This is a genomic window from Roseibium sp. 10G30-5 (genome assembly GCF_055809635.1).
In genome coordinates, this window is the sequence record NZ_CM147918.1 from 570,448 (window position 1) to 801,133 (window position 230,686).

Here is a 230,686-nt window from a genome sequence, read left to right on the forward strand (position 1 = left end):
CCGTATCGCTCATGCCGTGGCGTTCCAGCACATAGGCATGTTCCCAGTCGCTTTCCGAGCAATGCGTCTGCACATGGCACTTATGTTCCTGTGCCAGTTCACCCATGGCCGAGAGCAGCTCATCCGAACACGAAGGAATGAAGCGCGGCGTCACCACCGGCAAAACACGGCTTGCCTCATTGTCTGCGTGATCCTTGATGTACTCGATCAGATCCTGCGTGTCGTCGATGGCGCTTTGCGTTGAGGCATCGCGGTAATAATCTGGACACTCGGCCACATTATCCATGGCGACTTTGCCCACCAGAGCACGCTGCCCCTTCTCAATACAAATATCTGCCAAAAGCCGGTTGGCCTGTTTGTGAATGGTGGCAAAATACGTCGCGGTGGTCGTGCCACTGGCCAAGAGATCATCGACCAGCATGGTGTAGCTGCGCCGCGCAAAGGCGACATCCGAATAGCGTGCTTCCAGAGGGAAAGTATAAGTCTGCAACCAGACTTCCAATGGCACATCAAGCGCATCACCCAACTGGGGAAACTGCGGCGCATGGATATGCAGATCCACAAACCCCGGCAGCAAATAAGCGCCATCCGGCAAATCGACAAGGCGACCAGCCGCCTCGGCATCCGACAAGGCCTTTGCGTAAACCACCGCATCGACATCCGGGCGCAGCACCTGTGAAATCACACCGTCCGCATCAACGTCGATCAGCAATGCGTCAAAGCATTCTACCTGACCGTTTTCCGGTGCCTGAAAGCCTGTGGCACGGACAAGTTTGCCTCTGAATGAGTTCATGACGCAGGATCCCTGTTCGGTTCATCTTCACCCTCCCTCTTAGCACACACGCAAAGGAGCAAGGAGAATGGGGCCACCTTGTTGACAGGAAAGGCACCGCTGCGGGTTTGCCCGCAAGCAGAGACACAACAGCCTGCTGATCAAAAATAACGATACTGGCCGCGCCATGGTCATGAATTAACAATAGAATCATTCGAAAATGCACGGCTTGAACATCAAGGCATTTGCGCATCGCAATGTCAGGGCCAAAAAGGAACAGTCATGGAAGCCGCACACGATCCAAGCCAACTGGAAATGGTTGTGCTGATGACCCCGGACATGGCCAATTTCTCCGGCAAGGTTCACGGGGGCGCATTGCTCAACCTGCTCGACCGAGTGGCCTATTCTTGTGCTGCCCGCTTTTCGCAGCAATATGCAGTCACTCTGTCCGTTGACCAAGTGGTCTTCCGCAAACCGATCAACGTGGGCGATCTTGTCACACTACGAGCCTCCGTCAATTACGCAGGCCGTACTTCCATGGAAATCGGCATTCGCGTCGAGGCAGAGAACATTCGCTCCGGAGAACGCCAGCACACCAACAGCTGCTATTTCACCATGGTGGCGGTGGATGCAGAGGGACAGCCGACACCGGTGCCAAAACTGGTACTCGATACGGAAACCAAACGTCGTCGAGAACGCACCGCCCGCGCGCGTCATGAGCTACGCCATGAGTTTGAAGCCCGGTTCCGGGAACTGAAATCAGACGGTTGATCGCCAGAAGGATCAAGGTGCCGGCTGAATGCGCAGATAGTGAATATATCAGTTTTAAATTCTAGAAACGGATTTGGAATTGGTATATTTTTGCCTGAAAAGAAATTTTTGAGCAATGAGACCCACGCATCATGTCAGCACCTGAGTTGCATCTCGATCAGATCCGCCCACTGCCAGATTGCGCTGAACGCGCCTGGACCCGCCGCGCTATCGCAATTCTGCATGGTGATGCGCGGCGGTCGGCAGATACGCATCTGATCAATCCTGTGTTTCCATGCCTGAAGGGCATTTCGATCTATCTCAAGGACGAAAGCACGCACCCAACCGGCAGCCTCAAACACCGGCTCGCCCGCTCGCTGGTGCTTTATGGCATCTGCAATGGGCTGATCAATCAGGACACCACACTGGTCGAAGCGTCTTCCGGCTCGACAGCCGTGTCGGAGGCCTATTTTGCGCATCTTTTGGGTCTGCGCTTCATCGCTGTCATGCCGCGCAGCACATCGCGTCAAAAGATCTCCGAAATTGAGCGCTTTGGCGGAGAGTGTCATTTCGTCGATCACTCTGCCGAAGTCTATGCGGTGGCGCAAAAGGTCGCTGACGAGACGTCCGGGCACTATCTCGACCAGTTCACCTTTGCAGAGCGCGCAACCGACTGGCGCGGCAACAACAATATTGCGGAGAGCATCTTCGCACAGATGGAATGCGAGCGCCATCCGGTCCCTGACTGGGTGGTCATGAGTGCGGGCACTGGCGGCACCTCCGCAACCATCGGGCGCTACATCCGCTATCGCAACCTCTCCACCCGACTGTGCGTCGTGGACGTGGAGCACTCCGCCTTTTATGAGGCCTATCAATCCGGCAATCGTGACGCGACCTGTGCACAAGGCTCCGGCATCGAAGGCGTTGGCCGTCCTCGCGTCGAACCCTCTTTCCTGCCGTCTGTCATTGACCACATGATCAAGATCCCGGATGCGGCGTCCATCGCTGCGATGCAGGCCTTGTCCAATCGGATCTTCCGGCTGGTCGGCGGCTCGACCGGCACGAATTTCTTCGGCGTCTGCTGGATGGCTGCGCAAATGATGCAAGCTGGCCAAGGAAGGTTCGCTCATCTCTATTATCTGCGACAGCGGCGCACGCTATACCGACACCTATTACAATCCGGACTGGCTTGCAGCGAAATCACTGGATGTCGCCCCGTGGCGCAAGGCAATCGACACGTTTCTGGATACCGGCACACTGACATTGCCTTGAAGCGCGGCAACCTGTCTCCCACCTGATCTGCCCCGCCAAGGCCATCCGAGACACAAGAAAACGCCCTTCCACAACGCCAGACGCAAAACACGAACAAGCCATGTCTTTTGTGGGCACGGATGCGGAACGTTGCGTGAAACGACCCGTTCAATCACTCCTTAACACTTGCGGAACACAATGTGAACAGGTATGCTTCGTTCATGATTTGTACCAGATTGGCCGAAAGTGGGAGCCTTCACGGATGTTGACGCGCAAACAGCATGAACTCTTGATGTTCATTCATCATCGGCTGAAGGAAACAGGCGTTCCCCCGTCCTTTGACGAGATGAAGGACGCTCTTGATCTGCGCTCCAAATCCGGCATTCACCGACTGATCACGGCCTTGGAAGAGCGGGGTTTTATTCGCCGCCTTCCCAATCGTGCCCGTGCCATGGAAGTGATCAAGCTGCCCGATTCCGTGACCCTTGGTATGGCCTCTCCGCCGCGACCACAAGGTACTTTCGAGCCGGAAGTGATCGAGGGATCTCGCGGCAAGGCCCCTGCAGCCCCCCCAGCGCCCGTGATTGAAAGCGAATTCGAAATCCCGGTCATGGGCCGCATTGCTGCCGGTGTCCCCATTGAGGCCATCCAGACACACAGCCACAGCATCACCGTTCCCGCATCCATGCTCGGGCGCGGCGAACATTATGCGTTGGAGGTTCGTGGCGATCTCGATGATCGAGGCCGGCATTCTTGACGGCGACACTGTTCTGATCCGCAGAACGTCAACGGCAGAAAGCGGCGATATTGTCGTGGCGCTGGTGGACGATCAGGAAGCCACCTTGAAGCGACTTCGCAAAAAAGGCGCATCCATTGCGCTGGAAGCGGCCAACCCCGCCTATGAAACACGTATCTTCGGGCCAGATCGCGTTCGCATTCAGGGCCGTCTGGTCGCTCTCTTCCGGCAATACTGAGACGGTCAACTGTCCGCAACGGCCTTACCTTGACCGGACCTGACGTGCAGATCCTATGGCCTGTGCCAGGTGACGGGGCAGCCTGCGGCGGGCTTGAGCGACCAGTCGCACCCGGACATACGGTTGACCGGGGATGATTTCGATGGGCTTCAGACGTGTCAATTCTCTCGCCTGCGGCCGAATGGAGACCGGCGCAAGATCATCATGCAAGGGATCTGGCCCTGATACGGCGAGTGTTTCAGCCTCCGCCCAAACCTCTCCATTGTCCAAAGAAGACCAAGGGTCTGCCGCAGCTTGTGTCTCCTGCATTCCTCGCGATGTTAAGGCAACGGGGACCAAAGCCTCCATATCTGACGGGGGCGTCGTGCCGACATGAAAAGCGAGGCCAGCATCCGGTGATAAAGGCTGAGATGAAGGTTGTTGGGGCTCCTTTTGCAAGGCGGAACCGCGCCTGATTTGCGGCTGCGGCAGCACCTTGCCCGGCACCACATCAATCTGGAAAGACATCGCGCCGGTCTGCTTGCGCATTGCACCATCAATGACAAGTGGCGCGGCACATCCATGCGGCACATTCAAATCTGTCACGAGAATATCCGCCAGACGACAATCCAGTGCGAGTGCCTGAACGGTTTTCGGTATTGCCAGCCTGATCAGACATGTGGGTGCAACGCCACTGTCATTGTGGACGTCCTCTTGGGCGACCTGGAGGTCTGTTGCCATGGGCTGAATTTGGGACGGCACAACCTGATCTCCCCCATGACAGGGCAAGATCATCGCGCCGGGCCGAAGCCCCGACAGCCTCGATGCCCTGCGACGTATCGGCATCTGATAAACGCAGCCCGCTGCGTCGCAACGCCCCATCTGTTTTGGCATCTTATGCGCAGCCATCTCTGTTTCGGGCACACCATCGGTCTGCAACCACATGACAGTGTCAAAGCCGTTGGCACGAGCCTGTACCCGCATCTGACCGGCGACATCCCGCCAGGCAAAATGCGGACCATGCTCTGGCACCATCAAGTCTGCCGGACGCTCTGCCACGATCAGAAGCGCCGCGACTGTCCAAACACCAATGCTTACCGCCGTCCACCTGCCCCGTGCCAACACCAGCCAAAACAGGCCCGCAACCAGCAACAAGGTTGGCGCAGGTCCAGGAGGCACAACCACTCCACCGCCTGGCCCCGCCAGCGCTGCAACATCGCGCGCAACACGCAAGAGCAGATCCAGAGCGCCCACCATGATTGACAGGGGCAACGCAGCCAGCCCAAACGGCATAAGAACCAGCGTCAACACCCCCATCGGCATCACGGCAAGAGTAAAGATCGGCATACCAATCAGATTGCCAAGCAGTCCGACCGGGGCCACTCGACCAAAATGAAATGCGCCGATTATACCAGTCGCTATGCCCGCCACCAGAGCCGTCAGGAACAGCCCGGCCGACCAGCGCCACAAAGTGCCAAGCATGCCGCCGCCCCACGACGCAGACCCCAGTCCGTTAGCACCGTGATCCGACTTTCGAAACAGCGCGTGGATATGAGCGTTTTCATAAACGGCAACCAGACACAGAACCGCTGCAAATGACATCTGAAAGCCTGGATGAAAAATCCGTTCCGGGGCGGGGATCAGCAGCACAAGGGCCGCCAGAGCGATGCTGCGCAAGGTCAGCCCACGCCGCCCCACAAGCACGCCAAGCAGAAACAGCCCGATCATCAGATAAGAGCGCTGCGTCGCCAGACTGCCCCCGGACAACAACAGGTAAGCGGTTGCCGCTATCAGCGCGACAATGGCTGCAATCTTGTGCAGCGGTATTGTCAGCGCCAGCCGTTCGAACAAAGCCAGTCCGGCCAGCACCAGTGCAAAGGCCCCTCCTGCGAACAACGCCATATGCAGGCCGGAAATTGCCAGAACATGAGCCAGCCCAGCCTGCCGCAAACTGGCTTCTCCCGCCTCGGACAGCCCACTGCGATCCCCCACCAGCAAAGCGACGGCAAAGGCCGCGGCATCGCCCCGTCCGGCCATTTGCCGCAGATGATCTCCCATGGATTGGCGCAGATGATCGAGCCAACGGTGCGCAGCCATCAGCGGAGGCAGAGACCGCATCACGGTCGGAGACACAAGTTTCAGGCTGCCATAAGCGTAACCGGTCGCACCGATCCTGGAGAAATACGCCCAGAAAGAAAAATCATAGCGCCCGGGCGCAACCGCGCCAGACGGAGGAAACAGCCGGGCGCGAAACCGCACCCGGTCACCCACCTCAAAGGCCGTCGTTCCACGTACCGATACCCGTACCCGAGAGGGAAATGGTTGGCCAGATGCCCCACGCGCCGCAGTTGTAATCAACTTACCATCGAAGCCGCCGACCCGCGCAACCTGAACAACGTATCGCATTCCTGTCTGAGTCTTCTGACGCGCACGCACCTGTCCTTCCAGTGTGTAGCTTGCAGGTGCCTCAAGACGCGGAGCCTCCACGACCCATAGGCGACACGTCGCAGCAAAGACCCCGGAATAGGCAGCAAACGTCAGCACCAAAGCCAGACGCACACCACTGTGCCGTCGGGCGATAACAAGTGCAATGACACCTGCCCCCCAAAACGCTGCGACGGCAGACAGCATCGGCTCTTCCGGCATCATCCGATAAAGCAGAACGCCCACGCAAAACGCCAACGTCCACCACAAGAGCCCCTGATCATCGGAAAGCGTGCGCGCGCCACCGCGTGTGCCCGCACTGTGCCAAAGGGCATCATCATGAAGATCGAAAACGGGGGTGAAGGTTGGAGATGCCACAGTCGGTGCCGTGCCTTCACGCAAATCACCACCGTCCGGCGCACGCCCCTGCCCACGCCTGAAAAGTCCACGCCGCAACCGGCGCACACGCGCGCCAAACCGGCGTAAATGCAGTGGTGGCTCCCCAACCTCCAACGGCAATTTCCCTTTCACGGCAGCGCCTGCCTATTTTGCAGACGGACTCACTGTGCTAAGACCCCTTCAACCCGGCTCACCAGCCGCCTTTTTCATCATGTCAGAAACACGCAAAAATCACCATGACCCATCCGATCGTCACACGTTTTGCGCCCTCTCCGACGGGCTTTCTCCATATCGGCGGTGCCCGCACTGCGCTCTTCAACTGGCTTTATGCAAAGCACCACGGCGGCAAGATGCTGCTGCGCATCGAAGACACAGACCGTGCGCGCTCAACGCAGGAAGCGGTTGATGCCATTCAGGACGGCCTGTCCTGGCTCGGCATCGACTGGGACGGAGAGCCCGTGTCACAGGCAAGCCGGGTGGAGCGCCACCAGGAGGTGGTCGACGAAATGATCGCCCGTGGTCAGGCCTACCGCTGCTATGCCAGCCATGGAAGAACTGACCGAAATGCGTGAAAAGGCTCGTGCCGAAGGTCGGCCACCGCGCTATGATGGTCGCTGGCGTGACCGGGATGCCTCTGAAGCCCCCGAAGGCGTCAAGCCTGCCATTCGCCTCAAGGCTCCTCTGGATGGCAACACGGTGGTCAACGACCTGGCTCAGGGCGAGGTCATCTTTCCGAACAAGGATCTCGACGATCTGGTGCTGATGCGCTCCGACGGTATGCCAACATATATGCTCGCCGTGGTGGTGGATGATCACGACATGGGCGTGACCCACATTGTGCGCGGCGATGACCACCTGACCAATGCGGCCCGCCAGAGCCTCATTTTCAAGGCCATGGGCTGGGATGTGCCGATCATGGCGCATATCCCGCTCATTCACGGGCCGGATGGAGCAAAGCTCTCCAAGCGTCACGGCGCAACAGGCGCAGAAACCTATCGCGCCATGGGCTATCTTCCGGTTGCACTACGCAATTATCTGGCCCGCCTCGGCTGGAGCCATGGCGATGAAGAAATCATCTCCACCGAAGATCTGATCAAATGGTTCGACCTCGATGCGGTCGGCAAGTCAGCATCCCGCTTCGATTTCAAGAAGCTGGAAAATCTCAACGGCCATTACATGCGCGTCACGCCAGACGACGAGCTGCTGGCGCTCTGGAAAACCTGCCTTGCGCATTGTGACGGCGGCGAGACCGTGCTGGCGTGGCTGGCGACAGGTGACAATGAAAAAATCGCGCTTGGCGCTCTGCCGGGCCTGAAAGAACGGGCCAAGACCCTGGTTGAACTGACGGAAAGCGCCAGCTATCTGTGGCGCCAACGCCCGCTCGATCTGGATGCCAAGGCCGAAAAGATCCTTGATGAAGAGGCGAAATCCATTCTCGGCGATCTCAATGGCGTGCTCGCCGACGTGGCTGATTGGCAGGCAGAACCGCTTGAAGAGGCGGTCAAGAATTATGCAACACAAAAGGAACTAAAACTTGGTAAGGTGGCCCAACCGCTCAGAGCAGCTCTGACGGGGCGTGGTGTGTCGCCCGGCATCTATGATGTGCTGGTGGCACTGGGACGCGAAGAATCGCTGTCCCGCATAGCGGATCAGGCTGCCTAAGGGTTTTAACGCATGTAGCTTGATCGCCATTTCTCAAGGAAATGCAGGCACTTATTTAAAATTGACGAAATGTTGCACCACCGAAGAACTTGCGGCGGTGCGACAAATCGGCTAGTCAAGTGCCGACCATTCCTCCAGCAGTACCGGACGGGGCTCCCAACCCCGCCAGGATCTTCAACTCGATCTTGCTGCAAATTTTGATTTTAGAAAGGGGGTTACCTGAATGGCCGATAATAACGCAAAATTCAGTGTTGGCGATACAGAGCACAGCTTTGACGTCAAGGATGGCACACTCGGTCCGTCCGTTGTCAACATTGCTTCGCTTTATAAAGAAACGGGCATGTTTACCTATGACCCGGGCTTTACTTCAACTGCCTCTTGCGAATCAAAAATCACCTACATTGATGGCGACGAAGGCACCCTGCTCTATCGCGGGTATCCGATCGAACAGCTTTCCAACGAAGGTGATTTTCTGGAGACCTGCTATCTCCTGCTTTTTGGCGAGCTGCCAACAGCTGACCAAAAGTCTGAATTCGTTGAAAGTGTGACCTATCACACGATGCTTCACGAACAGATGTCGCGATTCTTCTCCGGCTTCCGCCGGGATGCCCACCCGATGGCCATCATGGTCGGCACGGTTGGCGCGCTTGCGGCATTCTACCACGATCTGACCGACATCTCTGACCCACAGCAGCGCATGATCGCCTCGCTTCGCATGATCGCGAAGATGCCGACGATTGCTGCCATGGCGTATAAGTACCATGTCGGCCAACCGTTCGTGTACCCGCGCAACGATCTGGATTATGCATCCAACTTCCTGAACATGTGCTTCTCGGTGCCTTGTGAAGACTACAAGGTCAACCCGGTTCTGGCCCGTGCAATGGATCGCATTTTCATTCTGCACGCTGATCACGAACAGAACGCGTCCACGTCGACTGTTCGCCTTGCCGGTTCGTCCGGTGCCAACCCATTCGCTTGTATCGCAGCTGGCATTGCATGCCTTTGGGGTCCGGCGCATGGCGGTGCCAACGAAGCAGCGCTCAACATGCTTTCTGAAATCGGGTCTGTTGACCGGATTCCTGAATACATCGCACGCGCCAAGGACAAGGACGATCCGTTCCGCCTGATGGGCTTCGGTCATCGCGTCTACAAGAACTATGACCCGCGTGCCCGCATCATGCAGAAGACCTGTCATGAGGTTCTTCAGGAACTCGGCATCACCGACGATCCGCTTCTGGACGTTGCAATGGAACTCGAAAAAATCGCTCTCAGCGACGAGTATTTCATTGAAAAGAAGCTGTACCCGAACGTCGACTTCTATTCGGGCATCACCCTGCGTGCTCTTGGTTTCCCGACGGCCATGTTCACAGTGCTCTTCTCGCTGGCCCGTACGGTTGGCTGGATCGCACAGTGGAAGGAAATGGTCGAAGATCCGTCGCAGCGCATCGGTCGTCCGCGTCAGCTCTATACGGGAGCTACCAAGCGCGACTACGTGAAGACAGAAAACCGGTAAGCAGATCTCTGCTTGACCGATCATGTCTCAAGAGGGCGACCAGTTTGGCCGCCCTTTTCTTTTGCCTGCGCAAGCGAAGACGATGGCGACAACTCAGAATCACGTCCAACTGTCCACACCACGCGCGTTTTTCCGGCCTCCCCCTGCCCAGCGCCTGAAATTTGGCTATAAGCTTCGACAAAATGTCGTCCCGCTCAGGAGCCACCCCCATGTCCGCGCCCGTCTCACCCACGCCCATCCTCTCGACCCTGCTCCACAACGACGTTCTGCGCATTGTCCTGCAACGCCCAGACGACATGAACGCGCTGTCACGTGCCACCATGACCACCCTGAAAGAAGAGCTGGACAAGGCCGCGAATAACGATCAGGTGCGCGTCATCCTGCTAGCCGGCGAGGGCAAAGTGTTTTGCAGTGGTCATGACCTGAAAGAACTGGCTATGGCGCGAGCAGAACCCGATGCAGGGGCCAGCATCTTCGAAGACATCGTCGATCAGACCGCCGATCTCATGGGCACCATCCGCACACACCCCAAGCCAGTCATTGCCGTGGTCACAGGGGTTGCGACTGCGGCGGGTTGCCAGTTGGTTGCCGCCTGTGATCTTGCTATTGCCACCGACACGGCAACCTTCTGTACGCCGGGCGTCAACATCGGCCTCTTTGACATCAGCGCCGCAGGCGACCTTTGCCGGATGGCAGCGCCCAAACAGGTGATGGAAATGCTGCTGACGGGCGAAAGCATCGATGCCTCAACGGCTAAGGAATATGGCCTGATCAATCGCATTGTGCCCGCTGATTATCTGGAAGTCGTGGTGCAGAAATACGCCGAGGCAATTGCCGCAAAGCCCGCGCGCACGGTGCGCGAGGGCAAGGCAGCTCTTCACCGCCAGTTGGAATTGTTGGGCGGCAAGTCTTCACGCGACGCCGCAAACACCCATATCAGGGAAATGATGAGCGAAGAAGCGGCCGAAGGTGTGGCCGCCTATCTGCAAGGACGCAAGCCTGTCTGGCCGTGATCCGCAGCTTCGCCAAGCAAAGGAGTTTCCTTATGGCCGTCACCGATCCCGCCAGCATCGAAAAGATCTTGCGTGAAACCCGCAGCATTGCCATGGTCGGTGCCAGCCCGAAGCCAGAGCGTGCCAGCTTTCAGGTCATGCACTTTCTGCTGACCAAGGGCTATGACGTCTGGCCGATCAATCCGGGCCATGCAGGCGGCGCCATCCTCGGCAAGACGGTTTATGCCTCCTTGAGCGACCTGCCCGGCACACCGGACATGGTCGACATCTTCCGCAAATCCGATGCGGTAGAAGACGTCGTTGACGAGATTCTGGCGCAACGAAAGCTGCCCGCAACCATCTGGATGCAACTTGGCGTGGTTAATGACGCGGCCGCGGCCAAAGCAGAAGCCGAAGGTTTGACGGTCGTCATGGACCGTTGCCCGAAGATCGAATACGCCAATCTTATCGAGGATTAGGGTCGAATCGCAGCGCCCCCTACTGACATCTTCGCTCTGCTCCAAATGGATTGGTTTCAGCATTTCCCATCGTGCTTGCGCCGCGCAGGAACAGTCCCCTTATCCTGCCGTTGCGAAAACAGATTGGCTATGGTTTGTAATGATCCGAAGGCCGCACCCGATCAGACGGCCTGACATCGGAGGAGATGCTTCATGAGCAAGGACATGCCAAGGCTTTTCGACACTCGCCATCCACGCCGGAGCCCAGCCCGACCCCACAACGGGTGCGCGCGTAACACCGCTGTATCAGACAACGTCTTTTGTCTTCGAAGATGTCGACCATGCGGCGTCGCTGTTCGGCCTGCAAGCCTTCGGCAACATTTACACCCGCATCACCAATCCGACGACAGCAGTTCTTGAAGAGCGCATTGCCGCGCTGGAAGGCGGCACAGCAGCGCTGGCGACCGCATCAGGCCACTCCGCCCAATTGCTGTGCTTTCACACCATCATGGAACCGGGCGACAACATCGTCGCCGCCAACAAGCTTTACGGTGGCTCGGTCAACCAGCTTACCCACTCGTTCCGCAATTTCGGCTGGCAGGTAAAATGGGCCGATCCGCAAGAGCTATCGACCTTTGAAGACGCCATCGACGAAGACACGAAAGCCATCTTCATCGAGAGCCTGACCAATCCGGCAGGCCTTGTGGTGGACGTCGCAGCGATTGCCGAGATCGCCCATGCGCATGGTATCCCGCTGATTGTCGACAACACCCTTGCAACACCCTATCTGTGCCGCCCCATGGAACATGGGGCAGACATCGTGCTGCATTCGCTGACAAAGTTCATTGGAGGTCACGGCAATTCCATGGGCGGCATCATCGTCGATGGTGGCACGTTCGACTGGTCCGCGACCGACCGCTATCCCATGCTCAGCGAGCCGCGTCCCGAATATCAGGACATGGTGCTGCATGAGACCTTTGGCAATTTCGCTTTTGCCATTGCCTGCCGGGTCTTGGGGCTGCGCGATCTGGGACCGGCTATTTCACCCTTCAATGCCTTGATGATCCTGACCGGCGTTGAAACGCTGCCACTGCGCATGCAGCGCCATTCCGACAATGCGCTGGCCGTCGCCAAGCATCTGGCACAGCACCCGAAGGTCAAATCGGTCTCCTACGCAGGTTTGGAAAGCGATCCCAACCACGCCTTGCAACAAAAGTATCTGCCGCTTGGGGCGGGTGCCGTTTTCACATTCGCTCTGGAGGGGGGCTATGAAGCGGGTGTTCAACTGGTTTCCAAGGTGGAACTGTTCTCGCATCTGGCCAATATCGGCGACACACGCAGCCTGATCATCCATCCAGCCTCGACGACGCACCGTCAGCTCAGTGACGAGCAGAAGATCGCAGCCGGGGCCGGACCAGACACTGTCCGCCTGTCCGTCGGCATCGAAGATCCGCAGGACATCATCTCGGATCTGGATCAGGCCCTTGCCTGATCTATAGGTCTTGTGTCGTCTGACAGACCCAATAATCCCTCCGCCCTGCGACCAAACAAGCCCTTCAAGGCAGGCCTGCGGGGCGGAAGCCGCTTACAGCGATGGCAATGGCGTGTCTTTGACCGATTCCATCGCCACATAGGTCGATGTGGACGAGACAAAGGGCAAAGACGAGATCTTCTCGCCCAGCACCCGCCGATAATCGATGATGTCGCGCGTACGCACCTTCAACAGGTAGTCATGTCGTCCAGCGATCATGTGACACTGTTCCACCTCAGGAATGCGACGAACCGCCGCGTTGAAGGCTTCCAGCGCCGTCTCACGCGTGTCCAGAAGACGCACCTCGACAAAGGCGACATGACCAAGCCCCAATCGTGTGGGCGAAATGGTGGCGCTGTAGTTGAGGATCACGCCTGCTTTTTCCAGTCGGCGCACGCGCGCCAGCACCGGCGTTTTAGACAGACCTACCTTGAGTGCCAGACTGGTCATGGAGATACGGCCATCGACGGCAAGCGCTTCCAGAATAGCGTGATCGAAACGATCGAGGTCGGCAGCCCTTTCCGGACTTTTTCTCGCATCATCTTTGGTCATTCTGAACAATCAAACTTGTAACTTTGGTCAACTTGAACGCGTTTCATGCGTTAGCATAGTCTGACGCTATAAAGGAAACAATTATGCTCGCACCACATGACCGCCTAGATGAGATCGAAAAGACCAAGTTGCAGGATGAAACCGCGCTGCTGCGAAGTCTGATTGCACGTGCGGGTATGAGTGACGAGCAACGACAGCGGATCGTCGCTTCGGCAGCCGACCTTGTGCGCGGAATCCGCAAGGACAACAACCCCGGATTGATGGAAGTCTTTCTGGCTGAATACGGCCTGTCGACCGAGGAAGGCATCGCATTGATGTGTCTGGCTGAAGCACTTCTGCGCGTGCCGGACGCCGAAACCATTGACGATCTGATCGAAGACAAGATCGTGCCGCACGACTGGTCCACCCATCGTGGCCGCTCGCGCTCATCCTTGGTCAATTCGTCTACCCTCGGCCTGGTGCTGACCAGCAAGGTTCTCAACGACAAGAACAGCAGCGCTCTGCGTGGGGCGGTCAAGCGCCTTGGAGAGCCGGTCATTCGTGCTGCCGTCATTCAGGGCATGCGTGAAATGGGTCGCCAGTTCGTTCTTGGCGAAACCATCCAGAAAGGCATGAAGCGGGCGCAGACTCTGGAGGCTAAAGGCTTCAGCTACTCCTACGACATGCTGGGTGAAGCGGCCATGACAGCCGAAGCCGCCACCTATTTCAAGAACGCCTACAGCAAGACCATCGACGATATCGCCAAGGAAGCACGTCATCCAACGGTGAAGCAGAATCCGGGTGTTTCGATCAAGCTGTCCGCCCTGCACCCTCGCTATGAAGTGGCGCAGGAAGAGCGCGTTCTGGCCGAGCTGGTTCCCGTGCTGCGCGATCTGGCGATCAAGGCCAAGAAGGCCAGCATCAACATGGCTGTCGATGCCGAGGAAGCCAACCGGCTGGTGCTGTCGCTGCAGGTGATCGAACGTGTACTGGAGGATCCGGCACTGGAAGGCTGGGATGGCTTCGGGATTGTCGTTCAGGCCTATATGCGCCGCGCTGGCGAGGTTATTGACTGGCTGCATGAAACCGCACAGCGCCTGAAACGTCGTATTACCGTGCGCCTCGTCAAGGGGGCCTATTGGGACACGGAGATCAAGAACGCTCAAGTCGAAGGCTGGTCTAGCTTCCCCGTGTTCACGCGCAAGCCGTCTACCGATGTCAGCTACATTGCCAATGCCCGCAAGCTGCTCGGCATGACCGACTGGATCTATCCGCAGTTTGCCACCCATAATGCCCACACCATTGCCGCCGTGCTCGACATGGCAGGCGATGTGTCAAAAGATGACTACGAATTCCAGCGCCTGCACGGCATGGGCGAGAAACTGCATATGATCGTGCATCAGAAGTATGGCACCCGATGTCGCATCTATGCACCGGTCGGCGCGCACCGCGAACTTCTCGCCTATCTGGTTCGCCGTCTTCTCGAGAATGGCGCCAACTCGTCTTTCGTCAACCAGATCGTCGATGATAGCATCGCGCCGGAAGACGTTGTCACCTGCCCCATCGCACAGGTGGAATCGGTCAATTGCACGCCCAATGACACGATCCAGACCGGCGTTGACCTCTTTGGACCGGAGCGCAAGAACAGCCGTGGCTTCGATCTGTCGAACCGGCTTGAACTGCGCAACATCGACCGCAAGCGCCGCATCGAACTGCACGAAACGGCCACAAGCATTATCGTCAAGGGTGTCGACCCGAGCGGCGAGATGACCAGTTCGAAGAACCCGTCGACCGGTGAAATCATCGGAGCTTATCAGGCTGCAACTCCTGCTGATGTTGAATCCGCTCTGAGCGTGGCCGTGAAATGGGATGCGCCTGTCAATGAACGGGCCGCCATTCTGGAAAAGGCGGCTGATCTTTTCGAAGATGACGCGGAATCCTTTTTCGTGCTTCTGGCTCAGGAAGCTGGCAAGGCTCTGCCCGACGCGGTTGCCGAAGTGCGCGAGGCCGTCGACTTCCTGCGCTACTATTCCAATCAGGCCAAGTTGCAGACAACAGAAGCGCGCGGTCTGTTTACCTGCATCAGCCCCTGGAACTTCCCGCTGGCGATCTTCACCGGCCAGATTGCCGCCGCCCTTTCGGTTGGCAACGGCGTTCTCGCCAAGCCGGCCGACCAGACGCCGCTGATTGCCCATCATGCTGTCGTTCTGTTGCATAAGGCAGGTGTTCCGGAAGATGTGTTGCAACTGCTTGTCGGCTCGGGCTCCACGGTTGGCAAAGCGCTAACCAGCGACATTCGCATCTCTGGCGTTGCGTTCACCGGATCAACCCTTACGGCGCAGAAGATTCGTCGTGCCATGGCCGAAAACATGCATCCGGATTCACCGCTGATTGCGGAAACCGGCGGCCTCAACGCCATGATCGTCGACAGCACCGCGCTTCCTGAACAGGCCGTGCGCGATATTTCGATGTCCGCCTTCCGATCCGCTGGTCAGCGCTGTTCCGCGCTGCGCTGCCTCTATGTGCAGGAAGACGTTGCCGACACGATGATCAACATGATCAAGGGCGTCATGGACGAGCAGACCCTCGGCAATCCGTGGTATCTGCGCAATGACATCGGTCCGGTGATTGATGCCGCTGCAAAAAAGAAGATCGACGACCACATCGAAAAGGCACGCAGCGAAGGCCGCCTTCTCAAGCAGCTTGCCATCCCCGACACCGGTTCGTTCGTTGGCCCGGCGCTGATCAAACTGGATGGCATCCATCAGCTCGAGGAAGAGATCTTCGGCCCGGTGCTGCATGTTGCGACCTTCAAGGCATCCGAAATCGACAAGGTCATCGCCACCATCAATTCCACCGGCTACGGTCTGACCTTCGGTCTGCATTCTCGCATCACTGCGCGCGCCAACAGCGTTGCGGCACGGGTGAAGGCAGGCAACATCTATGTCAATCGCAACCAGATCGGTGCGATTGTCGGGTCCCAGCCTTTCGGCGGCGAAGGCCTTTCCGGAACAGGTCCGAAAGCAGGTGGCCCGAACTATCTGGCCCGCTTCACCGTTCACCCGTGCGAACGGATGCCGGACGATGGCGTTGGCCGTGGCGACAAGACCCTGTCTGCGGACGAGTTGCAAAAGGCCATCGACGCGGCTGACACCGAACATCACTTGAAGACCATCGACATGCCCGGACCAACGGGGGAAAGCAACCGACTGACGTTTGTCGCCCGCCCGCCCGTGCTGTGTGCCGGACCGGGTCGCAAGGCAGTTGATGCCCAGATGAAGGCGATCGCGGAGCTCGGCGGCAGCCCCGTCGATGCCAACATGGTTCCGCCTGCAATTCTTGCAAGCCTGACAGGTCACTCCGGTATGCTGTGGTGGGGAACGGAAGAACGAGCAAGTGAGTACGCGCTCGCCCTCAGCGAGACCGATGGCCCCATCGTGCCCTTGATCTATGCCGAGCCTGACCGCGGCCATGCCGTGCATGAGCGCCATGTCTGCATTGATACGACTGCCGCAGGCGGCAATGCCGCGCTTCTGGCGCAGTCTGCCCGCATTGCCGGCACAGCCTGATGCAAACGCATCACAAGGCCTGAGTAAAGACCTTATCGCCGATCCACCCGCTGGATCGGCGATAAATCACTATTGTACTGCCCTGCAAGGCTCGCTACGAAAGGCTATCCTTTCGGGCGGACGCCATCGTGTTGTTTTCAAACGTAGCCCCGGCCCTTCCCCGTTCTTGCCAAGACCAGACGTTGAGAAGCCGATGCTTGCGCGTTTTGCCGCTTATTATGCCCCTTACAAGAAACTGTTCCTGATCGATTTCGGATGCGCCATCGTCGCCGGATTGCTTGAACTTGCCTTTCCCATGGCGGTCAAGGTTTTCATTGACCACCTGCTGCCAACGCAGGAGTGGGGCTACATCGTCATTGCCGCGATTGCCCTGCTGCTGATGTATCTGATGAACACCGGCCTGACTGCCATCGTTGTCTACTGGGGCCATATGCTGGGCATCAACATCGAAACGGACATGCGTCGCAAGGCGTTCGATCACTTGCAGAAATTGTCTTTTTCGTTCTTCGACAACCAGAAAACGGGTCACCTCATCGGGCGGGTTACGAAGGATCTGGAAGAGATCGGCGAAGTTGCGCACCATGGCCCGGAAGACCTGTTCATCGCCGTGATGACCTTCATCGGTGCCTTCATCGTCATGCTGACCGTCAATGTGCCGCTGGCGCTTGTCACCGGCATCATTGTGCCGATTGTCGGCTGGGGCACCAGCCGCTACGGCGCACAGATGGCCCACGCTTGGCGCTCGCTCTATTCCCGTGTTGGTGATTTCAACGTCCGCGTCGAAGAAAATGTTGGAGGAATGCGGATCGTGCAAGCCTTTGCCAACGAAGATCATGAACGCCAGCTCTTCGCCAAGGACAACGCCAGCTACCGCACGACGAAGTTGCAGGCTTACAAAATCATGGCCGCGTCCACATCGCTGTCCTACGTCAGCATGCGCATGGTGCAACTGATCATCATGCTGATGGGCAGCTATCTGGTCCTGCATGACAAACTGACCTATGGCGGGTTCATCTCGTTTCTGTTGCTGGTGAATGTATTCTTTCGGCCGGTCGAGAAGATCAATGCGGTAATCGAGAGCTATCCAAAGGGCATTGCCGGGTTCAAGCGCTATCTCGAACTGATGGACTTCAAACCCGATGTCACCGACAAGGACGATGCCATTACCGTGGATCACCTGAAGGGCGACATCCGCTTTGACGCCGTCCGTTTCGGCTACAAGAGCAATCGCGACATTCTGAAAAACATTACCCTCGATATTCATGCGGGAGAGACCGTCGCCTTCGTCGGCCCCTCGGGCGCAGGCAAGACGACGCTCTGTTCGCTGTTGCCACGCTTTTATGATGTGACGGCGGGCTCCATCTGCATCGACGGACACGACATTCGTGACATGACCATGCAATCGCTGCGTCGCCAGATCGGTGTTGTGCAACAGGATGTCTTTCTGTTTGGTGGCACGTTGCGCGAAAACATCGCCTATGGGCGCCTGGACGCCAGCGAAGAAGACATCCTTCAGGCCGCCCATCGCGCCCGTCTTGATCCGGTTCTGGCGGAGTTGCCCGAAGGTCTCGACACAGTCATCGGCGAGCGGGGCGTCAAATTGTCGGGAGGGCAGAAACAGCGCCTGTCCATCGCACGCATGTTCCTGAAGGATCCCCCGATCCTCATTCTCGACGAGGCCACCTCCGCACTGGACACCCAGACGGAGCACGAAATCCAGGCCTCTCTGGAAGCGCTTTCAGACCACCGCACGACACTGGTTATCGCCCACCGACTGGCCACCATCCGCAAGGCAGACCGCATTGTCGTCGTTGAAAACGGCTTGATCACAGAACAGGGCAGCCATGAGACCTTGCTGGCACGACAAGGCCGCTATCGCGCCATGCACGACGTACAATTCCACGGTATGATGATGGATATGCCAGCGTCAAACTGACCAGCCTCACATTCGATTATGCACCTCGGCGACCTCGCTCGCCCCCACGCTCCAATTCTGAAAACTCCGACAGCCCTCGCGTCTTCCAACAAGACCGAGGGCTTTCTGGTTTGTTGGTCTTGACGCTTCAATATGCGTTGAGGGGATCGACTCTGTGCGGGTTTTAAGGTATAACTTTTACCTGATTAAGCGCTTAATCTAGCACAATTCCTATATATTTTACAGTAGGTTCCATGGCTGCCCGCCCAAATCTTTCCGATATTGCCCAAAGTGTTGGTGTTTCCGTTGCAACCGTTTCCAACGCCCTTTCTGGCAAAGGCCGTGTTTCGCCTGCCCTTGCTGATCGCATTCGCGAAACCGCCAAGGAACTTGGCTATATTCCAAGTGTTGCCGGTCGGGCCCTGTCCACCGGGCGCAGCTATCTCTTCGGTCTGGTTCTGGCCGACATCATTCATCCGATCTTTCCGCAGTTTGCGCAGGCCTTTGAACACGCTGCAGCGGAAGCCGGGTACGGCATCCTGATTGGCGACAGCGCTGGCGATGAACGCTTTCAAACGCAGGCGATCAATCGGCTGATCGAACATGGCGCGGATGGTGTCATCGTTGTACCTGTGCATGGCTCGGTCATTTCAAAGCGCGACCGGCCGATTGTCATTGTTGACAGTCAGGACACACTAGGGAACACCGTCTCGTCCGATCACTTTCAAGGTGGTGTGGAGATGGGAGCGCATCTGCGCAACCTTGACCATCAGCATATACTGGTCGTCGGCCGGCATTCGGATTCACGTGTCCAGATGGCGCGTGTCGCAGGCCTGCGCAAGGGGGCCGGACCCGACTGCCAGATCGACGAAATGTGGATGCAGGACATTGAGGACCAACAAGGACCAGATCTGCCCCTCGGTCTCAACGCCCTGGTCGAAGATGGCGTGACCGCGATTGCAGCCCTGTCGGATCTCTACGCCATTCGCATCATGACCGAATTGCACACGGCAGGAAAAAGTGTGCCCCGCGATGTCAGCGTTTCAGGCTTCGACAACCTTTTTTGGGCCGAGAACATTTCGCCCCGATTGACGACACTTCACAGCGACATGACACGGATCGCCAAAGTCGCCGTCGATATTCTCATTTCGCAAATCAAGGACATAACAATAGCTCCACCGACCTCTGTGGCGGTCGAGATGCAACTCCTTGTGCGCGAGACCACCGCAGCTCCGAGATCCTCCCGTCCCGGACTGCACACTCAACCGGATACGGACCAGCCTGCCCTTCCACAGGCCCCGGATCACATTGCATGAACCAAGGATAACAACATGCTTCGTCTTGCCCTTGCCGCGGGGATCGCTCTCTCCTCCCTGACCGCAGCCCATGCAGCGGATAAAAAACTCGTCATTTCTGTTTATGGCCTGTCGCAGGACCAGTTCCAGAAGATCCTCTACACGCCGTTTGAAAAGCAGTGCGGCTGTGACGTGGTCGTGGAAACCGGCAACAGTGTTGAGCGTCTTTCCAAGATGGAAGAACGCAAAGATAATCCAGAAATCGATCTGGCGGTATTGACCAACTACGACGCTCTCGCAGCGGCCCGCAAAGGTCTTATTCAGCCAATCGACGTCAAGCGCCTGAGTAATTACGACCAGCTTTACGACATCGCCAAGGATCCCATCGGCGATCACCGCGCTGTCGGCTACACTTTTTATGCAACGTCCATCGCCTATCGGGCCGACAAGGTGAAGATCAACAGCTGGAAGGATCTGTTCCAGGACAAGCTCAAAGGCCGTGTCGCTTTTCCGAACATCACCACCAGCCAGGGTGCCCCGTCTCTCTACATGCTCGGCAAGGCGTTGAACGACAATGATCCGTCGCTGAAAGGCCCGATTGCAGCGATGGCCAAGCACCGCGACGATTTCGTCACTTACTACGTGCGCTCTTCGCAGATCGCCCAGCTCTTTCAGCAGGAAGAGATCCTGGCCGCTCCGATTGGCCGTTATGCGTGGCACTCCTATCCGAAGATGGGTCTCAACATCAAATGGGCCGACCCGAAGGAAGGTCAGACCGGCGGCATGAATGTGATGGTCATCACCAAGGGTGCCAAGCATGCCGACCTGGCTTATAAGTTCATGGATTACTGGCTGTCGAAGGACATTCAGACCAAGCTGGCCAATGCGCTTGTCGACAGCCCTGCCAACAAGACAGTCAAGCTGGCCAAGGATGTTGCCGACAACCTGACGTATGGCCAGGACACCGTGTCAAAGCTGAAGCTGATGGATCCCTCCGTGATCCTCGACAATCGCACCAAGTGGGTCGATAGCTGGAACAATCAGGTCGCTCAGTAAGCAGCCCTGACAAAACGCAGGCGGCACCCGTTCTCGGCGCGTGCCGCCTGCCTGACAAAAGGCTTCCGAATATCATGTTCCAGAACCGGACAGAGGCGCTTGCTCTGGCGCTTCCCGGAGCATTGTTTGCAACCCTGATCTTTCTGGTTCCGGTGTGCATTCTGCTCTCTGAAAGCTTTCACTCCGGCGCGAGCTGGTCAGTTGGCGCCTATTTCGACTTCTTCTCCCACAGCCTGAACCGGACCGTCTTTCTGCGCACCTTGAAACTTGGCGCGCTGGTCACGGTAACATCGGCGGTGATCGGCTACGCCACGGCCTATGCAGTGATCAACCTGTCCCCCGCGGCCCGCGGCCGCATGACCGGCCTGATCGTCATGCCGTTGATGATTTCACCAGTTGCACGCACCTATGCCTGGATCGTCATTCTGGGACGGACAGGTATCGTCAACCGCTTCCTTGTCGATCTGGGCATTGCCGACAGTCCCGTCCGGTTTCTGTTCACCGAGACGGCTGTTTTCATCGGTCTGTTGCAGCTCTTTCTGCCATTGATGATCCTGTCGCTGATCAGCGCGCTGGAAAACATGCCACGGGATGCTGTGCCCGCGGCCCGCGTTCTGGGAGCCAACTGGTTTCAGGTGTTCTTCAAGGTCATTCTGCCGCTGACGACTGAGGGGCTGGTCGTCGGTGGCACCCTGGTATTCACCGGTGCCATGACGGCCTATATCACCCCTGCCATTCTTGGCGGATCAAAAGTCTTGATGCTGGAGACACTGCTCTATCAACGCGTCAATGTCTCCAATGACTTTGTCTCGGCAAGTGTCATTGCCATGATCCTCATCATCATGAGCTTTTCCGCCAATCTGCTGCTCAAGCGGCTGTCAACTGCGAGGAACACCAAACGATGACAGCCTCTCGCATCTATACCTGGGTCGTGCTGACGCTCGTCTCCCTGTTCCTCATGGGGCCGTTTCTGGTCATCGTGGCCGCCGCACTCAACAACGGACCAACGCTGGCGTTTCCACCGCAAGGGGTCTCGTTCAAATGGGTGATTAAGGTCTTCCAGATTGAGAGCTTCCGTACGAGCTTCGGTCTGTCGATGTTCCTAGCCGTGTTTGGCACACTTTCAGCCCTCGTGCTTGGTATCCCGGTTGCCTATGCACTGTCACGCTACCGTCTGCCCGGTGGCGAAGTCGTCCGCACCATCGTGTCGGCTCCAATCATCGTGCCCGGAATTATCGTTGGTCTGGCACTGATGCGCTACATGGTGACGCCGTTCAATGTCGGCGTGACGCTGGCGCTGTTCCTGACCCATACCGCGCTCATTTTGCCCTATGCGGTGCGTGTGGTCTCGGCCTCGCTCAACAATCTAAGATCGGATATGGAAGAGGCCGCCGTTCTGCTTGGCTGCTCGCGCGCCGGAGCCTTCTTCAGGGTGGTGCTGCCCAACATTCGTGGCGGCATTCTTGCCGCCTTCATCCTGGGATTTGTCACCTCGTTCAATCAGGTGCCGGTCTCCCTGTTCCTGTCGGGTCCGGGTGTCCAGACACTGCCCATCGACATGCTCTCCTATATGGAAATGAACTACGACCCCTCGATCGCGGCCCTCGCCGCATTGCTGGCGCTGATGTCCATCTCCATCGTCCTTCTAGCCGAACGCTTTCTGGGGTTCTCACGCTATGTCTGATCAGACTTTTCTCACCCTCAGCGATCTGACGCTTGCCTATGGTGCGACCGTTGCCGTCGACAAACTCAACCTCGAGATCCATCGTGGCGAACTGATCGCCCTGCTCGGTCCCTCGGGCTGTGGCAAGACGACCACCATGCGCGCCATCACCGGTCTGATGCGCCCTGCCGCAGGTCGCATTCTGCTCGACGGCGAAGACATCACCCACGTCGGCCCCAACAAGCGCGATGTCGGGCTTGTGTTCCAGTCCTACGCGCTGTTTCCGCATCTCAATGTTTTCGAAAATGTCGCCTTCGGCCTGCGTCTGCGCAAGACGCCAAAGGCCGAGTTGGACCGGCAAGTGCGCGATGCACTCGACATGGTCGGACTGGCCCATCTGTCGGACCGCAAACCGGCCAATCTGTCAGGCGGTCAACAGCAACGCGTCTCACTCGCCCGCTCGCTGGTCATGAACCCGAAGGTGCTGTTGCTTGACGAACCGCTGTCCAACCTGGATGCACGTCTGCGTTTGGAAATGCGCACCGAGTTGCAACGCCTGCAACGCGAGAGCGGCGTGACGATGATCTTCGTCACCCACGATCAGCAGGAAGCACTGGCCATGGCGGACCGAATCGTGGTCATGAAGGATGGCTTCATCGAGCAGATCGGCACGCCGGAAGACGTCTACAACGCGCCCGCCTCGCGCTTTGTCGCAGATTTCGTCGGCTTCGAAAATGTGTTCCTGCGCGATGGAGCGGGCTTGAAGACAGATCAGGGGCACGTGGCTTTGCGCGACGCGGTCCCGCAGGATGCCGAAGCCTTCGCGTGGCGACCGCACATGGTGCCCCTCGGCGATGGCCCCTTTGAGGGGACAATCGTCGGCGCCGCGTTTTCCGGGCAAGCACGCGAATATTTGCTCGAGACACCGCTTGGTCGCATCAAGGCGGATGAAAGTGCAGCCCTGCCCGCACGTGTGGCCGGCGACCGCATCCGTTTTGATCTTCCCATCACCAGCGCTGCTGCACTGGCGCGAGCATGACCGTTCAAACGCCATCCCTCTGGATAGACAGTGATCTGGGTTTCGATGACATTCTGGCCATCCGCATGGTGCAAAAGGCTGGTTTGAGGATCGACGGCCTGTCGCTGGTCTTCGGCAATGCTCCGCTTGAGCAAGTCTGTCGCAATGCTGCGGGCGCACACGCGCTGCTCGGGTGGGATATGCCTGTCTTCATCGGTGCGGAACGACCAATTATCGGCGCGCCGATCAGCGCTCAGCATATTCTGGGCGAGACCGGTATTCCGACGCGCGGACGAACCTTGCCGAAAACACTTCCGGCCACGGGCGACAACGCGCTGTCCGGCCTGTGTTCCTGGCTGGAGCGACAAGACACCGGCACAGCCCGCATTCTGGCGCTTGGACCCTTGACCAATCTGGCCATCCTGGCTTTGGCGCGGCCGGACCTGCTATCGCGCATCGGCGCAATTGTCTGGATGGGCGGGGGGCAACACGCGGCAACCAGACCGCGTCTGCCGAATTCAACGCGCTCGCAGACCCCGAAGCGATCGCCAGTCTTTTGGCACGTGGCGCGCACTTGCAGGTGGTGGATCTGGACTTGTGCCGTCAGGTGACAGTCACCCCGACTGACCTTCCCCAGCCGCAAACCGACATCGAAAGCCAGACGTTGGCCGATATGTTCGCAGGCTATGTCGACATCGCCACGCAACGTGGTCGCGACGCCATGGCCTTGTACGACCCTTGCGCCGCCGCCGCCGTTATTGATCCCGCTTGCGTCACCTTTGAAGAGCGGCATGTAACGGTCGAATTGGCGGGTGTCCATAGCCGTGGCCGCACCATCGTCAGCCCTGTCGGTCCGAACACCCCGGCCAACTGCCGGTGGGCGCAAACTGCCGATGCCGACCGCATCAAGAATTACGCGCTCAAAGCGCTTGAGAGAGACCCGAAGTCATGACGTCCCGCGCTTCAGAACCCGCCGACCTTGCCGACCCCACCCTGCGGGACCATGCCGTCGCTGCCGCACGAGGCGACCAGCCGTTTGACACACTGATATGTGGCGCGCGTATTCTTGACAGTATCACCGGCGAGACCCGTCCTGCTGATATTGGTCTCATCGGCGCGCTGATTGCCAGCGTACATGCGCCCGGCAGCCGTGACGACGCTGAAGCACATATCGACGCGTCTGACCTGATTGCCACCCCCGGTCTCATCGACACGCACATGCACGTCGAGAGTTCCATGATCACCCCCGTCACCTATACAAACGCCGTCTTGCCACGCGGTGTTACCACCGTGGTGTGGGACCCGCATGAGTTCGCCAATGTGCACGGCCTTGGCGGAATGGACTGGGCCTGCAATGCCGTTCAGGATCTGCCCTTGCGTACGCTTGTTCTCGCCCCCTCCTGCGTGCCTTCCGCACCTGGACTTGAGCGGGCTGGCGCAGATTTTGGCGGCAAAGAACTGGAGCAGTTGCTGGCTCACCCGCAGATTGTCGGCGTGGCAGAAGTCATGAACATGGCCGGGGTTATTCAGCGCGAACCGCGCATGAGCGACGTGGTGCAGGCAGGCCTTGCCAGTGGCAAGCTGATCTGTGGTCACGCTCGCAGTCTGGAGGGCGCGGATCTGAATGCCTTCATGGCCGCTGGTGTTTCCTCCGATCATGAGTTGACCTCCGCTGATGACCTGATGACAAAGCTGCGCGCCGGACTGACCATCGAGCTGCGCGGTTCGCATGACTATTTGTTGCCCGATTTTGTCACTGCACTTAACAAACTCGGACACCTGCCTTCGACCCTCACAATTTGTACGGATGATGTGTTTCCGGACGATTTGTTGAGCGGTGGCGGGCTGGATGACGTGGTGCGTCGTCTCGTGCGCTATGGCATGCCTGCTGAATGGGCGATCCGGGCGGCCACCTTGAATGCGGCTGCGCGCCTTGGCCGTCCCGATCTGGGCATTCTTGGGACTGGACGCCGTGCAGATATTTCCTTCTTCAGAGAGACCACCGAGTTCGATTGCGCCATGGTTATCGCCAACGGGCAGCTTGTGGCCCAAGATGGCGAGATGCTGGCCCCGGTCGCGGAAGCCCCGTCGCAGGTTCTGCAAGGCTCCGTCAAAGTGGCAGCAACGCTGACCGCAGACGACTTCCGGGTCAGCCACACCGCGCCTGATGACACCCGTGTTGAGGTGGCCACCATTGACCGGCCACGCTTTACCCGCTGGCGTCGCGCCGTGACAACGGTAAAGAACAATCTTGTCGTTGCTCCGAAGGGCGCCACACGCGTCAGTCTCATCCATCGCCACGGACTGGCGCCTGCCGTGCCTGCAACCGGCTATCTCACCGAATGGGGTGACTGGGACGGGGCTTATTGTGCCACGGTCTCGCACGACAGCCACAACGTAGCTGTTTTCGGGGGCAATGAAGAGGATATGGCGATTGCCGCCAATCACGTCATTGCCCACCAAGGCGGCATGGCCGTTGTCCACCGGGGCGAAGTGATCGCGTTTCTGGCGTTGCCGCTGTCGGGATTGGTCAGCGATGCGCCCCTTGCCGAGGTTGCCGCCCAGTTTTCTGCGGTACGTGCAGCCATGGACAAGGTGGTGGAGTGGCAACCACCCTATTTGATGTTCAAAGCCTGTTTCGGGGCCAATCTGGCCTGCAACAAAGGCCCCCATCAAACGGATATGGGCATTGCCGACACCCGGTTTTCGCACCCTCTCACAACGCCCGTACTAGCGCTCAGGTCAACAACTGCCAGATGAAGATGGCTTCGCCGATCTGCCCTGAACGGCCCGAGTAAAACCACACGCCCCGCAAATAACAAGAGGCCGCCCGATCAGATCAGGCGGCCTCTTTTCGGCAAACCTCTATTTCAGGCCGTGTCAGGCGAGATAAACGCCCGGCCCTTCGATCTCCCATCCGTTATACGTGATGGAGTGTGCCGAATAATTGGTGTAAATCACACGGTCGCCAAGCGTACGACGGCGCAGGCCTTCAGGCATGTCCTCGGTCACAACGGAACGAACAGCGCAAGCGCCGCGCAGGATGCGATCAAACAACTTTTCATCCGGCCAGCCCGCGACATACTGCAAGGTGCCACCAGCGGCGGTTCGCGTCTCAAGCACCGCCGCCTGTCCTGTAGTCGTGGTCAGAGATGCCACCCCGGCGTCTGAGTCTGCATCTGCGCTCAAATCCATATGCTCGAACCAGTGTCGAAATGCTCCCCGCCTGCCACGTCAACCTGAACCGTAGGCGGAATGCTCTCCACCAGCGACACCACCGCGTCAATGCCCGGCAGGCCGGGTGGTAATGGCAGGGTGATGGCGAAGTTCTCGGTCTTGCTGTTGGTGCGTGGACCCAGAATCGCAGTGCCTTCAAAGGCATCAAGAGCCGCCTTGAGATTAACTCCAAGCTGCATCAGTCCTAGCACAAGCACAATCTTATAAGCTGTCAGATCCGTGGTATCCGGAGGCAGAATATCGACCGAGAGGCCAAATTTGCGCAACGCCCGGTATGTCTCGAAGGTCAGCCGGAAATAGTCAAAGTCCACCCCTTGTGGCTGCACATCCCAAGCCCAGGCACTTTCGTAGTCAAACACCAGTGCGACGGGAGCTGTCCCAATATCCTTGGGGTCGGGCAGATCCGCCTCGGCCAATTCACGGGCAACGATTTCAGCTTCGCGCAACCCCGGCGCCGGTGCACTATCTGGCCGCAAAAGGCCTGCATGTTGCTGCTCCTGGGCAAAGTCGGCCTGACGCCAGCGGAAATAGCAGACAGCTTCAGCGCCATGCGCCATAGCTTCCCACGTCCACACGCGCACCATGCCCGGCAGCGGTGCCGGATTGTAAGGAGCCCAGTTCACCGGCCCCGGCTGCTGTTCAATGATCCACCAGCGCCCCTTCCCGACGGCACGATAAATATCGTGGTGAAAGGCTTGCAGATCCGGGTCGCCTTGCCGCAGATACTTGGCCTTGTGTTCGTCCGTCGCCTCCACCCGATCAGACAGAAAGCCGATCGGATAGCTGTCCCAGGTAGCGATATCGAGATCCGCTCCTACCTTGAAATGATCGAACGCCGTCTCGCGCCCCATGTAGTTGTGCAACAGCGGCACATCCGAATGCGCACGTAAAATATCCGTCTGCGCCTTGTTGAAGCGCACCACCTGATCCGAACTGAAGCGACGAAAATCCAGCGAATGGATCGGACTCGGTTCCGTCACCGTCAGATTGGGCAAGTTGATCTCGTCAAAACCCGCATAATCCATCGACCAGAAAACATTGCGCCAAGCCTCGTTCAGCGCATCGATGCTGCCGTAACGGGCTTCCAACCAACCACGAAACGCCTTCGTCGCCGCAGCAGACCACGACACGACTGTATCGTGGCAGCCATATTCATTGTCCATCTGCCATGCCACGACATACGGATTGCGCCCATACCGCTCGGCCAGAATACGCGTGATCCGACGCGCTTCATCCAGATAGCCTTCGTGAGAGAAGCAATAATGACGTCGTGAGCCGAACCCACGCACATGGCCACTCTCATCGAGTGCGAACATATCCGGGTGCTTATCGACCATCCAACGTGGCGGCGTAGCCGTTGGCGTTCCCAGAACGACGTCCAGTCCCGCCTTGCCCAACACGTCGATGGCTCGATCAAGCCAATCGAAGGTGAACACATCCGGACGCGGCTCCAACCGCGACCAGGCGAATTCACCGATGCGTACCAGCGTGATGCCTGCCTTTTTCATCCGGCAGGCATCTTCTGCCCACACATCTTCCGACCAATGTTCGGGATAATAGCAAACGCCCAACTTCTGCGATGTCCTTTGGGAAGACGTCTGTCCTGCGCTCATAGAATAACCCTGTGTTCAGCCTGCCCCTTGCCCGCATCAGCCACGGCAAAGACACAGCCATTGCCCGGCTCTGCCGCCAGAACTTCGGCGCTCAAACCTTCACACGCCGTGGTAACGAACAATGTCGTGAGATCTGATCCACCGAAACCTGGACAACTTGCATGGTGACCGCCAACCGGCACGCTTTTGATCAGATGACCGTCTGGCGCATAGCAAGCCACGCGCGATGCGCCCCACTGGGCATTCCACAGGTTCCCCTGCGCATCGACAACAGCCCCATCCGGGCCCCAGCTTTCCGCCGACGCATCCAGAAACTCCTCCGGTTCGCCAGTCGGAAATCCGCTCACGCCATCAAGCGCCACCCGGTAGATCTTCCCGATCTTGGTATCAGCGAAATAGGCACACGTCCGATCCGGCGCAAAGGAAATCGCATTGGTAATGGTGATCTTGGGGAACAGGACATGCAGTTCGCCCTGATAATAGCGATAGATCGTGCCCGCTTCGGACTGCGCCTGAAGACCCATGGTCCCAATCCAGAAGCCGCCCCAAGGATCAGCGCGGCCATCGTTGGAGCGCGTGATAGCGTTGTCTGCCTCAAGATCACACACATGCACCTGCTCACCGGTGTCGACATCAAAGGTGAACAAGGCACGGGCAGAGGCGATCAGCAGTCGTGTCTCGTCAACCCATCCCGCGGCCGAGACATAGGTGTCGAATTGATGCTCGCCAGTGCGCGCTTCGCTCTTCCACAACAGCTTGTGACCAAGAATATCAAACCAGAACAATTCCTTGCGCAAGGGATGCCACAGCACTCCCTCGCCCAACTCGCACACGCGTGCATCATAAGGCGTCTGGCTCATGACACCGCTCCATCATAGGTCTCGACCATGGTGCGGGCGATGGTGGCAACTTCATCCACCGAGCGGCCCGGTTTGTAGAGCGCAGAGCCAATACCAAAGCCATTGGCTCCGGCCTTCAACCACTCGCCAAAGTTATCGGGGCCAGCCCCTCCGACCATGAAGATCTGCGTTTCCTTTGGCAACACGGCCCGGATAGCTTTGAGGCCGTCCATGCCCAGATTGCCCGCCGGAAAGATCTTCAATCCATCTGCCCCGGCCTTGAGCGCGCCAAAACATTCTGTCGGCGTCAACACACCCGGCCAACTTTGCAGCCCGAGCAGCTTGGTCTGGCGGATCACATCAACATCCATATTGGGCGATACAACAAGCTTGCCACCAGCATCCCGCAGACGCACCACATCTTCCGCACATAGCACCGTTCCCGCACCGATCAATGCCCGCTCGCCGCAGGCCTTGACCATGCGGGCAATGCTGTCAAACGGGTCTGGAGAATTCAACGGCACTTCAATCCGGTCGATGCCAGCTTCGATCAGCACTTCGGCCATCGGCACGGCCTCTGCTGGCGTCAAGCCCCGCAGGATAGCAATCAACGATCTGCTCATGAGATGTCCTCCCTCAGATTTTCATGGGCGGCAATCAGGCCTGCCCGCGTCATGTCATTGCCCGGCATCACGACTGCCCGGCTGCCATTGGCATTCAGGACGTGCTCATAGAGCGCACTCAAATTGCCGGCACCGATCAACACAACTTCCCGGTTTTCCCAGTATCCGCGTGTGGCTGCCAGTTCCGCGCCAATCAACAGGCCTGACAGGCGGCTTCGTGCCTGACCGTGCCCGACGGTTGTCAGGAGGCCTTGCGAACGCACAGAAAACAAGGCCGTCGACAGAAGCGCGGGCTCCTTGAGGGTGCTCCCGGCAGCCTCTTCAAACGTGGCTTGATCAAAGCCATCATCGGCGACGGAATGGCGCAACACCGTGTGCTCGCCCAGACAGGCGAACAATTCGCCCGTCATCACCGTGCGAAAGGCTGCAATACGCCCCTTGGCAATATCCACCCACTTGGTATGAGTGCCCGGCAGACACAGTGCCCCTTCATATTCAGGACGGTTTTTCAGAAAACCGGCGATCTGGGTTTCCTCACCGCGCATGACATCAGGCGGCGACGCCTGACTGATGCTCGGAATAATAAGAACCCGCAACCTTGCGTCACCGGTCGGCGCTTGCACAAGTCCCTCCATCGCAGGCACGGCCGGCGTTTGAACATAGGGAGCCTCGATCCAGCCCTGCCGTGACCCGGCCATGCCACAGACGATAGCCAGCACCGGATCAGGTCCCTCGGCTTCGTTTAGCTCAGGGATCAACGAGCGCCGAAAACACGGTGGCGAAATCACTGGCAGAGATCTGCCCCATTCCGGCATCTGACGTTGCTTCAGCCAGCACCTCGTCGGCAGCTCCCATTGCCCAGGCCCGCAAATGCGAGGTGCCCCAGTCCACAGCGATCCATTTGAGTTTTTTAGTTTGCTCATTTTCGGTTCCCACCCAACCTCACGTCATTGCACAGGTCTTGCGTCTTGTCGTTCGTGACGACAGGAAACATCAACGTGGCGGCGGATGTCTCTCATTGGTTCACGACAGGATCATCGCGTGTCTCGTCCAGGCGACAGGATGCCTCTCGCCTTCATCAAAGTTTTACCCCATCCAGAACATGCATCTCTCCCGGGAAGGACCATGGCAAGGTCACCCCCATGCGCATCAAAGTCTTGCCGGTGACCCCCAACGGCCCCTGCTTTAACGCGGGCGCGCCATGCGACAGGCCGGGCAATTGGTCACGCGTGCACAAATCAACCCGGTAACGTGCAGCCGGGTCAAGTCCGGTCAGTCTCAGCGGGCGTGGCAGGATCTGGGTAGAAACCGCTGCCTTGGCCTGCAAAAACGACAAAGCGACTGCCATCCTCAGCGATATGCTGTTCTGCCAGAAGCGCTGCGTCCTGCGTGTCCAGCCGGTAAATGCCCGCCGACAGAAGCCAATCACGATTGCGCTTCCACCAGCCTGTCACCGACGTCAACACGGCGGCTTCATCGTCCGTCAACTCGCGCGGGTCCATCTCGAACCCCATGTGACGGCTTGCCGCGACCCAAGCACGAAACGACATCGACAGCACCCGGCCCGAGGTATGACACACCCTTGGGCCAACATGGCTGCCAGTGACAGTTGCCGGCAGAAAACGGGCAGCTTCATACTGAATGCGTAAACGCTCCAACGCATCATTGCTGTCAGATAACCAAACTCGTCCGCACCGCTCCAGAATGCCGAAATCGATCCGCCCCCCGCCCGACGCACAACTCTCGAATTCGACTGCCGGAAATGCCTGTGTCAACCGGTCAAAAAGCGCCCATGTGCCGCGCGTCTGCGCTGCGTCCGGCCCGCTCGGCAACATGCGATTGTGATCCCACTTCACGTAATCGATTGGATGAGCTAACAGGAGAGCCGTCACACAATCGAACAGATGGTCGCGCACATCCTCGCGTGAAAGATCCAGAACAAGCTGATTGCGGCCGCGCACCTGTTCAGCCGGACCAAGCACCCACTCTGGATACTGACGGAACAGATCACTGTCCTCATTGATCATTTCCGGCTCGAACCAAAGCCCGAAGCGCATCCCCAAGCCAGTCACATGATCAATCAACGGGGTCAAACCATCAGGATACTTCTTCGGATCAACACGCCAGTCTCCCAGAGACGTGGTGTCGTCATTGCGATCCATGAACCAGCCATCATCAAGGACGAAGCGTTCCGCCCCAAGAGCCTTGGCGCGCTCTGCAATCTCCTTCAGGGCCGGAATATCATGATCAAAATAGATCGCCTCCCAACAGTTGTAATGCACCGGGCGATCGCTGGCCGAGATCACCTTGGGCGCAATATGGCGGGCCAGATGCGTCTGGAAGGCAACCGAACAGCCATTCTCACCGCTTTCGCTGTAGGCAAGATAGAGCTTTGCCGTCTCAAACTGAGTACCGCTGTCCAGCTCTCCGCCAAAGGCATTGCCGAACTGCACTTGACGACGCCCATCCGGCAATTCTTCGGCCACCATGCGATGTCCCCCCGACCAGCCATAATGCAGGGCGTGACATTCGCCTGCCGTGTTGCGCGTACCTTGAGCAGGCAGGATCAGACCGGGGAAATATTCGTGGCCGGTGCGGCCGGTGCGGTTGTCACGCAGCCGTGCACCCGCCCTCCAGGGCGTCGTCACGGGCAGAAATTCTCCGCACCACCGGCCAGAAAAATCAACCATCTCAGTTGCGGTTTGCGGCCCCGGCAAAACCGGCGCGGCCAGCCAGTCCAGCCAGATCGGCACCTCGGCAGCAACAAACGCCTGCGCCACGATCAGATCACTGTCGGCTTGCGTGGAGAAGATCGCCCGATAGGTCAGACCATGACCGGCATCAGTATAGGTCAACTCCAGACGGGTCGGCGTGCTGAGACTGTCGGTCAGCCGCCAGTCCGGCGTGACAGACCGTGCATCAGACCCGCGCAGCACAATTCCCGGATGGCCGGGAAACGTGGTCGCGCTTGTCGGACAGATAGACAAGGGCGGCTGTTGGTCAAGACTGCCGCCAGTACGGTCTGCCTCCCCCATACGTGCCAATGTCTCCAGATCTTCTCCGGCAGGCAACGAAGCGCCCCAATGGATCACCTCTGCCATCGCCTCGCCCCGCGCGCAGACGACAAGCGTCTGCACGGCAGTGTCGAGACGCCAGCACGCAAGGCTCTGTGCTGTGTGTCGGGTCGCCACCATCATTTCACCGCCCCAAGCGTGAGACCGGCAATGAAGTGCTTCTGCATCAGGAAGAACATGGCAACCGGCGGCAGAGCGGCCACGATTGCCCCCGCACTCATCAGATTATAAGCCGCCTGATACTGCGCGTTGAAGCTGGTGATGCCTGCGGTTACCGGCTGTGAGCCAGCGCCTTGGGTCAGGACGATGGCCCAGAAGTAGTCGTTCCATACGAAGGTGAAGACCAGCACCGAGAGAGCGGCAATAGCCGGACGCACGAGAGGCAGCACGACGTACCAGAAGATTCGCCATTCGGCGACACCTTCGACCCGCGCCGCTTCGATCAAAGCCTTGGGCAGCGCCTTGATGAAGTTGCGCATGAACAGCGTACAAAAGCCGGTCTGAAAGGCGATGTGAAACAGAATCAGACCCAGCTTGTGATCATAAAGCCCCATGCCGATCGTCAGATTGCGCACTGGCACCATCAGGATCTGATAGGGCACAAAGTTGCCCGCGATGAATACGAAGAAGATGAACAGGTTGCCCTTGAAGCGATAGATGCCCAGCGCAAAACCGGTCATGCACGACAGAATGATGGATCCTGCCACCGCTGGAATCGTGATGATCAACGAGTTGAGCAAATAGCGCGGCATCTGGCTGTGAAAGAACACCTTGCCATAATTCACGAAGCCTTCGAAGGTCGACGGCATGCCCCAATAATTGCCCTGAGCAAAATCACTGTCCGGTTTGACCGAGAACAGCGCCACTGCAATCAGTGGCGCAAGCCACAGCAACAGCGCAACCGGCAACATCGCCTGATAGGAATAGCGCCAGGTGGCTGAAGATTTTTCAATAGGTTTCGGAAACATCTCAATGTCCCCTTTCGTCTTTGTACATCGACCACAGGAAATAGGCGATGAACAGCAGCATGATCAGGAAGAGAACAACGGCAATGGCGGCGCCGTAGCCCATCTGGAAGCCGTATTCAGACAAGGATTTCTCGAACATGTAGAACGACAGAACACGCGTCGAGCCAAAGGGCCCACCGCCGGTCATGATCGAAATCAAGTCGAACGAGCGCAGCGCGCCGATGATCGTCACGACGAAGGCGATGAAGGTTGCGGGCTTAAGCTGCGGCAGGATGACATACCACATCATCTTGAGACCCTTGGCACCATCAAGGCGCGCGGCCTCCACCTGTTCGGGATCAACCGCATTGAGGCCCGTCAGATATAAGATCATGCAATAGGCGGTCTGTGGCCAGAGGCCCGCAGCAATCACGCCATAGGTGGCATAATTTGGGTTGCCGAGAATATTCAGCGGCCCCAGCCCGATCCAGCTCAACATCTCGTTCAGCAAGCCATAGGACGGCGCATAGAACCAAGGTGAAGACAAGACCAACCACGACCTGTGAAATCACGAAAGGAAAAAAGAACAGCGACTTGTAAAGCCGGATTCCTGTCACCGTTTGGTTGAGAAACAACGCGATAGCCAGCCCGGCCGGGATCGACAAAAGATAGAGAACCAGCCACTTGACGTTATTCCAGAGCGACACCTGAAGGCTGGGTCATGATAGAGCTTGGCGTAATTTCCCATGCCCACGTAGGTGGCCTTGCCCAGCCCATCCCATTTGTAAAACGAGATGTCGAAGCTCTGAAGCACCGGGTAGATAACGTAGACAATAAAGAACACCACCCCGGGCAGCAAAAAGAGCAAGGGCGTGATGGTCTGGCTATTGCGCCGAAACCAACTCGGTCCGGCAACAGTGGCGGCTGTCATTCGCCGACCCTCCTGATTTTGGAAACACATGACCATGAAGCCTGCCCCTGCGTTCAAGCGAAGCAGCGGATTACCATTCTGGCGGGAACGGTCAGACCTTCTGGCAAGAAAGACAAGTGCGACATACGGGACGATGAACTGAGGCATTGAACCGACCGCAGACGCGCCGCGGCCGGTTCTGTTTCAATCGAATGTGTCGCGCTTAGTAGACGGACTTGCGAGCACTTTCGAGCTGCTGAATGACCTGATCTTCGTAGTCCGGGTTGTACATGAACTGCTGGAAACCATCCATGCCAGCCTTGGCCATCTGTGCCGGGAAGTCCCGGTCAAAGAACTGGGCCAGACCGTCGCAGGCGCATCGTTGCTGAGCATCTCGAAACCCTGCTTCAGGAACTTGTCGTCCCCGACCTTGGCTTCAGAGTTGATCGGCAACTGACCCAGATGATCGGAATCGTTGATGATCGTCTGGTTGTCGGCAGAGGCCACGAACAGCCAGGAATGCACGGGCATTCTTCTTGTTCTTCGCCTTGGCCGGGATGATGAAGGCATCAGTCGGTGCATCTTCAGCCATCTTGACGTCCGGATTGATCTTCGGGAACTGGTAGAAGCCGATCTGATCTTCCTTGAGCCCGCCCTGACGCATCAGCGGCACGGCAAAGTTGCCCATCAGATATTCAGCGGCCTTGCCCTGCACAAAGAACGGCATGGCTTCCTGCCAGGAATAAGACTGGCTGTTGTCGATGAAAGCGCCCATTTTGATGAGCTTGGCCCAGTTGTCGAACACCTTCTTGACGCGCGGATCGGTCCACGGGATCTTGCCCTGTGCAAGCTGCATGTGGAAGTCGTAGCCGTTGGTGCGCAGGTCGATGTAATCGAACCAGCCAGCAGCCGGCCAAGGAGCTTTGGTGCCGATGGCATAGCACTTGACATCATTGGCAAGCAGCTTCTTGCAGTTGGCAATTTCTTCATCAAAGGTCTTGGGAACTTCCAGCCCGTACTTCTTGAAGATGTCGGCACGGTAGTACAGCCCCCAAGGATAATAGGAATAAGGCACGGCATACTGCTTGCCGTTCATCGTCACCGCACCGCGTGTCGACTTCAGGTCGTTCTTGAATTCCGGCGTATCCCAGAGATCGGAAATATCGTCGAACAGCCCCGCCTCAACGAAGGGGCGCATCCGGTTGGCCGGATACCAGTTGGCCACATCCGGCGCATCAGCGGTCAGGAAGTTGCGGATCTGCGTCTTGTAGGCTTCACGATCCATGATGTTGGTCGTGATCTTCAGATCAGGGTTCTTCTTCTGGAAACGGGCAATCATGTCCGTCATCGTCTGGCGCGGTGCCGGATCGGACGAGTCCATGTAGATCTTCAGATCGCCTGTCAGACCATCAGCCCAAGCGGGGCTTGCGAGTAAAGCACCTGCAACTGCCAGACCGGCAACCGAGGCTTTCATAAATGAACGCATTCTTTCCTCCCAATGCATCGACAATCAAGCTGGTTTCACATAATGAAACTTGATTTCGCATATTGATATATAAAATCAGAGGAACTATCATTGTCAACACTTCCTCTTCGGCTGGAGAGGACAAATTGCAGGGAGGACTGACATATGAGCGACCGCAGGACCGGAGACGGGACTGTTGGTAAAGCATTGGATGCGCTTGATCTTGTCGCATCATTCGGCCGGCCTGTTCGCTTTGCGGAAATTCAGGCAAGAAGCCCCTACCCCAAGGCCACGCTTTACAGACTGATTCAGACCCTCACCAACCAGAGTATGTTGGCGCATGATTCTGCACACCGGCACCTATTCGCCCGGCGTCCGGCTTGTGCGACTGGCACATAATGCCTGGCAGCAAAGCTCTCTGGCCCCGATCGCCCGTCCTTTTATTGACGATCTGTCACACGAACTCGGCCAGACGATCCACCTGGCGCAGCTTGACGGCGGTCAGGTGCTTTACGTCGACAAGCGCAATGCGCGCCAGCCCGTGCAGATGTACTCTCAGGCCGGCAAGGTTGGACCGGCCTATTGCACAGGCGTTGGCAAGGCCATGTTGGCTTTTCTGCCGGAGAATCAGTTGCAGACCGTGCTCAACCAGCAAAGCTTTCACCGCTTCACCGCCGCGACGCTGAAGGATCGCGATGCGCTGCAACGCGAGCTGGAAGATATTCGCGCCGAAGGCCTCGCCTATGACCGTGAAGAGCATGAACATGGCATCATTTGCGTAGCTGCACCCATCCTGACCGACGCCACCCATATTCTGGGTGCCATGTCGATCACCGGCAGCAAGCTGACAACCTCGCTTGAGGAACTGAAAAAATACGGACCGCGGCTCCGCCAGACCGCGCATGAAATAGCCCGACAGGCGGAAAATTGGCGTTTTCCCGACCAGCGCCCCGCCCAACACCCTACCCTTTGAAATCGGAAGCTTGAGACATGAGTGAACTAAAGCTGGAGAAGGTCGTCAAACGCTATGGCGATGTGCAAGTCATTCACGGCATCGACCTGGACATCAAGGACGGCGAATTCTGCGTGTTCGTCGGCCCCTCCGGGTGTGGCAAGTCCACCCTCCTGCGCATGATTGCCGGCCTCGAGGAAACCACCGAAGGCGCCATCGCCATCGGCGCCAAGGACGTGACGCGCGCAGAGCCTGCCGACCGCGGCATCGCCATGGTGTTTCAGACCTACGCGCTCTACCCGCATATGACGGTGGAAGAGAACATGGGCTTCGGCCTCAAGATGAACAAGCACCCCAAGGCCGAGATCAAGACCAAGGTGGATGCCGCCGCCGCGATTCTGAAGCTTGAACCTTACCTGAAGCGTCGCCCAAAAGCCCTTTCCGGTGGTCAGCGCCAGCGTGTTGCCATCGGGCGCGCCATTGTTCGCGGACCGGAAGTCTTTTTGTTCGATGAACCACTGTCGAACCTGGATGCCGAACTGCGCGTCGAAATGCGTGTTGAAATCGCCCGCCTGCACAAGGAAATCGGGGCGACCATGGTCTATGTGACACATGATCAGGTGGAAGCCATGACGCTTGCCGACAAGATTGTCGTGCTGCGCGCTGGCAATATCGAACAGGTCGGTGCGCCACTGGATCTCTACCGCGATCCCGACAACCGCTTTGTTGCAGGCTTCATCGGCTCGCCTGCCATGAACTTCGTCGAAGGCACCGTGCGCAACGGCACCCTGGACGTTCCCGTCCTCGGCAAGTCCGACGCCACCATGTCGGTGACCAATGTCCCCCCAGAAGGCTCCAAGGTCATCGTTGGCATTCGTCCCAAGCACCTCGCCCTCGACCATGCGGCGACCACACATTCGGTCGATATTTCAGAAGCCCTTGGCGGTATCAGCTATATCTACCTGAACGCGCCAACGGGCGAGCGCCTGACCATCGAAAGCGGCGATGATGAAGTGTTGAAGCCTGAGCACTCCGATCGGCCTCACCTTCAACGACAAAGACATCATGCTGTTTGATCCGGAAACGGAAAAGCGCATTCGTTGATCACAGAAGATCTCCTCAGACAATACAAACGGCGCGGATCACTTGATGATTCACGCCGTTTATATTTATAGCTCTTGCGCTGCCTGAGCGCTCCCTCAAAACGGCAATGGTGCGCCGTTCTTGACTTCCTTCATCACGAAGAAGGTGCGCGTCTGGCGTACACCGGGCAGTGCGATCAGCTTCTTGCCATGCAGACGATTGAAAGCCTCCATGTCTTTTACGCGGATTTTCAGCAAGTAGTCGAAATCGCCTGCCACCAGATTGCAGTCCAGCACCTCCGGCAGCGCGCTGACCGCCTCTTCGAACGCGCCGAAACTCTCCGGCGTCGAACGATCCAGCACCACACCAACCATGACCAGTGCTCCAAGCCCGACACAGGTTGGCTCGACCTGCGCCTGAACCTGCCGGATAGCCCCCTGCTCAAACAGCCGTTGGGTGCGTCGATGACACGTCGCAGCCGAGATATTAAGGCTGGCCGCCAAATCTGCATTGGACAGACGGCCATCACCCTGCAAGGCCCGCAAAAGATTGAGATCGATCTTGTCGAGATCCATTGATGAAAGATTCTTCCATTAAATTCGCATCAGACATCTTATATACGCCTTATGTGACAATATGATGCGCCGATCATGAAAAAATCATATGCATATTAGAGAGCACCTTTCGGCCTCTCTTGCCTAGACTGTGAGCGACACCACCAAAAGGAAATTTCATGTCGCTTCTCAGCAAATTCGAACGCACCCCGCTGACCTTCGGCCCAACGCCCATCGAGCATTTGCCGCGCCTGACTGAAGCGCTTGGCAACAACGTACAAATCTATGCCAAGCGTGACGATTGCAATTCCGGTCTTGCCATGGGCGGCAACAAGCTGCGCAAGCTTGAGTATATTCTACCCGACGCCATTGCCAGCGGAGCCGACACGCTTGTTTCCATTGGCGGGGTCCAGTCCAATCACACCCGTCAGGTGGCCGCCGCAGCCGCGAAGCTCGGTATGAAATGCGTCGTCGTCCAGGAAAACTGGGTGCCGCATTACGATGCTGTGTACGATCGCGTCGGCAACATCCAGATGACACGGTTGATGGGCGCCGACAGCCGTCTGGTGGAAGACGGCTTCGACATTGGCATTCGTCAAAGCTGGCAGGACGCCATTCAGTCGGTCAAGGAAGCGGGCGGCACGCCCTATCCGATCCCGGCAGGTGCCTCGGTGCACAAATATGGCGGACTGGGATACGTCGGCTTTGCAGAGGAAGTTGCCGCTCAGGAAACCGACCTTGGGTTCAAATTCGACTATATCATCGTCTGTGTCGTCACCGGCTCAACACAAGGTGGCATGATCGTCGGCTTTGCCGCACAGGACCGCGCCGACCGTGTCATCGGCATTGATGCCTCCGGCACACCCGAGCAGACGCGAGCGCAGGTGCGCCAGATTGTCGACCAGACCGCCTCGGTCGTGGAGCTAGGTCGTATGGTTCGCGACGACGAAATCGTCATCCTGGAAGATTACGCCTATCCCGCCTACGGTGTGCCTTCAGAAGAAACCAATGCAGCCATCCGATTGGCAGCCCGCACCGAGGCCATGATCACCGATCCAGTCTATGAGGGTAAATCCATGCAAGGCCTGATCGACCTGACCCGGAAGGGCTTCTTCCCTGAAGGATCACGCATTCTTTATGCCCACCTTGGCGGTGCGCCTGCTCTCAACGGTTACAGCTATCACTACAAGGATGGCTGAACCGCGTGACGACTAAGGCTGTCAGACAGCAACCGAGTGACGCTTAACCAGCGCCACATCGGGTTGCAGGTAGGCATCAAAGGCGGCGGCCACCAGACGAACATAGGGCCGCCCCCTCTCTGTCACCTGAAGATGCTCGTCAGCCACATGCACCAGACCATCGTCTTCAAGCTCTTCCAGTCTCAGCATCGACCCGGCAAGTACACTCGCAGGCGCGCCGAAAGTTGCCCTGACCTGGCGCAGATCACAGGCGTGAGCGGTCATGACATCTTCAATGATCCGACCTCGCATCAGGTCATCTCGGCTCAAAGGCAGTCCACGCGCAACCGGCAGGGCGCCCGCCTCTACCGCCCGGCGCCAGCCCGCCACATCACTGATATTTTGTACATAGCCGCGCGACAAACGGCCGATGGACGAACATCCCAGGCCAATCAGTTCCTGCCCCTGATCCGTCGTGTAACCTTGAAAATTGCGGTGAAGATCGCCCTCGTTCAGGGCAATCGCCATGCTGTCATCCGGCACTGGCGAAGTGATCGAGACCAATCTGGCAGTACCCGGCCTCAACCAGCGCGGTACGTCCGGCCTCCGAGATGGCAAGCCGCGCTTTCGCATCAGGCAACAGCGTTTCGTCAATCAGCTTTTGATGCGCCTTCATCCAGGGGACATGCGCATAGCCAAAAAAGGCAATGCGCCCCGGCTTCAACGCCACGCTCTCGGCAATGCTGTCGAGAACCGTCTCGACACTTTGACCCGGCAGGCCATACATCAGGTCAAAATTCAGATCAGTGACCCCGGCATCCTGCAGCAGATCAACAGCGCGCTCGACCACCGTAAGCGGCTGCACCCGTCCGATAAGCATCTGCACCTGCGGGTTGAGATCCTGCACGCCAAGACTTGCGCGCGTGACGCCGATATCCTTCAGCGTTGCGACAAGCTGCGGCGTCACGTACCGCGGATCAAGTTCGATGGCATGTTCCAGATCAGGCGCAAACGCGAAAGCGGCCTGCAATGCATCCACCAGATCGCGGAAGCACTGCGTTGGCAACAGCCCCGGCGTACCACCTCCCCAATGGATATGCCGTACCGGTCCGGCTTGCCCAATCTGCTGTGCCACCAGTGCAATCTCCGCCTGCAAGGTAGCAGCATAACGCTGCAAGGGCTGGTCCTGTCGTGTGGCCTTCGTCGTACAGCCGCAGTAATGGCAAAGATCCCGGCAAAACGGCACATGCAGATACAACGACAGGCTGTCCGCCGCAGACAGGGACTGCAACCACTCGCCATAAGTCTGCGACGTCACGCTATCAGAAAAATGCGGCGCCGTTGGATAGCTGGTGTAGCGCGGAACCTTGCGCAAAGCATAGGAAAGCGGAAGCCTGGACATGAAGCACACCCGTGTTGATCTGGACATCACGAAAGCAAGGCCAGCACCCCGGAGGACTGTCGCGCCTGCCCCCTCTCCGATAAATCCAGAGCGTGAGCGTGATCAACGGTGCATTCCGTCGCACCCCGCGCGCGCCGAATTCCAGGAAGCAACAAAAGGCAGAAACCATGGGGTTACGGCAAAACCTCACGCAGCGCGACCGATTGTCCCAAGGCACGGATAACAGGCGCGTCAGTCCAGCGGGATAGGTCCGATCTCGTCATAAAGATCGCCCGGCCCCGGATTATTCGCAGAACTCGTCCCGCCAAAATGGGCCATCACCCCCCACACGGCATTGAGCGCAGATTGCACCGCGCCTTCCACCCATGCGGGTGTCCAGCTGACGCCATCCCCAGCCAGAAAAATGCCTTGCTCCCGCGATGGCATATCTCTTTGCACGAAATGTCGGAACATGCGCAGATTGTAGCGATAATGACCTGGCAAGGCGCCCTTGAACGCTCCGAGAAAGTTCTCGTCCGCCTCCCAACTGACGCAAATTGGATTGCCGCGAATATGGCTGGCAATATCCACTTTTGGATAGATCTGCTTCAAAGCCGACAGGGCCAGTTCAACGCGTTTTTCCGCCGAATGCGGCAAAACCTTCAGCGCGTCCGTCATCCAGGAATAAGACAGGCAGATCGCTGCGGGACGATCCGGGCCGTAATCAAAGAAATAGGTGCCGCGCGTAATACGATCAGTCAGCGTCATGCACATCTGCGGCAGCCCCGTCTCAGGATCTTCATCCTTCCAGAACGGTCGATCCACCATTACAAAGGTCTTGGCCGCCTGCATATAGCGGGTCCGGTCCAGCGCCATCCAGAGTTTCTGATCGAACAAAGCTTCATCGGTTTCAATGGATGTAGTCAGAAGATGGCTTTGGCAGGTCACCAGAACCGCCTCATACAGATCCTTGCGGCCCCAGCAGTCCGTCACCGCGATCTGATCCTCATCCTCGCGCCAGATCTTTACCGCACGACCACGCGTTGCCCCGCCGTTAAGACTGGACAGGGTCGTGCCCTCCGGCCAATAGGCGCAGTGCGCAGTCTGTCGCCACAAACGGTGCAACACCTGTGACACGCCACCTTTGACATAGCGCTGGTGGTCATCCAGTTCGCACAGATTGACACGCAGGATTTCGAGCATGGAATTGGGAAAATCACTGTCCCAGCCGCCCGTACCAAAGCCAACCTGACCGAAAATTTCGCGGTGGCGGTAGCTCAATTTCTGAAAAGCATCCGAGGCGACGATGAAATCATAGAAGGTCCGTTCATCCCAGGCATGAACAATCGGGTTCCAAAGCTCCTTGATCCGCTTTGCGTCCTTGGTCCGGATCGCATCTTGCAGGGCCGAAAAGTTGGCCCCTTCCTCCAATGCTTCTGCATAGGCGCGCGCGACCTCCTGATAGATCTCCGGCAGATCTTCGGCACTTTGCGCAAAATGCGTCTCGCTCTCCAGATCAATCGCGGTCCAGCCCGCCGCCTTGGTCAGCGGATTGGGAAAGGGCTCAGTCTCTGCCCCGACCAGATCGACATAATGATAAAACGCCCGACCAGAGACGGGAAACCGCATTCCGCCCAGTTCGGCAATCACATCTTTGGTGCCCTCGAAGGTTTCCGAACGCAGCCGCCCCCCAAATTTACCGGCTTCATACAGCACCGGTCGCAGGCCCAGCTTCATCAGCTCGTGCCCCGCCACCACACCGGCAGCCCCCGCCCCGATGACGGCCACCTGCTTGCCATGACTGTCAGCGGGAATGCTCCCAAGCCCCTGCGAATGATCCAGCCAATCGTCATAGGCAAAGGGGAAGTCAGGACCAAAGGCAGTCATCTGTGTCATAGCGGCTCTCCCGGCGACAGAAATTACTCATACATATCAAAGACCGGGCAAATGTCGTCAGCACCAGCCCGGTTGATGTTGGATCACCCTATGAGCTATGGCATTGTCTGGCCAGATGCCCAGTGGGAGACCCGGTTTGAAACTCGCTCTTTATCAAGGACTGCCGGCGAATGGAAACATCAACGGCATGTTTGCCCGGCTTGAACGGTATCTGACGGCCGCAGCGGCGGCAGGTGCTGATATGCTGGTATGTCCCGAGTTGCTGCTGCCCGGCTATAACCGACCGGACCTGCACAGATCTCTGGCGCAGGATCTGAACGGCGTATGGATGGACACCCTGCGCAAACTGACTGCGGCGACCGGCTGCGGTCTGACGTTGGGCTGGGCAGAACGTGTCGGTGAGACGCTGTATAATTCGGCGTCAGCTTTCGCTGCAAACGGCACTCTTCTGGCACATTATCGCAAGATCCAGCTTTATGGTCCGCTGGAAAAGGCTGTCTTTCAGCCTGACGATGTGCCGCCTCCCATTTTTGACTTCAAACAGCGCAAGGTCGGCCTTCTGGTCTGTTACGACGTGGAATTTCCGGGTCACTCTGCCGCACTGGCTGCGCGTGGGGCAGACATCATTCTGGTGCCCACGGCCAATCCCAAAGGTTTTGAACACGTTCAGGGAACACTGGTTCCTGCACGCGCCCATGAAAACGCCGTGACCATTGTGTACGCCAATTATTGCGGTAACGAAGCGCATCTCGAATTCGGTGGATTGTCGCTGATGGCAGGACCCGATGCCTCCATTCTGGCGCAGGCCGGCACCACAGAGACGCTGCTGATCACGGATGTGCCTGCCAACGCCAGCTATCCAACTGACAGAATGTCTCTGCTGGCCAGCGAATACCGACCTATTTCCTGACGGCGAGCCCCGTCAGTCACCCCACCACACCATAGATCTTGCAAAAAGGGCCATGACATTGCTGCCACGGCCCTCTTCTTATTTCGGTTCGCCCAACAACCAGACAGACGCCTTGGCTAATTGAACATGGTGTTGGGGATCAGCAATGCGATTTGCGGAAAGGCAATGATCAGAAGCAGGCCGACGATCATCGCCAGCAGAAACGGCATCACCCCACGAAAGACACTGGCCATAGGCACATTGTCGGCAACGCCCTTGACGACAAATACGTTCAGTCCGACCGGAGGTGTGATCATGCCCATTTCAATGACGATCACTGCCACAACACCGAACCAGATCGGGTCAAACCCAACCTGCTGGATAACGGGAAACACGATGGGGATCGTCACCACAAGCATCGACAGGCCATCGAGGAACATGCCAAGCACGATATAGGCGGCAATGATCACCGCCAGCGTGCCATAAGGCCCAAGTCCCATACCAACAAGCGACTGTCCCAGTGTTTCCGGAATGTGGGTCACCGCCAGAAACGGGTTCAACACATTGGCCCCGATCACGATCATATAGAGCATGGCGGAGGTCTTGATGGTCTCCAGAACTGCATCCCGAAACTGCGCAAAGCCGATGGCGCGCATGGCAAAGGCCAGCAGAATAACGAGGCCAGCGCCAATCGCAGAGGCTTCCACAGGCGTGAAGACCCCCACGTAGATGCCACCAATCGACAGTACGATGATGACCATAAGAGGCAGCGCCCGTAGAAGAACGCGAAACCTTTGGCGCATAGGCACGATTTCGCCGCGCGGCCCGGCCTCTGGGGTGCGCAGGCTGATCAGCCAAACCGTCAGGATAAACAGGCCCATCAGCAGAGCACCGGGCAGAATGCCGGCCATAAACAGGCGCCCGACCGATTCCTGCGTCAAAATTGCATAAAGAACGAAACCGGTGGAGGGCGGGATCAGAAATCCAAGTGTGCCGCCAGCAGCAATTGCCCCCGTCGACAAGCTGTCACCATAGCCCAGACGCTTCATTTCTGGCAAAGCCACTTTGCCGATGGTCACCGCAGTCGCCACCGACGACCCTGAAACGGCCGAGAACACCGCACAGCCGAGAATGGAGGCAGAGGCCAGACCGCCGCGAAACCGCCCCACCCAGGCGAAGGCCGCATCATAAAGCCCCCGCGAAAAGCCTGCCGCCGACGAGATATTGCCCAAAAGAATGAACATCGGCACGACGATGAGAGAATAGCTGGAAACCGCCGAATAGCTTTCTGTCAGCACGACGCCGCCTGCCGCACGGCCCCCTTCCAGAATCCACAAGCCGAAATACCCGACCACCAGCATAGCAAACGCCACTGGCGTGCGTAGGATCATCAACAGAAACAGGACTGCAATACCAATCAACCCGATGGAAATTGTTGTCATGGCTGCGCCCCTGGATGACGAAAGAGAACAAGAATCTGCACGGCGAGCACGAGAATGCACAGCGACATGCCCAACGTTACAAATCCGTAAAATGGCCAAAGCGGCAGGTTGAGCATGTTGGTTGCATCTCCCCACTCATGCGCATCCAGTGCCTTGTCAAACGAGCGCTGAACCAGCACGGCCAGAACCACTGCGGACAGCACGCGAGACAGGATATCACCAAAGAAACGCCCCCAACGGCCAATGAAGCCATCCAGAACATCAACACGCACATGGCCTTCGCGCGCCGTGCAATAGGGCAAGGCAAGCATGACAACGGCCACTGAACTCAGCTGCACGATCTCGTTGATGCCCAGGATGGGCGCACCGAACAAATAGCGCGAGATCACGCCGACAAAGATCAGGGCCAGCGTCAGAACCAGAAACAGACCGGCAAACGTCGCCAGTGCGAGGGAGGCCCGGTTGAACCATGTCAACCAGGCCGGTGTTTTGTCCGAGATCATGAAATCAGTTCGCCTTCAAGGTATCGACGATCTTTTGTGCAGGTCCGCCCGTTGCCTTGACGGCTTCTGGAATGACCTTTTCCGCCAGCGTGTTGAACGCTTTTGCCTGATCTGCATCGAGCCGGATCACGGTCTTGCCCTTGCTGTCGGCAAACCCCTTGATGCCCTTGGCGGCCACACGAAGCTGGCTATCGTGCCCATCGATGGCGGCCTGATGACCGGCTTCATCAATCGCCTTCTTTTCGGCTTCACTGAGGTTCTTGTAAGCATCCCGGTTCATCAGAATGAAGAACGGCGAAATGGTCGTCTTCATGCCCATGGTGATATAGTTGGCGACTTCACCCAGCTTGAAGGCATTGATACCCGTGCCGTCGATCATCGCTCCGTCGATCACACCCGTTTGCATGGCGTTGTAAATCTCGGACACAGGCATCGACACCGGCAGACCGCCCTGTGCCTCGACCAGAAGACCGGTATTGCGGGATGGCACACGGATCTTCAGCCCATGCAGATCGGACGGCGTATGCACGGCCGTGTCACGAGTAAAGAGAATGTTCTCTGCATTGGACCACAAGGCCACCAGATGCGCGCGACGGTATTCCGACTTGAACAGATCGAGATGATTGTCCAACTCGGTCGTGCCTGTCTTTTCATCCAGCAGACCGGGAAGTTCCGACAGCAGTGTCAGCGGAAAGTTGGAGGCAGTGTACCCTAGCAGGCTGACAGCCAACTCGGACACACCATCCAGAACGCGGGAATATTGCTCAACCGGCCCAGATCCCAATTCACCGCCATTGTAAAGCTTGACCGTCACCTTGCCATCGGTCGCCTTGGCAACCTGATCAGCAAAAGGCTTGAATGTTGAAGAAACATACGGATGGCCCGCAGGCATGTAATTGGCAAATTTCAATTGCTCTGCAGATGCCGCAGTCGAGGCAAGGCAAAGCCCCAGTCCAAGGGCTGCAAGTGTCAAACGAATAGTCATAATACCTCCCAAATTTTGCAAACGGAGGTCTCCCACCCCCGAAGACGAAATCACGCTTTCAGGTTCCATGCATGGCCGCCCCCCGACCAATAGAAAGCACCAGAACTTATATAATTTCAGGCTATAGCCATGTCTTTAGGAAGTGAAACGGCACGGATGCTGTCCAACAACAACAGCTGCGCAGGCGTGGGCAACCAGCCCTCGCGGAAGGTCAGTCCAATCTGACGAAATGAATTGCCGACACGGACCGGCAACACGCTGACCAGCCCCCTTTCGATCTCGGGCAAGGCCTGCAAGCGCGAGATACAAGCCAGCGTTCCGTGATCGAACAGCATCTCCCGCATGAGAATGATGGAGCCGGTTTCGATAATGCTGTCTGGCCGGGTTAGCCCCTCATCCTCGAAGAGCGCGTTGAAGTGCTGACGCGCTGGCGTGCCTTCACGCGGCACCAGCCAGGCCTTTTCCGCAAGGTCTGAAACTTGCGGACGGCCCCCGGATTTCAAAAAGGGATGATCGTTGGCGGACAGCAACACCAGATCATCTTCAAACAACGGTTCCTGAATCACATCTTCAATGGGCGCGGGATCGCGCAAGGCACCAATTATGAAGTCGATGTCACCACGCCGAACCCCGCGCAGCAACTCGTCATAAGGGCCGTCGAGCACCTTCACCGGCAATCTGGGGCGCTGGCGTCGAAACGCCGTCAATGCTTTCGGCAGAACAAACGAACGTGACAGAGGCAGTGCTCCGATCACAATCGTGCCGACCTCCTGCCCGCGCAGATCTGCCAATTCTGCCTCTGCCTGCTCCAATTCCAGAAAAGCCAGTCGAGCGCTGCGGGCAAGAGCGGTACACAATTGCGTTGGCAGAACGCCGTAGTGACTACGCTGGAACAGCGACCGGCCGGCCTCATACTCAAGCTGACTAACGGCACGGTGAACGGTAGGTTGCGAGATCCCCAGATGACGGGCGGCCAGAGAAAAATTCTGTGCTTCAGCAGAAGCGATCAGGGCCTGCAATTGAGCGCGCGTTGCCGTGATTTGCAAGCGCGGAGAAATATCGCAAAGCGTGGTATCCAATAGCGTGATGGAGCGGCGAATACGCGCTTCCAGTCTCCGCCCCGCCTCTGTCAGAAAGAACCCTTGTGGTCGCCTCAGGAAGAGGGGCAGCGCCGCTGTTTTTTCCAATTTGGAAATTGCCTGCGTCACGGCAGGTTGCGACACCAGGCAACGGTCCGCCGCCTGGGTAATCGACCCTGTGTCCGCAACGGCCAGGAAAACGCGCAAATGTCTTAAATTGGAACTGATCATACTGCGGTGTCCTGCCACAGCCACAGACATATCTCTTCCGCAGGTCATCACCGACGCACGGGCGGGCTGGACCCTTTCCTTATACCCGAAATGCTGAATATGCCAGTCCGTTGAACATTCAGCCGCCCCGCCCGAAAGAAGACATTCCGACTATCAGCTCGGCTCTGTGCGCATCGCCAGGGCGGCCAGAATTGCATCCATGCGTGTCCTCAGATCATCGTCATCGGCACTCACCCGCAAATTACCGATCAGCTGTTGCCAATCGCCGATTGCCGATGACATACCAGAGGGCAAGCCAAGCTCTCGCACAGTCGCTTCAACCTCGCGCATTTCTGCCGCCCGGCGCACACCATGCTGCATCATCCGCTCCAAATTATAGCTGGAGCGCGTTGGCCAGTCGATTTCCGGATTGGATTTCACCAGCGAACCGATCACATCCTCTTCCACCCCGGCACGGCGCGCCGCCAGCATGCATTCGGCCGTCAGCGCCTCCATGCCCTTGATCATGATCGAGCGGACCATCTTGATGGCACAGGCGTCTCCAACCCGTGGCCCGACGACCCGGAAGTTGAAATCCATGGTATTTAGAAAAAGCACTGCATCTTCAATATCCTGCCCTGCCAGAAGCAAAGGCGTCTGATGCCTGCGCGGGTACACCGGCGACATGACGGCTGTATCGATATACCGCCCCCCGGCAGCCTCGATCGCCTGTGCGGCAACGCGTTTGCTGTGCGGGGAACAACTGTTGCAGTCGAACCAGAATGCTCCCCCTTAAGATAGGGCGCGGATTGCTCCGCTGCCTGCACCGCCTGATCGGCCGTCACCAGAGAAAAGACAAAGTCCGCCTGCCCCAAAGCCTTGTCGCGGGTGGTCAACTCGATCCCAAGAGCCTGTGCTCTCGCGGTCAGGGCGGAGGCCTGGTCCGCATCCTCAAGTTTCACATCAAAGGCTTGAAAGCCAGCGCAATGCGCAAAGCCAAAGCCCTCTGCAAAGGCCTGTGCTGCCTCACCAAAACCAACGAACGCCAGCCTCGCCTTCTGTTCACTCCCTCGCATGCTATCCTCCTCCGCAGCTTGGAGAAATGTCGCGCGTTCGTCACCTCTTTCCAAGAAGCGATAGCTTGAACTTATATAGGGGAAGACCTTTCTAAATTGCCCGCCGTGCCCATCGGGTGCCTAGTGTCGCCAACACGTCTTGGAGGATCACGATGAGCACGAAAAAAACGGCTCTGGTCATCAGCGCTCATGCTGCTGACTTCGTTTGGCGCTGTGGCGGCGCAATCGCCCTGCATGCCAGCATGGGCTATGAAGTCACGGTGGCCTGCCTGTCTTTTGGAGAGCGCGGCGAAAGCGCCAAGCTCTGGAAGCAGGACGGCATGACATTGGACGAAGTCAAACGCGTCCGACACAAAGAAGCCGAGAATGCGGCCAAGGCCCTCGGTGTGCATGATCTCGCCTGTTTCGATCTGGGCGACTATCCGCTGCATCTCGAAAAGGATGACAAGTTCAAGCTCGTCGAACTGATCCGCAAGGTGCAGCCATCCTTCATGCTCAGCCATTCGCAATATGACCCCTACAACACGGATCATATGTACACGACCCAGATTGCTCTGGAAGCACGCATGATCGCTCAGGCGTGGGGCCACAACCCGAGTGAAAAAGTGCTCGGCGCGCCGCAGCTCTACCTGTTTGAGCCGCATCAAACCGAACAGATGGGCTGGAAGCCTGATACCTTCCTCGACATCACCCCTGTCTGGGAAAAGAAGCGCGCCGCCATTGAATGCATGGAAGGTCAGCAGCACCTCTGGCACTACTATACCAACGTCGCGGAAAACCGTGGCAACCATTTCCGTCGCAACTCGGGTGGTCAGTCCGGTGGCCGCGAAAGCCAGTATGCGGAAGGGTTTCAGTCGATCTTCCCGCGCACGGTGGACGAACTTTAAGTCCGGATCCGGCAGGCCTGCGCATCCCGCAGACCTGCCGCTTTGCATGAGAAATCGGACGCACAGGCGTCGTGACATTTTGCTTGCTTTCGCGTGACACGAGAGGCTCTGTCCGTGAAAGACCTGCACGAGCGACAAGCAAACTCACGGTGATCTGGCGCAAGGCTGCTGGCATTTTCTGCTCTTCTGCCTGCTTAAAGCCAAGTGCCACGCCAAACGCGCCCAGGAGGAGATCTTTTCGAATGACCACACACCCCACTAATCCCTCGTTCGATGTTGCCCATCTCGGCCACGTTGAGATGTACACCAACAAGTTTGACGAGAGCCTGACCTTCTTTACCGAAGTTTATGGGCTGACAGTTAGTGGTCAAGACGACACATCTGCCTATTTGCGTGCTCTGGGATGATTACGAATTCCATACACTGAAACTGACGCGGTCGCACACAACCGGCGTCGGTCATATTGGCTACCGCTGTGCGTCACCAGAGGCGCTGGACCGCCGCGTCGCTGCCATCGAAGCCTCTGATTTCAAGACCCTCGGCTGGGTCAACGGCGATCTCGGGCACGGTCGCGCCTTTCGCTTTGAAGACCCATTCGGCCACGTCTTTGAACTCTATTACGACACGGTGAAATACACCCCCGGCGACCATGATCGCCCAGCGTTGAAAAACAATGCCAGCCGGTTCCACGGTGTCGGCTGCCATCCCCGCCGCCTTGACCATGTGAACCTGCTTGCCTCCGATGTCACCGAGTTTCGCCGGTTCATGGAAACCTGCTCTAGGATCGCGCGTCACCGAGATGATCCAGCTCGACAATGGCCGCATAGGCGGTTGCTGGTTCACGATCAACAACAAGTCTTACGATCTTGCCTGCACGGAAGAGCATGGTCGTGGAGATGCCCGCCTGCACCACGTGACCTATGCCTGCGATCAGCGCGAGGACATTTTGCGCGCCGCCGACATCTTTCTGGAAAACGGCGTCCACATCGAAACAGGTCCGCACAAGCACGCCATCCAGAACACCTTCTTTCTCTACGTCTGGGAGCCTGCAGGCAACCGCGTTGAACTGGCAAATGCCGGTGCGCGCCTGATCCTGGCGCCGGATTGGGAACCCGTGGTCTGGAGCGAGACTGAGCGTAAAAAAGGTCAGGCGCTAGGGCCTCAAGACCATCGAGAGCTTCCATACACATGGAACGCCCCCCGTCGAAAAAGCATAAAACATAAGGAGTTTTCCATGGCCGTCGTCGTCCAGAACATCCAGCGCGCGCCCCAGCCCATCATTGACGCTCTTGGCGAAGCAGGTGTCGCCACCGTGCATGAAGCGCAGGGGCGCAAAGGTTGCCTTGCCGCACACATGCGTCCGATTTATCCCGGTGCCAAAATCGCTGGCTCGGCCGTCACGATTTCCGCTCCTCCCGGCGACAACTGGATGATCCATGTGGCCATCGAGCAGTTGAAGGAAGGCGATATTCTCGTCCTCGCTCCGACCTCGCCTTGCGACAATGGCTATTTCGGCGACCTGCTGGCAACCTCGGCTCAGGCGCACGGCTGCCGCGGATTGATTATCGACGGTGGCGTTCGCGATATTGCCGATCTCAAGCAGATGAACTTCCCGGTCTGGTCCAAAGCGATCTCCGCCCAGGGCACGGTCAAGGAAACTCTCGGCTCGGTCAATGTTCCCATTGTCTGCGCCGGCCAGCAGATCGAAGCGGGTGACATCATCTGTGCCGATGACGATGGCGTCGTGGTCGTGAAACGAGCCGAAGCCGAAGAGGTGCTGGAAAAGGCCAACCAGCGTCTCGCCAATGAAGAAATGAAGCGCAAACAGCCTGGAAGCCGGTGAACTGGGGATCGATATTTACGAGATGCGCCCTCGCCTTGCCGAAAAAGGCCTGAAGTACATTTGACATCTACCGGTCTTCTATCCCAATGCGCATTTCACTTCCTGCGCAACGGGTTGGAAGACCGGCAGGCACCCTTGACGACTTTTGGACGGAGCCAACGCACATGCCCCCTGCATCTGAACGTCTCGACGAGTTCGCCGACACGGGCATTCCCTGCCTGTGGATGCGCGGTGGCACGTCAAAAGGTGCCTACTTTCTGGCAAGTGATCTGCCAGAGGATATAAAAACCCGTGATGCGGTGCTCTTGTCCATCATGGGCAGTCCCGACCCCAATCAGATCGACGGCATAGGCGGTGCAGATCCGCTCACGTCCAAGGTCGGCATCGTCAGCCTTTCGTCCAGACCGGATGCTGATCTTGATTATCTGTTTCTGCAAGTCTTCGTGGATCAGGCGCTTGTCTCTGACGCTCAGGGCTGCGGCAACATTCTGGCAGGGGTAGGTCCCTTCGCCATAGAGCGAGGCCTTCTTCCGGTGCAGGGCGACGAAACGGAAATCCGCATTCATATGGTGAACAGCGGCGAACGCTCGATTGCGTTGATCCAGACCCCCAATGGTCGTGTCACCTATCGGGGAGCTGCGGCAATCGACGGTGTTCCCGGCCACCATGCGCCTGTTTCGCTGATGTTTGATGATGTTGCCGGGTCGATGTGCGGCGCGCTTTTGCCGACTGGAAATGTCGTTGATCGCATCAACGACATAGACTGCACGCTGATCGACAACGGTATGCCCATTGTGGTGCTTCGTGCCAGTGACGTCGGCATTACCGGAACAGAAACTCGTGAAATTCTCGATGGCAACGACGCCCTCAAGCAAACGCTTGAAGCCCTGCGCCTGAAAGCAGGACCGCTGATGAACCTTGGCGATGTCAGCGAAAAATCGGTGCCGAAAATGACACTTGTGTCGCCTGCAAGTGATGGCGGCGTTATCAGTACACGCTCCTTCATTCCACACCGTTGCCATGCCACGATCGGTGTCTTTGCAGCCGTCAGCGTGGCCACCGCCTGCACCTTGCAAGGATCACCTGCCGCAGAGATGGCCAGTTTGCCGGATGACACGCGGTTTCTGATCGAGCATCCCTCTGGAGCCGCCAACGTTCTGATTGAGCGCGATGATGCCGGGCGAGTGCACCGCGCCGGAACCATGCGCACCACCCGCAAACTGTTTGACGGGCGCGTTTTTCCGCACACCTGACGTGTCGCGTAGTCTGGGCCGAAACAACAGGACTAATCTGAAGCTGTCAGAATCGGTCTGACGACTCAGTCCAATGCAGCCAAGGCGTCTTCTTCCTGCGATGTCAAAACGCGAGAGCGTGTCAGGAACCGTTGCTCACGACCATTATCAAGGCTGAACATGCCGCCCCGCCCCGGAACCACGTCGAGAATGAGTTGCGTGTGTTTCCATGCCTGAAATTGCGGTCCCGAAATATAGACTTTCGCCCCCTCAACTTCGCCAAGACAGACATCACTCGCGCCGAGTTTGAATTCGTCCTTCGGGTAGCACATCGGCGACGAGCCGTCGCAGCACCCACCGGACTGATGAAACATGATGTCTCCATGATCCGCTCGAATTTCAGCAATCAGATCTCGCGCAGCCTGGGTTGCGGTCACACGGCAAAAGCCGTCCGCCCCCGCAGGCAGCTCCTCATCCGTGACACAGGATATAGGGGTATCGGTCATGTCAAACCTCCTGCATCGGAATGGAAATGTGAAAAGACGCGGTGACCAAATGTGGCCACCGCGCTTCTTGATGCGCGTTCATTGCGGGTGAGCATGAACGCCGTGTGGTCGGTCGATGCACGTGCACAGGTGCCTCTTAGAAGAACCCCAGTTTGTTGGGATTGTAGCTGACCAGCATATTTTTGGTTTGTTGATAGTGGTCGAGCATCATCTTGTGATTTTCACGTCCGATCCCGGATTGCTTGTAGCCACCGAAGGCCGCATGCGCCGGATAGGCGTGATAATTGTTGACCCAGACGCGCCCTGCCTTGATGGCGCGGCCAAAGCGATAGCAGGTGTTGGCGTTGCGCGACCATACCCCGGCACCCAGGCCATAGAGTGTGTCATTGGCAATCTCCAGCGCGTCGTCCTCGTCCTTGAAGGTCGTCACTGACACAACAGGACCGAAGATTTCCTCCTGAAAGACGCGCATCTTGTTATGCCCGCGCAAGATCGTCGGCTGAATGTAATAGCCACCAGACAACTCGCCACCAAGATCGGCAGCCGCGCCGCCCGTCAACACTTCGGCCCCTTCCTGGCGACCGATGTCGAAATACGAGAGGATCTTCTCCTTTTGCTCGCTGGACGCCTGCGCGCCCATCATGGTTTCAGTGGCCCGCGGATCCCCCATGACGATTGCCTTGGTGCGCGCCAAGGCCCGTTCCATGAACGCATCATAGATGTCTTCATGAATGAGCGCACGACTGGGACAGGTGCAAACCTCTCCCTGATTGAGGGCGAAAAGCACAAAGCCTTCAATCGCCTTGTCAAAGAAGGCATCGTCTTCCTGCATCACATCCTTGTGGAAGATGTTGGGAGACTTGCCCCCCAGTTCCAGCGTCACGGGGATCAGGTTTTCCGTCGCATATTGCATGATCAGCCGCCCGGTGGTGGTCTCTCCGGTGAAAGCGATCTTGGCGATACGCGGGCTTTGCGCCAGAGGCTTTCCAGCTTCCAGACCAAATCCATTGACGATATTCAGCACACCAGCAGGCAAGATATCTGCCACCAATTCGGCAAAGACCATAATGGTGGCCGGGGTCTGTTCGGCCGGCTTCAGCACCAGACAATTGCCCGCAGCAAGCGCCGGGGCCATTTTCCAGGCCGCCATCAGCAGTGGGAAATTCCAGGGAATGATCTGCCCCACAACGCCCAAAGGCTCGTGGAAGTGATAGGCGACCGTATCCCCGTCAATCTCGCTGATCCCGCCTTCCTGCGCCCGAAGCACGGAGGCAAAATAGCGGAAATGATCTGCCGCCAATGGCAAGTCCGCGGCCATGGTTTCCCGAATGGCTTTGCCATTGTCCCAGGCTTCGCAGGTGGCCAGCAGCTCAAGATTATCCTCAATGATGTCGGCGATTTTCAACAGAGCGGTCGCCCGGTCCGTTGGCGATGTTGCGCCCCAACCATCCTTGGCCTTGTGTGCCGCATCCAGCGCCAGATTGATATCGTCGGCATCCGACCGCGCAATCTCGTTGATCACCGCACCAGTGATTGGTGTCGTGTTGTCGAAGTAGCGACCATTCTTCGGCGGGACAAACTGGCCTCCGATAAAATTATCGTAGCGGGTTTTGAAGGGTGACTTCAGCAAGCCACTCACCTTGGGCATCTCGTTCATGATTTCCTCCCATATCGTCCAGTCCTCCAACCAGACTTGAGGAAACCATGCACGGGAGATATCGCCTTGTCTGCCAGCGCACAAAGACCCTGCTTGAAAAGTGTCTCACCTGTGAGACATGTCAGGCGTCTTTTTGACGAATGCCCAACCGCTTCATGCGGCGATACAAGGTGGCGCGCCCAACGCCGAGAGCTGTCGCAGCCTTGGAAACATTGCCGCCAGACCGGGCCAGCGCGCGCGCCACAGCCGCCTGCTCTGCCCGCTGAAATCCGCTGTTGGCATCGCCCCTGCCAAGCAGGTCCGAAGCGGGAATGGCCGAAAGCGGCCCGGTCAAAGCCAGATCAAAGGCCTTGCGCGCGCCGCGCGTTGCACCGACCACCACGTCATCATTGTCGACGGCCAGCAGGGCTGTCGTATCCGGGAGCAAGCCGCCTGCCACGACAATGCGTCGCCCCGGAAAGGCTGCCCGAAATGTCTCCGCCTCGATACGCCGCGCTGTCTGCGAGACAAGGGCTGCAATCATGCCATGCACCGCCTGGGTGTGATCGGCACGCGCAGACGAGACATCCAGCGCCGCCATGATGCGTCCATCCGGGCCATAGATAGGCGCGTCAATGCAGGTCATGCTGGTGTTGCAGGCGAAGAAATGCTCGTTCCTGTCAATGATCACATGCCTTTGCTCTTCCAGACAGGTGCCAATTCCATTGGTGCCTTCCGCAGCTTCGCTCCAGTCGCGGCCGGGCCACAGCCCCCAGGTGCGAAAAGCTTCCGCATCAGCCTCCGCACTGCGCTCTTCCAGAACAACGCCATCGGAATCCGTGAGAAAGACTCCACATCCAGAGTGCCCTACCAAAGTGTAAAGCTGATCCAGTTGCGAGGAGGCCAACCGCAGAACCTGTTCCAGCCGCATCTGGCGTTGGGCGAAGTCGCAGACAACGGACTCGCCCCGCGCCGGGCGAACCGACGGATCAAGCCCATGCTTGACAAGAGATCGGACCCAGGCCGCAGCCACGCGTGAGCGTGTCGGCGCATCCGCAGACCCCGTGGCTTCGATCACGGCCTTGATATGCTGACTTTGCGTCTGTAGCGGCTAAGGTCATGGCAGGCCTCACCTGATGACAAAAAACAGTGTTGGGAGGGCACACCCCTTCCAACCTGGAAGGCGACGATACGCCATCACCTTCCGCTTCGTAAACATGCAGTCCCGGGAAAGGGCGTGCCTCAAACGCACATTCCAGTGAAATGCTCGAGAGAAGCCCACCGGGGGCCAAGGACACTCACCAGTATTTCAGGCATGCCGCACACGGATCGACGCCGCCAGCCGATCCTGAGGGGCGCCCAAAGCCTTGTTCCGATGAACACTCCCACGGCCTCAGCACTCTTGCCCCAACAAAACCCAACCGCGCTTGTGGCCTTTCAAGATGCTGGATCACCGGCCGTACGCAGTGTTTTTCGCTCGCCTTTGTGGAAAGTCGAAAAAAGGCTTGAAACGACTGTCGATAATCCGTAAACGAGCCTTACTGGAGAGGTGGCCGAGTGGTCGAAGGCGCTCCCCTGCTAAGGGAGTAGGCCCGGAAGGGTCTCGAGGGTTCGAATCCCTTCCTCTCCTCCAGATTTCCTTTAAAATCAAATATTTAGCGAAGCATCTCAAAAGCAGGTGTTTTGGTTACCTCGCAGTTTCCTGCAAAACAGCGCAGGAACGTGTGGTGAACATACCGTTAGGCGCGTATTGTCTCTCAGCCGCCTATCCGGCGGCGAACAACACCCGGGTGCCGCCGCGCCGCCTCAAGTCTCTCTCAGCCGCCTATCCGGCGGCGAACGCTGGCAAAGTTCAGAAACCGGTTTAACGAGTTCTCTCAGCCGCCTATCCGGCGGCGAACGGCAGCAGCGCATGCATGCGGAGCGGGATCTGTCTCTCAGCCGCCTATCCGGCGGCGAACCAAAGCCCCCCAATCGTCATGGCGCGCATCTTTCTCTCAGCCGCCTATCCGGCGGCGAACATACGGAGCAGCGCCACTGCGTAAAACGCTCATCTCTCAGCCGCCTATCCGGCGGCGAACGTCTCTCCACTTCTCGGAGACAGCCAGCCGAATCTCTCAGCCGCCTATCCGGCGGCGAACATGCGCACCGCACTCCTTACCGGCGATTTTATTCTCTCAGCCGCCTATCCGGCGGCGAACAATTACGCGGTCAAGACCGCGCTCAATCTTTATCTCTCAGCCGCCTATCCGGCGGCGAACTGCGCGTCTCAACGCAGAGACAGAGCACTATTTCTCTCAGCCGCCTATCCGGCGGCGAACTTCAAAGCAGTGCCGCAGGCTGTAAAGCGTATTCTCTCAGCCGCCTATCCGGCGGCGAACATCAGGGTTCGCACGTCCCAATCAACGCCAGTTCTCTCAGCCGCCTATCCGGCGGCGAACATTGTGGATGATCCGACCGGGCGGGCGGCGCTTCTCTCAGCCGCCTATCCGGCGGCGAACGATGCGGGATCGCAGCATCCAGCCGAAATACCTCTCTCAGCCGCCTATCCGGCGGCGAACGAATTACGCCGTTCTGCCCACCCTTCTCTTTGTCTCTCAGCCGCCTATCCGGCGGCGAACGCGGTCAAGACCGCGCTCAATCTTTACAATCATCTCTCAGCCGCCTATCCGGCGGCGAACTTTTTGTGCCTGCCGTCTGGTGGGCCTAGATTCTCTCAGCCGCCTATCCGGCGGCGAACAGATGGAGAGACGGATGAGCACTCCGATTTTTTCTCTCAGCCGCCTATCCGGCGGCGAACAGAGTAACTATCAACCTTTGTTTTTACTGTTTTCTCTCAGCCGCCTATCCGGCGGCGAACGCATTTGACGCTGCCGGCTGGATGGAGACATGTCTCTCAGCCGCCTATCCGGCGGCGAACAGAGACGGCCCGCGTCGGACTGGTGATCAGCATCTCTCAGCCGCCTATCCGGCGGCGAACGTGCGCGACAGACTGTTGTCGGCGGGTGCTCTTCTCTCAGCCGCCTATCCGGCGGCGAACTCAGCGCCGAGCTGGTGCCGCAGCGCGGGCATTCTCTCAGCCGCCTATCCGGCGGCGAACGTTTTGGCTCCGGCTTACCGGCGATCAGACAGTCTCTCAGCCGCCTATCCGGCGGCGAACCAAACGCGCCCATGCCCGGAGCCTGAAATGGTTCTCTCAGCCGCCTATCCGGCGGCGAACTCGGCCCAGCGTGTCATCTCGGTTTCCAGATATCTCTCAGCCGCCTATCCGGCGGCGAACCACACCCCCCAGCACGGCCTCAACGGTCGCCGTCTCTCAGCCGCCTATCCGGCGGCGAACGTCGGAAGCCTTTTATCGCTTCAAATGCTTTTTCTCTCAGCCGCCTATCCGGCGGCGAACCATCATGCTCCAAACCGAGCAGATCGAGAGAGTCTCTCAGCCGCCTATCCGGCGGCGAACGGCTGTCAGTCATCAGCTTTGGGCGTGCCCTTTCTCTCAGCCGCCTATCCGGCGGCGAACGCCGATAGACGTGCAGATGCTGGACACGCGTCTCTCTCAGCCGCCTATCCGGCGGCGAACTCAGCCAGCCTGACTATCTACGGGTCATCGACTTCTCTCAGCCGCCTATCCGGCGGCGAACGATCAAGGCGAGGGACGCAAAGCTCTCGGAGCTCTCTCAGCCGCCTATCCGGCGGCGAACTTTGTCAAAGCCAGCACCAAAATCGCGATCGTTCTCTCAGCCGCCTATCCGGCGGCGAACTCAACCTTGCATATCAGCCGTAACATCTATCATCTCTCAGCCGCCTATCCGGCGGCGAACCTTGAGTTACCTCTCATGGCGGCCAGTCATCTCTCTCAGCCGCCTATCCGGCGGCGAACTAAGACACCCCACGCGCGCGCGCCGTCCGCAATCTCTCAGCCGCCTATCCGGCGGCGAACAGTTCCTTAACAATAAATTATCTATGCCCCTCAATTGGTTAGGCTTCAACCCATCCAAAAGGGATAATATTTCCCCAATTCTGCAAGCTATTGACTCTGAAGCGTTTTTCCAAAAGGCTGAAAAAGATCCTCAGATGATCCTTTCACCATTCCGAACACATCATGTGCGACCACGGCCCGCTGTGACCAATCGTCAACATGAAAAAACCTCAAGGAGACCTGCATCAGCCGACGCATATCGTCTGCACTCATGTCATTGCCTGACCCTGCGTACGCCAGCCAGGCATTCTGCGTCATGTCGTCAAGAAGCCACCCCTCTCGCGGCAAATCAATCGTGTCGATGGCGCGGCTGACCGGTTCGAACCGACTGTGCCACGCTCCGGGCTGATGGTTCACATGCCATTCAGCAGTGTCGATGTCATCTCCCATCCAGCAATACACAGCTTCGTCGCGCTCATCCGGTCTGCGGAAGACCCGCAGATCATAAATGCCCCGCGTCATTCGCGCTTCAAATGTCGCCAGAAAACGTGTCAGCAAAGGACGATCGCCCTGCGGGTCAATCATGCCACGCCGGAGTTCCGCCTCCGCGTTGCGCAAAGGGACCCTGCCATCTTGCGTCAACAACACCCTGGACGTGACAACTGAGAAGTCCTCCGTCCCCAACAAAGCTTTGGTTGTCCGATCCTCACAGAAACGTTCTAGATCAACTGGCACAACACCTGTTTTTCTATGTTCCGTTTCCACGCCCGGATACGCCAGAAACCCACTCTCCATAACCAGAGGAGACATGCCGAGAATGGCCAAATTTTCGCAATCGACCTCTTGGCGACGATGGCGATTAACGCGACCTGCCGTCTGGACAACGGCTCTCAAGCTCACCGGATCAACGATGGCATAGTCAAAGTCCAAATCATTTCCGGTTTCAATAACAGGAGAAGAGACGACCACCACTTCAATATTTCTTGCGCCTATAGCGCGGGCGCGTTCAAAGGCTCTAAAATTGTTCAGCAAGCTTTCAACACCGCGATCCGGTGCATCTCCTTTGCGACACAACGCGCGCTTAAGAAGCGTTTCAATCCAAGGCACGGTGTAATCTGGGAAATTGCGCGTGCAGGCATATCTTAAGCCGGAGCGTGTCACGTGATGAACATGAGCCTGCTGAAAGTTGGACAGCCAATGCGACCGTATGAGTTATGCGGGTCATGCGAACCAGTGCCGACGGACACTTTCACACCCCGTATTTCCACAGCGGTGCGCCGGTGCAAGTCAGCACAGATGCCATCAATCTGTTCAACCAACTGTGGCCATGTCTCCATTGGAGGAAGGATCTGCCCCTTTCGCAGAGGCGGGGCCTGGTCCAATTCATCAAGGATCGCATCACGGCAAATGCCGTAAACCTCGTCAAATGTTTCCACACCAGTTCTGGTAACACACGTGGCGGGCGTATCCCCGACGCACAGAACATTTACTGTGTCCGCCACCTCAAACGTGGCGGCATAAGATCGCCAGCCAGCACGGTAAGCCTTGAACATATACCCGGCGATATCTTCCGGCATCGTCGCCGACATGATGATCAACCGCCGTCCAGCAGCCCCCACCTGATAAGCCAGCCGAGTCAGAACCGACAGATCTTCATCCTCAAACTGGTCAACCTCATCCAAAATGAGATCTGACGTCAGAACCCTCAGGGCCTGCGGCAAAAACCGCGACCGGACAGGGGAAGCCACTCCTGCTCAGGTGATCAATAGTGGCGATTGTGAGAGGAGCTTCTATCAAGCGCCGGAAGGCCGCAGGCTGACCGCTGTTCTCTATCAGCAAGTTGCAGAATGCTGGCAATTGACGGTCAGTGTCGAGAGACAGCCCCTGCATCCAAGCCGCTTCTTCATCAGACCCTTGTTCTGGAACTGAGCCCCGCGCACGCTCGACTTGCAACCAGTCCGGCAGCCTGATCAAGCTTTCGGAACCCGTTGCCTCTGAGACTTCGGCGCTATTGTCTTCCTTGTCAAACTCAAGAGGCACCTGCCCGACAAGAACAGAAAGAGAGCGTTCCGAAAAGCCAAGTTCCTCGATATATTCTTGGGCAGACTGTGTTGTCAGTGTTCGCAACCCCAAGCCAAGCACCATGCGCAATGTGCGACGCTCCGGACGAGCATCGCTAAAAGCGGCCGCGGCCATAATTGTCGGGGCACCACGCGTCTTTCCTGTTCCAGTCCCTGCCATCAGGCATCCGAAAAACCCACCTTCTGCACTGCCACAAAGAAGACGCGTCGCATTGGCCGCAGCAGTTTGCCAGTGGAATTGGGGCATGGCATCTGGCGACACGGGAAAAGCAATTCGAACTGGCGCTTCACTCTCTTCCAAAGCGGGAAACCGCCCTTGCAGCCGGTGCAGCATGTCAAAGCCCTGACGCGCGCCGCGATAAACGCGTCTGGTGTGCGTCAACAAGCTGTCTGCTGCCGTAAAGCTCCTTTTCCCTTTCGTTTCTGCTGAATCAGAGACCTCGACCGTGTTCGCCAAATGCGTGTTTTTGGGGTGTTGCGTGGCAACCTTTTCCGATGAGCCAAGATGATCGGCAAACATCATGGTTGTTCGAAGACGCAAATCCACCTGCCCAACTCCAGTGTTGGGCAGAAGATCACCCGCACATTTACGCAATTCGGCAAGCCACCAATCGTCGTGCCAAATCGGCAATCCAGCGGCTGGTTTTAAAAGCGACCGTAGAGAAGCACGGCTCGGGTCATCAGGATTTCTTGTATGTCGGGCCGCAGTCGGATGTCGCAAGCTCCCGCTGTCAGAGTTAGGCAGTCGGTGGTGCGTCAGAACCAACATGCCAACTGCCCGAGCCAGGGCCCCCGGCAATGCCTGCTCATCCAAGACGACAGCGTTCGGGTTCGAAAGGGCTGCAACACAGGCATCTTCCGCTGCACGGAATGCCTCGTCCAACTTTTCCCCTGTCAGCTTGGAAAGCTTTTCAATAACATTTACATCCTCCAGACCGAGCATCAAATGTTTCCAGACCATCGCGGAAATCAGCTCATGGCGCACAACATCAGCTTCCGGTTTGCCGTTAGTGCTGATAGCTCTTCGAAGTTTTTGTTGAAACAATTCCGCGCTTTTGCCCAGATCATGAAACAGCACAGCAATAAGCAACACAGCTCGATCGGACCGCAAGACAGCGCTCATACTGGTCTTTTTAGCCAATGCTGGATGACTGGCGACAGGCACGCGACCATAGGGACCAAAAGCGCTACGCGACCCAACCACAATCAACGGCGTCCGGCTCTCACTCGCTGATCTAATTTCCTGAATGGCAACGGCTGTGTTTCGCTTGGCATCCCTGCGCAACTCACGTGCCACCCGATCAAGGCAGGCATTCGACGCCTTGCCCCGCCAGGTTCGATCGCCGATCCGCCAGAAATAGCGATCCAAAACCCGGGCAACATTCAATCGGGCTTTCTTCGAGGAACGGCAGACGGCAATGATCTCTCTCATGCTGGCTCAGAAATTTCCAACATCTTTTCAACGGTCTCAATGGCAACCCGCAGCACCTTGTCATCGTCAAAGGCATCAATCACTTCTGCGCGAAACCTGCTTTCCACCTCCTTGACCGGCGCCGACATTTTAGCGCCGAAAGCAAACGGCAGCACATAAGCATCCTTGAAAGCATCCGCGACGTCGAACACCAGACCGCCGGCCCGTGTCTTGCCGTGAAAGACCGACATGTGCGGCGGGATCCCGAGCGCCCAGAGCGCCGCGCCAGCAACGCCATAACAAAGGTAATTGCCATGATCTATCAGAGAATTAATGACCCCCATGGGATCAGAGGTATCGCCTTCTCCTGCAGTGCGTCGAAAAACATGCCCCTTCTTGTCCAACTTGGAAAATGCTGCAAAAATGGCATAACAGCTTTTGGAAAACTGGCCCTCATAGCCCAGTAATTCTTGAATGGTCTCGGCTTTCTCGAGATCACTTGCAAACTGGTTGCATCGCTTGCCAAGATTTGAAAAATCCCGAACTTTCAAAGGTTTTCGCGCGAGTTTACTGCCCGTGTCATACATGATTTTTGCGCGCCTGCGCATCACCGCCTTGCCTGCTTCAAGCGATTTTCTCTCATCGAGATATATCGGCAATATTTCGCGAAAATGCCGGGTCGACTGATAGGTCGTCAAACTCCCCAAGTGCAGCGGCGTCCCCCCCGTGCCAGTGAACGCAAGATACACACCTTCTTCCGCCAGCAAACGTGCCGCATCCTGTGTGATAGAGGTTCCCTGCCCCAGAAATAGGACCGCAAGGTTCACATGCGGAATGGAAAAGGAACGCTGTCGCTCGTCATCCACCGTATGGTAGACAATCCGTCCACCCTCAACTTGGACGCGAGACCGATCAAGATAAAACGCTGTCTCTCGATCCGTCACCAGAAGACGTGGCCCGCCTCTGGGCAGCCTAGTGCTCACGCTTTACCTCCTCGGCATCAATCGGTAAAACGGCAGGTGCCTGCATACTGGAAAATCCATAAGTTGAGACTTCCAGGACCCCGTCTGTCATGGGCGCAATGACTTGCTTCACACTTACAGGCACTCGACCATAGTGAAGTACGAGTTCATATTTATCGGGTTTGATCTTATAGGCAGCCGCAGGCAGGATGATTCCCCGCTTTACATCCCGGCGTTGCCGCCGCCGCAGGCCACCAGGTGTATGTTTTTCGCCCCAGCGACTTCGCACATAAGCGGCGCCCTGTTCTTCGGGTTCGACTTCGCTCTCGAAAAGGGTCGGTTCGATCACCATTTGCCGACGCATCAACGTTTGAATGCCTTCCAGTTTGAGAACGCGCTCAAGACAAACTTCAGATCCAAACAGTACCAGTTCATTCCCCGTCTGCATGCGTTCGCGCTGCAACCGCAAGAGCGGGAAGGCAACGGCCACAAAGTCATCCCGTTTGCCGTGCCGATTTGCATGGTGAACGGCATTCAGCGTGGTTGCAAAGACATCAGGCGCTGCGCCCAACTCAAAAACGGGCTGCGTTGGCCTGATCAAGAGCTGTGACGTTGCCTGACAGATCCCTCGACCTTCATTCGGTGACATCGTCATCAGCGCTTCCCCACCTGACCGAAAACGCCCCCTCGCACCATAGGTTGGCCATAACAAAATGCAAGTCGGGCGAAATCTCCTCTTCTGTCTGCGCCTCGGCAGCAGAACTCAAAAGTGCCTCGCCGTTTTTACGCAGTTCATAAAAACTGGTCTTCTTCGCTCGCAGAACATCGCTGGTTTCCTGAACCCCGCCATAGGGATTCACTGCAATAGCGCCATATTTCTCGTCGCCATGCCAGATATCAATATGACGCAATGCTGCGCCTATCTTCTGCGAATGCACGGAAGCCTGCTGCACAAAACCCTTACCGCTTCGCGAGGGAAGTTTTGCATACACACGACTTAGATCGTCCCGCTGATTAGCTTCCCGAACATATTCCGTAGGATGGAAACACTTCTTGTCCGGCAAACATTTGTGCTGCCCACACAACGGAGAAATGGAACATGCCTTTCTCAAATGCCATGGCAAATGCGTCCAGAAAAGCGCCCACGTCTTCAGCAGTCCCCTTGATCAAGGCACGACACAAAGTCTCCACGTTGTCCGGCTGCTCCAGATGCAAGGAAAATGGATCAAAGACAACCTCGCGCCCCTCCCACATCAGCCTCACCTCAGCCCGATCAGTCTGGTAACGATTTCGCCACGCGAAGCGGCCATTTGCAATATTCCAGAGATACAGCCGAGCCAAGGTCATGAACCCACCCGCGGCAGCATAATCTTCAGCAAGCCTTCTATAGCTTGCTACAACTGAGGCATCATCGCAGGCATGTGGCTTCATGGCCCCCGCAAGGACACGCAGAGAAAAGCGCAGCTCAAGACCATCACAACCAACCGGCACACTAGCTGCCTCTACCGATTGCGGATTGCTCTTGCTAAGGATTTTTGGCCTTATCTTCTGAGGACTGCCCCCGCACGCCCTTTTCAATGACCTCAATTGGAATGTCATGGACGGAGCCATCGGAGGAGGTGCCAAAGAGCAGCCCTTCAGTAATCTGCAAAGAGCGGCTGAATGCCAGCATTCCGGTTTCCAGAGAAATACTTTTCAAATCAATCGACATTTTTCAACTCCACTACGTGTGTTGCATTGCAAGATTCTAAAAATACGGGATGAGCGAGAACCCAACTGCCACTGGCTGTCCACGACCAGAAAAAATCATCCAATTCCTCAGGAGAGGCTGCGTAAAGCGCTGGCTCAAACACTGAAATCAACTCACCAATCCCCACCACAGGCTCCGCGAATACATGTGGTATGTCAGAGGAACGCGTATTTTTGCGTTTCGGAGCTGTCCTCGGGTCCTCAAGCAGCCGATGTCCAACCGCAACTGCGACCGGACGGCCGGACCTGAGTTCACTTTCTTGCGGGTGAAGGGTACGGGCAAGATTTTCGAGAGAGAGATCGTCACCAGTTGAAACCAAAACTCGATACGAATGACCACGCACAAGTGCGTAGCCCCGAGGCAATTGCGTTATCGCTCCAGAAAGATTTGAGACCGCCTCCACCTCAATCGGCGCTGTATTCTGGAATGCGCCTCCTGCCAAGCGTGCCCCTTCAAGAGCCTCACTAATCCTATCCGCCCTGTCACACCCCGGAGCATCAAGAAACAACGTGCACTCAACGTATCCCGTCATGTCTTCGATAATCTCGATCGGCTTAAAAGTTTTACCTATCGATTCCGCCTCAGGTTTGGTCCGGCCTGTGCTGGCGGTAACTCGGTGAAGGATTGGCAAGACACGCAAGGCCCAACGCTCACACCCGATGTCAGGAGCAATGGCAGCGCCCAGCCCCAAAAAAGCCATTGGGGAAGGCAGCCCCGACGCATAGTCATTCATCAGAAGGTTGACGCGGCTTGCAACAAGACCCGAAACACGGAAAATCATTTTTTTGCCTCCAAGCGCGCCATACGCCCACGGAAATGATCTGAATTCAGCGCCGCATGAACCGACGCCTGTTCGTTGCCAAACCGCAGGCTCTTCAAGAGCAAATCGATCGGAGATGGTGACTTGGGTAAATCCTCACTCGGCAGAAATTCGAGCGCATCTCTTCTGACAATGGAAATGAAATCAAACACCTCGACCAACAAACGATCCGCTCTTGCATCCAGTCCACGACGAATGTCTTTGTTCGAATAGGCGTCTTCCTGCACAGCCAGCTTTGCATAACTGAGCACATCCTCTTTCGTCTCCCGCCCCCCAAACAGCGGAAATGTCCCCCCCTTTGCGAAGCGATAGACTTGCGCGCCATAACGATCGAGCATTTTGGGCAATTCGGCATGAAATCTGAGCCGAGGTCCACCAAGCTTGCCCGATATATTTTGAGGTTTAGCGCTAATCACCTGATGACTGCGAAGCCATGGTGGGACCAATTGGTGCTTTTCACTCACTTTTTGCACTGGCGATAGCCTTTGCACCCATATACGCGGCGGCAGGAGACACCGGCGTCAATTGCAAATCCCCACCGAATGGATTCGGCACAAAAATAATGGGAAATTCTTTCTCAGGTAATTGAGTGATCCTAGGAAGAGGATCGCGCAGGGCACTCTTCAAACGACAAAGACACTCCGTTCCAAACACCTGCGCGAAAGCTGAGCAGACATGATCGGAAGCATCGTCCGGATTAAGGATATATTCAACAAGGCTCCTTGACGGTCTGGCTTCCAATTGCAAAGGCCGGAAGATCGCTTTTGCTAAAGGAATCTGCCCGGCATTCGTTGAAGGCAAAAACCGAGGCGTCTCGTTGCGGCCAGTCTCCACAAAGCGCAGAACAGCTTGGCCTTTCGACGCTCTTGGCGAAATCAGTTTCAGGAGATGAGTACCACAGTCACGCGCTACATCTTCGAAATCAGAGGCAGAATCTGCCTTGAGGTGTGACTTCATAAGCTGAAATTCAGCCACGAGGTCGTCCAGTTTCAAGATCCGCCCAGTTTCATGAAAAGAAAGAATGGCTTCCTTGCTGACTTCACCATCAGGTCTCTCGCTCATCATACTTGCCCCCCATCAGATTTGAGCAGCACGGTACACCTAAAGGTTGAAATTTTCCAAGGTCAAAATCTAAAGCTTTTGAGGTAATTTACCAATTTACCTTCCACCTTTCTCAAGATTTTACAACCTTAAGTTGCAAGTATTCGAGTTATAGCCCCCTTGACCAGTCAGGTGTTTAGTCCCGGCATTTGATGGATCGGATTGAGCCTGAAACGTTCAGGTTCAGAAGTCCATATTTTGCAGATGTATTCGTATGGCGTTAGCCCGCGTAGCGTCTTCAATCACCGTCTGTTCTGGTAGGGGGCGTCGCACAATCCTGAAGTGCGTATAAATCGCCCCAATCCTTCATCGCCCCTAGAACCGGTTCAAGCGTTCTTCCAAATGGTGTGAGCGAATATTCCACCCGTGGCGGAACCTCCGCAAAGACCTCGCGCCGAACGATTCCGCTCTGCTCAAGCTCGCGCAATTGCAAGGTTAGCGAGCGCTGCGTGACGCCCCCGATAAGCCGCCGCAATTCGCCAAAGCGTTTCGTGCCGCCAAGCAGGTAATGAACGACAAGCGGCTTCCATTTACCTCCCGCCACCGCGACCGTGATTTCGACCGCACATCGGGGCTGCGTTCCCAGGACCATCATGAATCTCCCAATAGTATACAATGTATCCCTATGTATAATATGTGTGCCTTCTTGCAATAGTGCCTGCAAAGATCGAACTAGTGGGCAAGCCGGCAGAACCGGTGCAAATTTGCTGACCACTGAAAGGCAATCCGATGAAAGCCGCATATTACGAACGCCAAGGAAAAGCCGCAGAGGTGCTGTGCATCGGAGACATGCCCGAGCCTGAACCCGGTCCAGGGGAGGTACGGGTGGCGATCCATGTTTCCGGGCTGAATCCCACGGATATCAAGGCGCGCACGGGCTTCTCCTCGACGATGGCCTTTCCGCGCATCATCCCTCACCAGGACGGTGCTGGCATTATCGATGCCGTGGGCGATGGTGTCCCTGCATCCCGGGTGGGCGAACGCGTGTGGGTCTATGAAGCGCAATATGGCCGCGACTGTGGGACAGCTGCAGAATATGCCTTGCTGCCAGCGTCGAACGCCGTCCCGCTACCTGACGACACGTCGTTCGAGATTGGAGCCAGCCTGGGCATCCCGGCGCTTACCGCCCACCGCTGCTTGTTTGCCGACGGAGATATCCGCGGAAAGCGGATACTGGTTCACGGCGGGGCGGGTGTCGTCGGCTCAGCAACCATATTGTTGGCGAAATGGGCAGGCGCCTGGGTTGCAACCACTGTGATCGACGACGCCCATATCGAGACCGCACAAGCTGCCGGCGCCGACCTGATCATCAATTTGCGGGCCGAGGACGTGGTGGCTCGCATAAAGGCAGAAACGAAGGGCGAGGGTGTCGACCGGATCATCGACGTGGCGCTGTTGCATAACCTCGAAATCGATATGACCTGCCTGAAGACGGGCGGCTTCATCGTCTCCTATGCGACGGGTGATGCAAGGGACCGGTTATCGCTGCCCCTTTTGGACGCGATGATCCGCGGGTGCGTGTTTCGGTTCGTTTTCATCTACAGCGTCCCCGGCGAAGCCAAGCGCGAAGCGATCACGGCAATCATGGCCTGCCTCAAAGATGGAGCCTATAGACCAACGATCGGTCTGAACCTCCCGCTCGATGACATCGCTGATGCGCACGACGCTCAAGAGAGCGGGAAGGTCGTTGGCAAGGTTCTATTGACTGTCAGAGGCTAATACAACCTCGACGGGCGTTTTTCGGGCCGCCCGTCGAGGTGACTTCGCCGCGACTGACCATGCGCTCGGAGCGTGCCCGGTCGCAACCCGGGACAATGCGCGATGTGTTGTCAGCGACGAAGCCTCATTCCCATTGAACCATCCTTCACTAGTCTCTGACCCGTGTCGTCGGGTTCCCGAACGGCGTCGAGATCATTCAATACGAAACACTGGCGAGCCGCGGGACGGGTTCCACGGGTTCAAAACACACGTCCACGGCACGGACCCGAACACGCCGTGGGTTCGCCATGCTTATGGCAAGACGGTCGAGGCTAGCTCGCTTTAACTGCGGCGCTTACGTCAGCAAAGTATGTTCGATCCCGGCCCCCGGATGTGTGGCCTCGCTGACGACCCTTGCCATCATCGGAAAACGACCGGCGTCAAGGGGGGCCAGCTTGCGGCCTGCGCCTACCCTGCCCGCATGCTGACCTTGATGATCTCTGATGTTCCCGGCGATGACCCCGCCGCAATTGGCTCAGGTCCAACGGTGGGCGATGCCTCGACCTCGCAAGACGCGCAACAGATCGTCGAGGACTATGCGCTGGACCTCCCAGCCTCAGTGCGCCGCGCGCTTGAACAACCAACCAGCGTGGTGCCACCCGGCAACATACGGCTGTCGCGCGTCACCAATCAGGTGATTGCTACACCGGCGCGCTCTCTGGAAGCGGCCGCCAACCTCGCACGCAGTAAGGGATGCGAGGTGCCGTTTCCAGGCGATGCTTTGGAAGGAGAAGTACGCGAAGTGGCGCAGGCACAGGCCCGACTGGCTCTCGACATGGCCGCCAAACGCAATCCCGATGACCCGCCTTTGCTGCTCTTGTCGGGGGGGGGGAACTGACGGTCACCCGGCGCGGCAACGGCAGTGGTGGTCCCTGCGCCGAATTTTGCCTCGCGCTCGCGATTGCCTTGGACAGTGCCCCCGGCATTCATGCGCTTGCCTGCGATCCGACGGCGTCGATGGAGCCGCAGAGGTTGCCGGCGCACACGTCGGTCCGAAGTGTTTAAAGATGGCACACAAGGCGGGCATCAGCCCTGAGCACAGTCTGGCACAAAATGATGCGCATCATTTTTTTGAGGCAATTGATCGCCAGGTCATCACCGGCCCGACCTTGACCAACGTTAATGATTTTCGCGCCATTCTCATTGACCGAAAGGCTTGAAACGCAGTAGGCCTGCGCTTTTCAATGCGCAGGCCTTGTTGTCTTAACGACGAGCAATAATCCAGATGGCATGAATGATGCCCGGGATATAGCCAAAGATCGTCAGAAGAATATTGATCCAGAATTGCAGACCCAATCCCACCTGGAGAAACACTCCGACCGGCGGAAGAATGATGGCGAAGATGATCCTGATAATATCCATGCGCTTTTGGTGTCCCCGTTTTAAAAACAGCAAACGCCATCACTCGCATCCAGTTCCCCTAAGCGGCGTTCTTCCGCGATAACACTGTCGAGAGCGGAAGGTACGGTGCGCAGTGCGGATCCCCACCCTAGCCGGCGTATCTCTCGGCCAGGCGCAACACTCTTGCAGCGCCTTCCCGTAAAAGATCTTCGGGCTGCGCCAACGTCAAACGAACATGCGAGCGGGCGGAGGGGCCAAAGCTTGCGCCCGGCATGACGGCGACATTCTCCTCCTCAAGCAACCGCCATGCGAAGGCCTCGCAATCCGGTTCGACGGCGCTAATGTCCAACATGACATACATGGCCCCTTCCGAGCCGCGCACTGAAACCTTGTTGGACCCTTTAAAACAATCAAGCAGCACATTGCGCCGCCGCGCATAACGCTCGGCGATCTCGCTCACGCCGATGGCCTCATCAAGGGCAACCACAGCTGCGCGACTGGTAAAGTCGGCCAGACCATAAGTCGACACCAGATTGAGCGCGACAAGCGGCGCCACAAGCGTATGCGGGCCCGTCAGCCATCCAACACGCCAGCCTGTCATGCCATGGCTCTTGGACAGGGAATTGACCACAAGCGTGCGCTCACGCATGCCCTCAAGCGAGCGCGGTGAGATATGCGGCGTTTGCGTCATCGTCCAGTAGACCTCATCAGAGATCAGCCATAAGTCGTGCTGTCGGCAGACATCCGCAATCATCTCCATGGTTTCTCGCGAATAGACAGCCCCCGTTGGATTGTTGGGCGAATTGATCAACAGGCAGCGCGTTTTCGGTGTGATCGCCGCTTCAAGATCAGTCCGCACCGGCTGAAAATCCTGGTCGGCATGGGTGGTGACAACATCGACTTCGGCACCGGCGGCACGAAATGTTCCGGGATAGGTGGCATAATAGGGATCAATGATGATCGCCCGGTCGCCTTGATCAAGCGTGGCCTGTGCGGCAGCGAACAGTGCCCCTTGCCCGCCAGCCGCCACGATGATCTCGTTAACGTCCGTTTCAAGGCCCGTGACCTGTGTCGAGACCCGCGCCATGGCCTGCCGAAGCGCGGGAATGCCCGGCAATTGGGTGTAGTGATGATAGCCTGCATTCAACGCTTCGATACAGGCCTCGACAGTCGCCTGAGGCGTATCGAAGTCATGATCCCCAACCGTCATCATGATGATGTCCTGCCCCGCCTGCTTGCGCTTCATCGCGGAAAAATGCAATTCCCAACCATCCTTGCCGGATTGAAGGATTCCAGTGATGCGTTGAGAGAGCTTCGGCATAGTCATATCTCTGGCAGGTGGTAGACGATCGCCGGCACGGCGCTGCGGGCGGAGAAAATCAATGTCTGATTGAAACAGCCTTTCCAATCAGTAGCCCAACAGCCTTGCCCACGACACCCATCGCATTGTTACGGTTTCAATTTTTCCAAAGACAAACCGGGCTGATCACCGAAATCCAGTGCTTTCAGCTTGTCATCCCGCCACTGCCGCCAGCGCTTCTGAAGTTCCCCCTTCGGCAAATCATAGTGCGTGTCCAACACGTCAATCGAAAGGATCCGATCGCAGCGAAAATGCCGGAAATCCTGACGCAGCTCGCACTAAGGCAATCAACATGCGGTAGGTTTCGGCGTAGCCCAGAACAACAGGCCAAACGGTCCGCTCACTCTCCTGTCCGTCGCCAGTGCGGTAGCGCAGGTTGAGCTTGCACCCCCCACGGATGGCGCGACGCATCATCGGCAAATCTGCGAGCCTGTCCGGCGTATCATCGCCGCCGGAAAGCCGAGGTCTGACGCCCACACTTGGCTCCAGCACGTAGGGCAACAAGGCCTCGGGCAACACGGCGGAAATCTTTGCAACAACATCACGGGCCGCGTTCGCCAGCGCTGGATCCGACGCCTGCGCCACCCATTGCGCGCCCAGAACCACAGCCTCGACTTCATCGCCCGTCAACATCAGCGGCGGCATGTCGTAGTCTGCATTCAACAGATAGCCAAGCCCCGCCTCGCCGTCGATAGGCACGCGTTGCCCGATCAGATCGGCCATGTCCCGATAGATTGTCCGCTTGGAGACTTCCAGTTCAAGCGCCAGATCTTGCGCCGTCACAGGACGCGAAGAACGCCTCAGAATCTGAATAATCTGGAACAATCGGTCGGCACGGCGCATCATGGGTCTCCTGCTGACAGGATGCTGTCAGCAGGCCTGTGAGACAAGTCGCAAATACGTTCATTTACCTCACATCCCACAGGAAGCCTGAAATGAAATTTGCCTCCATCCGTCTGATCGCAAGAGACATTCAAGCCATGACCGCATTCTACGAGTTGGTGACAGGCCAGACGGCCGACTGGCTGGCGTCGCAATTTGCCGAGATTATCTTGCCGGGCGCAACACTGGCCATTGGCAGTGCGGAAACTGTCGGCCTGTTTCTAGAAGGCAGCGCAGAGCCAGCCGCCAATCGCACCGCGATCCTGGAGCTCATGGTCTCCGACGTTGAAGCAGAGTTCACCCGCCTCAAGGACACCATTGAGGTCATTCATCCTCCCAAGACACTGCCCTGGGGCAACCGTACGGCGCAGTTCCGTGACCCCGAAGGCAATGCTGTTGCACTGTTCTGCCCGGTAACAAAGGCAGCACAGATCCGTTTTTCGGATCGCTGAAGAGAGTGAGCACGCGGAGCACGGCTTCGGATATGACTCTGCGTTCGCAAGAACTCGCTGACCGCACTTCATGTAATGAATGAAACTCCCCGCTGACATGCACCCAGGGTTTTGCTGAGACGTAAAGACCATTGCGTGTGTCACAAGAGCAAATGTGCCTATGCGACGCACATCGTCAGTGGCGCTCTCGGCCTCATTGGCAGACAGGATCATCCTTCGACAATTGACCAACGCCGAAATAGGTTTTCCGCCAGCCTTTCGGCTTCCACAGATGCGACCAGTCCACCGCATAATAGCTGGCAGACGCGGCGGCAGGAGGCGACCAGTCTGCCGCCTCGCGGGGCGTGAGACGCTTGACCAAAGTCTCGTCTGCGCTCAAAGCGGGTTTGTCCCGCCCCTCCTTCCAAATGAAATAACACGACTTGCGGGCGGGCGTCGGTGTTGAACGAGCAAGCGAAACAATGCGCGCCTTCGGGAATAGAATGCGTAGATTTCCGGCCACATAATCATCATCGCTAACAAGTGTTGCCCGATCCACCCCCATAGCTTGCAACTTGGTCTTGAGCCCGGCGTACGGGATCATCTGGCGACACTTGTGTCCGCAAAAGGTATTGTCAGGGGCGAGAAAGCTCACCAGTCGCACCAGAAAAACAAGAGAGGCCACAACAATAATAATGATGCGAAGCCAGCGCCAGGGCGTCTTTACATCGTAAGGCTCCAGCATGGCAAACAGCCAGATCGGCATCACCAACAGGATGGGATGCATATGCCGTTCCTTGACATATGTGGCACCTGTTACAGCAATCAGCACCGCTGTCAAAATAATGAGAACCAGCACCAGACGTCCGCAAAAGCGTGCAACATCACCAATCGGCTGATGACGGCGGACCGCCCGCCCCGTCAGTGGTTTCCAGAACAGCGCCAGCAGAATTGGCAGCAGCAGAACTGAAAAACCGAGCAGCGAGAACGCCAGACGGCCCAACCCCAACAGCGCGCGCGATACGTGAGAGCTTGCCACCTCTAGCCCCATATTGGAGGCCATGCTGCCCACCAGCGTCTTGTGTTGCGCCACAATCCACCAGAGATAGGGACTGTAGATCAGCACCATGATGATCACTGCCAGCGCCAGACCTTCCCAGCGCAGATTGCGCCGCCAGCTACGCTCGCTGAGTGCGGTGATCACAAGCCCGAGGGCAAACAGAAAATACGAATGCTTGGCCAGCCCGCCGCAGCCCATGGCCACGCCAAGCGCCAGATAAAACCAGACATTGCGTGTACGCAAAGCCCCGACAAAAGCCCAGACACTGGCCGAACAGGCCGCCACGAGCACAACAGTCTGGGTCACACCTTCATGCAGGTTCCAGCCAAATTGATAGAACAGAGAATATGAGAAGACACAGAGAACAGCGAGCGACCTGGAGCGGATCGACTGCTCCGCAACCCGGTACAAGAACACCGCGCTGACGGTGATCAGCGTGTACTTGAGGAGCAGGAAACTCCAGATCGTTGGCCCGGTGATCTGCTGCACGCTCCACAGCAGCCACTCATACAGCGGTGGCTGGCGCATTCCGTAACCCGCCTGCAACGACTGCACCAGCACGTTCTCGAACATATCATCCGTGCCGATGGTGCCCGACGACAAGGCCCGCACCAGCATATGCGCCATCCCCCAGCCTGCCACGCCAAGAATGACCCAGACAACACCCGGAACCCGGATTTGTGAAGATCCGTCTGACTGCAATGCCCATGTCGGGTCAGAAGGCCGATGTGCCGTGTCGGTCATGAATATAGGGTCGCTTCTGTCTCTATCGGTGCAAGATGCGCGTCGCCTGCAAAACCAAACCATCGCGCTTCCCTCATGCATAAAAAGCCGAGGATCATTCCACAAGCCCCGGCTTTCATCCTTTGCGAAGAAGTTGGGTGCAAGCTGAACCTCGGGAAGTGATTAAATCCCTTTGCCGTTTAAGCAAATACCGTTTGGCTTTGACGACAGATCTACCAATGCCTAGGATGTGGATCCAAAGATGCGCTTTCAAGCAGCGGGCTGATTTGATGAGGTGGGAGTGACTGCCGTGGAGACATTCGATGAGAAAGTTCAGATGCAAGCGCCCGTTGCATCTGTCGTCTTTGACTTGGCCAGCCTGACTGTTCTCCATATCAATCAACGTTTCACACTGCTGACGGGCTACACGCTGGACACGTTTCCGGCGGGCCGGCAAATGCCCTTCTCCAAGATCCTGCACCACGATGATATTGCGCCCCTGTTGGCTCTTCAGTCGAAAATCATCCACCGTGAATGGGATCCTGTAACAGCGGCGACCACGCGCGAACCTTATGAAACCCTTGGCTGCCGACTGAAGACAACTGACGACGAGTGGTCCTGGTGCCAGATTAAGGTCGCAGCCTTCTCCCGCACCGATGAAGGCATCGTAACGCAGATCGCGTTCTTTCTATCGGACATGAGCAGTTTTCTGATCCGGGAGACCATCGCTGGCGAAAAATATTCGATCATCGACGAAATGCTGGAGAACGCCAGTTCCGCTGTCGGTGTCATCGATGCAAACCGCACACTGCATTACGCCAACAGACAGTTGCGCAGCATGTTGTTATCGACAGGCTTGCACAAAGACACAAGCATTCTGCCAAAAATCGACTTTCTGGATCGAAACTCGCTTGAATCCACGGGTGACGACATCATTGACCAGATCATCGCAGGCAATGTTCTGCCTGAAACCGTCTACGCCATTCGCTCCAAGCAGAATGAAGACCCGCTGTACTTCGAATTGCGCCACATGCCGATGGAGCGACGCCACGAGATTGAACTTTGGAGCATCAGCTTCATCAATGTCACGGCAAGCGAAAAGGCGCGGCAGCAGGAAGAGCGCTCCAGCCGACTGGATGCCCTGGGCCAGTTGACCGGCGGCATCGCGCATGACTTCAACAACATTCTCGCCTCCATCCTGCCGTCGGTGCAGATGGCTCGCAAAGTGAACACCAACGACCAGCTCGACAAGTTGCTGGCGATCATTGAGAGTTCGACGGAGCGAGGCCGCCAACTGGCCGCGCGGCTTCTGTCTTTCGCGCGCAGACAACCTGTTCAGGGGCAAAACATCTCAGTCCGCAACGCGATCAGCGAGTTGACGGATCTGGCCATGAGCAGCATCGGTAGCCAGATCCAGTTCAACGCAAACCTGACCATTGAAAGCTGCGAAGTGCATTGCGACGTATCGCAGCTTGAAAACGCTTTGCTCAATCTGCTCATCAATGCGCGTGACGCCATTCAGGAAAGTGGCAAGGGCGACCGCATCGATCTTGACTGCCGCATCATTCAGGCCATCGAAAATCAGGACGGGCTGGTTCCCGGCGCCAATTACGTTGAGTTCGCCATCACCGACAATGGTCCCGGCATGTCGCCGGCCCTGCAAAAGCGCGTGTTCGATCCGTTCTTCACCACACGCGGCAGCTCCACCGGAACAGGCCTCGGATTGGCAACGGTCTACGGCTTTGCAAAACAGGTCAATGGGGTCGTCAAGCTTTACAGCGAAGAAGGTGCAGGCACTACGTTCCGCCTGTTTCTGCCACAAGCCCAGCCAGAAGATGCCATATCCGCTGCCAAAGCCAACGCCAGTCTCGCCCAGACGGACAGTTTACTCGACGCCAAAGGCGCATCCATTCTGGTGGTAGAGGACGAAGAGAACCTTCTCAGCGCCATTATCGAGTTTCTCAAGTCGCTGAACTTCGAAACCTATTCAGCTGCCAACGGCGAACTTGCCTTGCAGGTTTTGTCAGGCGCTCCGCAAATCAAACTGATCATGACAGACATCATCATGCCCGGTGGCATGAACGGCTTTGACCTTGCGCAGGCCGCCATGGAAATCCGCCCCGAAACAACTCTTATCTACATGTCCGGCTATACCGGGTTCGTGGATGATCCGCGCAAAGTGATTGCAGGCGACTTCATCCAGAAGCCCTGTGATATCCAGTCGCTTTCGCACACGTTGTCCAAGGCTCTAGGCTCCTGATTCAACATCTTTACGATCCATACTAACGCATTGACCAAAAAACAAAAAACCGGCGCACAATGGACGCCGGTTTTTTAGTCAACAGATGGTCTCGCGAAGTCTCAGTCGAGACCGATCTTCTGCTTCAGCATGTCATTGACAGCTTGTGGATTGGCTTTGCCCTTTGACGCCTTCATCACCTGCCCAACGAACCAGCCGAGAAGACCCGGCTTTTCCTTCGCCTGCTCGGCCTTTTCCGGGTTGGCGGCCAGAATCTCGTCAACGTGCGCCTCGATAGCGCCCAGATCGGTGACCTGCTTCATGCCGCGCTCTTCCACGACCTGCGCCGGATCGCCACCTTCACTCCAGATAATCTCAAAGAGATCCTTGGCAATCTTGCCGGAAATGACATTCGACTTAACCAGATCAATGATCTTGCCAAGCTGGTCAGCAGAAATCGGGCTTCTGGGCAGATCAAGGCCTTCCTTGTTCAGGCGACCGAACAATTCATTGATGAGCCAGTTGGCTGCCAGCTTCGCATCACGACCAGCGGCAACCTTCTCAAAGAAATCAGACGAGACCTTTTCCGACACCAGAACATCCGCATCATAAGGTGTCAGACCAAAATCGTTGATAAAGCGTGCTTTCTTTTCATCCGGCAACTCGGGCAGATCGCGCGCCAGATCGTCGACAAACGCTTGCGTGAATTCCAGAGGCAACAGATCCGGATCCGGGAAATAACGATAATCATGCGCTTCTTCCTTGGAGCGCATGGAGCGGGTTTCGCCCTTGACCGCATCAAACAGGCGCGTCTCCTGATCGATGGAGCCACCGTCTTCCAGAATGGCGACCTGACGGCGGGCTTCATATTCGATAGCCTGCCCCACGAACCGGATGGAGTTGACGTTCTTGATTTCGCAGCGCGTTCCAAACGTCTCGCCGGGACGGCGCACAGATACGTTCACATCGGCACGCATGGAACCCTGATCCATATTGCCATCACAGGTGCCCAGATAGCGCAGGATGGTGCGCAGTTTGGTCAGATAGGCACGGGCTTCATCGCTGGAACGCAGGTCCGGTTTCGATACGATTTCCATCAGCGCCACGCCAGACCGGTTCAGGTCAACGAACGACATTGTCGGATGCTGATCATGCAGCGACTTGCCCGCGTCCTGCTCCAGATGCAAACGCTCGACACCGATCTCGACCCGTTCTTCCGGCATATCCAGATAGACAATGCCTTCGCCGACAATCGGCTGCTGAAACTGGGAAATCTGGTAGCCCTGCGGCAAATCCGGATAGAAGTAGTTCTTGCGATCAAACACCGATTTCAGATTGATCGCAGCCTTGAGACCCAACCCGGTGCGCACGGCCTGCCGCACGCATTCTTCGTTGATCACTGGCAACATGCCGGGCATGGCAGCATCGACAAGGCTGACGTTGTTATTGGGGTTCTGACCAAATTCGGTGGACGCGCCAGAGAAAAGTTTGGCTTGTGAAGTCACCTGGGCATGAACTTCCATGCCAATCACGATTTCCCAGTCGCCAGTCGCTCCCTTGATGAACTTCTTCGGATCGGGGTTGCGTGCCTCGACAATCGTCATTCGCTTAAATTCCTGTCTACTATGCGGGCCCTTGAAAGGCGCGGCCTGTCCCTTTTAAAGCAGCCTGCGGACAAAACAATCCTCTACCCGATGCCTAGTCGGGAAAACACGATCCCGCAAGTCTTGATGAGCGCAAGTCACAAGCGGACGCGTTTGAAGAGGTGATTTGACAGCAAAGCCCCGCCGTACGATAGGCAAGAGCACGCCGCGTCACTGCGGTGGGTGCCTATCGCTGTCTTTGGGGTTCATCGCATCGCCGGTGCGCAAAATAAAGCCGATAAGCACAGCAACCGCCTGATACAGTTCGAGCGGGATCTCTTCATCCAGTTTGAGCCCCGACAAGGCTTCCGCCATGACCGGGTTGTTTTCAATGGGGACACCTGATTCAGCCGCGATCTCCTCGATCCGCTCGGCCATATGGTTACGCCCGGTCGCTGTCACCACAGGGGCATTTTCGCCATCATAGTTGAGGGCAATCGCCAGTTTGTTACGGAGTGGGCTTTTACTGTTGTCTGATGATGTCATGAGCGTGCGTCCACCCTTTCGCCGCTGCGACTTTGCCATTGACGTGGCAACCCTCTGATCAGGCGCAAGTCCTGGAGGTCGAGTCCCGAATGGGCAAAGGCAGCGCCAATGGTTTCGCGCTGGCTGTCCAGCAAGCGATAGGTGTCTTCCCGCCCGACCCAAAGGCTGACGAAGGTGCCCTCGCCGCGCAACCGGACCGAGGCCTGAACGGCTCCTGTCTGCGGCAAATCAAGGCCGAAGCGCAATTGCCATCCGCCCTCATCACGCTGATCTGCCTGTTGGCGCGGCGGATCACGACTGATCTGCATCTGCATGATAGCCGTCTGACCATTCAGGGCCAACGGAATATCCATCACCAGATCTGGAGGCTTGCTGGCGGCTGAGTGATGCGCACCGGCAGCATTTGCACCACCGGACCCGGCACTATGATGGGGTACGTCTTGAAGCAGTCCACGGCTGGCGATCTGGGCCAGACGAATACGCGCCAGCGCGCTGTCCGTCTCCTGCATCAACTTGTTGACCAGCGCATTCTGCTGACGGACCATCTTGTCGGCAGTTGAGGGATCACCCGTCTGCTTCAGCGCCTCCAGATCCCCCAGCATAGCCTTGACGCCCGCACTCACAGCGGGGAGCTGGCCCTGTGGCAGCAGACTTTGTCCAGGAACGGATGGCTGCGTCATCGGCTTGGGAACCATCGCTTTGCCCCCCATTGCTGTGAACAGAGCGCGCAATTGAGACAGCAATGCCTTCAGATCGGCTGTATCCGCGTCGCCATTTTGTCCCGAGGACTGTGCTGCAGTATTGAAAAGTCCCGAAGCCTGGGCAGCCGTGCGAACATCCTGCCCGGACAAATTGCCAGACCCGGACTGGCCGTCCAACCGCAACCCCAAAAGCTGCTGCATGACTTGCAGAGCTGCTGGCGGCAGCACAACGCTGGCAGCCGACCCAGCAGAGGCCACGGCAGCGATCTGCGCAAATACCCCGGCCAAAGAACTTTGCTGAGCCTCAAGCTTTGGCAAAACCTTGGTTCAGCGCCTTTGTCAATTCGGCTGGCAGGTCCGCACGCGGCTGTAAGGCTCCACCCGCCCCACCAGGCTGGAATGGAAGATCCTCCCCGCGACGATGCAGCTCCAAATGCCTGATACAGAACATCCGCGAGCGCTTGCCCCAAAGATCCCGCCTGTCCGGCAGCCTGCCCCATACCGGCAGGCGGCGCGGCCCCGCCTGCGGTTCCCCCCATTCCGGCTTGTGCAAGCAATTGGGCAATACCGTCTGCCTTGACCAGCTTGTCGCTCAGTTGGCCCGTCGCAGCCTGCGCTGACAATGCAGCCGCGCTGACCGAACTGGTTGCCACGTTTTCAGACATCGCGGACTGTGTCATCGCCGAAGCGGATGACGCAGCCGACGGAGCCATAGGAGATGTGACCCCGACGTTGGCTCCGACAGGTGATGCCGCACCGGTTGCACCCGCGGCATTTACCGAAAGAGCTGTCCCTGCTGCCAACAAGGAGGACGCCCCCCACCTTGCAAAGCGAGAGTGCCCTGCGGCCCTGATTGTCCAGAAGCACTGTTTGACAACGGGCCTTGAACGCCAGAAGTCGTCCCCGCAGCAGCTCCGCCGCCGGGGGGCGGCGCCGGAGAGATGCCACTCCCCGAGGCCATGGTCGGCGAACTGCCTCCAGCCACATTGCCACCCCTCTGAGGCCCAGCAGGTCCAGCCCCGCTCTGTTCCGTCAACGAAGCCCCGGCCAGTGGCGGAGCGCCTGCCGCAAAAGGTGGCCTTGCCGTTGGGGCCGCCGCTACGGCTCCATTTGCACCGCTCGACAGTCCTGACGATGAGGGCCCTGCGGGAGACGGTGAGGCCGATGGTGTGGCGCGCGTCCCCGATGTCTGCGTCGTGCCTGCTGACATATCGGGCGACGGCGCTGTCGCGGAATTGGCCGCGGTGCCAGAGGCGGGAGCACTGCTTTGTACGCCAGCCGACGAAGGCATGTTGGCAGCAGCAGACGCAGACACCCCTGCCCCTTGCGTCCCTTGTCCGGCCTGCGAAGGAGCTGTCGCCGCCCCCAGAGATGATGTCGTATTCGCCGACACCGGAGCCTGCGTTCCCGCCACAGGGGCAGAGCCAGTTTGAGATGGAACTGTTTGAGCACGGGAAGACCCGGACGCGCTTGCTACTGCCTGAGACGAAGATCCCGAAGACTGTGCGGTGGCCTGCGTCGCTGACGCGGATGCTCCCGAAGGGGCTCGCGCTGCGGTGGAAACCGATGGAGCCGTTGAAGACGCCTGTGAGGCGTGCGAAGAGGCTTCAGAGGTCCCGGCCTGAACGGCCAGCCGGCTTGCACTCGCCGTCAAGGCCGCTGCCCCGGAGCCAGTGCCGGACTGTGTCACCACCACCGCATGAGCAACATTGGCCGCTGATTGGGCAGAGCGGCCCTGCGAGGTGGCTTTGGGACTGGCTGCGGCTGCACCTTGCGTTGACGGTGGAACAGCAGCGCCAGTGCCTGCCGGCGGAATGCCGGTTCCGGAACCCGCCGTCCTGCCATCTGCGCTCGCCTGCGGAATAAGCTGGATTTGCGGCGCTTGCGCCGTGCCCGACACCCGAATGGTCACCGTGCTGCCCGCAGGCAGCGGCATATCCGCCTTGACCGCTACACTCTGCTTGCCAATACGCAAGGTCGTGACCTGATCTGCCGTCGTGCCTTCGACTTTCGCTTGCGCCTCGAACCCCGGAGACAACGACAGGCCGCCGGGCGCGGACGCCCCGCCGCGAGACGTCACCACTGTCGAAAGATCAAGGGTCAAGCCTGTGGTCCCGGTATTTCAAATCGCTCAAGACAAAGTCTATCAGCTTTTTCTTCCCACACACTTAACTGAAAACCGACAGTTTGGTCGAGTTGCGCGACAGATCACCTAAATTTGAGGGGCAATATATGGTAGTCTTTAGCGACCGCTCAGCGGGACAAATGTCCCAAAAATTGCCTTCAAGAAACACTCAGAAACCAACTTCATCCTCGAATTATCAAGTCATTTTATTGTCTTAACCCAACAAAGCGACTAGCGTTTTTAGGATCACGGAAGACATTCAACGCCCTGACCAGACCACAATTCAGTTTTAAATAATGAAACTTGGAATTATTCCAATTCTCCTTTACGAACATCTTTTCAAAAGAACGCTGCTGATTTAATGGAATACACTGTCATCTCCGAAGACCGCGACACGGCGCGCACGATTGGCGAATTGAACCAGTTTGATCAACGACTGGGCCTCAACTGTCACTACTGCGCCAGATTTCGCTATCTGCGCCCCACCAGCTTTGAATCAGACGAGACCATTGCCACGCTCGCGGCCGAAATGCATTGCAGTCGTTGTGGATCTGAAGATGTGGAGACTTTTGCTGTCGCCCGATCCGGCAAGAATGGCTATTGGCCTGCGGAATCCAGCTGACGGCTGACACGTAATAGGCCAGCAAACCGACGCTCAGGAAAATCCTGCTCAGGGCATCAAAAAAACCCGGCACCTTGAAAGGTCCGGGTTCTTCAATCTCTTCAAATTCTCAGACCAACTGCGCAACCTCATGCGTGGCAGTCAGACTGCCAGCCGCTTCACGTCCTCTTCCTGAGTCGACGGGGCTGCAACAGGGCGCACATCACGCGCGAGCGCTTCATCCATACGTTCAACCGCACTATCACCGAAACGCTCAACCGGTGTCAGGAACAGCCCTGCCTTGCGGAAAGCCTCGCCAACCCAGACAGATGCAGTGAACCAGATCAGGAACGGTGCCAGGAACATGGGCACGGTGACCGGCATCGACCAAAGCAACAGCTCTGGTGCATAGAACTGGGCAAACAACATGGCGCCAATACCGATGATGCTGATCCACCAACACGCCTTGATGCTTTCCATCATCGTCAGCGCACCATCGTCACGCGATGCGGCAGGCCAGCCCGAATCCATCCCCATCATCACCTGAATAACGGATCGGGTCTGATACATCATATGGATCGGAGCCAACAGCGATGTCAGAAGCAATTCGAGGAAGGCGCTGATCGTGGCAAGAAAAGCATTGCCGAACTGCCGTCCCTCACCGCGCAGAAGAACCTGCATGAGCAGCAGAAATTTTGGCAGAATAAGCAGTGCCCCAACGCCGAACAGCAAGGCCAGTGCGGTTTGCGTTTCCGGATGCGGGAACACGGGGAACGGCGACCGGGAATCGAAATAGACTGGTGCAGCCGCAAACAAGGGAGCCGCCAGACTGGAAATCAGAAACAGCAACCAAACCGGCGATGACAGATAGGCAAACATGCCCTGGATGATGCCAACCTTGTTCCACAACCGCAGACGCGGGGCTAACAGGATTTTGGCGTGCTGCATGTTACCCTGACACCAACGGCGATCACGCTTGGCAAACTCCACCACATTAGGCGGCGCCTCCTCATAAGAACACGTCAGGTCAGGATCGAGACGGACGGTCCAGCCATCGCGTGCAAGCAACGCCGCTTCGACCGTATCATGCGAGAGAACATGACCGCCAAACGGCGCCTTTCCAGTCAGGGGAGCCATTCCGCACGACCGGGCGAAGGCCTCAACGCGTACGAGAGCATTGTGCCCCCAGAACGGACCGGTCTTGCCTTGCAAGGAGGCAACACCGCGCGAAAACGCCGGCGCATAGAGAAAAGACGAAAACTGCAACAGACGCCCGAACAAGGTCTTCAGGCCAATGGTCTGTGGCAAGGACTGCAACAACCCCAGATCGGGCTGTGCATCCATACGACGTACCATTTCGATAATCGTCTCACCGCGCATCAGACTGTCCGCATCCAGAATGAGCATATAGTCATATGCTCCGCCGGAATTGCGGACAAAATCCGAGATATTCCCGGCTTTACGGCCGATATTGTCGGTACGGCGACGATAATAGATCTGGCCACCTTCGCTGCGGCTGCAAGACAGCAACAACTTCTTGTAGGCCTGAGCTTCCTTGGCAGCCGCCTCTTCCTTGGTACTGTCCGACAGAATGAAAATGTCGAATGCCTTGGCCGAAGAACTGGCTGCCAACTCAGTGTAGATCGCCTCGAGGCGCGCAAACACCTCGCGGCTGTCTTCATTGTAAACAGGCATCAGAATTGCCGTGCGGGAGGACAACGACCCGTCTGACACCTTGCGCACTTCAGCCTTGTAGAGGACGCCAAGTAGCGCCGTACAAGTGCCCCATGCGAGCCAAAACCCGGCGACAACAATCAGGGCAATGCGCGGCACGTCCAGCCAGTCATACCCATCTGCCTGCACGATTGCGCCGAACATGGTCGCCGCCGCAAAAGTCAGGACAAGTGTGAAGACCAGCGCCCCCATACGTCGCAACAGGACGCTTAAGGTCGCATGGGTGAAATTACCGCCAAAACCTGACATATCTTAACCGGATCCCAATTCTGTCTATCAGTCCTTGCGAACGCGAATGGCACGCATCAGACGAACGCGCTGGCGGCGCTGGAACAGGCGTGCGAAGCGGACCGCGTAGGACGGAGAGAACGCCGGGTTCAGGTTATGCTCCGGCATCTGCAGCGGAAAGCGCGGCAAAGGGAAAGAAGCCCCCTTCAGCACCAGATCGAACACGTCTGGCGAACGCGACAGAGTGGTCAGTGTCGGCATCTTCATGCCAGGGTAAAAGCTCTGATAGCTCTGACGCATGGCTTGGTCGATTGTCTTGGCATCAAGGTCGCCACGGTTGGTACGCTGGCGAATGGTAGTCAGTACTTTGGTCATGTTTTCCATCTCCGGATCAATGTTGTGCAGCCTCTGCGGACCGTCAATTCTCACCGTTCCACTGGTACAACCATCTTTCGGACATTAAAGTTTCATTCATCTTTAGGCCCAAGCGCATTTCTAGCGGCTTGTCGGTGCTATCTCTTTGAACATCAAAGATAAATCGCCACACACCATTTTCAAGTTTTTGCAAATCCTAGGTCAGAACTTTGCCGTTCGCCACCGAAAGATCGGCTTTCAACGGATCGTTGCTGCCCACTTTGCTCAAGGCATCGCCCTTGAACTCGACCACAAACTTGCGCTGGTTCGGCTTGGCATCAGATGCCGCCGTTCCAGCATGACCACTGCGTGTGGCCACAACAAGAGCACGATCGGTTCCCGGACTCGGTTCGCCCCCCAACTCATGCGATACGCAAAGGTGAAGGACTTGCCAGCCTTGGCCTTGTCCTGCGGAATCCAGAGCGCCACGATATTGTCGTGGATCTCCTTGTCCGACGGAATTTCCGCCAGCATCAGGTTGCCATTGCCCCAGTCGCTCAAAGGCTCGACCCAGAGCGATGGACGGCGCTGATAATCCGCTTCCGTATCCTGATAATGCGCGTAGTCGCGGTCTCGTTGCATCAAACCAAAGCCCTTGAGCTTGTTTTCGCTCAGGAAGGACAAGGCCAGCTTTTTCGGATTACGCAACGGACGCCACCAACGTTCGCCATTGGAAGGCAGCACCATCAGGCCATCACTGTCATGCACTTCCGGACGATAGTCATCGAAGCGCACCCGGTCATTTTCGCCGAACAGGAACATCGATGTCAGTGGCGCCACTCCGAGCCGGTCAACATCTGCGCGCATGAACAAACGAACTTCCACATCGATCTGCGTGTTGACACCCGGATTGACCTTGAACTGAAACGCCCCAGTCACACTCTCGCTGTCCAACTCGGCCCAGATCATAATCTCCTGCTGCCCCTTCTTGGGGTGCTGGACATAGAACTTGGTGAACCGCGGAAACTCTTCCGGCTTACCAACAGCCGTATCAATCGCAAGACCGCGCGCCGACAGGCCATATACATTGTTTTTGCCAAGTGCGCGCCAATAACTTGCACCCAGGAACGCAATCAGCTCATCGAAATAGTCTGGCGTGTTGAGCGGATAGTGCAGCCGGAAGCCTGCCACGCCCGGTAGCTTCAGCCCGTCGAACTTTTTCGGATCAAGCGGCGCACGATACTCGAAATCTGCGCTTGTAAATGTCAGCGGTTTTGCCTTGCCATTCTCGACCTCATATAGATCGACAACCTGCTTGTACAAGCCACCGGGATGAAAGGCCTGAAGATGGAAATACATCCCGTCTTCGTTCCACAACGCCTTTTCAGGACGATAGCGAATTGCACGGTTTTGATCATAGGTCAGGTCATTGACGACAGCGGGAAGATCCGGTTTCGGATCGGCAAAAGCCTTCTTTGAAAGCTTAGCCATTTTATCCGCGAGATTGTCGAACGAAAACTCTGGTTGAGGTTCTTTCGGTTTGTCATCTGCCAAAGCCGGCATCACCGACCCGACTTCACTCACCATCCAGGCCCATAGCGGCGGTCGAGACTAAGAAATTACGCCGATTGAGCACTTTCAAAATTTTCCTTCAGACACATCAATCCAACTTTACTACGCCGTAACGAAGCTCGGGGATTAAGGCAAAATTGAGAATTTGACCGACGCGCATTTCAGACACACGTAGAATTGTCTGGCCGATCAGCAACATTTTCTTCCTTCGGGGAACGCGCCAACGACCCTATTGTTCCGCACTGCACGCTCCGAAAATCAGGACAACGAAAAGCCATCGCCGTCAAATACCACATCTCGCAATGGTTTCACTTATGCACACAAATGAGACATGCCATAAAATCAGTACGCTGTGATCCTGCGGCAAATTTCCTCGGCCAGTGCCAAGGAGGCCGTCAGCCCCGGCGATCTCGATGCCATAAAGCGCGATCAAACCCGGATAGCCATGCTGGGGTGCTGCATCAATCCGGAAGTCAGCGGCGGGTTGTCCCGGTCCGCTCAGTTTTGGGCGAATGCCGCAGTAATCCGGCTCAAGGTCCCGACCGACAATGTCAGGCCAATAGCGGGAAATCGCCTGCCGGAATGCGCCCAGACGCTGATCATCGACGCTGTAATCGATCTCGGAAATCCACTCCACATCCGGCCCAAACCGAGCCTGGCCTTGCAGGTCCAACGTCAGATGAACGCCCAACCCGCCGGGCTCGGGCACCGGATAGACAAGCCTCGAAAAGGGTGCTGCACCCGAGAGCTTGAAATACGATCCCTTTGCCAAAAAGGTTTTCGGAACTGCATCGCCAAGCAACATTGCGGCAAGCTTTGTGCAGGACAGACCACCGCTGAGCACCAATTCACGGCATGTGATGCTGCTGCTCCCTGCCTCAGACGTGTTGTCGGCAAAGCTGATCCGGAACCCGCCCCCGGACAGAGCCGTCAGGCCCCTCACCTCGGTGCGTAGAACCAGTTGCCCACCCACCTGCTCCAGATCCCCAAGAAGCGACAGCATATAGGAATGAGAATCGATAATCCCCGTTGAGGGAGACAAAAGCCCGGCCCGCACTCCAAGCTGCGGCTCATATGCCAGCACCTCGGAGCCATCAAGCAGCACCAGATCATCAACGCCGTTGTCCGCGGCCTTTTTGCGTATGCCGTCAAGCTGCGCCACCTGCGGCTCGTCAGCCGCCACAATCAACTTGCCGAGGCGGCGAAACGGTAGCCCCCGGTCGCGACAATAGCTGTAAAGCTGGTGTCTGCCCATAACGCACAGGCGCGCTTTCAGGCTGTCGGTCGGATAATAGATGCCTGCATGAATGACTTCACTGTTGCGGGCGCTGGTCTCTTCGCCAAAGCGGTCATTGCGCTCCAGCACCATCACTTCACGCCCAGAAAGCGCAAGGGCGCGGGCTGCCGCCAATCCGACAACCCCCGCCCCCACGACAATGGTTTCAACGTCAAACACGCCGACGCCCGTCTTTCCGCCTTACGCCCACCAGACATCCGGTGCGAAATGACCAGCGGCCTTTTCAATGACCGAACCAACCTGGAACAGCGTGCTTTCCTCAAACGGCTTGCCGATAAGCTGCAACCCGAGCGGCAGACCGTCCTTGTTGAGACCTGCCGGAACGGAGATGCCCGGCAGACCGGCCATATTCACCGTGACCGTGAAGATGTCATTCAGATACATCGTCACCGGATCTGTGATCTCGCCGGATGCAAAGGCAGCACTCGGTGTGGTGGGGGTCAAGATGGCATCGACACCATTCTGCCAGTGCCAGATCAAAGTCACGCTTGATCAGCGTACGGACTTTTTGCGCCTTCAGGTAATAGGCATCGTAATATCCGGCGGACAGAACATAAGTTCCAATCAGGATACGGCGTTGCACCTCATCACCGAAGCCTGCGGCACGGGTGTTTTCGTACATATCGGCAATGTCCTTGCCCGGCACCCGCAGGCCATAGCGCACGCCATCATATCGCGCCAGGTTGGACGAGGCTTCCGCCGGAGCAACGATGTAATAGGCGGGCAGCGCATATTTGGTATGCGGCAAGGAAATCTCGACGATCTCGGCTCCAGCGTCCTTCAGCCAGTCGATGCCCTGTTGCCACAGCTTCTCGATCTCTTCCGGCATACCGTCGACGCGGTACTCTGCCGGAATGCCGATCTTCAGCCCCTTGACCGATGTGCCGATGGCGGCTTCGTAGTCCGGAACCTCAATGTCAACCGAGGTGGTATCCTTGGCATCAACGGAGGCCATCGACTTCAGCAGGATGGCGCTGTCGCGCACGGTGCGGGCAATCGGGCCGGCCTGATCGAGCGAGGAGGCAAAGGCAATCGTCCCCCAGCGCGAACAGCGGCCATAGGTTGGCTTGATGCCAACGGTGCCGGTGAAGGCGGCAGGCTGACGGATCGATCCGCCGGTATCGGTGGCCGTGGCGCCCATGCACAAACGGGCTGCAACGGAGGATGCAGACCCACCGGAAGACCCGCCCGGAACAAGGTTTTGATCCGAGCCATTCTTGCGGAACGGGTTGGCAACATTGCCGTAGTAGGAAGTCTCGTTGGACGAGCCCATGGCGAACTCATCCATGTTGAGCTTGCCCAGCATCACAGCGCCATCGGCCCACAGGTTGGCGGTTACAGTCGACTCATAGGTCGGCTTGAAGCCATCCAGAATATGCGAACAGGCCTGCGTATGAACACCCTCGGTCGCAAACAGGTCCTTGACGCCCAGCGGAATGCCTTCCAGCGCCCCGGCTTCGCCCTTGGCAATGCGCGCATCAGACGCCTTGGCCATGTCGCGCGCCTTGTCGGCCGTCACAGTGACATACGCATTCAACGACGTGTTGGCCGCATCAATATTGGCAAGAAAGGCGTCGGTCAGTTCGCTGGCCGAGAAGCTTTTGTCGGCCAGACCTTCGCGGGCCTCAGCAATCGTCAGATCGGTCAATTTGGTCATGATTTCAACTCGGTTTCGGCCGCAATCGGCCTTTCATAAAAGACGGAATACGGGCTGTCTGGATAGTCGAGCACACGGTCACAGCGCGCAAACCCGGCGGTCTCGTAAAGACGCTGCGCGGGCGGATGCTGTTCACTGGTCTCAAGAACCAGCTTGGTGAAATGCTCAAGCCGTGCCTGTTTCATGATTTCCAGCAAGAGAGCGCGCCCAACGCCCTGCCCACGATAAGCAGGCCGCGTGTACATGCGCTTGACTTCCCCCACCCCATGCTCATGACGCCGCAAAGCCCCACAGCCGATCGCCTCGCCCGCTGCGTTGCGTGCGACAAACACTTCCGTGTGGTCTTCGGCCAGTTCGTCTGCCGTCATCAGAAAGCAATATTCCGGTGGCGACATTGTCAAAAGCACAGCGTTGAGCTCTTCCAGAAGCTCGCGCATTTCGGCACTCAGTGGTGTCTCGCGGGAAATCGTGAAAGCCATCACGCGCCCTTACTCGACAACCTTGGGGACCATGAAGAAATGGTCTTCAGACATCGGCGCGTTCCGGGTGATCTGATCAGCAATACCGCCATCGGTCACACCATCGACGCGCTTCTTCATCGTCTGCTCAACCACCGAGGTCAAAGGCTCGACGCCAGAAATGTCGACTTCATCAAGCTGCTCGACAAACCCGAGAATGGCATTGAGTTCGCCGGTCATGCGCTCGGCCTTCTCATCACTGACCTTGATGCGAGCCAGACTGGCGACCCGCTTGACCGTATCAATATCGACGGACATGAACTTCCTCATTTTCAAAACATCATAGGCGAGCCTCGGATCAACACCCTCAGCGACCTCTTGGCACCCGTTGTCCTGCAATTTGGCCAGTGCTCACAAGTCCGAAGCTTGCGTTTTTTAGCCTCCCTGCGTAATTACGGTTCCAAAAAGACCCGAAAGAGATTGCCAATGCCAGCCCCCTCGCCCCCAACCGGACGACCTCGTGATCCACGCGTCACCGATGCCTTGCTGGCTGCAACGCTGCATGAACTGGCGGAAACAGGATACACAGGCAGCACCATTGCCAACATTGCGGCGCGAGCCTCCACCAGCAAGCAGGCCATTTACCGCCGCTGGCCCAGCCGTGAAGCGTTGCTCGCTGCGGCCCTGAAAGCGGCTCTTGGGCGCGCCCACCCCGAACCGCCGCGCCATGGCAATGTCGCGGCAAACCTCTATGCCTGCCTGAGCCGCCTGACGCTTGCCTTGCAAGATACACCGCTTGGCAGCGCGTTGAACGCGGTGCTGGCACACAGGCACCAAGCAGAAATTGCCCTCGCCCTGCGAGATGCGGAGGACGCCCAGCGCCTGGTCTTGCGACAAATCCTCATTGCCACGCCGTTTGAAAGTGACATGGAAACCCGCATCGACCTGCTTTTGGGCCTCGTGCACTTCAAACTCATGATCCGCGGCCAGCCGGTTCGAGATGCCGATCTGCGCTCGGCCATCCAGCTTGTTCTAGGCCTCTCGGCACCGCGGGATCCACGGCCTTAAGACCTCTGAGGCAACACGAGGGCTCAGCGCCCATGCGACCGTTATCTGCAGACATATTCACACAGGCTGTGATCGCTTCAGTGTGCTCACAAACGCTCTTGAGAGACTTCAAAAACGACGAAACTGTGGGCAAAATACGTCATAGCGATACATGCCCCGGAACCACGGCGGCCAACCGCGAGTTGGTCAATTGTCACAAAGACTCACGGAAGCGTGATGACACCGCGAAGTTTCGGACGCGCCTGCCCTCGACAAGACACCGTGAGCCAAGCGGCACTTTAAAAAAATGAAGAATAATTTCTCGAGAGGGACTTCACATGACAGAGGCAAATGCTGCGGGCGGCACTGGCAAGCTGCGGCGACGTGCAGGCTTGCTGGGCCTGACATTCGTGAGCACCACCAGCATGATCGGCTCGGGCTGGCTTTTTGGCGCATTTCATGCCGCCAAAATTGCTGGCCCTTATTCCATTTTGAGCTGGATTGTCGGGGCGCTGATCGTTCTGCTCATCGCGCTGTGTTTCGGCGAGCTTTCATCCATCTTTCCCAAGAGCGGCGCACTGGTTCACATGAGCCATGCCAGTCATGGCCCGGGGCTTGGACGCATCTGGAGCTGGATGCTGTTTCTCGCCTATGTGCCCGTGCCTGCTGTCGAAAGTGAAGGCATTGTCACCTACGCCAATAACTACCTGCCCTTTCTCATTCAGCCGAACAGCGACGGCATTCTGACAGTCACGGGCTTCTTCGTCTGCGCTGTATTGCTTCTCATCCTCGCGGCCCTGAACCTGATGGCGATCAATGCGCTTCTCAAGTTCAACAACGCCATTACCTGGTGGAAGATCGCCGTGCCCCTGCTCACCGTCGTCGTGCTGATCTTCGGGTCCACCGGCTGGGACGTCTGGAGTGCAAACCCTGAACCAGGACAGTTCCAGGGCATTTTCACCGCGCTGCCGACAGCCGGCATCGTGTTTTCATTCCTAGGTTTTCGTAGCGCCATTGACCTTGGCGGCGAGACCAGCAACCCTGGGCGCACCATTCCGATGGCCGTTATTGGCTCGGTCATCCTGTCCGCCATCGTTTATGTCCTGTTGCAGATCGCTTTCATCATGGCGTTGAGCCCGGATGATCTCGCCAATGGCTGGTCCAAGTTGAGCTTTTCCGGAGAGACCGGCCCCTTCGCGGGTCTGGCAATGACCCTTGGCTTCAGCTGGATGGCAGCGTTGCTTTACATTGATGCCTATGTGTCTCCCGGTGGCACCGGCCTGATCTACGTCACGGGAGGCTCACGTATTCTCTATGCTGTAGGCGAAATGGACGCTGGTCCCAAGGGCCTTAGCCAAACTGACACCGAATGGCGTGCCCTGGGTCGCCGTACTCGTCATGTGGGTGGTTGGCGTCTTCTTTCTGCTGCCCTTCCCGGCCTGGCAAAAGCTCGTTGGCTATATCACCTCGATCACGGTGATCACCTATGGACTGGGGCCGGTCGTTCTCTTGCTCTTGCGTCGCAGACTACCTGATCTGGAACGCCCTTTCCGACTGCCCGGCGCCAACATTCTCGCGCCCCTGGCATTCATCTGCTCGAATTTCGTCATCTACTGGACAGGCTTCACCACCAACAGCATCCTGTTTGGCCTGATGATCGTGATCTTTGCCATTTACGCGGGCTACCATCACCTGATCGCCAAGCGCTCGGCCGAGCAATTCGGCTGGCGTCACATTGCCTGACTCCTGCCGTGGTTTGGCGGCATGTGGATCATCTCAGGCCTTGGTGACATCAAGGGCGGCCTCGGCTGGCTCAGCTTCTGGCCGGGCGTAGCGATGACCGCAATCTGGAGCCTCTTCATCCTGTGGCTGGCCATGCGGTCCAGCCTGTCGAGCGAAGAAATGAAGAAGATCATGGACGAAATTCACGCCGAAGACTGAGCATAGGGTCCTGCCTTGTCGCAGGACCTCTCTCCAAACGTTCTGAAAGGCGCGTCAATGTCTTGAAATGCCTGACCTGTGATCAGACGTGACTGGTGGTGCAAGGGCTGCGGTGAGAGGCTGTTCTCAGGTGTCCAGCGGCGTCCCGTCCCCGCGAGCGTCGCTGGACCTAGGTCGGAGCAAAGACATGGCATCATATGGCAGAACATCTGCGGACAAGGCTCGGATGATCAAGGCCCAACAGAGCCACGTCATGGCGGCAAGCAAACACTCATATCCCGCACCGCTGTTGAAACGCGGCTTCCTGCTGCTGCCCCTGTTTCTGGCCACGCTTCTCGCCGCATTGCTCGCAGTGACGGGCATGGCGCGAGCCGATGACGTCACCACTTTCGTACGCGACGGCGCAGCCATCGGCGGCACAGATCCGGTCGCCTATTTCAGCGATCATAAACCGGTCGCAGGAAAAGACAGTTTCACCGCCACCTACGACGGCGTGACCTGGAAATTTGCCACAGCGGAAAATCGCGATCTGTTCAAATCGTCGCCCAAGAAATACGCCCCGCAATATGGCGGCTATTGCGCCTTCGGCACCACCATGGGCTTCAAGATCCCCATTGATCCAAAGGAATGGAAGATCATTGACGGCAAACTCTATCTGAACGCCAATCCGACCGCTCAAAAGCGTTTTCTCGCCGATAAGCCTGCCATGATCCAAAGAGCCGATGAGAACTGGCCGGTCATCCGCCAGACCCCCGCCAAAGACCTGAGAGAACCGATTATTCGCTGATGCCGACGTCCGCTCCTGAAACCACAGGAAAGGCCAGCCCCTGTGGGCCAGCCTTCTTTGCAGTCTTCAAGGCATTCAGCAGATCCTGAAATCAGATCTCGAAGGTCTCGCCAATCCTGGGCAGCTTGACCTTGGACGCGCTCTCGCCCAGCGCTCCAACAAAGGTATCCGCCGTTTGGTCCAACATCGGAAAAGTGCCGAAGTGACACGGAATGATCGTATCGAAATTGAAGAAGCGGTTGCAGGCAAGCGCCGCCGCCTTGCCACCCATGGTGAAGCGATCACCAATCGGCACAATACCGATTTTCGGCTCGTTCAACTCATTGATCAATGCCATATCGCCGAAGATGTCCGTATCACCCATATGATAAATCTTCGGCTGGCCCGGAATATCGATGATCAAGCCATGCGGGCAGCCCATGTAGGTCTTGCCACCATCACCGCTATAACCGGACGAATGATGCGCAATCGTCATGCCGACCTTGAACGGGCCGACATCAACCATGCCACCACTGTTCATCGGGTTGAGGTTCTCGATGCCCTTGCCCGCAGCCCAGCCGATCAGATCCGCATCGCCGGTTAACTGTGCCCCGGTCTTTTTCAAAATGTCGATGCTGTCGCCAACATGGTCATCATGCCCGTGGGTCAGGAGAACATGCGTCACACCTTCGGCCACATCATCAACACTCAGATTTTCCGGAAAGGAGGGGTTTCCGCTCAAATAGGGGTCGATCAGGATGCTTGCGTCATCGGTCTCGATTTTAAAGGCCGCGTGGCCGTACCAGGTCATCTTCATGGCAATTCCTCTCATCTGAGCGATAAATCCGGGATCTCCCGGCACAACAATCTCCCCGGCATATAGGGAGAGGTCCCGTCCCCGGACAAGGGCGACAGGCCATGTGGACAGGAATGCACCCGTATTTTTGCAGATCCAAGACACCACTCCAGACCGCGCCACAACGGCCCAAGAAGGTGTTCTGCAAATACGCATGGTTTCTCTGGTTTTCACCACGGCAAGCTGCTAAATGCCGCCCATGGCAACAGATCCCTCACTTCCCCTTGAAGATTTTCTTGCAGCGGTCGCACCCCGCACCCGTCTGATCGGTCTTGACCTTGGAACCAAGACCATCGGCATGGCCTTGTCTGACCTTGGCCACAACATCGCAACGCCAATGGAAACGATCCGGCGCAAGAAATTCACTCTGGATGCGGAAAAGCTGCTGGCTGCCTGTACCAAACAGGGCGTCGGCGGCATTGTCATGGGACTGCCCCTCAATATGGATGGCAGCGAAGGGCCTCGCGTTCAATCGACCCGCGCTTTTGTGCTCAATTTGACCCGCTTGACCGAGTTGCCGATCACCTATTGGGACGAGCGCCTCTCGACCGCAGCGGTCACGCGCACCTTGCTGGAAGCCGATCTGTCACGCGCCCGACGCGCCGAGGTTGTCGACAAGATGGCAGCCGGCTATATCCTGCAAGGCTTTCTCAATCGCATCGGCAACCTGTAACGACCTTGCGGCACCTTTGAAAACCGCCAGATTATGCGCAAAATATAGCTTTCCAGACCTTGCAAACAGGCATGTTCTCCGGCAGGAAGAAATCTCGCAGACACGAAGGACCGTTCGCGGATAACCGATCCTGATCGGGTGGCTGACCAGCCATCGGATCTCGCTTGGTCCCGTGACGCGCTCGCACGGCAGGAAAGACACCCCCGCGATGATGCTGACCATCATGGCGCTGGCACCGATCATCTTGATCATTGCCACCGGCTATACGCTTAAGAAAACCGGCATCATAAAGCCAGACAATTGGAACGGCATTGACCGTCTGGCATATTATCTTCTCTTCCCCTCGCTGCTGTTCAAGTCTGTCGCCGAAGTGAATTTCGGCGAACTTCCTGCAGTCTCGATGGGGTTGGCGCTGTTCATCACCATCATGATTCTGATTGGCGGAATGCTTGCCCTGAGGCCGCTGTTACAGCGTCAGTTCGACATACCAAACCCTCGCTTCACCTCGATCTTTCAAGGCACCGTGCGCTGGAACGGTTTCCTGGCGCTGGCACTGGCCAACAATCTTATGGGATCGGCAGGCGTTGCCCTGCTCGCCGTGGCCATGGCCGTGATGATCCCGGTTCTCAATACCGCCAGCATCGCGGTTCTGGCGCGCTACGGCACCGGTCGTCCGCCCAACTTCTTCGGCGTCCTGAAAGGGCTTGCCAAGAACCCCTTCAACATGGCGATCGTCGCGGGTCTTCTGGCCAATCTGGTCGGTCTTTACATTCCCAAGCCGCTGGACATGACGCTCGACATGCTTGGACACGCCGCGCTGCCCATCGGGATCTTGAGCGTGGGCGGTGGTCTTGCTCTGGGCGCATTGCGCCGCCCGACGCCCGAGTTGATGCTGGGCACATTCCTGCGACCAATCATTTCGCCGCTGCTCGGTGCGTTGCTGGCCATGATCTTCGGCCTGCACGGCCAGACGCACGTGGCCGTGATCATCGCCTGCGCGGTGCCAACGGCCTCCAACTCGTATATCATGGCAAAATTGCTGGGAGGGGACGCACCGCTGATGGCCGAAATTCTGACCCTGCAAACACTGGTCGCAATGGTCACGCTACCTCTGGCTCTGGCGATTTTGACCTGAGCCAATGGCTTGCCGGTGGACGGTCTGCGCCCCCGGTTCAGTTAGACCTTGTGACAAGGTCCCTTTCCACCTATAGCAATGGTCTCGATGAGCGCACAACCTACCTCTCGACACGCCCTTTTCCCCCATCGACATTTGCTGGGCATTGAAGGGCTTCACCCCCACGAAATTCTTGGTCTGCTGGACCGGGCGGAAGAGGCTGTTGATGTCTCTCGTCAGGTTGAAAAGAAAAAGTCCGTTTTGCGCGGACGAACGCAGATCAATCTGTTTTTCGAGGCCTCCACCAGAACCCAATCATCCTTCGAGCTGGCCGGAAAACGGCTCGGCGCAGATGTGATGAACATGTCGGTCTCCTCGTCGTCCGTCAAAAAGGGCGAGACGCTGATCGACACAGCCGCCACGCTGAACGCCATGCATCCGGATCTGCTGGTGGTCCGCCATCATGCCGCAGGGGCGGTGCACCTTTTGGCCCGCAAGGTTGGCTGTTCGGTGGTCAACGCCGGGGACGGTGCGCATGAACATCCCACACAGGCGTTGCTGGATGCCCTGACGATCCGCCGTCACAAGGGCGAGATTGCCGGTCTCAATGTCGCCATCTGCGGCGACATCCTGCATTCCCGCGTCGCTCGCTCCAATATCCTTCTGCTGAATGCGCTTGGCGCAAGAGTTCGTGTCATTGCCCCCTCCACACTGTTGCCCAATGGCATTGAGCAGATGGGAGCCGAAGTCTATCAGGACATGCGCAAAGGTCTCGATGGCGCCGATATTGTCATGATGCTGCGCTTGCAGCGCGAACGCATGAACGGCGCTTTCATTCCCTCGGTTCGCGAATACTACCGTTTTTACGGTCTCGATCAGGACAAGCTCAGCGTCGCCAGTCCCAACGCTCTGGTGATGCACCCCGGGCCGATGAATCGGGGCGTCGAAATCGACCCCTCCGTGGCAGATGGCCCACAAAGCCTGATCCGCGAACAGGTGGAAATGGGTGTCGCCGTGCGTATGGCCATCCTCGAAGCGCTCTCCGAGCACCTGCCGAACAAGACCCGCTGAGCCGGAAGGGACACAAGCCTTGGCACACGACGCAAGCAAACCTCTCGTCCTGCACAATGCACGGATCCTGGATCCGGCACGTAATCTCGATGAACCCGGCAGCATTCTCATACAGGATGGCCTGATCCTGGAGGCTGGTGCCAGCGCAGCGGGTCAGGGCGAGCCGGAAGGCGCGGACATCATCGACCTCAATGGCGCAATCGCCTGCCCCGGCCTGATCGACATGTGCGCGTCGATTGGCGAACCAGGTGACGAGCACCGGGAAACACTGGCCAGTGCCAGTGAGGCTGCGGCCTCCGGCGGCATCACCACCATCGTCACCATGCCGGAAAATGATCCGGTGATCGACGATCCCGCGCTGGTCGACTTCATCCGCCGACGTGCCCGCGACACGGCCATCGTCAACGTCTATCCCATGGCAGCCCTGACCAAGGGTCTACAGGGCCATGAGATGACCGAGATCGGCTTGTTGCAGGAAGCTGGAGCGGTCGCCTTCTGCAACGGTCACAAATCCATCGGCAATGCCGCGATCATGCGCCGCATTCTCACCTATGCACGCGATTTCAATGCACTCGTCATTCACCACACAGAAGATCCGGACTTGTCGTCCGGGGTGATGAATGAAGGCCTTGTCGCAAGCTGGAAGGGATTGGCTGGCATCCCGCGTGAAGCCGAATTGATCATGCTGGAGCGCGATCTGCGCCTTGTTGCCATGACCCGCGCTCGCTATCACGCCAACCTGTTGTCATGTGGCGAGAGCGCCGATGTCATCCGGCGCGGCAAGAAGATGGGCCTCGACATGACTGCTGGTGTGTCAATCAACCACCTGACCCAGAACGAGAACGACATCGGCGACTATCGCACCTTCTTCAAGATGTCGCCGCCCTTGCGATCTGAAGATGATCGCCGCGCGTTGATCGCGGCCCTGGCCGACGGCACGCTGGACGTCATCGTGTCAAACCACGATCCGCAGGATGTGGAAACCAAACGTCACCCTGGGCGGAAGCCGAAGATGGCGCCATTGGTCTTGAAACCATGCTGTCGGCCGCCCTGCGCCTGTATCATTCCGACGATATAGAGTTGCTGCCGCTGCTTGCCGCCATGACCTGCCGTCCGGCAGATCGCCTCGGCTTGTCGTCGGGACGCCTCACCAAAGGGGCTCCCGCCGACATTGCGGTTTTCGATCTGAACAAGCCCTGGGTCTTGGAAAAAAGTGCAATACGGTCACAGTCAAAGAACTCGCCATTTGAAGATGCGCGTTTCTCTGGCAAAGTCCTGAGAACACTTGTTGCAGGCAAAACTGTCTACACGTACGATCAACAATAGATCTCAATCAGGAGTTTCGTGTGCTTGAACCTGTATCTTGGGGCGTAACCGGCCCCCAAATCCTCCCATGGCGCTTTGTGTCGGCTATCTGTTGGGGTCCATTCCCTTCGGACTGTTGCTCACGCGCATGGCTGGCGAAGGCGATATCCGCAAGATCGGGTCTGGCAACATCGGCACCACAAATGTGCTGCGCACCGGCAAGAAGTGGCTCGCAGCCTTGACCCTGCTCGGCGATGCGCTGAAGGGAACCCTGACCGTCCTGCTCATCGGACCGATGTTCGGGCCGGTTGCAGCGCTGTTTGCAGCAGCAGGCGCCTTTCTTGGACACACCTTCCCTGTCTGGCTGAAGTTCAAGGGCGGCAAAGGTGTTGCCACCTATCTTGGCGTCTTGCTGGCACTGTCCTGGCCGGTTGGACTGGTGTTCATTGCCATCTGGCTCGCCATGGCGATGATCCTGCGATATTCGTCGCTCTCCGCCTTGTCGGCAAGCCTCGTCTCCTCGCTTCTTCTCATGGCCGTTCACCAGCCGGACAAGGCCGCTCTCTTCGGCTTCCTGTCGCTGCTACTGTGGATCAAGCACCATGAGAATATTCGGCGTTTGCTGAACGGTGCAGAAACGAAGATCGGCGCCAAGGCGGCCTCTGCCCCCGCGAGCAGCAAGCCGGAAGCCCGCGACGAATGACGGCAAGCGCGGGCAGACCTGGACAGGCTTTGGTCCTGTCGCCTGCGCAACGCCTCGCCTTAGCTAAGACTTATTCGCTCTGAAAATGTCGGGCCGAAGACATTCCGTCTTCTGCTGAACCATTATGGCTCGGCTGAAGCAGCCCTCGATGCCTTGCCGTCCCTGTCGCGCGCGGGCGGCAAGCCCGCCATCCGGGTGTGTGCGGAAGATCGGGCACTGGCTGAACTGGAGGCTCATGCGAATTTCGGTGCACGGCTCGTCGCCCTTGGTGAAGCTGATTATCCACCGCACCTGCGCCACATCAGCGATCCGCCACCGCTTCTCTCCGTGGTCGGCAGATCGGCCCTCGCCTCGCCCAAGGCCATCGGCATCATCGGCGCGCGCAACGCGTCTCTGGCCGGTCGCAAATTCGCCAGCCAACTGACCGAAACACTTGGTGAGAAAGATTATCTCATCGTTTCAGGTCTGGCGCGAGGCATTGATGTCGCAGCCCATGAGGCCGCCGTTGCAACCGGCACAGTCGGCGTGATGGCAGGCGGCATCAACATGCTGTACCCGCCAGAGCATGGTCCGCTGGTGGAGAAGCTTCTGGCGGCAGGCGGAAATGTCATTTCAGAGATGCCTTTTGGCTGGAAGCCGCGCGGTCACGACTTTCCACGACGCAACCGCATCATTTCCGGTCTTTCTCTCGCAATCGTGATCATTGAGGCTGCAAAAGCGTCTGGCTCCCTGCACACGGCCCGATTTGCGCTGGACCAGAACCGCGAAATTTTCGTCGTTCCCGGCTCCCCACTCGATCCGCGTTCAGAAGGCGGAAATCGCCTGATCCGTCAGGGCGCGCGCCTCATCACCAGCGCAGACGACGTGATTGAAGATCTCGACGGTCGGCTTGAACCACGTCTGCCATTTGACGACATGTTAGCTGAAAACGACGAGGTCTTCGTGTCCCGTCTCGAGACGCCGGCCAACCCGACAGAAGCGACCAGAGCGCACTTGCTCGAAGCGCTCGGCCCCACCCCTGTCGATGTTGACGATCTGATCCGGGATCTTGGCGAAAGTGCCAGAACAATACAGATCCTGTTGCTGGAACTGGAGATTGCAGGTCGTCTGGAACGACACGCAGGCAATCATGTATCTTTGATTTATACGCATCCCTGACCCGCGAGAGAACGCGATTGATGACAGGATGACTTGCGGCATTTTTCCCGCAATGCTACGCGGTGGATAACACACCCGACGACGGGCGCACTTGACCACCTTGCAGTGAAGGTCCATTTGACAGGTGGCTTGCGATCCGTGATCGTCACGTCAAGCGTCTATCTTTCTTTAGGTCGAACTTCTCGGATTTCCGAAAGCAATCGACACATAACACTTGGGTACTGATGAATATTGTCATTGTTGAATCCCCGGCGAAAGCCAAGACGATCAACAAATACCTCGGCTCCGACTATAAAGTTCTGGCGTCTTACGGTCACGTACGTGATCTTCCTCCCAAGGATGGGTCAGTAAGGCCAGACGAAGACTTTGCCATGAGCTGGCAGGTGGATTCCAAGTCCCAAAAACGCCTGACCGAGATCGCAAATGCGGTCAAAGACGCCGATCGACTGATTCTCGCGACTGACCCGGATCGCGAAGGAGAAGCGATTTCGTGGCATGTTCTGGAGGTGCTGACCAAAAAGCGCGTTCTCAAGGACACACCGGTTGAGCGCGTCGTGTTCAACGCCATCACCAAGTCGGCCATTCTGGAAGCGATGAAAAATCCGCGCCAGCTCGATACACCGCTGGTGGATGCCTATCTGGCTCGGCGCGCGCTGGACTATCTTGTCGGATTCACTCTGTCGCCGGTGCTTTGGCGCAAGTTGCCCGGAGCGCGTTCTGCTGGCCGTGTGCAGTCCGTTGCACTGCGCCTGATCTGCGACCGTGAGACCGAGATCGAAGTTTTCCGTCCTCAGGAATACTGGTCCATCCTTGCCAATCTGACGACGCAGCAGGACAAGCCGCTTCAGGCCAGCATCACGTCCTTTGAAGGCCGCAAGCTGACACGCCTGGACATTTCGTCCGAAGAAGAAGCCACCCAGATCCGCACCATGCTGGAAAGCGCCAGCTATCTGGTCTCCAGCGTTGCCTCGAAGCCGGCCAAGCGCAATCCGCAGCCGCCCTTCACCACGTCGACATTGCAACAGGAAGCCTCGCGCAAATACGGATTTGCCGCATCACGCACCATGCAGGTTGCCCAGCGACTGTATGAAGGCATCTCCATTGGTGGCGAGACATCCGGTCTCATCACCTACATGCGTACCGATGGCGTGCAGATCGCCCCGGAAGCCATTTCGGCAGCACGTAAGGTAATTGCGCAGGACTTCGGCGACAATTATGTGCCCGAAAAGCCGCGACATTATTCGACCAAGGCCAAGAACGCTCAGGAAGCGCACGAAGCCATTCGGCCAACAGACATGTTCCGTCATCCCAAAAGCGTTGCCGCCTATCTGGATGCCGATCAGGCCAAACTCTATGACCTGATCTGGAAACGGACGATGGCCAGCCAGATGGAAAGTGCCGTTCTGGAACGCACCACCATCGACATTGACGCCAAGGGCTCGGGCAGGGCCGCCACGCTGCGCGCCACCGGCTCTGTTATCCGGTTCGACGGCTTCTTCGTGCTGTATCAGGAAAGCCGCGACGATGACGACGAAGAAAACTCCAGCCGTCTGCCCGCCGTCAACGACGGTGAAAACCTGACGCTGATTTCAACGTCCGGCGAGCAGAAGCCGATTGAGGCCGCCCAGCATTTCACCACGCCGCCGCCGCGCTACACCGAAGCAAGTCTCGTCAAGAAGATGGAAGAACTCGGCATTGGCCGTCCGTCGACCTACGCATCGACTTTGCAGACCCTGCGCGACCGCGAGTACGTGGAACTGGAAAAGAAGCAGCTTGTGCCACAGGACAAGGGGCGCATCGTCACTGCCTTCCTGCAAAGCTTTTTCGACCGTTATATCGAATTCAACTTCACTGCCAGCCTGGAAGAAAAGCTCGACCAGATCTCTGCCGGTGAACTGTCGCTGGCAGGAAGTCTTGCGCGATTTCTGGACTGATTTTCATGGCGCTGTCGACGAGATCAAGGACCTGCGTGTTTCGGAAGTACTCGATGCACTGAACGATCTTCTGGCTCCGCACATCTTTCCCGACAAGGGCGATGGCACTGATCCGCGGGCCTGCCCGTCGTGTTCCGATGGCCGCCTGTCGCTGAAGGTCAGCCGTTATGGGGCTTTCATCGGCTGTTCCAACTATCCAGAATGCAGCTACACGCGCCAGCTTTCGAAAAGTGCGGATGGCGACGGCGAAGACGGCGCAGATGGTCCACGCATTCTGGGAGAAGACCCGGATACAGGCATGGAAGTCTCCCTGCGCAAGGGACGTTTCGGGCCTTATGTCCAGTTGGGTGAAGAAGCCAAGCCAAAGCGGTCGTCCATTCCGCGGGGATGGTCTGTTCCCGACATCGACCTTGAAAAAGCCTTGCAGCTTCTCCATCTCCCGCGTGAGGTTGGCGTGCACCCTGAAGACGGCAAGATGATCACCGCTGGCATCGGACGCTACGGGCCTTTCGTTCTGCACGAAGGCACTTATGCCAATCTGTCCTCGCCCGAAGAAGTGTTCTCCGTCGGCATCAACCGCGCGGTGGATGCCTTGGCTGAAAAACGCGCCAAGGGTGGACGCGGTCGCGCAGCCGCAACCCCGCTGAAGGAACTGGGCGAACACCCGGAAGAAGGCGGACCGATCAATATTTACGATGGTCGTTACGGCCCGTATGTCAAGCACGGCAAGATCAACGCCACGTTGCCCAAGGACACAGATCCTCAGACCGTGACCATGGAAGCCGCCGTTGAGCTGATCGCTGAAAAAGCCGCCAAGAGCGGCAAGAAAACCACAAAGAAGGCAGCTCCGAAGAAGACCGCTGCCAAGAAGACAACGGCCAAAAAAACCGCTGCCAAAACCAAAGATGCAGCGGATGATGAGGCCAAACCCGTAAAAAAGACGGCTGCCAAGAAAAAGCCAGCCGCCAAAAAGACCACAGCCAAGGCTCCAAAGGAGTCCGAGGGCGAGGTCGTGGACTCAGGATCTTGAACGCAAGACGTATTTCACCAAAGAAAAAGCCGGGCGGCACGAACAAGCCGCCCGCACACATGCCGAGCCGCGAGGATATCCTCGCCTTTATCGCAGAAAATCCGGGCAAAGCCGGCAAGCGCGAGATCGCGCGTCATTTTGGCATTAGCGGCGCAGCCCGCATTCCCCTCAAGAAGATGCTGAAGGACCTGTCCCATGAAGGACTTGTCGAAAAGCGCCAGAAACGTCTCATTCGGCCCGGTGATTTGCCGCCGGTGTTTCTCGTGCGCCTTCTGGCCCGGGATACGGACGGCGAATTGTTGGGCGAACCGCTCGACTGGGACGACGAGGCAGGCGACCCTCCAAAGGTTCTCGTGCTCACCGGCAAAACCAAGGTGTCGCAGCCAAGTGTTGGCGACCGCGCATTGGTGCGACTGACAGAGGCCGAAGACCCGGGATCTGAAGCAAGCCATGTGGCGCGGGTCATCAAGGTGCTGGAGAAGACGGAAACCGCCATTCTCGGCATCTTTCGCAAGCGCGACGCCGGAAAACCGCCCTACCTTGAGCCAATTGATCGCAAGCAGCGCGAATTGGACATTGACCCCACAGATCTGATGGATGCCGAAGACGGCGACCTGATCAAGGTGCAGGTCAATCGATCCGGTCGCTACGGCACGCCGCGGGCCAAGGTGTCAGAGCGCATTGGTTCAATGAAATCGGAAAAGGCAGTCTCCGAGATTGCTTTGATCACTCACGGCATTCCGACCGAATTTCCGCGTGCTGTTGTGACTGAATCCGAGCAGGCCAAACCGGCGACGCTTGGCAAGCGGGAAGACTGGCGCGATATACCGCTGGTCACCATCGACCCGGCCGACGCCAAGGACCATGATGACGCCGTCTTTGCGGAGCCCGACGAGGACCCAGAAAATGAAGGCGGATATGTCGCCTATGTCGCCATTGCCGATGTCGCCGCCTATATCACACCGGGATCGGCGCTGGATCGCGAAGCACACCTGCGCGGCAATTCAGTATATTTCCCCGACCGTGTTATTCCGATGCTGCCGGAACGCATTTCCAACGATCTGTGTTCGCTGCGTGAAAAGGAAGACCGTCCGGCCATGGCCGTGCGCATGGTCTTTGACAAGCAGGGCCACAAGATCAACCACACGTTCCACCGTGTGCTGATGCGCTCGGCAGCCAAATTGTCCTATCTGCAAGCGCAGAAGGCCATTGAAGGCGTGACCGACGACAAGACAGACGTATTGGTTGAGCCGGTTCTGAAGCCGCTTTGGGCCGCCTATGCCTGTCTCAAGATGGGCCGAGATGCTCGGGAACCGTTGGAACTGGATCTGCCAGAGCGTAAGATCCGGCTGCATCCGGATGGCACTGTGGATGGCGTTTTCGTACCTGAACGACTTGATGCACATAAGCTCATCGAAGAGTTCATGATCCAGGCAAACGTCTGTGCGGCAGAAACGCTGGAGAAAAAGAAGACTCCGCTGCTCTACCGCGTCCACGATGCATCAAGCCCGGAAAAGCTTGAAAACCTGAAGGATTTCCTGTCGACCATCGACATGAAGCTGCCATCTTCCGGCGGTCTGCGCCCGGCCATGTTCAACGGCATTCTGGCCAAGGTAAAGGACACACCACAGGCCCATGTGGTCAATGAGGTGATCCTGCGCAGTCAGTCTCAGGCTGAATACACACCGCAGAACATCGGCCACTTCGGTCTTAATCTGCGCCGCTACGCGCATTTCACCTCGCCGATCCGCCGCTATGCCGATCTGATCGTGCACCGTGGGCTGATTCGGTCGCTCGGGCTTGGCAAGGATGGCCTGCCCGAAGGCATTGAGGACAAGCTCGAAGCTGTAGGGGCTGAAATCTCTGCGGCAGAACGTCGCGCCATGTTGGCAGAGCGCGAGACAATCGACCGTCTCATTGCTCTCTGGATGGCCGATCGCATCGGCGCGACTTTCCATGGACGCATTGCGGGTGTTGTGAAATCCGGCCTTTTTGTCCGTCTCGATGACACCGGAGCGGATGGCTTCATCCCAGCCTCGACCATCGGTCTGGATTACTACCGATATGACGAAGGGTCGCACTCTCTGATAGGTGACAAGACCGGTGAAACATATCAGCTTGGAGACCGAGTTGAAGTCAAGCTGGTTGAAGCGGCGCCCTTTGCCGGGGCCTTGCGGTTCGAAATGCTCAGTCCCGGACAAACCGGATCTGGCAAGAGAAACCGTCGCCCGGGCAGTGCACCGACGCGCACCCCGGGTCGGTCGCGTCATACCCGTTCCTCCAGGGCTTCGACCAAGTCGAAACCTGGAAAGAGCAAAAGATGACACTTCACCATTTGGTGAATGATCAAGACCAACCAGACAGCACGACAAGCAGGGTCTCCCGCCGTCGCCTTTTTCCGGCGATGTTGCGTGGTGCCCTGCACCGCTGTCCGGCCTGTGGCACAGGGGCGGTGTTCAACCGCTTTCCTGCCACACAGCCAATCTGTCCGGCGTGCAGTGAACCACTGCACCACCACCGGGCCGATGCCTTTGCGCCGCTTGTCACCCTGACGCTGGCCGCGCATTTCATCATTCCCGCACTGCTGATCGTGGAAGTTGTCTATCGTCCCTCTATCTGGGTTCATCTGGCGCTGTGGCTGCCACTTGCGGTGATCTTGTCGGCTCTGCTGCTGCCGTCCGTCAAAGGTGCCTTGATCGGCCTGCAATGGGCGCTATACATGTATGGGTTCGATCCGCAGGCTCGGGATGACCTGACCCCTGGCCGCCACGCAGCGGCAGCCCCCGACCCTCGTGAGGCTTCAAATCGCACTGATCAAGCCGGGGCACCGCGACACCATGGGTCGGGCGTCCATCAAGACAGTCCAGTCCCTCCTCCTGAAGAGAAGATGATCCATCGCCATGAGTGAGCCTGCTGCGCCCCGCCATCCTTATCTTCGACCGCGTGACGCCGCCACACTCATCATTCTTGATCAGTCGACACAGGATCCGAAACTTCTCGTCGGACGACGGCACAAGGCTCACGCCTTCATGCCGAACAAATACGTGTTCCCCGGTGGGCGTGTCGATCCAGGCTGATTCCCGCGTCCGTGGGGCAATCCAGTATCAACCCCACGTCGAAGCGCGTCTGTCGCGCGATCTCAAGCGCCCGGTGTCCACAGCACGCGTGCGCGCATTGGGGCTGGCCGCTATCCGCGAAACGCAGGAAGAAGCCGGTCTGTTTCTGGGCCGCCCGGTCGCTTCCAGCTCATCAAGTTCCCAAAGCCTCGGCCCAGGCTTTGCCGCCTTTGCTGCGCATGGCCTCATCCCGGACCTCTCGGCCCTGCGCTTTGTCGCGAGAGCCATCACGCCCCCCAATCAGCCACGCCGTTTCGACACCCGTTTCTTCGCCGCCCGCCGTGACGCCCTAGCAGAGCAGACGGTTGCGATGGGATCCGCGGATGATGAATTGCAAGACCTGTCCTGGGTGGCCCTGAGTGAGGCCATCACCAATGAGGCCCTGCCCGTTATCACCCGCATGATTCTGCGCGAACTTGCCCAGAGGCTGACGGATGACCCGCATCTGGAAGCGGATCTGCCGGTGCCTTTCCTGTCGATGCGATACGGCAAACGCCAAAGAAACCTGCTCTGATCCGTGGCCTGAATGTCGCCAGAGATGCGACCGTGTCCTCCAAGCGCCTGAAAGAGAGGACAAACAGCGAAATTTACGCCACCTTCCTGCAGAATGCTTGACTTTCAGCCAGCGATGAGTAGGTTTCGCTCTGATTTCGAATATCGTGGGCAGATGATCGCCAGACCCCTGACCTTGAAAGTGTTTGCCCAACTACAAAGAACAGGATCGAAGGCCATGGCCAAGGCGACAACAATCAAAGTCAAGCTTCTTTCCACGGCTGACACCGGCTTCTTCTATGTCACGAAGAAGAACTCCCGCACGATGACCGAAAAAATGGTTCAGCGGAAGTACGACCCGGTTGCCAAGAAGCACGTGGAATTCAAGGAAGCCAAGATCAAGTAAGATCTGGCATCCGACTTCCAGAACAAAACCCGCCTTTCAGGCGGGTTTTTTTGTGCCATATGCTGTTGCCTTATGGCTGGCCTCTTTCGCGCCGCGTTCTAAAGAGCCAAAGAAACCGTAGCCCCCATCCATAAGGGGATCAGCGCGGCAATACTGGCAATGTCGAAAAAAGAAAAGGCTGACAAGCTGCAAGTCTTAGAGGAGGCATTCTCCCAACTTGCAGCTTGTCAGCCAAACCCCACGGACCCAGGAGATGCGGCGGACCTGAGCATCACGCAGGGGTAAATCGCTGTGCTTGACATTCGTCTAAACAGCCATGACCATTTTTAGGTACAACCTAGTTTCAAGCCTAGCAATAGCTGCATTTGCCCGATAAGACCAATTTGGATGAATTTGCGTATATATCGACAGTTTTTACCAATTAAATACTGAACGGCATCATTCAGATGGATCTGTTCCCTCAATTCAACAAGAAACGAATTCGAGCGGCCAAGAGCAATCTTGAGAAAATTTCTCTCGCTTCCATGATCAATTCGACCTGAGAACGGAATGTCCTTGCGTTTAATGGCTCGCCGCAGACAGGTCTGCCGACCATGAAACGAACAGCAGACGTTCGTTTCGGATCACCCTTCGAGAAAGGTGCCAACGGTTTCCAGAAAACTTGTCACGGAAATTGGTTTGGAAATATACGCTTCACACCCGCCTTGGCGGATACGTTCTTCATCGCCCTTCATGGCAAATGCAGTGACAGCGATGATCGGAATCGACGCGATTTCGTCGTCTTCCTTGATCCACTTGGTCACTTCCAGTCCAGAGACTTCGGGAAGCTGGATGTCCATCAAAATCAGGTCCGGGCGATGCTCGCGCGCAAGCTCAAGAGCTTCCATGCCATTGCGGGTCTGAAGTGTTGAATAGCCGTGCGCTTCGAGCAGATCATGAAACAGTTTCATGTTCAGCTCGTTGTCTTCCACGATCAGCACGGTTTTCGCCATTGCTTGGCCCTTTTATACGACTAATACTGCGACCCGTTCCGCTGAATACGGAAGGTCGTCGCCAGTGCACTTGCCCACATCCCTCGTCCACACGTATTTCCTTTTAGCGTGGAATCGTTTCGGAAAGGCAAAAATTCACAATGCTCGGACACAGCGCCAACTCCATGACGCAGGAAAATGCACAAGAAATTGCAACGAAAGCGTTGATTTATCTGACACAGGAGCCGGAACAGATCGGTCGCTTCCTGACGATCACCGGAATCGGGCCCGAATCCATCCGTGACGTGGCTGAAGAACCGGGGTTTCTGGCAGGAATTCTGGAATTCTACATGCTCGACGAATCGCTTCTGCTGACATTCTGCGAGAACAATGGCGTGCGCCCGACCATGATTGCCGCCGCCCGCTATGCTCTGGCCGATGAGCCTGTTCCCTATGAGTGAGCCGCAGCCAGCCAGCGCGGACATTCTGAGACAGATCCGCGCCCTGCCCGCCTCCACAAGACCTCTCATCGTCTGTGATATTGATGAAGTCGTTCTCCACCTCGTGCGGCACCTGCGTGGCTACATGGCCGACAACGGATTGATCCTGCATGAGACCAGCTATGACCTGCGTGGCAACATGGCAAACGGCACAACCGGCAAGCCACTGTCGGATGCTGATGTTGGCCGGCACTTACAGACGTTCTTTGATGGGATTTGTGATCGGCAGGAAGTCGTGGACGGCGCCGAAGTAGCCCTGACGGCTTTGGCGAAGACGCACGACATTGTCTTGCTCACCAATTTGCCCGGTGCGCACAATCGACCTGTACGGCAGACCTTGCTGACTTCCCTGTCGATCCACTATCCGTTGCTGACCAACGCAGGCCCCAAAGGCGGCGCTGTTGCTGCACTGGCATCCGGTAGACCGGATCCCGTGATCTTCATCGACGACAGTTCCAAGAACCATATGTCCGTGAAAGCCTCGCTGCCATCCGCCATCCAGATCCAGTTCATTGCCGATCCGGTTTTCGCGCAGTTCGCCAACCCCGGCGACCACATCGACCTGCTGACAAGCGACTGGGCCGAAGCAGCACGCTTCATCACCCGTTTGCGACAGGACCGGTAACAGGCCCCGGCACAGAAACCCATGGCGCATAGCCGCTGGTGTCACTCACAGATCAGGTACTTGCAAGTCTTGCCATGACAGCCAATGTCAAAGTGAAAGTGGCTCTTGTGCGCCGCATTGGCATCCGGCCCCAGCACGGTGGTGAAATATTTGCAGGCACTTTGGTGCAGCTTGTGAACAAACCTGCCGTCTATGCCTTTGTCCGGCCAGCCATCCTTCACCGTCACCTTATGACCATCGGCCATGGTGAAGGACATGATGTCCATCGCGTTGCCCTTGGCATGTTCTGAAATCTTGCCGGTTGAACGACCATAGCGTCGGCGACACACGTAACCCGGTCCATTCTGGATCTCGACGAGCCTCTGGCCATAGGTTTGCAGTGCAATCGGTTCGGCCTTCTCAGTCAGCCATTCATCGAATTTTTGGGCGAAGTCACAATCAATCTGTGCCTGACGGGTAAAATGCACCTTGGTCTTGGCCTTGAGATTACGAAACACCACCGGCTGCGGAATACCGCAAGCGCCATTGGCCACCAGCGGCGGGTGGATCGACAGGCTGGAGGTTTCAAGCTCGCACAGATTCCGGAATCGGCGGCACCTCCTGCACATGCTTCGGCATGGCGCTTTGCACCGCTGCGGTTTTCAACTTGGGAGCGGCAGGTTTGCTTTCTGGAGATGGAACAGGGCCTTTAGCGGTATCAAGCGTTTCCCGGGTCGCGCTGGCGGGAGCCTGCGTCGTTGCAGCTGTCGTGGCATCGGCCGGCATGATCGCGCCGAACTTCGGATTGGCGACAGCAGGCTTCACCCTGTCCGTTCCGGGCACCATCGACGCCTTGGCAGCACTCACGGCGGGCTTCATATCCGTCGTATCATCGTGAGCGCTCGCAGCTTGCTCGGCAGCCTTGTTTTGTGAGTCGGCTGCCTTGGGTTTGATCTGCGTTTTTCCGGTAGACGTATCTGCGCGTGCAGGCGCGGTCATCGGCCGCTCAGGCGGCAACGGTGTCTTGGCAGCAGCTAAAGCGGGAACCAGTCCGCTCCCGAACGCTAAAGCGGCAACGGCCAACCCCGTTACGAGTGAAGCTCGAACAGATCTGTGAGCGGGCTGAACAACAGTCTTTTTGGAAACTTTCAAGGCGCTTCTCCTCATTGCCTCATCCCGTGTCACAAGCCGTCCTCGGCAAAGACCAACGGCGGACCGTCTATCGATCCGAGGCAGGGCCCGAATCATCACGCCCTCGCAAGAGCAATTGTCGCGCCCAAACGCAAGTGTGCACAGCAATCCGAACGCCTTTGGATCAATCCCGAACCGGATCCATTTCAATTTGATCGAGCCGATCCTATATTTGGAAAACACGCTTCTGCCTGCGAGGTTCCGCGCGTTAGACGTGTGCCGCTACCCTTCAGCCTTGGACACATCAGATGCAAACCGCTCTTTGTCGTGACTGCGGCCATCGCGTGGCCCTGAAACGCTCCCGGTGCACCGTCTGCGCCAGTCCACGTTTGCTGCATCACCCAGAGCTGGATACGCTCACCATAGCCCATATCGACTGCGATGCCTTCTACGCATCCGTGGAAAAGCGCGACAATCCCGAGTTGCAGGATCGCCCCGTGATTGTTGGCGGCGGTCAACGAGGTGTGGTCTCAACCTGCTGCTACATCGCCCGCATTTACGGCGTGCGCTCCGCTATGCCGATGTTTCAGGCGCTGGAGCGGTGCCCTGATGCCGTTGTTCTAAAGCCGAACATGGAAAAATACAGCAAGGTTGGCCACGAAATTCGCGAGCGAATGCGTGCGCTAACGCCTCTGGTCGAGCCCTTGTCGATTGATGAGGCCTTTCTCGACCTCTCCGGCACTGAAAAACTGCATGGCGCGACACCCGCCGAAAGTCTGGTGAACTTCATCCGCCGGCTCGAAGCGGACCTCGGCATTTCCGCATCGGTGGGCCTGGCGCCCAACAAATTCCTGGCGAAACTGGCCTCCGATCTGGAAAAGCCGCGCGGCTTCTCTGTCATCGGCGCGCAAGAGGCCCAAAGTTTTCTGGCCACCAAGCCGGTGGGCATGATCTGGGGCGTCGGTAAGGTGCTTCAGAAAAAGCTGGAGAATGACGGCCTGCGCACCATTGGTGAGTTGCAAATGGCCGATCCTGCGAACCTCGCCAGGCGATATGGCGCGATGGGCCTGCGACTGGCCCAGTTGTGCCATGGCAAGGACGACCGCATCGTATCACCCGAACGCGAGACCAAAAGCATCAGTGCCGAAACCACCTTCAACATCGACATAGCTTCCTTCGACAAGCTGCGCATCGTGCTGCTGGACCTTGCCGACAAGGTGTCTCGGCGGTTGAAGGAAAAGGAATTTGCCGGGCGCACCGTGACGTTGAAACTCAAGACGGCAGACTTCAAGACCATCACCCGGTCGCGGCAACTGTCAGATCCGACCCAGCTCTCTGATCGTCTCTTCCGTACGGCGGAGCGTTTGCTTGAAGCAGAAACAGACGGACGCCGCTTTCGCCTGATCGGAGTTGGCGCAAGCGATCTTGTGTCACCTGAAAGCGCCGACAGCGGAGATCTTCTGGATGTGAGAGCAGCACGCCGTAAACAGGCCGAACTGGCGATTGACAGTCTGCGGGCCAAATTCGGTGCCGTCGCTGTGGAGCGCGGCCTGAGCTATGCCGCAAAGCACGAGAAAGCCAACAAACGTCCTCCTGATAAAACCTGAAACCTGACGCTGCGAAACCGCGCGGCCAACTGGCCCGCTTCATTGGTGGCCGACGGTCTTTCTTGCCCCTTAAGGCTGCAAAGGCAGGCACGTCAGCCGCGTTTACTGGGCACAGGCTTCCGGTTCATGCAACTCAAGTTTACGCAATGTTCCGGTCAAAACGAACTTGCCGTAGTCCATCGTCATCTTGCGGCTGATGCCATTGGAATAGAGTTGAAACGAGATCTGATAGACAGGCGTCTGTTCTCCCGTATCAGAGACGTGCCCCTTGTCGAAATAAGAGATCGTCACCGGCCAATGCGGCCCGGACAGGGCGGCAAGCGCCTGACGGTTCAGCCCTTCGGCCTTGACGGGCAGATTTTGGGACGACCGCGCCCCAATCACTGTCGTTGTGGCATAGACCTCGTTGCCGCTCTCGGAGCCGTCGTACACATCCGCTGTCAGGAAATGCCGTCCCTGCTTGGCTGTCCGCAAGATGGCCTGCATGTGCTGCGTGGGAAACAGAACCTTGCGCGACACGGCGAAGGAAGCCTCCTTCGGCTTCGTCAGGCTGACACGCTTGGTGTCTTTTTCCAGAGCGGCATTGCCCTTGCTCTCTTCGGTCAGAGCCTGATCGACAAAAGTCTGATTGAAAAAACTGAGTTGATGACCGTTGCCACTCTCATGCGAGGTGGAGCGCACATCCATCACCTGAACGCTGCCACCTTCGTCCATGAATTCGCTGACAAGTCGCATCTGAACGTTGAAGCCCGAACACAGGCTACCGCTGAAGTCATAGACCATGCGGCCATAAACGTCCGACAAGCGGCTGTCGTCACCGAAGCTCTTGGCCGAAATATCGTAAACCGCCAGATAGGGAACAAAATTCACCTCGCCTTGCGTACCTGAAGGCCCGGCCTCGCCCACAAGACCTCCGGCAGCACTGGCAGCCTGGGAAGAGTTGATCGCCCCCGACGCCACAATCCCCAGAGCACACAGCAAACCGCACGCCAGCTTCACACGGGTCTTGATCAACGCCAAATGGCTCTCCTGTCACACTCTTGCAGCACAGGCACGCTAACAACGCCTGCGCTCCCTTGGGCACCCTGAAATGAGGCATTCTTCACCTCTATGGGCTGCTTTGAACACAGCATAATGTAAAATGATCTCACACCAGACACCAAAGCCTTTTTTTGGCAAGATTTCGCAACACCCCTTTTGCACCATCACCACCACCGGACAGAAGCAGCAACGGAAAATCTTGCGTGGACTGACAATTTCAGACATGACTTCGGCAAGCATGTCAGATGGTGGAAGCCCCGCCTCTCGCATGATCCTTTCTGTTTCGGAGATCTTCAGATGACCATTGAAAAACGCCTTGCAGAACTCGGTATCGACCTGCCGCAGGCCGCTGCCCCCGCAGCCAACTACGTTCCTTACGTCAAGACCGGCAACCAGCTTTTTGTCTCCGGCCAGTTGCCGATGGGAGCCGAGGGCTTGAAGCATGTCGGCAAGATCGGTGCCGAATTGAGCGTTGAGCAAGGCCAGGAAGCCGCAAAGCTTTGCGCCATCAACCTGCTGGCACAAGCCAAGGCAGCCATTGGCGATCTGGAAAACATCGCCCGTCTCGTGAAGATCGTTGGCTTCGTCAACTCCGTTCCCGACTTTACCGAGCAACCGAAAGTCATCAACGGCGCCTCTGATTTCCTCGTCGAGGTCATGGGCGACAAGGGCCGTCATGCCCGTTCCGCCGTCAGCGCTGGTGCCCTTCCGTTTGGCGCGGCTGTCGAGATCGAAGCTATCTTCGAAATCGCCTGACGTCTTCTGAAAAGTTCCCAGGTCTGCCAACACTCGTCAGCACAGGCAGACCGGGACCACACACACCACCTCTCTGTCGAGCAACAAGGCCGGACGTTACGACCATGACCACAACCGCAGACATCATGGCGCACCCGATTGCGCACCGCGGATTCCACGACGCTGATAGCGGTTGCATTGAAAACAGCCCCTCGGCCATTAGCGCGGCCATAGACAAAGGGTTCGGGATTGAAGTCGACGTCCAGGAAACAGCCGACGGTGAGGCTCTCGTCTTCCATGACTATGTGCTCGACCGGCTGGCAGAGGGCGCCGGCTCCATCATCGAGAGAACGGCCAGCGAGTTGGTTCAGATCAAGATGAAACGCAGCAACGACACGCTTTGGATGTTGCAGGACCTGCTTGATCTCGTTGCGGGCCGCGTGCCGCTGGTGGTCGAAATCAAGTCTCGGATGCGCCGCGATGCTCAGGCCACTTTCGTGCGCCGGGTCCTGGATCAGATTGCTTCGTATCAGGGACCGATCTGCATCAAATCGTTCGATCCCGACATGCTCTCTGTTGCCCGCGCGCATCGCCCCGACATTCTGCGTGGTATTGTTGCCAGCCGCATGACGTCGAAAGAAGAAATCATTCGCTATTCGCGCGTCAATCGCTTCCAGCAGCGCCATTTGCTGCATGCGGTCCGCACCCGACCACACTTCATTTCCTATAGCATCGACGACCTGCCCTGCATCGGGCCAAGCTTTTGGCATAACGTCATGGGTCTGCCGATCATGGCCTGGACAGTGCGCACCCGCGAGCAACGCACAGCCGCATTGAAATATGCTGACCAGATGGTTTTCGAAGGCTTCGACCCCACACTGCCGATCTGAATTCTCAAATAATACAGCACGACGCCTTGCGATGAGAGGGAGACACACTACACTTTAGAGTGTGTGGCTCCACACGTCCCTCCTCTCACGACGAGTGTAATGCACCATGCCTTCAGGTGATACGTCCCAGACTGATCAAGCCACCCCGCAAGACGCTGTTTCCGATGCCGAAACAACTGTTCACCTGCGCCTCATTCCATCGCTTGCCGATATTCCCGAGGCAACTTGGGACAGTGTCGCCAATCCCGGCTTCTCGCTTGGACCACGCGGCGAACTGACCCGTATGACGCTTGCGGAACCGGATGCGGAATTGCTGCAAGCATTTGGTGAGCTACCTGAATCAGGTTATGAAGAAAGAGACTTCAACCCCTTCGTTTCCCATCGTTTTTTAAATATTCTGGAAGAATCTGGTTGCGCCACAACCGAGACCGGCTGGATGCCACGCCATATTCTCCTTGAAACGCAGGCTGGTGATCTTTGGGCCGCAGCACCTGCCTATATCAAGAGCCACAGCCAGGTGAATATGTCTTTGACCATGGCTGGGCCGATGCGTTTTATCGCGCAGGCGGTGAGTATTATCCCAAGATCCAGATTTCAGTTCCATTTACCCCGGCAACCGGACGGCGGTTTCTGACGCACCCCTCCATTGACCGGGTCACGGCCGTGCAAGCACTGGCCTCCGGGCTGCAACAGGTTTGCCAGAACAGTGGCGCCTCCTCCGTTCATGCCACGTTCCTGACCGAGGAAGAATGGACCATTCTGGGTGATGTCGACTATCTGCAACGCACCGATCAGCAGTTTCATTTCAACAATCCAGGCTACAAGGACTTTGATGGATTTCTTGCCGAATTGAACTCGCGCAAACGCAAAGCCGTCAAGAAAGAACGTCGCGCGGCTCTCTCTGCCGACATTGAGATCGAATGGCTGACCGGCGATGACCTGCGCGAAGAGCACTGGGATGCCTTTTATGAATTCTATATGGATACTGGCGCGCGCAAATGGGGCCGCCCCTATCTCAACCGCAAGTTCTTCTCGCTGATCAACGAACGCTTTGCCCACCGCACCTTGCTGATCATGGCCAAACGAGAGGGGCGCTATATCGCGGGTGCCTTGAACTTCATCGGCTCCGACACACTGTTCGGGCGCAACTGGGGTTGCACGGAGCGTCACCCCTTCCTGCATTTCGAAGTCTGCTATTATCAGGCGATCGACTTTGCCATCGCGCGCGGGTTGAAGCGCGTTGAGGCTGGCGCACAAGGCGAACACAAACTGGCGCGCGGCTATCTGCCGGAGACCACTCATTCAGTTCACTGGATTGCTCACCCCGGCCTGCAAGATGCGGTGCGTGACTATCTGGAGCAGGAGCGCGAAGCCGTCAGTCTTGAGCAGGAATATCTGGGCGAGCACAGCCCGTTTCGCTCACACGACAAGACAACCCAGACCCATGAGGCAAAGCCAACAACGGACGACGACACAGCAGAAACCGACATGACTCAAACTGTCAAAACGACGGATTAAACCGCTGACAAGACTCACGCTTTCCTTGTCAGAGCGTCGGCGCATTGAATCACTTTGTGAACTTGCTCTCGCAAAGGCACATTGACCTTGCAGGATGCCGCAACGGGTCGCTATTCTGCGCTCCAAACCGGACTAATCCGGATCAAGCGACACGTTCAGGAAAGAGCCACTCAATGGGTGCAGAGCCTTACGATACCGACAACATCTTTGCCAAAATCCTGCGTGGCGAAATTCCAAGCCACAAGGTCTACGAAGATGACAAGACCTTTGCCTTCATGGACATCATGCCGCGCGGCGATGGTCATTTGCTGGTAATCCCAAAGGCGCCCTCGCGCAATCTGCTGGATATTGACACAGACGATCTGGCCGCTGTCGCAAAGACAACACAAACGTTGGCCCGCGCCGTCATGAAAGCCTTTGAGGCCGATGGCACATCGGTATTCCAATATTCAGAGACAGCAGGCGGCTATGGAAGTGTTTCACACGCATTTCCACATCCTGCCCCGCTTTGACGGCATTGCCCTGCGTCCGCACACCGGAGATATGGCCGATCAGGATGTGTTGGCACAGCATGCAGAAAAGATCCGCGCTGCGCTGGATTGATCTGCGGCACACACGCAAGCCTTCCCGCCTCTCGTCAGAGCACAGCCCGTTCTGTGGGTGTGGGAGGCGCTTCTCTTTGGTTGAAGCGTGGAAGCGTACTCATACCCCCAAAAGCAACCATCCGCCGATCAAGACAATCTCCCCCACCAGAACGCCGACAATGACTTTTTGCCGGACAGCAAGAAAAGCGGAGAAACCACAGACCGCCGCCAACAAGCGCAGCCATGTCGGTGTTTCAGCCAAGACCCCGTTAGGGTAGAGAATCAGCTTGGCAATCACACCTGCGACCAGCGCTGTTGCCACACAGCGAACCCAGATGAAAATCTCGCTGTCTTCGCGCAGTCGACCGCCCGCCAATACACCAAGCCAACGCCAGATGTCCGTTGCCAGCCACCCGGCAACGAGGATCATCACATAAGGCCACCACCACGCATCATGCATCATGCGTGCTCCTCTGCCCGGCGACGCAAAAGACGTGAGCCAATATAGGCGAATGTTCCGCCAGCCAACCCTGTCCAAAGAAGATCGAGACCGGGCACCCAGACGTAAAACACCGGCCCCAGCACGAGGCCAACGATCATGGCGATCTTGTCGGCAGACAATCGGGCCGCGCCCCAAAGCGAACAGGTGAAATAGATCGGCGTCAGCAGAAACAGCCCGCCTGCAAGCACCTTCGGCATATGATCAATGGAGACATAAGCCACGCCGGTCATGCAGAAGACGAAGCTCGTCAGCGTGATGCCAAAGCCCGCAAAAAACGGCAGGCGCACGGCACGCGGCATATTCGGCAAGTTCTTCATGGCAAAAACCCAGGCCGTCACCGCGACGAAATGCGAGATCAGCAGCAATTGCCATTTCGGCGTCCCGGGATCATCGCGGCGTACGATTGGCAGCAGCGCCATGGTCATCGGCATAAGACGCACGGACGCCAACGTGACAGCAACAGCCGCAGGGATCAGCCCGACGCCGCTCGAAATGGCACCGGTCAGCACCACCACAGATGGCAAAGCCCAGACAAGACCCACCATCATCAATGTTTGCGGCAGATCAAGACCACTGTTTCGGGCAAGCCCGGCATAGCCAACAAAAGCTGCCGTCAGAATCAGCGCCGGGATCGACACAGCCGAACGAGCACCTTGAAAAAACGCGGCGGTGGCAGACGAAGGTGTTACCGGATCTGGCGAGGGAGAAGCAGGTGATGATGGCATCGTGGAAAGATCAATCCCGGGTATGGTCAATCTGCAATTTCAAGCCACTCGGAGAGGGCGCCAGATCTTCTCAAAATATGACTGCAAACATGTCCAAAAGCAGCAATCCATGGCTTCACGATTTTAACACTACAAGACGTTTCTATTCGCACGGAGAAACGCAACGCTTGCAAGGCGCGGGAGACCATTGGACACAAAAAATGGGCCCGGAGGCCCATTTTCTCAATCACATACAAGGGAGTGAACTCAATCTTCCGCCGCAGAAACTTCCGTTTCCACCTTGCGCGAGCCTTTACCCGAACCGGATGACTTGCTCTTGCCTTTTGCCTTTTTGGCCGCCTTCTCGGCACGCTCAGCCGCAGGACGGTCTTCGACAGTTTCAAGCAACAACCCGGCATTGTCCTCGGACACCGAAACCTTGACCATGCCACCCTTCTGCAATTTGCCGAACAGCACCTCGTCAGCCAATGGCCGCTTGATATGCTCCTGGATCACACGCCCCAGCGGGCGAGCCCCCATCTGGCTGTCATAGCCCTTGTCGGCCAGCCACTGCACAGCTCCATCGGTCAGCTCGAAGGTCACATTGCGGTCTGCCAACTGGACTTCCAACTGCATGACGAACTTCTCGACCACGCGGTAGACGACTTCCTTCGGCAGGTTTGCAAACGGAATGATCGCATCAAGACGGTTGCGGAACTCCGGCGTGAACAGCCGGTTGATGGCTTCCGAATCCTCCCCTTCCCGGCGCAGGCGGTTGAAGCCGACTGGCTCCTTGGCCATATCAGACGCACCCGCATTCGTCGTCATGATGAGGATGACATTGCGGAAATCGACCTGCTTGCCATTGTGGTCCGTCAGCTTGCCATGGTCCATCACCTGCAACAGGATGTTAAACAGATCCGGATGAGCCTTCTCGATTTCGTCAAGCAGCAGCACGCAATGCGGATGCTGATCCACGCCATCGGTCAACAGCCCCCCCTGATCAAAGCCAACATAGCCCGGAGGGGCGCCTATGAGACGCGATACCGTATGCCGCTCCATATATTCCGACATGTCGAAACGAATGACTTCCACACCCAGCGATGAAGCAAGCTGACGCGCAACTTCGGTCTTGCCGACACCGGTTGGTCCCGAGAACAGATAGCTGCCGATCGGCTTGTCCGGCTCACGCAACCCTGCACGTGCCAGCTTGATGGCCGCCGACAATGTGTCAATGGCAGCGGACTGACCGTAGACCACCCGATTAAGGTCGGTCGACAGGTTAGACAGGACTTCCGCATCATCCTTGGACACAGTCTTCGGCGGGATGCGGGCCATGGTGGCAATCGTGTTTTCGATTTCCTTCACGCCGATAGTCTTGCGACGACGACCTTCCGGAATGAGCATTTGTGACGCACCCGTTTCATCCAGCACGTCAATGGCTTTGTCCGGTAACTTGCGATCAGCAATGTAGCGGGCTGACAGCTCAACGGCCGTGCGGATCGCATCATTGGTGTAACGCACCTTGTGGAAGCTCTCAAAATACGGCTTCAAGCCTTTGAGAATATCGATTGCATCCGGGATTGACGGTTCGTTGACATCGATCTTCTGGAACCGACGCACAAGTGCGCGGTCTTTTTCAAAGAACTGCCGATACTCCTTGTAGGTCGTCGAGCCGATGCAGCGGATGGCCCCCGACGACAACGCAGGCTTCAACAAGTTAGAGGCATCCATCGCCCCACCTGAAGTCGCTCCGGCGCCGATCACTGTATGGATCTCGTCGATGAACATCACCGCACCAGGATAATCCTCGATCTCCTTGACGACCTGCTTAAGGCGCTCTTCAAAGTCCCCACGGTAGCGGGTTCCGGCCAGAAGCGCGCCCATGTCGAGCGAGAAAATGGTCGAATCCTTCAAGACCTCGGGCACATCGCCCTTGACGATGCGGAAGGCCAGACCTTCAGCAATCGCTGTCTTGCCAACGCCGGGATCACCGACGAACAACGGATTGTTCTTGGACCGCCGACACAGGATCTGGATCGTGCGGTGGATTTCGCTGTTACGACCGATCAGCGGATCAATCTTGCCGGCAGTCGCCTTGACATTGAGATTGACGCAATAAGCCTCGAGCGCATCGGTTTTCATCTTTGCCTTGGGATCGGCTGCACCGCTGCCCTGAACAGCTTCCTGTTCTTCTTCGCCTTCGCTGATGCTTGCTTCGTCACCCAGGTTCGGCCGCTTGGCAATCCCGTGCGAGATATAGTTCACAGCGTCGTAGCGCGTCATGTCCTGATCCTGAAGGAAATAGGCTGCATGACTTTCACGCTCGGCAAAGATAGCGACGAGCACATTGGCCCCCGTCACTTCTTCACGACCGGATGACTGGACATGAATGACAGCGCGTTGGATCACGCGTTGAAATCCGGCTGTGGGCTTGGAATCTTCGTCCCCATCGGTGACGAGGTTTTCAAGCTCCGTTTCGATATACTCCGTCAGGGACCGGCGGATGGCATCGACATCAACGTTGCAGGCTCGCATCACGGACGCTGCGTCCTGGTCGTCAAGAAGTCGCCAGGAGCAGGTGCTCCAGAGTGGCAAATTCCTGCTGACGCTCATTGGCGTAAGCAAGCGCCTTAGTGCAGGGCTTTTTCGAGACTGCGGGAAAATGATGGCACGTGTTCTGTCCCCTATTTTTTCTCCATAACGCATTGCAGCGGATGCTGATGCTTACGGGCAAAATCCATGACTTGCGTCACTTTGGTTTCGGCGACTTCGTAGGTAAAAACCCCACACTCTCCGACCCCATGTTGATGGACGTGCAACATGATCTGGGTTGCTTCTTCCCTATTCTTATGGAAGAAACTTTCCACTACGTGAACCACGAACTCCATGGGTGTATAGTCGTCGTTTAAAAGAAGCACACGATACAGATTCGGGCGCTTCGTAACGGTCTTGGTTCTGGTAACGACGACAGTACCCGCCCCATCATCGTCGTCTTCAAAATCACCACCGCCGGACATCTTCAAACCCATTCTTCTATATTGACTCCTGAAATCCTAATTTAGCAATCGCCGCGTCGCAGTTAAAGACCGTTGCAGCAGACCACCCGAATTCGTGACAGGAAGCTTTTGAACCCTTGCCGGGCTTCGCTTTGAAATTGGCTTCAAACTCCTCAGAGTTACGGCCAATTGCTCTTTCTTCGTTACGATAGATGTAGGGCAAATCAGATCAATTAAAAGGCCTGTCAAAGCCCTGCACAACGGATTTCCGCGATCAAATCTTTTCAATTCGCAGGTTGTTCGACCCAAAGTGGCAAGGCCTGAACATTTCCCCGTGTGGTCACCTCTGAAACCAGTTGATCGCCTCGCCAAAAATCGCAATCCGGCCAGAGCCGCGCCGTCAAACCATGCTGGTGAATCACAAGCGCCATCAATTTCGTGTGTAGGACGCCAGACACGGGTCGCCACCGAAACACAAAACGCCGGAGAGATCATAAGGATCTGCTCCGGCGTTTTGAAACTCAATTGCAAATCACACCAACAAGCCTGGCTAACCGCCCTGCCCGTTCAGGACCTGTTGCAAGGCAACAGCATCAAGCCTTGCCAAACTTGCCCATCATCTCTTCAAAAGGCTTATAAGCGCTCTTGGACGCATCGACGTACATTTCGCCGAGCTTCGTCATCTCGCCAACCAGGTCTTCATAAGAGGATTTCACATAGTCGGAATGCGTCTCGAAGGCGGTATCCAGAGACTTGGCAGAGGCGAGCTTCTCAACGGCAGCGGTGCCTTCTTCAAAGGATTTCTTCTGAAAATCAGCCATTTCCACAGCGATCGCCTGAAAGCCTTTGCTCATGGTGCCGAACGATTCCATCGCCCGTTCCATGCTTTCTTTGCCCATCTTCTGAAATTCGTCGAAATTATTCATAAGCTACTGCCCCTCATACGCCGCGTCCGGATCTGCATGCGTCTGGCACGTGTCGGACGATGAAACTTCCCTTACGCAATCGATGGTAGGTGGAGCACGTCCAAAGTCAAGATTTTTTTGCAATGCAGCAATTCACCAACAGGTGACAGTGGAAACAAAAAAATCCCTCCCCCAATTTGACGTGGTCAGAATCCGAAACCGCCTTCCATTGGGCGAAATTTGGCTGATTTTGCACCAAGCCCTGCCATTATTGGCAGAACACGAGATTTTTACTTTTGATTAACCCTAACTAAAATCAAAAGAATTTCGAAAATTTGACCGCCACCATTTACTCGCGCTTAACTGCGTTTCCAGCAAATTGTAAACATCAAAGCGCGCCGTTGGGTCGCTTCGCCCCGATTCAGATCAGGGCAGCGGGTTTAGCGACCGGTAATAATATGCCCCAAAATGGGATAAGTATCTGTGTTTAGTATGCGTTTGCCTCGCGGTTACAAAAGCCTCACCCTTATTTGCAAGGCAGCAGTCGTCTTTGGCCTCCTTGCCGGGTCCGCAACTGCGGCCAGTGCAAACTCCAAGTACTCAGGGATTGTCGTCGACGCAAAGACCGGCAAGACCCTCTATTCGTACAAGGAGGATGTTCACCGCTTTCCGGCCTCGCTCACCAAGATGATGACCTTGTACATCCTCTTTGGCGAACTTGAGTCGGGCCGCATGACATTGGACACACCCATGAAGGTGTCGCGTAAAGCGGCGGGCCAAGCACCGACCAAGCTATATCTCAAGGCAGGGTCAAGCATTGATGTCCGCACTGCCATTCTCGGACTGGTGACGAAGTCGGCAAACGACGCAGCCGTGGTGATTGCAGAAAACATCTCTGGCTCGGAAGCCAAGTTTGCCCGCCGCATGACCAGCACTGCACGGCAGCTCGGCATGTCGCGCACGGTCTTCCGCAATGCCAATGGCTTGCCTAATCGCTATCAGCACACGACCGCACACGACATGGCGCGCCTCGGTATCGCCCTGCAAGAACGCTATCCGCAGTATTTCAAGTATTTCAACACCCGCGCCTTTCATTACCGGGGCCGCACCTATCCGAACCACAACCATTTGCTGGGCAAGGTCAAGGGCGTCAACGGCATCAAGACCGGCTACACCAACGCCTCCGGCTACAATCTGGTCACCAACGTCGAACGCGACGGTCGCCATATCGTTGCCGTTGTCCTGGGCGGTCGCACTTGGCGCTCTCGTGACCTGAAGATGCGTCAGTTGATCGCCGACTACATGCCCAAGGCCAGCCGCGGCACCAAGACGGCTCCCCTGATTGTTGCCTCAGCGGATACAGCTCCCGCCATCAATGCGGCACGGTTGAAGAACCCCCCTCTTCCGGGCTTCAAGCCAGGTACGCAAATTGCAACGCTCAAGACAACGGCACCGACGCCGAAAGATGAGACGGTTGCGCTTGCTCTGGTGTCCACAGACGACGACAACGACCAAACGGATCCGACGACACTGGTGACGAGCTCCATTCCACCGATCCCACCGAAGGTCGTTCGCTCCCGCGTGGAACGCACGTTTGCAATTGCCGGCATTACGGCCATTCCGGCCAGCATGCCCGCCAAGGCAAGCACACCAGCCACGGATCCTGCGCCAACAGTTCAAAAAACGGCCTCTGCCACGCCGACATCCCCTAAAGCGGACCCGGCCTGACAAATCCAGATTGCTGCTGCTGAAAGTGAAAGTGGCGCTTTGGCCATGCTTCAGAAGGCACAGACGAAAGTTCCCTCCACGCTTGCCTCGACTGTACCTTACACCGAACCGGTCACGTCAAATGGACAGACCCTCTACCGGGCCCGCTTCGTGGGCTTTGATACCCGAACGGCTGCCCTGAGTGCTTGCAAAAGCCTCAAACGCAAGAATTTCTCTTGTTATGCCATCTACCAGTAAACGCGCAACGGATGTCATCTATGTCTTCTGAGAAGCCTGTCTTTAGCCTCGTTGAGTTTCGCAGCCAGCAAAGTGCTGCCGCCCCTGTCGGGATGCACCCCGATCATCAGTCGCCGGTGCGCCGCAATGATTTCCGCGTCCCCGGCGTCGGGCGTAAGCCCAAGGATCTCGTAGGCCTCCTGATCTGCCATGGAGCTCGCGCTCGCCGCGCGTCCCTGCCGATCTGCTCGATCCGCCTCGAAGTCTTCACGCCATCCGGGCAGCCTGCGGTCGAGGTAGGCTTCGATTAAGGAGCGGCTCTGCTCCTCGTTCGACACATCATCATGCAGCGCGCGAAGATCATCGCGCGTCAGGGCATCCAGGCTGACGCCCCTCAAACCGTCCCGACAACACCGTTCCCGCGATCTGGCCCGTCCCCAGATCAAGCTCCATATGAAAAAAACGGGTTCGAACTTCAGAAGTTCCACCCGGTGCCGACGTGCTTTTGCGGCGATGCCTCGCGGACCTGTTGGAAAAGCTCCAGCCCAAGAGCGACCAACCAAGGGCAATCAACGGCAAAGCGAAGGTAAGGCGGCGCAGCAGCAACAACCCGAGCCCTGCCAGCAGCAGGAGCACACCAGCGAAACGGCGCAATGCCGGGACCAGCTTGGCTGGGTCAGCTGTCTGAAACCTGTTCAGCGCAAACGCAAACAAGCCCAGCACGATACATCCGAGAAAAAGAAAGCCCATCTGCTACTTCAGTTGTTGGGTCAAAAGACGCACCTGAGGACCGGCATGGCGCTCAAACTGAACCAGCGCCTCGCGCCCCCCTGAGGCATAGACCGCAATCGCCCGCAGAAGCAGCGAAAGCTGATGCGCGGATCCTGCATCAAACGAACAGAATGCCCCTTTCGTCAGGCGCGCGATTTCCTGAAGGTCTGACGTGCGGCGGGATCGCGGCCCTCCTGAAACAGAAACACTGGTACGCCATGCAAGGCCAACTCTCCGGCCTTGGCGCACAAGTCATCTGCATTTTCTTCCATGCAGTCGCCCACATAGACCAAGGCGGCAACCTTGCCGGCACGCGCCTCCTTCAAGGTGGCCGACAAAACCTTGCCGATCTGTGTTTTCCCGCCCCGGCACGAAATGCGGCTCATTGTCTGCGCCATGGCCTGCCCGTCCTCAAACCAGCGCGACGCACGACATTCGCCAAAGCCGCGAAAATACACCAACTTCAGTTCGAGCCCGTTGTGACGCCCGGCCTCCTCGAACATCTCAGCCTGAATATCGCAGGCCTGATCCCACGTCGGCTGGCGGCTCATCGTGGCATCCAGAGCAAACACCAGGCGCGCCGACGGCCCATCAGCTGCGTTATGTGTCTGTCCGGCCTGTGCTGTCAGTGCGGTTGCCTGATTGAGAAAGGCATTGATCTCATTGGAAGACGACACGGCAGACGGCATCGACGGCGGAGTGTCAGAGACACTCGAACCAGCCTGCTTCACGTCAGGTGCTGAGGGGGCATTTTTCGACGGTCGTGTCATGCGATACGGTCTCCCTTGCTTATAAGTTGACCGTCATCGCGAGAAAAACAAGAGCGCGCCTCTCAGATGAGACAAAGCTCCGCCAAGGCCAAGGCGCATGTCGTCGGGCAAATCATCCTGCGCGCCGGTTGCTCCAAGATCAGCTGGTGCATCGGAAGGCTTCAAATAGCGCCAGCCCTGAAAGGGGCGCTTGGGACGGGACTTGGTGAGAATCAATCGAGGTTCCAGCACCAGATCGCAGCGCTTCACACCAGCTTCATCGGTAAAGGGACGAATATCGATAAGCATCTGGCGGGCCTGAATCTTGCCCTTGATCACCCAATATAGCGCACCGCCCTTGAGCAATTCCTCTCGCCGGGTTGGCACCATGCGAGTGGTATGTGTTTGCTCGGCCGGTAAACCAAGCCGTCTTTTTTCATCTTGCCGGAAGTCGATCGACGCCTGAAGGCTTTCGACACTGTCGACGCCCACACACAATTTGAGAAGATGAAGAGCCATTTGTTTGAAGTAGCAGGCTGGCAGGTAAGGTCAAGAAGAAGTGACAGGCTGAAGATTTATGCACAAGCGGCAAGCTGTGCATCGAATCGACGCCTGAAACCAATCCAGCGCGTTCAAAGATTTTCACGGTTCACCTGAGGGGTGGAACCTGACCGGCCGATCACGATTGAAGGCACCGTGATACGGCCTGACCGAATTTCGCTCCCCAACCCCAATGAGGTTCGGGGGACTGTCGTATCCTATTTTCTGGACGCGACAACCGACTGAGATGTTTGCGAAGCCCCACTCACGTCACTAAACAGCAAGAGCAGCGCAAGAGCACCGCCGAGAGCCAACACCGTCCATGCGGTGACACTCCAACAGGACTTTTGCATGTCTTCGTCCATGAACCCTCTTTTCCGATCCGTATGCACAGCACCTGCAAATGCGGGTGCGTTCGATAGAGGCGAGCGTTTAACTTATTGCTAATAAAACCGCAAGGACTAAAAAAGAGTCCAGTCAGGCGGACATTCTTCACACGGCTTTCCACCGAAAAGAACCGCCTAAGCCCTTCATTTCGATAGGCAACCTGTACAGTTTATCCTTGGAAGAGATTGCATCCGAAAAAACGCTCTCACCGCTCCAAACAGACTGAGGCACCATGCTGTATCTGACGGTTTTCGATTATCTGGCAATCTTTTGGTTTATAGTGGCCTGGGTTGGCTTCAACATCGCCGTCGAATTGAGCCCATTGAAGCGGCACACGCTGTCTCATGATATGGAAGATTACCGACGCCTGTGGATGCGGACCATGTCGCTGCGCCCTGTCCGTATCATGGACACAGCAATCCTGTCGGGCCTACAGCGCGGCACGGGATTCTTTGCCTCAACGGCGCTGATCGCCATTGGTGGCACCTTTTCCCTGCTCAATTCGGCCGAAACCATCATGGATCTCGCCAAGGAACTGTCGATCCCTCTTGAGCAGAGCAGAAGTCTTTGGGAAATCAAAGTTTTGGGGCTGATGCTTATTCTGGCCTATGCCTTCTTCAAATTCGGCTGGGCCTATCGTCTGTTCAACTATTCAAGCATCATCATGGGGGCAGTCCCCGAAGTGACGACTGACAATCGTGAGACAGTCATGTCCTTCGCGGATCAGGCGGCCGAATTGAATATTCTGGCCGGCCGCCACTTCAATCGCGGTCAGCGCGCGTTCTTTTTCGCAATCGCGTTCATGGCCTGGTTTGCAGGTCCCACTTCTCTGGCGGCAACAACGCTGGCTGTTCTCTGCGTATTGTTAAGGCGCCAGTTCTCGTCAAGATCACGGGCAGCTGTCAGATCCGGCCGCAGCTTGATCTTGTTGACCTTGGAGAGTTCCGGCGCGAACACGGATACAGGATCATCAAACCCCTTCACGTGATATTCGCCCTGAAAACCACAGTCACTGCCGCCACGACAGGCCAGAAGGTTGGCAACTGCGTCTGAGACCAGCAGATCCTTGTTCAGATCCTTCGCCAGACCGGCAATGCGCGAGGCCATATTGACCGTTGGGCCGATGACGGTGAAATCAAGCCGCGTGGCGCTGCCCACATTGCCGTAAAACACGTCACCTGCGTGAAGGGCCATACCAACACCAACCTTTTCGGCCAGCTCATCACTGTATTTACCGGAAAGCTGAGAGATCTTGTCGCGCGTCATCTCGGCCGCCAGCAGGGCACGCTTGGCTGCTTCATGGGATTCCTCCTCCGTATCATACGGAAAAATCGCCATGACCTCATCGCCAATGAACTTCAACACTTCGCCGCCATGGCTTTCCACCGCATCGCTCATTGCCCCGAAGTATGCATTGAGGAAGTTGATCAGCACATCGGACGGCAAACGGTTGGAAACGGGCGTAAAACCACGCAAATCGGAAAAGCTGACGACAGCCTTGATGCGCTCACCTGCCCCACGCACGATGGACCCATTGAGCACGCGACGCCCGGCGCGCGGCCCGACATAGGTATTCAAAAGCGTTTCCGCAGTGCGGCGCAGCGTCGCCATCTCACACACAATCCCAAGTGGGCGCGTGATGGATCTCGAAAACCCGAATATCGCTATCGCTAAAGCCACCTTCAGCGCGGGAGGCAAAGGAAATGACCTTGATTGTGCCGTCGGAAAACGGCATCGGCAGAGCAATATAATCGACATACCCCTGCTCTCGCAGGTCGCCGATAATACCGTATTCCTCGCCCTCGGGCTGCGGCGCTATGCGACAACGCACCTGCACACGGTCATAGACAACCTTGCGCACAGAGCTGCGCTCATATTCTTTCTCGCGCTCGTTGGTCGCAGGATAATGCACCAGTTCGCGTTGGCCGCAGGACGACCAGACCGCCGATTCGGCGCGCACATTGGGATGGAGCAAAATGATGGCCGTCGACGTTCGGTCAACGGGGACCCCCTTTGATCAAACGTTGCGACAATTTTTCGATTAAGCTCAGGGTGTCGTTGCCTCCAATGGCCTCGGAATAGAGCCATTCTACAACATCAGCAGCGACAACTGGGGCTTCAAACACCATAGCAATGGTCCTTGCCTTTGATTGACCCATATTTGGGTTACTGCGTACGCATTACAAGAAGCGAAATTAGGGCGAGACTGTCAATCAGGTCAGATTTGGCATGCCAACCTGACAGATTTTACAGTTTTGCATCGGGTTTCGGAAACACCGAGGTACTCCTGCCGCGTACCTTGTAAGACAGGAGGCCCAACCATTCCCGCACAGCGGTATCGAACCGCTTGAGACCATCCGAAGCGCCTGAAAAACCGCTTTTCTGGTGGTTGTGACCGGTGGTCCGCCAATCCACTGGATAGGGGATCAGAGACGGCCAGCCGACTTGCCGAAACGTGCCCATGGCTCGCGGCATATGATAGGCTGAAGTGACAAGCAGCCAGCGTTTGCCTGTCTGCGCGCCAATCAGCTTTTTAGTAAATACGGCGTTTTCAAACGTCGTGCGCGACCTGTCCTCCAGAATCACGCGCTCACGAGCAACTCCAAAGGCTTCGAACAATTGCCGCGCCCCGTCCGCTTCGCTGGTAGCCCCGCCAAAAAGCTGGGCATTCCCACCGGAGTGGATGATCGGGATGTCGGGAAAGCGTCGCGCCAGTTCGGCAACCACCGTCAGACGTTCCGCAGCCAGGGTCAAAGCCACCTGCTCGCGGGCAGCCATGATCCGGGTGTTGATACCGCCGCCCAAGACCAGAATCCCCTCCGGTTGAAGGGTCGCCTCGTCGGGCGGTGGAAATCGTTCTTCGAGGCGCACCATCAGCACATTGGCGAGGGGCGACAATCCAATAAGAGCAAGAGAAAACGCGCAAACTGTCACCAGTGCACGTCCGACATCAGCAATTGGCGTCCAGAGAAGGACACTTCCCGCCACCAGAAAGAACACGAAAAAATTCGAGGGGCGAACGAGGAAATGTAAAAACTTCAAGAGCGGAAATGGCATGAAGACGGTCAAAACCCTAACCTTGGAGGCACGATTTACACCAAAATGCTGCGCTGCGCCATATGCGATTGCAACAAAATGCCGCACCTGTGCAAAAGTAAAAGGCAATGTCGATGCCCCTTGCAGCACAGTCTGCCCACGCCTCGACACAGATCACATCATGCCAAAACCGCAACGTACCTCGTGTTCCTGCGCTTAATCCGCATCCCACACCAGCGACACAGGCGCGCTGACACGACGCCCATCCGGGTCGCTGAGATCCGAGATAGCCTTCATTTCGACCATGTTCAGAGAAAACGAAAAGACATCAATATTGGCCAGAAGTCGATCCGGCGTGCTGGTTTTCGGGATTGCAAAAACGCGGTTCTGCTGTACCAGCCAGCGCAACGCAACCTGAACTGGCGTCCTGCCGTGATGCGCTGCAATTTCGCGTATCACGGGATCATCGATCACCGTGCCATGCGCCAGCGGCTGATAGGCGGCCAGCATCATATCGAGGGCGTCACAGGCTTTCAAAACGGCTTTCTGCGTCAAATAAGGGTGGTACTCGACCTGATTGACTGCCAATGCTCCCGAGGCCATCTCCTGCGCTTCGACCATCATGGCACTGGTAAAGTTGGACACGCCGATGCCCCGTGTCAGCCCCTGCTTCTGAGCTTCCAGCAGTGCACCAATTGTTTCCGCCAGTGGCACGTCTGCATTGGGCCAATGCACCAACAGCAGATCAACATATTCCATACCCAGCCGCTTCAGACTGGCGCGTGTCGAGGCGAGAAAGTCATCATGTCGCAATTGGTCATGCCAGACCTTCGTTGTCACGAAAATCTCGTCACGCGCAATTCCCGAGGCCTCGATGCCCTCTCCAACCGCGTCCTCGTTTTCATAAAAGGCTGCTGTGTCGAGATGTCGGTAGCCAATGGCCAGCGCATCAGTGATGACCTCTGCGCCCGCATCTCCCTTGAGGCCATAGGTGCCAAGGCCAATCACTGGAATTTTCAGATCGCCATGATAGCGAAACAGCATATCAGCCAGATCACCCGGCCGTCTGACGAAACTGCGCTTGGTATCCGACATATGCTTCTCCTCGTCGGCGCACCGATCGGACGCCAGATTGTCGCCCATCGTATCGGCGAGATGGGCCTATCCTTGATGCATTGCGACAGACATTCAACCCCAAGGCTTCACAAAGGCGCTCAACGCAGGATCACCCGGCGACGGGCAGGCCAGCGACCGGGCGAAAACCCGGTCGCATTGGATTCATTTTGCCAACTCTTCATGACAAGAGATTGATATTATACAGGATCCCATTCATATCCCGAACTGCCATTAATGTTGCGCCCGGACGGAGTTCCCAAACCGCTGATCAGGGACATTTCGTCCTCGCCCAATTCAAAATCCAGAACCTCCAGATTCTGCTTCAACCGTTCGGGATTGGCGCTCTTTGGAATAGCGACAACGCCTTCTTGCTGAATGAGCCAGCGAATGGCCACCTGAGCCGCCGTGCGGCTGTGCTGGGTGGCAATGTCTCTTAGCGTCTCATTGTGCTGAACTGCCCCACCGGACAACGGCTGATACGCCGTCAACAACATGTTGAGATCCTGACAGGCCTGCGACACCGTTTTTTGAGACAGCATCGGATGGTATTCCACCTGATTGGTAACGATATGGCCCTTGGCAAGGGTCTGGGCTTCCCGCATCAGATTACTCGGGAAATTGGAAACACCAATGCCACGTGTCAGACCCTGTTTCTTGGCGTCCAGAAGACCGGCGATGGTTTCTTCCAGAGCAACGTCCTTGTTGGGCCAATGGATCAACAGCATGTCGACATAATCGGTGTCCAGTCGTTGCAGACTGTCCTTGATGGCCGTAACGACGCCATCGCGATGCATATGATCCTTCCACACCTTGGTGGTCAGGAACAACTTTTCTCGTGCAAGGCCCGCATCCTTGAGACCCTGCCCCACATCCCGCTCGTTGTCATAGGCCGCAGCAGTATCAACATGGCGATACCCCATATCGAGAGCGGCCTTCACGGCTGCACGACATTCGTCTCCCTTCATTTTCCAAGTGCCTACCCCCAAAACGGGCATCACCAGATCCCCCTGATTGACGGAAGGAAAATCGAATGGATTTTGGGTCGAAAGAGTCACTGCGAGCTCGCTCATATCAGTGTTCCTTCTTTTTGCATGGGAAGCTCAAGCCGATGAGGTCCTTTGCAGGACATTCAATATCATCGGCGGCGGTGTTCAGAAAACGCCGACCCGCTTTTCAAGTTCCGCCCTTCGCACGCAAAAACGCCGGAGAATGCTCTCCGGCGTTCTGGATCTTTTCATATGAACGTCCACGAGTCCGGCAGATTAGCCGAGTTCGCTCACGTTGCTGACGATCTTGCCCACAAGACCATAGGACAGGCCCTCTTCCGGGCTCATCCAATAGTCACGGTCGGTGTCTTTTTCGATACGCTCGATCGGCTGACCGGTCGCTTCGGAGAAAATCTTGTTGAGGCGATCCCGCATCTTGATGATTTCATTGGCCTGGATCTCGATATCCGTTGCCATGCCACCAGCGCCACCAGACGGCTGATGAAGCAGGAAGCGGGTGTTCGGCGTGCAGAAGCGGAATTCCTTCGGCACGGAGACATAGATCAAAGCCCCGGCACTGGCGACCCAGCCCATGCCAAGAATGCGAACTTCAGGCGCAATGAACTTGATGGTGTCATGAATCATGTCGCCGGATTCCACATGGCCGCCATGGCCGAAGACACGATAACGGTAATCGGATCATTCGAGACCCTGGCCAAAGCCAGAAGACGGGAGCAGATGTCGCGCGCCATTTCCTGATTGACCGGCCCGGTGATCAGCACGGTCCGCGCGTCAAACAGATGCTTGTCGACCTGGATGGACGGCTGGCTCTTTGCCTTTTCGTCTTCATCATCGTCGAGATGAGCGGGCTCGTTCGTCGAATAATTTTTCATGCGCTGGATGTGCTCCATTGACTGTTTGCCGGCGCGCCTGCCGGTCGGTGTTATTCCATGTGTATTCGATGCTGGCTCGGGTCGCAAATCGAGATGTGACCCCACATCGGAAAAACCGTCCTGTCTTGCGCCATATGGGTTAATTAAGTCTGTGTGCAACCGTTACAAGACGGCACAAGCTGACCGCTAACCCGCGCCTGCCCCGGGACAGCCGCCAACAGACCTTCAAACACACAACCGCCAGACAGGAACCAATCGCGAAGGTTTGCTCGTGTTGTCTGCATCCGGCTCACTTGCAGCCAGATCTTGTTTGCGACGGGACACTGATCCCTTTACCGCATGTTGGGCCAAAGCGGTGCGGCTGCAAGCTCAAGCACATTTCCGTCAGGGTCGTTGAAATACAGGCTGCGTCCGCCCGCAGGCCAATCTACCGTACTGATGATCTCGCACACCGCAAGCTTCCAGATGGTGATGCCACGCTTCAAGATCTTCAAAGCCGATCCGGAAGGCAAAATGGGCATGACCCTGGCTGCCATGTCCCGGAATGACGCCCCCCTCAGTGTCGAGATCCGGAGCCGATGTCGACCGGTCGAACAAAAGCAACACCTGATTGGGCGCAACATCATAGGCCACGAGCCGCTCACCACGCCCCATGGCGCTTAACCCCATCACGGTTTCGTAGAACGCCTGACCTGCGGCGTAGTCATCCACATAAACGGGTGTTTCCAGAATACCTTGCAAGGCTGGTGGCTGTGTCATCTGACGTTCCTCGTTTCAATTCATCAGCCTATCAATCAGACCTTGGCCGGCTCACTGCAAGGCCGAGTTGCACGCCTTCCGTCCACTTCCCCGCCTCTTTCATCCAATCCCCCTTTCCGGCAGTCTTGACGGTTGTTCGGCAAAGGCGTATTTACATCTCCACCGATTAGATCGACCACGATTAAATCAGGTATCACTCTAAAATACGCCGTGGGTTAAAGTCTCAAGCGCCTTGAGCGCCCTTCGTCTGACGTTTCTCTTGGCGCCTGCCGCATCATCACCGTCAGCCCATTGATTGGGCAGAGGGGGTCGTTGCCGCAAACCCACGACCCGAAATGAGTTAAGACCGACATGACAGATGCCCCTTCTTCTTCCAAGGCCCTGACGCTCGACGAGCTTCTGTGCTTCTCGCTCTATTCGGCCACCCACGCCATGCAGAAGGTCTACAAGCCACTGCTGAAAGAGATGGAGCTCACCTATCCGCAATATCTGGTGATGGTGATACTTTGGGAGAAAGATGGCCTGCTGGTGCGCGAAATCGGCGAACGACTGATGCTGGAATCCAACACACTGACACCATTGCTGAAGCGTTTGGCCGCCAACGGTCTGGTCACCCGGACCAAAGACGCAAGAGACGAACGCCAGACGCATATCAACCTGACCGCCAAAGGCCACGCCTTGCAGGCTCGTTCCGAAGAGACGACACGCTGCGTGTTCGCCGCCTGCAACATGAGCGTCGACGATATCGGCAAACTGCAAAAGCAGATCATGGACCTGCGCGAAACTCTTCTGGGCAGCGTCCGTAGCGCACGCGATGTTGTTGAACCAACATCCGCCTGACCGGCTGCATTTCTCAATCTAACACAAACATCAGCGCAGCAGCTTATTCTGGGCAAGCGCGTAAGCTTCGTGCATCCCTGAAAAGCTAGGACGACCCTTAGGTGATGCCCTCATAAATGCCAGCAGACAGGAAAGTCCGCGCCGACCACTTGAAGCGCATGTATGCCCCCCTAAAGCGGCAGATGGAACCAGCTTGCCGCAATGCCGAGGAAGGCCAGAAAGCCGATAACGTCGGTAACTGTCGTCACAAAGACCGTCGAAGCCAGTGCCGGATCGACATTCAGACGGTGCAGGCCAAGAGGAATCAACAGGCCTGCCAGACCGGCAAACAGCATGTTGACGACGATTGACGACGCAATCACCACGCCAAGGCCGGGGTTGGAAAACCACACCCAGTGCCGTGAGCCCCATGATCAGCGCCAGCGAAATGCCATTGAGGAAACTCACGAACACTTCACGACGTAGCACCCGCCACATATTGCGGGCATCCAGTTCCTGCGTGGCAATACCGCGCACGGCGACCGTCATGGTCTGTGTACCGGCATTGCCTCCCATGGAGGCAACAATCGGCATAAGCACGGCAAGCGCCACCATGGACTGAATGGTGCTTTCAAACAGCCCGATCACGGTGGAGGCCAGAACAGCGGTGAGCAGATTGACGACAAGCCATGTCAAACGCGAACGCACTGTCCGCATGACGCTGTCCGACATTTCTTCATCACCCACCCCGGCGAGGCCACGCATATCTTCTTCGGCTTCTTCCTTGATCACATCAACGATGTCATCAACGGTGATAATCCCGACCAGACGGGCATTTTCATCCACAACAGCGGTGGAGACAAGATTGTAGCGCTCAAACCGGCGCGCCACTTCTTCCTGATCGTCGGTGGCTTTCACCTCATGGCGGGTTTCCGTCATGATCGACGTGATCTTTTCATCGCGTCCGGTTCTCAGCACCCTGTCCAGCGCAACGGCGCCAAGCAGGTGGAACGATGGGTCGACCACATAGATCTCATAAAAATTGTCCGGCAAATCGCGTGCTTCGCGCATGTAATCGATGGTTTGACCAATCGTCCAGAACGGCGCAATCGCAATAAACTCCGACTGCATGCGCCGACCGGCGCTCTCTTCCGGGTAATCAAGCGAGCGCTGAAGCTGGGCCCTGTCGGCATAGGGCATATCACGCAGGATCTCGGCCTGATCCTGAGCATCCAGATCTTCAAGGATGTAAACGACATCATCGGAATCCAGATTGACCAGATGGCCGGCAATCGCCTTGTTGGGCAAGGCCTCCAGCAGCTTGACACGAACCCCTTCATCGGTCTCCGTCAGTGCCGTAAAGTCAAAATTATCACCAAGCAGGCGTACAAAATCGGCGCGCTCGTCTTCCGCCAGCGTTTCAATCAAGGCGCCGGTGTCTGCTTCATGCAGATCTGCCGTCAGCTCCTGAAGTTCGACACTGTCTTCCGCCTCAATCGCCGTCTCCACCTGCTCGATGAAGTCCGGGTTGAGGTGTCCCTCCTCATTACGCACTGGAATGAGGGTTTCGGCCGGGATGTCCTCGTCGTTAAGGAACTGTTCCGCCATATTATATCCCCTCGCTCACATTCTGGAGGTGTCGTTGGCCCACAAGCGCAGCCGACTGCGCCAAACGCAACCCTACCACCTGCAAACACTCTTGTTATTTCATGATCCCATCGATTTCTTCAAAAGGATTTGCGATGCACCCGCCATCTTTTAACGAAAAAGAGTTGCCAGAGACTTTGCAGCACAGTGCAGGCACAGCCGCGCCTATCGAACAGACAACCGTTTGACGACATAAGAGTTTCATCAGCAAGGCGCACCGTGGCTTTGGGAGCCCCCCTTACAACGGAAGGACCCACTGACGCCCGACGTCTTCAACAATCAAAAGCGGAATGATTGCTCCGGAAAAAATGGCTTTTGATCTGATTGGTGAAATAAGAATCTGCCTGATACAGAACATGCGCACCGCCCTTGCAGGCCTTGAACAGCTTGTAGCCACCAATGGCACCGCGCGACTGGCTGGAAATGGCCATGACGCGAACCTCGATGCTGTCAAACGCTTCGTGATCGGGAATACTGTCATCAGCGAGCTGCACCCGCTTGGCCATTTCACTCAGCGAGCCAATGTCCAACAGGCCGCCATGGCGCAAGCGGCCCTCTGTTTGTCCGCGACAACGGACGCTCGACGCTATCCTCCCGAACTTCCTCCCGCTCTGTCACCACAGCACAATGGCTGCCATCGGCCGTCTCCAGCGTTGCCGTGATCTGCTGAATGTAGATGGTGTCGTTGCCCATATTGGTGATGATGCAGCGCGCGTTCTGCCCGGCGGCAGCTCCCAGATCAATGTGGATCTCATTGCGCGATGACCGAATGAAGCTGACCAGAAAGAGCTGCAGATAGACACCCCATATCAGAGCCGAGATCAGGCCCGTGACCGCAGAGATGATACCGGAATATTGGTTGATCACCGATAAGAACTCGCTCACAGCCACATCTCCTCCCCATACACAAGGTTTTCTGCCTTTGACCAAGATGCACAACGCAACATCACAAGACGTCGGCACATAGTCAGAGGGAAATGAAGGATAGCTGCAATCGTTCCGCTGCGTACTTTGAGACGCAGATACAAAAAAACCGGCCAGAGGCCGGTTTGTTCTTCAAAGCTTGAAGCTTTTGTCTGAATGGTGCGGTCGAGAAGACTCGAACTTCCACGGGTTTTACCCCACAGCGACCTCAACGCTGCGCGTCTACCAATTCCGCCACGACCGCATATTCAGTTTTGCACCGCCCCGTATCGCGGCGACCGGCTCCATGTAGCAAAAGGGTCTGAGCAGCGCAACAGATTATTTGGTTTTTATACACAGGCAGACGTGACGCCGCGCGTTGTCCACACAACCCACTCAGAATACTACAACTTTTCCGCTCAAAGCGGTCCCGTGGTGCGCATCGGCCGCATATCAGCCGGACGCATGAGAACTTCGGTAATCGAGACACCGATACGCTCGCCCAGAAGAACCACCTGCCCCATGGCAACAAGCGTCTTGTTGGCATAGATCCTGACGTCCTCGTCTTCCTTGACATCCAAATCGATCACCGCGCCACGCCCCATGCGCAAAAGCTGATGCACCGGCATTTCCGATCCGCCCAGCACCACAGAAATATCGACACTGATTTCATCAAAGGTAGTCATTCGAGATTTCCGCCTATATGTGTGTCTTGTGCCAGCCACGCACATCTTGAGTGGCAAAGCCTAACACGCCTCGACAATCGAACAAATCCACAAGCGCTTCCAGCGCCCGAAACCGCACAAGTTAACGTATCAGACCCATGACGGATTCCCAACAGCCAGCCGCCCCTGCTGCCGCGCCAGCCAGCCCAGATCCGACCGTGTCCCGCCAGAATCGGGACAGCCTTGTCGTCGATTTCTTCCCGCGCATATCTGCGCCGCCGGTTGAATGGGCAATCTCGGACACGCCGGTCGATTATGATGTGGCCACCCGCCTGATGGAGGAGCGCGTGGCGCAGATCGCAGATGGAACTGCGTCGGAGCGCGTCTGGCTTCTGGAACACCCACCGCTTTATACGGCTGGCACAAGCGCCCATGATGAAGATCTGATCACCCCTGACCGCTTTCCTGTTTATCACACCGGTCGTGGCGGCCAGCACACCTATCATGGCCCCGGACAGCGCGTTGCCTATGTGATGCTCGATCTCAAGCGGCGACAACAGGACATTCGCGCCTTCATCTCAGCACTGGAAGCGTGGATTATCAATTCCCTGTGGGCCTATCATGTGCGCGGCGAGCGGCGCGAAGACCGTGTTGGCGTCTGGGTGCGTCGCCCAGATCGCGGCGCCACGGTTGAGGACAAAATCGCCGCGATCGGCATTCGCCTGCGCAAATGGGTCACATTTCACGGCATCAGCTTCAACGTCGATCCGGATCTGAGCCATTTTGGCGGCATTGTGCCTTGCGGCATTTCCGAACACGGCGTCACCAGCCTTGTCGACTTGGGATTACCCGTGACGATGGAAGACAATGATCTGGTGATGCGGGCAGAGTTTGAGAAGATCTTCGGCAAGACACATTCCGTCGACGTGTAACTCGCATGGCCCATCCAGGAGGCGTCACACCTGTGTATGTCAAACAGTCGCAAGGCGCTGAAATCCTGTGTCTGCCGGCTTGTCGGTTGTCTGCACCACGACATCTGACACACGAGCCAGTCGCGGGCCTTTACGCAACAACTCCAGCATGTCGTCGACAATAGCGGCCGGACCAGAAACAACCAGTTCCACTGTGCCATCCGCACGGTTGCGCACCCAGCCCTGAAGCTGGCGAGCCTCAGCCGCGTCCGCACACCAGTGCCCGATATCCGACCCCCTGTACCCGTCCGTGAACACGCACCTGCACGCACTTCAGATCGCCAGTTTCTGTCATCACGTCGTCATCCCGTGGCCTGTGCTGTCCGTTGCGCGTACCCAACATTTGCCTGCCGCTCACTGTTCATCACATAAAGCGACGCAGCGAGGATCATCAAGCTCCCCGGCCAGAAGGCCAGACTTGGAACATTGGCAAAGGCGATCCAACCACCGATCAGGTTCAACGGCAACTTCAGATGATCGAAAGGCTGGACATAGGCTGCATCAGCCTTTGAATAGGCCAGCGTCAGCAGATAGTTGGCCAGAAAGGTGAAAACACCGGCCACCACAATAATGGCAATAACAGATGCTGCCCACGGCACGACAAAGCCGCCACCGATAGCCACAACGGCGTTGGCAGGCGTCAATAGCAAAAGCAAGTAGGCGGTGATCGTGTCGGCGGGTTCATCCTGCGTCAGCCGTTTGGTCAATAGCGAGGCCGCTCCCCAGAACATCGCGGCCAGCAACGGCAACAGCGCCGCCCAACTGAAGCCCGCAGACCACGGCTGTAGAATGACCATCGCACCGGAAAACCCGAACGCGGTCGCGGCCCAGCGCTGCCAACGGATCGTTTCGCCCAATAACAACCACGCCCCGACAATAACGAAAAACGGCGAGGTCATAATCAAAGCGATGGCCTGCCAGATCGGCACCGACGACAGGCCAGCGCCCCAAAATTGCACACCCGCAACCGCAAACCCGACACGCAGGATATGCAAAACCGGATGACGGGTTTTCAACGACCGCAAACCGCGCCGCAGCACCCAGGGCGCAGAAAACAGAAACGCCAAGCCATATTGCCAGAAGACGACAGATGCTGACGGCAGCCCCAGAGTGCGGGTCGCAGCCTGAAGCGCGACATTCACCACAGAAAAGGCCGCGCCCGAAAGCACCATGAAAACCGCCGCTCGCACGATACGGGATTTGAAGACAGATTGTTCCACGAGCCCAGGACCTTTTGTCAAAGTCAGGGCGGGTCAAAGCACATGCAAAAGACGCCACTGACCAGGTTGTCAGCGCCCCCTCTACACGTGATTGCTCTCTTCCATCCGGACTGTCACCGTCGGCTTCGGACTTAAACCGAATCTGCTGACCTTTGCGACCCGCACCGGAAAATCCGGCAGACTGGTCGTAAAACGCTCGCGGGCTTCAGGAAACTCCTGTTACCGCCGGAGGGGAATTCCACCCCGCCCCGAGAACATTTCAGTATTACTGAAAGATTTCTAGCTGCATGCCACCCGGTGCGCAAGGGTCGTTTTTCAATGGGTTGGTTCAATTTTAAGTATTTAGAACAATCGTATTTTTATGTTCCTCAAATACACTGCACATGAACCGAGGTGGGGCCCTTTGTGATGTTGAAAAAAATTGCCGCGACGATCCTTCTGATGCTCGGCACCATTGTGGCCGCCCACGCCGATAAGGCCTTAGCAAAATGGCACGGTGAAAGGCTTCGAGCGCTATTGGATGGAAAATTCCGACGGCGCACGCTTTACCATCTGGTGCAATCACGATCCGGCAGAACGCGGCACCGTTGTAGCCATGCACCTGCCGGGTTACCCACTCTCGCCGAAAACACACGTCAGTTTTCAAATCGACGACCAGAACATCGGCTTCACGCCGGACAAGCATGGTAACATCCAGACCTCCTGCCCGACCTGCGCTGACAAGTTTGTCATGCTCTGGAATGCCTTGCGCCGAGGATACAGGGTCACTGTTCTGGTGGATGGCCATCTGGTCGAGACTTTCCCCTTGGGCGATGCAAGTCACGTTCTGGGCCGGGCACACGCGCAATGCAGGCCGGACTACTACAAGTCGGCGAATTTCTCCCGCTTCAATATCCACGACTGAACACGGCCGCTCTGGTCATGTGCAAATGAGCTGAGCAAGCCACTGGATTTTTGCGTAACGGAGGCTTAAATCGAGACGCACTCCCGCGCCCGGTATGCCCTGTCTGGTCCATGCAAGCCCCACAGATCTCAGGCCCCGGCGCGCAGACGCGAAGCCGCACCCTGCCAGCATGGGCAAGGTGCCCGGCGGCCAGACGGCCACCCTGCTCAGATCGGACTTTCTCATGGATGCCATTCACCTCAAAGACCTCGCCTTTTTCGCCTATCACGGCGTCCATGCCGAAGAGGCGCAACTCGGTCAGAGATTCATTGTCGATCTGACATGTTGGGCGGATCTGGAAAAGGCCAGTGTCAGTGACAACTATGACGACACCATCTGTTACGCCAGCTTGACACGCGCAATCGAGACGACCGTGACACAGACACGCTTCAATCTGATCGAGCGGCTGGCCGGAGCCATTCTGGAAACCGTCTTTGCCGCAGACGGGCGGATCATGAAAGCTCGAGTCCGGGTCCACAAACCCGGCGCGCCGCTGCCACTGTCCTCTGGCAATGTCAGCGTCGAGCTCACACGCAATCGCCCGCAATAGCAGCCTTCCCGCCGCAAAATTGCCTTTTTGACGAGACGTGACTTTTAGTCAAACAGCCCTACATCAAGGTCAAGGCTCCCTTCACGTCAGGCCCACGGACGGTTCCGAATTTGACGTGATCCAAGAAGATGAGGTCATGCCGATGCCCCCTAGTTCCCGCAAAGCACTGACACGTTCGCGTGTTCTGCCAACCCTCTCGCTGGCTCTCGCCTCGACCCTGTTCATCAGCACGGCCGCCGAAGCGCGACCCGACCTGCGACAGATGGACTGCAAGAAGGCGCAGGCCATGGTCAAACGCGATGGCAGCGTGGTCTTCACAACAGGCCAGTACACCTACTCGCGTTTCGTCGCAAACCAGGGCTACTGCGACCGCGACGAGATCACAGTGATCCACTATGCGAAGACAGGCGACAACCCCAACTGCCCGGTCGCATACAAATGCAAGCAGCCGTTGTTCATGAACAATTGGAACGACTAGACGTTAAGCTGCATTTACCTGTCGGGGACACTTTTCCGGCAGGCGTTTTTCTGCCCACACAAAAACACCCTCCGATTTATCATCCAGTCCGCCAAGGATTGGGACCAGATTCGTTTTTGTAAAAAGACGATTTGCTTAATTGCTAAGCACCAACGCATTCAGAATACGCTTGGTGGTGTTTGGAAAATCTGCAAGTCTTGATTTTTAAGGGCAATAAACCTTACGGGAGGGACAATGGGCGACGCTGCGTCATTCTTCAATGAGATGATGGACCAAGAGGGAAATCCTCGTCCTGCCTACTCGCACCTTGCCGAATGGTTGGAAAACAAGCCACCCAATTTCTTGAAAAAGAAAGGCCGCGAGGCAGAAACCATCTTTCGGCGCCTCGGTATTACCTTTGCCGTCTATGGTGCACAGGACGCAACAGAACGCCTCATCCCTTTCGATCCGATCCCGCGTATCATCTCCGCGTCAGAGTGGCGGAAGCTGTCTGCGGGGATTGAACAGCGTGTGCGTGCACTAAATGCCTTTCTCAATGACATCTATAACCGTCAGGAAATCATCCGCGCAGGTCGTATTCCTGCTGAGCTTATTGTGCAGAACGAAGCATTTTTGCCCGAAATGATCGGTCATCGCCCGGCTCATTCTGTATATGCACATATTATAGGCACCGATCTGGTGCGCGTTTCCGAGAACGAATTCTACGTTCTGGAAGATAACACGCGCACGCCATCGGGGGTGTCTTACATGCTGGAAAACCGCGAGACCATGATGCGCATGTTCCCGGATCTGTTCCACATGCATCAGGTTGCACCGGTCGAGCATTACCCGGACCTGCTGCGTCAGACCCTGGAAAGTGTCACGCCAGACCCGGCCAAATCGGCACAGACCATCGTTGTCATGACGCCGGGCATCTACAATTCGGCCTATTTCGAACATGCGTTTCTGGCTGATTCCATGGGTGTTGAATTGGTCGAGGGACGCGATCTCTTTGTCGAGAACGGCAAGGTGTTCATGCGCACGACCCGCGCGCCCAAACAGGTGGATGTGATCTACCGCCGCATCGACGATGCCTTCCTCGATCCCCTCACCTTCAACCCGGACAGTATGTTGGGTGTTCCGGGCATCTTCGATGCGTATCGCGCTGGCAATGTCACAATCTGCAATGCGCCAAGGTACCGGCATTGCCGACGACAAGGCCATCTATGCCTATGTGCCGGAGATCATCGAGTTCTACACGGGCGAAAAACCGATCCTGAACAACGTCCCCACTTGGCATTGTTCGCGAGAAGACGACCTGAAGTATGTGCTCGACAATCTTGAGGACATCGTCGTCAAGGAAGTTCACGGCTCAGGTGGCTACGGCATGTTGATCGGACCGACAGCCTCCAAACGGCAGATCTCGGATTTCCGCAAAATCCTCAAGGCCAATCCGTCAAACTATATCGCCCAGCCGACGCTGGCCTTGTCTGCCTGTCCAACGCATGTGTCGTCGGGCGTTGCCCCGCGACACGTCGATCTGCGGCCTTTTGTGCTTATCGGCGATCAGGTGCGCATCACACCGGGTGGCCTCACCCGCGTGGCGCTGAAAAAAGGCTCTCTGGTGGTCAATTCAAGCCAGGGCGGCGGCACAAAAGACACCTGGGTTCTGGAGGAGTAAGTCATGCTAGGAAGAACCGCCTCTTCGCTGTTCTGGATGTCCCGGCTGCACGAGCGTGCCCAGAACGCCGTCAAGCTGCTGGAAGTGGATTACCGCACCTCAATGGTGCCTCGCAACGGCAACAATGGCCGCGGACAGTGGAACTTTGCCTTGAAAAGCGCGGGCTGTGAATTCGGCTATCGCGAAAAGAACGAAGACGAGATCAACGCGCGCAGCGTGATCAGCTATATGATTTTCGACAAGGAAAACCCGGCCAGCGTCCGTGTCTGTCTCGAGGGAGCTCGCAACAACGCACGTGCCGTGCGTACCGGCATCACCGCGGAACTATGGGACGCCATCAACACCACCTATATCGAATTCTGTGACGTCAATCCGCTAAGCATCACGCCTGAACGCCTGCCGGACTTCCTGTCCTGGATCAGCCAACGTTCCCATCTTTTCCGCGGCGCGCTGCTCAATACGGTACTGCGCGATGATGGCTACTTCTTCAGCCAACTCGGCAACTTCGTCGAACGTGCCGATAACACGGCTCGAGTCCTTAATACGCAATATTGGGTGTTGTTGCCGGAGTTTGATGTGGCTGGCGGAAAAGGCGGAGCAGAACAGGCACAATGGAGCGCCATCCTGCGCGCCATGTCTGGCTTGCGCAGCTATCGGTTCGCCTATCCCAAGGCCCGATTGACGGCGGGCAACATTGCAGAATTTCTGATCCTCAAAAAGGAAATGCCCCGCTCGCTGGCTTATTGTTACGACTGGATCGACGACACACTTGATGATCTGGCAAACTTTTACGGCGAACGCCTGCCAAGCATAGACATGGCATGTGAAACATGGCGCGAGTTGCAATCCCTCGACATGGATACGATCTATAATCGGGGGCTGAGCGAGTTTTTGACGAGCTTCATCAACAAGAACAACGCTTTCGCCATGCAACTTTCGAGCGATTACAACTTTTCCTGAGACCCGTGGAGCCAAGATGCAACTGACGGTCAAACACATCACGCGCTATCGCTACGAAAGTCCGATCGCGAATTCCATGCAGCAATTGCGCCTGACACCAGACGATTGTCCGGGTCAAAAAGTGATTGAATGGACGGTCACAGCCCCCGGCATGGACAGAGCAACCCAGTACAGGGATGCCTTCGGCAATACGGTGCAGATGATCACTGCACGTGATCTGGCTGAAGAGTTCGAGATCATTGCAGAAGGCATTGTCGACACAGAAGATACATCTGGCGTCGTTGGCCCTGCCACGACAATTTTTCCCAACCGGATTTTCACCCGCGTGACACCACTAACCAAATCCAATCAGGCCATCCGGCGACTGGCCGGAGCTGTTGAGCGGGAAGACGACATGATTACCGGCTGTCACGCCCTGAGTGACAGCATCCGGGAGAAAGTCGCCTATACTATCGGCGTCACCGATACGAGTGACACCGCCGCATCGGCTTTGGCTGCTGGTCAGGTGTGTGCTCAGGATCATGCGCACATCTTCATCGCAGCCCTTCGCAGCATTGGTGTTCCCGCACGCTATGTCTCAGGGTACTTGTTGTTGGACGATGAGCAAGAATCAGAGGCACATCATGCCTGGGCCGAAGCTCTTATCCCGGATCTGGGGTGGGTCGGTTTCGATATATCCAACGGAATTTGTCCGACCGAACGTTACATTCGCTTGACGACAGGACTGGATCTCGCGTTCCGCTTCCCCAATCAGAGGCATTCGCTTCGGAGGACTGGAGGAGAACCTCTCCGTCGAAGTCACTGTGCAACAGCAGCAACAATGAGCTTTTAACATTTGCGGCGCATGCTGCCCTATAGAGGGTCTGCAAGCGCGCCCGTCAAAAGCATCTGAAAGATAGACATGACCTATTGCGTCGGTTTGAAACTGGATCGCGGTATCGTGATGGCCGCAGACACCAGAACGAACGCCGGAGTCGACAACATATCGACCTTCAAGAAGCTTCACATCTGGGAACAGGAGGATGACCGTGTCCTGATGTTGATGTCGGCGGGCAATCTGGCCGTCACTCAGGCCGTCATCTCCTACCTTGGCGAGCAACTGTCTTACCCCAAGCCTGACACGCCAACGATCATGAACGTCAGCACCATGTTCCAGGTGGCAAGATTGATTGGCAGCGCAGTGCGTGAAGTGCATGCGACCGATGGTGACAGTCTGGCGGCGACGGCAGAGAATTTCTTCATCACCTTCATTCTGGGAGGCCAGATCAAAGGTGAAGAACCACGCATGTTCCAGATTTACGCCGCAGGCAACTTTATCGAAGTGTCTGACGATACGCATTTCCTGCAGATCGGCGAACATAAATATGGCAAGCCAATTCTGGACCGCGTGACCCAGGCTGACATGCGTCTGGGCGACGGCGCCAAGATGGTGCTGCTGTCCTTCGACAGCACGCTACGCTCCAACCTCTCGGTCGGACTGCCTATTGATCTGGTCGTCTATGAGAAAGACAGTTTTTCGACCGAGCGTCAGCGTCGTATCGAGCAGGACGACCCGTATTTCATGAAGCTGTCGTCCGACTGGTCGAATGCCTTGCGCGATTCTGTTTCAGAAGATGGACAGCTTGGAGATCTGAACAAGGCCAGCTTCTCTGAATACAAAAAAGCCGCTCCTCCAAAGTGGCGGCTTTTTTGTTGCTCTGAAAGAACCAAAGACGGGGCGATGATATGCCCCGCCCCTGTTCGTTTAGCGCAGGAAATTATCGCGCAACAACGACACCACTTCACGCGTGCGGCCATCCAGCACCGCCTTGACACCAAACATCGCGGTCGACCCGACCTGTGCCACCTTGATCTTCGGCGGCATGACGAGTTCCATGCGATTGACCTTCACATCCAGCACTGCCGGACCCGGCTCATTCAGCCACTGCTTCATCGCCACTTCCAGATCATCTGCGTTTTCGACGCGATATCCAGCGATGCCACAGGTTTTCGCAAGGGCCGAGAAATCCGGATTTTCCAGTTCAGTATAAGAATCAAGCAAGCCTTCAACGCGCTGTTCCATCTCCACGAAGCCCAGCGTGCCATTGTTGAAAATGATCATCTTCACCGGCAGCTTTTCCTGCTTCAGTGTCAGAAGGTCGCCCATCAACATGGTCATGCCGCCGTCACCACACATGGCAATGACCTGACGGTCCGGATAGGCTGCCGCAATGCCCATCGCCTGCGGATAGGCATTGGCCATTGTCCCATGGCCCAGCGACGTCAGGAAGCGACGTGCGCCGGTCGCCCGCAGGTGCCGCAAGAGCCACACCATCGGGCTGCCACCATCTGCAGTATAAATCGCATCATCCTCGGAGATCTCGTCGAGAAGACGCGTCACATACTGCGGATGGATCAGCTCCTTGTCGCTTTCCTTGGTGGCATCATCATAGCCGGACTGGTCCTTATTGTACTGCTTGAGTGCTGCATCCAGATGCTTGCTGTCCTTGCGACGTGTGATATGCGGCAGAAGCGCCTCGATGGTGTCACCAACATCGCCGACAAGACCAAGATGCACCGGACACCGGCGACCGATATGCGTTGGATCAATGTCCACCTGCACAATTTTGGCCGACTTCGGATAAAACTGCGTGTAGGCAAAGTCACTGCCAAGGCACAGCAACAGATCGCATCCGTCCATCGCTTCCATTCCTGCCCGATTGCCAAGGATGCCGGTCATGCCAACATTGAAGGGATTGTTCGGTTCGATGAACTCCTTCGCCCGCGTGGTGTGCACCACGGGTGCGCGCAAGGTTTCGGCCAGTGCCAAAATCTGCTTCTGCGAGCCGCGCGCGCCAATACCGGCGTAGATCGTCACTTTGCCCGCAGCCTCGACCATCTCAGCCAGCTTGGCGACTTCCGGATCAGAGGGACGCACCACGGGGGTCATGCGGTTGACGGTCCACTTGATCTCGTCGCTGCATGTCTCTTCAAACATGTCGCCATTGACGATCACGACCGCTACACCGCCCTTGCTGAGGGCTGCCTGCGCCGCCATAGCGGTGACACGCCCAGCCTGCTCCGGGTGATTGATGGTCTGACAGAAGACCGAGCAATCAGCATAAATCTTGCTCTGGTCAACTTCCTGCGGAAAGCCAAAGCCTTCCTCACTGCGCGCGACATTCGACGCGATCAACACAACCGGCGCGCCATTGCGGTGGCTTTCGAACATGCCATTGACGAAATGCAGAGAGCCCGGACCACAGGTGCCCGCACAGACGGCCAGTTCGCCAGTCATATAGGCTTCACCACCAGCAGCCAGTCCGCCCGCCTCTTCATGACGCACATGAACCCATTTCATCTCTGACTGCCGCAGGGCATCCGTGAAATGATTGATCGTGTCGCCAACAATTCCCCAACACCGCTGCGCACCAGCCTGAACCAGCGTATCGACAATGACCTCAGAAACCTTCCGGGACATGAACTCTTCTCCTAAGACGGATTGAACAGGTGGACGCGCCTTTGCGCCTGTCTTTATTCAATCCGTCACGGCGGAGAAAGTTGCTCACCCGGAGCAGGAAACACCTGTCATTTCAACGCGAGAAACCCATAGAAACACGCCAGCATTCCCAGACACAAGAAAGGCCATCCGGTGCGCACCGGATGGCCTTTTAAAGAGCGCCTGACACCCCTTATTTGCGGCATATTTTGAACGGTCAATTCGCCAGCAGGATCAACGTCGCAGCATCGAATTCACGGCGCTTGTAGGCACGAACACGCTTGGCATCTTCATCCTCTCCCCAACGCTCGATATTGAAATTTTCATCCACATAGGCGGCGGCCCAAATGTCGTCAGGCGCGAACCGGCCTTCTGCCAGCGCCAGCGCCAGAACGGCCGAACCCGTTACGGTGGTCACCGTGTGATGAGCCGACAGTCTCAAGGCATCATACGCATCAAGGCGCTGCCTGTAGCGGGCGAGCAGTATCTCGGATTGCTCCTGATGCATCAGCCCCTGGATAAGCACGAAGCGTTCGCCCAGCACCCCCTCAGCCCAAGCGAGAATGGGGTTCCAGTGCTGGTTCTGACGTTCGACCAGAGTATCAGGCTGGTCGGCGCGATAGCACAAAGCGTCTGTCCCGCAAAACCGGGCGATTTCATCAGCCACTTCGCCAAATCGCACCCCAACCGCATCCTCAGAAGAGTTAGCAATACGGGTCAAAGGCATCCGAACCGGATTGATGTCTTTTTCCTGCGCATTCCACTCCGCTGCAACAGCCTCTGCAACAGTTCTGTTTGGCAGGGTCAACGTTCGGCGAGACGGGGTCTTGACAGGGCGACCATCGAGGTGAATCGCAAATCGACCACCAAGTTCGACAGCCAGAGCTTCCTTGTAGAACCGTTTGGGAAACTCGCGCCGCGACAATTCACGCGCGCGTTGTTCCGGATCTTTCGCGGCATCATTTTCCAGAGTTTCCAGATAGTCGCGCATCACAAGGTTTCCTTGTCAAAATTCAAAAGATCGGCCACGGCTTCCACCAGCGTATCACTTCGGTCGATCACCCGGTGCGCCCCGGCTACATGCAACCGCTGCGGTTCATGGTAGCCCCATGTGACGCCCAGCGCCTGAACACCGGCCGCACGCGCCATTTCCATATCAAAACTGGTATCGCCAATCATCACGGTACGATCAATTTCGGCACCGGTCTCACGAAGAGCCTGCTCGATCATGTGCGGATTTGGTTTGGACGGCGACGTATCCGAGGTCTGAATGGTAACGAAATAACCCTCCAGCGCGTGATTGCTCAAGAGGTGATTGACACCCGGCCGGCCCTTGCCGGTGGCAATGCCCAAAAGCACATCGTCACGCGCCGCCAGTCGATCCAGCGCATCACGCACACCCTCGTACAAAGGATCAGCTTCACTCCCCTTAGCACGGTTCTCGTGCTTGGAGCGACGATATGCTGCCGACATATCCAGGACGTGATGGTGATGTTCCTCGCTCAAAAGCATCCGAAAGGCATTGTCGAGTGACAGGCCAACCGTCGCCAGAACTGTTTCCCGATCGGGCATCGGGAGTCCCACCGCATCAAAGCCCACCTGCAGGCCGCTGACGATGGAATGCTGACTGTCTACCAGAGTGCCGTCGCAATCGAAAATGACAAGATACATCGGGCGCTCCAATCCAGGCTTGACCATGAGTAATCGCGACAGGCCTTGAGGCCCGGCAGGGTGATGCCGCCGTTCAAGCTGTCCAGAGGGGGGATGTGAACCGTTTTCGCCAGCGGGTCAAGAGCCGCACGCCGTCGTACCTCTCCCACATCTGTCAACACCTTGCGAGCCGCGCTCGTCCCCCGGTCAGGCCCCGGTGACCACGATGCCCGGACTCTGGAAAGACAAAAGACCCGCTTCCTTACCAGGTGCGAGCCTTTTTTGCTGTCCAACGCGTCAAGCACTGAGGATAAAAGTTAGTTATCCGAGCCCTTCGGCAGCTTGTAGGCGATAACATAATCGCCCGGCTTGGTGCCTATAGAGCCATGACCGCCTGCCACCATCAGCACATACTGTTCTCCGTCTTCCATATAGGTCATCGGAGTAGCCTGCCCGCCAGCTGGCAAACGCGCCCGCCACAGTTGCTTGCCTGATGTCAGGTCATAGGCTCGCAGGTAGTCGTCCACGGCGGCCCCGAGGAAGGCAACACCTCCCTTGGTGATCATCGGGCCACCAATACCGGGGACACCCAGCTTGAAGGGCAACGGCAGCGGTGTCATGTCATAGACGGTTCCATTCTTGTGGCGATAGGCGATCTTGCCGTCCTGCAGATTGACACCAGCGACATAGCCCCAAGGCGGCTGCTGACATGGAACACCAAGCGGACCGAGGAACGGCCCCATGGCGACGGCATAAGGAGCACCTTCGTTTCGGTTGATGCCCTGTTCGCTGGCCTTCTTCGAACCTTTCGGAGGCACCTGATCCCGCGGAATAAGGCGAGATGTGAACGCCAGATAGGTCGGCATGCCGAACATCACCTGCCGTTCAGGATCAACCGCGACGCTGCCCCAGTTGAAAGTACCGAAATTGCCTGGATAGATGATCGAGCCCTGCAAGGACGGCGGCGTGTACATGCCGTCATATTTCAGCTCGTGAAACTTGATCCGGCAGGCGAGTTGATCGAAAATCGTCACACCCCACATATTCCGCTCCGTCAGTTTCGGCGGATTAAATGTCAGGGCAGAATGCGGTTGGGTTGGCGACGCATGATCTTCGGGAATGGTGTCCGTCGTGCCAACCTTCTTTTCGGTGATCGGAATGATCGGCTTGCCGGTTTCTCGGTTAAGGACATAGATATCGCCCTGCTTGGTGGGCTGCACCACGGCAGGAACCGGTGTGCCATCACTGCCTTTGAGATCAATCAGAACGGGCTGAGCGGGTACATCCATATCCCACAGATCATGATGCACGAACTGCTGCACCCAACGCACCTGACCCGTGCTGAGATCCAGAGCCGTGAGAGACGAGGAATAGGTTTCCACATTCTCATCGCGGTTCATGCCGAGCTGATCCGGCACCTGGTTGCCCATTGGTACATAGACCAAGCCGAGCTTTTGATCGACGGCCATGACAGACCAGCTGTTCGGGGAATTGGTGGTGTAGGTTTGGCCCTCTGGCAGCGGGGTGGTCTCTTGCGGGTTGCCGGAATCCCAGTTCCACAACAGTTTGCCCGTATGCGCATCAAAGGCGCGAATGACCCCGGACTGCTCCTGCGTGGAGAAGTTGTCATTTACAGCACCGCCAATGATGATCTTGCCCGCAACCGCCAGCGGCGGCGACGTGGAATAATAATAGCCGTCCGGATCATATTTCATGTGCTGCTCAAGATGCAGCATGCCCTTGTCAGCAAAGCTCTCACACAAGGAGCCATCACCTGCATCCAGTGCGATCAAACGGGCATCCGAGGTCGGCAGGTAAATGCGTTCATGGCACCGTTCGCCTTCAGCCACCTGCGGGTCGACCCAATAGGTCACACCACGACACGTCTGGTGCTGGCGCTGCGTGTTCTCACCGACTTGCGGATCATACTTCCACTTCTGCTTGCCGGTCTTGGCATCAACCGCCAAAGCCCAGTTGTGTGGTGTACACAGATACAGGGTGTCATGTATCTTTATCGGTGTGACCTGATACGTCGTCTCGGTCACATCGCTCGGCTTCTTGACATCACCCGTTTCATAGGTCCAGGCCACCTTCAAGGTGGCAACATTTTTCGGGGTGATGGTGTCAAGCGGCGAATACCGCTGACCAAAATTGCTGCGCCCATATTGATGCCAGTCGCCATCCGGCATCTGATTGCCAAGATTAACGCCCGCCGACGCAACTGTCTGATCCGGCAATTGGCCCGGCAGGTCGTGTGGCATATTGAACATGGCAACGACAGCCACGACGATGGCCCCGACGACCGGAATACCAACGGGCCAAGGCAGAGGCAGAACCACCCGTTTCTTCGTGTCTCAAAGAGCGGCGCACCCATGGCGTCATCATCCACAAGCCAATCACAATGACCACACCACCGCGCGGAGCAAGGGCCCACCAGTCAAGCCCGACTTCCCACAACGCCCAGACAAGCGCGAACAAGGTCAGGATCCCATAAACCCACAAAGCGGCAGATCGGCGCGCAAACGTGAGCGCGCTCGAAGCGAGAAACAGCAATCCAAGGATCAGATAGAACCAACTCCCGCCGAGAGCGACCAGCCAGCCACCTCCACCAGTCAGCGCAAGGCCAACCAGCAATAACAACCATGCTGTGAAAATACGTGCCATGAGACGTCCTCAACTTGATCTGTAAAATCTGTCTGCCTCGTGGTGCTCCACCGAGCACACCAGACAAAATCGGCGCCACGATGCCAGTCGAAAAGCTGGCTGGCACACTCTGCCAATCAGGGTGGATTGGCCGAATGCGTTCGGGACAAGAAAGAGACAGAAGGTTGCATGCGGCAACACTCCGCAACAACTCAACGGAGAACCTCTCTGGTTGTTCCTTTTTTCGAACACATACATGCAGAAAATGTGACAAGGCCCCTCAGAGGTCCTGCGCCACTTTCAATGCTGCCCTGCACAGGCTATCAGAAGAGGCCATGACACAGCCGGAGCTTACCAGACCTTGACCAAATTGATCCTTCTCGTTCTGGCAGCCCTCGCCGCAGTGCAACTCATCAAGCCGTTGGGCTGGCCCGGCTTAAAAAAACGCTCGGATGCGTGGAAGCTGGCACTTGGAGGACTCGTGCTGGTATTTCTCGCCGTCATGCTTCTCAGCGTCACACAATAAAGGCCGCCGTTTCCAAGGGCTTTCACCGCAGTGCAGGCGAAACATGAAAAAGGCGAGCCGAGGCCCGCCTTTTCCGTCATATCCCTTGAGAGATCATTTCAGATCGTCAGGTCCGCCTCAGTTCTTTTCAGGCAGCGCATAGGCAACGAGATAATCGCCAACCGGTGTCTTCATGAAGTGATGTCCGGTGGCCGCGATGGCCACATATTGACGGCCATCCACCGCATAGGTGATCGGGTTGGCCTGACCACCTGCCGGCAACTCCACACTCCACACGACCTTGCCAGTTTTCATGTCGATAGCCCGGAACAGATCATCCGTGGCAGCCCCGATGAAGATCAGACCACCTGCCGTCACAACCGAACCGCCATTATTGGGGGTCCCGATCGGGATCGGCAACATGCTCGGAATACCGAACGGACCATTGCGACGTGCTGTGCCCAAAGGCTTGTCCCAAAGGGTCTTACCGGTGTTCAGGTCGATGGCCGTGATCCCGCCGTAGGGCGGCTCCGAACACGGCATCCCGGTCAGCTTGGACTGCCAGCCCGCATTAACCTGGATGGCATAGGGAGTCCCCGTCTGCGGATCGCCAGCGCCTTCGGCCTTACCCGACGACTTGTTATCAGTCTCATAGATCGGCTTCAGACCCATCTTGTCCGCCGTCTTGCGCGGGATCAATTGGTTGTAATTCGGGATATTGTTGTAGTTCGCAATGATCACGTCATTCTTGGGATCAACCGCGAGGCTACCCCAGTCAGAGCCACCGTTGTAGCCAGGATATTCGATCCACGGCTTCTTGGCGCTTGGCGGTGTGAACATGCCATCATAATTGGCCCGTGCGAACTGAATGCGGCACCAAAGCTGATCAATCGGAGTTGCCCCCCACATATCTTTTTCACGCAGCTTGTGCTTGCGCAGGTTGGCGAACTTGGACACCGGCTGGGTGTCTGCCAGATCCTCAGATTCAACACCGCCCTTGGGAGCCTTGACCTGACCGACCGGGAACAGCGATTTGCCCGTACGCCGGTTGAGAATATAAATATCCCCCTGCTTCGACGGCAGGATCAGGGCTGGCACCATGTTGCCGCTCTTGGGATCTTTCATGTTGATCAGCGTAGGCTGCGAGCCAAGGTCATAGTCCCAAAGGTCAAACTTGACGGTCTGGAAATGCCATACCGGCTTGCCGGTCGTGACATCAATCGCCACCAGCGAGCTGGAATATTTCTTTTCCTGCTCAGTGCGGCTCTTGCCGTAGTAATCGACCGAGTCATTGCCAAGTGGCAGATAGACGTAACCCAGCTTTTCATCCGCCACCGGTGCCGTCCACATGTTCGGCGTGCCGCGGGTGTAAGTGTCTCCCTTGGGTGGCAGACCATGACGATCCGGATGCCCCATATCCCAGGCCCACACCAGCTTGCCTGTTTCTGCGTTGAAACCACGAATGACACCGGAAGGGCCTTTCTTGGCCTGTCCGTCCTTCACCTGAGCACCCGTCACGATAACGCCGCGCACCAGTGCTGGAGGTGCCGTCACCGCATACCAACCAGGCACTTTCTTGCCGATGCCAGCCCACAGGTCGACCTGCCCCTTGTCACCAAAATCAGGACAAGGCTTGCCAGTCTTCGCATCCACCGCAATCAGGCGCGCATCAATCGTGCCTTCGATGATGCGGGTCTTGCACAACGCGCTGTCATCCAGTTTCGGCGATGTATATGCCACCACACCACGACAGCTTGCGCTGTAAGGAATAGCCTCATTCTTCACCTTCGGATCATAGCGCCAGATCTGCTTACCCGTTGCTGCATTCAGGCCAACCATGATGTTCTTGGCCGAACACATATACAGATCGTTGCCGATCTTCAGCGGTGTGCTTTCAGCCGCATATCTCCCCTTGGCTGAGCCTTGAGGCATGTCCCCAGTGCGATAGGAGAACACGCGCTGCAACTTGGACACATTGTCCGGAGTGATCTGATCCAGCGGTGAATAGCGCTGGGCCGACATACTACCACCGTAGTAAGGCCAGTCGATGCCAACCTTGGACACCTGCATCGCCTTCTTTGACGGGATCTGAACCGGCTGATCTGCGGCCGCTGTCTCCTGATTATCACCGGATTTCACCACCGTTGCCGCGGTTGACCCCTTGGGCTGGCTGGCTGGCGCATCGCCTTCTTCAACACTTTGCCCATACTGGTTTTTGGTACTGGCATCATCCGTTACATCACCGGACGACGACTGACCATTGCTCTGATTTGCAGCAGACGGCGTGGTCATCGGTGCCTTGGCGGCGTTCTCGGGGCTGGTCGGCACAATGCCGGTCGTATCGGAATTCTGCGATGAGTTCTGGGTCTGACTTGCCGACCCGGATGATGTCGCGTCTGTCGCTGTTTGGGCGAAGCTTGGCGTCGCAATGCTGGCGACCATCAAGCCACCGGCCATAAGGCCAATTGAAAGCCGAGGGAACATGCCTCTATCCTTTCTCGATTAAAACGGGTGCGAACCGGCCCTTTTCAGGTCGGTCGAACGGTCTGGCCTAGCGTCTGGAGGAACGACGCAAAACGGGGATTGTCAGCAGCACGAAGATCAAAACGATCGTCGGCGACAACAGGCGCGGCACCTGCCCCCAGAAATCAAGCCCGACTTCCCAGAAGGCCCAGACCAGAGTGCAGACCCACGTCAAAAGATAGATCGGGATTGCTGCTGGCGAGAGACGGAACAACAGAAAGCTTGTCAGAAGCAGGCCAAGCCCGGCAGGTGCATAATAGAAAGATCCACCCAGATACATCAGGTAGAGACCGCCGAAGAAAATCGGCAGACCAAACACCAGCAGAACAGCCGCCAGCACCCAGGTGGCCCAGACACCTGCCCCCCGGCTTCTGCGCTCTTCGCGGTAATCATGAGAAACAGTTGTGGTCATGCAATCGGGTCCTTCTGCGAGTGTCCGCAAGCCCCTGAATTCGGCAGAGCGGACATGGCAAGGCGCACGGCAAAACTCCGCACGGACGTGCTCACGTTTGTGTGATGCTCTCTTCCTTGAACGCAGGCCAGGTGCGCTCGTTCCCAAGAAATGCCATAAAAAGCTCAGATGACCCGCCGCGTCGCGTATTACCTCCCCCACCAGACAATCGGTTCCACACAAAGTTGCGCAGTCGCGCCTCCTCAAGCGCAAACGGGGCCCTTCCGCAGAAGAGCCCCGTCGTGAAATTCAGTCGAGATAAACGGCATGCGACTGAGAGCGCGGCCGTGCCGTGTTAGCGCTTGATCAGCGTTTCATCCGGATCATCTTCTTCCGGATTATAGTCAGAGGCATTGAAGCCAAGCAGGTTCCAGGTCTGTTGCATGTGCGGTGGCAAAGGAGCCGACACATCAATCTTGCCATGGCCTGAAGGATGCGGAATGACAATCCGGCGCGCCAGCAAATGCAGACGGTTCTGAATGCCGCCGGGCAGTTCCCAGTTCTCGATATTGAAATACTTGTCATCACCGATGATCGGATGGCCAATATGAGCGGCATGGGCACGCAACTGGTGCGTTCGTCCCGTAATCGGCTTCATGGTGACCCACGACAGTTTCTGACCGGATTTCTCAAACACCGAATAAAGCGACACAGCATGTTGAGCATCGTCATCGCCATGACGTGCCACTTTCATGCGTTCTTCTTCCTCGGACCGTGCCAGATAGGTGGAAATGCGACCCTGAAACGGCTTGGGAACGCCTGCAACCATGGCCCAATAAGTTTTCTGGGTGTTGCGATGGCGGAAGGCCTTGGTCAACTCGGATGCAGCCTGACGGGTCTTGGCCACAAGAATGATGCCTGACGTTTCCCGGTCCAACCGATGCACAAGACGTGGCTTGTTGCCCTTCTGGTCTGTGAAGGCATCCAGCATGCCATCCAGATGCCGTTTGAGGCCAGAGCCCCCTTGCACCGCCAGACCGGCCGGCTTGTTGAGGACCATGACCTTGTCGTCCTCAAACAACATCATGTCTTCGATGGCCTTGCGGTCATCGTCAATCAGCTTGGTCGATTTGGGACGTGCATTGCGCTTGTCATCGGCATGCAATTCAACACCAAGTGGTGGAATACGGACGATCTGACCTTTGGAAACACGGCTGGAGCTTTCGGCCCGCTTGCCATCAAGGCGAACCTGCCCGGTGCGCAAAAGCTTTTGCAACCGCCCGAAGGCCAACCCCGGGTAATGGACCTTGAACCAACGATCAAGGCGCATGTCCGCTTCATCGGCGGTTACTTTCTTTTGCTCAACTTCAGCCATCTGGATCTCTTAACCTGCACCGCGTGCAGAATGCTACGCGGGCGCGCACCTGTGGATCAAGCGCAGCGCAACCCGCCGTATAGGCGCTCTCAGGCGCGGTGGAAACCCCTTCCTACAGAAAAGGTCTCAAGGAAACGTCAGCGTTGCGCTCAGGAAGCCACAACCTGTCGGGAGATGTAAAGACCGGCGAAGACCGCCGCAAACGACACAAACAGTGACGCGGCCACATAAAGCAGAGCCATGGCACTGTTGCCGCGGTCCCACATATTGGCAACATCCAGCGAGAACGACGAAAATGTCGTGAAACCACCAAGGAAGCCGGTAGCGATCAGATATTGCAGAGAACGCAGGCCGGGGCCGCCATCCTGTTTTGTCAGCCAGCCAATAAACAACCCCATGATGAGCGATCCGAGAATGTTCACCGTCAAAGTGCCATAGGGAAAGTTCGGCCCGAACCAGCGCAAGGTCATCAGCCCGACGATGTGGCGCATTCCCGCGCCCAGTCCACCACCGACGAAGATAAGAAGAAGATGTTTCATGTTTCGTGTCCGTTCGCGGTCCGCTCACCCGCCTCCGACACATGTTGCACCTTCGGATGATTGGGTCTTTTGTTTGATGCCTGACATTCCTTTGGCCAGATCAGGTCGCGCGCATCGACAAATGCCTGCCCCGCGCCGTCACCTGAAAACATCAAGGGCTTGACGCTCGTTTCCCACGCCTCAGCGCATTTCGTCAAGTGTTTGAAGCAATTGATCGGCAAGTTCGCCATGATCGACAAGCTTGTCGCGCTCATCGTGCAAGATGGCAGAGGCAATCTTGCACCGCATCCGCCGCTCTGCATCGCCGGACAAGGCGCCCCCCCCAGCCGCCGATTGCACGATGGAGATCAGCCGATCTGCAGCGTTCAGCCGTCCCCACATATAGTCATGCTCACGCCAGCTACGGTTGAAAAACGCACCAAACGTATTGAGGGCACTGCCTCGGAGCCGGAAATCAGGCTCGACCAGCATCTTGCAATCCGCAGGGCTGATGCGGTCCACGAGTGTCTCACTCAGTTCGGAAAAATCATTGCTCTGCAACACAGGAAAGCCAACGAGATCATAGAAGGCGAAGCCGATATAGGTTGCAAGCAAAGCCTGATGCACCCGAGGTGACAGCGCCTTGCGGGCATCTTCCGCCAACATGCGATCATGTTCGATATCAATGTCGACAAGTCCCATGCGTTCAGTCAAGCGCTGAAGAAGATCATCGAGAGGTGCGCCCAATTCCCCATCCTGCTGCTGCAAGGCCTCAGCAGCATTGCCTGTCAGCCCTTGCCCCACCAATTCTGTCAGCAGTACCTGAAAACCTGCATCATAATGCTGCGTTTCCCAACGCTCGCCCAGCCGGTCGATTTCCTGATACAGCCGGTTCTTGAAGTCGTCCAACGCTTCCGGGTTATCGCCCGGCTCGTCCCCCTCCGGCCTGTCATACATGCCGTTGAGCGTACGGATAACAAACCGCAGGCGCCGGATCCGAAAATCAACGTCCAGTGCCTTGCAGAATATCCAGAATATCGGCGACCGTATCACTGGCATGGGCGTCACCCTAGGCCTCGGCACGCCGGGCAAAGGCCTGTCCGATGAACTCTTTCAGTTCGTGTGCATTGAGCGCCTGATCCGGCGCACCGCTCATCTTTAAAAGCAATGTGGCGACCTGTTCACCCAGTGCATGCAATTTCAAGCTCTGATAACTGAGAAAGGCATAGCCTGCTTGCGAATAAGCGGCCTGATTGGCAGCCGTCCGCGCCTTGAACAGCGTCGCGGCCGTCATTCTGCCCCAGCGTGGCAAGACCTTAGCGCACCGTGCGCTCCACCACGGCATCCGTCGCCGCCAGATTTTGCGACAACCAGCGGCTGCGGCGATTGCGTTTTTCGATGCGTCGCAATTCTTCGCCGATCGGCTCATTGCGTGGAATATGTGCCATCGACGACATGATCACCCGAAAGAACCCCGGAGGCGCTTCGGAGAGGCTGGCCTCGGCTGGCGGCTTGGGTGGCACCGGATCGACATAGACCAGACGCCGCACCACCTCGCGCGAGGCAGGCCGTGTGCGGATGGTCTCCAGGACGGGCGAAAACGGCTTGTTCATCACAACGCTGCCATCGACAAAGCAACGCCGTTTCACCGCATCGCCTTCCAGCGACAAGCCACGCTTGAGAAAGGCATCCCGGTTCGGCCAGTCAAGCTTGCGGTCCCGTAACACACGATCCATTTCGCCCACGGTCGCAGGAGCAAAAGCACCGGGAAATGACGACGTCGCCCGCGCGGCGAACACCAGCTCGGGCACACTTTCCGGACTGAACTGGCTCTCAAGCCGTCCGCTCCCCATATGGGCCGCTCTGAAATTCAGGATACGGCGATAGTCCCGCTCCTCGACAACGGCCGGATCATCAATGAGAATTTGACGCAAGCGTCCGTGAAAGTCCGTCAGCGTGACAAACAGATCCAGTGCCTTGACCGCGAGGAATGAGCGTGTGCTTTTCATCATAAAAGTCATCCATGTCACGGCATGCATCAAGCAACCAGTTGATATAACGGCTTCCAGAAAAGGGCGGTGAAAACCAGCGTGATTGCAACAGGATGCGCAGTTTTTCTCGCGTTTCGGCATCAAGCTTCTCTGTCTTCAGCCGCGCAGTGACAAGACTTTCGAACACCGACGAAAGACCGGACTTGAGATAACGCCCAAGTCCGCGCTGCGGCTTTGACATGCGGGTGATATCAGCATTTTCCAGCCAGAAGGCGCGATGCGTATCGACCGGCAGATCATGGGTCAAGGCGCGCGCCAGCATAATGCCGTTGACCCCTCCGGCGGACGCTCCCGCGATTGCGTCCACGACGATGCGCACCTGCACGCGCTCGCCCAATTGATCGAGTAATTCCAGATAGGCTTCTTCAACCGCATTCAAGGGACGGTCACGGTTGATACCCACACCATCGCGTCCATCCCGCGCCTCACGCCACACAGAGGCCCGCACGAGATTGAGCACCTCGCGGCTGACGCCGTTCATATAGACGGCCAACGACACCCCACCATAAAACACAAGGGCCAGCCGAAGTTCGATCTGTTTCATGTCACTTTCCCAGATCGTGGCACATAGCTGATAAGTGGAACGCATACCCACTTACGGCAAGGTTAAAGCGCCCTGAAACAGACATAAGCCAACGTTCACCGAGAATCGAACCGCCCGCCCCCAAGGTCGCGCGCAGCTTTACCCGCGTTCACGACGCAGGCGTGACCAATAGTCCAGTCGTTTGCGTAATTCACGTTCAAAGCCACGTTCTGGCGGATCGTAATACTGCTGACGCCCCATCTCCTCGGGGAAATAGTCCTGACCAGAAAAGCCATCCGGCTCGTCGTGGTCATAGCGATACCCCGTGCCGTAGCCCTCGGATTTCATCAACTTGGTCGGCGCATTGAGAATATGTTTGGGCGGCAAAACGGAGCCATTGGCCTTGGCGGATCGCATGGCCGCCTTGTAGGCCATATACACACCATTGGATTTCGGAGCCGTCGCCAGGTAGACCACGGCTTGCGCCAGCGCCAATTCGCCTTCCGGCGAGCCAAGCATCTGATAGGCATCGCGGGCGGCATTGGCCTGCACCAGCGCGTTAGGATCGCCGAGGCCGATATCCTCCACCGCCATACGAATAAGGCGGCGAGCGAGATACATCGGATCCTCGCCACCGTCGAGCATACGACAGAACCAGTAAAGCGCCGCATCAGGGTCAGATCCGCGCACCGATTTATGCAGTGCCGAGATCAGATTATAATGACCGTCCGCACTCTTGTCATAGATCGGCGCGCGACGTTGCACGATCTCCTGAAGACTTTCAGCATCGAAGCGTTCATCCTCGCCCGCGGCTCGCCAGACGTCTTCAGCCAGCGTCAAGGCCGAGCGCCCATCGCCGTCGGCCATGCGGATCAAGGCCGCGCGTGCGTCATCCTGAAGGGGCAGTTTACGCTCTTCCATCTCCTCGGCCCGCTCCAGAAGCTGGGCAACAGAAGCCTGATCAAGCGAGTGAAAGGTCATGACATGCGAGCGCGATAAAAGCGCGGCGTTCAGTTCAAACGAAGGATTTTCCGTCGTCGCCCCCACCAGTGTGATGGTGCCATCTTCCATGACAGGCAGGAAACTATCCTGCTGCGCCCGGTTGAAGCGGTGGATCTCGTCAACGAACAACAGTGTCCCCCGTCCGCCCATGCGGCGGGCTCGCGCGCCTTCGAACACTTTCTTCAGATCGGCAACGCCGGAAAAGATCGCCGAGATCTGCTCAAAAGCCAGGTCGGTTTCGCTGGCAAGCAAACGGGCAACGGTGGTTTTCCCGGTGCCAGGTGGCCCCCAAAAGATCAGAGACCCCAACGTACGGGTGCGCAGCATGCGCGACAATGTTCCCGCCTCGCCAAGCAGATGATCTTGCCCGACCACCTCTGCCAGGCGGGCCGGACGCAAACGATCCGCCAACGGGCGCGGCCCGCTGGCGGAAAGTCCTGATGCTTCAAATAGGTCGCTCATATGCCCCTTTATAAAGGCCTAGCCGCGCAGAACAATACGGGAGACCTTGCCATTGCGTTCAAATTTGATCGCCCAATAGTCCATCTGCTGGTTGGACATCCGCTCCAGGTCCTTGGTGCTCGTCACCTTGTGCTGGTTCAGGCTACGGATAATGTCTCCAGGCTTCAGGCCGACGCGCGCCGCCATACTGTTGGGCTTGACCGATGCAATGACTACACCCTTGGTGCTGAAACTTTGCAGACGCAATTCATCAGCAACGGCAGGCGACAGGTTCATCACCGAAGCCCCTTGAAACGGCGAGTAGGCCGTCAGATCGCGTGTGTCACGCGGCGTGGTTTCAGGTGCAGCCTCCAGCGGCACCTGAATGCTCATCTTGGTGCCGTCACGAATGATGTCAAAGGTCGCTTTGCCGCCCAGATCCTCCGTTGCGAAACGGTAGCCGAAGCTGTTGGGGTCCTGCACCGTCTTGCCATCAACCTCGGTGACAAGATCGCCAACCTTGAGACCTGCCTTGGAGGCCGGCGAATTGTCCATCACCTTTGTGACCAGCACGCCTTCCGGACGATCGAGACCCATGGCAGAAGCAATTTCCGAATTTACCGTCTGCACATTGGCTCCAAGCCAAGGGCGCCGGACCTTACCACCGTGGAGGGCCGCTTCGGCAACGAAGTGAACCATATGCGCTGGAATAGCGAAGCCAATACCGTTTGATCCGCCTGACCGGGTATAGATCTCCGAATTGATGCCGACGAGGTTGCCGTTCATATCCACCAGCGCTCCGCCCGAGTTCCCCGGGTTGATCGCTGCATCAGTCTGAATGAAATAGGAATAATCATTGGCCCCGATCTGGGTGCGCGCCAAAGCCGAAACAATGCCCTGCGTTACGGTCTGGCCGACACCGAACGGATTGCCGATCGCCAGAACAATGTCGCCAACCGACAGGCTGTCTTCAGGTGCAAATTTCAGATGGGCAAACGGCCCCTTGCCCTGAATTTTCAGCACAGCCAAATCGGCTCGCTTATCGTCCAGAACCACCTTGGCATCAAACTCGCGTCGATCTGACAGCGAAATCTTCACCTGTGTTGCCCCGGCAATCACGTGATGGTTTGTGATAACGGTGCCATCCGAAGAAATGATCACGCCAGATCCAAGCGACCGTTCCACACGCTCGCGGGGCTGGCCCATCATACCGCCCTGATTACCAAAGAAATGCTGAAAGAAAGGATCCGCAAACAACGGCGATCTTTGCTGCTGCTGAATAACCTTGCGGCTGGCATAAACGTTGACCACAGCCGACTTGACCCGTTTGACGATGGGCGCAAAGGACAGCTTTACCTGCATGGCCGATTGTGGCACCTGCGCCACCTGACCGGTGCCGCCTGAGGGGGAGGACCCGCTCGATGTAGCGGCAGCCAATTTCAGCGGCGCCGCCGTGTTGCTCGCCTGCGCCCCTTGCGCAGCCGGTTTCGCCTGTTCAAGCACTGCCGGCATCGACCCGGCATCTGTGGAGCGCACACCCGCCCATACGAGCGGCGTCGCAATCACAATACCAACGGCCACACCCAGTGCCGCCCAACCAAGGCGAGGAATGGAACTGAAGTTCTTCATGAGATTTTCCCGTCACCAAGCACTGTCAAATTTCGAAAACGAACCTTCTTTTCAGACATAATCAAAATTACGACGAACACCAGACACGAAGCAAAATCCGTCCAAATTGTAATGTTCCGGACGGCTGCCGTTAAAGTTCAGGGTGCCTGAGCCTGCACGCTCAACGAAAAACGGCTGCCACTTTCGTGACAGCCGCTCGTCTTATCTTGGCAATGAGAACCCTTTGGATCCCCTCAGGCGCTGCGCACCTGCGACAGGAACTTGCGGACATCTTCATCAAGGCGCTCGGCCTGATCAGCCAGAACGTTGGCGGATGTCTGGAATGTATCAGCCGATTCCTTCGCCTCATTCGACATGTCCAGCACTTCGTTGATATCGCTGGAAACCCGCGACGTGCCTTCGGCCGCACGCTGAGTGTTTTCGGCAATGCCCTGCGTTGCGTAGCTCTGTTCAGTCACAGCAGCAGACACTTCAGTCACGGACTGGGTGATTTCGCCAATCGTGTCCTGAATGTCCTTGATTGCAGACACTGCATCGTCCGTCGCATGGCGAATCGCGTCGATCTGCTGCTGGATTTCGCCCGTTGCCTTACCTGTCTGGCTGGCAAGCTCCTTGACCTCGGAAGCAACAACGGCGAAGCCCTTGCCCGCCTCTCCTGCCCGTGCGGCCTCGATGGTCGCGTTCAGGGCGAGAAGATTGGTCTGATCAGCAATATCCGAAATCAACGTCACCACTTCGCCGATGCGGTTGGCCGCCTCGGCCAAGGACAACACCGTGCTGTTGGTCGACTGCGCCCGAACCGTTGCCGTCTGCGCCACATTGGTGGAGCGCTCGATCAGCGAGGAAATCTCATTGATCGAGTTCGACAACTGATCAGAGGCTGCCGCGATGGACTGTACTTCTTCGCGGGCATCGCGCGAGATCTGCACAGCGCGCCCGGCCATCTCTCCGGAGCTCTGTGTGGTCATACCCATACGGCCTGCAGATTCACGCAGCTCGCTTGCCGCCCTTGCAACATTGTCCACAACCGTGCCAACCGACTGTTCAAATTCAGCCGCAAGATTGTGCAACATTTCCTTGCGCTGTGCGTCAGAGATCTTGGCATTTTCGGCGTCACGCTGCGCACGCTGCTCTTGCTGCTCTGCTGCACGTGCTCGGATCGCCACGACGGCACGGCCGATTTCACCGATTTCATCACGCCGACGTGCCGCATCAATGGTGACTTCATTCTCACCAGAAGCGATCATTTCAAGCGCCGTCACCAGGCTCTTCAACGGCTTGGTCAGCCAGCGAGAGAACAGCAATGCGATCATGCAGGCAACAATCACTGTAACCAGTGTCAGCAGCACCATGAAATCACGCATCTGCGTGACGCTCGACAGCGCCTCGGAAACCTTGCGATCCGCAACCACTGCCCAGGTCTTGCCTCCCAATGTGATCGGAGCTGCGGCCATCAGACGTGGTGCGCCATCAAGACCGGTCATGGTGCCGAAGTTCTGTTTGCCAGCAATACTGCTCTGAATGACAGTGTTGTCGACCTTCGCCTTCAACGCTGTCGGCTTCTTGGAGCCAGGAATATCGGTCATCACCGTGCCATCGGTCTTGGTCATATAGACCTCGCCCGTTCGCCCAAGGCCAGCCTTGTCATCAATGATCGACTGGAAGAAGTTGCGATCGACGCGCACCACGATGACACCGCCAAGCTTCGGATCGGCACCAACACCTGCAACATAAGCCGGTTCTGCAATGAACATGGACGGATCGCCACCGCTCAAAGTGTAAGGCTCGTACTCGGAATAAATGTGTTCGCCCGGTTTGGCCTTCAAAGCAGCCTTAAACACATCTGCCAATTGGCTGTTTGCCAAAGCCTCATCATTGACGGAGGCCAGGAAGTCTTTTTCCTTGGTCACCGAATAGATGATCTTGCCCTTTGTGTTGATCGCATACGCATCGGCCAGATCGTTGGTTTTCCAGAGCACTGAAGAAGGTACTGTGTACCCCCTGGTGCCGCCAGGCGTACATCGTCTTACTGTCAGCCCCTGTCAACTTGGCACGCTGCGCAGCGGTTGTGCCTTTTTTCTGGAAATAATCACGCAGCTTGGGAATGTCGGTCGGAAAGTCAGTAACCGCCGAATTCATGTCATTAAAGACTGTCTTGGTGATCGAACTCGTCGCAAGCGCTGTAACCGTGCCATCAAGGCTCGCCAGACTGCGCTTGAGCAACTCTGAACGGCCACGCACCATGGTCTGCAACTCGGACGAGGCAGCAACCTTAAGACCAGCGCGCCCTTGAACATAGCCACCGATACCAACCGCAGCACTGGCTGCCAGACTGATACCAGCCATTAGCACCGGCACAATAATAGAGAGCCGCATCAATGAAATTCGTTTTTTATTGCTTGTAGCGCCAGTCACTGTCGTTCCCCATAGGCATCGCTAAAAATACTGATGGAAATATTGCGTTACGGCACTTAATTTTTGTCTAACAGCTTCTTTATAATGCTCTTTTCTTCTCCTATCTCCCATACAAGAGACTGGATACCTTTTGAAAAACCTTAAGGTTTCCGCCACATCGGACCGATATAGCTCTGGATCATCGTTCTTGAGAAAAATACGACTTTTCACCAAAAACCTCGGGCCTGGCGCAATTTTCCGGCTGTGCGAAGACAAATAAAAAAGGGCGAACCAAAGTTCGCCCTTTCTCAAAGTCATGCTTGAAACGCGAAATTGCGCTGGCGCCCGGATTATGCGGCGACTTCGGTCTTTTCAGCAGCTTCATTGCGTGCGCGATCAACTGCACCACGTGCAGACGGATCACGGTCAACGAGCTCAATCACTGCCAACGGTGCGTTGTCACCGTGACGATAGCCTGCCTTGAGAACGCGGCTGTAACCACCTTCACGGGCCTTGTAGCGTTCGCCAAGCGTGTCAAACAGCTTGCCGACCATGGCAACGTCACGGATCTGGGAGATCGCCTGACGACGTGCATGCAGGTCACCACGCTTTGCAAGCGTAATGAGCTTGTCAATGATCGGCTTCATTTCTTTGGCCTTCGGCAAGGTCGTCACGATCTGCTCGTGTTCGATCAGCGAAGCTGCCATGTTTGCGAACATCGCCTTACGGTGGCTGGATGTCCGGTTGAGCTTGCGGCCGGAATTACCGTGGCGCATGGCCCTCTCCTTTTAAAATCGGACGGCTATCGTCTCGAAGACGCTGGTCCGGTTGATCACGAAGGAACGAAGACGTTCCTCAATACTGGTGGTCTTCATATCGCTTGGCGAGATCTTCGATGTTCTCTGGCGGCCAATTAGCGACCTCCATGCCAAGATGCAGACCCATCTGGGCGAGAACTTCCTTGATCTCGTTGAGCGACTTGCGGCCGAAATTCGGCGTGCGCAGCATTTCCGCTTCCGTCTTCTGAATCAGATCGCCAATATACACGATATTGTCGTTCTTCAGGCAGTTGGCAGAGCGTACGGACAGCTCCAACTCGTCGACCTTCTTGAGAAGCGCCGGGTTGAACGCCAGTTCCGGGACAGTGTCCTCGGCAACTTCACGCTGCGGCTCCTCGAAGTTCACGAAGATGGAAAGCTGATCCTGAAGGATGCGCGCAGCAAAAGCGACTGCGTCATCCGGCTTCACTGACCCGTCGGTTTCAACGGTCAGGGAAAGCTTGTCGTAGTCGAGAACCTGACCCTCACGGGTGTTCTCCACCTTGTAAGACACCTTCTTGATCGGCGAATACAGACTGTCGACCGGGATCAACCCGATAGGCGCATCTTCCGGACGATTCCGGTCAGACGGGACATAGCCCTTGCCAATATCAACAGTGAATTCCATGCGGATTTCCGCGCCTTCATCCAGCGTGCAGAGCACGAGTTCCGGATTGAGCACTTCCACATCGCCAACCGTCTGGATATCGCCCGCCGTAACGACGCCAGGACCAACCTTGCGCACAACCATGCGCTTGGGGCCCTCGCCATCCATACGGATCGCGATTTCCTTGATGTTCAGCACAATGTCGGTGACGTCTTCACGCACACTCAGGAATAGACGAGAACTCATGCAGAACGCCATCGATCTGAACCGCAGTCACGGCTGCGCCCTGAAGGGACGACAGCAGAATGCGGCGCAGGGCGTTGCCAAGCGTCAGACCATATCCACGCTCAAGCGGTTCAGCCACAACGGTGGCCACGAAACGCGGGTCATCCCCGGGCTTCACCTCGAGCTTGGTTGGCTTGATCAGTTCTTGCCAGTTCTTTTGAATGGTCACGTTTTTGCCCCTTCGGCTATCCCGCCTGCCTTGCACGGGTCAGGCAATTCTTTGCCACTGGAGAAACATCTGCCCAAGACCGCAAGGGTCTTAGACGCGGCGACGCTTGCGCGGACGGCAACCGTTATGCGGAATCGGCGTCACGTCGCGGATCGACGTGATGAGGAAACCAGCTGCCTGCAATGCCCGCAAAGCGGACTCGCGCCCCGAACCCGGACCACGAACTTCAACTTCGAGGGTACGCATGCCATGGTCGGATGCCTTCTTGGCAGCATCTTCAGCCGCAACCTGAGCTGCGTAAGGGGTCGACTTACGCGAACCCTTGAAGCCGAGTGCGCCGGCAGACGACCAGGAAATCGTGTTTCCCTGTGCGTCGGTAATCGTGATCATCGTGTTGTTGAACGTCGAGTTCACATGGGCAACGCCGGACGAAATATTTTTACGTTCGCGGCGACGCACGCGCGTGCTTTCTTTAGCCATTCTTTTTTCCTATTTGATCTCTGCACTGCCGTAATACCGGCAGCTCCACCGCCAATCGCAGCAAAAATTACTTCTTCTTGCCTGCAATGGCTTTTGCCGGACCCTTGCGGGTACGCGCATTTGTATGGGTCCGCTGACCACGAACCGGAAGCCCGCGACGATGACGCAGGCCACGGTAGCAGCCAAGGTCCATCAGACGCTTGATGTTCATTGCGGTTTCGCGACGCAGGTCACCTTCCACGATGTAATCGCGGTCAATGGTCTCGCGCACTGCGAGAACTTCTGCATCAGACAGTTCATTCACACGGCGTTCGGCAGGAATATTCACCTTCTCGATGATTTCATGCGCGAACTTGGAACCGATACCATGAATGTACTGCAGCGCGATCACCAAGCGCTTGTTCGTCGGGATGTTGACGCCAGCAATACGTGCCACGTTGTTTTCTCCTTCTGGACGACCGGATCCGCCGGTCGCCACTTAAGTACCATCTAAAGGTACCCTGCACACGACAAAAGCCGGCAACAGGGAAACCAAAGGAAACCCGGCGCCGACCGCATTCTTTTTGCGATATTCGCCGGGATATAATAGATTCTAAACGGTTGCGCAAGCACAGACCTGCATCAAACAGCTTTTGCCGTCTTCAGCATTGAATCAATGGACGAGGTGACTGTATCAATCGGATCCATTCCGTTGACCGTCTTCAACAATCCCTTGTCCTTATAGTAGTCCACCAGCGGCGCTGTTTGCGCATGATAAACTTCAAGACGTTTGCGGAGCGTGTCCGCATTGTCATCTGCTCGGGCACCGCCGGTCTCAAGAGCACGCTGCTCAATACGACCGACCAATGCATCGTCATTCACTTCAAGCTGGATAACTGCGTCAAGCTGCAAGCCCTTGTCTTTCAACAATGTAGCAAGCGCGTCTGCCTGAGCAATCGTCCTGGGAAATCCATCGAGGATAAACCCGGCGGCACAGTCGGCCTCATCGATGCGATCAGAAATGATCTTGACGATGATGTCGTCAGAGACCAGGTCACCCCGGTCCATGACTTCCTTGGCCTGAAGCCCGATCGGCGTTTCCGCCTTCACGGCCGCGCGAAGCATGTCGCCCGTGGAGAGCTGGACGATGCCGAATTGTTCGACCAGTCGTCCTGCCTGCGTCCCCTTCCCTGCACCTGGCGGTCCAAGAAGAATAAGCCTCATTTACGCTTCCCCCTGAGTTTCGATTTCTTGACGAGGCCCTCGTACTGATGTGCCAACAAGTGCCCCTGAATCTGTGAAACAGTATCCATGGTCACACTGACAACAATCAAGAGCGATGTGCCACCAAAGTAGAAAGGCACACCCGTCGCAGAGATCAGAAACTCCGGCAGAAGACAGACCAGCGTAATGTAGATCGCGCCAACAACGGTAATCCGGGTCAGAACGTAATCAATGTACTGGGCAGTGCGCTCCCCAGGGCGAACGCCCGGAATGAAGCCGCCATGCTTCTTCATGTTATCTGCCGTATCGGTCGGATTGAACACGATCGCGGTGTAGAAGAACGAGAAGAAGATGATCATCACCGAATAGGCAACCATGTAGAGTGGCTGACCATGGCCCAGAAGAGCCGTAATGGTCGACACCCATGCATTGGAGCCTGCCTGCGACGAGAAACCTGCGACCGTTGCCGGAACCAGGGAGGATCGATGAGGCAAAGATCGGCGGAATAACACCAGCCGTGTTCAGCTTCAGCGGCAAGAACGAGGTATTCCCCTCGAACATCTTGTTGCCCATCTGGCGCTTTGGATACTGGATCAGCAAACGACGCTGAGCCCGCTCCATGAACACGATGACCCCAATCACGACGACAGCCAGAACGATCACAGCCAGAATGATCCAGCTCGAGATCGCACCCTGACGGCCGAGTTCAAGGGTCGATGCGACAGCGCGCGGCAGCCCGGCCACAATCCCGGCGAAGATGATCAGCGAAATACCGTTACCGATGCCGCGCGAGGTGATCTGCTCACCCAGCCACATCAGGAACATTGTTCCGCCAAGCAGCGTCAAAACTGTGGATACTCGGAAGAACCAGCCCGGGTCCGTCACGACGGTACTCGCATGCTCAAGTCCGACAGCAATGCCATAAGCCTGAAAAGCCGCCAGAACCACCGTTGCATAACGGGTATACTGGTTGATGACTTTCCGGCCCTGCTCACCTTCCTTCTTCATCTGCTCCATGGATGGAACGACGGTCGTCAGAAGCTGCATGATAATGCTGGCAGAAATGTAAGGCATGATGCCGAGGGCGAAAATCGCCATCCGCTGCACCGCACCACCCGAGAACATGTTGAACATGCCAAGGATGCCGGACTGCGCGCTGTTGAATGCCTGCGAGAACGCTTCCGGGTTGATACCTGGAAGCGGGATGTATGTACCCAGACGATACACCAAAAGCGCCCCTAGTGTGAACCAGATGCGCTTTTTCAGTTCGTCGGCCTTGGCGAAAGCTGAAAGATTAAGATTTGACGCCAGTTGCTCGGCGGCGGATGCCATGCCCTACTCCGGTCAATTAATTACCGACAAAACAAATGGGGAAAGCCCAGCGCTTACGCCTGAGCTTCCTTGACCACAACCTTGCCACCAGCCTTTTCGACTGCAGCAGCTGCGGCTTTCGAGACGCCAGCAGCTTCGAAGGTAACGGATGCTTTCAGCTCGCCATTGGCAACGAGACGGAAACCGTCACGTTCGCGCTTGACGACGCCTGCAGCCTTAAGAGCGGAAACCGTCACGGGCTGAGCTGCGTCGAGCTTGCCTGCTTCGATTGCCTGCTGAACACGGCCGAGGGATACAGTGTTGTAATCCTTCGCGAAAATGTTCGTGAAACCACGCTTCGGCAAACGCCGATGCAGTGGCATCTGACCACCTTCGAAACCCTTGATTGCAACGCCGGAACGGGACTTCTGCCCCTTGACGCCGCGACCACCGGTCTTGCCCATACCAGAACCGATACCGCGACCAACGCGGCTACGGTTCTTTACGGAACCGGGATTGTCCCTGAGTTCGTTGAGCTTCATGTTTCTATCTCCTGCCCCGCCTTACGCGTCTTCAACAACGCGAACGAGATGCTGGACCTTGCTGATCATGCCACGAACGGCCGGAGTGTCTTCCAGCGTCGAGCGGCGGTGCATCTTGTTCAGACCCAGACCGACAAGCGTAGCGCGCTGGTCCTTCGGACGGCGCAGCGGGCTACCAATCTGTTCGACCGTTACGGTCTTTTCGGTGTTCGCCATGGAACCAACCTTTTCAATTGGCCGGAGCCGCTGAATTAAGCTTCAGCGGCAGCCGGGGCTGCATCTTCGTTGTTATCACGACGGCGCGACTGCAGAACCGAAACCTTGAGGCCACGGCGCGCTGCAACCGAACGCGGGCTGTCTTCTTTTTTCAAAGCGTCGAACGTCGCACGGATCATGTTGTACGGGTTGGATGTCCCCAAAGACTTCGCAACCACATCCTGCACGCCAAGCGTTTCGAACACGGCACGCATCGGACCACCGGCAATGATACCAGTACCAGCCGGAGCTGCGCGAAGCAGAACCTTACCAGCACCATGACGACCTTCGACGTCGTGGTGAAGAGTACGGCCTTCACGCAACGGAACGCGGATCATCGTGCGCTTGGCAGCTTCAGTTGCCTTGCGGATTGCTTCCGGCACTTCACGTGCCTTGCCGTGACCAAAGCCAACGCGGCCCTTCTGATCGCCAACAACAACCAACGCAGCAAAACCAAAACGACGGCCACCCTTGACCACCTTGGCAACGCGGTTGATGTGTACGAGCTTGTCGACGAATTCGCTGTCACGATCATCGCGATCGCCGCGATTATCTTGTCTCGCCATTTTATTTGTCTTCCGTTCTTAAGAGCGCCAACGGGCGCTGGTCAGAATTCAAGTCCACCTTCGCGGGCAGCATCGGCAAGCGCTTTAACGCGCCCATGATACTGATAACCGCCACGGTCGAACACGACCTGCTTGATGCCAGCAGCGCTTGCACGCTCTGCCACCAGCTTGCCAACAGCAGCCGCAGCCGCAGTGTCGGCGCCCGTTTTCAGGCTACCCCGGAGATCCGTTTCGATCGTCGATGCCGAGACAATCGTCTGTCCCTTACCGTCATCGATGATCTGTGCATAGATCTGCTTCGATGAGCGGAAAACAGAAAGGCGCGGACGTCCGTTCGCCACCTTCTTGATTGAACGGCGCACGCGATCGCGGCGGCGCTCAAAAGCATTAGTGCTATTCGCCATGATCCAGATCCGTTATTTCTTCTTGCCTTCCTTACGGACGATAAATTCGTCCGCGTAACGAACACCCTTGCCCTTGTAGGGCTCAGGTGGGCGGAATTCGCGGAGTTCAGCCGCGACCTGACCCACAACCTGCTTGTCGATACCTGTAACGACAATTTCGGTCGGCTTCGGGCATTTGATCTCGACACCATCGGGGATGGCGAAGATCACATCATGCGAGAAACCAAGGGCCAGCTGAAGATTACTTCCCTGGATCTGTGCGCGATACCCAACGCCCGTGATCTCGAGTTTCTTTTCGAAACCCTGATTGACCCCGACAATAAGGTTCTGCACCATCGAACGGCTCATGCCCCACATGGAGCGAGCCGGCTTCGAGTTATTCGTAGGATCAACCTTGATCCCACCATCCGTCATCTCGACCAAGACCAAGTCATTGACCACGAAGGAGAGTTCCCCCTTCGGGCCCTTGACCGATACAGTCTGGCCGTTGATCGTTGCCGTTACCCCGCTAGGCACGGGGACTGGCTTCTTGCCAATACGAGACATATGACCAACCTTGTCAAATTAAAGGTGAGACTGAAACCGCATCAGAAGACGCGGCACAGCACCTCACCACCCACATTTTCTTCCCGCGCCTGATGATCACTCATGACGCCACGCGGTGTCGACAGAATCGACAAGCCCAGGCCATTGGACACGTGCGGGATGTTCTTCACCGACGAGTACACCCGGCGGCCCGGTTTGGAAACCCGTTCAATCGTACGGATAACCGGTTCGCCGTCGAAATACTTCAACTCGACTTCGAGTTCAGACTTGCCGTCCTCGAAATCGACCGTGGTGTATCCACGGATGTACCCTTCCTTGGCGAGCACATCAAGTACATGTGCACGCAATTTGGAATTTGGTGAACTGACTTTGCTCTTGCGACGCATTTGCGCGTTGCGAATACGGGTGAGCAAATCCCCCAACGGATCAGAAATTGCCATCGGGTACTCTCCTTACCAGCTCGACTTGACCAAGTGCTAGGGATCTTGCCCATGGAACCCAGTTCGCGAAGCGCAATACGCGACATTTTCAGCTTGCGATAATAACCGCGCGGACGGCCGGACACTTCGCAACGGTTGCGAATGCGGTTCGGAGCCGAATTCCGCGGCAGTTTTGCAAGCTTCAGGCGGGCATTGAACTGCTCTTCCGGAGAAAGGCTATCGTCCTTTGCCATTGCCTTCAGCGCATTGCGCTTTTCAGCGTATTTTTCAACAAGCCGTTCGCGGTGCTTGTTCTTTTCGACTGCGCTCTTCTTAGCCATCGTCGTTCCTCGTTCCTGTCCCGCTTATTTCGTAAACGGGAAGTTGAAGCCACGAAGCAATTCGCGCGCTTCGTCGTCGTTCGACGCGGTTGTACAGACAATGATGTCCATACCCCAGATCTGATCGACCTTGTCATATTCGATTTCCGGGAACACGATATGTTCCTTGATGCCCATGGCGTAGTTGCCACGGCCGTCAAAGGACTTCGGGTTCACACCGCGGAAGTCACGAACGCGCGGAAGCGCGATAGTGACCAGACGGTCCAGGAATTCGTACATACGCTGACGACGAAGGGTCACCTTCGTACCGAGCGGCATGCCTTCACGAACCTTAAAGGTCGCGATGGACTTCTTAGCCGTCGTTACGAGTGCCTTCTGACCGGCGATTTTCGCCAGGTCTTCAGCTGCGATGCGAGCCTTCTTGGAATCGCTGACAGCTTCACCAACGCCGATATTCAGCACGATCTTGTCCAGGGACGGGATCTGCATCGGGTTCGTGTAACCGAACTTTTCCTGAAGCTGCTTGCGCACGACTTCATGATAATGTGCCTGCAAACGCGGCACGTTGATTGTCTCAGTCTCAGCCATCGATCAGATCTCCCGAACGCTTGGCCACACGGACCTTAGTGCCATTGTCCTGCACCTTGAAGCCGACGCGCGTTGCCTTGCCATCTTTAGGATCGGCAAGAGCGACGTTGGAAAGATGGATCGGCGCTTCTTTAGCGATGATCCCTGCTTCCTGCGTCTGGGTCTGCTTCTGGTGACGACGAACAACGTTCACACCGCGGACCAGTGCTTTGTTGTCAGTAGGCAACACGGAGAGAATCTCACCGGTCTTGCCTTTGTCTCGTCCAGCGAGAACGACGACTGTGTCGCCTTTTTTAAGTTTCGCAGCCATCAGAGCACCTCCGGCGCGAGCGAAATGATCTTCATATGGTTCTTTGCACGGAGCTCGCGCGGTACTGGCCCAAAAATACGGGTGCCGACCGGCTCCTTGTTGTTGTTGACCAGGACTGCCGCATTGCGGTCAAACCGGATCACGCTGCCGTCGGGACGACGAATGTCCTTCGCCGTACGCACGACGACTGCCTTCATCACGTCGCCCTTTTTAACACGGCCCCGCGGAATTGCCTCCTTGACGGACACCACAATGATGTCGCCAACCTGGGCATATTTACGCTTGGAGCCGCCGAGCACTTTGATGCACATGACACGACGGGCACCGGAATTATCCGCCACGTCGAGGTTTGTTTGCATCTGAATCATGACTGGCTGCCTTATTCTCTGTCTGGCGCACCTGCCACGGGCGCCTGATGCTCAACAAGGAGCGTGGTCAAGCGACCACGGTCCACCGTTTGTTCTTCGAAATCGGCGCACACTCTTCGATCTGAACAGTGTCGCCGACGTTGCACTTGTTCTCTTCATCATGCGCCTGGTACTTTTTGGTACGGCGCACCGTCTTCTTCAACAGCGGGTGGGTGAAACGACGTTCCACATCGACCGTGATCGACTTGTTGTTCCCGTTGCTGACGACGACGCCCTGAAGCACGCGTTTAGGCATTCATGCCTCCTTTAAGCGCTTGTCGCCACGCGCTTTTCGCGCATGATCGTCTGGATACGAGCGATGTCCCGGCGGATAACCCGAACTCGCCCAGTGTTTTCAAGCTGACCGGTCGCCCGCTGAAAGCGCAGGTTGAACTGCTCTTTCTTAAGGGCCTCGAGCTCCGTGCGGAGCTCATCGAGGGTCTTTGCTCTTACGTCAGTCGCCTTCATGGCTTCTCTCTCCTCGACTGCCTTACTCGCCGATACGCTGAACGAAGCGGCATTTGATCGGCAGTTTGGCGGCCGCGAGACGCATAGCTTCGCGAGCAATGTCTTCTGGCACACCGTCGATTTCGAACATTACGCGACCCGGCTTAACGCGGCAGGCCCAGTAATCAGGAGAACCCTTACCTTTACCCATGCGGACTTCGGCCGGCTTCGATGAAACCGGGAGGTCCGGGAAGATCCGGATCCAAACGCGACCCGCGCGCTTCATATGGCGGGTCATGGCACGACGGGCTGCTTCGATCTGACGAGCGGTGACCCGCTCAGGCTCCAAAGCCTTCAGACCATAGGCGCCGAAGTTGAGGTCAGTCCCCCCTTCGCCAAACCGTGAATGCGGCCCTTGTGCTGCTTGCGGAACTTTGTACGCTTCGGTTGCAGCATCGTTTTCTCTCGTCCTTCGTGTTACGCGAGCAGCGACAGCCAATCAGGCTGCGCGCTCACGGCCCCGATCCCGGCGTCCACCGCGATCACTCTGGTTGTTGTCAGAGCCGGACGTCGCACGGCGCTCAGAGGCCATGGGGTCATGCTCGAGGATTTCGCCCTTGAAGATCCACACCTTCACGCCGCAAACACCGTAAGCGGTATGTGCAGAAGCAACGCCGTAGTCAATATCAGCGCGCAATGTGTGAAGCGGAACGCGTCCTTCGCGGTACCATTCGATACGTGCGATTTCAGCACCACCAAGACGACCACCGCAGTTGATGCGGATGCCTTGTGCACCAAGACGCATTGCCGACTGGACAGAACGCTTCATCGCACGGCGGAACGCAACACGGCGTTCGAGCTGCTGAGCGATGGATGCGGCCACCAGGCTTGCATCGATCTCAGGCTTGCGCACTTCAACGATGTTGATGTGCACTTCCGAGTCCGTCAGCTGGCCAATCTTGCGACGCAGACGTTCAATATCTGCACCCTTTTTGCCAATGACAACGCCCGGACGACCAGAATGGATCGTTACACGGCATTTCTTGTGCGGACGCTCGATCACGACCTTGGAAACGGCAGCCTGTTTCAGCTCCTTTTCCAGGAAAGCACGAATGCGGAAATCTTCATGAAGAAGATCGCCATACTCGCCCTTTGCGGCGAACCAACGCGAATCCCAGGTCCGGTTAATCCCGAGGCGCATGCCGATCGGGTTTACTTTATGTCCCATCAGGCAGTCTCCTCGACTTCACGAACGACGATCGTCAGGTTCGAGAAAGGCTTCTCGATCCGGCCAACACGACCGCGTGCACGAGCCTGGAAACGCTTGATGACAAATGCCTTGCCAACAAAAGCCTCGGCAACCACCAGGTTGTCGATATCCAGGTCGTGATTGTTTTCCGCATTTGCAATCGCCGACATCAAGGTTTTCTTGACGTCATCAGAAATGCGCTTGCGGGAGAATGTCAGGTCCGCAAGTGCGGATCCGACCTTCTTGCCGCGGATAGCGGCCGCAACGAGATTCAGCTTTCGCGGGGAAACGCGCAGCATGCGGGCGACTGCCCGAGCCTCGTTGTCGGCGAGCTTCCGCTCACCCTTCGGCTTGCCCATCGTTACTTCCTCTTTGCCTTCTTGTCGGCGCCATGTCCGTAGTATGTACGGCTCGGCGAAAACTCACCGAACTTATGACCGATCATCTCTTCAGACACCAGCACAGGAACGTGCTTTTGCCCGTTATAGACGCCGAAGGTCAAGCCGACAAACTGCGGCAGGATCGTCGAGCGGCGGCTCCAGGCCTTGATGACCTCGTTCCGGCCGGATTCACGAACCTTGTCCGCTTTATTCAGCAGATACCCGTCGACAAACGGACCTTTCCAGATCGAACGTGCCACGATCCTTGCCCTTTACTTCTTGCGTGCGTGACGGCTGCGAACGATATACTTATCAGTCGCTTTATTACGCCGCGTACGCTTGCCTTTGGTCGGCTTACCCCAAGGGGTAACCGGATGACGACCACCAGATGTACGACCTTCACCACCACCATGCGGGTGATCGATCGGGTTCATCACAACACCACGTGTGTGTGGGCGAATGCCCAGCCAACGTGAACGCCCGGCTTTACCCAGGTTGATGTTCGAGTGGTCGGGGTTCGACACGGCGCCAATAGTCGCCATGCAGGTACCCAGAACCCGACGCTGCTCGCCAGATGTCAGGCGCAGCGTCGTGTAACCCTGGTCACGTCCAACAACCTGAACGAAAGCACCAGCGGAACGTGCGACCTGCGCGCCCTTGCCCGGCTTCAATTCAATATTGTGAACGATCGTACCGACCGGGATCGAGGACAACGGCATTGCGTTGCCCGGCTTGACGTCCACGCTCTGACCCGCGATGACCTTGTCGCCAACACCAAGACGCTGAGGCGCCAGGATGTAGCTCAATTCACCGTCATCATAACGGATCAGCGCAATAAACGCTGTGCGGTTCGGATCGTATTCAAGACGCTCAACCGTAGCGGACACGTCGAACTTGCGACGTTTGAAATCCACCAGACGGTAGGAGCGCTTGTGACCACCACCAATGTTGCGGGACGTCAGACGCCCCATATTGTTACGACCGCCAGACTTCGACAGGCCTTCGGTCAAGGTCTTGACCGGCTTGCCCTTGTGAAGATCAGAGCGATCTACCTGGACCAGCTGACGCCGGCACTGGCGACGTGGGGTTAAAAGTCTTAAGTGCCATTTTCTGTCCCCGTCTTAGAGTCCGGTGGTTACGTCGATGGCCTGACCTTCAGCCAGCGTCACAACGGCCTTCTTGAAGTCGGACTGACGACCGATGCGACCGCGGAACCGCTTTACCTTGCCCTTACGGACCAAAGTGTTGACAGCAGTTACCTTCACACCGAACAGCGCCTCAATGGCAGCCTTGATTTCGGGCTTGGTCGCGTCATTGGCCACCTTGAAAACAACCTTGTTTTCTTCGGAAGCCATCGTCGCCTTCTCGGTGATTACCGGGCCGACGATCTTGTCATAGTGAGGAAGTTTGCTCATTTGAAGCGCTCCTCAAGTGCAGACACCGCAGCCTTCGTCAACACCAGGGTGTTGGCGCGCATGATGTCGTAAACGTTGATGCCCTGAATGGGCAGCAGGTCCACATGCGGGATGTTGCGAGCAGCCAGCGAGAAGTTGCTGTCCAGTTCCGCACCATCAATGATCAGAGCGCTGCTCAGACCCAGCTTTGCAAACTGTTCCTTGAGCGCCTTGGTCTTTGCTTCCGCAGCCTTTGCATCTTCTACGATGATGATGCTTTCAGCCTGTGCCTTGGCGGACAGGACATGACGCAGACCCAGTGCACGAACCTTCTTGGGAAGGTCGTGTGCATGATCACGGACGACCGGCCCGAAAGCCTTACCACCGCCGCGGAACTGCGGCGCCTTGCGGTTGCCGTGACGTGCGCCCCCGGAGCCTTTCTGGCGGACGAATTTCTTCGTCGTGCCAGAAACTTCCGAACGCGCAAGCGTCTTGTGGGTCCCTGCCTGGCGCTTGGCAAGCTGCCAACGCACCACGCGGTGGATCAAATCGGTGCGCGGCTCGAGACCAAAGATCTCGTCAGACACCGTGATCGAACCGGCCGCCCCACCTTCGAGGGTCTTGACCTGGAGTTCCATCACTCACTCTCCTTCCCGGCGGCCACGGCTGCTTCCGGTGCACGGAATGCACCAGGAACCGGAACACCTTCCGGAAGAGCCTTCTTGATCGAGTCACGGACCTGGATCCAGCCGCCCTTGGCGCCCGGAACGGATCCTTCGACCATGATCAGGCCGCGTTCAACATCAGTGCGCACAACCTTGAGGTTCTGCGTGGTAACACGGACATCGCCCATGTGACCGGCCATTTTCTTGCCCTTGAACACGCGACCCGGGTCCTGACACTGACCAGTCGAACCGTGTGCACGGTGCGAGATCGAGTTACCGTGTGTTGCACGGCCGCCACCAAAGTTGTGGCGCTTCATGGCACCCGCAAAACCCTTACCGATGGAGCTGCCTGTCACATCAACGAACTGACCAGCAACAAAGTGGTCTGCCGTGATTTCCGCACCAACCTCAATGAGGTTGTCGGAAGACACGCGGAACTCGGCAAGCGTACGCTTGGGTTCTACCTTGGCTACCGCGAAATGTCCGCGCTGAGCCTTCGGTGTGTTCTTGACTTTGGCATTACCTGAACCGACCTGCAGTGCAGTATAGCCATTTTTTTCTTCAGTACGGTGGGCAACCACCTTGGCACTTTTCCAGCCGCAAAACGGTGACCGGAACATGTTCGCCCGCATCATTGTAGATACGTGTCATGCCCACTTTCTGAGCGATCACTCCAGAACGCATGGATGTGTTCCCTTCGGTCCGCCTCAGAGCTTGATCTCGACGTCGACACCAGCAGCCAGGTCGAGCTTCATCAAAGCATCAACCGTCTGGGGCGTCGGATCAACGATGTCGAGAAGACGCTTATGCGTGCGCATCTCGAACTGATCGCGGCTTTTCTTATCAACATGCGGACCACGAAGTACTGTGTACTTCTCGATCCGCGTCGGCAGTGGTACGGGTCCCCGCACCTGTGCACCGGTCCGCTTCGCCGTGTTCACGATTTCCTTGGTGGAAGCATCGAGAATACGGTGGTCAAATGCCTTGAGGCGGATCCGGATATTCTGACCGTTCATTTCAGAGTTCCCGTTAAGACTGGCGGGCCTGCCGCACTCCCGAGTGGAAGCCGCAGGCCCTGCCGTCACATTACGCGATGATGGAAGCCACGACGCCCGCGCCGACGGTACGACCACCTTCGCGGATAGCGAAGCGGAGGCCTTCTTCCATGGCGATCGGAACGATGAGTTCCACTTCAACCGATACGTTATCGCCCGGCATCACCATTTCCGTGCCTTCCGGCAAGGACACAACACCCGTCACATCCGTTGTCCGGAAGTAGAACTGCGGGCGGTAGTTGGTGAAGAACGGCGTATGACGGCCACCTTCTTCCTTGGTGAGGATGTAAGCCTCAGCCTTGAACTTCGTATGCGGGGTAACTGAACCCGGCTTACAAAGGATCTGGCCACGCTCAACAGCTTCACGCGCAACACCACGGATCAGAGCACCGATGTTGTCACCAGCCTGGCCGCTGTCCAGCAGCTTGCGGAACATTTCAACGCCCGTGACAGTCGTCTTCGTCGTGTCCTTGATGCCCACGATTTCGACTTCTTCACCGACCTTGACGATCCCACGCTCAACACGACCCGTCACAACCGTACCACGGCCGGAGATCGAGAAGACGTCTTCGATCGGCATCAGGAACGGCTGATCAACCGGACGCTCTGGCGTCGGGATGTAGTCGTCAACGGCTGCCATCAGTTCGCGGATCGCGTCACGGCCAATTGCCGCATCACGGTTCTCAACTGCTGCCAGTGCCGAACCCTTGACGATCGGAATGTCGTCGCCCGGGAATTCGTAGGAAGACAGAAGCTCACGGATTTCCATTTCGACGAGCTCGAGAAGCTCTTCGTCGTCGACCTTGGTCAACCTTGTTCATGAATACCACGAGGGCCGGTACGCCAACCTGACGAGCGAGCAGGATGTGCTCACGGGTCTGCGGCATGGGGCCATCAGCGGACGACACAACAAGAATGCCACCATCCATCTGAGCAGCACCCGTGATCATGTTCTTCACATAATCGGCGTGGCCCGGGCAATCAACGTGAGCGTAGTGACGGTTTTCCGTCTCATACTCAACGTGTGCCGTGGAGATCGTGATCCCACGAGCGCGCTCTTCAGGCGCACCGTCGATGTCTGCATAGGCCTTAGCCGTTGCACCGCCGGTTTCAGCCAATGTCATGGTGATTGCAGCAGTCAGAGTCGTCTTGCCGTGGTCAACATGGCCAATCGTGCCAATGTTGACGTGGGGCTTCGTACGCTCAAATTTTTCTTTAGCCATCGGATTACTCCGCTTTCTTTAATTTCTAACTGAGGCGGCTCAAGCGTATTTAGCTTGAACCTCATCGGCTACAGCCTGCGGGACCTGTTCGTAATGATCGAAGACCATCGAATACTGCGCGCGGCCCTGGGACATCGAACGAAGGTTGTTCACATAGCCAAACATGTTGGCCAGCGGAACCATACCGGTGACGACCGTGACGATACCGCGGTTCTCGGTGCCGGCAATCTGCCCGCGACGAGAGTTCAGATCGCCAATGACGTCGCCCATGTAGTCTTCCGGCGTCACGACTTCGACCTTCATGATCGGCTCGAGAAGCTTGGGACCAGCTTTCTGGATTGCTTCGCGGAAGCCGGCTCGACCGGCGATTTCGAAGGCCAGAACAGACGAGTCAACGTCATGGTAAGCACCGTCGATCAGTGTTGCCTTGATATCGAGCATCGGGAAGCCGGCAATCGGACCGGACGACATGACACTTTCGATACCCTTGGTAACACCCGGGATGTATTCCTTCGGAATAGACCCACCGACAATCTTGCTTTCGAAGGTGTAGCCTGCATTCGGCTCACCCGGCTCGATGGTCATCTTGATGCGAGCGAACTGACCCGAACCACCAGACTGCTTCTTATGGGTGTAATCCACTTCAGCCAGCTTCGTGATGGTTTCACGATAAGCAACCTGCGGAGCACCAATCGAAGCTTCGACCTTGAATTCACGCTTCATGCGGTCGACGATGATGTCGAGGTGAAGTTCACCCATGCCAGCGATGATCGTCTGGCCGGATTCTTCATCCGTCTTGACGCGGAACGAAGGATCTTCAGCAGCCAGGCGGTTCAGGGCGAGGCCCATCTTTTCCTGGTCAGCCTTGGTCTTCGGCTCAACAGCGATTTCAATCACCGGCTCAGGAAACTCCATGCGCTCCAGGATAACCGGGCTCAGCGGATCACAAAGTGTATCCCCTGTTGTGGTATCCTTGAGACCCGCGATGGCCACAATATCGCCAGCATAGGCAATATCGATGTCTTCACGCGAGTTGGAGTGCATCTGCATCATACGACCGACGCGCTCACGCTTTTCCTTCACTGTGTTCAGGAGGGTAACCCCCTTCTTGAGAACACCGGAGTAGATGCGGCAAAACGTCAGAGAGCCAACGAATGGATCGTTTGCAATCTTGAATGCCAACAGACCAAGCGGCTCTTCGTCGTCAGCGTGACGCAGAATTTCGCTTTCAGTCTTCGGATCGATACCCTTGATCGCCGGAACTTCCAGCGGGCTTGGCAGGTAGTCAACCACAGCATCAAGAAGCGGCTGGACGCCCTTGTTCTTGAATGCAGAACCGCAGAACACCGGAACGAAGTCGCCGTTGATCGTACCCTTGCGAATCAGCTTCTGGAGCAGCTCGATGGAGGGCTCTTCACCTTCCGAGTAAGCTTCCATTGCAGCTTCATCAACTTCGACGGCCGTTTCGATCATCTTGTCGCGCAGTTCCTGCGCACGGTCCAGAAGCTCTGCCGGGATTTCGAGTTCGTCCCAAGCGGCACCGAGATTTTCGGACTGCCAGATGAGCGCCTTCATGCGAAGGAGATCGACAACACCGGCGAAGTCATTCTCAGCACCAATGTTCAGCTGCATGACGAGCGGCGTAGCACCGAGGCGCGTCCCGATCATTTCAACGCAACGATCAAAGTCAGCACCGAGCTTGTCCATCTTGTTGACGAAGATCATGCGCGGAACATGATACTTGTCAGCCTGACGCCAAACGGTTTCCGTCTGAGGCTCAACACCGGCGTTGGCATCGAGAAGAGCAACCGCACCATCGAGAACACGCAGCGAACGCTCAACTTCAATCGTGAAGTCAACGTGACCTGGAGTGTCAATGATGTTCAGACGCTTTTCTTTCCAGAACGCGGTCGTTGCAGCAGAGGTGATCGTGATCCCACGCTCCTGCTCCTGCTCCATCCAGTCCATGGTGGCAGCGCCGTCGTGAACTTCACCGATCTTATGGCTTCTGCCAGTGTAGAACAGGATCCGCTCGGTCGTGGTCGTCTTGCCGGCATCAATATGTGCCATGATACCGAAGTTACGGTAGTCCTCGATTTTATGCGTGCGCGACATAACGTCAGCCCTTTCGAGTCACAATTACCAGCGATAGTGCGAGAAGGCACGGTTCGCGTCCGCCATGCGGTGCGTATCTTCGCGCTTCTTCACTGCGGTGCCACGGTTGTTTGCAGCATCCAGAACTTCACCCGACAGACGGTCAACCATCGTCGTTTCGTTACGGTTGCGAGCTGCCGTGATCAACCAGCGAATGGCCAATGCCTGACGGCGATCCGTACGAACTTCGACGGGAACCTGGTAAGTTGCACCACCAACACGGCGGGAGCGAACTTCTACCTGCGGCATGACGTTGTCGAGAGCTGCGTGGAACACCTCAATCGGGTTCTCGCGAGTCTTGTTCTCGATCTGGTCAAACGCACCGTAAACAATGCGTTCTGCCGTCGACTTCTTACCGTCGTACATGATCGAATTCATGAACTTGGTAACGATGATATCCCCGAACTTCGGATCCGGGTTGATTTCGCGCTTTTCCGCGCGGTGACGACGAGACATCCAATGCGCTCCTTACTTCGGCCGCTTCGCGCCGTACTTCGAACGGCGTTGCTTACGGTCTTTAACGCCCTGGGTATCGAGCACGCCACGAATGATGTGATAACGAACGCCCGGCAAATCCTTTACGCGGCCGCCACGGATCATCACCACCGAGTGCTCCTGAAGGTTGTGACCTTCACCCGGGATGTAACCAATAACCTCGAAGCCGTTCGTCAGGCGGATCTTAGCCACCTTACGCAGAGCCGAGTTCGGCTTCTTCGGCGTCGTCGTGTAAACGCGAGTACAAACTCCACGCTTCTGAGGGCAGGCCTCCATGGCCGGCACCTTGTTCCGCTTCGGCGGATCTTTCCGCGGCTTGCGGATAAGCTGGTTGATGGTCGGCATTTGTGCCCTTTACCTCTTCCATCCAAAAAACTGTCTAGGCCCCAACCCCATAGACACTGCACATGCAGAATCGCGCCACCGCGAGATTTTATTCTCACAGCAGGCGCCACAGGATCAGAGGACCACGGGTTTCCGCGGTCATGCTATCGACGCTTATCGCCATTTTGAACCCGGCAGCGTTTAAGGGTGAAAGGTTCTGCGCGTGTCGCGCTTGAACACTACAAGCCTTACCGCCTGCCTTCGGGATGGGCGGAAACTACTCAGACATGCCCCTCACGTCAAGGGCTTTGTCGTAAAATTCTCATCTTGCGGATTTTCAGCGTGCTTCGCGCATTTCTGCGGAATTTTAACGCCTGAAACATAATTTTATTACGCGGTTCAGGAGTTTTAAGCAAGTTTACAACTCTTCACCATCCAACCAACGGGCCCAAAGGTGAATCATTCCCTAATCAACTGAATCACTTCCGGACATTCTGCGCCCAAGATTCGGGAATCTCCAAAAGTCTCAGCCACCCGAGACCGTGACGATTGCAACATTGCCATCCAACGCATCCTGGTAGGCACTTTCATAGATATCTTCGTCCGGTTCATCGTCAAGAACGCCGATCTGATCCAGCTCAGCCTCCGCATAACCTTGCTCGGACAATGCTTCCAGCGTCTTGCGCACCGCGTCATCGTCGTCGGCGGCCTTCAGGATGGCGTGGATCGCAATCGCATCACCAGGACCGCCACTCTCTTCCTTCCACACACGGCCCAACAAAACGTAAACCGTTGGCTCAAGCGTGTCGTCATTATCATTCATGGTCAAACTGCCTTCCTTCCCTGAAGGGCGTGTGTTCAAGATCTGGAAGAGGTAGCCCCTTCCCGTCTCACAGAACCACCGTGTGCACCAACAAGCGCAGCGCACACGGCTTTACGCGAAGCATGTACCCTTACATAGCTCCAAATACAAGAAAGGCCGCCCGAGGGCGGCCTTTCCAATTTCATTTCGTCGCAGATTACTCTGCAGCGCCCGAGAGATCTTCAAGAAGACCATCGGTTGCAGCGCTGTCGTTTGAGTACTGACGCTGCGCTTCCTGAATCAACTCGTCGCGGTGAGCGGCGATATGACGGATGCGCTTCATCACCCCACCCGTACCAGCCGGGATCAAGCGACCAACGATCACGTTCTCCTTCAGACCAACCAGCGGGTCGACCTTACCGTTGACAGCGGCATCGGTCAGGATACGCGTGGTTTCCTGGAACGAGGCAGCGGAGAAGAACGAACGCGTCTGCAGGCTTGCCTTGGTGATCCCCAGCAGAACCGGGTTTGCCTTGGCAGGTGTTTTCGCATCGTTGATGGCCTTTTCATTGGCCAACTCAAAGTCGATCCGGTCGATCTGCTCGCCCGGGAAGAACTCGGTTTCACCCGCGTCCGTGACTTCCACCTTCTGCAACATCTGACGAACAATCACCTCGATGTGCTTGTCGTTGATCGTCACACCCTGCAGTCGATAGACTTCCTGGATTTCATTGACGAGATAGGCAGCGAGTGCCTCCACGCCCTTGACGGCCAGAATGTCATGCGGTGCCGGATTACCATCGAGAACATACTCACCCTTTTCAATGGCATCGCCTTCCTGAAGGTGGAAGTGCTTGCCCTTGGGGATGAGGTATTCGACGGGTTCCAGACCCTCTTCCGCAGGTTCGATAATGATGCGGCGCTTGTTCTTGTAGTCGCGACCGAAACGGATCGTCCCCGAAAGTTCGGCGATGATCGCATGGTCCTTCGGACGACGTGCTTCGAACAATTCCGCAACACGTGGCAGACCACCGGTGATGTCCTTGGTCTTGGCACTTTCCAGAGGAATACGCGCCAGAACGTCACCAGCCTTGACCGAAGCGCCGTGCTGAACCGAGAGGATCGCATCAACCGACAGCATGATGCGAGCATCATTGCCACGAGCCGACTTTGCAATCGCGCCGCTTTCGTCTTTCACGACGATTGCAGGCTTCAGGTCCTGACTGCGCTGGTTGGAACGCCAGTCAATGACAACACGCTTGGTGATCCCGGTCGCCTCATCGGCGGTTTCCTGAACAGACTGGCCATCGACCAGATCTTCAAAGTCAACCACACCATCGACTTCCGCAAGGAACGGACGGGTGTACGGATCCCACTCGGCGATACGCTGACCGCGTTTCACCTTGTCGCCTTCGTCCACGAACAGCTTGGAGCCATAAGCGACGCGGTGAACCGCACGCTCATTGCCATCGCTGTCGAGCACGACGATCGACATGTTACGCACCGACGCCAGAAGATTGCCTTCGCTGTCGCGAGCAACAGAGCGATTGCGCATCTTGACGGTACCGTCAACGCTGGACTCCAGGAACGAGCTGTCCACCACCTGTGCCGTACCACCAATGTGGAACGTACGCATGGTGAGCTGTGTACCCGGTTCACCGATCGACTGAGCCGCAATGACACCAACCGCTTCGCCCATGTTCACAGGCGTGCCGCGTGCAAGGTCACGGCCATAACAGGTCGCGCAAACGCCCGTTTCGGTTTCACACGTCAGTACCGAGCGGATCTTGATCTGCTGGACCTTGGCGGCCTCAATCTGATCAACATCCTTCTCGTCGATGAGTGTCCCCTTCGGCACGATCACTTCACCGGTCTGGTTGTTGTAAACGTCTTCTGCGACCGTACGGCCAAGAACACGCATACCCAGAGTGGCGATGACATTACCCGAATCGACAATCGGCGAAACGGTGATACCGCGAACGGACCCGCAATCGGGCTCAAGAATGATCGAGTCCTGGGCAACGTCCACGAGACGACGTGTCAGGTAACCGGAGTTCGCCGTCTTCAAGGCTGTATCAGCCAGACCCTTACGGGCACCGTGGGTCGAGTTGAAGTACTCGAGCACGGACAGGCCTTCCTTAAAGTTCGAGATGATCGGGTTTTCGATGATTTCGCCCGAAGGCTTTGCCATCAAACCGCGCATCCCGGCCAGCTGCTTCATCTGCTGAGGCGACCCACGAGCACCGGAGTGCGACATCATGTAAACCGCATTCATCGGCTTCTGACGTCCGGTCTCTTCATCGATCTGGACCGACTTAATGCGGGCCATCATCTCATCGGCGACCTTGTCCGTGCACTTGGCCCAGGCATCAACGACCTTGTTGTACTTCTCACCCTGGGTGATCAGACCGTCGTTGTACTGCTGCTCGTATTCCGTCGCCAAGGCAGACGTATCAGCGACCAGCTTGGCCTTGCTATCCGGAATCTGCATATCGTCCATACCGAACGAAATACCGGCGCGGCACGCGTTGGTGAAGCCCAACTCCATGATCCGGTCACAGAACATGACCGTTTCTTTCTGACCGCAGGCCCGGTAGACCGTGTCGATCATCTTGGAGATGTCCTTCTTCGTCATCAGCTTGTTGCAGACTTCGAAGGGAACTTCATGGTGCTTCGGCAGCAGACGGGAGATCATCATACGGTACAGGCGTCGTTTCGAAGATTTCCGAAACGTGATTGCCATTCTCGTCGATGTTGTCGTAGCGACCGCGCACCTTGGTGTGCATGGTGATGACCTTGTTGGCCAGCGCATGCTCGATTTCACCAATGCTCGCGAAGACCATTCCTTCACCCGGCTCATTGTCCGTCATGATCGACAGATAATAGAGCCCCAGAACGATATCCTGCGACGGCACGATGATCGGGCCACCGTTTGCCGGGTGCAGAATGTTGTTCGTCGACATCATCAGCGTACGTGCTTCAAGCTGGGCTTCCAGCGAGAGCGGTACGTGAACAGCCATCTGGTCACCATCGAAGTCGGCGTTGAAGGCCGAGCAGACGAGCGGGTGCAGCTGAAGAGCCTTGCCTTCAATCAGGGTCGGTTCGAAAGCCTGAATGCCAAGACGGTGCAGGGTCGGCGCACGGTTGAGCAGGATCGGATGCTCTCGGATAACCTCTTCGAGGATATCCCAAACTTCCGGACGTTCCTTTTCAACCAGCTTCTTCGCCTGCTTCACCGTGGACGAATAGCCCTTGGCGTCGAGGCGCGAATAGATGAACGGCTTGAACAGCTCAAGCGCCATCTTCTTCGGCAGACCACACTGGTGCAGCTTCAGGCTCGGACCAACGGTAATCACCGAACGACCGGAATAATCAACGCGCTTGCCGAGAAGGTTCTGACGGAAGCGGCCCTGCTTGCCCTTGAGCATGTCGGACAGCGACTTCAGCGGACGACGGTTGGCACCAGTAATGACACGACCACGGCGACCATTGTCGAACAACGCATCAACAGATTCCTGCAACATGCGCTTTTCGTTACGGATAATGATATCCGGCGCACGCAGCTCGATCAGACGCTTCAGGCGGTTGTTACGGTTGATCACGCGGCGATACAGATCGTTCAGATCCGACGTCGCGAAACGACCACCATCCAGCGGCACCAACGGACGCAGGTCCGGCGGAATGACCGGAATGACCGTCATGATCATCCACTCGGGGCGGTTGCCCGATTCCATGAAGGCTTCGATGACCTTCAGGCGCTTGGCAAGCTTCTTCGGCTTGAGTTCAGTCGTCGCTTCCGCGATTTCCTGACGCAGCTTCTCGCTCTCACGCTCAAGATCGAGGCTCATCAGAACATCACGGATGGCTTCCGCACCGATCATCGCGGTGAAGGCATCTTCACCGTACTCATCCTGTGCAGCCACATAGTCTTCTTCCGACAGCAGCTGATGCTGCTTGAGCGGTGTCAGACCAGTGCTCAAGAACCAGATAGTTCTCGAAATACAGAACGCGCTCCAGATCCTTCAGCGTCATGTCGAGCAGCAAACCAATGCGGCTCGGCAAAGACTTCAGGAACCAGATATGCGCAACCGGCGCAGCAAGTTCAATGTGTCCCATGCGCTCGCGACGAACGCGGCTCAGGGTCACTTCAACGCCACACTTTTCACAGATGACGCCCTTGTACTTCATGCGCTTGTACTTGCCGCAAAGACATTCGTAGTCCTTGATCGGCCCAAAAATACGTGCGCAGAAGAGACCATCGCGTTCCGGCTTGAACGTACGATAGTTGATCGTTTCCGGCTTTTTGATTTCGCCAAACGACCAGGACATGATTTTTTCCGGGCTCGCAAGGGAGATCCGGATATTGTCAAAGGTCTGGGTGGTGCCCTGTTGATTAAACAGGTTCATGACCTCATGATTCATGGACAATCTCCTTAGATGCACGGCCGGGGAGAGCGTGGGTCAACGCCACTCCCCCAACCGGCACTTCAAGTCCAACTTCGGTCTGGTTGAAGGTCGCGGGCTTATTCAGCTGCATCCGCGGCCGGCTCTTCCTCGATCAGATTTTCGTCTGTGCGCTGAAGCTCAACGTTCAGACCAAGCGAGCGCATTTCCTTCACAAGAACGTTGAAGCTCTCTGGAATGCCAGCCTCGAAGGTGTCGTCCCCGCGCACAATGGCCTCATAGACCTTTGTACGGCCGGCAACGTCATCCGACTTGACCGTGAGCATTTCCTGAAGGGTATAGGCGGCACCATATGCCTCCAGAGCCCAGACCTCCATCTCGCCGAAGCGCTGTCCGCCGAACTGTGCCTTACCACCAAGTGGCTGCTGGGTAACCAGCGAGTAAGGCCCGATCGAACGAGCATGGATCTTTTCATCCACCAGATGGTGCAGCTTAAGCATATAAATGTAGCCCACCGTCACCTGACGGTCAAAGGCTTCACCTGTACGCCCATCAAACAGCTGCGACTGACCACTTGGGTTATAGTCGGCCATTTTCAGTGCTGCGGCCACATCATCACCATGCGCGCCATCAAAGACCGGCGTTGCAATCGGCACGCCCTTCTTCAACTGACCTGCAAGGCGAACAATGCTGTCGTCATCGAAATCCTTGACGTTATCGCCCTTGGCGTTGTCGCCGTAGATCTCGAAGACCTTGCCCTTCAGTGCGTCCAGTTCACCCGTCTTGCGGTACTGGTCGTACAGTTCGCCGATCTTCTTGCCCATGCCGGCACAAGCCCAGCCCAGGTGTGTTTCAAGAATCTGACCGACGTTCATGCGCGACGGCACACCAAGCGGGTTGAGGCAGATGTCAACATGCGTGCCATCTTCCAGGAATGGCATGTCTTCACAAGGGTTGATCTTCGACACAACACCCTTGTTGCCGTGACGGCCGGCCATCTTGTCGCCCGGCTGAAGCTTGCGCTTCACGGCAACAAAGACCTTGACCATCTTCATGACGCCCGGGGGCAGCTCGTCGCCACGCTGCAATTTCTCGACCTTGTCGATGAAACGCTGCTCAAGACGCTTGCGGCTCTCGTCGTACTGGGCCCGAAGAGCTTCGATTTCACTCATCAGCTTTTCGTCACCAACGGCAAACTGCCACCACTGAGAGCGCGGGTATTCATTCAGAACGTCACCGGAAAGTTCGGTGTCATTCTTGAAGCCCTTCGGTCCACCAATGGCGACCATGCCCATCAGAAGCTCGGCAAGACGACCATAGACGTTGCGGTCCAGAATGGCCTGCTCATCGTCGCGGTCCTTGGCAAGACGCTCGATCTCTTCACGCTCGATCGCCATCGCACGTTCGTCTTTTTCAACGCCATGACGATTGAAAACGCGAACTTCGACAACGGTTCCCGAAACACCCGGCGGCAGACGCAGGGAGGTGTCGCGAACGTCAGATGCCTTTTCACCGAAGATGGCGCGCAGAAGCTTTTCTTCCGGCGTCATTGGGCTTTCGCCCTTCGGCGTGATCTTGCCGACGAGAATATCGCCCGGGTTGATCTCGGCACCGATATAGACAATCCCGGCTTCGTCGAGATTCTTCAGAGCCTCTTCGGAAACATTAGGAATATCGCGCGTGATTTCTTCCGGTCCAAGCTTCGTATCGCGTGCCATCACCTCAAATTCTTCAAGGTGGATCGACGTGAACACGTCGTCGGACACAATACGTTCGGACAGAAGGATCGAATCTTCGAAGTTGTAGCCATTCCAAGGCATGAACGCGACGAGCACGTTGCGGCCAAGAGCCAGATCACCAACTTCCGTAGACGGACCATCCGCAATGATTTCGCCCTTGCGAACCACATCACCAACATTGACCAGCGGACGCTGGTTGATGCAGGTGTTCTGGTTGGAACGCTGGAACTTCATCAAACGGTAGATGTCCACGCCGGACTTGCCGCCGTCGAGCTCTTCCGTCGCACGCACAACGATACGTGTTGCATCGACCTGGTCGACCACACCACCACGACGGGCGGAGATAGCAGCACCGGAATCGCGCGCAACAATCGCTTCCATGCCGGTTCCGACGAACGGAGCCTCGGAGCGAACCAACGGAACAGCCTGACGCTGCATGTTCGAGCCCATCAGAGCGCGGTTGGCGTCATCGTTTTCCAGGAACGGAATAAGCGCTGCGGCCACCGACACGATCTGCTGCGGAGACACGTCCATCAGATCAACACGATCAGACGGCACCATCTCGTTTTCACCAGCGTGACGACAGGTGATCAGCTCTTCAACAAAGCGACCCTCATCATCATACTTGGCGTTGGACTGAGCCACATAGTGCTTGGCTTCTTCCATGGCCGACAGATAGACGACGTCTTCCGTCACCACACCGTCCTTGACCTTGCGATACGGGCTTTCGATGAAGCCGTACTTGTTCACACGGGCAAAAGTGGCAAGTGAGTTGATCAGACCGATGTTCGGGCCTTCCGGCGTTTCAATCGGGCAGATACGGCCGTAGTGGGTCGGATGCACGTCGCGCACTTCAAAGCCGGCACGTTCACGCGTCAGACCACCTGTGCCCAAGAGCCGAAAGACGACGCTTGTGGGTGACTTCCGACAGCGGGTTGTTCTGATCCATGAACTGCGACAACTGCGAAGAGCCGAAGAATTCACGAACAGCAGCAGCAGCCGGCTTGGCGTTGATCAGATCCTGCGGCATGACCGTGTCGATTTCCACAGAGCTCATACGCTCGCGGATTGCACGTTCCATACGCAGCAGGCCGACGCGATACTGGTTTTCCATCAATTCGCCAACAGAGCGAACACGACGGTTTCCAAGGTTATCAATGTCATCGATCTCGCCCTTGCCGTCGCGCAGCTTGACGAGGATCTTCACCACTTCAAGGATGTCTTCCTTGCGCAGAACGCGAACCGTATCCGGACATTCCAGATCAAGGCGCATGTTCATCTTCACGCGGCCAACAGCCGAAAGATCGTAGCGCTCTTCGTCGAAGAACAACGACTGGAACATAGCTTCGGCGGTGTCGATGGTGGGCGGCTCGCCCGGACGCATGACACGATAAATATCGAACAGCGCTTCTTCGCGCGTTTCGTTCTTGTCCGCAGCCAGCGTGTTGCGGATGTAAGCACCGGTATTAATGTGATCGATATCGAGGATCGGCAGTTCGTGCTCACCCCGTTCGATCAGATCTTCCAGAAGCTTGCCGCTGATTTCGTCGCCGGCTTCGGCGAAGACTTCACCGCTTGTGCCATCGACAATATCTTCGGCCAGATACTGCGTGTGCAGCTCTTCTTCACCCACCTTGAGCGCCGAAACACCCTTTTCGGTCAACTGACGAATGGTGCGGGCGGTGATCTTCTTGCCGCCCTCAACAACAACTTCACCACTATCAGCATCAACCAGATCATACGGTGCCTTGGTGCCTTTCAGGCGAGCGCCGTCAAACGGAACGCGCCATGGAGCCATCGGCGTCACGCTTGTAATCAATACGGTTGTAGAAGGTATTGAGAATTTCTTCCTTGTCGAGGCCGAGTGCCATCAGCAGCGATGTTGCCGGGATCTTGCGGCGACGGTCGATACGGGCAAAAACGATGTCCTTGGCGTCGAACTCGATGTCCAGCCAGGAGCCACGATACGGAATCACACGCGCAGCAAACAGCAGCTTGCCGGACGAATGGGTCTTGCCTTTGTCGTGATCGAAGAACACACCAGGCGAACGGTGCATCTGCGAGACGATCACGCGCTCGGTGCCATTGACGACGAAGGTACCATTTTCCGTCATGAAGGGCATGTCGCCCATATAGACGTCTTGTTCCTTGATGTCCTTGACCGACTTGGCGCCCGTATCTTCATCGACATCAAACACGATCAGACGCAGGGTGACCTTCAGCGGCGCGGCGAAGGTGATGTCGCGCTGACGGCACTCCTCGACATCGTACTTCGGCTGTTCGAATTCGTAAGACACGAATTCGAGCATGGACGTACCGGCGAAATCGGAAATCGGAAAAACGGACTGGAACACGGCCTCAAGGCCATCGTTCCGACGACCTCCGCCCGGCATCTCGTCGACCTGCAGAAACTGGTCATAGGAGGCTTTCTGCACTTCGATAAGGTTGGGCATGGCCGCGACATCGCGAATAGATCCGTAAACCTTACGGACCTTTTTGCGACCGTTGAACGTTTGGGTCATTGTCGCTCCTCGTTGCGGTCGGGTAACGGCTGGCCGAAACGCCCCTTTTCCAATCGGGTCACTGACCCGGGCGCTTCGGAAAACCGTCCCCCCAGTGGGACTTAAACCCCGGAAACGGGAAAACCCGCCGGGGCCAAATGCGACCCCGGACGTATCCGGGATCGCGCAGGGTTCAAAAAACCCAGTATACTTACTTCAGCTCGACCGAAGCACCAGCTTCTTCGAGCTTCTTCTTCAGCTCTTCTGCTTCGTCCTTGGAAACGCCGTCCTTGACGGTCTTCGGTGCGCCTTCGACGAGTTCCTTGGCTTCCTTCAGACCCAGGCCAGTGATGGCGCGGACTTCCTTGATGACGTTGATCTTCTTGTCGCCAGCGGCGGTCAGAACAACATCAAACTCGGTCTTTTCTTCAGCAGCAGCACCTGCATCGCCACCAGCAGCAGCAGCAACTGCAACAGGAGCAGCAGCAGAAACGCCCCACTTTTCTTCCAGAAGCTTGGACAGTTCAGCAGCTTCCATGACGGTCAGTGCCGACAGGTCTTCAACGAGCTTTTCGAGATCAGCCATTTCTATAGTACCTTAAGTTCGAACCAATATTGGTTTTGAGACAGTGTATGTATGTGGGCGCCTTATGCGGCCTCGTCCTTCTTGGCGTATGCGCCGAACACACGGGCAAGCTGCCCGGCCGGTGCATTGACGACCCGAACGACCTTGGTGGCCGGTGCCTGTACAAGGCCAACCAGCTTGCCACGCAGCTCGTCCAAAGACGGCATTGTTGCAAGAGATTTGACCCCATCAGGGTTCAGGTTCGTCGAGCCGAGAGCACCACCGAGGATAACGAGCTTCTCGTTAGCCTTGGCAAAGTCTGCAACCGCTTTCGGTGCCGCAACCGGATCAGCCGAATAGGCGATCAGGGTCGGACCGGTAAACAGGTCGGAGATGTGTTCCAGCTCAGTGCCTTGAAGGGCAAGTTTCACAAGACGGTTCTTCGCCACCTTGACAGTTCCACCAGCGTCACCGACCGACGAACGAAGCGCCGTCATCTGTGCAACCGAGAGACCTGCATAGTGCGCAACCACGACGACGCCGGTCTGTGCCAGTTCGTCGTTGAGAGTGGTCACGAACTCGTGCTTTTCCGCTCTTTCCACTTGCCTTCTCCATTTGGTGGCGTTGCCGCCACCGGTTTGCCTTTGCCGCTCGCGCTCAGGTTCCCGAACCCGGGAACGTGCGAACGACGCTCAGGGGTCCTGTCCCCTTACTCGCGCTCAGTCGCGCGGCAAGGCATGGTTCGAACCTTTTCTCACCTTGCCGAAGCAAGGGAAATCCAGCTCTCACCCATCTATGCGGGCCCGCAAAACGCACCATCGAAATGGCACAGGTCCTGCGACTTAAACCGGTTACCCGGCACCTGCAGTCTCGGACAGGGTGATCCGGCAGCGAACCGCCGGATCGAAACCGATCAAAAGATGATCGGAAACAGAATCGCTTTATTATTCTGCAATTGTCGCCAGGTCAACCTTCACGCCAGTGCCCCATCGTAGATGAAACAGCGATACGACGAAGGTAAGACCCCTTTGCACCAGTCGGACGAGCCTTCTGGATGGCGTCAATCAAAGCCTTGATGTTCTGAACGATGGCATCTCCCGTAAAGGAAACCTTGCCAACGCCCGCATGAACGATACCGGCCTTTTCAACGCGGAACTGGACAGCGCCGCCTTTGGCGTCGTTCACAGCAGACTTGACATCCGGCGTCACCGTACCAACCTTCGGGTTCGGCATCAGGCCGCGCGGGCCAAGCACCTTACCAAGGCGACCGACGAGCGGCATCATGTCCGGCGTTGCAATACAACGGTCAAAGTCGATCGTGCCGTTCTGAACCTGTTCGACCAGATCTTCAGCACCAACGATGTCCGCACCAGCAGCCTTGGCTTCTTCAGCCTTGTCACCACGTGCAAAAACAGCAACCTTGACGTTTTTGCCCGTACCGTTCGGCAACACGCAAACACCGCGAACCATCTGGTCGGCATGACGCGGATCAACACCCAAGTTGATCGCCAGTTCAACGGTCTCGTCAAACTTGGCCGTGCCGCGAGACTTGATCATCTCGATGGCTTCGCTGAGTGCATAAAGCTTGTTGCTGTCGATGCCCTCACGGGCGGCGCGTGTGCGCTTTCCTACTTTGGACATGCCCTTACTCCGTAACCTCGAGGCCCATCGAACGGGCGGAACCTTCAACCATCAGCATTGCTGCGTCGATATCGTTGGCGTTCAGATCCTTCATCTTGGCTTCGGCGATTTCACGCACCTGAGCCTTGCTGACGGATGCGACAATGCCACGACCTGTGGGTCTTGGAACCGCTCTTGATGTTCGCAGCCTTCTTGAGGAAGAACGAAACAGGAGCAGTCTTCACTTCGAACGTGAAAGACTTGTCAGAGAAGTAAGTAATGATGGTCGGGCACGGAGCGCCCTTCTCAACATCCTGAGTCTGGGCGTTGAACGCCTTACAGAATTCCATGATGTTCAGACCGCGCTGACCAAGAGCCGGACCAATCGGGGGCGACGGGGTTGCCGACGCGGCCGGTACCTGCAACTTCAGGTAACCTGCAATCTTTTTCGCCATTGTTCTCTCCAATTTGAACACCCCCGAACCGCAGTTCGAGGAACGAGAGTTGGTGGTCCGCAGTTGCTACCGGCGATGGCATCAACCTGCTCCCACCCTCTGTCACCCTTCCCTGAAAAAGGCAGGGCAGTCTTTCATCTCCCGGTCAAAGACCAGACGATGATCCCACTCAGATCTTGTCGACCTGAGCGTATTCCAGTTCGACGGGCGTTGCGCGCCCGAAGATCGAAACTGCAACCTTGAGACGGGCGCGTTCGTGATCGACTTCTTCGACAAGGCCGGAGAAGGATGCGAACGGTCCGTCGGAAACACGAACCTGCTCACCAACTTCGAAGCTGACGGACGGCTTGGGCCGATCCACGCCTTCTTCAACCTGATGAAGGATTTGCATGGCTTCCCGCTCAGGGATCGGCATCGGCTTTTGATCCTGACCGAGGAAGCCTGTCACGCGCGGCGTATCCTTGATGAGGTGGAATGCCTCGTTGGTCATGTCCATCTTGACCAGAACATAGCCGGGGAAGAACTTGCGCTCTGCTTCAACCTTGCGGCCGCGTCGCACTTCCACAACCTTTTCCATCGGCACCAGGATTTCCTCGAAAAGATCTCCCAAGCCTTTCTGGTCCGCCTTTTCCCGGATGGACTCAGCCACCTTTTTTTCAAAGTTCGAGTAGGCGTGTACGATATACCAGCGCTTGGCCATAATCCTCTGATCCGCTTCTATTTTCTTGGGTCAATATCAACGCAGCGATGCAGGCTGTTCAGCCGCCGAGCGTAAGAAGATAACCGATACCCCAGCCCATCAACTGGTCAGCGACCATGAAGAAAATCGAGGCAATCAGAACCATCAGAAAGACCATAGCGGTCGTAATGGCGGTTTCGCGACGTGTCGGCCAGACGACTTTTGAGACTTCTGAGCGCACTTGCTGCAAGAAAATAAAGGGATTCGTCTTCGTTTTGGTCTTCGCCATTCCGTTTCCGGTCTCTTTACATACGAGAGGGCGCGCGGAAAATCCACGCGCCTCGCCCGAGATGGACTATTTAAGCTCTCGGCAGCCGAGAATCAAGAGCAAAAGTGGCAGGGGCAGCAGGGTTCGAACCCGCGACCTACGGTTTTGGAGACCGTCGCTCTACCAACTGAGCTATACCCCTTCAAAAATCAGGTCACCGACCTTAGCTCCTGAAACAACCGATATTATCGGCTGATTGAGACTGCCGAACGGGCATACCGTCCGGCAGTCTCGAAATCAAGTGCTTACGCGATGATGGAAGCCACGACGCCCGCGCCGACGGTACGACCACCTTCGCGGATAGCGAAGCGGAGGCCTTCTTCCATGGCGATCGGAACGATGAGTTCCACTTCAACCGATACGTTATCGCCCGGCATCACCATTTCCGTGCCTTCCGGCAAGGACACAACACCCGTCACATCCGTTGTCCGGAAGTAGAACTGCGGGCGGTAGTTGGTGAAGAACGGCGTATGACGGCCACCTTCTTCCTTGGTGAGGATGTAAGCCTCAGCCTTGAACTTCGTATGCGGGGTAACTGAACCCGGCTTACAAAGGATCTGGCCACGCTCAACAGCTTCACGCGCAACACCACGGATCAGAGCACCGATGTTGTCACCAGCCTTGCCGCTGTCCAGCAGCTTGCGGAACATTTCAACGCCCGTGACAGTCGTCTTCGTCGTGTCCTTGATGCCCACGATTTCGACTTCTTCACCGACCTTGACGATCCCACGCTCAACACGACCCGTCACAACCGTACCACGGCCGGAGATCGAGAAGACGTCTTCGATCGGCATCAGGAACGGCTGATCAACCGGACGCTCTGGCGTCGGGATGTAGTCGTCAACGGCTGCCATCAGTTCGCGGATCGCGTCACGGCCAATTGCCGCATCACGGTTCTCAACTGCTGCCAGTGCCGAACCCTTGACGATCGGAATGTCGTCGCCCGGGAATTCGTAGGAAGACAGAAGCTCACGGATTTCCATTTCGACGAGCTCGAGAAGCTCTTCGTCGTCGACCTGGTCAACCTTGTTCATGAATACCACGAGGGCCGGTACGCCAACCTGACGAGCGAGCAGGATGTGCTCACGGGTCTGCGGCATGGGGCCATCAGCGGACGACACAACAAGAATGCCACCATCCATCTGAGCAGCACCCGTGATCATGTTCTTCACATAATCGGCATGGCCCGGGCAATCAACGTGAGCGTAGTGACGGTTTTCCGTCTCATACTCAACGTGTGCCGTGGAGATCGTGATCCCACGAGCGCGCTCTTCAGGCGCACCGTCGATGTCTGCATAGGCCTTAGCCGTTGCACCGCCGGTTTCAGCCAATGTCATGGTGATTGCAGCAGTCAGAGTCGTCTTGCCGTGGTCAACATGGCCAATCGTGCCAATGTTGACGTGGGGCTTCGTACGCTCAAATTTTTCCTTCGCCATCGCGTCGCTCTCTATCCAATACGCGGTTCAGTCGATAAAGGCTCGAGACAGGACGCTCTCCGGCGCCGTGGTCAACCCGCAGCCGACGAATTGCTTCCCGTATTATAATATTCGCAGGATTTATTCCGGGTGGAAGTCGCCTTCTTCGCCGGTCACTCCGATCAACGTCCAAACTGGAGCGGGTGAAGGGAATCGAACCCTCGTCATCAGCTTGGAAGGCTGTTGCTCTACCATTGAGCTACACCCGCGCTACAAAAACCAAGTCGGCAAGAATGGTGGAGGAGGTTGGATTCGAACCAACGTAGGCATAGCCAGCGGATTTACAGTCCGCCCCCTTTAGCCACTCGGGCACTCCTCCATCTCTTGTCCAGCTTCGCAATGAAGCAGCCTGGATGGCCGACCGAAGAGCCCGTCCGAAAGGGACGAGCAACCCCGTTGCGGCGTGTTATGCAGATCCGGCTGCTCAGTGTCAACGCCGTTTTGGAAACGACTATCAAAAAACTTGGGAAACGTCGCAAACCACATGCCGAAAGCGCCTTTTTTCAAAAATTTCGGCCACTTAGAGCGTCATGCAGAACCGTTGAAAACGTTGGAATTCTGCCGAAAACTGCCCAGATGCAACGGTTTTCAACAAGCTGACGCGATCCAGATACAGCCCAGAGCATCATTTTCCACATGAGCAATAGCGAAGTCAGATTGAAACCCAAGTGCCTGCCCACGCATCTCTGATGCAATGCTCTATCCGTCCAACCGCCCCCCCCCCCATATATGCGACAGCCCATGGTATTCGGTAGACTGCCACCCTGCACGGATGATTGACGGCACGTCTCCAGACGCCGCACCAACCGTCCGACATCCTGCAAGAGTTTCCGATTGCGCGGATCTTGTACAGATATTATGGAAGCGCCATGCCAGATACATCAGACACCAAGGGCCGCCCGCGCCCGTACCGCGGGAACAAGAAGCCGCCTTTCGGCAAGCCCGGCCCCAAACGTCCTGGATTGCCGCCGGAAGGGCCGGTCCTGCTTTACGGCCTGCACACTGTGGAAGCAGCCTTCAACAATCCTGACCGCAAGCGCCTGAAGCTTTATGCGACAGAGAACGCGCAAAACCGGCTTGTCGAGCGCGGTGTCACCATTGATGTGCCTGTTGAACGTGTCATGCCGCGCAATCTCGACCATATGGTGGGCCGGGACGCAGTGCACCAGGGCATGATCCTTGAAGCAGACCCCCTGCCCGCTTACGGAGTTGAACACCTGAGCGGTGCGCGTCTGGTTCTGGCGCTGGATCAGGTCACCGACCCGCATAACGTCGGTGCAATCTTGCGCTCTGCCGTCGCGCTTGCGGCTGATGCTGTCGTCACCACCGAAAGACATGCGCCGGAAGAAGGCTCCGTTTTGGCGAAATCAGCGTCTGGCGCGCTCGACATGATCAAACATGTACGGGTGAAGAACATGGCGCGCTTCGTGGCCGAAATGGTCGAGGAAGGCTTTCAGGGCTTCGCTCTCGACAGCGACGGTGAAGCCTCGCTCGAAGAAATGCCCTTTGCCGACAAGACGCTGCTGGTTCTTGGAAGTGAAGGCAAAGGTGTGCGGCAGGGTGTACGCCAGGCCTGCAACCATCAGGCACGCCTCGACATGCCGGGAGAGATCCGCTCACTCAACGTATCCAATGCAGCGGTGCTGTCCCTTTATATCGCCCGCAGCAAGATGACGTGGGACTGAATTCGGGTCCACTCAAACCAGTTTCCTGCGAACGCCGGGCAGCCACCTGTCCGGCGTTCGTGTATTCCCTATACACTCCTTCAGATTGGACCTTATCCACACCTGAAATTGTACTATTTTCCGCAGATAAACGTCAGTTTTTCCAGTCCCCCCAAGTTTTTCGCTTCTTCCCGACAAATGCGCATGCAATTCCAGATCAGGTCTGCTAGAAGGCCATCGTGTTGCCGGTATAGCTCAGCTGGTAGAGCACCTGATTTGTAATCAGGGGGTCGCGGGTTCGAATCCTGCTGCCGGCACCACCAAATCCTCCACTCATTTGTGAACCCCTGCCCACCCTGCACCGAACGAGGATGCGGGCCAAGAACTCGTGTCTTTTACCAGACAGGTCTTGCATCTGGCAGGCGGGGCCGACATGGTTCTGCGCAAAGATGGTTCTTGACGGAGTTTTGAATGTTCAACTCACTTTCTTCACCAAAGCAGGTTCTGGCCAGCCTTGGCCTTGCAGGCGGTCTCGCCCTTGCGGCTGTTCCTGCCGCGCAGGCCGCGTCTCCGTCTGGCCCTGGCACAGATCAACCTGCTGAAACGACTGCCACCTATGGCAATTGGGTTCTGCGTTGCGTCAACCTTGTTCGCAAAACCAGCGATGGCAAGAACGGGGACCGCGTCAAGAGCTGCGAAATCGTCGAAACCATCCAGATCAAGGGGCAACCCTCGCCGATCGCTCGTCTTGCCATCGGCCATCTGCCGAAGGACCGAACTCTGCGCCTGACCGCTGTTCTGCCGACCAACATTACCATCCCCGGCAAGGTTCATCTCAGCGGCAACGGAAAAACCGATAAGGATGAAGCCGGCGGGCTGGATCTGCAATGGAGCCGATGCATTGGCGGGGGCTGCTTTGCCGAAGGCGTGCTGACAAACGGCACCCTGAAAGTCATGCGGCGCGAGAAAAAAGGTGCGATCCTGTTCGTGAATGCACGTGGACAGATGGTCAACATTCCCATTTCCTGGACTGGCGTGAATGACGCCCTTCAGGCGCTGGCCAAGCAGTAAACGGCCGCGCAAGCAGCCAAGTCTGAACGACGAGCCATCGGCACATTCATTGCCGGTGGCTTTTTTATGGCCTTGCGAACATGGAAGCGCCGCTACACACGAACGTGATGCGCGTATGGACCCAACACAAGAAAACAACAACCCCACAGACTTATCCTCCTGCGTCATAGCCCGCTCTGCCGAGCATTCTGACGTCCTGTGCCATGGAGAAGCCTGTTCCAATGTCATTCTTCTTTCGCCATGTTGCACGTGCCAGTCACACTGGGCGCACAGCCCTCTTCGCTGGAGCGGGCATTCTGTTTGTTGCCTGCACCGCACAAACCAACGCCGCACAGTCAGTCCGAACCATCGCCGTGCAATCGCCGCTTCAGGTGATCGACAGCGACGCCGCTCCCTGGCCCTCCATCGGCCGTGTGAATGTTGCAGGCTACCGCACCACCTCGATGTGCACCGGTTCCCTGATTGCGCCGCGCCTTGTGCTCACGGCCGCCCACTGCCTTTTCAACAAGACCACCGGACGGGCTTTTCAGGCTGACGAACTGGTCTTTCTGGCTGGCGTAAGACGAGGTCAGTATGCCGAACGTCACACGGTGAGCTGCACCCATATTGCCTCCGGGTACATCCACCGCAACACGCCCAAGCTTGCCGACCTGCAACATGATGTTGCCCTCGTCGTTCTGGCCGAACGCAGCAACTTACCCGAGGTCCCTCTCATCCCGTCGGCGCTTGAACTTGCAGATATTTACAAGGCCCGCCTTATGGCCGCCGGGTATCATCAGAACCGCAAGTTCCTGCCAACCCTGGACGCCGATTGTCAGTTACTGAAGCCCTTGCAGGGTCTGTGGTACACCTCCTGCCGCACCAAGCCCGGAGCCTCGGGGGGACCCATATTCATCAAACGCAACAACGAATTGCAAATTGCCGGGGTCATGTCTGCCCTGGTGCGCAAGGGGGCTCCATCGTGGTTGGGCACCATCAGTGGGAAGACCTGCTGAACAACCCGGCCTGCCCGGAAGACAAATAGCCAACAGCCCATAAGCTTGTCGTCTTTGCAAAAGAGGAATGCAGTTACGAACTCTGCATCGCAGCATTTTTTACGATCCCGAGGCGAAAAGAAATTTGGCTCACCGCGTTGGACTGCTATGTATGTGTCCGGTTGCCGCCAGGCAGTCAACCACATGCAAGATCCTGGAAGATCCCGAATGTCCGACATCATGGCTGACCCGGTGGCTCAGGCCGCCATCAGCAAGCTCTCCTTTATCGCCAGCGACACCCCTGCCGCGAGCGACGCAAAAAAGCGGCTGAGTGAGCGCTACGGCTCGGTTCACCCCGAAGAGGCCGACGCCATTGTTGCCCTGGGCGGTGATGGCCTGATGCTTCAGGCACTGCATCGCCATATGGACACGGGTATCCCGATCTATGGCATGAATCGCGGTTCTGTCGGCTTTCTGATGAACGAATATCAGGAGGAAGATCTGCTGCACCGGGTGCGAAGTGCCGACTGCACGCCCATTCATCCACTCGGCATGGAAGTGACCGATCGGGACGGCGAGCGCTATCAGGCGCAAGCCATCAACGAAGTGTCCTTGTTGCGTCAAACCTCGCAAGCCGCAAGCCTGCGCATTTCCATTGATGGGCGTGTCCGGCTGGAAGAACTGATTTGCGATGGATGTCTTGTGGCGACCCCAGCTGGCAGCACCGCCTACAATCTGTCGGCACACGGTCCTATTCTGCCAATTTATGCGCCGCTTCTGGCTTTGACCCCCATCAGCGCCTTCCGGCCACGCAACTGGCGCGGAGCACTTCTGCCCAACCGCTCCAAGGTCGAGATCGAAGTGCTCAATCCCAACAAGCGCCCAGTCAGCGCCTCCGCTGACCACCGCGAATTTCGCCATATCGCCAAGGTCAGCATTCAGGAACAGGCCAATGTTCAGGGTTGCATCATGTTCGATGCGGACCACGGCTGGGACGAACGCATCCTCAGCGAAATGTTCCGTTACTGATTGATTTTCCGGGGACGTGATGCCCTTGGCAGAGGTCTGCATCCTTTTCAGGTGCCCAGCCATAGCCCTATGCTATCCTTAACAAGGTGTTGACACGAATCATCGTTCCGTCGACCAGCAAGGGATCACGCATGGCCTCTGAAAATCGTGCCGAGCCAACATATGAAATCCTCAAGCCACCAACGACCCTGCGCGACAAGGTGCGGGTGCTGGAGGGACGTGAAGCGGCAAAGTTCGATCCCGTGGCGAATGCCGAACGCGCTCTGCAACGCCTCTCCCAGAATTTCTCCAACTGGATGCAAGAAGAAACGAACGAGCTGCTGCACATCTGGGGGCAGATTGAACGCGACGGTTTATCAGGAGACCGCATCGACGAGCTTTACCGGATCGCTCACGATATAAAGGGCACGGCGGAAACGCTGGATCATCCGTTGGTGGGCGCAGTTGCAGCAGAATTCTGCCGTTTACTCGTCTGTGTGCCAGAGGTTCACGACCTTCCCCGCTCTTTATTGCGGCAATATGTCGAGGCCATCCGAGCCATGGTACGCGAGAAGGCCCGTGACGAACGCAATCGCATCGGTTCCGAACTGCAAAAGCGATTGAGTGAAGTCACGGATGCCTATCTGACCCGCTTCGAGACGGACACCACCACGCAGAACTGACGCCCGTGCATCGGGATTGAATGCCGTTTTAAAGAAGAGCCGATCAAATCGTCTGTCTCAGGCGGCGACGGCTACCAGAAGATCCGGGCTTGAGCGCATCATTGAGCGATCAAACGAGGCGCGTGCCTCCATCCGGGCAACCTCAACGGTAAAGCGCCGGATCAGCGCCGAGAGATCACCAAGCTCCAGATCGTCAACACCTTCCAGCCGCGTCAGCATATGCTCGGAAAGATCCAAAGCCTGTCGCGCCGTCAGATCTCCCTGCAACGACCAATCCTGCTCGCGGATATAGGCCACGGCCCAGACGAAAACCTGATGTGTGCGGGTCGGCAAATGGGCGCGTCGCAGATAGGCATTGAGCGCCGTAACCCGCTTTTCCAAAAGCAGACGTTGTAATTTATCGGTGGGCACCTCACCCAACAAAGCCATTGCGGTTAGAAAGAAACGCCAGTAGCCACAACAAACAGCACGCAACAACAAGCGTGTCGTCAGCAACGCTTGAGCGCGCAAATGCTCGACAAGTTCAATCAGTTCAACGTCGTCATGCGCAACACGTTTGGCCAGATACAGTGCCAGATTGTCCGACAACTCATTCACATCGCTCTGGCCAGCCGGGGCAAGCTCTTGTCCGATGGTGCTGATTTGCGTTTGAGGCGTCGAGGCACCCAACATGGCTGTATGACACAGCAAAACCTTGTGCCGCGTCGCAATCGAGAGTTCTTCACGCGCCAACAATGCAGTCCGGATGGTCTCTTCGGCAATAAACCGATCTGCAATGCGTGACAGCGTACTGGCCAGAAGATCAGCCGAGGAATTTTCAAGCAGTGTCAGACAAACCCGTGCTGAACAGACTTCCGCGATTGCTGCCGCCACACCAACTGAAATCTCGTCGCGCACAGCAACAGCAACGCCAACGTCTTCGCTGTCATGGGCCAGACACTCCAACAATTCGTCATCGCGCAGCCGAGGGCTATGTTCTGCCACTTCATGTGCAATCGACGCATCATCAGACAAAAGGGCGCGCAAAATATGCAAGGGAGCATGCTCGCTGGGCGCGATCGCTTGCGCCAGAGCCAAGCGAACATCACGCAGACTGTCATCAAGCACCAGGGTCAGGGCGCTCTCGATCTCCTGCTTTTCCATGGAGGAAACCGGTGATGCGTCCCAAACACGGACCAGAGCTCCCACAGCTTCAACCCGCGCCTCATCGGGCGCCGTCTGAAACCACTTGAGAAAATCGCTTACAATCATGATGCCACACACTTACTTTGACTGAACAAAGCATAAAGCCAAAGGCTTAACGCATCGTTCACCATAAACGGCAAGCGGTCAGCAGACTTATAACCATGTCAAAAAGAAGAGGACGCGCGCGGAAAATCAGGCCGACGAACGGCTGTTACGCGACGTGTTTGCACCAATTTCATAGGACAGGAATTTGGTCAGATCCAGCGGCCCATCAGAGGAGCGACTAGACGTCGACGACCCGATCTGCTGGGCAGCGACCTGCGACCCGACACTGGTGAGCGACGCAAACAATGTTTCGTGCCGGGAGTCACTTTGAGCCGAAAAAGCCCCCTTGTAAGCTCCAAGCCCCGTATCCGCCGAAGAAGCCGTCAACGTGGACGCCGAGCGGAAAAGGTTGTCAAACGGGTTGGAGCTGTCCGCCGCGGTGAAGGCGGTCAACACGCGCTTCGTTGCCGTATCCAGATGCTCAGGCGCACGACTTGAAGACGCCTGTTGGCTGACACTGGGTATCGCCGTGACCGGAGCAGCAGAGGCAACCTGCACCTGACTGCTCGTGTCATCCTGTCGGTTCAGAACCGCATAGACCTCAGAGGTCGAACGAGCGGATCCATCCTTATTGTAAAAGATATTCTTGTTGGCTTTGGCTTGCGCCGGGAACATGGCATCCGCCGACGCATCGCCGTGTGTTTCGGCAGCCGTGATCAAACGGCTTGCACCGGTGGCGCCCAGAAAATGCGCCATGTAAAGTTCACCGTCCGTCGGTTGGCGCCCGAGGCGACCAGCCAGTACATCGGCATTTTTCTGCGTGAAGGCCCCAGCCATAACAGCGGAAACTTCAGGATCTTCGCGCAACGCCAGAATTGCCTTGCGAGCCTGCGGATCGGCGACCGTATAAGAGCCATCGTTGTTGCGCTGGATCTGATCGGCGTATTTCTGGAGACCGTAAGATGGCCCGGCTTCCTTGACCGTCTCAAGCCATGTGCCCTTGACGAACTGGAACAGACCCTTGGCGCTGGACGTTGGGGCCTGCGCCGTCGTGTTCATGGAGGATTCCCGCGTCGCGGTCTTGACCAGATAATCAAAGGATGTGCCGGTCGAATTGCTGGCCGTGTTGAACGCCTGTTCAATCCGCGATGCAATCGAAGCTGAAGCTGTCTCAGCAACCTGCATATGCCCATCCCCCGAATTGGTGCCTCATCATTACCCTTTGGTAAACAGAAAAGGTTAATGAAGTCTTAATATTCGCGTTCTGCAATGCCCGTCAACAGCTTAGGGCATTTTACCATGGGCAGGATTCAGGGGTTTCAAGCAATGCGCTCCGGATCAACCACCCGGCCGTTCAAGTTCGAAAATACTCTCGATTGCGGCATAGTCCTTGTAGCCCAATCGCGCCACTGTCTGCGCGCGCGTAATATCGAAGCGCCCGTCCACCAGACAGCTTTCATCGATATGAACCCCGACGACCTGACCAAAAACGACCCACTGCGGCACCGGCGTGCCCTCGAGATCCCGCATCTGCAATGTTTGCAGATGTCGACATTCAAGTGCTGCAAGTGCAGCGGCGACTCGTGGTGGAGCAACAAGTTCTGATGCGGCGGTTTCAATACCCGCCTGCTCGAACTCGGACACACCATGATCAAGCGGAGCCGAACTGGCGTTCATCACGTCCAGCACATTGCGACCGACGAGATTGCAAACGAACTCGCCCGTCTCCTCAATGTTGGACACGCTGTCCTTGTAGCCAGACGATGAAAACATCACCATCGGGGGCGTATCGCCAACGGCGTTGAAAAAGCTGTAAGGAGCCAGATTGCTGCGCCCTTCGCCGTCCAGCGACGAGATCCAGCCAATCGGTCGTGGCGCAACAATCGCCTTGAACGGATTATGGGGCAGACCGTGATCGTTCTTGTCCGTCGTGTAAAACATGCGCGAAACTCATCCTTCCCAAGTGGAGACGACTGTATCAAGATCAGGCCGCGCCCGCTCAAAGGGCGCTTGCGTCGCAGTGCCCATGTGAATGAACCCTGCAAATCGCTCGCTCTCCTGACACCCCAGATATGCGGATGCCTCCTTGTCGAAGCAATACCACTCGCTGATCCATTGTGCTGCATAGCCGGAGGCGGTGGCCGCACTCAACATGGTCATACAGGCTGCTCCGGCAGAGAGTTCCTGCTCCCACACGGGGATCTTGGGATGAACCGCAGCCGTGCTGACAACACCGACAACGAGAGGGGCACGGGTAAAGCGCTGCAATTCCTGATCACGGCGCACGTCACTCAGCGGTGCGTCTTCGTTTCGCGCAGCAAGGGCTGCAAGAGTTTCGCCGATACGCTCACGGCCCTCGCCCTGATAGAGAATGAAGCGCCACGGCGCCAACTTGCCATGATCCGGCACTCTGGCCGCAGCCTGGAGAATATCCTGCAACTCTGCGTCGCTCGGCCCCGGCTCGCTCATGGTGACGCAGGGGTGAGATCGCCGTGTCTTCAGAAATTCGAGGACTTCGGGAAAGCGACTTACAAAATCAGACATGAGAAGAAGAGTGCCTTAGACAGTAGAATTTCAGCGGATTTTGGGTAATCTATACGAATGCGCTGCCGACTTCGATGCGAAACCCCGTGTATCGCCATCTTTCTGAGCGCACGAAAAGTCTTGTAATAATCCGTTACAGTGAGTTATTCGATATATCGCGCTTCGCCGCCGAGTGCTATATGGCGAGTTTGAAGCAGCGTCCAGAAATTCAGGGGTAGGAAGCGTGCGATCGAAGCAGGCGACAGTGAAACGCTTATTTGCGTCTGTTTGTATCTTGACAGGATGCTTGTCTGCCGCAGCAGCCCAGACAACGGCTCCCCCAGTCCCTGCGCAAAAGCCCAGTATTTCCAAACTCCAGAATCAAAAGACCACCCTTGGTGAGATGCTTGAGAAATCGACCAAGGAAGAGAGCCTGTTCTCGGACACGCTTCTGCCTTACGCCCCCTCGGCTCACGCCAGGGATGGTGGCAAGGTCAACACCAAGCAAGGTGTTCTCTATCTCATTGCCAAGCTGACGAAAAAATCTCCCGCTCTGAGCAAAGGCGTCATCTGGCGGATTTTCAGCGAAACAATGAACGAAAAAGGTCAGCTTGAGCTGATCGCCAAGGCCGATGGCGGCAATCATGAATTTCGCCTTGATCCGGGCAATTACCTGATCAACACCGCCTATGGCTATGCCACAGCCACCAACCGCATCGTGATCGGACGCCACGCGCAGGCCAAGACCGTGGTGCTGAATGCTGGTGGTATAAAGCTGGATGCAGCTCTTGAAAATGACGTCAAGATCAAGGATACGGGCGGCCTTCGGTTTGACATCTACGGTCAGGACTTCACCAGTAAGGGCGAGCGGGTCGCCGTTGCCAAGAACATCAAGCCCGGACAGATCATTGGCTTGCCCTCCAGCACCTATCAGATCGTCAGTCGCTATGGCACCGTGAACTCCATTGTGCGGGCCGACATCAAGGTCGTTGCCGGAAAGCTTACTGAAGCCCGTTTATACCACAAGGCCGCCGACATCACGCTGAAGCTGGTCAACGCACCGGGTGGCGAGGCCTTGGCCAACACCTCGTGGTCAGTGCTCAATCCGGGGGGCGACGTTGTTGTTGAAGCCAAGGGCGCTTTTCCTGATTTTGTTCTCGCCGCGGGCAAATATGAAGCCATCGCACGCAACAATGGCACGACGTTTCAACGTGAGTTCGACGTGGCCTCCGGCAAAAACCGCGAAGTCGAGGTCGTGACCACCACAGACAGCGCCAGTGACCTGACAGACTAACCACCATCATCACACAAAACTCCGGCCCCAAAAAAGCCGCCAGACCGGACATCATCCGATCGGCGGCTTTGTCGTCTTTTGCAAATTGCCCAGGCGACGACAGAGCGTCACTCAGGCCAGATGTTTGCGCTGAAGCTTGTGGCGCAACCGCTCAATGCGTGACAGCGGGCCTTCCGAAGCGCCCCCGTCTAAGACCACACGCTTGGACGGATCCAGCATCATCACCTGCATATAAAGGAAGTCCGTGACTTCTTTCTGGTCCTGAAATCCCGACAGGGTTTCATAGTCGATCAACCGGCCAACGCGTGTAGAAATGGCACTGCCCAACAGACGCCGGAATTCCCGCACCAGCAACGACAAGCGCAAAGTCAGTGAAAACCGCGACACGAGGTGAAACAACCACGAATTCTGACCGTCAAAATACAACGGAAGGACCGAGGCCTTTGACGACCGAATCATTTTGGCTGTAAAGGTCTTCCAAGGCAACTCACGCGCCTTGGAGAAAGGCTTGGCGGCAGTCGCAACGCCGCCACCGGGGAACACCACCACAGTGCCTCCTTCTGCCAGCAGTCGCAGTGCTTCCTTGCGCGTCTGCATGTTGGTCTTCAACGCTTCCTTGGTCTCGGCAAAGTCGACCGGCAACGCAAAGTCTCGGATCTCCGGCACCTTCAGAAACTCGCTGTTGATCAGAATGCCGAAAGGGCGGTCAAGCTGCTCGACCAGCGAAAGGATTGCCAGACCGTCGCCAATCCCGAAAGGATGATTGGCAACCACCACCAACGGACCGTCCGGCAGATCAACCGGTGGCTAAGGCTTCTCCGGTCATCTGAACACCAAGGCCAAGCATCCCCATCAACTCTCCCCACATGGTCGGAGAGCCGACAACGCCAGATTTCCAATTGCCGTAGATCTTGAGAAGATCACCACGACCGGAAAGGCCCTCGACAGCGCGTATCAACCAGCGTTTCAGGCGAGGATCGCCCGGATTGGCATAGGTGAACTCGGCATTTTCCACGGCGCAAACCTTCGCTGATGGTAAAGTGGATCATCAAAAAGCTTAGGCACTGTCTGTGTTACGACAGCATGACACAAGCACAAAAAAAGAAGAGCACCCCACATTTCAGAGTGCTCTTCTTCACAGTTTCAGCAAGTCATACGGACGTTTAACGTCTTATTCACCAGACACCAGATCTGGTGGCGTTGCTTCTGCCACGAAATCGGCAATTGCCTCATCAAGGCCCTTCAGCGTCTGATCCTTGGACCCAAGACGACGAATATTCACCGTTCGCTCTTCCGCCTCACGCATTCCGCACACAACGATCACAGGCACCTTGGCCAGCGAATGTTCACGGACCTTGTAGTTGATCTTCTCATTGCGGAAATCCGTTTCGACACTCAAACCAGCCGCCTTGAGCTTGGCTGCAACTTCGCGGCCATAGTCATCGGCTTCCGAGGTGATCGTTGCCACGACCACCTGCTTGGGAGCCAGCCACAGTGGAAAATGCCCGGCAAAGTTCTCGATCAGAATACCGAGGAACCGTTCCATCGAGCCACAGATCGCACGGTGGATCATGACCGGTGTCTTCTTTTCACCGTCGCTGTCGACGTAGAAGGCCCCAAAGCGTTCCGGCAGATTGAAATCAACCTGCGTCGTGCCACACTGCCATTCACGCCCGATTGCATCCTTGAGGGTGTATTCGAACTTCGGTCCGTAGAAAGCCCCCTCACCCGGCAAAATGTCGGTCTTGACGCGACCTCCGGACTGGTCCTCAATCTGCTTGAGAACGTCGCCCATCACCTTTTCTGCGTGATCCCAGAGCTCGTCCGAACCAACACGCTTTTCCGGGCGGGTCGACAGCTTCACCACGATCTCCCCAAAACCGAAATGCTCGTAGACCGACAGAATCAGATCATTGATCTTGAGACATTCTGCCGCCATCTGATCTTCAGTGCAGAACACATGCGCATCATCCTGAGTGAAGCCACGCACGCGCATCAGCCCGTGCATTGCTCCCGAAGGCTCATAGCGGTGGACCGTGCCAAATTCGGCCAGGCGCAACGGCAGATCGCGGTAGCTCTTCAAACCATGCTTGAAGATCTGAACATGGCCCGGACAGTTCATCGGCTTCAAAGCAAAGACGCGTTCATCTTCACTCTCCGGATCAGCGCATTGTACGGAGAACATGTTCTCCTTGTACCACTGCCAGTGACCCGAGGTTTCCCAAAGTGAGGTATGCAACACCTGTGGTGCATTGACCTCCTGATAGTCGTCAGCGAGACGGCGACGCATATAAGACACAAGTGTCTGGAACAGCGACCAGCCCTTACCATGCCAGAAGACCACGCCGGGGCCTTCTTCCTGGAAGTGGAACAGGTCCATCTCGCGACCAAGCTTGCGGTGGTCGCGCTTTTCGGCTTCCTCCAGCATATGCAGATAGGCCTTGAGTTCCTTGTCATTGGCCCAGGCTGTCGCATAGATGCGGGTCAGCATTTCATTGTCGCTGTTACCGCGCCAATACGCCCCTGCAACCTTCATCAGCTTGAAGCTGTCGCCGATCTGGCGCGTGTTGACCATATGCGGCCCACGGCACAGGTCGAGCCAGTCTCCCTGCTTGTAGATCTTGATGCTTTGATCAGCCGGGATCGCGTCGATCAACTCGACCTTGTAATCTTCTCCTTTGGCCTTGAAAAAGGCCTTGGCTTCGTCACGCGACCAGACTTCCTTGGTGAAGGCAGCCCCGCGCGCAATGATCTCTTTCATCTTCTTTTCGATGACAGGCAGATCTTCCGGCGTGAACGGTTCATCGCGTTTGAAATCGTAGTAAAACCCATTTTCAATCACCGGGCCAATGGTGACCTGGGTGCCCGGCCACAACTCCTGCACGGCTTCAGCCATAACGTGGGCTGCATCGTGGCGAATCAATTCCAGCGCCCGCGGATCTTCGCGTGTGACGATCTCGACAAGGGCATCTCCTTCAATCGGATCGGACAAATCGCGCAATTCGCCATCCAGCGTCATGGCGACAGCTTTTTTGGCAAGCGACTTGGAAATTCCGGCAGCAACATCTGCGCCAGTCGTTCCAGCCTCGTATTCACGCACGGAATTATCGGGGAAAGTCAGGTGAATCATGGCAAGTTCTCCGGCTCACTCCTGCAGACAAGGCAGGTAAGCATTCGTGTTTCAAGTGCGCCCTCCCTTACGGGATTTGACGCGCAAGGGCAACCGTCAGGGCGGTGCAGACCGCGACCCTTCAATGATTTCAAGAAGAGGTCAACCGTCCAGCCGGGTTTCCGCAGCAATATGGCGGCCACTCCATTGGCCGTAGCGCCAGGGCAGATACCAGCGGGCAGAACCAGACACCATCTGCGGGGTTGGGTCATAGCCAGACGCGCCCAGCGGGTTGCAGCGCAGAATGCGGGCAAACCCCATCCAGCCGCCGCGCCACAGACCAAATCGACGGATCGCGGTTGCAGTATAATCAGAACAGGTTGGAAGATAGCGGCAGCCTCGCCCCATAAACGAGGAAAACGTGTGTCGGTACACCCAGATCATGCCAAGGCCGACGCGCGCACCAACCGACACGGGACTATCGACCCGATCCGCATCCCCCTCCGCGAGGTCTCCCTCAGAAGTGTGCGGAGCATGCTCATGGTGAGATCCACGGCACATCGCCGCTTACGCCGTTGCGATGGCGGGCGTTGACGCAAGCGAAGTGTCAGAAGCGGCTCGCTCAATCTGTCCAATGGCATCCACCACCGCATCAAACGTCAGAAGTGTCGAAGCGTGACGTGCCTTGTAATCGCGTACCGGCTCCAGAAACTTCAGATCGGAAAAGCGACCATCTGGTGCAGCGCCAGAATCTTTAAGCATCGCCCGCATCTGCATGCGGACGGCTTTCAGTTCGTCCGTTGAGGCCCCAATAATATTGCGTGCCATGATCGACGAAGAGGCCTTAGCCCAGCGCACAGGCCTTCACATCATGCGCAAAGGCCGTGACAATGCCATCTTCAACCGACAGATCAATGATCACAGTCGATCCACAGAGCTTTGAATGCGCGGTAGCCGAGGCCTGCGGTTGATCAAGGCGCCCCAGATGCGGAATATTTCCCGCAAATTCAAGGATCTTCGCATTATACATATCGTCAAGCATTTTGACCTCTTTACGATCTTCCGCTTTGCAGCCAGATATCCACTCACTATATAGCAGACAACGATGATCTGTTGCCCATCGGGCACTCCGAACGCGGAAGGGATCATCTGGCGAACCGGTGTCACCGGCGCCGCGGCTGGCGCGTCAGGGAGTTCCTTTACCTTCATATGGGAAGCTTTTTCAAGCACCACCAGAGTGTTGAGGTGAATGATCCGTCAAGCGGCATCCGACGTACTAGAAAAAACGGGAGCGGCAATCACGCTGTTTTCCGCAGCCAGCATGGCTGAAAGAGCTATTCATATGGTTTGCCGGCTCCCCCAGAGATCCGCGCAAGAGAACAGGAAGGTTGCAATGGACGTGGTGCTGGAGACGGCTAACGGAAGCAACGCAAGAAAATCGCCCGACGACCTCGCAAAACAGCGCCCCTCGCGCGAAGATGCAGAGGCCGCAGTGCGGACCTTGTTGAAATGGGCGGGTGAAGACCCTGACCGTGAAGGCCTGCTGGATACGCCCAAGCGCGTGACCAAGGCCTACGAGCAGCTTTTCGTAGGCTACACAGAAGACCCTGAAGATCACCTGCAGACGACCTTCGAAGACGTGGGCGGCTACAAGGATATCGTTCTGGTGCGCGACATCGAGTTTTACTCGCATTGCGAACACCATATGCTGCCCTTCGTCGGCAAGGCGCATATTGCCTATTATCCGGCAGAAGGCGTCGTTGGTCTGTCAAAGCTTGCCCGCGTGGTCGATATCTATGCCAAGCGTTTGCAGACACAGGAAAACCTGACAAGCCAGATTTCCGATGCGATTTCCGGTGCCCTCGCTGCCCGTGGCGTGGCGGTGATGCTGGAAGCCGAACATCAGTGCATGACCATGCGCGGTGTGCAGAAATCCTGGCGCTTCGACAATCACCACCCGTTTCACCGGAGTGTTTGCCGAAGATGCCGCCGAACAGGCCAAATTCATGACCCTCGTTCGCTGTTAAGCTTGCCAGTCAGGACTGTTTCAAAGTGACACAGAGCATATTTGCCCCGCAAGGCGACAAGAAGACCATTGAGACCGGGACGACATTTCAGCCCCGGTTCGACAAGGACGGTCTGATTGCCGCCGTAGTCTGCGATCACCAGACAAATGAGGTCCTGATGGTGGGCTATATGGATGCAGAAGCGCTTCGCCGAACCATCGAAACCGGCGAAGCCTGGTATTGGAGCCGGTCACGCCAGACCTATTGGAAAAAGGGCGAGACCTCCGGCCAGATCCAGAAAGTTATCAGCATCTTCACGGATTGCGATCAGGATGCCGTCCAGTTGAAAGTTGCCGTGCAGGGCAATGGCGCGACCTGCCACATGGGCTTCCAGTCCTGCTTTTACCGCGAGGTCCGGCAGGACACTGATGGAGCCTTCACCCTGTCCGCTGAGATGGGCAGTCTGATCCACGATCCGACCAAGTCCTTTCAGACCGACTGATCCGTCTGCCCGTATCGAAACACTTCGTTTCTCAGGTAACGGAGATGTAGCTGCGCATCTGCTCGGCTTCCATCTCCACCTGAGCAATGCGGTGCTTGACGATATCGCCGATTGACACAAGACCGATCAGAACGCCATCCCGCACGACGGGCATATGGCGAAACCGCCCTGCGGTCATGCGCTCCATGATGGTTTCGATCGCTGCATCCTCCTTGCAGGTCACGACATCGCGAGTCATGGCGCTGGCCACCGTCTGTTGCAGGACGTCCGCCCCTTCAGCCCCGATCCGTCGAACAATGTCGCGCTCGGAAATGATCCCCGCGATATGCTTGCCATCGTCCGATATGACGAGCGCTCCGACTTTCTCGCGTCCCATAACCTGACACACATCGTTCAGGCTGGCTGCGCTGCGCTCCGTCAGCACAGCCCTTCCCTTATCATTCAGAATTGCTGCTACAGTCATGTCATCCTCCGCTTAGGCCCAATGAACACCCTAAATCAGGAGTCATCATGGCAAAGCCGATCAAGGAGACAAGCGAAATTTCCCTTACGTCATCTTCTCCTGATCACGATCCGGTTCCTCGCGCCCCAAGCGGATCAGCCGTGCCGGATCAGGGACGTCGTGCCTTGGGAACAGGATCAAACAGCGGAAACAGAATAAGACCCATGGCAAAGCCGCCGATATGCGCCTGCCAGGCAATGCTGACGTTTTGACCTGAGACGCCAACGCCCAACATGCCGAAAACGATATTGGTGCCGAACCAGACAAGCAGAAAAACAAGCACCTGCGAGTTGCGCAAGGACTGGAAGAAACCAATGGCTGGGACACTGAAACGCTCCTTGTGACCGCCGCCACGCAAAACGCTTGCAGCGCCGCCGGTCTCGAACAGAAACCGGAGTGCGGCCGCCATTTGTCCGGAAATTGCAGCCGATGCACCGATCAACGGTGCCTGTTGGCCCCAATGGGTTGCCATATGAGTGGCCGCACCAGCAACCGTGCACAGTGCGGAAAAGACAAGAAAGCGTGTTGTGCCAAAGCGATATGCCACCGCACTGCCAAAAATCGCCATCCACAACAGGTTGAACCCGATATGCGCCGCGCTGCCATGCAAAAAGCCATAAGTCAGGAAGGACCAGACCGCAGACGCCAAACCGCCTGACCAGTCGCCCTGCGCGCTGATCGCAGCAGTATAGCGAACCGGCCACAGCGCAAAGCGCGCCAGAACCATCATGTTCTGCTGATCACTGAGCACATAGACACGCAACAGATGAATAAGGATCATCGCACCGGCAAGCACCACAATCACGCCGGGCAGATTGACGGCAGGCTGGCGGACAGGGCGGTCTGGCACCCGGGTGGGATCTGACATGTGTGTTCCTCTGATGTGCGATTCTCGCACAGATGTATGCGTTCGTGGCAATTTGGCAAGTTTACGCACAACTATGCGCAGCCAAACGCAGTCTGACAAAGCCACCTTTCAATGCATTAAAAAAGGCCCGCAACGCATGAAACGTGCAGGCCTCTTTGGTCGCGCCCCCAGTGGCCGAATGAAACTTCATCAGCCCCCATCCCCTTGACGCATCCCTAAAGTCGCTGATTGATAAACACAGTGCAAGAAAGAAGTCCTGTTAACTTTAACAGCCCGCGGAGCCGAAAAAGCGTCAGGGATCAACGAATTGGCACGCTGCCTGCAATGAACACAGCAAATCGTACGAAAGACGCAAAATGTGTCATTTCAGGACATACTGGTAAAAGCACTGTTTCAAAACGGCAGGCTTTTACAGCCACACAGGGGCCCAAAATGAAAAACCGCGTAAGCCAGACCCTTTATCATTACTGGAACGATCTGCGCGCCGGGAGAACATCTCCCAACCGAAGCGACGTCGACCCTTCAAAGATTCGTGGTCTGCTTGGTGACACGTTCATTCTGGAAATCCCTCAGCCCGGCATGGTGCGCTACCGTCTGGCCGGCACACGCCTGTGTTCAGCCCATTGCCGTGAGTTGAAGGGCCGCAATTTTCTACGCGGCTGGAACCCGACCGACACTGAAGCACTGGAAAGCCTGATCCATACGATTTCCGAGGATGCCGCTGTCGGCGTGCTTGGTCTCACCGGGTACACCGAATATGGCCAGACCCTGAACATGGAAATGTTGCTGTTGCCGTTGCTGGTTCCCGGTGAAGGCCGCACCCGCATTCTGGGCAGTTGCGCACCGGTGGAACGCCCCTTCTGGCTCGGGTCCTATCCGCTGATGCGCCAATCCATCTCCAGCCTCAAGCTGGTCTGGCCGGACAAACAGCCCCGGTTCTTGCAGGATACACCTATCCAGTCGCCTTCCATGCGCCGGTTCACCGTTGACAACATGCCAATCCCGACAATGCCGCCCATGTCGCATGTTCCACATGTTCCCCAGGGAGCAGAGCGTCGCGTTGGCCATCTGACGGTCTATCAGGGCGGCAAGGTCTGACGACCTTTTCTGTCCCGCGGCGGCACGATCTGTGTGTCTTCCGCGCGTGAGCGGCTTAAGAACACGCCCTTGTGAGTGAGCCTTTTTCTGCTGTCAAAATGCTTCATGCGGGCGCATCATATCGATGCCATCCGCATGAGACAGCAGAGGTCTGCAAGCCATCTTCGTCACTGGCGCAGCAGACCTGACCACCTCTTGGCAATTTCGCCTCTGCAAAAAGTAGAAAGGAAAGTTAATCGGCATCCAGATCTATTAACCTTTCCTTATCCGGAAAGACAAGCTACTCAAGACACTTCAAGATTTGCTTTTATTTAAATTTTACATAATTTTCAAAATGTTAGAGAAATAATGCCTCAACCTCTTGCTTCAATTTCAGCAATTTTCAGCAACGTCAGAGGTCATCCGGCTCACCAATCATTAACTAAAGACGTCTACACTGCGGCGAATATCACGAAGAAATTGGGTCAAGGTTGGACGGGTATCCCACAATGAGCGCCAGGGCGACATCCATCGCAGCGACGAGTCTCGCGCTCAACAAGAGCAACCGCCGCCGGCATCAGCGTGTCGATGTCAATATTCTTGGCCGCTTCATGTTGGAAGACCGCCAGGAGTACCCGTGTCAGGTCATCAACATGTCGCCCGGCGGCATGGCTGTGATCACGCCGGTGCAAGGTCGCATCGGCGAACGCATTGTTGCTTACCTTGATCATCTCAGTCGCGTCGAAGGCGTCATCACCCGTCAAATCGAAGGTGGCTTTGCGGTCAAGCTGAACACCTCTGCCCGCAAACGTGACAAGATTGCCAATGTCCTCACATGGCTTGCCAACCGTGATGCATTGAACCTGCCAGAAGATCGTCGCTACGATCGTTTTGTTCCGAAGAACCGCATGACCAAGATCGAGCTGAACGACGGCTCGGTCGAACGCTGCAAGATCATTGATGTCTCGCTCGCAGGGGCCGCCATCGGAACAGAAACACGCCCTCCTCTTGGCGAGGTGATCACGGTTGGTCAGATGCGCGCGCGCGTTGTCCGCCACATCGAGCATGGCTTCGCGGTTGAATTTGCCCCGATCCAGAATCGGGACATTCTTGAACACCACATCACCGAAGCGCCCAAGCCTGCCCGAAAGCTACGCTGATCTCTTCCGCGCGGACCAGAGACGGATCTGCAATCGTTTGTACCAACCAGATTTGCCCCAACACGACAGGATGGCAAACCATTCTCTGTTCCATCTCCGGATAAGGGGACCCATCTCAAGCGGATCGCTGACACGCTGGAAATCAGGCCTTCAAAACAGTCCAGAGAGACCATTGCATGGCGATGAAAAAACTTCGCGATTGGGCACGGACCATCAAGCGCGACGTCCTTGCCCTTTATAGCGCGAGCCGTGACCCGCGTGTCCCGTGGCACGCCAAGGCTCTCGCCATTTTGGTGACCGGTTACGCACTTTCTCCCATCGATCTGATCCCGGATTTCATTCCGGTACTCGGTTACCTCGATGACATCGTGCTTCTGCCACTCGGTATTTATCTGGTCATCAAACTCATTCCGCCCGAGATTATGGCAGAACACCGCGACCTTGCGACCGCTGCTGTCAAACGTCCCGTCAGTCGCTTGTCTGCGATGATCATTATCGCAATTTGGATCACAGCGCTCTTGCTCACAATCTGGTTTGCGCGTGGTTCTTTCTGGAAATAGCCACCGAGGTCTCTACGGAGAGGGTCAATCGCAACGCCTGATCTGTCCTCGACTACATGCAAGCCCCTCACTGGTCGAGCAGGCCCCTGATATTTCTCCCGATTTCCGCCCTGCCTTGGCGGCTCTTCTCACGATTTTTTCCAAGTTTTTTTAGGTCACAAAACACCTTCAAATATCGCTTGGAATGCCGTGTCTCAAGCACTCACAGCACCTCCAACCATGCACCTTCGACCCGGCTTTCATCATTTTAATCAAGTCTCTAACGACCAATCATTACAATTTTAAGCAAATTCGATTCAAAATTGATTTAAAGTAATTTCAAATTTATCTCAAATATAAATCCAGTTTGATTTAAGTATTAGATCGCTACTTATTCGAACATAAAAAGCGCAATGCCATCGTAAGTCCATCCTTGGGGAGGGATATACGATGACGAAACATAGATTTTTATTCGCTGGAATACTCGCACTGGCCTTCTCAGCTCTTCCGCTGGCGAATGCACAAGCTGCCAATCTTCGGTTCATGGACATGACGAAATCAGTCCGTGCACCCATCGGTTACGACGGATTTTGCCAGAGACATAGCAGTGCCTGTCGGTTCGGCACAAATGCACCGAAAGTGGTGCGCTTGACGGAGCCGCTCTGGAAAAAGCTGATCGCAATCAATGTGCGTATCAATCACAGTGTGCGCCCGGTCAGCGACGAACAGCAGTACAAGGTGCAGGAATACTGGGATTACCCGACAACGGGCGAAGGTGACTGTGAAGACTACGTTTTGGAAAAGCAGAAAGTGCTGGAAGATCTGGGGTGGCCGGAAAGCGCATTGCTGATCACAGTGGTCAAGGATCTCGATAACAAAGGACATGCGGTTTTGACCGTTCGCACCGACAAAGGCGACATGATCCTGGACAATCAGACAGATGCAGTGCTGCCCTGGTATTCGACACCCTATCGCTACATCAAGCGCCAATCACCGACGCGCGCCGCAAAATGGACAGGCATTGACGATCGCCGCGTCACAACGGTTGCAAGCTTGAGTGAGTGACATGGGCTGCGCCACAAGCGCAGCCAACAAATCGAGGCACACAGGAACGATCCGGTCGCGTCCCCACCCTCCCCATCCCTACCACGGCCGGATCCAGGAAGCCGTTCTGCCCCCCGCAGAGCGGCTTCCGCTTATGCAAGCCAGCGGTTTGGTGACCGATCGCCTCAAAACCCACCTTTGGGCTGGCGACGACGATCAAGAGGCACCCGGAACAAGCACAAGATCAGCCTTGAAACGCTGCCAGTTGGCCACGTAGCGAGCGGCACTGTCGACCAGCGCCTCGCGTGCCGCCTCATCAAGCTGGCGCACCACACGCCCCGGCGTACCGATAACAAGTGAATGGTCAGGGACCTGCATCCCTTCGGGGACCAACGTATTGGCTCCAATGAGACACCCGCGTCCGATCTTTGCACCATTGAGAACACACGCCCCCATGCCGACCAGTGAGCCCGCACCGACCGTGCAGCCATGTAAGATCGCCTTATGCCCAATCGTGCAGTCCGAGCCGATCTCAAGCGGGAAACCCATGTCCGTGTGACACACGCAGCCATCTTGAACATTGGAGCGCGCGCCGAGGTGGATCAACTCGTTGTCCCCGCGCAGAACGGCTCCAAACCAGATGCTGGCATCTGTCTCCAAATGCACTTTTCCGACGACACTTGCATCCGGCGCAATCCAGCAGCGCTCAGGATCAAAAAATGATGGAAGAGAGGATCCGAGCGCATAAAGGGTCATTGGTCAGATGGCTTTCGATGCAAAGAGGAAGGAGAAGCGCATTGTCGCGCAGACCACCTTCCTACCGCACTGCGCCCCCTTGCGTCCAATCGCAGACAGGCGGATCTGAAATCAGAGCCCTTTTGCGACCATCAAAACGCATTGCGTGAGAAATACGCCAGAGCAAATGCTCCACATCGCCGCAATCGTTGAGGATGCGATCAACCAACCAAGCGGGCGGCCCTGAAGGCGACGACCCCGAATGGCGTTACGCATGATAATGAAGGGCCCTGCAAACAAACACAGGCCGATTGCGGCCACTGTGCCAACCAGACTTTCCAGACCGAAATTGAATCGCGCCGGCTGATTGGTCAGGAGCTGGTACAAACTGCCAAGCAATCCAGCGGCTACGAACCCAGAACAACCGATATAAACAACAATGAACAGATCCAAGACCACCCGCTTAACCCTCTGTTAACCATCAACGACAAAACTGTCGGACAATGTTTGACGAGGTATTTGCAAGTGGCGTGCCGCTTATTTCGTGCTGATTTGAGCGCAAAAGCGCCAAAAGGGGTCCTCCCACTGCAACACAGCGTCCCGTTTCTGGACACATGTGCCGTTTCGGCATCGGCGAGCGCGCCTGCCTCACCCGGCGCAGCAGGAGATCTTTCTTGATACCGCTCGATTTTCGAAGGACGATCTTGCCTTCGCCGCTGATCTTCACGGTATCAACGGTTGCGCTGACCGTTTTGGCAGTCATGCATGTGGCTCAACTGGCAGCCGGCCCGCTTGATCTCTTCGCGCGCAGCGGCTCGGCCGGAACAAACGCCACACCTGACGCGCTTTATGTCAACGGCCAGCAACTGCACATCCCAACAGAGTTGTCGCCAACCATCGAACGCGGCATAGATGCTCAGATCTCCAAGGTCCGGTTGACACTCTCCTGGCCCTCACTGAAGCCGATTCCGCATGATCTGGCCGGATTGCAGCTCGATGGCTCACATTCTTTCAATGTCATCACACTGGACATCAATGCGAGCCCTCCCTCAACCTCGGATCGCACGCGCCTGCAAACGGTTTTGTCAAAAGACACGCCCGTGACGATGGCCCCCGGACCTGCGGGTCTGACCAGCGTCGTTCTGCCTGCAAATGACGCCACAGGAAGCGAGCATTTTTTCTTTGAAAGCCGAAAGCCAGCGCATTATCTGGCCCGATGTCTGCAAGAGTACACAACATCAGCAGGCCATTGTCGTCGCCAGATCCAGACAACGGATGGCCTCTCAGTAACCTATCAATTCCCGCAGGGCTTGCTGAAAGACTGGGGCCGCCTTGATCGTCGTGTATCGGAACTGGCAAACAGTTTCGCAGCGCAGTAAAATCCTGCCCTTCTCCGTCTCTGTGTGCACATAAAAAACGCGCTGCCAACGGTCAGTCGACCGCCGGTCAGCGCGTTTTGAATATCGCTCAAATGTCAGAAGTCTCAGGCTTCGTCCAGATCGAACTGAAGGATCGCCATCTGGAAGTTCCAGGACAGTTCATCATCTTCGTCATCGCGGAAGATCACACCGATGAATTCATCGCCGATAAAGACCTCGGCGCTGTCGTCCTTAACCGGACGCGTCTTGACCTTCATCGTCGGCAGGTCGAACTTCTTGCGCAGGTAGGCTTCAAGTTTGCTGATTTCCTCGGCTTTCACCAGCCATCTCCTCGTGTTTCGATAATCTCTTCAATGGGAGGCGGACCCTAACGGCTCAGGCGCAAAAGCCCAACCGTGAAGCATCAGCTTTCCCCGTCTTCCTCGCGCATCCGCAATTCTTTTGCCGCCGTCTCAACGGCCAGCATCTGGTTCATGCTGCGCGAGGGATTGGCACAACCGGCCTCTCCAACGACACGTGCAGGCACCCCGGCCACGGTCGTGCAAGGCGGAACCGCCTTGAGCACCACGGAGCCGGAGGCAACGCGCGAGCAATTGCCGATCTCGATATTGCCAAGCACCTTGGCGCCGGCTCCAATCAGCACACCATTGCGGATCTTCGGGTGACGATCACCGTCTTCCTTGCCCGTCCCCCCCAGCGTAACGTTCTGAAGGATGGACACATCATCGCCGATTTCTGCGGTGCTCCCAACAACGATGCCCGTGCCGTGATCCAGAAACACACCGCGCCCGACAGGGACCGCTGGATGAATGTCGATCTGAAAGACTTCCGACGCGCGGCTTTGCAGATACAACGCAAAATCATGCCGCCCCTGCCGCCACAGCCAATGGGCCAGCCGGTGCGTCTGCAAAGCGTGAAAGCCTTTGAAGTACAGCACAGGCTCCAGCAGGCGGGTGCAAGCCGGATCGCGGTCATAGACGGCCATGATGTCGACGCGGAACGTTTCACCGATCTGCGGTTCACTGGCTAGGGCCTCATGATAGGTCTGACGGATCAGCGAACCGGAGACAACATCGCGCCCCAACCGATCCCCCAGACGATGCAGCACAGCATCTTCAAGGCGCTCATGGTTGAGCACGGTCTCATAGACAAACGACGACAAGGCAGGTTCTGCCGTCACCATCTGTTCTGCTTCACCACGCAACTGACGCCAGACCGGGTCATGCAGCGCTAGGGTATCGGCATTCTGCCGTGGTGTCGGGTTCGCCATGGCCTGTCTCCTTTTCAAGCCAGCATCATCAAGGCCAAGATATAGTCCCTTTGGACCGTTTCCCAAGCCAAACTTTTTGAGAGCGCAGAGATTACCCCACCTCCCCTTAAAAGACCTTACCTTGTCACGCCAACAAGAACCACCGTGCACGCGGCCTTCCAGACATAGTCCCCGGAGGATCTTCGGTCGTAAAAGATGCCTGCAAAAACAGGCAACAAGCACACTCCCCTGATTCTTTTGATCACCGCACCGCACTGCCCTTGTCTGTTCACCCACCAACGGAAAAATCTGAATCACATCGTCAAGGTCGCAGCACAAGCCATTGGCTATGAAAAGAGTTCACATCAGATCTGGCTTAAAAACTCCAGAACACCTGCCTTGAAGGCCTTATCACCGACCGCAACCATATGATCCCGCCCCGGAATATCGAGCACCGTGGCATTCGGGATCAGGTCTGCAAGGCCTTGTGCGGACCCGGCCACATCATCCTTGGTGCCAACTGCGACCAGAACCGGCTGTTTAATGCCGGAGACCTGATCCTCGGAAATCTTCTGGCGCGACGAGCGCATACAGGCCGCCAGTGCCTTGCGATCAGACTTTGTCTGCTCGGCAAACGCGCGGAAGGCACGACCAGTGCGATCAGTCACTTCGCGCAAGGTGGCGGCTTCCAGCGCCTGTGCAATCGGCTCTGGATCGCCAATGCCCGTCACCATGCCATAGCCCATGCCGCCGAAGATAACACGGCGCACTCTGTCCGGATGACTGAGTGTCAAAAAGGCAGAGATACGGGCGCCCATAGAATAGCCCATGACGTCGACCTGCCCCAACCCCAGCTCCTCGATCAGTTCGAAGGCATCCTCCGCCATTTTCGGCGCGCTGTAATCGTCGGGGCTGTAAAACTTCGAGCTTTCGCCGTGACCGCGGTTGTCGACCGCAATAACGCGATACCCGGCCTTGACCAGTAGATCCACCCATCCCGGCGAGACCCAATTGACAGTCTTGTTGGAGCCAAATCCATGGATGAGCAAGATTGGATCACCCTCACCTTCATCCAGATAGGAAAGTTCAATATGGTCGTTCTTGAATATCGGCATATCTGCGTCCGGCTCATTTGTGTCTGAGAAGCAACGGTAAAGCGCAACGCGCTCCGTCAGCCATGTTCATCGCGTCGCGACCTTATTGCCAAGTCGGCAAGGGGGAAAGGCAAAACTGCCTGCACACAACTCAGCTTTTCCCCTACCCAATCCTGTTTCAAAAAGCTATGTTTGCGCAAAATCCTGACCGTCTTGTTGAGAGAGATTAGACATGGCCGACCAATTCGTTGCACATTTTCAAAACAGCAATGGTCACGACTCCATCGCAATCGGTGTTCGTGAATTCATGTGCATCGGAGCAAATCCTCCGTTTGACCATCCTCATGTCTTTCTGGATCTTGGCGATACAGACGAAGTTGTCTGTCCTTACTGCTCGACGCTTTACAAATACGATTCGACCCTGAAGCCAATCGAAACCTCTCCAGCCGATTGCCTCTGGGCACCAGAGGCCGCTTGAGGCTTTTGCCACAAGCAGCCCGACATGGAGACACCCCATGTCCCACGTCTGTCACATGAACCACGGGAAGTCCTTGGCTTGAACAATCCGGTCCTCATAGCTGGAGCCGGCATTGGCGGGCTGAGTTCAGCACTGGCGCTCGCCAACGTTGGGCAGGACGTCATTTTGTTTGACAAGGCGCCTGATCTGGAAGAGGTCGGCGCAGGGCTTCAACTCTCCCCCAATGCCTGCAACATTCTCGAAGGCTTCGGCGTTCTGCAAGAGCTGCACAAGAGCGGCTTTGTGCCCGATGCCGTCAACATCCGAGATGGCCGCACCGGACAATTATGTGCCGATGTGCCATTAGGCCGCTTCGTCGCCAGCCGCTACCGCGCGCCCTATCTCGTGGTGCACCGGGCCGACCTTCAGCGAGCCCTCTACAAAAAAGCACTCGCAAGCCCCCGGATTTCCATACTGCTCGGACACGCCTTCACCAAGCTGGATGAAAACAGCCACGCTCGTGTCATTTGTCAGGTCACGCATGACGGGGTAGCAAAAACCCTGCGTGGGCGTGCTCTGATCGGAGCTGATGGCGTCTGGTCGAAAGTCCGTGCGAACATTCCGACCGCCGGAAAGCCCGTTTACTCCGGAAAAGTTGCTTACCGCACGACAATCCCCGGCTACCAGGTACCTGAAGAGCTGATGCGCGGCACGGGCCTGTGGCTCGGTGCCAAGGCCCATGTGGTGCATTACCCCTTGCGCGAGGGCACTCAGTTCAATCTCGTCGTTCTTATTGATGAAGACTGGCAAGCAGAGACCTGGACGGCCTCGACCGAGATCGACGCCCTCCTGCCCCGGTTCGCCAAGTGGTCGCCGATGTTACGCAATCTGCTGGCTCTGCCGGATGAATGGGTAAAATGGCCGCTGTGCGCCGTTCCGGCACAACATGCCTGGTCACATCGTCGCCTGACGCTTCTTGGAGATGCCGCTCACGCAATGTTGCCGTTTGTCGCCCAAGGGGCTGGTATGGCGATTGAAGACGCCGCCATTCTTGCAGGCTTCCTGTCGCCGCGCACCCGAGATGTTCCTGCGGCCCTGATGGCTTATGAGCGCAATCGGAAGGACCGCGTCGTTCGCGTGCAAAAAACCGCCGAACGCAATGGCCGCATCTATCACATGAGCGGACCTCTTGCCCTGGCTCGCAACACCGTTCTGCGGCTCTCGTCCGAGAAGAAGCTTTCCGGCCGCATGGACTGGATCTACGGCTGGCGTCCGCAAATCTGACCGGCATTCATTAAAACACACGATGAGCCGCTCACCACGTAACACGACCATTCCGTAGCGGAAACGCTTGAGCGCATTGCAGGCTTGGGCTAAAGCGACAGTTCAGGAACGGCGCGGGAGATAGAAATGACAGACAAAACACAAGAAGACATCGTTACCGCTGGCTTTCTGGTGATCGGCGACGAGATTTTGTCCGGCCGCACCAAGGACAAAAACATCGGCTTTCTGGCCGACACCCTGACGGACCTTGGCATTGATCTCAGTGAAGTCCGCATTGTGCCTGACATCGAAGAACGGATCATCGAGGCACTTAATGCCCTGCGGGCACGATACACTTATGTCTTCACCTCCGGCGGCATTGGCCCGACGCATGACGACATCACCGCCGACAGCATCGCCAAAGCCTTCAACGTCGACATCAGCGTCAACCCGCAAGCGCGTGATATGCTGGCCAAGAACTATGCCAATGGCGCGGCCGATCTGACCGAAGCCCGCTTGCGCATGGCGCGTATCCCACATGGCGCCGACCTGATCGAAAACCCGATTTCCAATGCTCCGGGGTTCCGCATAGAGAATGTCCACGTCTTTGCTGGTGTGCCATCCATCATGCAGGCCATGATGGCCAATGTTGCGCCGACCTTGAAGACAAGCACCAAAATGGCGTCACAAAGCGTCGATGCGAACCTGCCAGAAAGCCGGATTGCCGATGCACTCCGCGCCATTCAGGCCGAGTATCCGGAAACGATGATCGGCTCTTATCCGCAGAACAACAACGGACGTTTCTCAACGCAGATTGTCATCCGCAGCCGCGAGCCCGAACTCCTGAAGCGCGCGACAGAGGCCGTTCAGGCCGCCGTCACCGCACATACAAACCCTTGATCGCAACTTGATAGATTACGCCTGAAGGATCCACCATTCATGGAAAATCCAGCCCAAAATAAAGCTTTCCCGGTTTCATGGGACATGTTTCACCGGGACGCCCGCGCGCTTGCATGGCGTCTGTCCAGCAAGGGCGAATGGAAAGCCATCGTCTGCATCACGCGTGGCGGCCTTGTACCTGCGGCCATCGTGGCGCGAGAACTTGGTATTCGCACCATCGAAACCGTCTGCATTGCTTCGTATCACGACTATGATTCGCAAGGGAAACTGGACGTCATCAAGCCTGTCGACCCGAAGGTCGTCGATCTGGAAGGCGGCGAAGGCAATGGCGTGTTGGTCATCGACGACCTCGTCGATACCGGCAGCACGGCCAAGGTTGTGCGTGAAATGCTGCCCAAGGCGCATTTCGCTACCGTTTACGCAAAGCCCAGCGGTCACCCGATGGTTGACACCTTCATCACCGAAGTGTCTCAAGACACTTGGATTTACTTCCCTGGGACATGGGCTGGCAGTTCCAGCCGCCGCTTAACAACGACAGCGCGGGCTGATCAGCAGCCGTCTGGATAGACACCACCGAACGGAGGCCAACTGGCCTCCGTTTTTGTATCCAGCCCCGCGCTCAGGGCTTTTGCCGCGAACAAAAACGTAAATCGGATAGACTTTAGTCACTTTTACGCATTAACCATAAACGCGTGCTTGTGAGTTGCGTGGAACCATTAGACCTTTCCGAGGTTCTCAAAGGACGCCACTCGCATCTCTGCGAACTATTTTCAAAGACTGGGACTTTTTTGAATGCTGCTTAACCGTCGGACGTTCTGTCTATCTGCAAGCGCCGCACTGCTCGCTGGCTGCGCCTCAACAAACCGCACATTGGTCCCGTCCAAGCCCGCTCTTCGTGCTCCAAACGGCGAAATCATTCCTGAAGAATACATTCGTATGTACGCTGCCCTGCCGGATGAGCGCTTCCCCGTGCCTGCTGTTGATCTGACACAGATCGAGCCGCGCTTTTACCGTCGTCTGGTCGACTATCGCAGCGACTACCCGACTGGCACGATTGTCGTCGACACGCCACACCGTTTTCTTTACCTGACCATGGAAAATGGCAGAGCCATGCGCTACGGCGTCGGCATTGGCCGTCAGGGCTTCACTTGGGGCGGCGATGCTCACATTCAGCGCAAGCAGGAATGGCCGACGTGGACCCCGCCAAAAGAAATGATCGCGCGCGATCCGGCAGCGGCCAAATACGCCAAAGGCATGCCAGGGGGATTCATAATCCACTCGGGGCCCGCGCGTTGTATCTGTTCCAGGGCAACAAGGACACTCTGTACCGTCTGCATGGCACAGAAGAGTTCGCATCCATCGGTCACGCCGTTTCCTCCGGCTGTGTGCGGCTGCTGAACCAGGACATCATTGACCTGTACAACCGCGTTCCGGTTGGCACCAAGGTCGTCGTTGAACAGGGCGCAAACCAGCAGTTGACCGACGCCAACAACCAGATGGGGTCATTCCCGTCCGACGACCAGCAGCTTGCACCGATGCAGGGACAGACCTACTAAGTCTGCCTCACACAAGCTGCTTCATGACGCTCTTTCACAAAAGGTCCGCATCGCTTGCGGGCCTTTTGCATGTCTGGTGACACGCGATCAGATTTCAATGGAAATCGGGCGATCCGCAACGATGTGATCCGGTGTAATCGAGCAACCGATGGCATGAACTTCAACACCAGCAACCGTGGCCGCAATAAAGGCTGCCGCATACGCGGGATCAAGATCATCTGCCAGCGCAAGGCGATCACAATCAGGCCGCTGAACCAGAAACACCATGGCGGCACGATGCCCTTCGCGCACCATATCGGCCAACTCACGCAAATGCTTGGCCCCACGCGTTGTCACTGAATCCGGAAACTCCGCCAGACCCGGTGTGCGCATCAGGTGCACATTCTTGACCTCGACATAGGTCACCTTGCCGTCGGCATCACTCAAGAGAATATCAACCCGAGAATTCTGACCGTATTTCACTTCCCGCCGCAAACTCTTGTAATTGCGAAGTCCGGCAATCCGTCCAGCCGTCAGAGCCTCTTCGACCAGTCTGTTCGGATGCGCGGTATTGATGCCCACCAGCGCCCCATCCGCTTCCATGATTTCCCAGGAATACTTCAATTTGCGCTTTGGATTATGCGAGATCGACAGCCAGACTTTGGCACCGGGCGTCTTCAATCCCAGCATGGAGCCGGGATTGGCGCAATGCGCCGTCACTTCTTCGCCGGTCTCATCCAGAATGACATCGGCAAGAAAGCGTTTGTAGCGCTTGAGCAGACGACCCGTCACCAGCTTTTCAGCAAACTTCATAATGCCTTATGCTCGCGTCTTGAATCAGAAAATTGGCTTGGGATGTGACCTCACTTGGTCCAGAAATCAGGATCCATCAGGATTAATACCGTGAACAACTCCAGCCGCCCCAGCAACATGGCAACGGAGAGCAGCCATTTGGCCTGTTCGGGTAAGGAGCCGAAATTTCCACTGGGGCCAATATGCGGTCCCAACCCCGGCCCGACGTTGCCGACTGCCGTTGCCGCGGCTGACAGGGCCGTAACGAGATCCAGTCCGAAGAACGACAGGATCAACGTAAACACTCCAACGGTAGCCATATAGACGACGAGAAACGCCAACACTGAAAATGACAATTCCGACGTCAGCCGTGATCCGCCGTATTTTTCGGACATCACGCGGTTGGGCCGGATCATGCGACGTAGATGTGCTCTGACCGTGCCGAAGAACACCAGAAACCGAAAGATCTTGATGCCACCCGTCGTCGAGCCGGTGCAGCCACCGACAAATTTCAACAACAAGGCGATGCCAATCACTGGCGGGCCCCATTTGGTATAATCGCCCAACGCGTAGCCAGTGCCCGTAACCACAGAAACCACATTGAAAGTGGCGCGCAAGATTGCTTCATGGACGGAGAATTGCTGCGTCACACGCAGGTAGACTGTCAGCACAGCCGAAACCACCAGCAACAAGCCCAACAGGCTGCGCACCTGCGGATCACGCCAAAGGCTCAAAGGCCGGCCCCGCAATGCCTGAACGATCAGCACGAACGGCAGGCTGCCGATGATCATGAACAGGATACAGATCCAGGCCGAGGCCGGGTTCTTAAAGAAGCCGAAGGAGGAATCATGCGTCGAGAAGCCACCAGTCGAGATGGTCGTAAGTGCGTGGTTGACCGCATCAAACAGGTTCAT

The 230,686-nt window shown here is 56.7% G+C and carries 204 protein-coding genes, 6 tRNA genes, 40 pseudogenes, 1 CRISPR repeat array and 1 riboswitch (2 of these 252 running past the window's edge); of the genes and pseudogenes, 89 read left to right on the forward strand and 161 right to left on the reverse strand.

Features of this window, described 5'->3' with window-relative positions; translation table 11 throughout:
* Positions 1-793 carry the 5' portion of a guanine deaminase gene (gene guaD / locus AC0L7U_RS02920; protein WP_473693674.1) on the reverse strand. Its footprint begins 596 nt before the window's first position, so only the first 793 of its 1,389 coding nucleotides appear in the window; its start codon is at positions 791-793; its stop codon lies beyond the left edge, outside the window.
* 261 nt (positions 794-1,054) lie between these two features.
* Here guaD and AC0L7U_RS02925 point away from each other — a divergent pair, with 261 nt between their 5' ends.
* From AC0L7U_RS02925 to lexA, 3 genes and pseudogenes are all read left to right on the forward strand, one after another.
* Positions 1,055-1,543 (forward strand): acyl-CoA thioesterase, encoded by a 489-nt coding sequence (locus AC0L7U_RS02925; RefSeq protein ID WP_473693676.1) that lies wholly within the window; start codon positions 1,055-1,057, stop codon positions 1,541-1,543.
* Between the two features lie 131 nt (positions 1,544-1,674).
* Positions 1,675-2,794 (forward strand): annotated as a pseudogene (locus AC0L7U_RS02930) (PLP-dependent cysteine synthase family protein).
* A gap of 241 nt (positions 2,795-3,035) precedes the next feature.
* Positions 3,036-3,747, forward strand: a pseudogene (lexA, locus tag AC0L7U_RS02935) (transcriptional repressor LexA).
* Between the two features lie 24 nt (positions 3,748-3,771).
* Here lexA and AC0L7U_RS02940 read toward each other — a convergent pair.
* Entirely contained in the window at positions 3,772-6,681 is a 2,910-nt protein-coding gene (locus AC0L7U_RS02940; protein ID WP_473693678.1) for a ComEC/Rec2 family competence protein, read from the reverse strand.
* Between the two features lie 104 nt (positions 6,682-6,785).
* Between AC0L7U_RS02940 and gltX the strand changes: the two are divergent.
* From gltX to AC0L7U_RS02965, 5 genes and pseudogenes are all read left to right on the forward strand, one after another.
* Positions 6,786-8,211: pseudogene (gltX, locus tag AC0L7U_RS02945) on the forward strand (glutamate--tRNA ligase).
* A gap of 223 nt (positions 8,212-8,434) precedes the next feature.
* Positions 8,435-9,724 carry a citrate synthase gene (gene gltA / locus AC0L7U_RS02950; RefSeq protein WP_473693680.1) on the forward strand — a complete coding sequence of 430 codons (1,290 nt, stop codon included), beginning with the start codon at positions 8,435-8,437 and terminating at the stop codon, positions 9,722-9,724.
* 209 nt (positions 9,725-9,933) lie between these two features.
* On the forward strand, positions 9,934-10,737 hold the full coding sequence (locus tag AC0L7U_RS02955) for an enoyl-CoA hydratase-related protein (protein WP_473693682.1): 804 nt from the start codon (positions 9,934-9,936) through the stop codon (positions 10,735-10,737).
* Positions 10,738-10,769: 32 nt separating this feature from the next.
* Positions 10,770-11,195, forward strand: coding sequence for a CoA-binding protein (locus AC0L7U_RS02960; protein ID WP_473693684.1), 426 nt, complete (start codon positions 10,770-10,772; stop codon positions 11,193-11,195).
* Positions 11,196-11,424: 229 nt separating this feature from the next.
* Entirely contained in the window at positions 11,425-12,666 is a 1,242-nt protein-coding gene (locus AC0L7U_RS02965) for an O-acetylhomoserine aminocarboxypropyltransferase (RefSeq protein ID WP_473695633.1), read from the forward strand.
* A gap of 93 nt (positions 12,667-12,759) precedes the next feature.
* Here the strand turns inward: AC0L7U_RS02965 and AC0L7U_RS02970 are convergent, their stop codons facing one another.
* Entirely contained in the window at positions 12,760-13,257 is a 498-nt protein-coding gene (locus AC0L7U_RS02970) for an Lrp/AsnC family transcriptional regulator (protein WP_473693686.1), read from the reverse strand.
* 83 nt (positions 13,258-13,340) lie between these two features.
* Here AC0L7U_RS02970 and putA point away from each other — a divergent pair, with 83 nt between their 5' ends.
* From putA to AC0L7U_RS03015, 9 genes and pseudogenes are all read left to right on the forward strand, one after another.
* Positions 13,341-16,805: a bifunctional proline dehydrogenase/L-glutamate gamma-semialdehyde dehydrogenase PutA gene (gene putA / locus AC0L7U_RS02975; RefSeq protein ID WP_473693688.1), complete on the forward strand. Its 3,465-nt coding sequence runs from the start codon at positions 13,341-13,343 to the stop codon at positions 16,803-16,805.
* A 193-nt stretch (positions 16,806-16,998) separates the two neighbouring features.
* Positions 16,999-18,741 carry an ABC transporter ATP-binding protein gene (locus AC0L7U_RS02980; protein WP_473693690.1) on the forward strand — a complete coding sequence of 581 codons (1,743 nt, stop codon included), beginning with the start codon at positions 16,999-17,001 and terminating at the stop codon, positions 18,739-18,741.
* 233 nt (positions 18,742-18,974) lie between these two features.
* Positions 18,975-20,036, forward strand: a complete 1,062-nt coding sequence (locus tag AC0L7U_RS02985) for a LacI family DNA-binding transcriptional regulator (RefSeq protein ID WP_473693691.1) — start codon at positions 18,975-18,977, stop codon at positions 20,034-20,036.
* Between the two features lie 15 nt (positions 20,037-20,051).
* A complete protein-coding gene (locus AC0L7U_RS02990) occupies positions 20,052-21,071 on the forward strand; it encodes an ABC transporter substrate-binding protein (protein WP_473693692.1) in 1,020 nt (339 codons plus the stop codon).
* Positions 21,072-21,145: 74 nt separating this feature from the next.
* Positions 21,146-21,976: an ABC transporter permease gene (locus AC0L7U_RS02995; protein WP_473693694.1), complete on the forward strand. Its 831-nt coding sequence runs from the start codon at positions 21,146-21,148 to the stop codon at positions 21,974-21,976.
* Positions 21,973-22,755, forward strand: coding sequence for an ABC transporter permease (locus AC0L7U_RS03000; RefSeq protein ID WP_473693696.1), 783 nt, complete (start codon positions 21,973-21,975; stop codon positions 22,753-22,755). Before AC0L7U_RS02995 ends, AC0L7U_RS03000 begins: the two co-directional genes overlap by 4 nt.
* The gene (locus AC0L7U_RS03005) at positions 22,748-23,773 is read left to right on the forward strand and encodes an ABC transporter ATP-binding protein (protein ID WP_473693698.1); all 1,026 of its coding nucleotides are present in this window, start codon (positions 22,748-22,750) and stop codon (positions 23,771-23,773) included. Before AC0L7U_RS03000 ends, AC0L7U_RS03005 begins: the two co-directional genes overlap by 8 nt.
* Positions 23,770-24,704: pseudogene (locus AC0L7U_RS03010) on the forward strand (nucleoside hydrolase). The gene AC0L7U_RS03005 and the pseudogene AC0L7U_RS03010 overlap by 4 nt, the downstream one beginning before the upstream one ends.
* A complete protein-coding gene (locus AC0L7U_RS03015) occupies positions 24,701-26,512 on the forward strand; it encodes an adenine deaminase (RefSeq protein WP_473693700.1) in 1,812 nt (603 codons plus the stop codon). The pseudogene AC0L7U_RS03010 and the gene AC0L7U_RS03015 overlap by 4 nt, the downstream one beginning before the upstream one ends.
* A gap of 120 nt (positions 26,513-26,632) precedes the next feature.
* On the opposite strand, the gene AC0L7U_RS03020 is transcribed toward AC0L7U_RS03015, so the two are convergent.
* The 11 genes and pseudogenes from AC0L7U_RS03020 to AC0L7U_RS03070 form a co-directional block, all read right to left on the reverse strand.
* Positions 26,633-26,941 carry a hypothetical protein gene (locus AC0L7U_RS03020; RefSeq protein WP_473693702.1) on the reverse strand — a complete coding sequence of 103 codons (309 nt, stop codon included), beginning with the start codon at positions 26,939-26,941 and terminating at the stop codon, positions 26,633-26,635.
* Positions 26,938-28,602 carry a beta-galactosidase gene (locus tag AC0L7U_RS03025; protein WP_473693704.1) on the reverse strand — a complete coding sequence of 555 codons (1,665 nt, stop codon included), beginning with the start codon at positions 28,600-28,602 and terminating at the stop codon, positions 26,938-26,940. The genes AC0L7U_RS03020 and AC0L7U_RS03025 overlap by 4 nt, the downstream gene beginning before the upstream one ends.
* Positions 28,599-29,462 carry an SMP-30/gluconolactonase/LRE family protein gene (locus tag AC0L7U_RS03030; RefSeq protein ID WP_473693706.1) on the reverse strand — a complete coding sequence of 288 codons (864 nt, stop codon included), beginning with the start codon at positions 29,460-29,462 and terminating at the stop codon, positions 28,599-28,601. Before AC0L7U_RS03030 ends, AC0L7U_RS03025 begins: the two co-directional genes overlap by 4 nt.
* Positions 29,459-30,064 (reverse strand): 2-dehydro-3-deoxy-6-phosphogalactonate aldolase, encoded by a 606-nt coding sequence (locus tag AC0L7U_RS03035; RefSeq protein ID WP_473693707.1) that lies wholly within the window; start codon positions 30,062-30,064, stop codon positions 29,459-29,461. Before AC0L7U_RS03035 ends, AC0L7U_RS03030 begins: the two co-directional genes overlap by 4 nt.
* A complete protein-coding gene (locus tag AC0L7U_RS03040) occupies positions 30,061-30,822 on the reverse strand; it encodes a 2-dehydro-3-deoxygalactonokinase (protein WP_473693709.1) in 762 nt (253 codons plus the stop codon). Before AC0L7U_RS03040 ends, AC0L7U_RS03035 begins: the two co-directional genes overlap by 4 nt.
* Positions 30,812-31,000: a 2-dehydro-3-deoxygalactonokinase gene (locus AC0L7U_RS03045; RefSeq protein WP_473693711.1), complete on the reverse strand. Its 189-nt coding sequence runs from the start codon at positions 30,998-31,000 to the stop codon at positions 30,812-30,814. Before AC0L7U_RS03045 ends, AC0L7U_RS03040 begins: the two co-directional genes overlap by 11 nt.
* Before the next feature lie 142 nt (positions 31,001-31,142).
* Positions 31,143-31,400: a GH36 C-terminal domain-containing protein gene (locus AC0L7U_RS03050; protein ID WP_473693713.1), complete on the reverse strand. Its 258-nt coding sequence runs from the start codon at positions 31,398-31,400 to the stop codon at positions 31,143-31,145.
* Positions 31,327-33,261 carry an alpha-galactosidase gene (locus tag AC0L7U_RS03055; protein WP_473693715.1) on the reverse strand — a complete coding sequence of 645 codons (1,935 nt, stop codon included), beginning with the start codon at positions 33,259-33,261 and terminating at the stop codon, positions 31,327-31,329. Before AC0L7U_RS03055 ends, AC0L7U_RS03050 begins: the two co-directional genes overlap by 74 nt.
* The gene (locus tag AC0L7U_RS03060) at positions 33,258-34,106 is read right to left on the reverse strand and encodes a carbohydrate ABC transporter permease (RefSeq protein ID WP_473693717.1); all 849 of its coding nucleotides are present in this window, start codon (positions 34,104-34,106) and stop codon (positions 33,258-33,260) included. Before AC0L7U_RS03060 ends, AC0L7U_RS03055 begins: the two co-directional genes overlap by 4 nt.
* Before the next feature lies 1 nt (position 34,107).
* Positions 34,108-35,016 (reverse strand): annotated as a pseudogene (locus tag AC0L7U_RS03065) (carbohydrate ABC transporter permease).
* A gap of 415 nt (positions 35,017-35,431) precedes the next feature.
* Positions 35,432-36,481, reverse strand: coding sequence for an ABC transporter substrate-binding protein (locus AC0L7U_RS03070; RefSeq protein ID WP_473693719.1), 1,050 nt, complete (start codon positions 36,479-36,481; stop codon positions 35,432-35,434).
* A 144-nt stretch (positions 36,482-36,625) separates the two neighbouring features.
* Between AC0L7U_RS03070 and AC0L7U_RS03075 the strand changes: the two genes are divergently transcribed.
* Genes AC0L7U_RS03075 through AC0L7U_RS03085 form a run of 3 tightly spaced genes read left to right on the forward strand, consistent with a single transcriptional unit; the run spans position 36,626 to position 38,488 of the window.
* On the forward strand, positions 36,626-36,859 hold the full coding sequence (locus AC0L7U_RS03075) for a helix-turn-helix domain-containing protein (RefSeq protein WP_473693721.1): 234 nt from the start codon (positions 36,626-36,628) through the stop codon (positions 36,857-36,859).
* A complete protein-coding gene (locus AC0L7U_RS03080; RefSeq protein ID WP_473693723.1) occupies positions 36,801-37,433 on the forward strand; it encodes an IclR family transcriptional regulator in 633 nt (210 codons plus the stop codon). The genes AC0L7U_RS03075 and AC0L7U_RS03080 overlap by 59 nt, the downstream gene beginning before the upstream one ends.
* 17 nt (positions 37,434-37,450) lie before the next feature.
* Positions 37,451-38,488: an ABC transporter ATP-binding protein gene (locus AC0L7U_RS03085; protein WP_473693725.1), complete on the forward strand. Its 1,038-nt coding sequence runs from the start codon at positions 37,451-37,453 to the stop codon at positions 38,486-38,488.
* Positions 38,489-38,611: 123 nt separating this feature from the next.
* Here the strand turns inward: AC0L7U_RS03085 and AC0L7U_RS03090 are convergent, their stop codons facing one another.
* Positions 38,612-39,070 carry an Lrp/AsnC family transcriptional regulator gene (locus tag AC0L7U_RS03090; protein ID WP_473693727.1) on the reverse strand — a complete coding sequence of 153 codons (459 nt, stop codon included), beginning with the start codon at positions 39,068-39,070 and terminating at the stop codon, positions 38,612-38,614.
* Between the two features lie 158 nt (positions 39,071-39,228).
* Between AC0L7U_RS03090 and AC0L7U_RS03095 the strand changes: the two genes are divergently transcribed.
* The gene (locus tag AC0L7U_RS03095; RefSeq protein ID WP_473693729.1) at positions 39,229-40,248 is read left to right on the forward strand and encodes a 1-aminocyclopropane-1-carboxylate deaminase; all 1,020 of its coding nucleotides are present in this window, start codon (positions 39,229-39,231) and stop codon (positions 40,246-40,248) included.
* A 21-nt stretch (positions 40,249-40,269) separates the two neighbouring features.
* Here AC0L7U_RS03095 and AC0L7U_RS03100 read toward each other — a convergent pair whose 3' ends face one another.
* From AC0L7U_RS03100 to AC0L7U_RS03110, 3 genes are all read right to left on the reverse strand, one after another.
* Positions 40,270-40,755 (reverse strand): hypothetical protein, encoded by a 486-nt coding sequence (locus tag AC0L7U_RS03100; protein WP_473693731.1) that lies wholly within the window; start codon positions 40,753-40,755, stop codon positions 40,270-40,272.
* Positions 40,756-40,759: 4 nt separating this feature from the next.
* Entirely contained in the window at positions 40,760-41,629 is an 870-nt protein-coding gene (locus AC0L7U_RS03105) for a radical SAM protein (protein WP_473693733.1), read from the reverse strand.
* 231 nt (positions 41,630-41,860) lie between these two features.
* Positions 41,861-43,504, reverse strand: coding sequence for a flavin monoamine oxidase family protein (locus tag AC0L7U_RS03110; RefSeq protein WP_473693735.1), 1,644 nt, complete (start codon positions 43,502-43,504; stop codon positions 41,861-41,863).
* Between the two features lie 136 nt (positions 43,505-43,640).
* Here AC0L7U_RS03110 and AC0L7U_RS03115 point away from each other — a divergent pair, with 136 nt between their 5' ends.
* Positions 43,641-44,414 carry a carbon-nitrogen hydrolase family protein gene (locus AC0L7U_RS03115; protein ID WP_473693737.1) on the forward strand — a complete coding sequence of 258 codons (774 nt, stop codon included), beginning with the start codon at positions 43,641-43,643 and terminating at the stop codon, positions 44,412-44,414.
* 116 nt (positions 44,415-44,530) lie between these two features.
* Here AC0L7U_RS03115 and AC0L7U_RS03120 read toward each other — a convergent pair whose 3' ends face one another.
* The 6 genes from AC0L7U_RS03120 to AC0L7U_RS03145 all read right to left on the reverse strand — a co-directional run bounded on the left by AC0L7U_RS03120 (position 44,531) and on the right by AC0L7U_RS03145 (position 49,688).
* Positions 44,531-45,835: a TRAP transporter large permease gene (locus tag AC0L7U_RS03120; RefSeq protein ID WP_473693739.1), complete on the reverse strand. Its 1,305-nt coding sequence runs from the start codon at positions 45,833-45,835 to the stop codon at positions 44,531-44,533.
* The gene (locus tag AC0L7U_RS03125) at positions 45,832-46,338 is read right to left on the reverse strand and encodes a TRAP transporter small permease (protein WP_473693741.1); all 507 of its coding nucleotides are present in this window, start codon (positions 46,336-46,338) and stop codon (positions 45,832-45,834) included. Before AC0L7U_RS03125 ends, AC0L7U_RS03120 begins: the two co-directional genes overlap by 4 nt.
* A 4-nt stretch (positions 46,339-46,342) precedes the next feature.
* Positions 46,343-47,323: a TRAP transporter substrate-binding protein gene (locus AC0L7U_RS03130; RefSeq protein ID WP_473693743.1), complete on the reverse strand. Its 981-nt coding sequence runs from the start codon at positions 47,321-47,323 to the stop codon at positions 46,343-46,345.
* 116 nt (positions 47,324-47,439) lie between these two features.
* The gene (locus AC0L7U_RS03135; protein ID WP_473693745.1) at positions 47,440-48,633 is read right to left on the reverse strand and encodes a LysR family transcriptional regulator; all 1,194 of its coding nucleotides are present in this window, start codon (positions 48,631-48,633) and stop codon (positions 47,440-47,442) included.
* 153 nt (positions 48,634-48,786) lie between these two features.
* Positions 48,787-49,230 carry a DUF1932 domain-containing protein gene (locus tag AC0L7U_RS03140; RefSeq protein WP_473693747.1) on the reverse strand — a complete coding sequence of 148 codons (444 nt, stop codon included), beginning with the start codon at positions 49,228-49,230 and terminating at the stop codon, positions 48,787-48,789.
* On the reverse strand, positions 49,218-49,688 hold the full coding sequence (locus tag AC0L7U_RS03145; protein ID WP_473693749.1) for a hypothetical protein: 471 nt from the start codon (positions 49,686-49,688) through the stop codon (positions 49,218-49,220). Before AC0L7U_RS03145 ends, AC0L7U_RS03140 begins: the two co-directional genes overlap by 13 nt.
* Before the next feature lie 152 nt (positions 49,689-49,840).
* On the opposite strand from AC0L7U_RS03145, the gene AC0L7U_RS03150 reads away from it, so the two are divergent.
* The 4 genes and pseudogenes from AC0L7U_RS03150 (at position 49,841) to AC0L7U_RS03165 (ending at position 53,671) form a co-directional block, all read left to right on the forward strand.
* The gene (locus AC0L7U_RS03150) at positions 49,841-50,575 is read left to right on the forward strand and encodes a PIG-L deacetylase family protein (protein ID WP_473693751.1); all 735 of its coding nucleotides are present in this window, start codon (positions 49,841-49,843) and stop codon (positions 50,573-50,575) included.
* 242 nt (positions 50,576-50,817) lie between these two features.
* Positions 50,818-51,792, forward strand: a pseudogene (locus AC0L7U_RS03155) (VOC family protein).
* 17 nt (positions 51,793-51,809) lie between these two features.
* Positions 51,810-52,482 (forward strand): annotated as a pseudogene (locus tag AC0L7U_RS03160) (4-carboxy-4-hydroxy-2-oxoadipate aldolase/oxaloacetate decarboxylase).
* 100 nt (positions 52,483-52,582) lie between these two features.
* Positions 52,583-53,671 carry a 4-oxalomesaconate tautomerase gene (locus tag AC0L7U_RS03165; RefSeq protein WP_473693753.1) on the forward strand — a complete coding sequence of 363 codons (1,089 nt, stop codon included), beginning with the start codon at positions 52,583-52,585 and terminating at the stop codon, positions 53,669-53,671.
* Between the two features lie 65 nt (positions 53,672-53,736).
* On the opposite strand, the gene AC0L7U_RS03170 is transcribed toward AC0L7U_RS03165, so the two are convergent.
* The 3 genes from AC0L7U_RS03170 to AC0L7U_RS03180 form a co-directional block, all read right to left on the reverse strand.
* Complete coding sequence (locus AC0L7U_RS03170; RefSeq protein WP_473693755.1) at positions 53,737-54,156, reverse strand: DUF779 domain-containing protein; 420 nt, start codon at positions 54,154-54,156, stop codon at positions 53,737-53,739.
* Between the two features lie 136 nt (positions 54,157-54,292).
* Positions 54,293-55,813 carry an aldehyde dehydrogenase gene (adh, locus tag AC0L7U_RS03175; protein WP_473693757.1) on the reverse strand — a complete coding sequence of 507 codons (1,521 nt, stop codon included), beginning with the start codon at positions 55,811-55,813 and terminating at the stop codon, positions 54,293-54,295.
* A gap of 121 nt (positions 55,814-55,934) precedes the next feature.
* The gene (locus AC0L7U_RS03180) at positions 55,935-56,870 is read right to left on the reverse strand and encodes a helix-turn-helix domain-containing protein (protein WP_473693759.1); all 936 of its coding nucleotides are present in this window, start codon (positions 56,868-56,870) and stop codon (positions 55,935-55,937) included.
* Between the two features lie 465 nt (positions 56,871-57,335).
* Here AC0L7U_RS03180 and AC0L7U_RS03185 point away from each other — a divergent pair.
* Positions 57,336-57,425, forward strand: a tRNA-Ser gene (locus AC0L7U_RS03185).
* Positions 57,426-57,545: 120 nt separating this feature from the next.
* Positions 57,546-59,732: direct repeats of the CRISPR family, unit length 28 nt; unit sequence TCTCTCAGCCGCCTATCCGGCGGCGAAC.
* An 87-nt stretch (positions 59,733-59,819) separates the two neighbouring features.
* Here the strand turns inward: AC0L7U_RS03185 and AC0L7U_RS03190 are convergent.
* The 13 genes and pseudogenes from AC0L7U_RS03190 to AC0L7U_RS03250 form a co-directional block, all read right to left on the reverse strand.
* The gene (locus tag AC0L7U_RS03190; RefSeq protein WP_473693761.1) at positions 59,820-60,872 is read right to left on the reverse strand and encodes a hypothetical protein; all 1,053 of its coding nucleotides are present in this window, start codon (positions 60,870-60,872) and stop codon (positions 59,820-59,822) included.
* Positions 60,869-61,393 (reverse strand): hypothetical protein, encoded by a 525-nt coding sequence (locus AC0L7U_RS03195; RefSeq protein ID WP_473693763.1) that lies wholly within the window; start codon positions 61,391-61,393, stop codon positions 60,869-60,871. Before AC0L7U_RS03195 ends, AC0L7U_RS03190 begins: the two co-directional genes overlap by 4 nt.
* Positions 61,386-63,224: a CRISPR-associated endonuclease Cas3'' gene (locus AC0L7U_RS03200; RefSeq protein ID WP_473693765.1), complete on the reverse strand. Its 1,839-nt coding sequence runs from the start codon at positions 63,222-63,224 to the stop codon at positions 61,386-61,388. The genes AC0L7U_RS03195 and AC0L7U_RS03200 overlap by 8 nt, the downstream gene beginning before the upstream one ends.
* Positions 63,221-64,186 carry a type I-F CRISPR-associated endonuclease Cas1f gene (gene cas1f / locus AC0L7U_RS03205; RefSeq protein ID WP_473693767.1) on the reverse strand — a complete coding sequence of 322 codons (966 nt, stop codon included), beginning with the start codon at positions 64,184-64,186 and terminating at the stop codon, positions 63,221-63,223. The genes AC0L7U_RS03200 and cas1f overlap by 4 nt, the downstream gene beginning before the upstream one ends.
* The gene (locus AC0L7U_RS03210) at positions 64,176-64,820 is read right to left on the reverse strand and encodes a hypothetical protein (RefSeq protein ID WP_473693769.1); all 645 of its coding nucleotides are present in this window, start codon (positions 64,818-64,820) and stop codon (positions 64,176-64,178) included. Before AC0L7U_RS03210 ends, cas1f begins: the two co-directional genes overlap by 11 nt.
* Positions 64,801-65,229 (reverse strand): type I-F CRISPR-associated protein Cas7f/Csy3, encoded by a 429-nt coding sequence (locus tag AC0L7U_RS03215; RefSeq protein WP_473693771.1) that lies wholly within the window; start codon positions 65,227-65,229, stop codon positions 64,801-64,803. Before AC0L7U_RS03215 ends, AC0L7U_RS03210 begins: the two co-directional genes overlap by 20 nt.
* Positions 65,180-65,776, reverse strand: coding sequence for a type I-F CRISPR-associated protein Cas7f/Csy3 (locus tag AC0L7U_RS03220; protein ID WP_473693773.1), 597 nt, complete (start codon positions 65,774-65,776; stop codon positions 65,180-65,182). The genes AC0L7U_RS03215 and AC0L7U_RS03220 overlap by 50 nt, the downstream gene beginning before the upstream one ends.
* Positions 65,691-65,876, reverse strand: a complete 186-nt coding sequence (locus tag AC0L7U_RS03225) for a hypothetical protein (RefSeq protein ID WP_473695926.1) — start codon at positions 65,874-65,876, stop codon at positions 65,691-65,693. Before AC0L7U_RS03225 ends, AC0L7U_RS03220 begins: the two co-directional genes overlap by 86 nt.
* A complete protein-coding gene (locus AC0L7U_RS03230; RefSeq protein WP_473693775.1) occupies positions 65,866-66,696 on the reverse strand; it encodes a type I-F CRISPR-associated protein Csy2 in 831 nt (276 codons plus the stop codon). Before AC0L7U_RS03230 ends, AC0L7U_RS03225 begins: the two co-directional genes overlap by 11 nt.
* Positions 66,693-67,073 carry a hypothetical protein gene (locus AC0L7U_RS03235; protein ID WP_473693777.1) on the reverse strand — a complete coding sequence of 127 codons (381 nt, stop codon included), beginning with the start codon at positions 67,071-67,073 and terminating at the stop codon, positions 66,693-66,695. The genes AC0L7U_RS03230 and AC0L7U_RS03235 overlap by 4 nt, the downstream gene beginning before the upstream one ends.
* A gap of 118 nt (positions 67,074-67,191) precedes the next feature.
* The gene (locus AC0L7U_RS03240; protein WP_473693779.1) at positions 67,192-67,800 is read right to left on the reverse strand and encodes a hypothetical protein; all 609 of its coding nucleotides are present in this window, start codon (positions 67,798-67,800) and stop codon (positions 67,192-67,194) included.
* A gap of 164 nt (positions 67,801-67,964) precedes the next feature.
* Positions 67,965-68,078, reverse strand: a pseudogene (locus AC0L7U_RS03245) (IS481 family transposase); the annotation flags it as partial.
* The gene (locus AC0L7U_RS03250) at positions 68,075-68,431 is read right to left on the reverse strand and encodes a winged helix-turn-helix transcriptional regulator (RefSeq protein ID WP_473693781.1); all 357 of its coding nucleotides are present in this window, start codon (positions 68,429-68,431) and stop codon (positions 68,075-68,077) included. The pseudogene AC0L7U_RS03245 and the gene AC0L7U_RS03250, both read right to left, overlap by 4 nt.
* A 134-nt stretch (positions 68,432-68,565) precedes the next feature.
* Between AC0L7U_RS03250 and AC0L7U_RS03255 the strand changes: the two genes are divergently transcribed.
* The 3 genes and pseudogenes from AC0L7U_RS03255 (at position 68,566) to AC0L7U_RS03265 (ending at position 70,754) form a co-directional block, all read left to right on the forward strand.
* Entirely contained in the window at positions 68,566-69,555 is a 990-nt protein-coding gene (locus tag AC0L7U_RS03255; RefSeq protein ID WP_473693783.1) for an NADPH:quinone reductase, read from the forward strand.
* 349 nt (positions 69,556-69,904) lie between these two features.
* Positions 69,905-70,432: a DUF4147 domain-containing protein gene (locus AC0L7U_RS03260; protein ID WP_473693785.1), complete on the forward strand. Its 528-nt coding sequence runs from the start codon at positions 69,905-69,907 to the stop codon at positions 70,430-70,432.
* Positions 70,429-70,754 (forward strand): annotated as a pseudogene (locus tag AC0L7U_RS03265) (MOFRL family protein). Before AC0L7U_RS03260 ends, AC0L7U_RS03265 begins: the two are co-directional and overlap by 4 nt.
* Positions 70,755-70,797: 43 nt before the next feature.
* Here the strand turns inward: AC0L7U_RS03265 and AC0L7U_RS03270 are convergent.
* The 3 genes and pseudogenes from AC0L7U_RS03270 to AC0L7U_RS03280 form a co-directional block, all read right to left on the reverse strand.
* Complete coding sequence (locus AC0L7U_RS03270) at positions 70,798-70,956, reverse strand: YqaE/Pmp3 family membrane protein (RefSeq protein WP_473693787.1); 159 nt, start codon at positions 70,954-70,956, stop codon at positions 70,798-70,800.
* Positions 70,957-71,083: 127 nt separating this feature from the next.
* Entirely contained in the window at positions 71,084-72,256 is a 1,173-nt protein-coding gene (locus tag AC0L7U_RS03275) for a pyridoxal phosphate-dependent aminotransferase (RefSeq protein WP_473693789.1), read from the reverse strand.
* Between the two features lie 128 nt (positions 72,257-72,384).
* Positions 72,385-73,138 (reverse strand): annotated as a pseudogene (locus AC0L7U_RS03280) (helix-turn-helix transcriptional regulator).
* A gap of 92 nt (positions 73,139-73,230) precedes the next feature.
* Between AC0L7U_RS03280 and AC0L7U_RS03285 the strand changes: the two are divergent.
* The gene (locus AC0L7U_RS03285; protein WP_473693791.1) at positions 73,231-73,629 is read left to right on the forward strand and encodes a VOC family protein; all 399 of its coding nucleotides are present in this window, start codon (positions 73,231-73,233) and stop codon (positions 73,627-73,629) included.
* Between the two features lie 193 nt (positions 73,630-73,822).
* Here AC0L7U_RS03285 and AC0L7U_RS03290 read toward each other — a convergent pair whose 3' ends face one another.
* The gene (locus AC0L7U_RS03290) at positions 73,823-75,412 is read right to left on the reverse strand and encodes a glycosyltransferase family 39 protein (protein WP_473693793.1); all 1,590 of its coding nucleotides are present in this window, start codon (positions 75,410-75,412) and stop codon (positions 73,823-73,825) included.
* Between the two features lie 289 nt (positions 75,413-75,701).
* Between AC0L7U_RS03290 and AC0L7U_RS03295 the strand changes: the two genes are divergently transcribed.
* Positions 75,702-77,651 carry an ATP-binding protein gene (locus tag AC0L7U_RS03295; protein WP_473693795.1) on the forward strand — a complete coding sequence of 650 codons (1,950 nt, stop codon included), beginning with the start codon at positions 75,702-75,704 and terminating at the stop codon, positions 77,649-77,651.
* A gap of 101 nt (positions 77,652-77,752) precedes the next feature.
* On the opposite strand, the gene gatB is transcribed toward AC0L7U_RS03295, so the two are convergent.
* From gatB to AC0L7U_RS03315, 4 genes are all read right to left on the reverse strand, one after another.
* Complete coding sequence (gene gatB / locus AC0L7U_RS03300; RefSeq protein WP_473693797.1) at positions 77,753-79,234, reverse strand: Asp-tRNA(Asn)/Glu-tRNA(Gln) amidotransferase subunit GatB; 1,482 nt, start codon at positions 79,232-79,234, stop codon at positions 77,753-77,755.
* A gap of 210 nt (positions 79,235-79,444) precedes the next feature.
* A complete protein-coding gene (locus tag AC0L7U_RS03305) occupies positions 79,445-79,759 on the reverse strand; it encodes an EscU/YscU/HrcU family type III secretion system export apparatus switch protein (RefSeq protein ID WP_473693799.1) in 315 nt (104 codons plus the stop codon).
* The gene (fliK, locus tag AC0L7U_RS03310) at positions 79,756-80,748 is read right to left on the reverse strand and encodes a flagellar hook-length control protein FliK (protein ID WP_473693801.1); all 993 of its coding nucleotides are present in this window, start codon (positions 80,746-80,748) and stop codon (positions 79,756-79,758) included. Before fliK ends, AC0L7U_RS03305 begins: the two co-directional genes overlap by 4 nt.
* A gap of 487 nt (positions 80,749-81,235) precedes the next feature.
* A complete protein-coding gene (locus AC0L7U_RS03315; RefSeq protein WP_473693803.1) occupies positions 81,236-82,564 on the reverse strand; it encodes a hypothetical protein in 1,329 nt (442 codons plus the stop codon).
* Between the two features lie 382 nt (positions 82,565-82,946).
* Here AC0L7U_RS03315 and AC0L7U_RS03320 point away from each other — a divergent pair, with 382 nt between their 5' ends.
* The gene (locus tag AC0L7U_RS03320) at positions 82,947-83,207 is read left to right on the forward strand and encodes a hypothetical protein (RefSeq protein ID WP_473693805.1); all 261 of its coding nucleotides are present in this window, start codon (positions 82,947-82,949) and stop codon (positions 83,205-83,207) included.
* Positions 83,208-83,348: 141 nt separating this feature from the next.
* Here AC0L7U_RS03320 and mdoH read toward each other — a convergent pair whose 3' ends face one another.
* From mdoH to gatC, 8 genes and pseudogenes are all read right to left on the reverse strand, one after another.
* Positions 83,349-85,169, reverse strand: coding sequence for a glucans biosynthesis glucosyltransferase MdoH (gene mdoH, locus AC0L7U_RS03325; RefSeq protein WP_473693807.1), 1,821 nt, complete (start codon positions 85,167-85,169; stop codon positions 83,349-83,351).
* A 27-nt stretch (positions 85,170-85,196) separates the two neighbouring features.
* Entirely contained in the window at positions 85,197-85,523 is a 327-nt protein-coding gene (locus AC0L7U_RS03330) for a hypothetical protein (protein ID WP_473693809.1), read from the reverse strand.
* Positions 85,524-85,566: 43 nt separating this feature from the next.
* Complete coding sequence (locus tag AC0L7U_RS03335; protein ID WP_473695635.1) at positions 85,567-85,695, reverse strand: glucan biosynthesis protein; 129 nt, start codon at positions 85,693-85,695, stop codon at positions 85,567-85,569.
* Positions 85,696-85,787: 92 nt separating this feature from the next.
* Positions 85,788-86,993 (reverse strand): OpgD/OpgG family glucan biosynthesis protein, encoded by a 1,206-nt coding sequence (locus AC0L7U_RS03340; RefSeq protein ID WP_473693811.1) that lies wholly within the window; start codon positions 86,991-86,993, stop codon positions 85,788-85,790.
* 423 nt (positions 86,994-87,416) lie between these two features.
* A pseudogene (locus tag AC0L7U_RS03345) lies at positions 87,417-88,530 on the reverse strand (NAD(P)/FAD-dependent oxidoreductase).
* 21 nt (positions 88,531-88,551) lie between these two features.
* A pseudogene (gatA, locus tag AC0L7U_RS03350) lies at positions 88,552-90,028 on the reverse strand (Asp-tRNA(Asn)/Glu-tRNA(Gln) amidotransferase subunit GatA).
* Positions 90,025-90,507, reverse strand: a complete 483-nt coding sequence (locus tag AC0L7U_RS03355; RefSeq protein WP_473693813.1) for a GNAT family N-acetyltransferase — start codon at positions 90,505-90,507, stop codon at positions 90,025-90,027. Before AC0L7U_RS03355 ends, gatA begins: the two are co-directional and overlap by 4 nt.
* Before the next feature lie 9 nt (positions 90,508-90,516).
* The gene (gene gatC, locus AC0L7U_RS03360; RefSeq protein ID WP_473693815.1) at positions 90,517-90,804 is read right to left on the reverse strand and encodes an Asp-tRNA(Asn)/Glu-tRNA(Gln) amidotransferase subunit GatC; all 288 of its coding nucleotides are present in this window, start codon (positions 90,802-90,804) and stop codon (positions 90,517-90,519) included.
* A 168-nt stretch (positions 90,805-90,972) separates the two neighbouring features.
* Between gatC and AC0L7U_RS03365 the strand changes: the two genes are divergently transcribed.
* The 5 genes from AC0L7U_RS03365 to AC0L7U_RS03385 all read left to right on the forward strand — a co-directional run bounded on the left by AC0L7U_RS03365 (position 90,973) and on the right by AC0L7U_RS03385 (position 94,261).
* Complete coding sequence (locus tag AC0L7U_RS03365; RefSeq protein ID WP_473693817.1) at positions 90,973-91,554, forward strand: TetR/AcrR family transcriptional regulator; 582 nt, start codon at positions 90,973-90,975, stop codon at positions 91,552-91,554.
* A gap of 317 nt (positions 91,555-91,871) precedes the next feature.
* Positions 91,872-93,068: an APC family permease gene (locus tag AC0L7U_RS03370; RefSeq protein ID WP_473693819.1), complete on the forward strand. Its 1,197-nt coding sequence runs from the start codon at positions 91,872-91,874 to the stop codon at positions 93,066-93,068.
* Complete coding sequence (locus AC0L7U_RS03375) at positions 93,049-93,276, forward strand: hypothetical protein (protein ID WP_473693821.1); 228 nt, start codon at positions 93,049-93,051, stop codon at positions 93,274-93,276. Before AC0L7U_RS03370 ends, AC0L7U_RS03375 begins: the two co-directional genes overlap by 20 nt.
* Before the next feature lie 21 nt (positions 93,277-93,297).
* Complete coding sequence (locus AC0L7U_RS03380; protein ID WP_473693823.1) at positions 93,298-93,474, forward strand: hypothetical protein; 177 nt, start codon at positions 93,298-93,300, stop codon at positions 93,472-93,474.
* Positions 93,475-93,661: 187 nt separating this feature from the next.
* Positions 93,662-94,261: a YHS domain-containing (seleno)protein gene (locus AC0L7U_RS03385; RefSeq protein ID WP_473693825.1), complete on the forward strand. Its 600-nt coding sequence runs from the start codon at positions 93,662-93,664 to the stop codon at positions 94,259-94,261.
* 91 nt (positions 94,262-94,352) lie between these two features.
* Here the strand turns inward: AC0L7U_RS03385 and AC0L7U_RS03390 are convergent, their stop codons facing one another.
* A complete protein-coding gene (locus tag AC0L7U_RS03390) occupies positions 94,353-95,057 on the reverse strand; it encodes a metal-dependent hydrolase (protein ID WP_473693827.1) in 705 nt (234 codons plus the stop codon).
* A gap of 238 nt (positions 95,058-95,295) precedes the next feature.
* Here AC0L7U_RS03390 and ruvX point away from each other — a divergent pair, with 238 nt between their 5' ends.
* The 12 genes and pseudogenes from ruvX to rpmG all read left to right on the forward strand — a co-directional run bounded on the left by ruvX (position 95,296) and on the right by rpmG (position 108,098).
* Positions 95,296-95,769 carry a Holliday junction resolvase RuvX gene (gene ruvX, locus AC0L7U_RS03395; protein WP_473693829.1) on the forward strand — a complete coding sequence of 158 codons (474 nt, stop codon included), beginning with the start codon at positions 95,296-95,298 and terminating at the stop codon, positions 95,767-95,769.
* Positions 95,770-95,977: 208 nt separating this feature from the next.
* On the forward strand, positions 95,978-96,904 hold the full coding sequence (locus tag AC0L7U_RS03400; RefSeq protein WP_473693831.1) for an AEC family transporter: 927 nt from the start codon (positions 95,978-95,980) through the stop codon (positions 96,902-96,904).
* Between the two features lie 87 nt (positions 96,905-96,991).
* Complete coding sequence (locus AC0L7U_RS03405) at positions 96,992-97,954, forward strand: aspartate carbamoyltransferase catalytic subunit (RefSeq protein ID WP_473693833.1); 963 nt, start codon at positions 96,992-96,994, stop codon at positions 97,952-97,954.
* 19 nt (positions 97,955-97,973) lie between these two features.
* Positions 97,974-99,280 (forward strand): annotated as a pseudogene (locus AC0L7U_RS03410) (dihydroorotase).
* Between the two features lie 67 nt (positions 99,281-99,347).
* Positions 99,348-99,962 carry a glycerol-3-phosphate 1-O-acyltransferase PlsY gene (gene plsY / locus AC0L7U_RS03415; RefSeq protein ID WP_473693835.1) on the forward strand — a complete coding sequence of 205 codons (615 nt, stop codon included), beginning with the start codon at positions 99,348-99,350 and terminating at the stop codon, positions 99,960-99,962.
* Positions 99,959-101,120, forward strand: a pseudogene (gene dprA / locus AC0L7U_RS03420) (DNA-processing protein DprA). The gene plsY and the pseudogene dprA overlap by 4 nt, the downstream one beginning before the upstream one ends.
* Positions 101,121-101,344: 224 nt before the next feature.
* Positions 101,345-104,084, forward strand: a pseudogene (gene topA / locus AC0L7U_RS03425) (type I DNA topoisomerase).
* 59 nt (positions 104,085-104,143) lie between these two features.
* Entirely contained in the window at positions 104,144-106,408 is a 2,265-nt protein-coding gene (gene rnr, locus AC0L7U_RS03430; RefSeq protein ID WP_473695637.1) for a ribonuclease R, read from the forward strand.
* On the forward strand, positions 106,405-106,992 hold the full coding sequence (locus tag AC0L7U_RS03435; protein WP_473693837.1) for a DUF983 domain-containing protein: 588 nt from the start codon (positions 106,405-106,407) through the stop codon (positions 106,990-106,992). Before rnr ends, AC0L7U_RS03435 begins: the two co-directional genes overlap by 4 nt.
* Positions 106,985-107,161 carry a hypothetical protein gene (locus tag AC0L7U_RS03440; protein WP_473693839.1) on the forward strand — a complete coding sequence of 59 codons (177 nt, stop codon included), beginning with the start codon at positions 106,985-106,987 and terminating at the stop codon, positions 107,159-107,161. Before AC0L7U_RS03435 ends, AC0L7U_RS03440 begins: the two co-directional genes overlap by 8 nt.
* On the forward strand, positions 107,145-107,714 hold the full coding sequence (locus AC0L7U_RS03445) for an NUDIX hydrolase (protein WP_473693841.1): 570 nt from the start codon (positions 107,145-107,147) through the stop codon (positions 107,712-107,714). Before AC0L7U_RS03440 ends, AC0L7U_RS03445 begins: the two co-directional genes overlap by 17 nt.
* 216 nt (positions 107,715-107,930) lie before the next feature.
* Positions 107,931-108,098, forward strand: coding sequence for a 50S ribosomal protein L33 (gene rpmG, locus AC0L7U_RS03450; RefSeq protein ID WP_473693843.1), 168 nt, complete (start codon positions 107,931-107,933; stop codon positions 108,096-108,098).
* Between the two features lie 623 nt (positions 108,099-108,721).
* On the opposite strand, the gene AC0L7U_RS03455 is transcribed toward rpmG, so the two are convergent.
* Positions 108,722-109,090 carry a response regulator gene (locus AC0L7U_RS03455; protein WP_473693845.1) on the reverse strand — a complete coding sequence of 123 codons (369 nt, stop codon included), beginning with the start codon at positions 109,088-109,090 and terminating at the stop codon, positions 108,722-108,724.
* 140 nt (positions 109,091-109,230) lie between these two features.
* Between AC0L7U_RS03455 and AC0L7U_RS03460 the strand changes: the two genes are divergently transcribed.
* Complete coding sequence (locus AC0L7U_RS03460; protein WP_473693847.1) at positions 109,231-109,530, forward strand: DUF3572 domain-containing protein; 300 nt, start codon at positions 109,231-109,233, stop codon at positions 109,528-109,530.
* The gene (locus tag AC0L7U_RS03465; protein WP_473693849.1) at positions 109,523-110,194 is read left to right on the forward strand and encodes a hypothetical protein; all 672 of its coding nucleotides are present in this window, start codon (positions 109,523-109,525) and stop codon (positions 110,192-110,194) included. The genes AC0L7U_RS03460 and AC0L7U_RS03465 overlap by 8 nt, the downstream gene beginning before the upstream one ends.
* 41 nt (positions 110,195-110,235) lie before the next feature.
* Here AC0L7U_RS03465 and AC0L7U_RS03470 read toward each other — a convergent pair whose 3' ends face one another.
* Positions 110,236-110,802, reverse strand: a complete 567-nt coding sequence (locus AC0L7U_RS03470; protein WP_473693851.1) for an extensin-like domain-containing protein — start codon at positions 110,800-110,802, stop codon at positions 110,236-110,238.
* Positions 110,759-111,172, reverse strand: coding sequence for a hypothetical protein (locus AC0L7U_RS03475; protein WP_473693853.1), 414 nt, complete (start codon positions 111,170-111,172; stop codon positions 110,759-110,761). Before AC0L7U_RS03475 ends, AC0L7U_RS03470 begins: the two co-directional genes overlap by 44 nt.
* Positions 111,173-111,612: 440 nt before the next feature.
* Between AC0L7U_RS03475 and AC0L7U_RS03480 the strand changes: the two genes are divergently transcribed.
* Entirely contained in the window at positions 111,613-112,911 is a 1,299-nt protein-coding gene (locus tag AC0L7U_RS03480; RefSeq protein WP_473693855.1) for a DNA polymerase IV, read from the forward strand.
* 102 nt (positions 112,912-113,013) lie between these two features.
* Here AC0L7U_RS03480 and AC0L7U_RS03485 read toward each other — a convergent pair whose 3' ends face one another.
* Positions 113,014-113,931, reverse strand: a complete 918-nt coding sequence (locus AC0L7U_RS03485) for a cell envelope integrity EipB family protein (RefSeq protein WP_473693857.1) — start codon at positions 113,929-113,931, stop codon at positions 113,014-113,016.
* A 318-nt stretch (positions 113,932-114,249) separates the two neighbouring features.
* Here AC0L7U_RS03485 and AC0L7U_RS03490 point away from each other — a divergent pair, with 318 nt between their 5' ends.
* The 4 genes and pseudogenes from AC0L7U_RS03490 (at position 114,250) to AC0L7U_RS03505 (ending at position 117,698) form a co-directional block, all read left to right on the forward strand.
* Positions 114,250-114,708 (forward strand): RidA family protein, encoded by a 459-nt coding sequence (locus AC0L7U_RS03490; RefSeq protein WP_473693859.1) that lies wholly within the window; start codon positions 114,250-114,252, stop codon positions 114,706-114,708.
* 104 nt (positions 114,709-114,812) lie between these two features.
* Entirely contained in the window at positions 114,813-115,577 is a 765-nt protein-coding gene (locus tag AC0L7U_RS03495; protein WP_473693861.1) for a glycerophosphodiester phosphodiesterase family protein, read from the forward strand.
* A 106-nt stretch (positions 115,578-115,683) separates the two neighbouring features.
* Positions 115,684-117,095: pseudogene (locus tag AC0L7U_RS03500) on the forward strand (GNAT family N-acetyltransferase).
* Positions 117,096-117,268: 173 nt separating this feature from the next.
* Positions 117,269-117,698, forward strand: a pseudogene (locus AC0L7U_RS03505) (HIT family protein).
* A 99-nt stretch (positions 117,699-117,797) separates the two neighbouring features.
* Here the strand turns inward: AC0L7U_RS03505 and AC0L7U_RS03510 are convergent.
* The 5 genes and pseudogenes from AC0L7U_RS03510 to AC0L7U_RS03530 all read right to left on the reverse strand — a co-directional run bounded on the left by AC0L7U_RS03510 (position 117,798) and on the right by AC0L7U_RS03530 (position 122,810).
* The gene (locus tag AC0L7U_RS03510; RefSeq protein WP_473693863.1) at positions 117,798-118,142 is read right to left on the reverse strand and encodes an AzlD domain-containing protein; all 345 of its coding nucleotides are present in this window, start codon (positions 118,140-118,142) and stop codon (positions 117,798-117,800) included.
* Positions 118,139-118,906, reverse strand: a complete 768-nt coding sequence (locus AC0L7U_RS03515) for an AzlC family ABC transporter permease (RefSeq protein WP_473693865.1) — start codon at positions 118,904-118,906, stop codon at positions 118,139-118,141. Before AC0L7U_RS03515 ends, AC0L7U_RS03510 begins: the two co-directional genes overlap by 4 nt.
* A 246-nt stretch (positions 118,907-119,152) precedes the next feature.
* Positions 119,153-121,560: pseudogene (gene clpA, locus AC0L7U_RS03520) on the reverse strand (ATP-dependent Clp protease ATP-binding subunit ClpA).
* Between the two features lie 12 nt (positions 121,561-121,572).
* On the reverse strand, positions 121,573-121,917 hold the full coding sequence (gene clpS / locus AC0L7U_RS03525; protein WP_473693867.1) for an ATP-dependent Clp protease adapter ClpS: 345 nt from the start codon (positions 121,915-121,917) through the stop codon (positions 121,573-121,575).
* Between the two features lie 560 nt (positions 121,918-122,477).
* Complete coding sequence (locus AC0L7U_RS03530; RefSeq protein ID WP_473693869.1) at positions 122,478-122,810, reverse strand: phasin family protein; 333 nt, start codon at positions 122,808-122,810, stop codon at positions 122,478-122,480.
* Between the two features lie 471 nt (positions 122,811-123,281).
* On the opposite strand from AC0L7U_RS03530, the gene AC0L7U_RS03535 reads away from it, so the two are divergent.
* Both AC0L7U_RS03535 and AC0L7U_RS03540 read left to right on the forward strand, forming a co-directional pair.
* Positions 123,282-124,517, forward strand: a complete 1,236-nt coding sequence (locus AC0L7U_RS03535) for a D-alanyl-D-alanine carboxypeptidase family protein (RefSeq protein ID WP_473695639.1) — start codon at positions 123,282-123,284, stop codon at positions 124,515-124,517.
* A gap of 45 nt (positions 124,518-124,562) precedes the next feature.
* On the forward strand, positions 124,563-124,754 hold the full coding sequence (locus tag AC0L7U_RS03540) for an SPOR domain-containing protein (RefSeq protein WP_473693870.1): 192 nt from the start codon (positions 124,563-124,565) through the stop codon (positions 124,752-124,754).
* Between the two features lie 14 nt (positions 124,755-124,768).
* Here the strand turns inward: AC0L7U_RS03540 and AC0L7U_RS03545 are convergent, their stop codons facing one another.
* The 4 genes and pseudogenes from AC0L7U_RS03545 to AC0L7U_RS03560 form a co-directional block, all read right to left on the reverse strand.
* Entirely contained in the window at positions 124,769-124,945 is a 177-nt protein-coding gene (locus AC0L7U_RS03545) for a DnaJ domain-containing protein (RefSeq protein ID WP_473695641.1), read from the reverse strand.
* A gap of 148 nt (positions 124,946-125,093) precedes the next feature.
* Positions 125,094-125,456 (reverse strand): hypothetical protein, encoded by a 363-nt coding sequence (locus AC0L7U_RS03550; protein ID WP_473693872.1) that lies wholly within the window; start codon positions 125,454-125,456, stop codon positions 125,094-125,096.
* A gap of 30 nt (positions 125,457-125,486) precedes the next feature.
* Positions 125,487-126,274, reverse strand: a pseudogene (locus AC0L7U_RS03555) (vWA domain-containing protein).
* Between the two features lie 33 nt (positions 126,275-126,307).
* Positions 126,308-126,772, reverse strand: a complete 465-nt coding sequence (locus AC0L7U_RS03560) for a DUF1489 family protein (RefSeq protein ID WP_473693874.1) — start codon at positions 126,770-126,772, stop codon at positions 126,308-126,310.
* 640 nt (positions 126,773-127,412) lie between these two features.
* Here AC0L7U_RS03560 and AC0L7U_RS03565 point away from each other — a divergent pair.
* Positions 127,413-128,168, forward strand: a complete 756-nt coding sequence (locus AC0L7U_RS03565; RefSeq protein WP_473693875.1) for a DUF599 domain-containing protein — start codon at positions 127,413-127,415, stop codon at positions 128,166-128,168.
* A gap of 44 nt (positions 128,169-128,212) precedes the next feature.
* Here the strand turns inward: AC0L7U_RS03565 and AC0L7U_RS03570 are convergent.
* The 7 genes and pseudogenes from AC0L7U_RS03570 to AC0L7U_RS03600 form a co-directional block, all read right to left on the reverse strand.
* Positions 128,213-128,791, reverse strand: a pseudogene (locus AC0L7U_RS03570) (adenylate/guanylate cyclase domain-containing protein); the annotation flags it as partial.
* A 1-nt stretch (position 128,792) separates the two neighbouring features.
* Positions 128,793-129,155 carry a hypothetical protein gene (locus AC0L7U_RS03575; protein WP_473693877.1) on the reverse strand — a complete coding sequence of 121 codons (363 nt, stop codon included), beginning with the start codon at positions 129,153-129,155 and terminating at the stop codon, positions 128,793-128,795.
* A gap of 272 nt (positions 129,156-129,427) precedes the next feature.
* A complete protein-coding gene (locus AC0L7U_RS03580; RefSeq protein WP_473693879.1) occupies positions 129,428-130,237 on the reverse strand; it encodes a YdcF family protein in 810 nt (269 codons plus the stop codon).
* Positions 130,238-130,432: 195 nt separating this feature from the next.
* Positions 130,433-131,311, reverse strand: a complete 879-nt coding sequence (locus AC0L7U_RS03585; protein ID WP_473693881.1) for an aldo/keto reductase — start codon at positions 131,309-131,311, stop codon at positions 130,433-130,435.
* Positions 131,312-131,529: 218 nt separating this feature from the next.
* Positions 131,530-132,402: an aldo/keto reductase gene (locus tag AC0L7U_RS03590; protein ID WP_473693883.1), complete on the reverse strand. Its 873-nt coding sequence runs from the start codon at positions 132,400-132,402 to the stop codon at positions 131,530-131,532.
* 192 nt (positions 132,403-132,594) lie between these two features.
* Positions 132,595-133,211 (reverse strand): annotated as a pseudogene (locus AC0L7U_RS03595) (ATP-dependent Clp protease proteolytic subunit).
* Positions 133,212-133,595: 384 nt separating this feature from the next.
* Positions 133,596-133,970: a VOC family protein gene (locus AC0L7U_RS03600; protein WP_473693885.1), complete on the reverse strand. Its 375-nt coding sequence runs from the start codon at positions 133,968-133,970 to the stop codon at positions 133,596-133,598.
* A gap of 351 nt (positions 133,971-134,321) precedes the next feature.
* On the opposite strand from AC0L7U_RS03600, the gene AC0L7U_RS03605 reads away from it, so the two are divergent.
* A complete protein-coding gene (locus AC0L7U_RS03605; protein ID WP_473693886.1) occupies positions 134,322-134,810 on the forward strand; it encodes a MarR family winged helix-turn-helix transcriptional regulator in 489 nt (162 codons plus the stop codon).
* Between the two features lie 170 nt (positions 134,811-134,980).
* On the opposite strand, the pseudogene mgtE reads toward AC0L7U_RS03605, so the two are convergent.
* From mgtE to AC0L7U_RS03630, 5 genes and pseudogenes are all read right to left on the reverse strand, one after another.
* Positions 134,981-136,397 (reverse strand): annotated as a pseudogene (gene mgtE / locus AC0L7U_RS03610) (magnesium transporter).
* Positions 136,398-136,708: 311 nt separating this feature from the next.
* Positions 136,709-136,966 (reverse strand): hypothetical protein, encoded by a 258-nt coding sequence (locus tag AC0L7U_RS03615; RefSeq protein WP_473693888.1) that lies wholly within the window; start codon positions 136,964-136,966, stop codon positions 136,709-136,711.
* Positions 136,944-137,321 (reverse strand): hypothetical protein, encoded by a 378-nt coding sequence (locus AC0L7U_RS03620; protein WP_473693890.1) that lies wholly within the window; start codon positions 137,319-137,321, stop codon positions 136,944-136,946. The genes AC0L7U_RS03615 and AC0L7U_RS03620 overlap by 23 nt, the downstream gene beginning before the upstream one ends.
* Positions 137,322-137,517: 196 nt before the next feature.
* Positions 137,518-137,604 (reverse strand) — tRNA-Leu (locus tag AC0L7U_RS03625).
* Between the two features lie 154 nt (positions 137,605-137,758).
* Complete coding sequence (locus AC0L7U_RS03630) at positions 137,759-138,025, reverse strand: FliM/FliN family flagellar motor switch protein (RefSeq protein WP_473693892.1); 267 nt, start codon at positions 138,023-138,025, stop codon at positions 137,759-137,761.
* Positions 138,026-138,162: 137 nt separating this feature from the next.
* On the opposite strand from AC0L7U_RS03630, the gene lipB reads away from it, so the two are divergent.
* Complete coding sequence (gene lipB / locus AC0L7U_RS03635; RefSeq protein ID WP_473693894.1) at positions 138,163-138,936, forward strand: lipoyl(octanoyl) transferase LipB; 774 nt, start codon at positions 138,163-138,165, stop codon at positions 138,934-138,936.
* A 39-nt stretch (positions 138,937-138,975) separates the two neighbouring features.
* On the opposite strand, the gene AC0L7U_RS03640 is transcribed toward lipB, so the two are convergent.
* Both AC0L7U_RS03640 and AC0L7U_RS03645 read right to left on the reverse strand, forming a co-directional pair.
* Entirely contained in the window at positions 138,976-139,233 is a 258-nt protein-coding gene (locus AC0L7U_RS03640; protein WP_473693896.1) for an acylphosphatase, read from the reverse strand.
* Between the two features lie 44 nt (positions 139,234-139,277).
* Positions 139,278-140,147 carry a DMT family transporter gene (locus tag AC0L7U_RS03645; RefSeq protein WP_473693898.1) on the reverse strand — a complete coding sequence of 290 codons (870 nt, stop codon included), beginning with the start codon at positions 140,145-140,147 and terminating at the stop codon, positions 139,278-139,280.
* Between the two features lie 137 nt (positions 140,148-140,284).
* Positions 140,285-140,455, reverse strand: a riboswitch (FMN riboswitch).
* Between the two features lie 236 nt (positions 140,456-140,691).
* On the opposite strand from AC0L7U_RS03645, the gene AC0L7U_RS03650 reads away from it, so the two are divergent.
* The 7 genes and pseudogenes from AC0L7U_RS03650 to AC0L7U_RS03680 form a co-directional block, all read left to right on the forward strand.
* Entirely contained in the window at positions 140,692-141,099 is a 408-nt protein-coding gene (locus tag AC0L7U_RS03650) for a hypothetical protein (RefSeq protein WP_473693900.1), read from the forward strand.
* Positions 141,100-141,268: 169 nt separating this feature from the next.
* Positions 141,269-141,688: a dihydroneopterin aldolase gene (folB, locus tag AC0L7U_RS03655; protein WP_473693901.1), complete on the forward strand. Its 420-nt coding sequence runs from the start codon at positions 141,269-141,271 to the stop codon at positions 141,686-141,688.
* 136 nt (positions 141,689-141,824) lie between these two features.
* Positions 141,825-142,166 carry a hypothetical protein gene (locus AC0L7U_RS03660; protein ID WP_473693903.1) on the forward strand — a complete coding sequence of 114 codons (342 nt, stop codon included), beginning with the start codon at positions 141,825-141,827 and terminating at the stop codon, positions 142,164-142,166.
* A gap of 234 nt (positions 142,167-142,400) precedes the next feature.
* A pseudogene (locus AC0L7U_RS03665) lies at positions 142,401-143,826 on the forward strand (circularly permuted type 2 ATP-grasp protein).
* Between the two features lie 3 nt (positions 143,827-143,829).
* Positions 143,830-144,786 (forward strand): alpha-E domain-containing protein, encoded by a 957-nt coding sequence (locus tag AC0L7U_RS03670; protein ID WP_473693905.1) that lies wholly within the window; start codon positions 143,830-143,832, stop codon positions 144,784-144,786.
* Between the two features lie 16 nt (positions 144,787-144,802).
* Complete coding sequence (locus AC0L7U_RS03675) at positions 144,803-145,618, forward strand: transglutaminase family protein (RefSeq protein WP_473693907.1); 816 nt, start codon at positions 144,803-144,805, stop codon at positions 145,616-145,618.
* A gap of 69 nt (positions 145,619-145,687) precedes the next feature.
* A pseudogene (locus AC0L7U_RS03680) lies at positions 145,688-146,395 on the forward strand (proteasome-type protease); the annotation flags it as partial.
* Between the two features lie 135 nt (positions 146,396-146,530).
* Here AC0L7U_RS03680 and AC0L7U_RS03685 read toward each other — a convergent pair.
* From AC0L7U_RS03685 to AC0L7U_RS03700, 4 genes and pseudogenes are all read right to left on the reverse strand, one after another.
* The gene (locus AC0L7U_RS03685; protein WP_473693908.1) at positions 146,531-148,246 is read right to left on the reverse strand and encodes a thiamine pyrophosphate-dependent enzyme; all 1,716 of its coding nucleotides are present in this window, start codon (positions 148,244-148,246) and stop codon (positions 146,531-146,533) included.
* A 235-nt stretch (positions 148,247-148,481) separates the two neighbouring features.
* On the reverse strand, positions 148,482-149,255 hold the full coding sequence (locus tag AC0L7U_RS03690; RefSeq protein ID WP_473693910.1) for an ATP12 family chaperone protein: 774 nt from the start codon (positions 149,253-149,255) through the stop codon (positions 148,482-148,484).
* Positions 149,255-149,935 carry an HAD-IA family hydrolase gene (locus AC0L7U_RS03695; RefSeq protein WP_473693912.1) on the reverse strand — a complete coding sequence of 227 codons (681 nt, stop codon included), beginning with the start codon at positions 149,933-149,935 and terminating at the stop codon, positions 149,255-149,257. Before AC0L7U_RS03695 ends, AC0L7U_RS03690 begins: the two co-directional genes overlap by 1 nt.
* Positions 149,936-150,231: 296 nt before the next feature.
* Positions 150,232-152,578 (reverse strand): annotated as a pseudogene (locus AC0L7U_RS03700) (glucose/quinate/shikimate family membrane-bound PQQ-dependent dehydrogenase).
* Between the two features lie 340 nt (positions 152,579-152,918).
* On the opposite strand from AC0L7U_RS03700, the gene AC0L7U_RS03705 reads away from it, so the two are divergent.
* The gene (locus tag AC0L7U_RS03705; protein WP_473693914.1) at positions 152,919-153,083 is read left to right on the forward strand and encodes a hypothetical protein; all 165 of its coding nucleotides are present in this window, start codon (positions 152,919-152,921) and stop codon (positions 153,081-153,083) included.
* 117 nt (positions 153,084-153,200) lie between these two features.
* Here AC0L7U_RS03705 and AC0L7U_RS03710 read toward each other — a convergent pair whose 3' ends face one another.
* The 56 genes and pseudogenes from AC0L7U_RS03710 to AC0L7U_RS03985 form a co-directional block, all read right to left on the reverse strand.
* Positions 153,201-155,546: a pyrroloquinoline quinone-dependent dehydrogenase gene (locus tag AC0L7U_RS03710; protein WP_473693916.1), complete on the reverse strand. Its 2,346-nt coding sequence runs from the start codon at positions 155,544-155,546 to the stop codon at positions 153,201-153,203.
* Between the two features lie 67 nt (positions 155,547-155,613).
* Complete coding sequence (locus tag AC0L7U_RS03715; RefSeq protein WP_473693918.1) at positions 155,614-155,997, reverse strand: hypothetical protein; 384 nt, start codon at positions 155,995-155,997, stop codon at positions 155,614-155,616.
* 334 nt (positions 155,998-156,331) lie between these two features.
* Positions 156,332-157,351, reverse strand: coding sequence for an RluA family pseudouridine synthase (locus AC0L7U_RS03720; RefSeq protein WP_473693919.1), 1,020 nt, complete (start codon positions 157,349-157,351; stop codon positions 156,332-156,334).
* A 149-nt stretch (positions 157,352-157,500) separates the two neighbouring features.
* A complete protein-coding gene (gene crcB, locus AC0L7U_RS03725) occupies positions 157,501-157,890 on the reverse strand; it encodes a fluoride efflux transporter CrcB (RefSeq protein ID WP_473693921.1) in 390 nt (129 codons plus the stop codon).
* 180 nt (positions 157,891-158,070) lie between these two features.
* Complete coding sequence (locus tag AC0L7U_RS03730; protein WP_473693922.1) at positions 158,071-158,928, reverse strand: DUF3376 domain-containing protein; 858 nt, start codon at positions 158,926-158,928, stop codon at positions 158,071-158,073.
* Positions 158,929-158,938: 10 nt separating this feature from the next.
* The gene (locus AC0L7U_RS03735) at positions 158,939-159,163 is read right to left on the reverse strand and encodes a hypothetical protein (RefSeq protein WP_473693924.1); all 225 of its coding nucleotides are present in this window, start codon (positions 159,161-159,163) and stop codon (positions 158,939-158,941) included.
* A 22-nt stretch (positions 159,164-159,185) separates the two neighbouring features.
* Positions 159,186-159,803 (reverse strand): hypothetical protein, encoded by a 618-nt coding sequence (locus AC0L7U_RS03740; protein WP_473693926.1) that lies wholly within the window; start codon positions 159,801-159,803, stop codon positions 159,186-159,188.
* Positions 159,784-160,464, reverse strand: a complete 681-nt coding sequence (locus AC0L7U_RS03745; RefSeq protein WP_473693928.1) for a patatin-like phospholipase family protein — start codon at positions 160,462-160,464, stop codon at positions 159,784-159,786. The genes AC0L7U_RS03740 and AC0L7U_RS03745 overlap by 20 nt, the downstream gene beginning before the upstream one ends.
* Before the next feature lie 138 nt (positions 160,465-160,602).
* Positions 160,603-161,907, reverse strand: coding sequence for a replication-associated recombination protein A (locus AC0L7U_RS03750; RefSeq protein WP_473693930.1), 1,305 nt, complete (start codon positions 161,905-161,907; stop codon positions 160,603-160,605).
* A gap of 18 nt (positions 161,908-161,925) precedes the next feature.
* The gene (locus AC0L7U_RS03755; protein ID WP_473695643.1) at positions 161,926-163,398 is read right to left on the reverse strand and encodes a DegQ family serine endoprotease; all 1,473 of its coding nucleotides are present in this window, start codon (positions 163,396-163,398) and stop codon (positions 161,926-161,928) included.
* A gap of 350 nt (positions 163,399-163,748) precedes the next feature.
* On the reverse strand, positions 163,749-165,494 hold the full coding sequence (locus AC0L7U_RS03760) for a methyl-accepting chemotaxis protein (protein ID WP_473693932.1): 1,746 nt from the start codon (positions 165,492-165,494) through the stop codon (positions 163,749-163,751).
* Positions 165,388-165,930 (reverse strand): hypothetical protein, encoded by a 543-nt coding sequence (locus AC0L7U_RS03765; protein ID WP_473693934.1) that lies wholly within the window; start codon positions 165,928-165,930, stop codon positions 165,388-165,390. The genes AC0L7U_RS03760 and AC0L7U_RS03765 overlap by 107 nt, the downstream gene beginning before the upstream one ends.
* A 329-nt stretch (positions 165,931-166,259) precedes the next feature.
* On the reverse strand, positions 166,260-166,685 hold the full coding sequence (rplQ, locus tag AC0L7U_RS03770; RefSeq protein ID WP_473693935.1) for a 50S ribosomal protein L17: 426 nt from the start codon (positions 166,683-166,685) through the stop codon (positions 166,260-166,262).
* A 79-nt stretch (positions 166,686-166,764) separates the two neighbouring features.
* Positions 166,765-167,788 (reverse strand): annotated as a pseudogene (locus AC0L7U_RS03775) (DNA-directed RNA polymerase subunit alpha).
* Positions 167,789-167,878: 90 nt separating this feature from the next.
* Positions 167,879-168,268, reverse strand: coding sequence for a 30S ribosomal protein S11 (rpsK, locus tag AC0L7U_RS03780; protein ID WP_473693936.1), 390 nt, complete (start codon positions 168,266-168,268; stop codon positions 167,879-167,881).
* A gap of 67 nt (positions 168,269-168,335) precedes the next feature.
* Positions 168,336-168,704, reverse strand: coding sequence for a 30S ribosomal protein S13 (gene rpsM, locus AC0L7U_RS03785; protein WP_473693938.1), 369 nt, complete (start codon positions 168,702-168,704; stop codon positions 168,336-168,338).
* Positions 168,705-168,889: 185 nt separating this feature from the next.
* Positions 168,890-169,471, reverse strand: coding sequence for an adenylate kinase (locus AC0L7U_RS03790; protein WP_473693939.1), 582 nt, complete (start codon positions 169,469-169,471; stop codon positions 168,890-168,892).
* Positions 169,468-170,803, reverse strand: a pseudogene (gene secY, locus AC0L7U_RS03795) (preprotein translocase subunit SecY). Before secY ends, AC0L7U_RS03790 begins: the two are co-directional and overlap by 4 nt.
* A gap of 53 nt (positions 170,804-170,856) precedes the next feature.
* Entirely contained in the window at positions 170,857-171,324 is a 468-nt protein-coding gene (gene rplO, locus AC0L7U_RS03800) for a 50S ribosomal protein L15 (protein WP_473693941.1), read from the reverse strand.
* Positions 171,325-171,345: 21 nt separating this feature from the next.
* Positions 171,346-171,540: a 50S ribosomal protein L30 gene (gene rpmD, locus AC0L7U_RS03805; RefSeq protein WP_473693943.1), complete on the reverse strand. Its 195-nt coding sequence runs from the start codon at positions 171,538-171,540 to the stop codon at positions 171,346-171,348.
* Between the two features lie 35 nt (positions 171,541-171,575).
* A complete protein-coding gene (gene rpsE / locus AC0L7U_RS03810) occupies positions 171,576-172,145 on the reverse strand; it encodes a 30S ribosomal protein S5 (protein ID WP_473693945.1) in 570 nt (189 codons plus the stop codon).
* A gap of 41 nt (positions 172,146-172,186) precedes the next feature.
* Entirely contained in the window at positions 172,187-172,549 is a 363-nt protein-coding gene (gene rplR, locus AC0L7U_RS03815) for a 50S ribosomal protein L18 (protein ID WP_473693946.1), read from the reverse strand.
* A gap of 12 nt (positions 172,550-172,561) precedes the next feature.
* A complete protein-coding gene (rplF, locus tag AC0L7U_RS03820) occupies positions 172,562-173,095 on the reverse strand; it encodes a 50S ribosomal protein L6 (RefSeq protein WP_473693947.1) in 534 nt (177 codons plus the stop codon).
* A gap of 41 nt (positions 173,096-173,136) precedes the next feature.
* Positions 173,137-173,535 (reverse strand): 30S ribosomal protein S8, encoded by a 399-nt coding sequence (rpsH, locus tag AC0L7U_RS03825; RefSeq protein WP_473693949.1) that lies wholly within the window; start codon positions 173,533-173,535, stop codon positions 173,137-173,139.
* A 12-nt stretch (positions 173,536-173,547) separates the two neighbouring features.
* Positions 173,548-173,855 (reverse strand): annotated as a pseudogene (rpsN, locus tag AC0L7U_RS03830) (30S ribosomal protein S14).
* Between the two features lie 24 nt (positions 173,856-173,879).
* A complete protein-coding gene (gene rplE / locus AC0L7U_RS03835; RefSeq protein ID WP_473693951.1) occupies positions 173,880-174,443 on the reverse strand; it encodes a 50S ribosomal protein L5 in 564 nt (187 codons plus the stop codon).
* Positions 174,436-174,753 carry a 50S ribosomal protein L24 gene (gene rplX, locus AC0L7U_RS03840; protein WP_473693953.1) on the reverse strand — a complete coding sequence of 106 codons (318 nt, stop codon included), beginning with the start codon at positions 174,751-174,753 and terminating at the stop codon, positions 174,436-174,438. Before rplX ends, rplE begins: the two co-directional genes overlap by 8 nt.
* Positions 174,753-175,121, reverse strand: coding sequence for a 50S ribosomal protein L14 (gene rplN / locus AC0L7U_RS03845; protein WP_008191626.1), 369 nt, complete (start codon positions 175,119-175,121; stop codon positions 174,753-174,755). The genes rplX and rplN overlap by 1 nt, the downstream gene beginning before the upstream one ends.
* 67 nt (positions 175,122-175,188) lie before the next feature.
* Positions 175,189-175,416, reverse strand: coding sequence for a 30S ribosomal protein S17 (rpsQ, locus tag AC0L7U_RS03850; protein ID WP_473693956.1), 228 nt, complete (start codon positions 175,414-175,416; stop codon positions 175,189-175,191).
* An 11-nt stretch (positions 175,417-175,427) separates the two neighbouring features.
* A complete protein-coding gene (rpmC, locus tag AC0L7U_RS03855; RefSeq protein WP_473693958.1) occupies positions 175,428-175,628 on the reverse strand; it encodes a 50S ribosomal protein L29 in 201 nt (66 codons plus the stop codon).
* A gap of 22 nt (positions 175,629-175,650) precedes the next feature.
* Positions 175,651-176,063, reverse strand: a pseudogene (gene rplP, locus AC0L7U_RS03860) (50S ribosomal protein L16).
* Positions 176,064-176,106: 43 nt separating this feature from the next.
* Positions 176,107-176,835 carry a 30S ribosomal protein S3 gene (gene rpsC / locus AC0L7U_RS03865; protein WP_473693960.1) on the reverse strand — a complete coding sequence of 243 codons (729 nt, stop codon included), beginning with the start codon at positions 176,833-176,835 and terminating at the stop codon, positions 176,107-176,109.
* Entirely contained in the window at positions 176,835-177,215 is a 381-nt protein-coding gene (gene rplV, locus AC0L7U_RS03870; protein ID WP_473693962.1) for a 50S ribosomal protein L22, read from the reverse strand. Before rplV ends, rpsC begins: the two co-directional genes overlap by 1 nt.
* 2 nt (positions 177,216-177,217) lie before the next feature.
* Positions 177,218-177,496, reverse strand: a complete 279-nt coding sequence (rpsS, locus tag AC0L7U_RS03875; RefSeq protein ID WP_473693963.1) for a 30S ribosomal protein S19 — start codon at positions 177,494-177,496, stop codon at positions 177,218-177,220.
* A 12-nt stretch (positions 177,497-177,508) separates the two neighbouring features.
* Positions 177,509-178,343 (reverse strand): annotated as a pseudogene (rplB, locus tag AC0L7U_RS03880) (50S ribosomal protein L2).
* Between the two features lie 14 nt (positions 178,344-178,357).
* On the reverse strand, positions 178,358-178,651 hold the full coding sequence (locus tag AC0L7U_RS03885; protein ID WP_473693965.1) for a 50S ribosomal protein L23: 294 nt from the start codon (positions 178,649-178,651) through the stop codon (positions 178,358-178,360).
* On the reverse strand, positions 178,648-179,268 hold the full coding sequence (rplD, locus tag AC0L7U_RS03890; protein WP_473693967.1) for a 50S ribosomal protein L4: 621 nt from the start codon (positions 179,266-179,268) through the stop codon (positions 178,648-178,650). The genes AC0L7U_RS03885 and rplD overlap by 4 nt, the downstream gene beginning before the upstream one ends.
* A pseudogene (rplC, locus tag AC0L7U_RS03895) lies at positions 179,268-179,979 on the reverse strand (50S ribosomal protein L3). Before rplC ends, rplD begins: the two are co-directional and overlap by 1 nt.
* A gap of 23 nt (positions 179,980-180,002) precedes the next feature.
* Entirely contained in the window at positions 180,003-180,311 is a 309-nt protein-coding gene (gene rpsJ, locus AC0L7U_RS03900; protein ID WP_473693969.1) for a 30S ribosomal protein S10, read from the reverse strand.
* Positions 180,312-180,381: 70 nt separating this feature from the next.
* Positions 180,382-181,573, reverse strand: a pseudogene (tuf, locus tag AC0L7U_RS03905) (elongation factor Tu).
* A 39-nt stretch (positions 181,574-181,612) separates the two neighbouring features.
* Positions 181,613-183,688 carry an elongation factor G gene (fusA, locus tag AC0L7U_RS03910; RefSeq protein ID WP_473693971.1) on the reverse strand — a complete coding sequence of 692 codons (2,076 nt, stop codon included), beginning with the start codon at positions 183,686-183,688 and terminating at the stop codon, positions 181,613-181,615.
* Positions 183,689-183,712: 24 nt separating this feature from the next.
* Positions 183,713-184,183 (reverse strand): 30S ribosomal protein S7, encoded by a 471-nt coding sequence (rpsG, locus tag AC0L7U_RS03915; protein ID WP_473693973.1) that lies wholly within the window; start codon positions 184,181-184,183, stop codon positions 183,713-183,715.
* A gap of 12 nt (positions 184,184-184,195) precedes the next feature.
* Positions 184,196-184,567: a 30S ribosomal protein S12 gene (gene rpsL, locus AC0L7U_RS03920; RefSeq protein WP_006936459.1), complete on the reverse strand. Its 372-nt coding sequence runs from the start codon at positions 184,565-184,567 to the stop codon at positions 184,196-184,198.
* Positions 184,568-185,072: 505 nt separating this feature from the next.
* Entirely contained in the window at positions 185,073-185,369 is a 297-nt protein-coding gene (locus AC0L7U_RS03925) for a regulator (protein ID WP_473695645.1), read from the reverse strand.
* A 196-nt stretch (positions 185,370-185,565) separates the two neighbouring features.
* Positions 185,566-189,770 (reverse strand): annotated as a pseudogene (gene rpoC, locus AC0L7U_RS03930) (DNA-directed RNA polymerase subunit beta').
* Between the two features lie 101 nt (positions 189,771-189,871).
* A pseudogene (rpoB, locus tag AC0L7U_RS03935) lies at positions 189,872-194,013 on the reverse strand (DNA-directed RNA polymerase subunit beta).
* A 190-nt stretch (positions 194,014-194,203) separates the two neighbouring features.
* A complete protein-coding gene (gene rplL / locus AC0L7U_RS03940) occupies positions 194,204-194,578 on the reverse strand; it encodes a 50S ribosomal protein L7/L12 (protein ID WP_473693976.1) in 375 nt (124 codons plus the stop codon).
* A gap of 62 nt (positions 194,579-194,640) precedes the next feature.
* Positions 194,641-195,159 carry a 50S ribosomal protein L10 gene (gene rplJ, locus AC0L7U_RS03945; protein ID WP_473693978.1) on the reverse strand — a complete coding sequence of 173 codons (519 nt, stop codon included), beginning with the start codon at positions 195,157-195,159 and terminating at the stop codon, positions 194,641-194,643.
* Between the two features lie 342 nt (positions 195,160-195,501).
* Positions 195,502-196,198 (reverse strand): annotated as a pseudogene (gene rplA / locus AC0L7U_RS03950) (50S ribosomal protein L1).
* Positions 196,199-196,202: 4 nt separating this feature from the next.
* Positions 196,203-196,632: pseudogene (gene rplK / locus AC0L7U_RS03955) on the reverse strand (50S ribosomal protein L11).
* 169 nt (positions 196,633-196,801) lie between these two features.
* Positions 196,802-197,332, reverse strand: coding sequence for a transcription termination/antitermination protein NusG (gene nusG / locus AC0L7U_RS03960; RefSeq protein ID WP_473693980.1), 531 nt, complete (start codon positions 197,330-197,332; stop codon positions 196,802-196,804).
* A gap of 58 nt (positions 197,333-197,390) precedes the next feature.
* Positions 197,391-197,600: a preprotein translocase subunit SecE gene (secE, locus tag AC0L7U_RS03965; protein WP_473693982.1), complete on the reverse strand. Its 210-nt coding sequence runs from the start codon at positions 197,598-197,600 to the stop codon at positions 197,391-197,393.
* Between the two features lie 105 nt (positions 197,601-197,705).
* A tRNA-Trp gene (locus tag AC0L7U_RS03970) sits at positions 197,706-197,781 on the reverse strand.
* Between the two features lie 103 nt (positions 197,782-197,884).
* The gene (tuf, locus tag AC0L7U_RS03975) at positions 197,885-199,075 is read right to left on the reverse strand and encodes an elongation factor Tu (RefSeq protein ID WP_473693984.1); all 1,191 of its coding nucleotides are present in this window, start codon (positions 199,073-199,075) and stop codon (positions 197,885-197,887) included.
* A 174-nt stretch (positions 199,076-199,249) separates the two neighbouring features.
* Positions 199,250-199,323 (reverse strand) — tRNA-Gly (locus tag AC0L7U_RS03980).
* A gap of 25 nt (positions 199,324-199,348) precedes the next feature.
* Positions 199,349-199,433: transfer RNA gene (locus tag AC0L7U_RS03985), tRNA-Tyr, on the reverse strand.
* Positions 199,434-199,983: 550 nt separating this feature from the next.
* Between AC0L7U_RS03985 and AC0L7U_RS03990 the strand changes: the two genes are divergently transcribed.
* The 6 genes from AC0L7U_RS03990 (at position 199,984) to AC0L7U_RS04015 (ending at position 204,514) form a co-directional block, all read left to right on the forward strand.
* Positions 199,984-200,799, forward strand: a complete 816-nt coding sequence (locus tag AC0L7U_RS03990; protein ID WP_473693986.1) for a TrmH family RNA methyltransferase — start codon at positions 199,984-199,986, stop codon at positions 200,797-200,799.
* 223 nt (positions 200,800-201,022) lie between these two features.
* Positions 201,023-201,098, forward strand: a tRNA-Thr gene (locus AC0L7U_RS03995).
* A gap of 151 nt (positions 201,099-201,249) precedes the next feature.
* Positions 201,250-201,849: an invasion associated locus B family protein gene (locus tag AC0L7U_RS04000; protein ID WP_473693988.1), complete on the forward strand. Its 600-nt coding sequence runs from the start codon at positions 201,250-201,252 to the stop codon at positions 201,847-201,849.
* Between the two features lie 221 nt (positions 201,850-202,070).
* The gene (locus tag AC0L7U_RS04005) at positions 202,071-202,844 is read left to right on the forward strand and encodes a trypsin-like serine peptidase (RefSeq protein ID WP_473693990.1); all 774 of its coding nucleotides are present in this window, start codon (positions 202,071-202,073) and stop codon (positions 202,842-202,844) included.
* 207 nt (positions 202,845-203,051) lie between these two features.
* Positions 203,052-203,852, forward strand: coding sequence for an NAD kinase (locus AC0L7U_RS04010; RefSeq protein ID WP_473693991.1), 801 nt, complete (start codon positions 203,052-203,054; stop codon positions 203,850-203,852).
* A 131-nt stretch (positions 203,853-203,983) separates the two neighbouring features.
* A complete protein-coding gene (locus AC0L7U_RS04015; protein ID WP_473693993.1) occupies positions 203,984-204,514 on the forward strand; it encodes an Hpt domain-containing protein in 531 nt (176 codons plus the stop codon).
* Positions 204,515-204,571: 57 nt separating this feature from the next.
* Here the strand turns inward: AC0L7U_RS04015 and AC0L7U_RS04020 are convergent, their stop codons facing one another.
* From AC0L7U_RS04020 to AC0L7U_RS04035, 4 genes are all read right to left on the reverse strand, one after another.
* Positions 204,572-205,765, reverse strand: coding sequence for a DUF2336 domain-containing protein (locus tag AC0L7U_RS04020; protein ID WP_473693995.1), 1,194 nt, complete (start codon positions 205,763-205,765; stop codon positions 204,572-204,574).
* A 126-nt stretch (positions 205,766-205,891) separates the two neighbouring features.
* Positions 205,892-206,929 (reverse strand): lytic transglycosylase domain-containing protein, encoded by a 1,038-nt coding sequence (locus AC0L7U_RS04025; protein ID WP_473693997.1) that lies wholly within the window; start codon positions 206,927-206,929, stop codon positions 205,892-205,894.
* 153 nt (positions 206,930-207,082) lie between these two features.
* Positions 207,083-207,685, reverse strand: coding sequence for a flavin reductase family protein (locus tag AC0L7U_RS04030; protein ID WP_473693999.1), 603 nt, complete (start codon positions 207,683-207,685; stop codon positions 207,083-207,085).
* A gap of 9 nt (positions 207,686-207,694) precedes the next feature.
* On the reverse strand, positions 207,695-208,288 hold the full coding sequence (locus AC0L7U_RS04035; protein ID WP_473694001.1) for a nitroreductase family protein: 594 nt from the start codon (positions 208,286-208,288) through the stop codon (positions 207,695-207,697).
* A gap of 382 nt (positions 208,289-208,670) precedes the next feature.
* Between AC0L7U_RS04035 and AC0L7U_RS04040 the strand changes: the two genes are divergently transcribed.
* Positions 208,671-209,561 (forward strand): hypothetical protein, encoded by an 891-nt coding sequence (locus AC0L7U_RS04040; RefSeq protein WP_473694003.1) that lies wholly within the window; start codon positions 208,671-208,673, stop codon positions 209,559-209,561.
* A 111-nt stretch (positions 209,562-209,672) separates the two neighbouring features.
* On the opposite strand, the pseudogene AC0L7U_RS04045 reads toward AC0L7U_RS04040, so the two are convergent.
* The 4 genes and pseudogenes from AC0L7U_RS04045 to AC0L7U_RS04060 form a co-directional block, all read right to left on the reverse strand.
* Positions 209,673-210,576 (reverse strand): annotated as a pseudogene (locus AC0L7U_RS04045) (lysophospholipid acyltransferase family protein).
* Between the two features lie 156 nt (positions 210,577-210,732).
* Positions 210,733-212,691 (reverse strand): threonine--tRNA ligase, encoded by a 1,959-nt coding sequence (thrS, locus tag AC0L7U_RS04050; protein WP_473694005.1) that lies wholly within the window; start codon positions 212,689-212,691, stop codon positions 210,733-210,735.
* A gap of 141 nt (positions 212,692-212,832) precedes the next feature.
* Positions 212,833-213,114, reverse strand: a complete 282-nt coding sequence (gene yidD, locus AC0L7U_RS04055; RefSeq protein WP_473695647.1) for a membrane protein insertion efficiency factor YidD — start codon at positions 213,112-213,114, stop codon at positions 212,833-212,835.
* A gap of 123 nt (positions 213,115-213,237) precedes the next feature.
* A pseudogene (locus AC0L7U_RS04060) lies at positions 213,238-213,712 on the reverse strand (iron-sulfur cluster assembly scaffold protein).
* 351 nt (positions 213,713-214,063) lie between these two features.
* On the opposite strand from AC0L7U_RS04060, the pseudogene folE reads away from it, so the two are divergent.
* Positions 214,064-214,697 (forward strand): annotated as a pseudogene (gene folE, locus AC0L7U_RS04065) (GTP cyclohydrolase I FolE).
* A gap of 25 nt (positions 214,698-214,722) precedes the next feature.
* Complete coding sequence (gene hisI, locus AC0L7U_RS04070) at positions 214,723-215,178, forward strand: phosphoribosyl-AMP cyclohydrolase (RefSeq protein ID WP_473694006.1); 456 nt, start codon at positions 214,723-214,725, stop codon at positions 215,176-215,178.
* A 31-nt stretch (positions 215,179-215,209) separates the two neighbouring features.
* On the opposite strand, the gene AC0L7U_RS04075 is transcribed toward hisI, so the two are convergent.
* The gene (locus AC0L7U_RS04075) at positions 215,210-215,641 is read right to left on the reverse strand and encodes a CBS domain-containing protein (protein ID WP_473694008.1); all 432 of its coding nucleotides are present in this window, start codon (positions 215,639-215,641) and stop codon (positions 215,210-215,212) included.
* 148 nt (positions 215,642-215,789) lie between these two features.
* A complete protein-coding gene (locus AC0L7U_RS04080; protein WP_473694010.1) occupies positions 215,790-216,548 on the reverse strand; it encodes a rhomboid family intramembrane serine protease in 759 nt (252 codons plus the stop codon).
* Between the two features lie 432 nt (positions 216,549-216,980).
* On the opposite strand from AC0L7U_RS04080, the gene AC0L7U_RS04085 reads away from it, so the two are divergent.
* The 4 genes from AC0L7U_RS04085 (at position 216,981) to AC0L7U_RS04100 (ending at position 220,389) form a co-directional block, all read left to right on the forward strand.
* Positions 216,981-217,646 carry a PAS domain-containing protein gene (locus AC0L7U_RS04085; protein ID WP_473694012.1) on the forward strand — a complete coding sequence of 222 codons (666 nt, stop codon included), beginning with the start codon at positions 216,981-216,983 and terminating at the stop codon, positions 217,644-217,646.
* A 488-nt stretch (positions 217,647-218,134) separates the two neighbouring features.
* Complete coding sequence (locus tag AC0L7U_RS04090) at positions 218,135-218,785, forward strand: PilZ domain-containing protein (protein WP_473694015.1); 651 nt, start codon at positions 218,135-218,137, stop codon at positions 218,783-218,785.
* Between the two features lie 182 nt (positions 218,786-218,967).
* A complete protein-coding gene (locus AC0L7U_RS04095; protein WP_473695649.1) occupies positions 218,968-219,345 on the forward strand; it encodes a YkvA family protein in 378 nt (125 codons plus the stop codon).
* A gap of 429 nt (positions 219,346-219,774) precedes the next feature.
* Positions 219,775-220,389, forward strand: a complete 615-nt coding sequence (locus AC0L7U_RS04100) for a transglutaminase-like cysteine peptidase (RefSeq protein ID WP_473694017.1) — start codon at positions 219,775-219,777, stop codon at positions 220,387-220,389.
* Positions 220,390-220,584: 195 nt separating this feature from the next.
* On the opposite strand, the gene AC0L7U_RS04105 is transcribed toward AC0L7U_RS04100, so the two are convergent.
* Positions 220,585-221,124 carry a gamma carbonic anhydrase family protein gene (locus AC0L7U_RS04105; protein ID WP_473694019.1) on the reverse strand — a complete coding sequence of 180 codons (540 nt, stop codon included), beginning with the start codon at positions 221,122-221,124 and terminating at the stop codon, positions 220,585-220,587.
* 111 nt (positions 221,125-221,235) lie between these two features.
* Positions 221,236-221,562 carry a DUF6949 family protein gene (locus AC0L7U_RS04110; protein WP_473694021.1) on the reverse strand — a complete coding sequence of 109 codons (327 nt, stop codon included), beginning with the start codon at positions 221,560-221,562 and terminating at the stop codon, positions 221,236-221,238.
* Positions 221,563-221,777: 215 nt separating this feature from the next.
* On the opposite strand from AC0L7U_RS04110, the gene AC0L7U_RS04115 reads away from it, so the two are divergent.
* A complete protein-coding gene (locus AC0L7U_RS04115) occupies positions 221,778-222,482 on the forward strand; it encodes a hypothetical protein (protein ID WP_473694023.1) in 705 nt (234 codons plus the stop codon).
* 104 nt (positions 222,483-222,586) lie between these two features.
* On the opposite strand, the gene AC0L7U_RS04120 is transcribed toward AC0L7U_RS04115, so the two are convergent.
* The 3 genes from AC0L7U_RS04120 to AC0L7U_RS04130 form a co-directional block, all read right to left on the reverse strand.
* Positions 222,587-222,802 carry a DUF3126 family protein gene (locus AC0L7U_RS04120; RefSeq protein WP_473694025.1) on the reverse strand — a complete coding sequence of 72 codons (216 nt, stop codon included), beginning with the start codon at positions 222,800-222,802 and terminating at the stop codon, positions 222,587-222,589.
* Positions 222,803-222,885: 83 nt separating this feature from the next.
* Positions 222,886-223,752 carry a serine O-acetyltransferase gene (gene cysE, locus AC0L7U_RS04125; RefSeq protein ID WP_473694027.1) on the reverse strand — a complete coding sequence of 289 codons (867 nt, stop codon included), beginning with the start codon at positions 223,750-223,752 and terminating at the stop codon, positions 222,886-222,888.
* Between the two features lie 344 nt (positions 223,753-224,096).
* Entirely contained in the window at positions 224,097-224,846 is a 750-nt protein-coding gene (locus AC0L7U_RS04130; protein WP_473694029.1) for an alpha/beta fold hydrolase, read from the reverse strand.
* Positions 224,847-225,057: 211 nt separating this feature from the next.
* Here AC0L7U_RS04130 and AC0L7U_RS04135 point away from each other — a divergent pair, with 211 nt between their 5' ends.
* From AC0L7U_RS04135 to AC0L7U_RS04155, 5 genes and pseudogenes are all read left to right on the forward strand, one after another.
* Positions 225,058-225,303 carry a zinc-finger domain-containing protein gene (locus AC0L7U_RS04135; RefSeq protein WP_473694031.1) on the forward strand — a complete coding sequence of 82 codons (246 nt, stop codon included), beginning with the start codon at positions 225,058-225,060 and terminating at the stop codon, positions 225,301-225,303.
* Positions 225,304-225,327: 24 nt separating this feature from the next.
* On the forward strand, positions 225,328-226,566 hold the full coding sequence (locus AC0L7U_RS04140) for an FAD-dependent monooxygenase (protein ID WP_473694033.1): 1,239 nt from the start codon (positions 225,328-225,330) through the stop codon (positions 226,564-226,566).
* 126 nt (positions 226,567-226,692) lie between these two features.
* Positions 226,693-227,445, forward strand: coding sequence for a competence/damage-inducible protein A (locus tag AC0L7U_RS04145; RefSeq protein ID WP_473694035.1), 753 nt, complete (start codon positions 226,693-226,695; stop codon positions 227,443-227,445).
* A gap of 39 nt (positions 227,446-227,484) precedes the next feature.
* Positions 227,485-227,993: pseudogene (gene gpt / locus AC0L7U_RS04150) on the forward strand (xanthine phosphoribosyltransferase).
* Positions 227,994-228,629: 636 nt separating this feature from the next.
* A complete protein-coding gene (locus AC0L7U_RS04155) occupies positions 228,630-229,001 on the forward strand; it encodes a L,D-transpeptidase (RefSeq protein WP_473694036.1) in 372 nt (123 codons plus the stop codon).
* Positions 229,002-229,088: 87 nt separating this feature from the next.
* On the opposite strand, the gene sfsA is transcribed toward AC0L7U_RS04155, so the two are convergent.
* Positions 229,089-229,793 carry a DNA/RNA nuclease SfsA gene (gene sfsA / locus AC0L7U_RS04160; protein WP_473694038.1) on the reverse strand — a complete coding sequence of 235 codons (705 nt, stop codon included), beginning with the start codon at positions 229,791-229,793 and terminating at the stop codon, positions 229,089-229,091.
* Between the two features lie 50 nt (positions 229,794-229,843).
* Positions 229,844-230,686 carry the 3' portion of a TrkH family potassium uptake protein gene (locus AC0L7U_RS04165; protein ID WP_473695651.1) on the reverse strand. It continues 582 nt past the right edge of the window, so 843 of the gene's 1,425 nt are visible here — the last part of the coding sequence; its start codon lies off the right edge, out of view — the gene reads right to left on this strand; it ends in the stop codon at positions 229,844-229,846.

Bases quoted from the DNA above. Each gene is read 5' to 3' on its own strand.
- AC0L7U_RS03675 (WP_473693907.1), top strand. From the start codon at position 144,803: ATGCAACTGACGGTCAAACACATCACGCGCTATCGCTACGAAAGTCCG.
- putA (WP_473693688.1), top strand. From the start codon at position 13,341: ATGCTCGCACCACATGACCGCCTAGATGAGATCGAAAAGACCAAGTTG.
- AC0L7U_RS03720 (WP_473693919.1), bottom strand. From the start codon at position 157,351: ATGGCTGAAGTTGAGCAAAAGAAAGTAACCGCCGATGAAGCGGACATG.
- clpS (WP_473693867.1), bottom strand. From the start codon at position 121,917: ATGGGTTTGAAGATGTCCGGCGGTGGTGATTTTGAAGACGACGATGAT.
- AC0L7U_RS03255 (WP_473693783.1), top strand. From the start codon at position 68,566: ATGAAAGCCGCATATTACGAACGCCAAGGAAAAGCCGCAGAGGTGCTG.
- AC0L7U_RS04075 (WP_473694008.1), bottom strand. From the start codon at position 215,641: ATGACTGTAGCAGCAATTCTGAATGATAAGGGAAGGGCTGTGCTGACG.
- AC0L7U_RS03380 (WP_473693823.1), top strand. From the start codon at position 93,298: ATGTGGATCATCTCAGGCCTTGGTGACATCAAGGGCGGCCTCGGCTGG.
- gltA (WP_473693680.1), top strand. From the start codon at position 8,435: ATGGCCGATAATAACGCAAAATTCAGTGTTGGCGATACAGAGCACAGC.
- AC0L7U_RS03085 (WP_473693725.1), top strand. From the start codon at position 37,451: ATGAGTGAACTAAAGCTGGAGAAGGTCGTCAAACGCTATGGCGATGTG.
- gatB (WP_473693797.1), bottom strand. From the start codon at position 79,234: ATGACGATTGTCGAGGCACGCAACCCCGATCCGAAGAAGTTCATCAAG.
- AC0L7U_RS03580 (WP_473693879.1), bottom strand. From the start codon at position 130,237: ATGCCATTTCCGCTCTTGAAGTTTTTACATTTCCTCGTTCGCCCCTCG.
- AC0L7U_RS03400 (WP_473693831.1), top strand. From the start codon at position 95,978: ATGATGCTGACCATCATGGCGCTGGCACCGATCATCTTGATCATTGCC.
- AC0L7U_RS03025 (WP_473693704.1), bottom strand. From the start codon at position 28,602: ATGAGCGCAGGACAGACGTCTTCCCAAAGGACATCGCAGAAGTTGGGC.
- AC0L7U_RS03105 (WP_473693733.1), bottom strand. From the start codon at position 41,629: ATGTCCAGGCTTCCGCTTTCCTATGCTTTGCGCAAGGTTCCGCGCTAC.
- AC0L7U_RS03750 (WP_473693930.1), bottom strand. From the start codon at position 161,907: ATGAGCGACCTATTTGAAGCATCAGGACTTTCCGCCAGCGGGCCGCGC.
- AC0L7U_RS03585 (WP_473693881.1), bottom strand. From the start codon at position 131,311: ATGTCGGATACCAAGCGCAGTTTCGTCAGACGGCCGGGTGATCTGGCT.
- AC0L7U_RS03150 (WP_473693751.1), top strand. From the start codon at position 49,841: ATGAGCACGAAAAAAACGGCTCTGGTCATCAGCGCTCATGCTGCTGAC.
- AC0L7U_RS03135 (WP_473693745.1), bottom strand. From the start codon at position 48,633: ATGATCAGTTCCAATTTAAGACATTTGCGCGTTTTCCTGGCCGTTGCG.
- AC0L7U_RS03435 (WP_473693837.1), top strand. From the start codon at position 106,405: ATGACACTTCACCATTTGGTGAATGATCAAGACCAACCAGACAGCACG.
- folB (WP_473693901.1), top strand. From the start codon at position 141,269: ATGGGCAAGGTGCCCGGCGGCCAGACGGCCACCCTGCTCAGATCGGAC.
- AC0L7U_RS04015 (WP_473693993.1), top strand. From the start codon at position 203,984: ATGGCCTCTGAAAATCGTGCCGAGCCAACATATGAAATCCTCAAGCCA.
- rplF (WP_473693947.1), bottom strand. From the start codon at position 173,095: ATGTCTCGTATTGGCAAGAAGCCAGTCCCCGTGCCTAGCGGGGTAACG.
- AC0L7U_RS03170 (WP_473693755.1), bottom strand. From the start codon at position 54,156: ATGACCGATACCCCTATATCCTGTGTCACGGATGAGGAGCTGCCTGCG.
- AC0L7U_RS03925 (WP_473695645.1), bottom strand. From the start codon at position 185,369: ATGAATGATAATGACGACACGCTTGAGCCAACGGTTTACGTTTTGTTG.
- AC0L7U_RS03710 (WP_473693916.1), bottom strand. From the start codon at position 155,546: ATGTTCCCTCGGCTTTCAATTGGCCTTATGGCCGGTGGCTTGATGGTC.
- AC0L7U_RS03370 (WP_473693819.1), top strand. From the start codon at position 91,872: ATGACAGAGGCAAATGCTGCGGGCGGCACTGGCAAGCTGCGGCGACGT.
- AC0L7U_RS03320 (WP_473693805.1), top strand. From the start codon at position 82,947: ATGGAATACACTGTCATCTCCGAAGACCGCGACACGGCGCGCACGATT.
- AC0L7U_RS03225 (WP_473695926.1), bottom strand. From the start codon at position 65,876: ATGTCGATTGATTTGAAAAGTATTTCTCTGGAAACCGGAATGCTGGCA.
- AC0L7U_RS03730 (WP_473693922.1), bottom strand. From the start codon at position 158,928: ATGCCAGTGATACGGTCGCCGATATTCTGGATATTCTGCAAGGCACTG.
- AC0L7U_RS04030 (WP_473693999.1), bottom strand. From the start codon at position 207,685: ATGTTTTACACGACGGACAAGAACGATCACGGTCTGCCCCATAATCCG.
- AC0L7U_RS03510 (WP_473693863.1), bottom strand. From the start codon at position 118,142: ATGATGCATGATGCGTGGTGGTGGCCTTATGTGATGATCCTCGTTGCC.
- AC0L7U_RS04130 (WP_473694029.1), bottom strand. From the start codon at position 224,846: ATGCCGATATTCAAGAACGACCATATTGAACTTTCCTATCTGGATGAA.
- AC0L7U_RS03590 (WP_473693883.1), bottom strand. From the start codon at position 132,402: ATGAGCGAGCTCGCAGTGACTCTTTCGACCCAAAATCCATTCGATTTT.
- AC0L7U_RS03690 (WP_473693910.1), bottom strand. From the start codon at position 149,255: ATGCGCGACTATCTGGAAACTCTGGAAAATGATGCCGCGAAAGATCCG.
- AC0L7U_RS03455 (WP_473693845.1), bottom strand. From the start codon at position 109,090: ATGGCGAAAACCGTGCTGATCGTGGAAGACAACGAGCTGAACATGAAA.
- AC0L7U_RS03530 (WP_473693869.1), bottom strand. From the start codon at position 122,810: ATGAATAATTTCGACGAATTTCAGAAGATGGGCAAAGAAAGCATGGAA.
- cysE (WP_473694027.1), bottom strand. From the start codon at position 223,752: ATGGCGAACCCGACACCACGGCAGAATGCCGATACCCTAGCGCTGCAT.
- AC0L7U_RS04005 (WP_473693990.1), top strand. From the start codon at position 202,071: ATGTCATTCTTCTTTCGCCATGTTGCACGTGCCAGTCACACTGGGCGC.
- AC0L7U_RS03340 (WP_473693811.1), bottom strand. From the start codon at position 86,993: ATGGCTAAGCTTTCAAAGAAGGCTTTTGCCGATCCGAAACCGGATCTT.
- AC0L7U_RS03270 (WP_473693787.1), bottom strand. From the start codon at position 70,956: ATGGATATTATCAGGATCATCTTCGCCATCATTCTTCCGCCGGTCGGA.
- secE (WP_473693982.1), bottom strand. From the start codon at position 197,600: ATGGCGAAGACCAAAACGAAGACGAATCCCTTTATTTTCTTGCAGCAA.
- mdoH (WP_473693807.1), bottom strand. From the start codon at position 85,169: ATGTCAGGTTTTGGCGGTAATTTCACCCATGCGACCTTAAGCGTCCTG.
- AC0L7U_RS03480 (WP_473693855.1), top strand. From the start codon at position 111,613: ATGCAAACCGCTCTTTGTCGTGACTGCGGCCATCGCGTGGCCCTGAAA.
- AC0L7U_RS03405 (WP_473693833.1), top strand. From the start codon at position 96,992: ATGAGCGCACAACCTACCTCTCGACACGCCCTTTTCCCCCATCGACAT.
- AC0L7U_RS03465 (WP_473693849.1), top strand. From the start codon at position 109,523: ATGAGTGAGCCGCAGCCAGCCAGCGCGGACATTCTGAGACAGATCCGC.
- rpsQ (WP_473693956.1), bottom strand. From the start codon at position 175,416: ATGCCTAAACGCGTGCTTCAGGGCGTCGTCGTCAGCAACGGGAACAAC.
- AC0L7U_RS04085 (WP_473694012.1), top strand. From the start codon at position 216,981: ATGAAAAACCGCGTAAGCCAGACCCTTTATCATTACTGGAACGATCTG.
- AC0L7U_RS04025 (WP_473693997.1), bottom strand. From the start codon at position 206,929: ATGCAGGTTGCTGAGACAGCTTCAGCTTCGATTGCATCGCGGATTGAA.
- AC0L7U_RS03305 (WP_473693799.1), bottom strand. From the start codon at position 79,759: ATGACATCATCAGACAACAGTAAAAGCCCACTCCGTAACAAACTGGCG.
- AC0L7U_RS03355 (WP_473693813.1), bottom strand. From the start codon at position 90,507: ATGGCTTTCACGATTTCCCGCGAGACACCACTGAGTGCCGAAATGCGC.
- AC0L7U_RS03535 (WP_473695639.1), top strand. From the start codon at position 123,282: ATGCGTTTGCCTCGCGGTTACAAAAGCCTCACCCTTATTTGCAAGGCA.
- AC0L7U_RS03605 (WP_473693886.1), top strand. From the start codon at position 134,322: ATGACAGATGCCCCTTCTTCTTCCAAGGCCCTGACGCTCGACGAGCTT.
- tuf (WP_473693984.1), bottom strand. From the start codon at position 199,075: ATGGCGAAGGAAAAATTTGAGCGTACGAAGCCCCACGTCAACATTGGC.
- rplX (WP_473693953.1), bottom strand. From the start codon at position 174,753: ATGGCTGCGAAACTTAAAAAAGGCGACACAGTCGTCGTTCTCGCTGGA.
- rpmD (WP_473693943.1), bottom strand. From the start codon at position 171,540: ATGGCGAACACCGAAAAGACCGTAACGGTCGAACAGATTGGTAGCCCG.
- AC0L7U_RS03990 (WP_473693986.1), top strand. From the start codon at position 199,984: ATGCCAGATACATCAGACACCAAGGGCCGCCCGCGCCCGTACCGCGGG.
- AC0L7U_RS03125 (WP_473693741.1), bottom strand. From the start codon at position 46,338: ATGATCTCGGACAAAACACCGGCCTGGTTGACATGGTTCAACCGGGCC.
- AC0L7U_RS04090 (WP_473694015.1), top strand. From the start codon at position 218,135: ATGAGCGCCAGGGCGACATCCATCGCAGCGACGAGTCTCGCGCTCAAC.
- AC0L7U_RS03390 (WP_473693827.1), bottom strand. From the start codon at position 95,057: ATGAAGATGACCTGGTACGGCCACGCGGCCTTTAAAATCGAGACCGAT.
- AC0L7U_RS04140 (WP_473694033.1), top strand. From the start codon at position 225,328: ATGGAGACACCCCATGTCCCACGTCTGTCACATGAACCACGGGAAGTC.
- AC0L7U_RS03030 (WP_473693706.1), bottom strand. From the start codon at position 29,462: ATGAGCCAGACGCCTTATGATGCACGCGTGTGCGAGTTGGGCGAGGGA.
- rpsG (WP_473693973.1), bottom strand. From the start codon at position 184,183: ATGTCTCGTCGTCACCGCGCGGAAAAGCGCGAAATCAACCCGGATCCG.
- AC0L7U_RS03210 (WP_473693769.1), bottom strand. From the start codon at position 64,820: ATGACGATGTCACCGAATGAAGGTCGAGGGATCTGTCAGGCAACGTCA.
- AC0L7U_RS02980 (WP_473693690.1), top strand. From the start codon at position 16,999: ATGCTTGCGCGTTTTGCCGCTTATTATGCCCCTTACAAGAAACTGTTC.
- AC0L7U_RS03095 (WP_473693729.1), top strand. From the start codon at position 39,229: ATGTCGCTTCTCAGCAAATTCGAACGCACCCCGCTGACCTTCGGCCCA.
- gatC (WP_473693815.1), bottom strand. From the start codon at position 90,804: ATGTCCGTCGATATTGATACGGTCAAGCGGGTCGCCAGTCTGGCTCGC.
- AC0L7U_RS03885 (WP_473693965.1), bottom strand. From the start codon at position 178,651: ATGAGCAAACTTCCTCACTATGACAAGATCGTCGGCCCGGTAATCACC.
- nusG (WP_473693980.1), bottom strand. From the start codon at position 197,332: ATGGCCAAGCGCTGGTATATCGTACACGCCTACTCGAACTTTGAAAAA.
- AC0L7U_RS03035 (WP_473693707.1), bottom strand. From the start codon at position 30,064: ATGAGCAGATCGTTGATTGCTATCCTGCGGGGCTTGACGCCAGCAGAG.
- AC0L7U_RS04155 (WP_473694036.1), top strand. From the start codon at position 228,630: ATGGCCGACGTGGACCCCGCCAAAAGAAATGATCGCGCGCGATCCGGC.
- AC0L7U_RS03440 (WP_473693839.1), top strand. From the start codon at position 106,985: ATGAGTGAGCCTGCTGCGCCCCGCCATCCTTATCTTCGACCGCGTGAC.
- AC0L7U_RS03100 (WP_473693731.1), bottom strand. From the start codon at position 40,755: ATGGCGATTGCCCTGAACGAGGGCGATCTTCACCGCAATTTTCAAGGT.
- sfsA (WP_473694038.1), bottom strand. From the start codon at position 229,793: ATGAAGTTTGCTGAAAAGCTGGTGACGGGTCGTCTGCTCAAGCGCTAC.
- AC0L7U_RS03055 (WP_473693715.1), bottom strand. From the start codon at position 33,261: ATGATGGTGGCGACCCGACACACAGCACAGAGCCTTGCGTGCTGGCGT.
- AC0L7U_RS03015 (WP_473693700.1), top strand. From the start codon at position 24,701: ATGACGTCCCGCGCTTCAGAACCCGCCGACCTTGCCGACCCCACCCTG.
- rplE (WP_473693951.1), bottom strand. From the start codon at position 174,443: ATGGCTGAGACTGAGACAATCAACGTGCCGCGTTTGCAGGCACATTAT.
- AC0L7U_RS04035 (WP_473694001.1), bottom strand. From the start codon at position 208,288: ATGTCTGATTTTGTAAGTCGCTTTCCCGAAGTCCTCGAATTTCTGAAG.
- rplD (WP_473693967.1), bottom strand. From the start codon at position 179,268: ATGGAACTCCAGGTCAAGACCCTCGAAGGTGGGGCGGCCGGTTCGATC.
- AC0L7U_RS03560 (WP_473693874.1), bottom strand. From the start codon at position 126,772: ATGGCTCTTCATCTTCTCAAATTGTGTGTGGGCGTCGACAGTGTCGAA.
- AC0L7U_RS03745 (WP_473693928.1), bottom strand. From the start codon at position 160,464: ATGAAACAGATCGAACTTCGGCTGGCCCTTGTGTTTTATGGTGGGGTG.
- AC0L7U_RS03290 (WP_473693793.1), bottom strand. From the start codon at position 75,412: ATGACCGACACGGCACATCGGCCTTCTGACCCGACATGGGCATTGCAG.
- rpsJ (WP_473693969.1), bottom strand. From the start codon at position 180,311: ATGAACGGTCAGAATATCCGGATCCGCCTCAAGGCATTTGACCACCGT.
- AC0L7U_RS03220 (WP_473693773.1), bottom strand. From the start codon at position 65,776: ATGGCTCCGTCCATGACATTCCAATTGAGGTCATTGAAAAGGGCGTGC.
- AC0L7U_RS03060 (WP_473693717.1), bottom strand. From the start codon at position 34,106: ATGTTTCCGAAACCTATTGAAAAATCTTCAGCCACCTGGCGCTATTCC.
- AC0L7U_RS04105 (WP_473694019.1), bottom strand. From the start codon at position 221,124: ATGACCCTTTATGCGCTCGGATCCTCTCTTCCATCATTTTTTGATCCT.
- AC0L7U_RS03080 (WP_473693723.1), top strand. From the start codon at position 36,801: ATGATTCTGCACACCGGCACCTATTCGCCCGGCGTCCGGCTTGTGCGA.
- AC0L7U_RS02985 (WP_473693691.1), top strand. From the start codon at position 18,975: ATGGCTGCCCGCCCAAATCTTTCCGATATTGCCCAAAGTGTTGGTGTT.
- rpsH (WP_473693949.1), bottom strand. From the start codon at position 173,535: ATGGCAATTTCTGATCCGTTGGGGGATTTGCTCACCCGTATTCGCAAC.
- AC0L7U_RS03385 (WP_473693825.1), top strand. From the start codon at position 93,662: ATGGCATCATATGGCAGAACATCTGCGGACAAGGCTCGGATGATCAAG.
- AC0L7U_RS03660 (WP_473693903.1), top strand. From the start codon at position 141,825: ATGCCGATGCCCCCTAGTTCCCGCAAAGCACTGACACGTTCGCGTGTT.
- AC0L7U_RS04040 (WP_473694003.1), top strand. From the start codon at position 208,671: ATGCTTGAGAAATCGACCAAGGAAGAGAGCCTGTTCTCGGACACGCTT.
- AC0L7U_RS03670 (WP_473693905.1), top strand. From the start codon at position 143,830: ATGCTAGGAAGAACCGCCTCTTCGCTGTTCTGGATGTCCCGGCTGCAC.
- AC0L7U_RS04135 (WP_473694031.1), top strand. From the start codon at position 225,058: ATGGCCGACCAATTCGTTGCACATTTTCAAAACAGCAATGGTCACGAC.
- AC0L7U_RS03070 (WP_473693719.1), bottom strand. From the start codon at position 36,481: ATGCGTTCATTTATGAAAGCCTCGGTTGCCGGTCTGGCAGTTGCAGGT.
- ruvX (WP_473693829.1), top strand. From the start codon at position 95,296: ATGGCAACAGATCCCTCACTTCCCCTTGAAGATTTTCTTGCAGCGGTC.
- AC0L7U_RS03515 (WP_473693865.1), bottom strand. From the start codon at position 118,906: ATGCCATCATCACCTGCTTCTCCCTCGCCAGATCCGGTAACACCTTCG.
- AC0L7U_RS02995 (WP_473693694.1), top strand. From the start codon at position 21,146: ATGTTCCAGAACCGGACAGAGGCGCTTGCTCTGGCGCTTCCCGGAGCA.
- AC0L7U_RS03540 (WP_473693870.1), top strand. From the start codon at position 124,563: ATGCTTCAGAAGGCACAGACGAAAGTTCCCTCCACGCTTGCCTCGACT.
- rnr (WP_473695637.1), top strand. From the start codon at position 104,144: ATGCCGAGCCGCGAGGATATCCTCGCCTTTATCGCAGAAAATCCGGGC.
- AC0L7U_RS03695 (WP_473693912.1), bottom strand. From the start codon at position 149,935: ATGTATCTTGTCATTTTCGATTGCGACGGCACTCTGGTAGACAGTCAG.
- AC0L7U_RS03630 (WP_473693892.1), bottom strand. From the start codon at position 138,025: ATGACTACCTTTGATGAAATCAGTGTCGATATTTCTGTGGTGCTGGGC.
- AC0L7U_RS03165 (WP_473693753.1), top strand. From the start codon at position 52,583: ATGCCCCCTGCATCTGAACGTCTCGACGAGTTCGCCGACACGGGCATT.
- AC0L7U_RS02990 (WP_473693692.1), top strand. From the start codon at position 20,052: ATGCTTCGTCTTGCCCTTGCCGCGGGGATCGCTCTCTCCTCCCTGACC.
- yidD (WP_473695647.1), bottom strand. From the start codon at position 213,114: ATGATCTGGGTGTACCGACACACGTTTTCCTCGTTTATGGGGCGAGGC.
- AC0L7U_RS03755 (WP_473695643.1), bottom strand. From the start codon at position 163,398: ATGCCGGCAGTGCTTGAACAGGCGAAACCGGCTGCGCAAGGGGCGCAG.
- AC0L7U_RS03790 (WP_473693939.1), bottom strand. From the start codon at position 169,471: ATGAGGCTTATTCTTCTTGGACCGCCAGGTGCAGGGAAGGGGACGCAG.
- AC0L7U_RS03565 (WP_473693875.1), top strand. From the start codon at position 127,413: ATGCTGTATCTGACGGTTTTCGATTATCTGGCAATCTTTTGGTTTATA.
- AC0L7U_RS03495 (WP_473693861.1), top strand. From the start codon at position 114,813: ATGACCACAACCGCAGACATCATGGCGCACCCGATTGCGCACCGCGGA.
- AC0L7U_RS03110 (WP_473693735.1), bottom strand. From the start codon at position 43,504: ATGACACAGATGACTGCCTTTGGTCCTGACTTCCCCTTTGCCTATGAC.
- rplN (WP_008191626.1), bottom strand. From the start codon at position 175,121: ATGATTCAGATGCAAACAAACCTCGACGTGGCGGATAATTCCGGTGCC.
- rplO (WP_473693941.1), bottom strand. From the start codon at position 171,324: ATGAAGCTCAACGAACTCAGGGACAATCCCGGTTCCGTAAAGAACCGT.
- rplQ (WP_473693935.1), bottom strand. From the start codon at position 166,685: ATGCGCCACGGTAATTCCGGCCGCAAGCTCAACCGGACATCCAGCCAC.
- AC0L7U_RS03260 (WP_473693785.1), top strand. From the start codon at position 69,905: ATGTTCGATCCCGGCCCCCGGATGTGTGGCCTCGCTGACGACCCTTGC.
- AC0L7U_RS04010 (WP_473693991.1), top strand. From the start codon at position 203,052: ATGTCCGACATCATGGCTGACCCGGTGGCTCAGGCCGCCATCAGCAAG.
- AC0L7U_RS02960 (WP_473693684.1), top strand. From the start codon at position 10,770: ATGGCCGTCACCGATCCCGCCAGCATCGAAAAGATCTTGCGTGAAACC.
- AC0L7U_RS03240 (WP_473693779.1), bottom strand. From the start codon at position 67,800: ATGATGAGCGAGAGACCTGATGGTGAAGTCAGCAAGGAAGCCATTCTT.
- AC0L7U_RS03230 (WP_473693775.1), bottom strand. From the start codon at position 66,696: ATGATTTTCCGTGTTTCGGGTCTTGTTGCAAGCCGCGTCAACCTTCTG.
- AC0L7U_RS03545 (WP_473695641.1), bottom strand. From the start codon at position 124,945: ATGGCAGATCAGGAGGCCTACGAGATCCTTGGGCTTACGCCCGACGCC.
- rpmG (WP_473693843.1), top strand. From the start codon at position 107,931: ATGGCCAAGGCGACAACAATCAAAGTCAAGCTTCTTTCCACGGCTGAC.
- rpsE (WP_473693945.1), bottom strand. From the start codon at position 172,145: ATGGCGAGACAAGATAATCGCGGCGATCGCGATGATCGTGACAGCGAA.
- plsY (WP_473693835.1), top strand. From the start codon at position 99,348: ATGGCGCTTTGTGTCGGCTATCTGTTGGGGTCCATTCCCTTCGGACTG.
- AC0L7U_RS02955 (WP_473693682.1), top strand. From the start codon at position 9,934: ATGTCCGCGCCCGTCTCACCCACGCCCATCCTCTCGACCCTGCTCCAC.
- AC0L7U_RS03235 (WP_473693777.1), bottom strand. From the start codon at position 67,073: ATGCTCGATCGTTATGGCGCGCAAGTCTATCGCTTCGCAAAGGGGGGG.
- AC0L7U_RS03475 (WP_473693853.1), bottom strand. From the start codon at position 111,172: ATGACCGCGCCTGCACGCGCAGATACGTCTACCGGAAAAACGCAGATC.
- adh (WP_473693757.1), bottom strand. From the start codon at position 55,813: ATGAACGAGATGCCCAAGGTGAGTGGCTTGCTGAAGTCACCCTTCAAA.
- AC0L7U_RS03735 (WP_473693924.1), bottom strand. From the start codon at position 159,163: ATGACGGCCGCGACGCTGTTCAAGGCGCGGACGGCTGCCAATCAGGCC.
- AC0L7U_RS03090 (WP_473693727.1), bottom strand. From the start codon at position 39,070: ATGGATCTCGACAAGATCGATCTCAATCTTTTGCGGGCCTTGCAGGGT.
- crcB (WP_473693921.1), bottom strand. From the start codon at position 157,890: ATGAAACATCTTCTTCTTATCTTCGTCGGTGGTGGACTGGGCGCGGGA.
- AC0L7U_RS03075 (WP_473693721.1), top strand. From the start codon at position 36,626: ATGAGCGACCGCAGGACCGGAGACGGGACTGTTGGTAAAGCATTGGAT.
- rpmC (WP_473693958.1), bottom strand. From the start codon at position 175,628: ATGAAGGCGACTGACGTAAGAGCAAAGACCCTCGATGAGCTCCGCACG.
- rplV (WP_473693962.1), bottom strand. From the start codon at position 177,215: ATGGGCAAGCCGAAGGGTGAGCGGAAGCTCGCCGACAACGAGGCTCGG.
- AC0L7U_RS04080 (WP_473694010.1), bottom strand. From the start codon at position 216,548: ATGTCAGATCCCACCCGGGTGCCAGACCGCCCTGTCCGCCAGCCTGCC.
- rpsC (WP_473693960.1), bottom strand. From the start codon at position 176,835: ATGGGACATAAAGTAAACCCGATCGGCATGCGCCTCGGGATTAACCGG.
- AC0L7U_RS03330 (WP_473693809.1), bottom strand. From the start codon at position 85,523: ATGACCAAAGTACTGACTACCATTCGCCAGCGTACCAACCGTGGCGAC.
- AC0L7U_RS03145 (WP_473693749.1), bottom strand. From the start codon at position 49,688: ATGCGAGGGAGTGAACAGAAGGCGAGGCTGGCGTTCGTTGGTTTTGGT.
- AC0L7U_RS02925 (WP_473693676.1), top strand. From the start codon at position 1,055: ATGGAAGCCGCACACGATCCAAGCCAACTGGAAATGGTTGTGCTGATG.
- AC0L7U_RS04145 (WP_473694035.1), top strand. From the start codon at position 226,693: ATGACAGACAAAACACAAGAAGACATCGTTACCGCTGGCTTTCTGGTG.
- AC0L7U_RS03600 (WP_473693885.1), bottom strand. From the start codon at position 133,970: ATGACACAGCCACCAGCCTTGCAAGGTATTCTGGAAACACCCGTTTAT.
- AC0L7U_RS03130 (WP_473693743.1), bottom strand. From the start codon at position 47,323: ATGACTATTCGTTTGACACTTGCAGCCCTTGGACTGGGGCTTTGCCTT.
- AC0L7U_RS03645 (WP_473693898.1), bottom strand. From the start codon at position 140,147: ATGGTGCTTTCGGGCGCGGCCTTTTCTGTGGTGAATGTCGCGCTTCAG.
- fusA (WP_473693971.1), bottom strand. From the start codon at position 183,688: ATGTCGCGCACGCATAAAATCGAGGACTACCGTAACTTCGGTATCATG.
- thrS (WP_473694005.1), bottom strand. From the start codon at position 212,691: ATGATTCACCTGACTTTCCCCGATAATTCCGTGCGTGAATACGAGGCT.
- rplR (WP_473693946.1), bottom strand. From the start codon at position 172,549: ATGGCGAATAGCACTAATGCTTTTGAGCGCCGCCGCGATCGCGTGCGC.
- AC0L7U_RS03460 (WP_473693847.1), top strand. From the start codon at position 109,231: ATGCTCGGACACAGCGCCAACTCCATGACGCAGGAAAATGCACAAGAA.
- AC0L7U_RS03200 (WP_473693765.1), bottom strand. From the start codon at position 63,224: ATGAGAGAGATCATTGCCGTCTGCCGTTCCTCGAAGAAAGCCCGATTG.
- AC0L7U_RS04100 (WP_473694017.1), top strand. From the start codon at position 219,775: ATGACGAAACATAGATTTTTATTCGCTGGAATACTCGCACTGGCCTTC.
- AC0L7U_RS03490 (WP_473693859.1), top strand. From the start codon at position 114,250: ATGACCATTGAAAAACGCCTTGCAGAACTCGGTATCGACCTGCCGCAG.
- rpsK (WP_473693936.1), bottom strand. From the start codon at position 168,268: ATGGCTAAAGAAAGCACGCGCGTGCGTCGCCGCGAACGTAAAAATATT.
- AC0L7U_RS03250 (WP_473693781.1), bottom strand. From the start codon at position 68,431: ATGATGGTCCTGGGAACGCAGCCCCGATGTGCGGTCGAAATCACGGTC.
- AC0L7U_RS03470 (WP_473693851.1), bottom strand. From the start codon at position 110,802: ATGTGCAGGAGGTGCCGCCGATTCCGGAATCTGTGCGAGCTTGAAACC.
- AC0L7U_RS03275 (WP_473693789.1), bottom strand. From the start codon at position 72,256: ATGCCGAAGCTCTCTCAACGCATCACTGGAATCCTTCAATCCGGCAAG.
- AC0L7U_RS03685 (WP_473693908.1), bottom strand. From the start codon at position 148,246: ATGTCCCGGAAGGTTTCTGAGGTCATTGTCGATACGCTGGTTCAGGCT.
- AC0L7U_RS03715 (WP_473693918.1), bottom strand. From the start codon at position 155,997: ATGACCACAACTGTTTCTCATGATTACCGCGAAGAGCGCAGAAGCCGG.
- AC0L7U_RS03120 (WP_473693739.1), bottom strand. From the start codon at position 45,835: ATGACAACAATTTCCATCGGGTTGATTGGTATTGCAGTCCTGTTTCTG.
- rplL (WP_473693976.1), bottom strand. From the start codon at position 194,578: ATGGCTGATCTCGAAAAGCTCGTTGAAGACCTGTCGGCACTGACCGTC.
- AC0L7U_RS04020 (WP_473693995.1), bottom strand. From the start codon at position 205,765: ATGATTGTAAGCGATTTTCTCAAGTGGTTTCAGACGGCGCCCGATGAG.
- AC0L7U_RS04095 (WP_473695649.1), top strand. From the start codon at position 218,968: ATGAAAAAACTTCGCGATTGGGCACGGACCATCAAGCGCGACGTCCTT.
- lipB (WP_473693894.1), top strand. From the start codon at position 138,163: ATGACGGATTCCCAACAGCCAGCCGCCCCTGCTGCCGCGCCAGCCAGC.
- AC0L7U_RS03000 (WP_473693696.1), top strand. From the start codon at position 21,973: ATGACAGCCTCTCGCATCTATACCTGGGTCGTGCTGACGCTCGTCTCC.
- AC0L7U_RS03005 (WP_473693698.1), top strand. From the start codon at position 22,748: ATGTCTGATCAGACTTTTCTCACCCTCAGCGATCTGACGCTTGCCTAT.
- AC0L7U_RS03365 (WP_473693817.1), top strand. From the start codon at position 90,973: ATGCCAGCCCCCTCGCCCCCAACCGGACGACCTCGTGATCCACGCGTC.
- AC0L7U_RS04000 (WP_473693988.1), top strand. From the start codon at position 201,250: ATGTTCAACTCACTTTCTTCACCAAAGCAGGTTCTGGCCAGCCTTGGC.
- AC0L7U_RS02970 (WP_473693686.1), bottom strand. From the start codon at position 13,257: ATGACCAAAGATGATGCGAGAAAAAGTCCGGAAAGGGCTGCCGACCTC.
- rpsL (WP_006936459.1), bottom strand. From the start codon at position 184,567: ATGCCGACCATCAACCAGCTTATCCGCAAGCCGCGGAAAGATCCGCCG.
- AC0L7U_RS03285 (WP_473693791.1), top strand. From the start codon at position 73,231: ATGAAATTTGCCTCCATCCGTCTGATCGCAAGAGACATTCAAGCCATG.